Source organism: Methylobacterium mesophilicum, assembly GCF_036441335.1.
GTDB classification, from domain to species: domain Bacteria; phylum Pseudomonadota; class Alphaproteobacteria; order Rhizobiales; family Beijerinckiaceae; genus Methylobacterium; species Methylobacterium mesophilicum_B.
In genome coordinates this window covers 899967-1121889 of sequence record NZ_MLBW01000034.1, presented here as the reverse complement: position 1 = coordinate 1121889, position 221923 = coordinate 899967, and the positions used below count along the sequence as shown (strand labels likewise).

Sequence of the window (221923 nt, the reverse complement as noted above, 5' to 3'; positions counted from 1 at the left end):
GGCGGCCCGGATCCGACGGGCGGTCTCGTGCCCGTCGAGGCGGGGCATCCGCACGTCGATCAGCGCGAGATCGAAGGGACCGTCCGCCTCCAGCCGCGCGAGGGCCTCGACGCCGTCGACGGCATGGACCACCGTGGCGCCGAGCCGCTCCAGGGCCCGGGTCGCCAGCAGGGCGTTGATCGGATTGTCCTCGGCCAGCAGGATCCGCAGGCCGGGGCTGACGCGCGTCGGCGCCGCCGGTGGCGCGATCGCGGCCTCGATCGGGCCCGACGGCGCGAGCAGGCGCTCGAACAGGGAGCGCGGCCGGACCGGCTTGATCAGGTAGCCGTCGAAGCCCGCCGCGCCGGGGGACCCGAAGCCGCGCCTGTCGAACGGCGAGAGCAGCACGAGGCTGGTGCGGACGCCGCAGGCGCGGGCCGCGTCGGCGATCTGCCGCACCGCCGCGTCGCCCAGCGCCCGGTCGGCCAGCACCGCGTCGAAGGCCGCGCCCGACAGGGCGTCGAGGCCCGATTCCAGGCTGTCGACGATCACGGTGGCGGCCCCCGCCCGCGACAGGCTGCGGGCGAGGTACGGGGCCTGGAACGGCGAGTCGGCGACGATCAGGCAGCGCCGCGGAGAGAGCGTCGGCAGCGGCGCGCGCCCGCCGCCCGCGGCCCCGGCGACCTCGGCGAGCGGCAGCAAGACCCGGAAGGTCGAGCCCCGGCCGACGCGCGAATCCGCCTCGATCCGCCCGCCCATGCGGGTCACCAGCCGCCGCGTGATGGCGAGTCCCAGGCCGGTGCCCTCGTGGCTGCGGCTCGCGCTGCCGTCGCCCTGCTCGAACTCCTCGAACAGGATGGGCAGCCGCTCCTCCGGGATGCCGGGCCCGGTATCCGCCACGGCGAGCGCGACCTCGCCGCCGGTCCCGGCCCGCGCGAAGCTCAGGCTGACGCCGACGCCGCCGCGCTCGGTGAACTTGATGGCGTTGCCGGCGAGGTTGAGCAGGATCTGCCGCACCCGGTCGGCGTCGCCCAGGATCGCGGCCGGGAAGTCCTCGGCCACGTCGAGGGCGATCTCGATGCCCTTGTCCTGGGCGCGGGGCGCCAGCAGCTCGACGACCCCCTCGGAGAGGGCCGGCAGGTCGAAGGGCTCGACCGCGAGGTCGAGGCGGCCGGCCTCGATCCGCGAGAAGTCGAGGACCCCGTCGATCAGGCCGAGCAGCGCCTGACCGCTGGTGCGCACCGCCTCCACGTAGGTGCGCTGCTCGGGGTTCAATTCGGTCCCGAGCACGAGGTCGGCCATGCCCAGGATGCCGTTGAGCGGCGTCCGCATCTCGTGGCTCACCGTCGCCAGGAAGCGGGATTTCGCGACGCTCGCCGCCTCGGCGCGCTCCAGGGCCGCGTCGCGGCTGCGGATCGCCTCGACGCGCGCGGTCACGTCCCGGCCCGCGCGCAGCCAGTGCGTCGCGTCGCCGTGCGCCACCGGCATCTCCACGAAGGCGAACCAGCGCGCCCGCCCGTCCGCCGTCCGGACCTGCGCCTCCAGGCGGCGGACCCCGTCCGGCCCGATCTCCACGGCGTTCCGGTCGAGGATCTCGAGATCGTCCTGGGAGCCGATCAGCGCGATCGGCTCGCGGCCGAGCAGGCGGGCGAAATCTTCGTTGGCGTAGGTGATGCGCCCGCGGGCATCCCGCTGGACGATGATCTCGGTGGTGGCGGCGACCAGGGCGCGGTAGCGGTCCTCGCTCTCGCTGATCCGCCAGATGCGGTCCTGCAGCCGCTCGGCCTCGCGCTCGGCGCGCCGCGCTCCGAGCCGGCGCCAGAGGCCGAAGGCCAGTGCGGCCGCGGTCAGGAGCGCCAGGACAGGCGCCATCGTGTCGATCATTCCGGCCTCCCCGGCGTCGAGCCGGTTCGCCGCAGGATCGCAGCCGAAGCTGAAGGCGGCGTTGGGAAAGGCCCTTAACCGCCGGTTGCGAACTTCGCGGATTACTGGGCGGCCTCCGCGACGCGGCAGGGCTTAACGGAACCGTGCGGTGATCCGAAAAGCGGCTCGCGAGTTGCCTGCCAGGACGCAGGTCCGGACGGAGACGGCACATGCCCGGTGAGCACTACGACGTCATCATTGTCGGGTCCGGTCCCGGCGGCGGCACGGTGGCGTGGCGCCTCGCCCAGACGGGCAAGCGCATCCTCCTGATCGAGCGCGGCGACTACCTGCTGCGCGAGCCGCGGAACTGGGACAGTCAGGCGGTGATCGTCGACGGCTACTACCAGGCCAAGGAGACGTGGTACTCGTCCGACGGCAAGAGTTTCCACCCGGGCCTGCACTATTACGTCGGCGGGAACTCGAAGTTCTACGGCTCGGTCCTGTTCCGCCTCCGCGAGAAGGACTTCTCCGAGATCCGCCACCAGGACGGCGTCGCGCCGGCCTGGCCGGTCGGCTACGACGTCTTCGAGCCGTACTACCAGGCGGCCGAGGAGCTGTTTCACGTCCACGGCCTGCGCGGCGAGGACCCGACCGAGCCCTGGTCGAGCAGGCCCTACGCCCATCCGCCGGTGGCGCACGAGCCGCGGATCCAGGAGCTGTTCGACAACCTGAAGCGGGCGGGCCACCACCCGTTCCACCTGCCGGTGGGCGTGCGGCTGGTGGAGAAGGACGGCCGCGCCGTGCCGACCTCGCCCTGCATCAAGTGCGAATCGTTCGACGGATTCCCCTGCCCCACCAACGGCAAGTCCGACGCGCAGACCATGGTGGTGGATCCCGCCCTGCGCGACTGCCCGAACCTGACGCTGCTCACCCGCACCTACGTCGAGCGCCTCGTCACCGACGCCTCCGGCCGGACCGTCACGGGCGTCGTCGGGACCCGCGACGGCGCGCCGTTCGAGGCCTCGGCCGACCTCGTGGTGGTGGCCTGCGGCGCCCTCTCGTCGGCGCTGCTGCTGCTGCGCTCGGCCAGCGACCGGCACCCGAACGGCCTCGCCAACGGGTCGGACCAGGTCGGGCGCAACTACATGCGCCACAACAACTCGACGGTTCTGGCGATCTCGAAGGTCCCGAACCCGACCCGGTTCCAGAAGACGCTCGGCCTCAACGACTTCTACTTCGGCGATCCGGACCCCGAGGACGGCTGGGACTTCCCCCTCGGCCACATCCAGATGGTCGGCAAGTCGGACGGGGCTCAGATCCACGGCGAGGGGCTGCCGGGCTTCCTGCAATGGTTCCCCGACAAGCCCTTCGACTGGATCGCCAAGCACTCCGTCGACTTCTGGCTGACCTCCGAGGACGTGCCGCTGCCGCAGAACCGGATCTTCTACAGGGACGGCAAGGTCCATCTCGACCTCACCGAGACCAACGTCGAGGCGCACAAGCGGCTCCGGCACAAGCTGCGCGAGATCTGCAGCTTCACCGACATCCACCCGCACCTGTTCGACCGGTCGCTCTACCTCGGCAAGAACGTCCCGATCGGCGGGACGGCCCATCAGGCGGGGACCCTGCGGTTCGGCACGGATCCGAGGACGTCGGTGCTCGACCCGGACTGCAAGGCGCACGAGCTGGACAACCTCTACGTGACCGACGCCAGCTTCTTCCCGTCGATCGGCGCCGTGAACCCGACGCTGACGATCATCGCCAACGCCTTGCGGGTCGCCGACCATCTCGCGGCGCGGATGGGCGCCAAGGACACGATCGCGCCGCCCCGGCTCTTCGACCACACCGAGCCGCGGGAGCCGCTGCCGGCCTGAGGAGCGGCGCGTCCCAGAGTGCCGGCGCCGGCGCGCCATCGTCCCTGCGCACCTCTGGGCGGTGCGTCGTGAGTTTGTCTCGACCCGCGCGGGCGTCCCGACCGACGCCGTCTGAGCGCGATCCTGGCCCATCGGCGCGCGGATCCCCGGGATGACGGGCACGCCGTCGCGTCTGCTATGTCGGGCGTCCGAATCCCCATCGAACGCGGCGCCCGTGGCCATTGACCATATCGATCTCAGCCGGATCGACCTGAATCTGCTGGTCGCGCTCGACGCGCTGCTCGACGAGCGCAGCGTCACGCGGGCTGCCGCGCGGGTCGGGATCGGCCAGTCGGCGATGAGCTCGAGCCTCGCCCGCCTGCGCCGCCTGTTCGACGACGAGCTCCTGACCCGGGCCCCCGACGGGATGCGGCCGACGCCCCGCGCCCTGAAGATCGCCGAGCCGCTGCGCGCCACCCTCCGGCAGGTGCAGGCGCTGGTGCACCGGGAGGAGCGGTTCGACCCGGCCACCGTCGAGCGCACCTTCACGGTGAGCCTGCCCGACAGCGTCGAGGCGCTCCTCGGGCCGCGGCTGATCGCGCAGCTCCGGCGGGACGCGCCCGGCATCCGGCTGCTGCTGCGCTCGGTCGACCGGACCCGGATCCTGGACGAGCTCGACGCCGACCGGGTCGACCTCGCCATCGGCCTGTTCTCGGAGGGACAGCTCCACCACAAGCAGCGCCTCCTCTACCGGGACAGCTACGTGGTGCTGTTCAACGCCGCGCTGATCGGCCTGGAGCCGCCGATCGGGCTCGACGATTACCTGCGCTTCCCCCACGTGCTGACGTCCCTGCGCGAGACCGCCCACGGGGTCGTCGACGACGCCCTCGCGCTGATCGGGCGCTCGCGCATCCTGGCGGTGACGACCCCGCGCTTCCTCGTGGTCCCGTTCATGGTCCGGGCGGCGCCGGTGATCGCGACGATGCACGCCCGGCTCGCCACCTCCTTCGCCAGCGCCCTGGCGCTCAGCGTCAGCCCGGTGCCGGTGCCCCTCGACGACGTGCCCGTGTCGATGCTGTGGCACGCCTCCTACGACCACGACCCGGCCCACCGCTGGCTGCGGGACCTCCTGGTCCGGCTGGCCCACGAGCCGCCGGCGCCGGGCATCATCTGAGCCCGGGGCTCAGAGGCAGGGATCGTCTGCGGCCTCCAGGCGGCCGCGCGCGATCGCCGCGCGGAACAGGGCGAAGTCGGCCGCATTGCGCTCCGCATAGGCCGCGGCCCAGTCGGCGATCGCCCCGCTCAGGTCGTGGTGCTTGCCGCTGCCGCAGTAGCCGGCGATCGCCGCCGCGTCGCCGGTCCGCGCGTGGGCGCGCGCCAGCAGCGTCCCGTAGGCGTACGAGAAGGTCAGGAGCGGCGCGCCAATCATCCGCGCCAGCGGGATCGCGCCCTTCAGGTTCTTCATCTGGCGGACGTAGAACGGCCGGCCCGCGATGCTGGTCCAGCCGAGCAGCGGGTCGCCCACCGCCTGGAGCAGGCGCTGGCCGTAGATCACCCGCTCGCCCTCGTGTCCGGAGAACGGCGCCGGCACGCTCGGCAGGTACGGCGCGTGCGCCGGGCGGACCGCCTCCTTGACCTGGAGGAAGAGCGCGTCGGCGTCGGAATTGCCGAACAGCAGCGCGAGGTAGGCGCGGGTCCCGACGCTGCCGACGCCGACGACCCGGTGGGCGACGTCGACCACGTGGTAGCGGTCGAGCATGAAGCGCCGCTCCCGCGGCAGGGTCTCGGCGTAGTGCTCCAGGCCGGTGACGACGCCCTCGCGGGTCGCCGCGTCCACGGGCGTCAGGATCGGCGGATCGGTCTGCAACTGCCAGGTCCCGTCGGTGCGCCGCTCGGCCACCTGGTCGAGGAGGCTGCGGTTATTCCGCCGCCGGGCCTTGTCGACCGCCCGCCGCACCACGGCCCGGGCCTCCGCGTCCATGTGCAGCCCGGCGATGTGCGGGCCGTCGGCGCGCGTGGTCTGGTACCAGACGTCGAGGGAGCCCTGCGGCGCGAGGCGGCGCATCGTGTGCTGGTAGCCGGAGACCGCCTCCATGACGGCCGCGCGCCGCTCGGCAGCCGGCACGCCGGCGTCGTCGGTGGCGACCGCCAGCCCGGCCGCGAGGCGCTTGAGGTCCCATTCCCACGGGCCGATCGTGACCTCGTCGAAATCGTTGAGGTCAAGGACGATGTCCCGCTGCGGCGTGCCGAACAGGCCGAAATTGTCGGTGTGCGCGTCGCCGTTCATCACGACGTCGACGCCGCTGCGCGGCCCGCGCGACAGGTCCCAGGCCATGACGTGCGCGGCGCCGCGCAGGAACGCGAAGGGCGAGCTCGCCATCCGGGCGACCCGGAGCGGGATCAGGTGCGGCTGGCGGCCTTCGTGGGCGGCCTCGATCAGGGCGACCGGGTCGGGCCGGTCGGGATCGTGGGCCAGCGTCGCCTGGGCCGCGTGGGGCACCTCGGCGCGCAGCCGCTTGCCGGCCTTGCGGCGCTTGTCCCAGGCCTCGACGCCCGCGCGGAGGTCGATCCGCGGGAACTCCGCGACCGGCGCCAGCACCGAGTCCACGTCGGGGGCGTCGGCCGCCCGGTCCTCGGGCGGCGCCGTCTTGTCGGTCTCGATGCGATCCATCGCTGTCCCATCGCGGAAGGCGGGGTGGTCCCGTCCGCACGTTAGCATCCGGCCGGCTCTGTGACGTCGCGGGCCCGGCCGGCCCTTGACCACTCTACAGGGGGGCCCTCTAACGAACCGAATATTCGGGGGGTGTTCCTCCGTCTCGTGTCGTTCACGGCCTCGCGATCAAAGTGCCGGGAGCGACCTGGACGGCCGGGGGACACCGTTGCTTCAGCGAGACGTCGCATGCCCAAGGGTTCAGATCTCCTCGTCGCCGCTCTCGAGAACGAGGGCGTCGACCGCATCTTCGGAATTCCCGGGGAGGAGAATCTCGACGTCGTCGAATCCCTGCGGAACTCCAAGATCGAGCTGGTCCTGACCCGCCACGAGCAGGCGGCGAGCTTCATGGCCGCAACCCACGGCCGCCTCACCGGCCGGCCGGGCGTCTGCCTCTCGACGCTGGGCCCGGGCGCCCTGAACTTCTCCACCGGCGCGGCCTACGCGCATCTCGGCGCGATGCCGATGATCATCATCACCGGCCAGAAGGGCATCCTGTCCTCCCGGCAGGCGAAGTTCCAGATCGTCGACGTGATCAGCTCCATGAAGCCGATCACCAAGATGGCCCGGCAGATCGTCTCGGCCTCCTCGATCCCCACCATCGTGCGCGACGCTTTCCGGGTCGCCACAGAGGAGCGGCCCGGCCCGGTGCTGCTGGAACTGCCGGAGGACATCGCCGCCGAGGAAGCCGAGGCCGACCTCGTGCCCTCGCACCCGATCGACATCCCGGTCGCCCACCCGGCCGCGATCGACCGCGCCGCCGCCATGATCCTGGGGGCCAAGCGCCCGCTGGTCATGCTGGGCGCCGCCGCGAGCCGGCCGCGCGCCACGGGCGAGCTCGGCGGCTTCGTGCAGCGCACCGGCATCCCGTTCTTCACCACCCAGATGGGCAAGGGCACGGTGGCGGGCGGGACCGACCTCTACATGGGGACCGCGGCGCTCTCGGAGCGCGACTACGTCCACGAGGCGATCGACAAGGCCGACCTGATCATCGCCATCGGCCACGACACGATCGAGAAGCCGCCCTTCTTCATGGGTCAGGCCGACCAGAAGGTGCTGCACATCAGCTACATGCCGGCCAACGTCGAGCAGGTCTACTACCCCGATGCCGAGGTGGTCGGCGATCTCGGCCCGACGCTGAAGCTCCTGGCCGACAAGCTCGACGGCAAGCTCCCGAACGCCGGCGCCCTGCTGCACCTGCGCGAGCACATCCTCAGCCACATCGGCGACCGGGCCGGCGAGGACCGCTTCCCGGTGACGCCGCAGCGCCTCGTGCGCGACGTGCGCCGGGTGATCCCGGAGGACGGGATCGTCTGCCTCGACAACGGCATGTACAAGATCTGGTTCGCCCGGAACTACCGCACCTACGTCGCCAACACGCTGCTCCTCGACAACGCGCTGGCCACGATGGGCGCCGGCCTGCCCTCGGCCATGATGGCGGCGATGCTCTACCCGAAGCGGCGCGTCATGGCCGTGTGCGGCGACGGCGGCTTCATGATGAACAGCCAGGAGATGGAGACCGCCGTCCGGCTGAAGCTCAACCTCGTGGTGCTGGTGCTCGACGACTCGGCCTACGGGATGATCCGCTGGAAGCAGGCGGTCGACAAGTTCGCCGATTACGGCATGACCTTCAGCAACCCGGACTTCGTGCTCTACGCCAAGTCGTACGGTGCGACCGGCCACCGGGTCGAGTCGGTCAACGACCTCGTGCCGACGCTGGACCGGGCCTTCGCGGCTGGCGGCGTCCACCTCGTGGCGGTGCCGATCGACTACTCGGAGAACACCCGCGTGCTGGTCGACGAGCTGCGCGCCAAGGTGAAGGATTTCGAGCCGGCCGAGTGACCTCGGCGGCGCAGGCGGATCGGCACGACAACAGGGCAGCGCGATGAACCCGTTCACCTTCCAGACCACGCCGAACGTGCTGTTCGAGGCCGGTGCCGCGAAGAAGCTGCCGGAGATCGTCGGCAGCTTCGGGGCCAAGCGCGTCCTGCTGGTCACCGACAAGGGCGTGCGCGGCGCCGGCCTGACCCAATCCGCCGAGGCGGCCCTGGCCGCCGCGGGCGTCACCCTCGACGTCTACGAGGACGTGGTCGCCGACCCGCCCTCCACGGTGATCGAGGCGGCGGCCAAGCGCGCCCGGGAACTCGGGACCGACCTCGTCCTGTCGATCGGCGGCGGCTCGGCGCTCGATACCGCCAAGCTGGTGGCCTATCTCGCCAAGTCCGACGAGCCGCTCGAGTCGATCTACGGCGTCGGCCTTGCCAAGGGCGACCGCCTGCCGCTGATCCTCGTGCCGACCACGGCCGGCACCGGCTCTGAGGTGACGCCGATCTCGATCGTCACGACGCCGACCACCGAGAAGAAGGGCGTGGTCGCCCCGAAGCTCCTGCCCGACTGGGCGGTGCTCGACCCGGAGCTGACGCTCGGCCTGCCGTCCCACGTGACGGCGGCCACCGGGATCGACGCCATGGTCCACGCCATCGAGGCCTTCACCAGCAAGAACAAGAAGAACCCGATCTCCGACCAGCTCGCCAAGCAGGCGCTGGCGCTGCTCTCGGCCAACATCCGCACCGCCTGCACGGACGGGACGAATCTCGAGGCGCGCTCCGGCATGCTGCTCGGCTCGATGCTGGCCGGCATGGCCTTCGCCAACGCGCCGGTGGCGGCGGTGCACGCCCTGGCCTACCCGGTCGGCGCGATCTTCCACGTGCCGCACGGGCTCTCGAACGCGCTCGTGCTGATGGGGGTGATGCGCTTCAACCTCTCGCACGCGGAAGGGCTCTACGCGGAGCTCGCGCCGATCCTCGACCCCGCGGCCGCGGACCTGCCGCAGCCCGAGGCCGCCAAGCGCTTCGTCGAGAGCCTCGACGCGATCTGCCGCGACTGCAAGGTCCCGGCCTCGCTCGCCGAGGTCGGCGTCGCCCGGCAGGACCTGGAGCGCATGGCCTCCGACGCGATGAAGCAGACGCGGCTCCTCGTGAACAACCCGCGCGAGGTCACCTACGACGACGCCTTCGCGATCTACGCCGAGGCGCTGGGCGAGGCGCGGCCGGCGGCGTGAACACCAGCCGCCGGCTCCGTCATCGCGAGCGCAGCGCAGCGACCCAGGGCGGCGCGCCCTCGCCGAGCATGGCGCTGCTGGATCGCTCCGCTTCGCTCGCGAAGACGGCGGGTTCGAAGTCTTCAGCCCGGGGGCTGTGAAGAGGAACGCCAGCATGGACCAGTTCGACGCGTTCCGGGCGATGAGCGAGTTCTGGACCCGGGCCGGCGCGGGCTTCCTCACCCCGGGCGCCGGGCAGGCCGCGCCCGGCTTCGGCTGGCCGACCTTTCCGACGGCCGACCTCGCCGGCATGGCCGCCGCGCAGGCCAAGCTCGCGGAGGCCTGGACCGCCGCCACCGCCCTCTCGCAGACGCTGACGCGGTCGCTCCAGGGCGGCCCCGGCGCGCCGGACCCGACCGCCGGCGCGGTGCTGGCCCGGATCCTCGATCCGCAGGCCTGGCTCGGCGGCTCGGCCGAGTTCGACGCGGCGCTGACCCGCATGGCGGAGGGGCCGCAGCTCGCCGACCTGTGGCAGACCGAGCGGCGCTACGCCGCGCTGTTCACCGCCTGGGCCACGCTCCGGCGGGCGCAGAGCGAGCATCAGGCCGTGATGCTCGACGCCTGGACCCGCGCCGCCGGGACCTTCGCCCAGGAGGCCAACGCCCGCGCCGAGCGCGGCGAGAGCTTCGCCTCGGCCCGCGCGATGATGACGAGCTGGATCGAGACCGCCAACGCGGTCCTGCTGGAGGTCCAGCGCTCGGACAAATTCCTGGCCTCGCAGCGCGCGGTGCTCCGGGCCTCGACCGATCTCCGCCTCGCCCAGCAGGACGTCGCGGCCTTCCTGTCGGAGTTCTACGGCCAGCCGACCCGGGCCGAGCTCGACGACGTCCACAAGAGCCTGACCGAGCTTCGCCGCGAGGTCCGGGCGCTCCGCCGCGAGCGCCGCGCGGCCCGGGCGAAGGCGGAGGGCGCCCGCACCGCGGAGGAAGCCCATGGCTGACCAGGAGAGCCCCAGAACACCGGCCGCGCCGCTCGCCCTCACCCCGGCGGAGATCCTGGCCGAGGTCGGCACGCTCGGCCAGCGCATCAGCGCCGGCGCCAAGCTGTTCGCGGAGGTGAGCGACGCGGACGTCGAGATCGCCACCACGCCGAAGGATCTGGTCTGGAGCCAGGACAAGGTCCGCCTCTACCGCTACCGGCCGCTCGCCGAGAGCAAGGGCCTGCCGCCGGTGCTGATCGTCTACGGGCTGATCGGCCGCTACACGATGGCCGACCTGCAGGAGGACCGCTCGCTGGTCCGCAACCTGCTGAATCTCGGCCTCGACCTCTACGTGGTCGACTGGGGCAATCCGGGCCGGGCCGACCGCTACGTCACCATCGACGACTACGTGGACGGCTACCTCGCCGAGTGCGTCGCCTTCATCCAAGAGGCGGCCGGGCGCGAGAAGGTCAGCCTGCTCGGCATCTGCGAGGGCGGCGTCTTCACCACCTGCTACGCGGCGCTCTACCCCGAGACCGTCAACGCGATGGTGCTGACCATCACGCCGATCGACTTTCACGCCGACACCCGGGAGAACCGGGCCGGCCACGGCTTCATCAATGTCTGGACGCGCTCGCTCACGCCGGAGGATGTCGACCGCCTGATCGACGCGCAGGGCTCGCTGCCCGGCGCCTTCATGGGCTCGGTGTTCTCGATGATGACGCCGATGCGCACCATGACGAAGTACAACCTCGACTTGCTCGACGCCCTCGACGACAAGAAGAAGTTCCTGAACTTCCTCCGCATGGAGAAGTGGATCGCCGACCGGCCGGACCATCCCGGCGAGGCCGCCAAGCAGTGGTTGAAGGACCTCTACCAGGACAACAAGCTGGTCGAGAGCGCCTTCGAGCTCGGCGGCCGGCGGGTCGACCTGAAGGCCATCACCTGCCCGGTGCTGAACGTCTTCGCGCAGGACGATCACATCATCCCGCCGGCCACCTCGCAGGCGCTGAAGGACAGGATCGGCACCACCGACTACACCGAGATGGGGCTGCCCGGCGGCCACGTGGGCGTGTTCGTCGGCGGCAAGGCACAGAAGCTGCTGGGCTCCGGCATCGCCGACTGGCTCGGCAAGCGGGGATAGCGTGCAGGCTCGGGGGAGTGCCGCATGGGCAGCCTGAAGAACAAGATCGTCAGCGCCGACGAGGCCGCCGCCATCCTGCAGGACGGCGACATGGTCGCGGTCTCGGGCTTCGTCGGGATCGGCACGCCGGACGAGCTGATCCTGGCGCTCGCCCGCCGCTTCGAGGCCGGCAACGGCCCGCACGGGATCGGCCTGATGTTCGCGGCCGCCCCCGGCGACGGCAAGGAGCGCGGCCTCAACAAGCTCGCGATCCCGGGCCTCGTCCGGCGCGTCGTCGGCGGCCACTGGGCGCTCGTGCCGAAGCTCGGCGCCATGGCGGTGGCGGGCGCGATCGAGGCCTACAACCTGCCGCTCGGCGTGGTCTCCCATCTCTACCGGGAGATCGCCGCCCACACGCCGGGCCACATCACCAAGGTCGGGCTCAACACCTTCGTCGACCCGCGCCTGGAGGGCGGCAAGCTGAACGCCGTCACGACGGAAGACCTCGTCAGCGTGGTCGAGCTCGGCGGCGAATCCTGGCTCCACTACAAGGCCTTCCCGGTCAACGTCGCGCTGATCCGCGGCACGACGGCCGACCCCGCCGGCAACATCACCATGGAGCGCGAGGCGCTCACCCTCGACAACCTCGCCGCCGCCATGGCGGCGAAGAATTCCGGCGGCTTCGTCATCGCCCAGGTGGAGCGGCTCGCCGAGGCCGGCTCCCTCAACCCGCGCGAGGTGCAGGTGCCCGGCGTGCTGGTGGATTGCGTGGTGCTCAGCAGCCCCGAGAACCACCGCCAGACCTACGGCACGCCCTACAACCACGCCTTCACGGGCCGCCAGCGGGTGCCGCTCGACCGCATCGCCCCGATGGCGCTCGATACCCGCAAGGTCATCGCCCGGCGCTGCGCCTTCGAGCTGCCGCCGGGCGGCGTGGTCAATCTCGGCATCGGCATGCCCGAGGGCGTCGCGGCGGTCGCCGCCGAGGAGCGGGTGCTCAAGTACCTGACGCTGACCGCCGAGCCGGGCGTGATCGGCGGCCTGCCGCAGGGCGGGCTGGATTTCGGTGCCGCCCTGAACCCGGCCGCGGTGCTGCACCAGAACCAGCAGTTCGACTTCTACGACGGCGGCGGCCTCGATCTCGCCTGCCTGGGCCTCGCCCAGTGCGACGCCGAGGGCAACGTCAACGTCAGCCGCTTCGGCACGCGGCTCGCGGGCGCGGGCGGATTCATCAACATCTCGCAGAACGCCAAGAGCCTCGTCTTCGCCGGGACCTTCACGGCCGACGGTCTGAAGGTCGCGGTCGAGGACGGCGGCATCCGGATCCTCAGCGAGGGCCGCTCGCGGAAGTTCATCGCCGCGGTGGAGCAGGTGACTTTCTCGGGGGCCTACGCGGCCGAGCGCGGCCAGCCGGTGCTCTACGTGACCGAGCGCTGCGTGTTCCGGCGGACGCGGGCCGGCATGGAGCTGGTCGAGGTCGCGCCGGGAATCGACATCGCGCGCGACATTCTCGGGCAGATGGGCTTCACCCCGATCGTGCAGGACCCGAAGCCGATGGATCCGCGCCTGTTCCGCGAGGCCGTGATGGCCCTGGAGCCCTGGCTTCTGGGCCTCTCTCTCGCGGAGCGGATCAGCTACGACCCGGAGCGCAACATCCTGTTCTCGAACCTCGAAGGGTTCCAGGTGCGCACCATCGACGACGTCGAGCTGGTGCGCCGCGAGTACGAGCGCGCCTGCCAGGAGATCGGTCGCAAGGTCCACCTGATCGCCAACTACGACGGGTTCGAGATCGACCCGACGGTGAGCGACGCCTACTTCTCGGCGATCGCCTATCTCGAAAACCGCTATTACGAGACCGCGTCCCGGTATACCACGAGCGCGTTCATGCGATTGAAACTCGGCGCCTCGTTGGCGAGCCGCGACCTGGCTCCCCATGTCTTCGAGACAAAAGCCGAGGCGCAGGCGAGGAATACGGCCCAGAGCGTGCCTCTCAAGCCGCGGCCCGGCATGTCCCAGCCCGACATGCCGCGGCCGCCGAAGGAACCGTTGGATGCCTGAGTTCGAGACCCCCGCCCTGAAGGACCGGGCCCTGCTGGTCGATGCCTGCCTGATCGGCGGCGCATGGTCGAAGGCCGGTTCCGGCAGCATCGACGTCACCAACCCGGCGACCGGCGCGCTGATCGCCAAGGTGCCGAATGCCGGCGCCGAGGAGACGCGGGCTGCGATCAAGGCGGCGCATGAGGCCTACCCGGCCTGGCGCGCCAAGACCGCCAACGAGCGTGCCGTTCTTCTGCGCAAGCTCGCGGCGCTGGTGACGGAGCATCAGGAGGATCTCGCGCAGATCCTCACCGCCGAGCAGGGCAAGTCGCTGACGGAGTCCCGCGGCGAGGTCGCCATGTCGGCGGCCTACGTGCTGTGGTTCGCGGAAGAGGCGCGCCGCGTCTACGGCGACGTGGTCCCCTCCCCCTGGGGCGACCGCAAGATCCTCGTCACCAAGGAGCCGGTCGGCGTGGTGGCGGCGATCACGCCGTGGAACTTCCCGTCCTCGATGATCGCCCGCAAGATCGCCCCGGCGCTCGCCGCCGGCTGCCCGATCGTGATCAAGCCCGCCTCGCAGACCCCGCTCTCGGGCCTCGCCTGGGGCGTGCTGTGCGAGCGCGCCGGCTTCCCGGCCGGCACGGTCTCGATCCTCACCGGCTCGGCCCGCGCCATCGGCGCCGAGATGACCGGCAACCCGCTCGTCAAGAAGATCACCTTCACCGGCTCCACCGAGGTCGGCAAGGTGCTGCTGGAGCAGGCGGCAGGCACTGTGAAGAAGGTCTCGATGGAGCTCGGCGGCAACGCGCCGTTCATCGTGTTCGACGACGCCGATCTCGACCGGGCGGTGGCCGGCGCGATGCTCGCCAAGTACCGCAATTCCGGCCAGACCTGCATCTGCACCAACCGCTTCCTGGTGCAGGACGGGATCTACGACGCCTTCGCGGAGAAGATGGCCGAGGCGGCCAACCGCCTGAAGGTCGGCAACGGCGTCGAGGACGGCGTCGCCCAGGGGCCGCTGATCGACATGGCCGCCGTGGAGAAGACCGAGGCGCATATCCGCGACGCCGTCGAGAAGGGCGGCCGGGTGGTGGCGGGCGGCCACCGCCACGCGCTGGGCGGCCAGTTCTTCGAGCCGACGGTGATCACCGGCGCCACCCCCGCCATGGCGGTGGCCCGGGAGGAGACCTTCGGGCCGCTGGCACCGCTGTTCCGCTTCCGCGACGAGGCGGAGGCGATCCGCATGGCCAACGACACGGAGTACGGGCTCGCCTGCTACTTCTACACCCGCGACCTCGGCCGGACCTTCCGGGTCGCCGAGGCGCTGGAATACGGCATGGTCGGGATCAACGAGGGGATCATCACCACCGAGGTGGCGCCCTTCGGCGGCGTGAAGGAATCCGGCCTCGGCCGCGAGGGCTCGTACCAGGGCATCGAGGATTACCTGAACACCAAGTACCTGTGCGTGGGCGGCCTCGGCGCGTAGGGCCGGGGCAGAAGCCGGTCCGGATCGGGACCCGACGGGTTCTCCCTCCCCCCGAGGAGGCGGGAGGGAGAACCGGCGGGGGCTACTTCCCGCTCGGCGCCGCGCCGCTGCCCGTCGTCCCGTTGCCGGAGCTGCTGCCGGCGGGGGCACCCGGGGTGCTGACGCGCGGGCCACCGCTGGTGCCGGGCGCCATGCCGGCGCCGGTGGAGCCGGTGCTGTCCGCGGAGCCGGCCCCCGTCCCGGTCCCGCCCACCGCGCCGGACTTGTTGACGTTGCCCTGGTTGGCGCCGCCGGTCTGCGGCGCCTGGGCCAGCGCCGCTCCGGACGTGGCGAGGACGACGGACGCGGTGAGGGCGAGGAGCGTCTTCGACATGGGGCCTCCTGACAGGACGTTCGGCTGCAGTGTCAGGCCAACCCCGGTGCGCCGGGATGGTTCGGTGTCGCGCCTTCAGCGGGCAAGCGCCTCGCGCCACGCCGTCCAGGGCCAGCGCAGGGCCTCCCCGCCGGCCGCCGGGGCGATCGAGACCGTCGCGGTCCGGCCGCTGACCAGCCGCGGATCCGCCGTGCCGCCGTCGAGGGTGATCCGCACCGGGATCCGCTGGGCGAGCCGCACCCACGAGAAGGTCGGGTTCACGTTCGCGAGCAGGTTGGTGGCGTCGCTGCGGCCGGTCTCGCCGATGCCGCCGGCGATGCTGGCGACGTGGCCGCTGAGCACCCCGTCCTCGCCCATGAGCTGGACGGTCACAGGGGCGCCGACGCGGATCCGCGGCAGCTTGGTCTCCTCGAAGTAGCCCTCGATCCGGACGGTGTCGCGGTCGATCAGCGCCATGACCCCGCGGCCCGTGGTGACGTAGGCGCCCGGCCGCAGCTCCATGTTGGTGATCCGGCCGTTGACCGAGGCCCGCACCGCCGAGCGCTCCAGATTGAGCTTGGCGAGGTCGCGATCCGCCAGGGCCTGCTCGTAGGCGGCCTCCGCCGAGAGATCGGCGGCCTTCGCGGCCTCGACCTTCTGCTGCGACACCGCCGCGTCGGAGAGCTTGCTGTAGCGCGCGTAGTCGGCCGCGGTCTGCTCGGCGGTGGCCTTGCGGCCCTCCACCATCGCCTCCGCCTGTCGGAGCCCGAGGCGGAACCGGTCCGGATCGATCCGGAACAGGACGTCGCCCTTCCGGACGAGCTGGTTGTCCTCCACCAGCACCTCGGTGACGAGCCCGGAGACGTCGGGCGCCACCGCCACCACGTCGGCGCGCACCCGCCCGTCCCGGGTCCAGGGCGCGTCCATGTAGTAGTCCCACAGGCCGAGGCCGACGATCAGCGCCGCGGCGACCATGCCGAGGGTGACGAGGAGGCGGCCGAGGGCGGAGAACAGGGCGGTCATTGCAGGGTCCGGTGGGCGAGGGTCACGACGCCGCCGAGCAGGACGACGTAGAGGGCGAGGTCGAAGAGCGGCCGGTGCCAGACGAGGCGGTAGAAGCCGGTGGCCGCGAGGAGGCGGCGCAGGGGCAGGCTGAGCGCGAAGGCGGCGGCCATCCAGAGCGCGAGACCCGGCACGAACACGCCGTAGAGGTCGATCTCACCCATCATGCCGCCATCTCCCGGTGGTCCGGCGCGGGCGCCGCCCGGTAGGCCGGCGCGTCGGGGAAGAGCCCGCGGCGCAGGCCGGTGAGGCCGATCAGGGCGGCGCGCCGCTCCGGCGACCTCGGCCCGGCGGCCGCCGGCGCGCGGGCGGCCGCGAGGGCGCTCCGGATCCAGGCCCGGGCCTCGGCCGACCAGTGGTCCAGCCGCGCGACGATCATCGGCGCCGCCGATTGCGGCAGCACCAGCGTGGCGACGAGGCTGGCGCACAGGATCCCGAGCGAGATCTCCTCGGCCCGCGCCACCGCGGTGTCGAAGATCGCCCCGGGATCGTCCACGGCTGGGAAGCCGATCAGCGCCGCGGTGTAGCCGGCGAGCATCGGCAGGTAGCTCGCGGGGGTGCGGTCGAGGAGCGAGACGTAGAGGCAGAGCGCGACCCAGAGCGCCACCGCGAGGCTCAGCAGGATCGGCTCGTTCACGAGGTTGGGGACCAGCACGACGCTGATCGCGGCCCCGAGAACGGTGCCGCCGACCCGGTAGAGGGCCTTCGAGCGCGTCGCGCCGGAGAGGACCTGACTGGTGATGTAGACCGTGCCGAGCGCCCAGTAGGGCCGCGGCAGGTCGATCCAGAGCGCGAGGAACAGGGCGAGCATCGCCGCCGCGTAGGTCTTCAGCGCGAAGGCCCAGTCGCGCCATCCGGGCAGGGTCACGACACCGGCTCCGGCTCGCGCGCGGCCGCGGCGGCCTCCCGCCCGTAGCGCTGGAGGGCCGCGAAGACCCGGAGGCTCGCCTCGAGATCCGCGCCGTCGATCTCCGCGAAGACGCGGGCGCGCAGGGTGGAGAGCTCGGCCTCGATCTGCTCGAAGACTTGGCGGCCGCGCGGGGTTAGGCCCAGGACCTTGGCGCGGCGGTCGGACGGGTCCTCGCGGCGGACCACGAACCCGGCCATGGCGAGCTGGTCGATGAGGCGGACCAGCGAGGGTCCCTCGATGCCGACGGCCTCCGCCAGGACGTTCTGCCGGGGCTCCTCCGCCATCCGGCCGATGATGATCAGCGGGTGCGCGGTGGCGTCGGACAGCCCGTGCGCCTCCGCGACCATGTTGGCCGCGCGGCGCCAGTGGCGGCCGGTCGTCAGGAGGGCGTGGGTGAAGGCCTGCTGCAGCCGCTCGCGCGTCCTCGGATCGTCGATGCCGGTCACGACCTGTTCCATCGCCGCGAGGATCCGGTGCAGAGTCCGGTTCAATCAGCTCGCATACTGATAGATAGCATCATATCGATTTGGTGGAGGCGGCCTCCGGGAGAGAGCAGGGTTGCGGTTGACGAATGGGCGCCGCCTTTCCCGTGGCGCGTGCAGCGCCAGCGGAACGCGATCCGGAAACCAGCACGCGATGGCGCGAAGCGCCCGTCTGCCCCCGTTTCCGGCTGAGCGGTTCAGTCGGTGCGGCCCGCCTCGTCATCGCGAGCGCGGCGAAGCGACCCCGCCCGTCAGGCCGGATGCGCGTTGTGGATCTGGTCGAAGTCGAGCGACGCCGTATCGATCACGATCTGCGTCCGGCTGATCACCTCGAGCTTGCGCAGGATCTCCGAGACATGCGCCTTCACGGTCGAGTCGCCGACCTGGAGTTCGTGGGCGATCTGCTTGTTGAGCTTGCCCTGACGGATCATCATCAGCACCCGCAATTGCTGCGGCGTCAGCCGGGCGAGGCGCTCGGGCAGCGGCGCCTTCTTGTTCCGGGCCGGCGGCGCGCCGGCCTCGGCGAGCCCCGGCGGCAGGAACAGCGCCCCGCTCATGACCTCGGTGATCGCCCGGGTGAGCGTGGCCTTGTCCATGGCCTTCGGGACGAAGCCCGCAGCCCCGTGCTGCAGGGCCTCGCGGACGATGCGCGGATCTTCGTGGCCGGAGACGATGAGGATCGGGATGCGCGGGAAGCTCGCCCGGATGGTGATCAGCCCGTCGAAGCCGGTCACGCCGCGCATGGAGAGGTCGAGGAGCGTCAGGTCGATGCCGCGGTTCGCGGCCAGCACCGCGCAGGCCGCCTCGATCCCGTCGGCCTCATGCAGGACCGCGTCCGGGTGCGCGAGCCGGATCGTGGCCGCCAGGGCGTCGCGGAATAGGGGATGGTCGTCGACGATCAGGAGTTGCACGGAGACCTCGGTCCTTCGCTCGAGATCCTCACAGGATCCGCCGAACACGCGGGCGGGAGGTCCGAAGGTGATCGATGCGGCCCCGGGGCGCAAGCGCGTGTTGAGACGACCGCCCTGCCCCGGGACCTGAGCGTGCCGGCCCGCGGGGGGCCGGCACGCTGTCGGTTGAGGGTCTTCAGCGCGACGCCACCGTCTTCGGCAGCTTGAACGCCCAGAAGCTGCCGCCCTGGTTGATCCCGGCCGTGGACTTGGCGACCTCGCCGCCCCAGAGCGGCACCGCGCCGCCCCAGCCGGCCGCGACGCCGACCCACTGCTCGCCGTCCTGCTCCCAGGTGATCGGCGAGGAGACCACGCCGGTCCCGACCTGGAACTTCCACACCTCCTCGCCGGTCTTGGCGTCGAAGGCCTTCAGGAAGCCCTCCGGGGTGCCCGTGAAGACGAGGTTGCCCGCGGTGGTGAGCACGCCGGCCCAGAGCGGGGCCTTGTTCTTGTACTCCCACACGACCTTGCCGGAGGCCGGGTCGATCGCCTTGAGCGAGCCGATGTGGTCGTCGAAGACCGGCTTGATCGTGAAGCCGGCGCCGAGATAGGCGGCGCCCTTCTTGTAGTTCACCGGCTCGTTCCAGATATCCATGCCCCACTCGTTGGAGGGCACGTAGAACAGCTTGGTGTCGGGGCTGTAGCCGATCGGCATCCAGTTCTTGCCGCCGAGGAAGCTCGGCACCGCGAAGACCGACTTGCCCTTCTTGTCGTCGCCGGTCGCCTTGCTCGGGTCGCCGGGCCGGTTCTCCTCGTTGTAGATCGGGCGGCCGTTCTCATCGATGCCCTTGGCCCAGTTGATCTTCTCGACGAACGGCGTCGCCGAGATGAACTTCCCGTTGGTCCGGTCGAGGACGTAGAAGAAGCCGTTGCGGTCGGCGGTGGCGCCGGCCTTGATGGTCTTGCCGCCCTTGTTGAGGTCGAACGGCACGAACTCGTTGACGCCGTCGAAGTCCCAGCCGTCGTGCGGGGTTGTCTGGAAGCCCCAGACGATCTCGCCGTTGTCGGGGTTGAGGGCGAGGCGCGAGGACGTCCACTTGTTGTCGCCGGGCCGCAGCCAGGAGTTCCACGGGCCGGGGTTGCCGGTACCGAAGTAGATCAGGTTGGTCTCGGGGTCGTAGGTGCCGCCGAGCCAGGTGGCGCCACCGCCGAACTTCCACATGTCGCCGGGCCAGCTCTCGTTGACCTTGCCGGTCATGGTCGAGGGCTTGCCGTTGAGCTCGCCCATGTGGCCCTCGATGACGGGCCGCTTCCACACGACCTCGCCGGTCTCGGCGTCGCGGGCCTCGATCCGCCCGATCACCCCGAACTCGCCGCCCGACACGCCGGAGATGATCTTGCCCTTCACGATGATCGGGGCGGCCGTGTAGCTGTAGCCGGCCTTGAAGTCGTCGATGTCCTTGCGCCAGACCACCTTGCCGGTCTTGGTGTTCAGGGCGACGAGCTTGGCGTCGAGCGTGCCGAAGTAGACGTTGTCCTTGTAGAGGGCGGCGCCGCGGTTCACCACGTCGCAGCAGGGCAGGATGCCCTCCGGCAGGCGGGCGTCGTACTCCCACTTCTTCTCGCCGCTGCGGGAATCGATCGCGTACATGCGCGAGTACGAGCCCGTCACGTAGATGATGCCGTCCTTGACCAGCGCTTGGCTCTCCTGGCCGCGCTGCTTCTCGCCGCCGAACGAGAACGACCACGCCGGGACGAGGCCCTTGATGTTGTCGCGGTTGAGGGTCTTCAGCGGGCTGAAGCGCTGGGCTTGCGGGCCGAGGCCGTAGGTGACGACGTCGCCCGGCGTCTTGGCGTCGTTGATGATGTCCTGTTCGGTGACCCCCTGGGCCATGGCCGGCAGGGCGCCGCCCGCCACGAGGGCGGCGACGCCCACCGCGGCGAGGAACCGGGTCCGCATTCTCATGACGTGTCCTCCGTGGTCGGCCCCGGTCCGTGTGGCCGGGGCATCCGGGTTTCGACGCGGGCCGCACGAGTCGCGGGGCGCCCCCCTTGGAGGACGAAGCTATCGACGTTCTCAGAGAAGTCTTATTGGCCATTGGTCCAATGAGTCCACTCTGGGGGGCGGCGAATGCAATGTATTCGTCGAGATTGGCGCTCAGATTGGCGCGATTCCGAGCGAGATCTCGTTCGGAATTTCTGATGTTCGCTCTTGCCGTCATCGCGAGCGCAGCGAAGCGACCCAGGACGGCGCAGCATCCCAAGATGGCGCGCTGTCTGGATCGCTTCACTCCGCTCGCGATGACGAACGCGCTCAGTACCCCTTCGGTGGCGTGTAGGTGACGCCGTAGGTCTCGCAGATCGCCCGGAGCCGGCCATCCGTGTTCAGCGCCGCGACCGCGTCCCCGACCGCGTAGGCGAGGTCGCGGGAATCGGTCCTGACCGCGCCGCCGATTTCCCAGCGGGTCTTCACCAGCCCCGTCGAGGGGATCGTGGCGATCGGGTTCTCGTCCTTCGGGGCCTTCGCGGCGGACAGCGCCGCCTCGATCGCCGCGCGGGTTCCGGCCAGGATCGGAGCCTCGCCGGCGAGGTAGGCCTTCGCGGCCTCCTCGAAGCTCCTGTAGTGCTTCAGGTTCGGGCGGAAGCGGCCGCCCTGGGCGGTCAGCAGCATCAGGTCGGCGGCGCCCGTGCCCTCCAGCGCGACGCTCCGGTCGCCGATGTCGTCGAGGCTGTCGAAGCCGTCCAGCGCGCCCTTGCGGTACGCGAAGGCGATCTCCTGCTCGAAGTACGGCGCCGTGAAGAACACCTGCTCGTTGCGCAGGGCGAGCTGCCGGTCGGTGGGCACGTGCAGCATCAGGTCGGCGAGCGGCGTGCCGGCGAGGTCGCCGCGCCACAGGGTCAGGCGCAGGTCGCCGTCGACGTTCTCGCCGGCATCGACCACGCGCAGGTCGAGCTTCACCTTCAGCTTCTCGGCGATCGCGCGGGCGAGATCGACGTCGATTCCGCGAGGCCTGCCCCTCTCCTCCTCGGAGAACGGCGCGTTGTCGCCGTAGACCGCCACCCGCAGCGTCCCGTCGGCCGTGACCTGGTCGAGCGGCCGCGCGGCAGCCTCCGGCTGGAACCGGAGGGCCATCAGCAGGCCGCAGGCGAGAAGGAGCCGAGCGCTACTCCTCATGCTTCGACTCGATGTAGCTCCGGATCGCCCACAGGCCCTCCTGCGAGATCACCCCGTCGAAGGCCGGCATCTTGGTCACGCCGTTGATGACGGCGCCGTGCTTCATGCGCTCGACGAAGTACTCGTCGCCCTCCTTGCCCTGCGGCAGGTAGCGCAGGTCCGGGGCGAGGCCGCCGGAGATCATCTCCAGGCCGTGGCAGCGGGCGCAGTTCTGGTTGAAGCCCGATGCGCCGATCGCGATGGCGTGCTTGTCGCCCCTGTAGGGGTTCTCGGCGAGCCACTCGGCGCCCAGCGGCTTCAGGCCGTCGGTGTTGACCGGCTGGGGCTGCACGTCGCCGTGCCCGAGGGCGCTGCCGGCGGCCAGGGCCAGGCCCAGCGCCGCGAGCACGCCGCCCGCCGCCGTCTTCATCGTGCGCATCCGCCCCTCCCGTCCTCGTTGCACGACGGTTAGCAAGTACCGGGCGGCAGACCCATTATGCTTTGGTACGGATCAGCCAGATGATCGCCGATTACGACTTGTGCTGCACTGCATCAAAATGAGTCTGTGCACCTTGGTCCAATATCCGAGGGCACAACTGGGCTCCTAGACTCCCGGTCAACGACGAGACGCGCGGGGCTGGAGGAGACGGGCGGGGATGGTGTCCTCCGGTGCGCGGCGGCCCGGGATGCGCGGCGGGCCATGGGCCGGTCTGCGGCGCGCCGTCGTCCTGGCGGCGCTGGCGGCCCTGGCACCGGTCGCGCAGGTGCGGGCCGCCCCCGCGCCGGCGGGCCCGCCCCTGACGATCCGCTACCTGGAGCGGCGGGTCGAGCGACCAGTGCCGCTGAACAACGAGGATCCCGTCCCCGACGACGAGGGGGCGAAGGGCGCGGAACTCGGCCTGCGGGATTCCAACGCCACCGGCCGCTTCCTCGGCCTCGGCTTCGACCTCGGCACCACGGTCGTCGCGCCGGGCGACGACATCCGCGAGGCCTTCCGGAATCTCCCCGACCGCGGCTTCGTGGTGCTCAACGCGCCGGCCGCCGACGTCCTCGCCCTCGCCGACCTGCCGGAGGCGAAGGGCAGTGTGCTCCTCAACATCGGCGCCCCGGACACGCGCCTGCGCGACGCCGATTGCCGGAGGAACCTGCTCCACGTCCTGCCGTCCCGCGCCATGCTGGCCGACGCGCTGGCGCAGTTCCTGGCGTTCAAGCGCTGGTCCCGGATCCTGCTGGTCACCGGTCCGGAACCGGGGGACGCGCTCTTCGCCGAGGCGCTGCGGCGCAGCGCGCGGAAGTTCGGCGCGCGGATCGTTTCCGAGACGCGCTACGACCCGCAGGGCGGCGACGTCCGCGACACGGCCCTGCGCGAGTTCGCCCTGCCGACCCGCGGGCCCGAGCACGACGTGGTCGCGGTGGCCGACGAGGCCGGCGCGTTCGGCGCGAGCCTCAACTACAACACCGCCTCGCCCCGGCCCCTCGTCGGCACGCAGGGCCTCGTGCCGGCGGCCTGGGGGCGGCCCGTCGAGGCCTGGGCCGCCGTGCAGCTCCAGGGCCGGTTCCGCAAGCTCGCCGGCCGGGCCATGCGGCCCGTCGACTGGGCCGGCTGGATGGCGGTGCACGCCGTCGGCGAGGCGGCCGTGAAGGCGCGCAGCACCGACCCCGCGACGGTCCGCGCCGCCCTGACGGCGCCCGGCTTCGAGATCGGCGGCTTCAAGGGCCGCCCGCTGAGCTTCCGCGCCTGGGACGGGCAGCTGCGCCAGCCGGTCTTCCTGCTCTGGCCCGGGGCCGTCACCGCGACGGCACCGATCGAGGGCTTCCTCCACCACCGCACGGAACTCGACACCCTCGGCCTCGACGAGCCCGAGAGTGCCTGCCGCGCCTTCACGGGGACATCCGGATGAGCCGGCCCGCCGCCCTCGCGCTGCTCCTCTGCCTCGCGGGCCCCGCGCGGGCCGAGGAGATTTTCGTCACGAACGAGCGCGACAACACCGTCTCGGTGATCGACGGCGACGGCCTGGAGGTGCTGCGCACCTTCCCGGTCGGCCGTCGGCCCCGCGGGCTGACCTTCTCGCAGGACGGGCGGTCGCTCTACGTCTGCGCCAGCGATTCCGACGCCGTGCAGGTGATCGACCCGGAGACCGGGCAGGTCCGGCACGACCTGCCCTCGGGCGAAGACCCGGAGCAGTTCGCCCTGGCGCCGGACGGGCGCACGCTGTTCATCGCCAACGAGGAGAACGCCACCACCACGGTGGTGGACGCGCAGACCCGCAAGGTGCTGGCGCAGATTGACGTCGGCGTCGAGCCGGAGGGCGTCGCGGTGAGCCCGGACGGGCGCACGGCGGTCACGACCTCCGAGACGACCAACATGGTCCACTGGATCGACACGCGGTCCCTCGCGGCCGTGGACGCGACGCCGGTCGGGCAGCGGCCGCGCTTCGCCGCCTTCGCGGCGGACGGGTCCCGGCTCTGGGCCTCCTCGGAGATCGGCGGCACCGTGTCGGTCATCGACGTCGCGACCCGCACGGTGATCGCGACCATCGCATTCGCCGTGAAGGGGGTCGCGGCCGACCGGATCCAGCCGGTGGGCATCCAGATGTCGAAGGACGGGCGCCACGCCTTCGTGGCGCTGGGGCCGTCCGACCGGGTCGCCGTGGTGGACACGACGACCTACCGGGTGGAGAGCTACATCCTGGTCGGCCGGCGGGTCTGGCAGCTCGCGCTCAACGCGGCGGGCACGCGGCTCTTCACCACCAACGGCGTCTCCGGCGACGTGACGGTGATCGACGCCGCGACGTTCCGGCCGATCAAGACCGTGAAGGTCGGCCGCTTCCCCTGGGGCGCGGCGGCGCGGCCGATGCCTTCGGCGCAGGCGACGGACGCTCGCGCCGCCGGTGCGGTGCCGTGACTCGTCCGCAGTCCGGAGCGCGGGTCCCCTCTCCCGTGCGGGAGAGGGACAGGGTGAGGGACCTGCGGCATCGGGAGAAGGCTCTCCCGGTCCGCACGTCGACAGCGTCCTCAATCCTGAACGTCTCGATCCCTCACCCCGACCCTCTCCCGCACGGGAGAGGGGGCCCGTCGCGCTCGGCCGCCGGCCTCCGCCGTCGACCCGGTTGCGTGACCGACGCGGCCCGGGGCGGAGGCACGGATAAGGCGCGGTCGCTGCGGAGCGGGGAGTCTCTAAGCCCGCGCGCGCGCCGAGCCGCGGTGAGCCTGGGCGCCGGCACGCTCCTGCGCGCCGTGCTGCTCCTTCTCGTCCTCCTCGTACCGACCCGGCCAGTCCATGCGGGCCAGCTCGACCGCGCCGGGCTCGAACGTCACTTCCCGCCCCCGCTGGTGGTCGGCGAGAAGGACGACAGGCTCCCGGTCTGGCCGATTCTGAAGCAGCAGGCCGGGTCCTACGAGGTCTTCGCCTACGCCTTCGAATCCGTGGACCTCGCGCCGATCCCCGGCTTCGGGGGCACGCCGCCCGACCTGCTGATCGCGCTCGCCCCGGACGGCACCTTCCGGGACGTGACGGTGCTCTCGCACCACGAGCCGGTCTTCCTCGAGGGGCTCGGCCCGGAGCCGCTCCTCGCCTTCGTCGAGCAGTATGCCGGCCTCTCGGCCCGGCAGGCGATCCGGGTCGGGCGGCCGAACGCGCGGGCCGCCGGCGCCGCGCCCCAGACCACCGTCGACGGCATCTCCATGGCCACCGCCTCGACCCGGGTGATCAACCAGTCGATCCTGGCCTCGGCGCTGGCGGTCGCCCGCGTGAAACTCGGCTTCGGGGCGGCCAATGTCGGGCTGAAGGTCGAGGCGAAGCCGGACCGCTACGAGCCGCTCACCCTGGCCGACCTCCTCGCCCGCGGTTGGGTCCGGCGGCTGACGGTGACGAACGCCGACGCCGCGGCGGCCTTCAGAGGCACCGGCGCGGCGGACCCCTACGAGGGACCACCCGACGCCGCGCTGACCGACCTGTACGCCGCCGCCCTGGACCCGCCCTCGATCGGCCGCAACCTGCTGGGGCCGTCGCGCTACGACGCGCTGATGCGCGAGCTCGGCCCCGGCAACCACGCCGTGATGGTGGTCAGCGCCGGGCCCGACGACGCGCCCGAGAACCCGGTCGGCGACCGGTTCGTGCTCGGCGCGGTCCCCGACCGGCTGGCGATCGGCCAGGGGGGGCTGATCGTGAATGCCCGCGACATGGCGGTGGAGCGCCGCGGGGCCGGCCTCGCCGAGGGCCTGCCGCCCGGCTCCTGGACGATCCTTCGGATCGACCAGGCCGCCGGCTTCGACCCGTCCGCCCCCTGGGTGCTCACCGAGACGATCGTCCGCGAGCGCGGTCAGATCCTGTCGGAGAAGATCGCCCGGACCTTCACGGTCGAGACCGCGCTGCCCGCCGACCTGTTCACGCGGGTCCGGCCGGATGACGGGCCGAGCTGGACCGACCCCTGGCGCGCCCGGGCGCCCGAACTCGCCCTGATCGGGCTGATGCTCGCGGTGCTGGTTGCGGTCCTGAGCCGCCAGCGCGGGCTGGTGGCGGACGGGCGCCGCTTCACCCTCTTCCGCCTCGGCTTCCTGGCGCTGACCCTCGGCTTCATCGGCTGGTACGCGCAGGCGCAACTGTCGATCGTGACCCTCGTCGGCCTCGTGCGGGCCGCGACGGTCACCCACGACCTCGCCTTCCTGCTCTACGACCCGCCCTCGCTGGTGCTCTGGGCCTTCGCGCTCGCCGCCCTGGTCGCCTGGGGCCGCGGCACGTTCTGCGGCTGGCTCTGCCCGTTCGGCGCGCTGCAGGAACTCGTGGCACTGATCGCCCGGCCGCTGCGCATCCGCCCGGTCGCGGTGCCGCCGGGCCTCGACCGGGTGCTGCGGTCGCTGAAATACGTCGTTCTCGCCGGCATCCTCGGCGCCGCCGCCGCGGGGTCGCCGCTCGCCGACAGCTTCTCAGAGGTCGAGCCGTTCAAGACCGCCATCACCCTGTACTTCGTCCGGGCGTGGCCGTTCGTCGCCTACGCGGCCGGGCTGCTGGTGCTCAACCTGTTCGTCTACAAGGGCTTCTGCCGCTACCTGTGCCCGCTCGGCGCCGCCCTCGCCCTCCTCGGGCGGGTCCGGGTCCTCGACTGGATCCCGCGCCGGGCGGAGTGCGGCTCGCCCTGCCAGCTCTGCAAGGTCCGCTGCCGCTACGGCGCCATCGCGCCCTCCGGCCGGGTCGACTACGCCGAGTGCTTCCAGTGCATGGAATGCGTGACGATCATCCACGATCCCGGGCAGTGCGTGCCGCAGGTCGTGGCGCGCAAGCGGGGCCGCCGCGCCGCGCCCCGGCCGGTGACCGTCGGATGAGCGCGCCGGTCCGCTTCGCGCCCGCTCGCTTCGCGCCGGGCTGGCCGCGGGGCTGGTCCGACTCGGAGCGCGCGCCTCCGCGTTCTCCTGCTCCAGCGCGCCGGCGCGGGCGAGCTGCGCCTGGGCCGCGCGCTCCGAGTCGGACAGCGCCGCGAAGGAGTGCGCCGTCCTCCGGCAGATCCAGATCAGGATCGCGGCCTCCATCACCACGATGACCGCGTGCAGCGCGACGCGGTCGAGCTCGGTGCTGCGTGCCGGGAAGACCAGTTCGGGCATCGCCACGTCGAGGGCGAGGTGGTGGACGGCCGTGGCCGCGGTCGCCGCCAGGATCACCCGCCAGTCGCACCAGCCGACGAGCACCGCCAGGCAGGCGAAGAAGTACATGTGCATGTCGATCTGCCAGGGGTGGCCGGCGAAGACGATGAGCAGGATCGCCGCCATGCCGATCAGGGCCAGCCCGCTGACGATGCGGGTGCCCGCCCCGATCGGGTCCTTCAACCACAGGATTGTCGCGGTCCCGGCCAGGATCGCCGCGGCGGCGATCGGGGCCAGGGGCGGCAGACCCCCGGCGAGCAGCGCCTCGGTGCCGGCGATGGCGGGCAGGTGGGCCCAGAGGATCGGGATGAGGCAGCGGCCGAAGCTTTGCCGGATCGCGTCGAGGTGGTTCATGGGGCGGGCCTTCCGAGGCCCGGACCGGGCCGAGACGTGAGGTCGGCGCTCCCCGAGGAGCGGCCGCAGTATCGGGCGAGGCGCCCGTCGAGGACGAGGCGGGCGCCCGCACCGTAGAGGCGCCGGGCGAATCCGCCGCCGTCGGCGCGGGCGACGACGATGGACGGCCGGCCGCCGAGGCTGAGGATCGTGCCGCCCGCCGCGGCGACGATCCGGGCGAGGTCGGGCGTGCCAGATCCGGGCGATCCGACCACGACGACGGACTCGGATTGTGGGACGACCAGCAGAGCGATGGGCACGACGAGGACGATCATTCCGCCGAGCAGGCATTGCGCCGCCCGAATCAAGACCGGGGGCACGTCCCGCCGCTGCCCGCGTCCGACATCGATACTTCCTGCCATGTCTCTCGCAGCGCCGAACTCGGACTTGCAAATCCCATACGCCCGAATCACTTGACGGAAAGTTTCGAGGCATCTTCGTGCATTTGGACTGGTCGGCATGCCGCACCGTCTGGTGGCGCGTGTCAGATCTTTGTTCAGTGAAACGCTTGCGTTATTGTGTTGATATATCCGTGAGATCGCTAATAAATCCGGGTTTAGTACCGATGATTGGCGCCGGATAGCGGTGGGTTTGTCCGGGATCTGCGGTCGCGCTGGTCCCTGCCGGATCCTCGGCTTCCGACATCTTCGGCGGAGACGGCGAGCGCCCCGGCGACGCGGCGATGGTCTCAAACCCTGCCGGTCTGGGATCACCGCCCTACCTGCCCGGTTCCCCCGGCCCGGCCCCTGCATGGGCCGCGATGGCGGGAGGCCGTCAGGAGAACGCGCGTGACCGAAGCGACCGGGGCGTACTGGCCGACGGATGTCTGGGCGGAGCAGGACCCGGGCGCGGCGGGGCTCAAGGCCGGCCGGCTCGCGGATGCGGTGGCCTTCGCGGAGGCGCACGAGAGCGCGTGGCCGCCCAGCCTGTACTATCCCGACGGGCGCTACGTCGGGATCGTCGAGTGGAACGAGACGGGGCCCTGGAGCGCCATCGACGGGCCGGTGCGCCCGCGCGGCGGCCCGGCGGGCGTGATCCTGAAGGGCGGCCGGCGCGTCGCCGCCTGGGGCGACACGGCCCGCCCCGACATGACCTTCTCGATCGCCAAGAGCTATCTCGCGGTGCTGGCCGGCCTCGCCCACGACGACGGCCTGATCCCCGACGTCGACGCGCCCGTGCGGGACAGCGTCCCCGACCCGCTCCTCGACGGGCCGCACAACGGCGCGATCACGTGGCGCCACCTCCTGCAGCAATCGAGCGAGTGGCAGGGGACCCTGTTCGGCAAGTCCGATCAGGTCGATCATTTCCGGCAGATCGGCCCCGGCGCCGACAACAGTCGCAAGGGCGAGGCGCGGGCGCTGCGGCGCCCCGGCACCTACTACGAGTACAACGACGTGCGGGTGAACCTGCTCTCGTACTGCCTGATGCGCCGCTTCGGCCGGGGCCTCCCGGAGGTGCTCCGCGAGCGGATCATGGATCCGATCGGCGCCTCCCGGGACTGGGCGTGGTACGGCTACGACACGGCCTGGGTCGCGGTCGACGGCGGGCGGGTCCAGTCGGTCCCCGGCGGCGGCCACTGGGGCGGCGGCCTGTTCATCGGGGCCGACGACCATGCCCGCTTCGGCCTCCTCATGGCCCGCGGCGGCGCCTGGAACGGGCGGCAGCTCCTCTCGGAGCGCTGGATCCGCGCCATGCTGACGCCGTCCCCGACGCTCGACAGCTACGGCTACCTGTGGTGGCTGAACCGCGGCGCGGCCGCCAGGCCGCAGCTGCCGGCCTCGGCCTTCAGCGCCCTGGGGGCGGGCAACAACGTGATCTGGTGCGACCCCGAGCACGACCTCGTCGCGGTCCTGCGCTGGATCGACAAGACGGCCCTCGACGGCTTCCTGCTGCGCCTCGCGGCGGCCCTGCGCCCTTAGACGGGCCGGGCCCCGGACGTGATCGACGCAGCTCCCGAGCATCGGCCGCCGCCCGCGGCTCGGATAGACAGGTTAGTCCGGCGCCGTAGCGCCCGCCCGGGGACGGCGACCGCTACGGCGCGGCCGGGCGGGCGATGGTCGGCCTCTGAGACGTCAGAGCGCCGCGATGGTCTCGGCCATCGCGCGCGCCCGCGGCACGAGGCTCCCCACCTCCAGGTACTCCTCGGGCGAGTGGGCCTTGCCGCCCACCGGACCCACGGCGCAGAGCGTGGGGCAGCCGACGCTGGCGGTGAACCCCGAATCGGCGCAGCCGCCCGCGAACTCGCCGGTGACGGGGTTGCCGCCCCCCGCGCTCACCCTTGCGTAGGTCTCGAACAGCGCCCGCGAGGCCTCGTCCTGCACGAGCGGCAGGAACTCGCCCTTGATGGTGAGATGCGCGGTGGTGTCGGGGACCGTCGATCCCGCCACGATCGCGGCGATCCGGCCCATGGCGGTCTCGCGGTCGGGCGGGGTGACGTAGCGCAGGTCGATCTCGCAGGTCACCCGGGGCGCCACGGTGTTCACCGACTGGCCGCCGGAGATCAGGCCGACATTCACCGTGGTGCCGCGGTCGAGGTCGGTGAGCGCGTGGAGCGCGACCGTCTTGTGGGCGAGCTCCAGGATGGCGCTGCGCCCGTCGGCGTAGTTGCCGCCGGAATGCGCCGCCCTGCCGAGCACCTCGAGGTGCATGAACACGCCGCCCTTGCGACCGGTGACGACGTTGCCGGTCGGCCGCCCCGGCTCGGAATTCAGCACCGCGCGGGCGCCCCGGGCGGTCTCCTCGATGATCGGCCGGCAGGCCGGCGAGCCGATCTCCTCGTCGCTGGTGAACAGGCCGACGAGCGGGACCGGCGCGCCGCCGGCCCGGTGGTAGGCGGCCAGCACGAAGGCGTTCATCACGAGGCCCGCCTTCATGTCGGCGACGCCGGGCCCGTAGGCGCGGCCGTCGGCGACCCGGAACGGCCGCCGCGCCGGCTCCCCCTTCGGGAAGACGGTGTCGCGGTGGCCCATGAGCACGACCGGACGGTTGCCGCCGCCGGATCCGGCCACGCTCGCCTTCAGCGCGTCGCCGTAGCCGTCCACCGGGATCGTCGTGACCGGGATGCCGTGGCCGGCGAGGAACTCGGCGATCCGGGTGCCGACCGCGTCGACGCCCGGCTTGTCGTAGGAGCCGGAATCGATGTTCACGAGCTCCTCGAGGAGCGCCAGCATCGCGCCCTCCTGCCCGTCGAGCCAGCGGAGGACGTCGGTGTCATGGGCGGTCATGGGGGCCTCGTACCGGGATGAACGGGATTGCGGGGACCGTATTGGCGAGCGGAGCGAAGCAACCCAGGGTCGCGCGATCTCCGTGAACGTGGCGCCGAATGGATCGCTGCGCGCCGCTCGCGAGGGCGCCGCCGCTTCCGGACCGGACGGGGGTGCGATCGGCGGCGCCTATTCCACGGTCACCGACTTGGCCAGATTCCGCGGCTGGTCCACGTCTTTCCCCATGAACACCGCCGTGTGGTAGGCGAGCAGCTGGATCGGCACCGCGTACACGATCGGCGCCACCGTCGGGTCGAGCGCCGGCATGGTGAAGGTCGCGAGCGTGTCGAGCCCGTGCTCGGCCGCGCCCTTGGCGTCGCCGATCAGCACGATGCGCCCGCCGCGGGCGGCCACCTCCTGCATGTTCGAGACGGTCTTCTCGAACACCGCGTCGTGCGGCGCGATCACGATCACCGGCACGCTCTCGTCGATCAGCGCGATCGGCCCGTGCTTCAGCTCGCCCGCCGCGTAGCCCTCGGCGTGGATGTAGCTGATCTCCTTGAGCTTCAGCGCGCCCTCCAGCGCCATCGGGTAGCTGGTGCCGCGGCCGAGATAGAGCACGTCCCGCGCCTTCGCGACCTCCCGGGCCAGGCCCTCGATCGCGGCCTCGTGGGTGAGCGCCTCGGCCATCAGGCCCGGCGCCTTGATCAGGCCGTCGATCAGCCGCCGCTCGCCCGCCGCGTCGAGGGTGCCGCGGGCCCGGCCCGCCGCGATGGCGAGGCACAGCAGCACGGTGAGCTGGCACGAGAACGCCTTGGTGGAGGCGACGCCGATCTCCGGCCCGGCCAGCGTCGGCATCACCACGGAGGATTCCCGCGCGATCGTCGAGGTCGGCACGTTGACCACGCTCAGCGTGTGCTGGCCCTTCGACGTCGCGTAGCGCAGGGAGGCCAGCGTGTCGGCGGTCTCGCCCGATTGCGAGATCACCAGCGTCAGCCCGTCCTTCTCGAGTGGCGCCTCGCGGTAGCGGGCCTCGGAGGCGACGTCGATCTCCACCGGCAGGCGCGCCACCTGCTCGAACCAGTACCGGGCCACGAGGCCCGCGTAGTAGGCCGTGCCGCAGGCGGTGATGTAGACGCGGCTGAGCTTGGCGAAATCGAAGGGCAGCGCCTCGGGCAGCGCCACCCGCCCGTTCGCCATGTCGACGTAGTGGGCGAGCGTGCGGCCCACCACCTCGGGCTGCTCGTGGATCTCCTTGGCCATGAAGTGGCGGTACTCGCCCTTGTCGATCCGGTAGGCCTGCGTGGCGATCTTCTGCCGGGCGCGCTCGACCGTGGCGCCCGCCGCGTCGCGGATCTCGGCGCCGCCCCGGGTCAGGATCGCCCAGTCGCCCTCGTCGAGATACGTGATGGCGTCGGTGAACGGCGCCAGCGCCAGGGCGTCGGAGCCCAGGTAGGTCTCGCCCTCGCCGAAGCCGATCGCCAGCGGCGCGCCGTGGCGGGCCCCGATCAGCAGGTTCTCCTCGCCGGAGAACAGGAAGCCCAGCGCGAAGGCGCCGCGGAGCCGCGGCAGGGCTGCGGCCACGGCCTCCACCGGTCCCATCTGCCGGTCCATGTTGCGGCTGACGAGCTGGGCGACGACCTCGGTGTCGGTCTCGGTCTCGAAGACGACGCCGTCGGCCTCCAGCTCCTGCTTGAGCTCGCGGAAATTCTCGATGATGCCGTTGTGCACGACGGCGAGGCGCTTGGTGGCGTGCGGGTGGGCGTTGGTCTCGTTGGGCCGGCCGTGGGTCGCCCAGCGGGTGTGGCCGATGCCGATCGTGCCGGTGAGCGGCTCCTGGGCGAGCCTGGCCTCCAGGTTGACCAGCTTGCCGGAGGCCCGCCGCCGCGCCAGCCGGCCGTGCTCCAGGGTGGCGATGCCGGCGGAATCGTAGCCGCGGTACTCGAGCCGCCGCAGGGCCTCGATCACCTGCCCCGCCACCGCGTCGCGCCCGACGATGCCGACGATGCCGCACATAGGAGTGTCTCTCGCTGTCGTGCCCGGAGGGCCGCGCGCAGGTCGTGCGCAAGGTCCGGGCCGCCCCGCGCCGTGCGGGGCCGAGCGGGACTTCTACCGGATCGGGACGGCGCAGGGCCAGCCCCGCTCGCGCGGCGTGCCCGGCCTCACGCCTTCCCGCGCCGCGCCTTCTCGGCCTGAAGCGCCGCGCGCTTCTCGCTGGCCCAGCCCGGCTTCATCGCCTGCCGGCCCCGGGCCACGGCCATGGCGTCCGCCGGCACGTCGTCGGTGATCACCGAGCCCGAGGCGACGTAGGCGCCCTCCCCCACCGAGACGGGGGCGACCAGGGCCGAGTTCGAGCCGATGAACGCGCCCGCACCGATCGTGGTCCGGTGCTTGAGCACGCCGTCGTAATTGCAAGTGATCGTGCCGGCCCCGATATTGGCCTTGGCGCCGACTTCCGCGTCGCCGAGATAGGTGAGGTGCGCGGCCTTGGCGCCGGCCCCCATCCGGGCGTTCTTCAGCTCGACGAAATTGCCGAGTTCCGCACCCGCCTCCAGCACGGCGTGGCCGCGCAGCCGCACGAACGGTCCGATCTTCACGCCCCGCCCCAGGCTGGTCTCGGTGAGATGCGCGAAGGCCCGCACGGTGCAGCCCTCCGCGACCCGCACGCCGGGACCGAACACCACGTTGGGCTCCACGATCACGTCGCGACCGAGCACCGTGTCGTGGCTGAGGAACACCGTCTCGGGGGCGATCAGAGTCGCGCCGCCCAGCATGGCGCTTCGGCGCAGCTGCGCCTGGATCGCGGCCTCCGCGACGCTGAGCTGCACCCGGTCGTTCACGCCCTGCGCCTCGGCCTCGTCCACGGGCACGACCGTGACGGGCAGCCCATCGGCGACCGCGAGAGCCACCGCGTCGGGCAGGTAGTACTCGCCGGCGGCGTTGTCGTTGCCGATGCGGTTGAGCAGCGCCAGGGCGTGCCGTCCGGCGAGCGCCATCAGCCCGGCATTGCACAGGGTCACGGCCCGCTCGGCGGCGCTCGCGTCCTTCTCCTCGCGGATGGCGAGCACGCGCTCGCCCTCGGTCAGCACCCGTCCGTAGCCGGTCGGCGTCGCCGTCTCGAAGGCCAGCACGGCCACCGCGGCGCCGTCGGCCAGGGGCGCGCGGAGGCGCAGGAAGGTGTCGGCCGAGACGAGCGGCGTGTCGCCGAAGGCGATCACCACGTCGTCGTCGGGGTCGGCCAGGATCTCCCGGGCGGCGAGGACGGCGTGGGCGGTGCCGAGGCGCTCGGCCTGCGGGAAGACCCGGGCGCCGGGGGCCGCCCGCGCGATCTCGGCGGCGACGTCGTCGCGGCCGGGCTCGGCCACCACGGCGATCCGGCCCGCGCCCGCCGCCTGCACGGCGGCCAGGACGTGGCCGAGCATGCTGCGGCCGGCGATCCGGTGCAGCACCTTCGGCAGGTCCGAGCGCATCCGCGTGCCCTTCCCGGCCGCGAGCACGATGGCGGTGAGGCTGCGCGAGGGCGTTCCGGTCGGGGTCATCGCAGGTCCAGGCGTCGATCGAGGGCCACGACGGATGGGCCGGACGGGCGCTTGGCGCAACCCCGTCCGGGCCGATCAGCGCAGCGCCAGGGCGACGTGCTGGCCCGAGCCGTGGGCGAAGCGCTCCCGGCGGCGCTCGATCGAGCTCGGAATCCGCAGGGATTCCCGGTACTTCGCCACGGTGCGCCGGGCGATGTCGACGCCCTCCCCGCGCAGCTTCTGCACCAGGGCGTCGTCGGACAGCACGTCGTCCGGCGTCTCGCCGTCGACGAGCTGCTTGATGCGGTGGCGCACCGCCTCGGAGGAATGGGCGGCGGCGCCGGCCGCCCCGGGGATCGCCGCGGTGAAGAAGTACTTCATCTCCAGGGTCCCGCGGCTCGTGCCGATGGCCTTGTTGGAGGTGACCCGCGAGACGGTCGATTCGTGCATGCCGATCGCCTCGGCCACGGTCTTGAGGTTCAGCGGCCGGAGGTGGGTGACGCCGTTGACGAAGAACCCGTCCTGCTGGCGGACGATCTCGGTGGCGACCTTCAGGATCGTGCGGGCGCGCTGCTCCAGCGAGCGGGTCAGCCAGTTGGCGTTCTGCAGCGCCTCCGACAGGAAGGCCTTGTCGCCGTCCGCGGCGGCGTTGCGCGAGACGCGGGCGTAGTAGCTCTGGTTCACCAGGACCCGGGGCAGCGCCTCGCTGTTCAGCTCGACCAGCCAGGAGCCGTCCGGCGCGGCGCGCACGAACACGTCCGGAACCAGGACCTCGACAGCGCTCGACCCGAAGGCCCGGCCGGGCTTCGGATCCAGGCGCCGGATCTCGCCCAGCATGTCGACGAGGTCCTCGTCGTCGACGCCGCAGAGCCGGCGCAGGGCCGCGAAGTCGCGCTTGGCCACGAGGTCGAGCCGCGAGACCAGCGCCTGCATGGCCGGATCGTACCGGTCGCGCTCGCGGAGCTGGATCGCGAGGCACTCGGCGAGGTCGCGGGCCGCGATCCCGGGCGGGTCGAAGGTCTGGACCAGCGCCAGCATCCGGCCGACGAGGGCCGGGTCGGCGCCGAGCCGCTCGGCCACGCCCTCCACCGTCTCGCGCAGGTAGCCGGCCTCGTCGACGGCGTCGATCAGGAAGCCGCCGATCAGCCGCTCGGCCGGATCCCGGGTCGCGAGGTCGAGCTGGCCCGCGAGGTGCTCGCGCAGCGAGGTCTCGGCCGTGAGGGTCGCCTCGAAATCGGGCGCCTCGGAGTCGAAGCTCCCGCCGGTGCTGCCGTAGGGCGGCGGCGTCAGCGAGAGCATGTCGCCCCCGCCCGCCTCGCGCGCCTGGACGGGGATCTCGTCGGGGAAGACGTTGTCGAGGCGCGTGTCGAAGTCGCTCTCGATCTCGCCGCGGCTCGGGTTGAGGTCGGCCGAGAGCCACGATTCGGGCTCCGGCCCCTCGAAGCCGTCCGACCCCGCCTCCTCGCCGTGGCCGCTCGATTCGGCCGCCTCGCCCGCGCCCGGCAGGTCCGGCTCGGCGCGCTCCAGCAGCGGGTTGCGCTCCAGCTCGGCCTCGACGTAGGCCGCGAGATCCAGTTGCGACAGCTGCAGAAGTTTGATCGCTTGCAGGAGCTGCGGCGTCATCACCAGGGCCTGGCCCTGACGCACTTCCAGCCGTTGCACCAAACTCATGCGAGGCCCCGATGCCCTTCCGGCGCGGTTCGCCAGCCGGAGCCACGCTGCTCACGGCATGGTTCTTGCTTGTTCCGTAGCGCTCTCTGTAGCCCGATCCGGCCCGCGCGTCAAAGCGCGCCCGCGCACGCAGGTGTTGGCAAGTGCGCGGCGCTGCCGAGCCCGTGGCGCACAGGCCACATCCGGATCGTCCACCCCGCAGTCTGAAGGCAGATCTTAAAGAAAGGTTTGCGCATTCGTCCGCGCCCGCTCGCCAGGACATCCGAAAATCGCCGGCATTCCTTTGTCTGGTTCCAGACCCTTCGCCAGCTAGCTGCAATATCCGCTCGCTATTGCGTGTTGATCCGAGCATGGCTCGGGGCGCGCCGCGGTTCCCGCACCAGACCCGCGGCGCGGATGTCGATTTCCGCGTACGCGTTTGCCGATGCCGCATCAGAACCGCCTCCTGGCTGCCCTATCCGAGGCGGATGGCGCGCTGCTCGGACCTCATCTCGAGGCGATCGATCTTCCCCTCGGCAAGGTGCTCGTCGAGCCGGCCGCCACGATCCCGCACGCGGTCTTCATCGACACCGGCCTGTGCTCCGTGGTGTCGACTCTCGCCCAGGGCGGCCGCATCGAGGTCGGGCTGTTCGGTCGCGACGGCATGGCCGCACCGGCGCTGCTGCTCGGAACCGACACGATTCCCTACCAGATCTTCATGCAGGTCGCCGGTCGGGGGCGCCGCATCTCCGTGCCGGCCCTGCGCGATGCCCTGAAATCCAGCCCGTCGCTGCGCAACCTGCTGCTGCGCTACGTCCAGACGTTCCTGGTCCAGGTCGCACAGACCGCGATCGCCAACGCGGGCGCGCCCGCCGAGGAGCGGCTCGCGCGGTGGCTCCTCATGTACCACGACCGGCAGGACGGCGACGACCTGGCCGTGACGCACGAGTTCCTGTCGATCATGCTCGGTGTGCGCCGGCCGACCGTGACGGTCGCGATCCACACCCTGGAGGGCGCCGGCCTGATCCGGGCCCGGCGCGGGCGGATCCGGGTCCTGAGCCGCGCGCGCCTGGAGCAGGCGGCCGGTCAGACCTACGGCCCGGCCGAGGCCGAGTACGAGCGCCTGATCGGCCCGCTGCGCCGCCCTCGGAGCGCGCTGGCGTAGGGCACCTCGGCCACGACGGTGCCGGCCTCGTCGGTGATCACGAAGGTGTCGGCGCGCCAGTCGCGCGGCGCGCCGTAGACGTGCGGCAGGCGCCGCATCTCGCGCAGGATGTCGTGGGCGAGATGCTCGGCCGCGGTGCGGTCGGGCAGTTCGTCGCCTTCCCGATCGGCGATCAGCGCGCCGCGGCGCCGGACGTTGAGGAAGAAGCGGGGCAGGTCACATCCCCTTCGAGGTTCGGCGGGCGCAGGGCCCCTCCGCCGGAGACGCATCGCCGGCGCCCACCGGGAACGGCGTCGCGGTCCCGTGCGGGTTGTCGGATCGGCGTGAACCACGCCGCGCGGGAGCCGCGCGGGACGCGGCCTCCGAGTGTCCGCCGGGAAAGGCAGGGCGCACGAGGTCCGGACGCGGCGTCCCGGCCGCCGACGCGTACGGGTTCGACGGTGCGGGCCATATCGTACTTTCGGGCAGGGTGCCGCTGGCCCGCACGGCGCCGGCCGCGCCCGCGACCGATGTCCGCGCGCATCCGTGTCGAACCGGCGCGGCCGGATCACGGGCCGGGTGACCGCGTTCTCCGTGCGGCCGCCGCGACACGGGGACCCGGCGGCCGGTCGCGCGAGGCGGAGTCGGTGTCCACACACAGGTTAACGACAGCGCTCAGGTCGCGGCGCACGCTCATCGTCTGGCCGTGAGGTTCTGCGCCGTGCGCTACTTCACCGACTTCACCGACGAAAGCGGTCTGTCCGTCGACGAAGAGGGTCTCTTCTTCGCCGACCGCCACGAGGCGTGCCTGTCGGCGACCGAGGCCCTGATCGAGGCCGTGCACGACCGGCTCCGCGTCCGGGCGGCTCGGCCGGCCCCCGGCGATGCCGGCGTGGTGCTCGAGACGCGGGTCCGCGACGCCACCGGCAGCACGGTCTTCCGTGCCCGCCTCACCCTCGACCTGGATTGGCGAGGCTCCGGCGGCTGAGCGCGGGCCCTACCAGCCGCAATTCGGGATCGGCGGCTGCGCCTTGGCCATCGCCGACTTCTCGATCGGCACCATCGCGCCCCAGGCGTATTTCTGGGCGTGGGGCGTGACGTTGCCGAAGAGGCAGCCGAGCTGGAAGTGGGTCGCGCCCATCTCGCCGGCGAAGCCCATGCAGTCCAGGAAGGTCCAGGTCTTGGGCACCGGTGTCATGGACCGCCAGCGCGGCATCGCCACGGGCGAGCACACCTTGACCGCCCCGGTGCCGTCATCCGCGTTGAGCGCGTCGCCGGGGCTCTGCGCCGCGCCGGGCCGCAGGGCCGGGCCGAGCAGGAGGGCCGCCGCGAGAGTTGCCGCGCGGGCTGTTCGGCGGGGGATCAGGGCGTGTCGGCTCATCGGGTCAGCGCATCGTCCACCACAGGGCCGCGAGGATCGCGAAGCCGATGACGTTGTAGAGGATCGCCCAGATCCAGACACCCAGGACGGCGCGGCTCGGTTGCCGCGGTCGCGACCGGCCGGGCCGGAGGCGATTCCGATCCTCCGGCGTCGGCCAGATCGCCGCCCGGGGCGCCTTGAGGAGCCGCGTCAGCACTTCCGGGAGGTGCGGGCCGTGCGGTGTCTCGCCGGTCATGGCGGTCTCCGATGCGACGAGGGGCTGGTCCGAGGCGGAACCGCGCGGAGCCGGAGGGATTTCGGGCGACCGGCCGTCCGGCGACGCCCGCCGCTCACAGCACCGTGCCGGGAGCCTCCGGATAGTACTGGTAGGCCCAGGTCTCCGAGAGCAGCCTTTCCCCGGATCTCAGCTGCAGCCGCATCTCCACAGGATCCGGCCCCTCGGCGTAGACCTTGAGAAAGACCCGCCAGGGGCTCGGCTTGCCGTAGGGCGCCCAGGTGGCGCCGACCTCCTCGACGCTGCCGCGCGACAGGGTGAGCGCGACCGTGGCCCTCTCGGGATCGAGCCCCGCCAGGGCCGCGCCCTCGAATTCCAGCACGAACTGCCGCACGAGGTTGGCCCGGCCCGGGCGCCTGTCGGCCTCCGCGAGCCACGCGGCCTTGGTGGCCCGGGTCGCGACGCACCGAGCGAGGTCGGTGGCGACCGGCTCCTCGACGGTCCAGCGCAGCCGGTAGGCGAAGCTGCGGTCCGACCCGGCCCGCGGCGCGTCGTCCGGCACCCACAGGGCGACGATGTTGTCGTCGGTCTCCTGATGGGTCGGGATCTCCACGAGCTGGACGCTGCCGCGGCCCCAGTCGCCCTCCGGCTCGACCCAGATGTCGGGCCGGTTCTCCTCGAAGCCGTCGTCGATGTAGTTCTCGTAGGCGCGGTCGCGCTGGAGCAGGCCGAAGCCCTTCGGCGACCGGTCCGCGAAGGCGCTGACGCTGAGGCGTGGCGGGTTGTTGAGCGGCCGCCAGATCAGCTCGCCGGCCCCGGTCTGCATCAGCAGGCCGTCGGAATCGTGCACCTCGGGCCGCCAGTCGCTCGCGAGGAAGCGGCTCATGCCCTCCGAGTACCAGAGCATCGAGGTCAGGGGCGCCATGCCGAACCGCTCCACCGCCGCGCGCATATAGAGCGTGCAGGCGACGTCGATGACGACGTGCGGCTCCTTCCGGGCGACGAACCGATAGGCGCCGGTGAGGCTCCGGCCCTCCAGGAGCGCCAGCACGGTCACGGCGCCGTCCGAGGTCGGGCTCACGTAGAACCGGGTGAAGACCGGGAATTCCTCGGTCTTGCCGGGGCCCGGCGCCGTGTCGATCGCGATGCCCCGGGCCGAGGCGCCGTACTGGGCGCCGTCCCCGGCAGCGCGGAAATACGACGCGCCCAGGAAGGCCAGCCAGTCGCCGTCGTCGCCCGGCTGGCCCGCGGGCGCCTTCTGGAACCGGAATCCCGCGAAGCCCGCCCCGTCCGGGACGTCCTTGGCCGGGTTGCCGGGCGGGTATGTGAACAGGTCGTGGCTGTAGAGCACCTCGCGGGCCTGCCCGCCCTCCAGGGCGTAGACCCGCACGGGATGGCGGAAGAAATTGCCCAGGTGGAAGAAGGTCACCGGGTACGGGCTGTCGGCGAACAGGGCGTGGCCCGGCGGGTAGCGGATCTCCTGGAGCGGCCCGTAGGTCAGGGCATCGAGGGCCGCCGAGGCGGGAGCCTCCGGCGGGGGCGCGTAGGGCCGGTCCCGCAGCGCCCGGGCGAGATCCTTCAGCCGGTCGAGATCCATGGGCTCGGGCGACGCCAGGCGCGGCCCGCCGCCGGCGGCCCGGGCGAGGCCGGGATACGGCGCGAGGGCGAGGAGCCCGATGGCGGTGAGGACGCGGCGCGTGATCAAGCAGGAACCCCCGGTTTCGGCCGGGCCTCGCGACCCGCGCCGCCCTCTAGCCACGCCGGCGCTGCGGCGCAATTTCCCGGGCCGCGGCTCAGCTCCGCGGACCGCAGCTGCCGGTGCTGCCGTCGGTCGTCCAGAGATTGGCGCCGCCCCCCGGCGGGCACTGCCCCGGCAGCGCCAGGGTGATCAGCTTCGCGAAGGTGGTGGCCTCGTCCTCGCCGTAGCCGATCTCGCCGACCATCCGGCCGGTCCTGTCGAACAGCGCCACGGTGGCGGAGTGCTCCATCGTGTAGTCGCCGTCCTTGGTCGGCACGCGCTTGTACGCGACGTGGTAGGCGTCGGCCATGCGGGCGACCTGCTGCGGCGTGCCGACGAAGCCGCGGATCCGCGGATCGAACGAGGCCAGGTATTCCCGCAGGGTGTCGGGCGTGTCGCGCTCCGGGTCGAGGGTGACGAAGACGACGTTGAGGCGGTCCGCGTCGCGGCCCATCCGACCGAGGGCGGCCGCCAGGGTCGCGAGCGTCGTCGGGCAGACATCCGGGCAGTGGGTGAAGCCGAAGAACAGGACCGAAGGCTTGCCGCGGAGATCGGCCTCCGTCACCGGGCGGCCGTCGAGATCCGCCATCGTGAACGGCCCGCCGACCTTCCGGGGATGGCTGAACCGCGAGCCCTGCTGGAGGACGATCGCCCCGGTGCCGGTGGCGACCACGGCGATGAGGGCGGCGGAGGCGATGAGGGCGAGCGGGCTCGGTGCCATGCTGTGACCTGCGACGGCGCGTCGAAGCGGACGGTAGCGATGCGGCCAATATGGGGTCCGTGTCGACCGGCGTGAGGCCGCGGCGCGCCGGTCGGGGCCTAGAAGTAAGCCGGGATCAGCGCCGGGTTCGGCTTCAGGAACACGCCCGGCAAAGGCCGGTTGGCCACGATACGGGCGCTCGCGCAGTGCGGCGCCGGGACACGAGCGGCCGCGTCGGGATCGGTCGATCCCGTCGGGCTCCGGCCGGGCCGCGCGCCCGACCGCTCCTTCCGCAACCCAGTACGGGAGCCGCAGCCGATGGCCCAGCAGATCCCCGTCGACCCGCAGGCCCGGGCCGACGATCCCCGCCGCGACGCCGAGCGGGACGACGCCACCCACGCCATCGCCGACGACGTCGCCTACCAGCGCCACGTCCTGGTCAACGTCGTGTTCGTGGGCGCGCCCGGCGCGGGCGACCGGGGCTGGGTCCTGATCGACGCCGGCGTGATGGGCGCCAAGCGCGGGATCCAGGCCGCCGCCGGGGCCCGCTTCGGCGCAGGGGCCCGGCCGGCCGCGATCGTCCTGACCCACGGCCATTTCGACCATGTCGGCGTTCTCGAGGACCTCGCGGAGGAATGGGACGCCCCGGTCTACGCGCATGCCCTGGAGCGACCCTACCTCGACGGCAGCGCCGCCTACCCCACGCCGGATCCGAGCGTCGGCGGCGGGCTCCTGGGCCGCCTCTCGCGGCTGTTCCCCACCCGCCCCGTCGACGTCTCCGGGCGGCTGCGCGTCCTGCCGGAGGACGGCTCGGTGCCGCCACTGCCCGGCTGGCGCTGGATCCACACGCCGGGCCACGCGCCCGGCCACGTCGCGCTCTGGCGCGCGGCCGACAGCACGCTGATCGCGGGCGACGCCTTCATCACCACGGCCCAGGAATCCGCCTACGCGGTCGCGACGCAGGCGCCGGAGCTGCACGGACCGCCGATGTACCTGACGATCGACTGGCCGGCGGCGCGCGCGTCCGTGCGGGCGCTCGCCGCGCTCGCCCCGGAGCGGGTCATCACCGGACACGGCCGGCCGCTCCAGGGACCCGAGATGCGCCGCGCCCTCGACGCCCTGGCGGGAAATTTCGACCGGGTCGCGGTCCCGGAGACGGGCCGGTTCGTGGAGCACCCGCTCGGTGCCGCCGACGGCTCCGCCTACCGGGCGCCGCGCTGACCGGCGCGGCCGCGCCCGACGCGTCACGAGGCCCGCGCGAGATCCTGGACCGGTGCCGGGACACGCGCGGCGGCGAGCACGCCGTCCATCTCGGCCTTGGGCATGGCGTGGCCGAACAGGTAGCCCTGGCCGAAATGGCAGCCCTGGTCGGAGAGCCAGTCGAGGCTGGCATCGGTCTCGATTCCCTCGGCGGTGGTGGAGAGGCCGAGGCTCGCCCCGAGCTTGATGATGGCGTCGACCAGCTTCGCCCGCTCATCGCTCATCGTGATGGCGTCGACGTAGCTGCGGTCGATCTTAAGCTTGTCGAACTTCAGTTCGCGCAGGTGGTACAGGCTGGAATAGCCGGTTCCAAAATCGTCCAGCGCGATGCGCACGCCGAGTTCGCGCAGCGACAGCAGGGTCGTCTGGGTCGCTTCCAGGTCCTGAATCAGGGCGCTCTCGGTGATCTCGACCTCCAGGCGCTGCGGCGGGAACCCGGTCTCGGTCAGGATCCCCAGGATCCGCTGTGCGAGCCACGCGTCCTGGAACTGCTGCGGCGCGATATTCACCGCGAGGATCAGGTGGGGCGGCCAGGCCCGGGCATCCAGGCAGGCGCGGCGGATCAGCGTATAGCTGAGATCCGCGATCATCCCGGTCTCCTCGGCCACCGGGATGAACTCGCTCGGGCCCACCAGCCCGCGCGTCGGGTGGCGCCAGCGTGCCAGGACCTCGACGCCGACGATCTCCTTCTCGGGGAGCGACACCACCGGCTGGTAGAAGGGCTCGATCGCGCCCGTCTCGATGGCGCCGCGGAGTTCCGTCTCCATGCGGGCGCGGGCGCGCAGCTCCGCGTCCATGGCGCTGCGGAAGAACCGGAAGTTGCCGCGCCCGTCCTTCTTGCCCTGGTACATGGCGAGGTCGGCCGCGTGCACGATCGCGTCCGCATCCCCGTGCTCGGCCGACACCGCGGCGACACCGACCGTCGCGCCGACCTTGAGGTCGGTCTGGTTCCACGTCACCGGCTCGGCGATGCGGGCGATGACCGCCTGGGCGAGGCGCGTCAGCGCCTCGCTCTCGTAGCGGAGCGGGACCAGCATGGCGAACTCGTCGCCGCCCAGACGGGCCGCCAAGCCACCCGCCGGCACGAGCTGCTGGAGGCGCTCGGCCACGGCGCACAGGACCGCGTTCCCGGCCGCGTGGCCGTAGAGATCGTTGACCGGCTTGAACCGGTCGAGATCGATGAGGAGCACCGCCGCGTCCGCGGCGCCCGGCGCGTGCGCCCGCTCCACGGCGTCGATGAAGCGGCGGCGGTTGGCCAGGCCGGTCAGGCCGTCGTGCCGGGCGATCGCTTCGGCCTGCGCGGCGGCGGCGGCGCGCTCGAGCATGAGCCGCCGGAGGATGATCGACTTGCGGATGCTGGCGCCCCACTGCGCCACGCCCATGCAGGCGGCGAGCAGCAGGAGATCCGTGAGATTGTAGGTGGCGACGAAGGAGTTGAGGGACGCGAAGGTCCCGAGCGTGACGCCGACGAACCAGATGCCGACGCCGATCACGAGCAGGCACAGGGTCTCGTACAGCTCGCCGCGGCCCCAAGCTTTCGACGTCTCGATCGGCATGGTCAGGACCCGGTTTCCAACGTCAGCGCGAAACATGCGGTCCGCTCACGCGCTGTAAAACAGCTCCCGGACGCGGCAGCCTGTCTACATCTTTACCGGTCTTTGTCTTGGTTTAATTTGGATTAAGGCGCGCCCCAACGCTGCCGCCCGCGGATCGACAGCGTCCGCCCGGCCCGGAAGGGGTGGAACGTGCGCAGGCCGCGACGTCGATACCTTCCGCATCCCGGCACCGGACCTGCGCCCTCACGCCTCGTCGACGGCGTCCGGACGCCCGGCGGCCGTGCGGCTCTCCTGGAGGGCGGCGGCCGCCTTGACGATCGACAGGATCCCGCCGCGGGTCGTCTCGTCGGTGATGCTGGTGAAGGCCAGCACGAGTTCCATGACCTTCGGATCCTCGAACAGGGCCGCCGGTCCGACACGCCCGCCGCCGCTGTCCCGCGGGTCGGCGAAGAACGTGTCCACCGGCACCTTCAGCAGGTCGGCGATGGCCTGGAGTCGCCCGGCGCCGATGCGGTTGCGCCCCTTCTCGTACTTCTGGACCTGCTGGAAGCTGACGCCGATGGCCTGACCGAGGTCGGTCTGGCTCAGGCCCTGGGCAACGCGCAGCGCCGCGATGCGGCCGCCGATCGAGCGATCGGTCTCGGTGGCGGATTTGGGCTTCGGAGAGGACGACATCGGACGGAGACCTTCGGCACGCTGGATCAAGGCGACTTACTCAGAGTCGCGGCAAAAAACACAACCAAAAACTGCTTAGTGCACCAACAGGTTGCGCAAGTCCTAGTTGCATCCCGCGCATGGCTTGGCTGTCGGTTGTATGCGCAGTCTCATAAAGATCGCAATCGTCAACTGTGTCCGTGCCGGGGCGCACAAATAATTGTGACCCGGCGCCGGTCTTCGGCACTGATCGCGATCATGCAACGGCTGTACCGCGCGCTGCACCGGAGAAGGGACGCGGCGATGTAAAGTACCGAGCAGGCCGATGGTCCTCGCGGGCGCGCGTGGATGCGTGGAGCCGCGCCCGTTATGGTCGGATCGCGCCCGCTACCTCGCGTCAAGACATCGCCGACGCGCTCCGCCAGTCGGAATGTCGCGGTCGGCGGGGCATGGCCCCCTGTTCCGGCCACGATTCTGCATCTATGGTGCATCGCAACACTTTATGTTCCAATCAGGAAAATCTATGAAATGATGTATTCACCGGCCAAGCCCGACGGTAGGGTCGGTCCCTCAACACAGCGCCCGCGTCGATGACCGATCTTCTCACCACCCTCCAGGAGCCAGCGGACTCCGCCGGGCAGGCCGAGCCGGTGACCGAGACGTCGGCCCTGCGCGCGCACATCGCGCGGATCCTGCGCAGGCTACCGTCCCCGAAGGCGACAGGCGCGGCGCGCTGAGCAACTGCCCAGCGTCGCGCTGTCGCCGGCCCGGTGCATCGCGACGGGCGCCCTGCGCCTGAGCGCGGCCCACGCTCTCCGACGACACGGCGGCGCGGCCCGAGTCCCGCCATTGCGGACCTCCGACGCTCGGATTTGGCCGCGCCGGCGGTCCGCGGGGCCGCGCGTGTCAGGGAAGCGGAACCCGGTCGCTGGCCTTCGAGGCCGTCCTCCCTCAGGCGACGGCCTCGAGGGCCCGCGGCCGGGCGCGCACCTGATCGAGGATGTCGAGCGTGCGGACGCTGTCCGCGAGCGGCATGATCGGGCTCTCGCGCTCGCCGGCGAGCAGGCAGCGATGGACCTCGTCGATCTGATGGCGCAGTCCGAAGCCCCGATACGGCGTCGGGATCAGCGCGACGCGACGGAAATCCAGCGGCTGCAGGAGGCGCTTCGCGAAGGCCAGCCGACCGACGGCGTGACGGCGCGGCGCGGCCCTGTCGGCGGGCGCGGGAGCGGGCTGCGTGCGCACGCGCGTCAGGAAGGGCGGGCACAGGAACTGCCGGTGCAGGTGTAGGCGGCCGCGCGCGCCGACGACGACGGCGGCGTTGTCCGCCTCACCGGTGGATCCGCAACTCAGGGTCGCGGTCCTGTCGGGCCAAGCGAGCGCGAGCGCCGCCTGCTGAGTCGCCGCGCCGCCGCGATCGAGGATGGTGCCGGAGACCTGCGACGGGGCGCCGAACAGGTGGAGCGCCAGCGACACGGGGTAGACACCGAGATCGAGGATCACGCCGCCCTCCGCCGGATCGTCCGTCCGTCCGTCCGGCGGCGGCGACCGGGGGAAGAACAGGCGGGCGTCGAGATGCAGGGGCGCGCCGATCTCACCCGCCTCCAGCATCGCCTTGGCCCGCACGACGCCGGGCGTGAAGCGCATCCACATCGCCTCCATGCAGAAGACGCCCTTGCGCCGCGCCGCCTCCGCGATGCGCCGCGCCTGTCCGCCCGAGAGTGCGATCGGCTTCTCGATCAGGACGGACTTGCCCGCCTCGATGCAGGCGAGCGCGCTGGCCATGTGGTCGCCGTTGGGCGTCGCGATGTAGACGACGTCGACATCCGGCCGCGCGGCCAGGGCCTCGGCGCCGGCCACGGCGGCCGGCGCGCCGGACGGGGTGGCGAAGGCTCGGGCGAAGGCCTGAGCGCTGCCGACGCTCCGCGCGCCGACGGCGGCGAGCCGCGCGTCGGGCCGCCCGAGAAGGTCGCTGACGAAGCGCTGGGCGATCATCCCGGTGCCGAGGACGCCCCACGAGACGGTCTGTGCCATGGCTAGAACCTGGACCTCAGCTGGATCACGGCGCCGCCGCCGGCATTCTGCATGGCGAGCGCGATCTCGGTGATGTGCAGCACGAACCGCGCCGGGAGCGGCGCCGGAACGCCCGTCCGGATCGCCTCGGCCTGGGCCGCGGGGCCGCGCGCGAAGTCCATCTGCGACGGGTAGCTGGGCAGCTTGCCCCCGAAGCGGGGGATCGGCAGCTTCCGGCCGAGGAAGATGCGGCCTGGCAGGTAGCGCTGGATCCGGTGCAGAAGCCGTCCGAACCGGCCGGGCGCGTCGCCGCTCGGCGACCGGAGGTAGACCGGGCCCTGGCTGGCCCAGGAATCCGTCACGGTCAGGACGCCCCGATCGCCGATGATGTGCAGGGATCGATCCTGCGGCGCGACGAGGCCGCAGGTGATCCGCGCGACGACGCCGGATCGGAATTCCAGGCACGCCGTCGAGAAGTCGTTGGCGACCGAATCCGGGGGCTGGCCGGTGCCCTTGTCCGGGTAGAGGCGCGACGCGAAGGCGGTCATGCGCGCGACCGGGCCGAACATCAGGCTCATCCAGGTCAGGTAGTAGCCGGCGTGCTCGAGGGTGCATCCGACCCGGTACTCGTCCTCCGCCGGCCAGGGGGCCCCGGTCACGCTCCGCCATTCGTGCACCGGCTCGCGGAACACCGGCCCGTCCTCCAGCTCTGCGTAGACGAGCCGGACCGCCCCGACTTGGCCGGACGCGACGGCCTCCCGCACGGTCGAGCCCGCCTCGCCGAGGATGCTCGCGGGCGCGCCGCTCAGCGACAGGCCCTTGGCCTCGGCGAGTTCCACCAGGGCTTCGGCCTGCGCGTACTCCATGGCGAGCGGCTTCTCGGAGTAGACGTGCTTGCCGGCTTCCAGGGCGGCCTTGGTCACGACGTAGTGACTGTGCGGGTTCGTCAGGTTGAGGATGAGGCCGATCTCGGGCTCGGCCAGCAGGGCCTCGAGGCTGTTGAAAGCGCGGGCGTTGTAATGCCGGCAGAAGACGGCGCGCCGTTCCGGGTCCCGATCGTACACGCCGGCGAGGCGCAGCTCGGGATGGTTGACGAGGGTCGTCATGTAGAAGTCGGCGACGTAGCCGCAGCCGACGATCCCGATCTGCATCTCTGTCCCTGAAGGTCGTCCACACCGGACTCGGGACGTAATGGCAGGGCTCCGTCCCCGGCCCTCATCAATTGGGCGTAGGATCGGCTCTCGGAGCGATCTTCGACTGGTCCGGGCTGGGCGAATTCAGCCTGATCGACCCGACTCTACGGGGCGCGCACGCTACCAACGGCCACGCAAGTCAGTCGAACGCGCATTTAACCCTTCGTTTACCGTGCTGGCCGACAGTTCCGGTTACGACCGGAGACCCTGTACAGCCATGCTTGATCTCGCCTTCTGGTGGTGCGTGGCCGTGGCGCTGACCGGATCGGTCGGCCTCATCGCCCTGGCCCTCTTCGCCGGACGGAGTGGCCGCTCGCAGCCGCGCGGCGTCAGGCTGCTCCGGACCGAGCCCCTCGTGCTCCGCCACTTCGGGCGCGCGTAGGCCGGCCGTCGGTGCCATGGATCAGCGACGCCTCCTAGATCTGCATATTCGCGGCTGTGTCGATCCCGAACACGGAGGTCCGGTCGGCCCCGTGTGACGCGAAGATCCGGGCGCGGTCGCCCCGGCCTTCTGCGGCCGATCGCCTGTCGCGGATGAAAGATGGTCGGAGTGGCGGGATTCGAACCCACGACCCCTAGTCCCCCAGACTAGTGCGCTAACCGGGCTGCGCTACACTCCGACGCCGCTAGGGCTCGCGGCTCTTAGCCTCCGCGCCGCGCCCGCGCAAGCCCTCCGTCGCGCGCGGCCCGCGCGGAGATGCTGGCCCTCGCGGGTCAGGCCCGCTACGGGGAGGCCTCGCCCCGACAATCGCCCGAGGATCATGACGGACCGACCGATCGCTTTCGATCTCACGCGCCTCGTCACGCGGCTGCGCCACGCGAGCCCGTCGGGCATCGACCGCGTCGATCTCGCCTACGCGCGCGAATATCTCGGCCGTGCGGAGACGGGCGTCGGCGTCGTCTCCACGGCGTTCGGGCCGCGCATCCTCGCTCGCGCGCAGGCGCTGGAAATCGTCGAGGCGGTGGCGGCCGGCTGGGTCGAGGACCGCGACGCCGCGTCCGACCCGGTCTATCGGCGGCTCGCGTCTCGCTGCGGCGATGCCGCCGCGTTGCCGCCCGTCCCCGCCGCACCGCAGACCGGCTCCACCGACAGGCGGCGGATCCAGGCGCGCAGGACCGTGGACATCGCGCTGCGCGGCCGATCGGTCGCCGTCCTGCCCCGGGACGCGCTCTACCTGCACACCTCGCACCTGCGCCTCGACGACCCGCGTCGGTTCGACTGGCTCTATACCCGGCGGGACGTGCGGGCGGCGTTCTTCGTCCACGACCTCATCCCGATCACGCATCCGGAATACGGTCGGTCCGGCGAAGCCGACCGCCACCGGGCGCGCCTGCGCACGATCGGGCGGCACGCCTCCGCCATCCTGGTGAATTCGGAGGATACCGGCCGGCGCACCCTGGAGCACCTCGCCGTCGAGGGGTTCGGACGTCCGCCGGTGGCCGTGGGCCATCTCGGCGTCGAGCCCGCCTTCGGACGGGCGGGACCCCGGTTCAGATCCGACCGGCCGACCTTCCTGGTCTGCGGCACCATCGAGTCGCGCAAGAACCACCTGCTGCTCTTCCAGATCTGGCGGCTCCTGGCCGAGCGCCACGGGGCGGCCGCGCCCCGGCTCGTCGTGGTCGGGCGACGGGGCTGGGAGGCGGAGAGCGCCATCGACATGCTGGAGCGCTGCCCCGGCGTGCGCGCCCACGTCATCGAGGCTTCGGGACTGTCGACGCACGGCCTGGCAGCGCTCATGCGCAGCTGCACCGCCCTGCTGATGCCGTCCTTCACCGAAGGGTACGGCATCCCCGTCGTCGAGGCCGCGGCCTCCGGGCTGCCGGTCATCGCCTCCGACATCGCCGTCCACCGCGAGATCGCCGAGGGCTTCGCGCTGTTCCGCGACCCTCTCGACGGTCCGGGCTGGATCGAGGCGATCGAGGCGCTCGCGCGGCCCGACGGGTCGCTGCGGTCCGAACTGGCCGGTCGCTTGGACGGCTACCGGCCGCCGGACTGGCCCACGCATTTCGCCGCCGTGGCGCCGACCCTCGCGGCGCTCTGACGGGCGGCCGGTCCGATCCGGACCGGGAGCCGCTTGCCCGTCGGGCGGCCGCCCGCCTGCCGGTTGCGTCCCGGCCGCGCGCCGACGCCGCACATTGCGCCGCCGGGGTCTGACGAATAAGGAAAAGCGTCAGTCAGCCAGCCTGGCCGAGAGCGGGCGAAACGGAGATCCTGCCGATGCGGGTGGTCGACCTCGATCGCGAGACGGTCAAGCGCGGGCTCGATGACGGCTCGATGCTGATCATCGATGTCCGTGAGCCCCATGAATACGCAGCGGGGCACATACCGGGCGCCGTCTCTCACCCGCTCTCCGGCTTCGATCCGCAGGCGGTCGCGGCCCTGGTCGCGCAGGACGGCCGGCGGCCGGTGTTCTCGTGCGCCTCGGGCGTCCGCTCCGTCCACGCGCTCATGGCCGCGCAGAACGCCGGGCTCGATCTCGCCGAACACTACAAGGGCGGCTTCAAGGACTGGTACAGCGCGGGCGAAACCGTCGCCTGATCTGTCGCTTCAATCCGGCTCGCGAGACCGTGATGTGCGTTCGCGCACAAGCAACAATGTCGACCGCGGGTTACGGCGCACCCGCGGCGGAACAATCGTCAAGCTCGGCGCGACCGGACGGTCGGCCAACGGACAGCAGGACCCGATGCGCAGCCGGCTTCCCAGCCTTCTCACCGTCTTGTCAGGCCTGATCGCGGGTCTCGCGGCAGGCCCCCTCGCGACCCCGGCCCGCGCGCAGGCGCCGGGCGGCCCGCCGCCCAAGGTCACCGTGGCCAAGCCCGTGGTGCGCCAGATCGTCGAGCAGGATCAGTATACCGGCCGCTTCGACGCGATCGAGTACGTGGAGGTCCGCGCCCGAGTCACCGGCTACCTCGAGAAGATCAACTTCGTCGACGGCCAGACCGTGAAGAAGGGCGACGTCCTGTTCGTGATCGACCGGCGCCCCTACAAGGCGGCGCTGGAGCAGGCCCAGGCCGCCCTGGCCTCCGCCAAGGCGCGGCAGTCCTTCTCGCAGACCGACCTGGAGCGCGCGCAGACCCTGTCCCGCAGCGGCAACATCTCCGAGCAGGTGACCGACCAGCGCCGGCAGGCCTCGCAGACCGCCCAGGCCGACGTCGACAGCGCCCAGGCCGCCCTCAACAACGCCCAGCTGAACTACGACTTCAGCGAGGTGAAGGCGCCGATCAACGGCCGCATCAGCCGCCGCCTGGTCACCGAGGGCAACATCGTCAGCGCCGACCAGACCATGCTGACGACGATCGTGTCCCTCGACCCGATCTATTTCAGCTACACGGTGGATGAGAAGTCGTTCCTCAAGTACCAGAACAGCCTCGGCATCGGCATGGGCCAGACCCAGCAGGGCAAGGGCGTGCCGATCCTGATCGCGCTCTCCGGGGAGGCGAAGCCGACCCGTAAGGGCACGCTCGACTTCGTCGACAACCGCGTCGACAACGCCACCGGCACGATCCTGCTGCGCGCCACCGTCCCGAACCCCGACCTGTTCATCAAGCCCGGCCTGTTCGGCATCGTCTCGATGCCGGCGACCAAGCCGTTCCAGGGCATCCTGCTGCCCGACGAGGCCGTGGCCGCCAACCAGGACAAGCGGATCGTCTACCTCGTCGGCCCCGAGAACGTGATCCAGCAGAAGGACGTCGTGCTCGGGCCGAAGGTCGACGGCTACCGGGTGATCCAGTCGGGGCTGAAGGGCGACGAGACCGTGGTCGTCAACGGCCTGTCCCGCGTCCGGCCCGGCGCGAAGGTCACCCCCGAGACGATCGAGCTGCCGCCGAGCAAGACCTGAGCCCCCGCGGCTCGACACGAACGCCTTCGTGCGCGCCGCGCGGCGCGCCCCGCACCGACGACGCAGGGCCCCGTCCGGGAGACCGGCGGGCCTCAGAGGTTTGACCGATGCGTTTCGCCCATTTCTTCGTCGACAGACCGATCTTCGCGTCCGTCACGTCGATCGTGTTCCTGATCCTCGGCTTCGTGGCCTACGAGAGCCTGCCGGTCTCGCAGTACCCCGAGATCGTGCCGCCGACCGTGACGGTGCGCGCCTCCTACCCGGGCGCCAACGCCGAGACCGTGGCCGCCACGATCGCGACGCCGATCGAGCAGGAGGTCAACGGCGTCGACAACATGCTCTACATGACGTCGTTATCGACCAACGACGGCAACATGCTGCTGACCGTGACCTTCAAGGTCGGCACCAACCTCGATATCGCGAACGTGCTGGTGCAGAACCGGCTCTCGGTGGCGCAGCCGCGCCTGCCGCCGGACGTGCGCAACCTCGGCGTCACGGTCCGCAAGGCCTCGCCCGACCTGATGCTGGTCGTGCACCTGCTCTCGCCGAACAAGACCTACGACCAGAACTACCTCGCCAACTACATCTACCTGAACATCCGCGACGAGCTGCTGCGCCTCGACGGCGTCGGCGACATCACCATCTTCGGCGGCAACGAGTACGCCGAGCGCGTCTGGGTCGACCCGAACAAGCTCGCCGCCTACGGCCTCTCGGTCACCGACGTCACCACCGCCCTGCAGGAGCAGAACGTGCAGGTGGCCGCCGGCCAGCTGAACGGTCCGCCGGCCGCCAAGGGCGAGGCGTTCCAGCTCGTCGTGCAGTCGCAGGCGCGGTTCAAGACGCCCGAGCAGTTCGCCGAGGTGATCATCAAGGCGCAGGACGGGCGCCTCGTCCGGGTGAAGGACATCGCCCGCGTCGAGATGGGCCAGAAGGACTACACGACCAACTCGTTCCTCAACGACACGCCCGCCGTGGGCATCGGCGCTTTCCAGCGGCCGGGTACCAACGCCCTCGACGCGGCGGCGTCGGTCAAGAAGGTGATGGAGGAGGTCAAGAAGAACTTCCCGCCCGACGTCGAGTACCGCATCGCCTACAACCCGACGGAGTTCATCGAGGAATCGATCCACGAGGTCTACAAGACGCTGTTCGAGGCGGTCGGCCTCGTCGTCATCGTGGTGCTGGTCTTCCTCCAGAGCTGGCGGACCGCCCTGATCCCGGTCATCGCGATCCCGGTCTCGCTGATCGGCACCTTCGCGGCGATGGCGGCCTTCGGCTTCTCGCTGAACAACCTGACCCTGTTCGGGCTGGTGCTCGCCATCGGCATCGTGGTCGACGACGCGATCGTGGTGGTGGAGAACGTCGAGCGCAACATGGCCGAGGGCCTGTCGCCGGGCGACGCCGCCCACAAGACCATGGACGAGGTCGGCGGCGCGGTCATCGCCATCGCGCTGGTGCTCGCCGCGGTGTTCGTGCCGACCGCGTTCATCCCGGGCATCTCGGGCCAGTTCTACAAGCAGTTCGCGCTCACCATCGCGGCCTCGACCCTGATCTCGGCCTTCAACTCGCTGACCCTGTCGCCGGCGCTCTGCAAGCTGCTGCTGGTGCCACACCACGCCCGCAAGGAGCCGAAGTTCTTCCTGACCCGGTTCGTGAACTGGCTGGCGAACGGCTTCAACCGCGCCTTCGACGCCACCTCGAACGCCTACGGCCGGACCATCCGGGTGCTGACCGGCGGCATCGTCGGCCTCGGCGTGATGCTGCTGGTCTACGCGGCGGTGATCGCCGGGACGCTGCACCTCGCGCAGACGACGCCCACGGGCTTCATCCCCGACCAGGATCAGGGCTACCTGATCGGCGTCGTCCAGCTCCCGTCCGGCTCCTCCCTCGACCGCACCACGGAGGTGTGCTTGCGCGCCGCCAAGCAGGCCCGGACGGTCGACGGCGTGGCCAACGCGGTGATCATCGCGGGCTTCGACGGCGCGACCTTCACCAACACGACCAATGCCGGCGTGATGTTCCTGACCCTCAAGGGGGCGAAGGAGCGCGCCGAGCACGGGCGGACCGCCGCCGCGATCACCGGCGAGGTGCTGAAGGCCACCTCCGACATCCAGGAGGCGCGGGTCATCGTCATCCCGCCGCCGCCCGTCCGCGGCCTCGGCAACGGCGGCGGCTTCAAGATGCAGATCGAGAGCCGCCAATCGTCGGATATCGGCCCGCTCATGGCCGCCGCCGGCGAGGTGATCGCCCAGGCGAACCAGAGCGCCGACGTCCAGCGCGTCTTCACGACCTTCGACAACTCGACGCCGCAGCTCTTCCTCGACATCGACCGCACGATCGCGCGGATGCTGAACGTGCCGCTGGCCAACGTGTTCTCGTCGGTCCAGGCGGATCTCGGCGGCACCTACGTCAACGACTTCAACACCCTGGGCCGCATCTACCAGGTGCGCCTGCAGGGCGACGCGGCGTTCCGCACGTCGGTGCAGGACATCTCGCAGATCAAGGTGCGCTCCTCCACCGGCGCGCTGGTGCCGATGGGCACGCTCGCCTCGGTGCGGGACGTGACCGGTCCGCAGATCGTGCAGCGGTTCAACCTGTACTACTCGGTCCCGGTGCAGGGCGTGGCCAAGCCCGGCGTCTCGACCGGCCAGGCGCTCACCGCCATGGAGGAGATCGCCAAGAAGGCGCTGCCCGACGGCTACTCGTACGACTGGACCGAGATCGCCTACCAGCAGAAGGCGGCGAGCGGCACGGCCGGCGCGGTCTTCGCCCTCGGCGTGCTGCTGGTGTTCCTCGTCCTCGCCGCGCAGTACGAGTCCTGGGCGCTGCCGCTCGCGATCCTGCTGGTGGTGCCGACCGGCGTGCTCGCCGCGCTCGCGGGCGTGCAGTTCCGCGGCCAGGACAACAACATCCTGACCCAGATCGGCCTGATCGTGCTCATCGGCCTCGCGGCGAAGAACGCGATCCTGATCGTCGAGTTCGCGCACGACATCGAGCAGCGGGAGCATCGCGGCCCGGTCGAGGCGGCGGTGGAGGCCTGCCGTCTCCGCCTGCGCCCGATCCTGATGACCGCCTTCGCGTTCATCCTCGGCACGCTGCCGCTGGTCGTGGCGACCGGCCCCGGCGCCGAGATGCGCCAGGCGCTCGGCACCGCGGTGTTCTTCGGGATGATCGGCGCGACCTTCTTCGGCCTGTTCCTGACGCCGGTCTTCTACGTGGTGATCCGCCACTTCTCGATCTGGCTGGGCCGGTTCCGGAAGAAGCACACGCACGGCGATCCCGGCGGCGCCGCTCCGGCCCACGGCTGACGGCACACGCCCCCCGGGCCGCGGAACGATGGAAGCCGCGCCGGATCCGCGAGGATCGGGCGCGGCTTCCGCGCGACGGGCCGGGGCGCCCGGTGTAGAGGCTCGCGGCATGCACGCCCTCGGTCGCCTGATTCTCGGGGCCTTCGCCCTCCTGCTCGCCGTCCCCGCCGGCTGCGCGGTCCTCGTCCTGGCGCTGCTCGTCGACCCGGCCGCGCAGGCCTGGCTGTCCGGCGGGGCGCTCGCCGGACTCGACATGGCCCTGTCGGACCTCTCGGCCGGGCTGCCGCCGGAGGGGCTTGCCCTGCTCCTCGCCGGCCTCGCCAAGGCGCTGTTCGCGCTGCTGTTCGTGCCCCCGGCCGTGATCGGCCTCGGCGGCGAGATCCTCGGGCGCCGCGGCCTGCTGTGGTACGGCGCCGGCTGCGGGCTGCTCACCGCCGCCCTCCCCTGGCTGACGCGCGGCGCGCTCCGGTCCGGAGGCGCCCGCGACGCCGCCCTCCTCGCGGGCGAGGCGCGCCTGACGCTGATCCTGTTCCTGGTCGGCGCCAGCGCCGGCCTGGTCTACTGGCTGGTCGCCGGGCGCGGCGCCGGCCTCGTACGGGACAGGGATCGCCCCGAGGGGGCCTGAGGCCGCCCAGGGCACGTCGCCCTTGGCCGCGGACACGCGGGCGCGCTACAGGGGAGCCGCCACGACACGGTTGCCGATGCTCGCCCTCCGCTCTCTCGCCTTCAACGTCTGCTTCTACGCCGTCACGACGGTCCTGGCCTTCGCCGGCCTGCCCATGCTGGTCTCCGGCCGCTCGGTGCTGCGGCTCGCCCGCACCTGGGGGCGGATCACCCTGTGGCTCCTGCGGGTCGTCGCGGGGACGCGGGTCGAGTTCCGCGGCCTGGAGAACATCCCGCCCGGCCCCCTGCTGGTGGCGGCCAAGCACCAGTCGGCCCTGGAGACGCTGGCCCTCTGCACGGTGCTGCCGAACTTCGCCTACATCCTGAAGAAGGAACTGCTGCTCATCCCGCTGATCGGCTGGTACCTGTCGCGCAGCGGCATGGTGGCGATCGACCGGTCGAAGGGCACCCGGGCGATGAGCCTGATGAACGCCGCCGCCGGCGCGGCGATCCGGGACGGGCGCCAGCTCATCATCTTCCCCGAGGGCACCCGGCGCCCGGTCGGGGCGCCGCCGGCCTACAAGCAGGGGCTCTCGCACCTCTACACCGCCCTGAACGTCCCCTGCCTGCCGGTGGCGCTCAACACCGGCCTGTTCTGGTCGCGCAACAGCCTCGTGCGCCGTCCGGGCCGGGCGGTGATCGAGTTCCTGCCGCCGATCCCGCCGGGCCTGCCGCGCCAGGAGTTCCAGGCGCTGGCCCAGGAGCGGCTCGAGGCGGCCTCGAACGCTCTGGTCGAGGGCGGCCTCCAGGGCCTCGCGGCCGCGGGGCACGCCGTGCCGGCCGCCGAGGCGCCGGCCGCCGCCGACGCCCGCCGCTGAGCCGTCGGCGGCGGGCCGCTCTCGGCCCGGGAACGTCGCCCGGCGGCTTGTGGATAACGGGCATCATCGCCACATCTCCTCCTAGGAACGTCGCCCTTGACGCCTGTGGATATCGCGCGCTAGGTTGGAACAAATGGCGAACAGAAGAGCCCTGTCCTGGTCGGCCGCGCTCCGCGACCTGAAGGACGATCGCACCCGGAGGCAGGACGTGCGTGAAGAACGCCTCAAGACGACCGCGGGTCTGCGCGGCTCCCCGGCGCTCCCGCTCTCGGCCTGGCGCGGCCGCTCGGGCCGGCGCTACGTGGTCGGTGTCCATCCGGCCGGGGGCTTCGACCTCGACGAGATGGCGCAGGCCGTGGTGATCGCCGTGCGCCGGGACAATTCCGGTATCGCCGAGATGGTCTCGGTGGCGAGCTCCAGCGAGAGCCCGCGCGACCATCTGCGGCGGACCTGGCTCGACCGCGTCCGCCGCCGGGGCGCCACCGAGATGCACGTGCATCGCCTCGCCGAGAACGCGGCCGAGCGGACGGCGATCGTCGAGGATCTGCAGGTCGACACCGTCGAGCCGGCGCAGGTCTGACGGGGAACGCGCCGCGCGCGGACGGATCGCGTCCGCGGCGGTCGACCCGGGGCGGCGCTGCCCCAGTTTCGCCCCTTGCGTGGCCACAAGCCGGGGCCACGATGTCCCCGCGGGGACGGGTCGGGGAGCGGAACGCATGGTGCAGGATCGGACGCGGCCTGAGGATGCCGCTGAGACAGCTCCGGTCCGGGGCGCGCGGCGATCCCGGCGGGGGCTGTTCCTGCCCTACATCCTGCTCGCCCTCGTGGTCGTGGGCTGGTCGGCCGGCTGGCTGTGGATGCGGGAGCGCGCGGCCAGCGAGATCGACGGCTGGATCGCCCGCGAGGCGACCGCCGGACGCACCTGGACCTGCGCGGACCGGTCCCTCGGCGGCTACCCGTTCCGCCTGGAGCTGCGCTGCAGCGCCGTGACCCTCGAGCGCGCCGACGGCCGCTTCCGGCTCGGGCCGAGCACGGCGGTGGCGCAGATCTACCAGCCCCGCCTGGTCGTCTTCGAGAGCGCGGGCCCGTTCCACGTCGAGCAGGGCCCGCTGACCGGCGACGCGTCGTGGACCGCGCTCCAGGGCAGCTTCCACGGCACCGCGGGGGGCTTCAGCCGCGCGTCCCTGGTCGTCGACAAGCCCGACATCAGCGTGAAGGGCGCCGAGCCCGGCCCGATCGCGGTCTCGGGGCGGCACCTCGAGCTGCATGCCCGGCCGAGCCCCGGCCGCTTCGACTCCGACGGCGCCGTGGACGTCAGCCTGCGCCTGAACCAGGCGGCGGTGCCGCAGCTCGACGCCCTCACCGGGACGCAGGATCCGGCCGATCTGGCCCTGGACGCGACCCTGACGCAGGCCACCGTTCTGCGCACCGGGACGGTGGCGCGCGAGCTGGAGCGCTGGCGTCAGGCCGGCGGCGCCCTGGACCTGACGGCCCTGTCGCTGGCCAAGGGCACGCAGCGCGTCCAGGCGAAGGGCACGCTCGCCCTCGACGCCGCCCACCGGCCCGCCGGGCAGATCGACCTGCGGGCGGCCGGCGTCGACGCGCTGGTCGGCAGCATCGTCGGCCAGCGCTTCGGCTCGGACCGGGGCGCCCTGGTGGGCCAGCTGGTCGGCGGGCTCCTGGGGCTGGCCCAGCGTTCCGGCCCGGACGCGCCGGCCGACGGGACGCCGCTGAAGGCGCTCCCGCCCCTGCGGCTCGTCGACGGGAAGCTGGTCTTCAGCGGCTTCCCGATCCCCAACGTCTACGTGCCGGCCCTGTACTAGGGGCCGACCCTGCCGGGCGGCGGTGCGGGCGCGACTGGCTTGACCGCCTCGGCGCTCCGCAGGCCTGCTCGACGGCGCGGGATCGGCTATAGGAGGCCGATGGTCTCCTCCCCGCCCCCGACCCGCGTGAAGATCTGCGGGCTCAGCACCGAAGCGACCCTGACCGCCGCGCTGGAGGCCGGCGCGGACTGGATCGGCCTCGTGCACTTCCCGCGCAGCCCCCGGCACGTGGCGCTGGCGGAGGCCGCAGCCCTGTCGGCCCTGGCCCGCGGCCGGGCGGAACGGGTCGTCCTGCTGGTCGATCCGGACGACGCGCTGGTCGCCGCGTCCGTCGAGGCGGTGGATCCGGATCTCGTCCAGCTCCACGGTCGCGAGAGCCCGGAGCGCGTCGCGGCGATCCGCGCCCGGACCGGGCGTCCGGTGATGAAGGCGCTCGGCATCGCGACATCGGCGGACCTCGCGGCCCTGCCGGCCTACGCGGCCATCGCCGACCGGATCCTGCTGGATGCCAAGGCACCGCCGGACGCGGCCCTGCCGGGCGGCAACGGCCTGCGCTTCGACTGGGAGATCCTGCGCGGCGCCGCGCTCCCGCCCGGGACCATGCTGTCGGGCGGGCTCGATGCCACAAACGTGGCCGACGCCCTCGCCCGCACGGGGCTCGGCGCCGTCGACGTCTCGTCGGGAGTCGAGACGGCGCCCGGGGTGAAGGATCCGGCGAAGATCGCGGCCTTCGTGGCGGCCGCGCGCGGCGGGCGCTAGGGGGGCAGCCTCAGCGCGGGGCCGGCAGGGCCGTCCGGCCGGTATTCGGGACCGTGTAGACGCCCGGGGTCTCGGTCTCCGGCGCGTAGGCCCGCAGACGGGTCGCCTCGCGCTCGTACCGGACGGCCTCGCGGCGGTGGTAGCGCGCCCGCGCGCGGGTCTTGCCCTGGCCGAGCCACGTGAAGATGCCGCCCACCACGATGCCGAGGGCCACCGCGCCGAACAGGATCGCGTAGAGCGGGAGATCGACGCTGAAGACCGGCGCGTCCACGTTGAACGGATCGAAGGAGAGCCGCACCGGCGCGCGGTTGGCCACCGCCAGGAGGATCACCAGGGCGGCGATCGGCAGCAGCACGAGGCTCTTCAGGAAACGGATCATCGCGCTCACAGGTCCTTCCTACTCGGCGGCCGAGGCATTCTCGCCGATCCCGGCGGCGTTCAGGCGCTGGCGCATCTCCTTGCCGGTCTTGAACACGGGGATCGCCTTCTCGGACACGGCAACGGCGGCACCCGTGCGCGGGTTGCGTCCCCGGCGCGCCTCCCGGCGCTTGACCGAGAAGGCGCCGAAGCCGCGCAGCTCGACCCGGTCGCCGCGGGCCAGCGCGTCGGAAATGGTGTCGAGGATCGCGTTGACCAGGATCTCCACGTCGCGCTGGTAGAGATGCGGGTTCTGCTCGGCGATCTTGAGGACGAGCTCCGACTTGATCATGGCGTGGGATCTTCTCGCGGGATCGGGGCGGGCTGCGCGGCGGCGATCGTTCAGGGTTCCGGGCGCCAGAGGGCGAGCATCCCGCCCCGGGCGGCCTCGGCCTCGGCGCCGACGGACCGCAGCCGCGCCGCGAGGCCTTCCAGGCCGAGGAGGTCGGCGCCGATCCCGGCGGCCGACCACAGGGAGAACCGGCTCTCCGAGGCGGGCTTCCAGTCCTTGATCGGCAGGTTCGTCTGGACGCCGCGGGCGCTCTCAAGCCACGCCACCGCCTGCCGCTCGCCGCCGAGCTCGTCGACGAGCTTCAGCGGCACGCTCTGGCGCCCGCTGAACACCCGGCCGTCGGAGACGGTGCTAAGCTGGGCAGGATCCATGCCGCGGCGCTCCGCGACGAGGCCCTTGAACCACGCGTAGGTGTCGCCGACCACGGAGGCCAGCGCGGCGCGCGCCTCCGGCGAGGTCGGGGTGAAGCCCGAGGGTTCGGCCTTGAGCGGGGACGACTTCACCGACTCGACCTTGACGCCGACCTTGTCCAGAAGACCCGAGAAGTCGGGGTACTGGAACAGCACGCCGATCGAGCCGACCAGGCTGGTCTCGCGCGCGACGATGTGATCGGCCGCGATGGCCGTGATGTAGGCGCCGGACGCGGCGGTGCCGTCCACGAAGGCGACGATCGGCTTCTTGGCGGCGAGCGCCCGGAGGTTGCGGAAGATCTCCTCCGAGCCCGTCGTCGTGCCGCCGGGCGAGTTGATCGAGACGATCACGCCCTTCACGGCGTCCGAATCGCCGACCCGCTTCATCAGCTTCGCGGTGGCCTCGCTCCCGGCGATGAAGCCCGAGACGGAGATGCGGGCGATCTGCGGCTGGACCGCGAAGGCACCGTCCGCGCCCGTCCGCACCCGGTAGCCGAGGGCCCCGACCGCCACGATGAGGCCGCCGACGCCGAGCACGCGCCAGAGGGACAACCTGCGGCGCAGGCGCCGCCGGTCAATCAGCAGTTCGGCATCGGCTGCCATGCTGTCGCTTCCCCTAAAGCACCCCGACCGGCCCCTCGACGGGGTGCGGGAGCCGTCCCCCCGCGCCGGGCAAGTCCTTGGTTTCCTTCGGCTCGCCCGGCCCGAGCCGTGCGAGGCCGGTGTTCTAGAGCATTTTCCGCGGGCGTGGATACGGGGCGCGCGAAGAAAATGACGGGGCGGCCCGTCGCTGTCGCGCCGGGCGGCGCGACCCGGCCCGCCGCCCGCCCCCGGCAACCTTGGATTGCCGGCGCAAAATGAAAAACCCGCGCGGGACCAGGGTCCCGCGCGGGTCTCAAGGAAGCGCAACCGCCGCCCGGACAGGCCGGGCGGCAGAGCCGGTGTCTCACTCGTCGTCGGAGCGCTTCTTGTTGAAGGCGGCGCCGAGGATGTCGCCGAGCGAGGCGCCCGAATCGGCGGAGCCGAACTGGGCCATGGCCTCCTTCTCCTCGGCGACCTCGAGGGCCTTGATCGAGACCTGCACGCGGCGGGCCTTCCGGTCGAACTGGACGACGCGGGCGTCGAACTTCTCGCCGGTGGCGAAGCGCTCGGGGCGCTGGTCGCCGCGGTCGCGGGCGAGCTCGGCCCGGCGGATGAAGGTCTGCATGTCGGTGTCGACGATCTTCACCTCGACGCCGGCATCCTTCACCTCGACCACTTCGCAGGTGACGATCTGACCCTTCTTGATCTCGCCGGCCTCGGCGAAGGGGTCACCGCCGAGCTGCTTCACGCCCAGCGAGATCCGCTCCTTCTCGACGTCGACGTCGAGAACCTGGGCGCGGACCATGTCGCCCTTCTTGAACTCCTCGATGACCTGCTCGCCGGGACGGTTCCAGTCGAGATCCGACAGGTGGACCATGCCGTCGACGTCGCCCTCGAGGCCGATGAAAAGGCCGAACTCGGTCTTGTTCTTGACCTCGCCCTCGACCTCGGAACCGACCGGGTGCTTCTCGGCGAAGGCCTCCCAGGGGTTCTGCAGGGTCTGCTTGAGGCCCAGCGAGATGCGGCGCTTGACCGGATCGACCTCCAGGATCTGAACCTCGACCTCCTGGGAGGTGGAGACGATCTTGCCCGGATGGACGTTCTTCTTGGTCCAGCTCATCTCGGAGACGTGGATCAGGCCCTCGATCCCCGGCTCCAGCTCCACGAAGGCGCCGTAGTCGGTGATGTTGGTGACGCGGCCCTTGAGCTTGGCGCCCTCCGGGTAGCGGGCGGCGATGCCCTCCCACGGATCGGCGAGCAGCTGCTTGATGCCGAGCGAGATGCGGTGCGTCTCGTGGTTGATCTTGATGATCTTGACCTTGACCGTCTGGCCGATGGTGACGACCTCGGACGGATGGTTCACGCGGCGCCACGCCATGTCGGTGACGTGCAGCAGGCCGTCGATCCCGCCGAGGTCGACGAACGCGCCGTACTCGGTGATGTTCTTGACGACGCCGTCGATGACCTGACCTTCCTCGAGGTTGGCCACCAGCTCGGAGCGCTGCTCGGCGCGGCTCTCCTCGAGGACGGTCCGGCGCGACACGACGATGTTGCCGCGGCGGCGATCCATCTTGAGGATCTGGAACGGCTGCGGGGTGCCGAGCAGCGGGGTGACGTCGCGGACCGGGCGGATGTCGACCTGCGAGCGCGGCAGGAACGCCACGGCGCCGTCGAGGTCGACGGTGTAGCCGCCCTTGACCTGGTTGAAGATCGTGCCGGTGACGCGGTCGTTGTTCTCGAACGACTTCTCGAGCTTGACCCAGCTCTCTTCGCGGCGCGCCTTGTCGCGCGAGATGACGGCCTCGCCGAGCGCGTTCTCGATCCGGTCGACGTAGACCTCGACCTCGTCGCCGACCTTCAGCTCGCCCTCGCGGCCGGGACCGGTGAATTCCTTGAGCGCGACACGGCCTTCCGTCTTGGCGCCGATGTCGATGACGGCCACGTCCTTCTCGATCGCGACGACGCGACCCTTGACGACGGAGCCTTCGGTGATCTCGTGTTCGAGGAAGCTCTCCTCGAGGAGGGCTGCGAAATCCTCGCGGCTCGGGCCACGCCCCAGAGCGGTACCTGCGGTCATTCTGTCTCCTGAACGGCCCCCGGCGGAGGCCCGTTGCGTCGGCGGCTCGCGTTGCAGGCGCCCCCGCTCGCCGCGGCCTCCCCGGAGTCTTTCGGGAGAGGCGACCGGTCCCGCGGGACCCGGTCTGCCGACGCGTCGATACGGATGACGAGGGCGGTCCGTCCGGCGGCCCGGCGGGCGCGCCAGAAGACGAGCGCGCGAGGGCGGATCCGGGAGGACGCGGGTCCCTTACAGCATCGGCCTTGCGACTTCAACCGATTAGGGTTTTAGGCTCGGCGGGCGGCGGAGGCTCCGCGGAGACCGGCGGCCTTGCCGCCGGCCGCGGATCCGGCGAACGTGCCCAGCGTCGAACACGCGCGGTCGCGCTTCCGCGTGTCTCGGGGCATCCCCGAGCGGCCGAGGTTCGGGCCGGTCCGGCGATGCGGAGCGTCTGGGGGGTGAACCGTGGGGCGTCCTGATCTCGATTTCCGGCTAGTCCGTCGTCGGCGCGGCTCCGCGCGAACCGGGGCCTGAGCCGCCGATGCCGAACGGGTACAACGCCCCGATGGAGATGCTGGCGCGCAAGCTCGACAGCATCTCGCGCCTCACCGAGTCCGACCGCGCCGCGCTCCTCGACCTGCCCCACACCGTCCGGAACCTGCCGGCCCGACACGACATCGTCCGGTTCGGCGACCGCCCGACCCAGAGCTGCCTCGTCCTGCAGGGCTGGGTCTACCGCTACGCCGCCCTCGCCGAGGGCGGACGGCAGATCCTGTCGTTCTACATCGCGGGAGACCTGCCCGACCTGCAGAGCCTCCACCTGCACCGGATGGATCACAACCTCGCCACCCTGACGCCCTGCGTCGTGGCGCTGATCGCGCACGACGACCTGCGCGCGGTCCTGCTGCGCAATCCGGGGCTCGCCGGCACGCTCTGGCGCGACAGCCTCATCGACGCCGCCCATTACCGCGAGCGGATCACCAGCCTGGGCCGGCGGCAGGCGCTCGGCCGCGTGGCCCACCTGTTCTGCGAGCTCTATCTCCGGCAGAAGGCGGTCGGGCTCGCGCGCGGCCTGAGCTGCCCGCTGGTGCCCAAGCAGGCCGAACTGGCCGATTCCCTCGGCCTGACGAGCGTCCACCTGAACCGGGTCCTGCGCACCCTGCGGGGCCGCGGGCTCGTCACGCTGGGCGGCGGCACCCTGACCATCGAGGATTGGGACGCGCTGACGGCGGTGGCGGAGTTCGACCAGACGTTCCTGCACCTGGCGAACAACCCGCTACCGGCCCGCGAGGCCGCCGAGGCGGTCTAGCGGGCCGTCGCGCGGCCGCGCCCGTCAGGCGGCCTCGGCCAGGGTGTCGGGGGCCGCGCACACCTCGTCGGTGTGGACGTCGAACCGGACCAGATGGGCCGCGCCGAAGCTCGTCGTGAGCGCGCAGTCGGTGGCGTCACGCCCGCGGGCCATGACGATGCGGCCGGTGCGGGGCCGGTTGTGCCGGGCGTCGAACGTGTACCAGCGCGGCCCCTCGGGCCCCTCGAGGAAGACCTCGAACCACGCCGAGAAGTCCATCGGGGCCGGATCCTTCGGCACGCCGATATCGCCGAGGTAGCCGGTGGCGTAGCGCGCCGGGATGTTCATGCACCGGCACAGGGTGATCGCCAGGTGCGCGAAGTCCCGGCACACGCCGACGCGCTGCGTGTAGCCGTCGAAGGCGGTGCGGGTGGCGTCGGCCTGCTGGTAGTCGAAGCGCAGGCGGGTGTGGGCGAAATCGACGATCGCCTGCACGCGGGCCCAGCCCTCCGGCGTGCCGCCGAACAGGGACCAAGCGGTCTGGGACAGCTTGTCGGTGTCGCAGTAGCGCGAGCCGAGCAGGTACGGCATCACGGCGTCGGGCAGATCCTGCACGGCGATCTGGCGGGCGCCGGGAGCCTGGTCGTCGGGCATGCCACTGTCGGCAATCGTGAAATCCGCCGCCATGGTGATGCGACCGCCCGGCGCGACGATGCGCGTGCAGACGTTGCCGAAGGCGTCGACGTGCTGCGCCGCCGCGACGGGCGGATCGAAGGTGATCACCTCCGGCGTCAGGAGGTCCCCGCGGCGCTCCGGGCGCACGTTGAGGAGCAGGTTCATCGGCGTGGGGCCGAACGTGTCGAAGGCGATCGAGAAGCCGGTGCGGATCTGCATCTTCGGAGACCGTTAGAAAGGTCGCTGTCCGGACGGGCCGGCAGACGGGTCGTTACAGTACAGGGCCCTACAAGCCGCGAGGCGGCGCCGAGTTCCGTCGGCGAGGTCAGTCGAGGGCGGTTTGCGCTGCCTGAATATTTGGCAGGCTCCGCGCGCCGCCTCCGGGATACGGTCCGGCCCGAGCACGGCGGTGGGACCCGGGGGAGCCATGCGGCAGGCCGAGGGCGGGCCTGCGGTCAAGCGGGGCCGTCCGTCACCGCATCATGTTGCAACGCACACGGTGCCCTCTTATCCCGGGCCGCTCGAACCCAGGGCTCGCCGGCACCGCCCGGCACCGCCTGCTTCCAGACGATCGACGCCCATGACGCCCGACAAGCTTTCCCTGCCGAAGGACAAGATCCGCGTCCTGCTGCTCGAGGGCATCAACGACAGCGCCGTGGCGCTGATGCGGGCGGCCGGATACACCAACCTGACCCGGCTGCCGAAGGCGCTGGACCGGGAAGCCCTGCACGAGGCGCTCCAGGGCGTGCACATGGTGGGCATCCGCTCGCGCACGCAGCTCGACGCGGCCGCCTTCGAGGCGGCGGACCGGCTCCTGGCCGTGGGCTGCTTCTCGGTCGGCACAAACCAGGTCGATCTGGAGGCGGCGCGCCATCGGGGCATCCCGGTCTTCAATGCCCCCTTCTCGAACACCCGCTCGGTGGCCGAACTCACGATCGGCGAGATCGTGATGCTGCTGCGTCGGATCGTTCCGCGCTCGGTGGGAGCCCATGCGGGCCGCTGGGACAAGTCGGCGGTGGGCTCGCTGGAGGTGCGCGGCAAGACGCTGGGCATCGTCGGCTACGGCAATATCGGCACGCAGCTCTCGACCCTCGCCGAGGCCATGGGCATGCGCGTGCTCTTCTACGACCACACCGACAAGCTGCGCCACGGCAACACCGAGCCGGTCGAGACGCTGCACGAGCTGCTGGCCCAGAGCGACGTCGTCTCGCTGCACGTGCCGGAGACCGACGCCACCGCCAACATGATCGGCGCGGCCGAGATCCGGGCGATGAAGCCCGGTGCCTTCCTGATCAACAACGCCCGGGGCACCGTGGTCGATCTGGAGGCGCTGGCCGCGGCCCTGCGCGACGGCCATCTCAAGGGCGCGGCCGTCGACGTCTTCCCGGTGGAGCCCGGCTCGAACGCCGAATCCTTCGTGAGCCCGCTGCAGGGGCTGGAGAACGTGATCCTCACCCCGCATATCGGCGGGTCGACCGAGGAGGCGCAGGAGCGCATCGGCTCCGAGGTGGCGCGCAAGCTCGTGGACTACTCGGATATCGGCTCGACGGTCGGCGCTGTGAACTTCCCGCAGGTGCAACTGCCCGCCCGTCCGACCGGGACGCGGTTCATCCACGTCCAGCGCAACCTGCCCGGCATGCTGGGACGGCTCAACGACGTGTTCTCGCGCGGGCACGTCAACATCGCCGCGCAGTTCTACCAGACCGACGGCGAGGTCGGTTACGTGGTGCTGGAGACCGACGCCACTGACGCGGACGCGGAGGCCCTGCTCACCGAGATCCGCGCCATCCCGGGCACGATCCGCGCGCGACTCCTCTACGAGCGCCGCTGATACGAGCGCCGCTGATACGAGCGCCGCTGACGCCCGAAGGGCGCGCGCGGGAATTTACGCTGCCGCGCGTGAACGCGGCGGAACTTGCCGCGTTCATCTTGCGCGGCCAAGCTGGCCGCTGTTCAAGTCAGGGACGGCACCATCGACGGCCACGGCCGGTCGAGCGCCCGGCCGGCGGAGGAATTGCGGTGACGAAGCGTGTAGCGTGCGCATGGGCCGGCCTCGTGCTCGGCATCGCCGGGTCGGTCTCGGTCGTCTCCGGCGCGTCGGCGGATTGCCTGCGCCGGGTGTACAACCGGTCGAACCTCGTCCTCGTCGCCCGTCAGGACGGCGGGCCGCCCGCCACGCTGCTGCCCGGCCAGTCGCTCCCGGTGCGGCTGGCACAGCCGGGCCAGATCGCGATCGCGGCCTATTGCGGTGCGCCGGCCGCCGGCGGGACCCCGGTCACCCAGCGGACCTTCGACTACGAGGCGGTGCTCGACCGCTGCTTCGTCCGGTTCGGGGGCGACCTGTTCGTGCCGCAGCTCGGGCGCGGCTTCATCGGTCTGCAGGAGACGGCCCCGTTCACGGTGAACAACCCGCGCCAGGGCGACATCATCCTCGGGCCCGCGGCCGGGGCGTCGTGCCCGCTGCCGGCCGCTGCTCCCGTGCTGAGCCGTCGGGGTTGACCGTCAGAGATAGTGGCGGAAGACGACGCCCGCATCGTCGGAGGCTCCCGCCTGCGGGGGCGCCACCGGCCCGATGAACGGACTCGCGAGGCGCAGGGCCACGAGGCCGAGGGCTGCGAGCGCCGGGGCGATCAGGCGGAACGGGCGAGCGAGCATGGACGCCTCCGTCGCGCCGCCGATCCCGCCTGCGTCATGCCGACAGACCGGGTGCGCATGTGAACCATCGCACCTTACGGCCGAGCTGAAGGTGTCGAAGCGCACATGGGTAACGTTAAGGTCGCGCCCGGAAGGCCGCATCGCGGCCTCGATCGGGGACAGCGTGACGGTCGGGCGATTGCGTCCACCGCGTCGCTGGCAAGTCCCCCGATGCCCTCCTATGCTGCCGAAGCCGGGAGCTGCCTGGGGTCGCGCTGCACAAGCCGCGGTGGCGCTTCCCGGGTAGAACCGACTGCGTGAACGAGGACGCGCGTATGCTGACCCAGACAGGCAACTCGATTCTCCGAGGCGATCTCGGTGTCGAGGAGACCACCGAGTCCGACAACATCGTCCGCTGGGACGGCGAGCGGCTCTACGTGGAGCAGGACGTCTACCACAACGGGCAACTGGTTCACCGCAAGTACCGCCGGACCGTCACCGAGCCTGTCGCCCGCGCGCTCTGGGCGATCATCAACCGCGCCAAGCAGTGAGGCGACGGGCGGGCGCGTCGCGGATGCGCCGCGCCGAGCCGACGTCCCGCGCTCCCCGGTCGCGTCGGGGACGGCCGTCGTGAACGTGTCCGGCCGGGCGCCGCGGGCCGGAGCCCGCATCCGTGGCGGCGCGGCCGCGGACGCGCCCGTCTCGGGCGCGCGACGGGGCGATCCGTCCCGGATTCCGGACCCCGCGTCCCCGAAGCTCACCCGTCCTTGACGAGGCCCAGGCGGCGCGGTCTTGCTGAGCTTGACCGTGATCGGTGATCCGCGTCACGCCCGAGTGCTGCGTCCATGCGCGTTCAGACTGTCGTCCGGTCCATGCTGGCAAAACTCCTCCTCAATCGCTGGTCGATCGTCGTGTTCAACGCGCTGATCGCGCTCCCTCTGACGCTGGCGCTCGTCGAGGTCGCGTCGCTACTCTGGGGCACGGGGTTCCAGACTCACGCCACGATCCACGAGGCGGGGCATCTGATCGAGGGGTTGGGCGTCATCCTGATCGGCTGGGGCGTGGTGCTGGAGGAGCGCCACGGCGTGAGCCACCTTCTCGGCGGATTGCCGAGCGAGGATCCGGATCACGAGGCGGCGATCGACGCGCTCTGCCACCAGGGCGGCCTCGCCCTGCTGGTCCTCGGGCTCGTCGCCGAGATCCTCGTGCAATGTGTCGAGGTGCCGGACCACATCATCAACACCGATCGGATCGAGCGGGTGGTCCTGACCGGCGGGGCATTCTTCCTCGCCTTGGGCCTCGCGACGCTCGTGCGGCTGTCGGCCGGTCTCGCGACGTTTCGCGGGCCTGAGCGCGTGTCCGCCGGCGCGGCTCTGCCCGAGTCGCGCCCGCACTGAGACTTTGCCCGCACTGAGACTTCGCCCGCGCCGAGCGTCTCGGGTCGAGCCCGGAACGCTGTGCGACTAGGCGGCTACGGCGGCCGTCGGCGCGACGAGGGTGAGGTGGGCCGGCCGCAGCACCTCGAGGCGGTCATGGGCGTTGTCGAACGCGGCCCGGATCGTCGTGCCGGCATCCTCGACGGCGACCAGCACCGCCAGCTTCTGCGCGGTGGCCCGATCTGCGAGCCCGCGCGCGGCCGAGACGAGCGCCTGCTCCAGGCTCAGGAATTCCGTCTCGGCATCCTTCCCCGCCTCGCGCGCGACCGACGCGAGGCGGTCCAATACGGCTTCCAGGGCGTGGCGCAGGACAAGCGTCCGCACGCGCTCCTGCAGGAGCGCCCTCTCGTCGATCTTCATCGGAATCGGTCCGGGTTCGGGAACGCGGCCAAGCTCTCATACTTCGGTGCCGTGTGCAGCCACCTTTTTGCAACAGCGCAATACTGTCTCGCGACCTGCGCGTTCCGCGCGTTCACCGTTTCGCCGGCGCGATCCGGCCCAGTTGTTCTACAATCGTGTGCCGAGTATTTGAGCATTTCGAGAATCGAATGCGCTGTCTCGACAGATTCAGGGCACAGAAACGCGCAGGTGGACGCCCAGTTCGCCGTCCGAATACCTCTGATTCGCCGGGAGCGAAGCGGGCGGCGTCCGACGCGGGCCGACGGGTCCGGACGACGCTCCGGGGGTCAGTACGGCGTGCCGCGCTGGCGCCGGTCCCGGAGCGCCTCGGCGTGCCATTCCAGCTCGTCGAGGAAGCGGGCGGCGGCCGACGTGAGCCAGGGCTCGGCGGGGGTCCCCTGCGCGTCGATGGCCTTCTGGAGCCGCGGGATCGGCAGGAGCGACGGGATGCTCGACATGCCCATCTCGGCGAGCATGGCCCGCAGCGGCATCGCGGCCCGGACGCCGCCGAACTGGCCGGCCGAGTAGCAGCAGATGGCCGAGGGCCGCCAGAAATACTCCTCGAGGAAGTGATCGAGGGTGTTGGACAGCGCCGGCGGCACACCGTGGTTGTACTCCGCGGTGACGATCAGGAAGGCGTCGGCGCGGCGGAAGAGGTCGGCGCAGCGCTGCAGCGGTTCTGGCGCCGTCCCGGCCGGGTATTCCTTGAACATCCGGTCGAGGAGCGGGAGCGCCAGCTCGGCCGGATCGACCAGCGGGGCGGCGTGGCCGCGCGCCGCGAGCTGCGCGATCAGGAACCGCGCGGCGCGGATGCCGATGCGGTCGGTCCGCACGCTGCCGAGGATCACGGGGACGGTCAGGGCCATGGCGCACTCCGGTTCGCCGGATCATGCCAGAGGCCGCCGCGCCGCTCCAGCCGCGGCTCGAATCCGCGGTCGTCAGGCCTTGGTGCTGCTGGTGAGCGCGGCCGCGATGCCGAGCGGCCCGCCGGCCGCGTAGGCGGTGACCGCCTTCGTGACCTGCTGCAGGAAGGATTGCAGGTCGCTGCCGCTGTCCGTCGCGGGGTCGGCGGCTGCGGTGGTGGACGTGGTCGCCGATGCGCTCGCGGACGTGCTCGCGGACGTGCTCGCGGACGTGCTCGCGGACGTGCTCGCGGACGTGCTCGCGGACGCGTCGGTCGCGGTGCCGGTCTGGGCGGCACCCTCGTTCTGCTCGGCATCCGATACCGGCCGCTGGCCGTGATGGCCGCGATGGTGATGGACGGGGGCCGCGCTGTCGGCGGTCTGACCCGACGCCGTGCCGGTCGTCGCCGTGTCGTCGGCGTTGGCCGCGGCTTCCGCGGGCGCCGTGACGCCGTTCTGGAGGCCCATCTGGCTGAAGTCGGATTGCAGCTGGAGGAGCGACGCCATCAGATCGTTCGACAGCGTCGGGGTCGACGCCGACGCCGAGGCTGTCGCCTGGCCGGTGCCGTCCGCGGCCGCCTGCGTGCCGGTCCCCTGGCTCGCCGTCGCGGCGGTGCCGACGTCGAGGCGGGCGGCGTTCGCCGCGCGCGCCTGCCTGAGGGCGCCGACGAGGTCCCGCTGGAGTGAACTGCCCGAAACCGTATTCACCGACATGGTACGCCTCCGCGACCGCCCTCACGGTGGGCACGCACGGGGCGTTCCAGAAATTCTCCAACGATTTCAGTATCCCGTCCGGGCTGTGGGCCGGCAGGAACGGCCGATCGGCAGAATCTGCCGCTCCGAGCCGGCCGAGAGGGCCCGCCTGTCGGTGACGGCGCGCGCGCAGGCCGGGAGCCTGTCCGAACCGGCGTCACGGGCGGCTCAGGCGGTTTTCGGCCCGGTTTGCGCGTCGCCGAGATGACGCAGGTTCTCGGGCGGCGTCTCGGCCTCCGTCGCCTCCACGCAGGCGACGCTGCCGCCGCTCACCGCGTCGAGGCGGTGCTGATCCGAGGCGGTGCGGACGATTTCGGCTTGCCAGCCCGGATCGGACTGGCGCCCGTGCAGGAGGTCCGCGGGGCGCGCGAGGTCCCGGGCGTCGTCCTGGCCGAGATCCTGGCCGTTCCGGTCGGCCGTCGCGCTGAAGGCGCGCAGGCTCGCGCGGTCGGATGCCTTCGGATCGGCCGGGTTGCGGGCCATGGCGGTGCTCCTGGGCTGTGACGGGCTCGGGTCAGAGGCTCGAGTCAGAGGATCGGCTTGCCGCCGGTGACCGCCACGGTGGCGCCGGACACGGAGCTCGATTCCGGACTGGCCAGCATGACGGAGACGGGCGCGAGTTCGCAGGGCTGGCCCGGGCGCTTCATCGGCACCTGGGAGCCGAAGGTGCGGACCTTGTCCTCCGGCATGGTGGAGGGGATGAGCGGCGTCCAGACCGGGCCCGGGGCCACGCAGTTCACCCGGATGTCGCGCTCCGCCAGCATCGGGGCGAGGCCGGCGGTGAAATTCTGGATCGCGCCCTTGGTGGTGGCGTAGGCCAGCAATTGCGGGCTGGGCGCGTCGGCGTTCACCGAGGTCGTGTTGATGATCGAGGCCCCGCTCTTCATGTGCGACAGGGCGACCTTCACCAGGTAGAACATGGCGTGGATGTTGGTCGCGAAGCTGACCTCCCACTCCTCGTCGGAGATCTCCTCACGGACTCGCGAAGGACTTCTGGTGCGCGGCGTTGTTGACGAGCACGTCGACCGGCCCGAACGTGGCCACCGCCCGGTCGACGATGGCGCGGCACTGCTTCGGGTCCTCGATATCCCCCGGCACCGGGACGGCCGTGCGGCCCTCTGCGAGAGGTTCTCCCCGTGCCGACAACCCGACCCGGCAGGCATCGGTTCGCGGGGATTCACGGTCAGCCGCCTGAGACGACGTCGTCTCGCGGACTGCCGGAGTAGTGGACCCCATAAGGGCGCTCTATCGGCCCCATGACCGATTGAACACATGTATAATTCTGATCAAAAGCTTCAGCGTGCGCGGATCAGATCTGGCGCGTGATTGCGAAACCCGCGTCCGGAACGGTGCGGACCGTCTCGGGTTGTCCCCGTATTCGGCCAACACGGGGTAACCATGACGACCAAGCCACCGCCTGTTCCGCCGGCCAACCGGTCCGACAAGGGGCCCGGCGGCGCCACCGAAGCGCCGCTCACGCAGGGCCGTGCCGGATCCCAGACCATGGATCCGGACAAATTTGGCCAGGCCGGCAATTCCAAGGTGAACACCACCAACCAGGGCTACCAGCAGGACCGCTGACGGCCCGATCCGCCCGGGTGCCGCGCGCCGCCGCGCCCGACGAGAGTGTTGATCCGCACCGGAGGATGATCATGGCGAATGCCAGTCGGCACAAGGTCGGCCCGGGCGCCCAGGGCAAAGGAACCGGAAGCGGGGCCATGTCGGAACTGCCCGAGGGCGTGCTGACCGAGAACATGGTGCTCAGCAACCGCGACAAGTCCCGGCACAGCGACGAGCGGGGCCTGGACAGCAAGAACGTCCAGACCGAGCAGTATCAGGACCATGCCGGCAATCGGCAGGTGGCCGCCGGCATCGACGCTGACGCCGACGGCAACACGAGCGGCTTGGCGAACCCGAAGACGAACGAGTCCGGGGCGCAGAGCAGCCTGAAGCGTCAGCAGACCTCGTAGGCGCCCTGTCCATGACCGGGAGGCGCGGCGCATGTTCCCGCGGCTCCCGGCGCGCACCGCACCGCAGCTGTGCGGGCCGACATCGGTGCGCCGCGTCCGACCCTCGCGCCGTGAAGCGGATGGACCGCGGCGCCGGCGACACCGTTGCGGAGAGGCGCCCTGTCGCGACTGCGCGGCCCGGCCGCGGCGCTTCTCGGCTCTGCCGCCCCGCGCGCCCGCGCGCAGGCCTTGGATCCCGCACGGGGACCGAGGCCGTGCGATCCGACGGGTCGCTCGGGATGCCGTCCCTGCGGCTGACCGGCGGCGTCGTCGTGTTCGCGATCCTGTACGCGCTGCGCGCCGGACGGCGGCGGGACGAACGGCAGTCTTCCGAGGTCGGAGAACCGTGCGGGCTGCCCCCGCCCCGTCCGCGAACATCGCGACGAGGCGGAGAAACGGACCGTGTTGTCGCCGAAGACCGCGCCTGCGCGCCACGGTTACGATCCTGCGACCCGCAGCGCGGGGCCGATCTCGGTCGAGACGGGCGTCGCCATCGCTGCCGGTAAGCCTCGATCGACCCGGCGGTGGCCGCATCGGACGCGGAGCGGCCCAGCCACGCTGCGGCGTCGGGGCCGGCTTGACCCGCCGGATCAGCGACTCGGCGCGACCGCACGCCGCCGCTAGGAGTCCGCCACGGTCCCGTCATCCCCGCCGGTCGCACCGACCGCGGGCCCGGGCCGATACGCGTCGAGCGTCGCGTAGGCATCCGTTCCGGTGAGCCCGAGCCGTTCCATATCGGTCAGCAGCGCCAGGATATCGGCGTCGACCGGCTCGCCGGCTTCCTTGCGCTCGATCAGGGTATTGACCAGCTCCAGGTCGCTGATCGACGCCGCGCTGGGTTCGTTCGGATCGGTGAAGGCCATGACCGGTCTCTCGCAGGACGGATCCGGGATCTAGGTCGCCGCCGTCCGCCCGACCACACGCGGCCGTCGGCTCCCGTAGATCTCGGCGAGGAACGGTCCGCGGCGGCGCCCGGACCCAGCACCGTCTGCCGGCGGTCGCGCTGCGGTGCGGATCGGACCGGTCGCCGTCGCGCCCGTATCGCGTCAGTCGAACACGGCGCAAAGGACGTATTGCCGAGCGCCGGAACGGCAACGCTGGTCCCGGACCTCAGCACCCGATGCGGGAGCCCGGCCGAAAACTGAGCGCGATCGAGTTGTTGGGCAATGGATGGCTCCCCGAGCAGGACTCGAACCTGCGACAAGGCGATTAACAGTCGCCTGCTCTACCAACTGAGCTATCGGGGATCACGAGGGGGTCTCTACACACCGCGATCGCGGGACGCAAGGGCCTCGATGCGGGATCTGCGCTCAAAGCGACGCGCGGTGCCCTGCGACAGAGCGCGACAGCCTTCCGGAGCCGATCGGCGGGACCGGAGTGTGGCCCATCGGCAACATGGCCCCGCACCCCCGTCGCCTGACTCGCCGGGTCTCCGGGGCGGCGCCCGCGGGACGTCATCCGGTTGTCGTTACACGCACCTACGGGGGCCGCCTCGCCGGCGTGCCGGTGTGATGACCCCGCGACCCATGCCGACCCATCGCTGTCTCGACCCTCTGGATCCCTACGCCGAGCGCGAGGTCTGCGTCGCCTTCGAGTGGACCGCCGGTCATCCCCGGCTGATCGCGGCTCTGGACGAGCACGAGGCCGACATCCTCCCCGACCTCGTCGAGGCGCAGCGCGACGATCTCCGTCGCGAGATCGTCGCCGCCCGTCAGCTGCCGAAGACGCGCATCCCCGGCCGGCCCGAGATCCGGCTGCCGTGATCGCCAACCGGATACGTTGCCGGTGCGCGTAGCACGCGGTCCGAGCGGGACCGGACGAATTCGATCTCGGCACCGGAGGCCGCCGCCTGCGCGCGGAACTGCATCGACGGCCCTCGACTGGCCGAAATCGGCGAGATCTGATCGCTTGATATCTGTGAATTTCCGGCGAAAACCGGCCTTTTGTCGGCAATTGAGTCGCAACAGGCAAGTAGAAAATAAGTGAATTTGCCGGCTATATTTACCTGTCGAAAAAGTTTTGTTTCTGTATAGCTGCGGCCGAGCGACTCTCTGTCCGAAGCGGCTCCTCATCATGCGCATCTCACTCGGTTTGAAGCTCTCCGCGGTGATCGGTCTGCTGGCCCTGGTGGCGATCGCCATCGCCGCCTTCGCGGTCCGCCAGTCGAACTGGGAACAGGAGCGCGCGGCCGCCACCGACCGGATCTGGAACGCCGGCCTGCAGGCGGGCGCGCTGGGACAGGCGATCGAGCACGCGGTGGTGCAGGCCACGGCCCTCTACACCGCGGAGGACACGACCGAGGCGCGAACCCGCCTGTCGGCGCTCCACGACGCCCTCGCCACGGTGGAGCAGGTGCGAGGGCCGTTCCTCGAGGCCATGGAGGATCAGCTTCCCGCCGACCGCCGGCGGCGCTTCGACCTCTTCGTCAAGGAATTCATCGCGTACCAGACCGACACCGCCGAACTCGGCCTGACGGTCTCGCCCAAGGCTGCCCTGATCCAGGCGACGGACGACGCGACCGTGAAGAACCGCGAGCGCATGGTCGCCGAGATCGGCATCCTCGGACAGGAGGTGTTGAACCGCCTGAATGCGCGTCGCGCCGCGGACGCCGCCGACCGCCGCCAGGCGCGGATCACCCTGGTGGTCGTGCCGGCCGTGGCGCTGGCTCTCGGCCTGCTCGCGGCGATCTGGATCATCGTGAGTCAGGTGCGGCGGCCGCTGCATCGGCTCAAGGACGGCATGACGGCGCTCGCCGCGAGCGATCTCGACCGCGCGATCCCGTTCACGCATCGCCGCGACGAGATCGGCGAGATGGCCGCCGCGATCGCGGCGTTCCGCACGGCCCTGATCGAGAAGCGCGACCTCGACGCGGAGGCGCAGGCGCGGCGCGACCGCGACCGCAGCCGGGCCGAGGCCCTGGCCGCGGCGACGCGCGCCTTCGAGGCCGAGACGCATCGCGCCGTCACGGATCTCGCCGGCTCGGCCGAGGCGATGGAGGCGGCGGCCGACACCCTCTCGGGCAACGCGGGCGCGATGGCCGCCGAGGCGGCCGTCGTGGCCGGGGCGTCGAACCAGAGCGCGGGCCTCGTCGACAGCGTCGCCAGCGCGGCCGAGGAACTCTCGGCCTCGGCGCGGGAGATCGGGGCGCGTGTCCGGCACACCAGCGCGATCGCCACCTCGGCGCTCTCCGACACGCAGGGGCTCAAGGAGACGGTGATGAGCCTCTCGCAGGCGGCCGAGGAGATCGGCGCCGTGGTCACGCTGATCCGCGAGGTCGCCGAGCAGACGAACCTGCTCGCGCTCAACGCGACGATCGAGGCGGCCCGCGCGGGGGCTGCCGGGCGGGGCTTCGCGGTGGTCGCCGCGGAGGTGAAGGCGCTGGCCGGCCAGACGGCGCTCGCGACCGACCGCATCACCGGGCAGGTCGGGTCGATCCAGGGCGCCGCCGGGCGCACGGTCGGCGCCATCGGCACGATCGGCGAGACGATCGCCCGGATGAGCCTGATCGCGTCCGAGGTGGCCGACGCCACCGACCAGCAGGGCCAGGCCAGCCAGGAGATCGCGCGGGCGATCTCCGGCGCGGCGGCGGAGGCCCGGCAGGTCTCGGAGAGCGTGGCGGGCGTTCAGTCCGCGGCCGCGTCCAACGAGGCGCAGGCCGGCCAGGTGCGCGGCAGCGCCGCCCGGGTCAATGCCGGGACGCACAGCCTGCAGCGGGCGATCGAGACCTTCATGGTGGAGGTCCGCGACGCCTGACGGGCGCCGCATCGGCGCGTCGCGGCCGGTTCAGGTGTCTGGGAAGGATGGAGGCCTCGCCCGGAATCGAACCGGGGTGCAAGGATTTGCAGTCCTCTGCGTAACCACTCCGCCACGAGGCCTTCCCGAACGGCGGTGCCGTCCCGTCCGGAGCTTGGCGGACAGCTCCGGGTGCGCGTCTCTAGCAGAGGTCGACGGTCGCAGGCAACGGCCCCGAGACCCGGATTGTGCGGACCGCGTCAGCTCTGCCAGACCCGGGGCATCGGTAGGCCCCGGTAGCCCGCCAGGAACCGGGCGACGAGCCCCCGCAGGGGCCCGACCGCGTCGCCCAGCGCGCGGACCGCCAGATGGCCGTTCCAGGCGCTCGCCGCCGCCGTCGTTCCGGGCGCCGCGGCCTCGGCCAGACGGGTCCGCGCCTCGTCGAGGCGCCCCTCCGCGCCGGGGGAAACGTCGAGGATCGTCGCGCAGGCGCGGGCGCCGCCGCCGATGGCCGGGCGGGCGAGGTGGTCGCTGATCGGCCCTTCCAGCAGCACGTCGTCGGCGTAGGCGAGGCGCCCGCCCCGGCGGATGCGCCACGAATCCTTGAACAGCCCGTCGCCGATCCGCTCGCCCCTTGCGGCGCGGCCGAACGCCACGACCTCCACGGCGATCAGCGCGGCCCCCTCGGCCAGATCGGCCTCGAAGCGCCGCCGCACCCGGGCGCGATCGAACAGGATCGTCTCCTGCGGCAGCCAGGCGAGGCCGGCCCCCTCCCCCAGGGTCAGGGTGTTGGCGATGCGGCTCACGGGTCCGTCCGAGCGGTAGATCTTCTCGGCCGCCGTGGTGGTCAGCACCAGGTCGGCCCCGGGTTCCAGGGCGAGGTCGATGGCGAAGGTGTCGCCGCAGGCCACGCCGCCCGCGGTGTTGACCAGAACGGCCTCCAGCGCGCCGGTCCCGCGGGGGAAGCGCAGCCGCGACGGCCCGGCTTCCGCCAGATCCAGGATGCGCGTCCCGCCGCCCGGACGGGCCGGCCCGACGCGCAGCCGGACGCGCCCNGCGGGCGCGGTCCCGGTCGTCTCGGGCGGGGCCGACGGTGCGGGACGGCCGTGCATCAGGCGCGCCCGGCCGGCTCTGCCGGCACGGCCTCGATCGGCAGGGTCGGCCGATCGAGGATGCGCCGGCCGAACAGGCTGGCCACCAGCTCGACCAGCACCCGGGCGCTGCGGCCGCGCTCGTCCAGGAAGGGGTTGAGTTCCACCACGTCGAGGGAGCGGACCAGCCCGGAATCGTGGAGCATCTCCATGATCAGGTGCGCCTCCCGGAAGGTCGCGCCGCCCGGAACGGTGGTGCCCACCGCCGGGGCGATCGACGGATCGAGGAAATCGATGTCGAGGCTGACATGGAGATGCGCCCCCTGCGCGGCGACGCGGTCGAGCACCCGCCGCAGGGGGGCCACCACGCCGAACTCGTCGATCGTGCGCATGTCGGTGACGCCGACCCGGCGCGCCGTCACGAGGGCGCGCTCGCCGGCGTCGATCGACCGGAGGCCGAACAGGTGGACGTCGGCGGGTGGCAGGGGCGCCGGCGCGGGCTCGGCGAAGAGCGGCGGGAAGCCCGGCTCGCCGCACAGGGCGGCGAGCGGCATGCCGTGGACGTTGCCGGAGGGCGAGGTCGCCGGCGTGTTGAAGTCGGCGTGGGCGTCGAGCCAGAGCACGAAGACGGACCGGCCGTGCCGCGCGCAGTGCCGCATCACCCCGTCGACGGAGCCCAGGGACAGGCTGTGGTCGCCGCCGGCGGTCAGCGGGAGCGCCCCGGCGTCGAGGGCGTCCTCCACGGCCCTCGACAGGGCGCGCGTCCAGGCGGCGACACCCTCGAGCCCGCGCGTCCCGGCAGGCCCGTCCGGCACGACGTCGCCGCGATCCGCGATCGCGTGGCCGAGTTCGGCGAGCGCCCGGACGAGACCGGCCGTGCGCAGGGCGGCCGGGCCCATGAGGGCGCCGGCCTCGCTGGTCCCGACCTCGATCGGCGCCCCGATCAGCGCGATGCTGCGCGCCCGGTCCGACTGGTCTTCGCCGCTCATCCCACCTCCATCGCCGTCCCGGAGCACCGGTGCTCCGCGGCCGCTCTACCATCCGGACTCATAACCGTCCGATGACGGTGACCGCGAGACCGGATCGGCCAGCAAGATCCGTGACGGTGCGCCCGGGCCGGGATCGCGGCCGCGAGAAGATGCGCGCTCCGGGGGCGCGCCCGGGGCCGGCCATCCGTCACCGCGCCCGAGGTTCCGACGCCGACCCGCCCGGCGGAACCTTGCCGGGCGGGAGAATTGACCATTCACAACTTGGATTGTTGGTGTCTGGACTGCCTCGTAAGTTGTATGTGTCGGGTCTGCTGAAGGTCCGAGCAGTGTATTGGTGTTTACGAGATTTTTATAAGGATTGGGCGATTGGTACGCCTCAAGCAATCTCTCAAAGATTCAGGGTCATCATGATCACGCTATCGCGGCTGAGCACGCGCCTTCCCGCGACGACCGTCGGCCTGGCGCTCCTGAGCGCCACCGCCATGGGCGGCTTCAGCTGGTACTCGGCGCGGGCGGGCCTGATGGCCGCGGCCCACGAGCGGCTCGAGCTCGCCGCGGCGGCGCGCCGGGACGCGATCGAGCTGGTGGCGGACCGGGCGCAGGCCGACTTCCTGGCGGTGGCGGCGCACCCGCAGATCGTCTCGAACTTCCCCGACCTGCTCGAGAACCTCGACCCGGCGAAGCCCGACACTGCGAGCGTGATCGAGGCGTTCCGCGCGCCGCAGACCGCCGAGGCGCGGGTCGCGCTCGACGGCAGCGGCATGCCGTCGATGTATGCCCGCCGGCACGTGAAGGTCCAGGAGGTGGCGCGCAAGCTCGTCGCGCAGCCGGGCTACGCCGACCTGCTGTTCCTCGATGACAACGGCCGGATCGACTACACCACGACGAAGGGTGCCGATTTCGGCAAGTCGGTGACGGACGACGGCCTGGCGGGGACGGCGCTCGCCCGCCTCGTCGAGCGCCTGAGATCCGCCGATCCGGGCGCGGTCCTCTACGAGGATTTCGCCGCCTACCCGGTGGACGGGGTCCCGGCCGCCTTCCTCGGCCGCGCCATGACCAAGCGGGCGAACGTCGCCATGGGCACGGCCCAGGCGGCCGAGCGGATCGGCTTCATCGTCATGCGGGTCACGCCGGCGCTGTTCGACCAGACGCTGTCGAAGCGGACCGGCCTCGGCGACACGGGTCAGATCCTGGCGGTCGGCGCGGACGGCCTCCTGCGCAGCAACCCGCCGCTGAACCCCGCCGTGCATGCCGGCGCGGGTCTCGGCGGGATCGGCCTCGCCGCCGACCGGGTCAAGGCCGGCGGTCCCGTCGACTTCGCGGCGGAGAACGGCGCCCACATGGCGGCCGCCTCGCCGGTGACCGTCCTGGGCGCGCCCTGGACGGTGGTGGCGGAGCAGACCCAGGCGGAGGCGATCGACGCGGTCCAGGCCCTGTCGCGCACGCTGATCCTGACCGGCCTGTTCGTGCTCGCCGGAACGGCCCTGCTCGGCCTCCTGCTCGCCCGCTCGATCGTGGCGCCGCTCGGCGCCCTGACCCGCGCGCTCAAGGCCCTCGCCGAGCGCCAGGCGCTGACCGACGTGCCGGGCAGCGCGCGGCGGGACGAGATCGGCGACATCGCCCGCGCCGTGGTCACGATCCGCGACATGTCGCTGGAGGAGGCCGCGCAGCAGCTCCAGACCACGGAGGCCGCGCGCCTGCGGGAGGAGCAGAGCCGGCGGGCCATGCTGAAGCAGCTGGCCGACGGCTTCGAGCGCTCGGTCGGCGGCATCGTCGAGGGCCTGACCGGCGCGGTCACGGAGCTGCAAGGGGCCTCGGACACCATGCGCGCCGCGGTCTCCAGCACCTCCGAGCGCTCGACCAGCGTCGCCGGGGCCGCGCAGCAGACCTCCGACAACGTCAACACCGTGGCCGCCGCGGCCGAGGAACTCGGCGCGACCGTCCAGGAGATCGGCCGGCAGGTCGAGCAGGCGGCCGGGATGTCCGCCACCGCCGTCGGCGAGGCCCGCCGGGCCGAGCAGACCATGACCGACCTCGCCGCGGCCGCGACGCGCATCGGCGACGTGGTCGGCATGGTCTCGACGATCGCCGGGCAGACCAACCTGCTGGCGCTCAACGCCACGATCGAGGCCGCCCGTGCCGGCGAGGCCGGCCGCGGCTTCGCGGTGGTCGCCGCCGAGGTCAAGGAACTCGCCGCGCAGACCACCCGCGCCACCGAGGAGATCAGCCGTCAGGTCGCCTCGATCCAGACGGTCACGGGTGACGCGGCCGGGGCGATCCAGGGCATCACGGCCCAGATCGAGGCGATGAACCAGGTGTCGACCAGCATCGCCGCCGCAGTGGACCAGCAGGGCGTCACCACGCAGGACATCGTGCGCAGCATGGGGCAGGCGTCGTCCGGCACCGGCACGATGACCCTGGAGATCGCCGAGGTCGCCCGGGTCGCGGGCGATGCCGGGGAGGCCGCGGACTCGGTCGCGCAGGCGTCCGATTCCCTGGCGTCGCGCTCGGAGCAGCTCCGCGCGGAGGTCGCGCAGTTCCTCCGCAACGTGCGGGCGGCGTAGGCCGGTCGCGACCCCGGGGCGGCCTCAGGCCGCCTCGGCCGGGAGCGGCGCGGGCTTCTGCGCCGCGCGCCCCGCGAAGGCCTGAGCGGCCAGCGGCAGCTCGATCGCAGCGCAGAGCCCGCCATCGGGGCGGTTCTCCAGCCGCAGGCGCCCGTTATGGGCCTCGACGATGGCCTGCACGATCGAGAGGCCGAGGCCGAAGCCGCTGGCCTCGTTGAGATTGCGGGCTCGGTCGCCGCGCACGAAGGGCTGGAGCATCGCCTCGCGCTCCGCCTCGGGGATCCCCGGGCCGTTATCCAGGATGCAGACCCGGACACCGCGCTCGGACGCTTCCATCTGCACCTCGGCCCGGCCGCCGTACTTCACGGCGTTGTCCACGAGGTTGGTGACCGCGCGCTGGAGTTCCTCGGGCCGGCCCTGGACCAGGACGTGCCGGCTGCGGCTGACGCTGACCGGGGCGCCGAAATCCGAGTAGTCGTCGCAGACCGTCTGCACCACCGAGGCGAGATCCACGAGGCTGTGGCTGTTCGCGTCGCGGATCTGGCCGTCGCGCACGAAGGAGAGCGCCGCCTCGACGAGGCCGTTCATCTGGTCGAGGTCGCGCAGGGTCGAGGCCCGGGCATTCTCGTCCTCGATGAACTCGGCGCGCAGGCGGAGCCGGGTGATCGGCGTGCGCAGGTCGTGGCTGATCGCCGCCAGCATCTGCGTCCGGTCGTCGATCAGGCGGCGGACGCGCGACCGCATCCGGTCCAGCGCCCGGGACACGGCCAGCACCTCGCGCGGGCCCGCCTCCGGCAGCGCCACGTGGTCGTCGCGGGCGCCGAAGGCTTCCGCCGCGCCCGCGAGCCGCTTGAGCGGCGCCGTGAGGGCGCGCGTGGCCCAGACGCAGAGCAGCGCCAGCGTCAGCGCCAGGAACACCACGGTGAAGATCAGCGCCCCCTGGCGGGGGCCCCTCAGGGGATCGTTCGGCAGCGTCGCCTGGACCCGCACACCGGCCGGCGTGACGATGCCGATATGGAGGCGCCCGTCCGACGTGCCGCGCGCTCGGTCGCCCGCGGCGAGGTCGGTGATCGTCACCGGCCGGCCGGCGCCGTAGCGCAGCTTGCGGATTACCGGCAGGTCGGGGGCCGGCTTCGCCCCCGGCGGCACCGTCCCGTCCCAGGGCTCGACCTGGATCAGCGGCAGGCTGCGACCGCTCGCCAGCAGCGCCGGCCGCGCCGCCGGGTCAGCGGCGTCCATGAGTCTCACGAGCACGCCGAGACGGCTCGCGGCCACGCCCGGCAGCGTGTCGGGATTCTGGGACTCGTGCAGCATCAGGAACGCCGCGGTGGCGACCACGTGGGCCACCGCGATGCCGGCGACCACGAGCAGCGCGATCTGGCCGGCGATGGTCTTCGGGCGCAGCCGCGCGCGGAGCCGCCCCAGCCCGCTCATGACCGCGTCACCTCGGGCGTGAAAAGGTAGCCCCCGGACCGGATCGTGCGGATGAACTCGGGGTTGCGTGTGTCGCGCTCGATCTTCTGGCGGATCCGGGAGATCAGCACGTCGATGCTCCGCTCGAACGGGCCCGCGGCCCGGCCCTGGGTGAGGTCGAGGAGCTGGTCCCGCGACAGCACCCGCCCCGGTCGGAGGCAGAGGGCGTGGAGCAGGTCGAACTCCGCCCCGGTGATCGAGATGCGGGCGCCCTCGGGCGACAGGACCTGCCGCAGGGAGACGTCCAGCGTCCAGCCCGAGAAGTGCAGGCGCCGCCGCTCGTCGGCGTCCGGCGCCTCGGCGGCGACCCGGCGCAGGATCGCGCGGATGCGGGCGAGCAGCTCGCGCGGATTGAACGGCTTGGCGAGGTAGTCGTCGGCGCCGAGTTCGAGGCCGAGGATCCGGTCCACGTCCTCGGATTTCGCGGTCAGGATCAGGATCGGGATCTGCGAGGTGCCGCGCAGGCGCTTGCACAGGCTCAGTCCGTCCTCGCCGGGAAGCATCAGGTCGAGCACGATGAGGTCGATGCGCGCTTCCGCCAGGATCCGGTCCATGTCGGCCCCGTCACCGGCGAGCGTGACGCGGCAATCGTTGCCGCGCAGGTAGCGCGCGATCAGCGCCGAGATCTCCCGATCGTCCTCGACGACGAGGATGTGGGGTGTTGCGGGTGCGCTCATCGCAAAGGAGTCGGTCTGCGGGTCGGCCTGCATCATCAGGCTATTATGACGCCTTCCGCCGATTATTCGAAGGTGGGGCACGGAACCAATTTGTAAGCGCGTGTTTCCCGCACGGACCTGAACTGAGTTGCCGCACGGCGTCACACCACAGGGGGGAACGATGACCGGAACCGAGGATCGGAAGGACCTGATCGCGCCGCGGCCGCCGGAACTCGCCTCGCCCTGGCGGACCGAGGCGCGGGCGGCGCTGCAGGCCGAGGCCCGCGCCTTCGCCCGCGACACCGTCCTGCCACTCGCCGACGAGCTCGACCGTCACAAGGCCGAGATGCCGCGGACGCTCATCGACGCCATGGCCGAGAAGGGCTGGTTCGGGATCACGATCCCGGCGGAGCACGGCGGCCTGGGGCTCGGCGTGTTCGAGTACTGCCTCGTCTCGGAGGAGCTGGCCCGCGCCTGGCTGTCGGTCGGCAGCATCCTGGCCCGCGGCCAGGGACTCGGCACCCAGACCCTCGATCCGGAGCGCCGGGCGGAGCTGCTCCGGCGCTCGGCCCGGGGGCAGTGGATCGGCTCGATCTCCCTGTCGGAGCCCGATGCCGGGTCCGACCTCGCCGGCGTGCAGACCCGGGCGGTGCGCGACGGCGACCGGTGGCGGATCACCGGGACCAAGCGCTGGGCCGGCTTCGCCAAGGGCGCCGACTTCATCGAGGTCCTGGCCCGGACCCGCGACCCGGAGCCGGGGGAGTCGCGCTCGGCCGGCCTCGAACCGTTCCTCGTGCTCAAGGAGCGCGACAGCTTCCCCGCCGGCGTGACCGGCCGGGTGATCGACAAGATCGGCTATCACGGCTTCCAGACCTTCGAGCTGACCCTGGAGGACGTGTGCGTGCCCGAGAGCGACCGGCTCACAGGTCTCTACGGCGACCAGGGGGCGGACGCGGATTCCGGCGGGTTCGCCGCCGTCCAGCGCGGCCTCAACATCGCCCGGGTCCACACCGCGGCGCGGGCGGTGGGCGTCGCCCGCGCGGCGGTCGAGGATTGCCAGTGCTACCTCCAGGAGCGGGTCCAGTTCGGCCACCCGATCGGCGACTTCCAGGCGCTGCGCTTCGCGCTGGCCGACATGGCGGCCGAGGTCGCGCAGGCGCGCGCCTTCTGGCATCAGGTCGCCCACCTCCTCGACCAGGGCGAGCCCGCCGAGAGCGAGTCGGCGATGGTGAAGCTCCTGGCCACCGAGACGGCGGTGCGGGTCACCAATCAGGCCATGCAGCTCCACGGCGGCAACGGCTACACCACCGAGCGCCGCGTCGAGCGCTACTGGCGCGACGCGCGGCTGACGACGATCTTCGAGGGCACCAGCGAGATCCAGCGGCGGATCATCAGCGACCGCATGCTGCCGAGGCCCGGGGCCTGACCGACCGGGATCGATCGCGAGCGGCCGTGCGGCGAATCGTCGAGCGGGACTCCCCGCAACACGCCGTTCGGCTACCTCAGCACTCTGTCCTGCCCGGCAGACCGGGTACCGCCATCCGGAAGCCCCGTGTCGAAGCCCATCAGCGATTACGCCCTCATCGGGGACACCCACTCCTGCGCGCTGATCGCCCGGGACGGCTCCATCGACTGGCTGTGCTGGCCGCGCCACGATTCGCCGGCCCTGTTCGTCAAGCTCCTCGACGACGACAAGGGCGGGGCGTGCAGCCTCGCCCTCGACGGCCCGACCGGGAGTGCGCGCCGGTACCTCCCCGACACCAACATCCTGGAGACGACCTTTTCCACGGAGACCGGCCGGGCGCGCCTCGTCGACCTGATGCCCGTCAACCCGCCGAGCCCGGAGCCCGAGGAGGGGCCGGACGGCGAGAGCGAGAGCCGCCTGATCCGGCTGCTGACCTGCGAGCAGGGTCGGGTCTCGGGCGTGTTCCGGGTCCGCCCGACCTTCGACTACGCCCGCCGCCCCTGCACGCCGCTGGTCGAGGGCGGGTCGGTCCTGTTCGAGGCGGGGGACTGGCGCGTGCGGGTCAACGCGCAGCCCTGCCCGACCCTCGCGGGGGATTCGGCCGAGATCCGGTTCGACCTCGCGGAGGGCGAGACCGCCTATCTCGTCCTGACCCACGGCGAGGATCAGGACGAGGCCTGCATCGAGGACTTCGCCGGGGCCCGGCGCCGCCTGGAGACGACCGCCGATTACTGGCGGCGCTGGAGCGCCCGCAGCACCTATCGCGGTGCCTACCGGGACGCCGTGATGCGGTCCGCCCTGTGCCTGAAGCTGCTGACCTACTCGCCCTCGGGCGGGATCGTCGCGGCCGCGACGGCGGGCCTGCCCGAGGCGGTGCCGGGCAACCGCAACTACGATTACCGCTTCACCTGGATGCGGGACGCCGCCTTCACGGTCACCGCCTTCGTGATGCTGGGCTACGTCCGCGAGGCGTCCGAGTTCCTGCGCTTCCTGCGCGAGCGCGACGGCACCTTCGGGCGGGAGACGCGGCTCATGTACGGCATCGCCGGCGACATGCCGCCGGAGGAGGAACTGAGTCACCTCGCCGGCTGGAACGGCGTGGGGCCCGTGGTGATCGGCAACATCGCCGAGTGCCAGGACCAGCACGACATCTACGGCGAGCTGCTCCGGGCGCTGTGCGTGTTCCTCGAGGCGGTGGATTACGACCCGCCCGAGAAGGTCAACGACCGGCTGCCGGAGGTGCTGGACAACCTCACCGCCCGGGCCATCCGGCACCGCCACGACCCCGATAACGGCATCTGGGAGCTGCGCACCGGTCCGCGCCAGCAGGTCCACACCAAGGCGATGCTCTGGGTCGCCCTGCGGGACGCGGCCCGGATCGCCCGCAACATCGCGGGTGTATCGGACGCGAGGATCGCCGAGTGGGAGCGGATCGCCGCCGAGATCCGGTCGGAATACCTCGAGCGGGGATGGAGCGCCGAGAAGCAGGCCTATGTCGGCGCCTACGACTCGCACCATCTCGACGCCGCTGTCCTGCGCGTCGCCCTGTTCGGGGCCCTCGACCCGCGGGAGCCGCGCATGCGCGCGACCCTGGCGGCGGTCGAGCGCGAGCTGGGCGTCGGCGACCTGATCTACCGCTACCGCATGGAGGACGGCCTGGAGGGTGACGAGGGCACGTTCACGGCCTGCGCGTTCTGGCGGGTCGGCTGCCTCGCCCTCGACGGGCGGACCGACGAGGCCAAGGCCACGTTCGAGCGGCTGATCGCCCGGTGCAACGATGTCGGGCTGCTCGCCGAGGAGATCGACCCGGCCACCGGCGCCCAGCGCGGGAACACGCCGCAGGGCTTCTCCCACATGGCCCTGATCAACGCCGCGCTGCGGCTGGAGGACAGCATCGCGCGCTTCGGCGTGGACGACGGGGCGGAGACCGCGGCCCGGACTGCCGCCGAGTAGCGACGCTCCGGTTCCCGACGCGGGCCGGTCGGCGCCCTCAACGCCGCGCCGGGCAGCGTGCGGATCCTCGTGCAGGACAGTAGGCTCGCGGAGGCGCCGGTCAACGTCCATCCCCTGGTCAGCACGCGCACCCTGACCCTCACGCCGGACGATCTGCTGGCCGCGCTCCGCGCGGACGGGCACGCGCCGGAGCCGTTCGCGCTGCCGGAGGCGGCGTGGGCGCCCTGACGCGGCTTCCTGCGAGGGCGGAGAGCGACGGCGCGCTCAGCAGGCGGCGACGTTGACCGCGAGGCCGCCGAGGGACGTTTCCTTGTACTTGGCCTGCATGTCGTGCCCGGTCTGGCGCATCGTCTCGATGACCTGATCGAGGCTCACGAAGTGCACCCCGTCGCCGTGGAGGGCGAGGGAGGCGGCCGCCACCGCCTTGTTGGCGCCGAAGGCGTTGCGCTCGATGCAGGGGATCTGGACGAGCCCGCCGATCGGGTCGCAGGTCATGCCCAGATGGTGCTCCATGGCGATCTCGGCGGCGTTGGCGACCTGCCGCGCGTCGCCCCCGAGCACGGCGGCGAGCCCGGCCGCCGCCATGGCGGCCGCGGAGCCGACCTCGCCCTGGCAGCCGACCTCGGCGCCCGAGATCGAGGCCCGGCGCTTGATCAGGCCGCCGATCGCGGCGGCGGCGAGGAGGTAGTCGCGGCCCCGCGCCTCGCTCCAGCCGGGATAGAAGTCGACGATGTAGCGCAGCACCGCCGGCACGATCCCGGCCGCGCCGTTGGTCGGCGCCGTCACGATCCGGCCGCCGGACGCGTTCTCCTCGTTCACCGCCAGGGCGAACAGGCTGATCCAGTCCATGATCTCGTGGGCGGGCCGGCTGTTCGCGAGGCGGTTCGCCTCGAGGGTCTCGTGCAGGCGCTTCGCCCGCCGCCGGACCCTGAGGCCGCCGGGCAGCTCGCCGTCCATGCGCAGGCCGCGGGCGATGCAGGCCAGCATGGCGTCGCGGACGGCGTCGAGCCCAGCCTCGATCTCGGCCTCGCCGCGCAGGGCGCGCTCGTTGGCCATCTGGACCTGCGGGATGGTGAGGCCCGTCTCGGCACAGATCCGCAGCAGGTCGGCGCCGCTCTCGAACGGGTGGGGCAGTGCGACGGTGCCGAGGCCGGCGGCCTCCGCCGCCCCCTCCTCCTCGACGAAGCCGCCGCCGACCGAGTAGCAGACGACCTCGTCCAGCACGGCGCCGTCGGCGTCGAGGGCGCGGAAGCGCATGCCGTTGGTGTGGCGGGGCAGCACCTCGGTGAAGTTGAAGATCAGGTCCTTCGTCGTGTCGAAGGCGACGCCCGGCAGGCCGATGGCGCCGGTCTCGGCCAGCCCCCGCGTGTAGCCCGCCACGGCGTCCGGATCGACGGTCGCGGGCTCGTGGCCGAGCAGGCCGAGGAAGATCGCCACGTCGGTGCCGTGGCCGCGCCCGGTCCAGGCGAGGGAGCCGAAGATCTCCGCGCTCACCCGCGCGACGCCGGTCCGGCCGGCGACGCGGTCGCGGAAGCGGCGCGCGGCCACCATCGGCCCGATCGTGTGGGAACTCGACGGGCCGATCCCGATCTTGAACAGATCGAAGGCGCTGATCATCGCGCGGCGGCTCTCTCCAGCTGGCCGGCCCCGAAGGCGGCCTCCTCCAGCAAGCCATACACGGAGTTCGCGAAGATCCGCCAGCACGCCACCCAGTATGTCGGGACCGGGCCGGGGCGACGGATCCGCACGATCTTGGCCTTGCCGAGGAGCGTGCGGGCGGCACTGCCCGCCGGGAAGGCGGCGTCGCCGAGGTCGAGGGGGCAGCCGGCCTCGAGAGTGATCGCGGCCGCGACCCCGCGGCCGTCGATCCCGACATTGCGGTGCGACACGTCCACGAGGGCGCGCCCGGCCGCCGACACGCGGAGGAACACCGGGAGGTCGGGCCACTCGGTCTGGAGGTGATCCACCATGTGGGCCGGCACCCGGGCGGCGCCGCCCGTTGTGGTCGTGACGGGAAGCCCTCGGGCGACACGCGCGCCCACGGTCCCGCGATCGTCGACCCGGTCACGGAGACGGTACGGTTCGCGCCAGGGCGCGACGTCGCCGGAGCAAGGGCGATCCGAGACGCGGACGGCCGTTCCGACGCAGCGGTGCGCGGCACATCTGCGTCGAGGCTTCGTCCCGGTCCGGCGCGTCCGCACCGGAGCCCGCGGCACGCCTGACTCGGCGGCCCCGATGAGCTACGAGGCGTCCGGCCGAAGCGGTGGGCGCCTGGATGCGGTTAGAGATCGAGCGGAAGTTCCTCGTGGCGGGCGATGGCTGGCGTGCCGCGGCCACATCCATTCGTCACCTGAAGGACGGTCTGGTCGGTCACTTCGCCCGCGGGAAGGTCCGCGTGCGCCTCGACGGCGAGCGCGCCTGGCTCACGGTCAAGGGGGCCCGCGAAGGCATTGCCCGCGCGGAGTTCGAGTACGAGATCCCGCATGCCGACGGCGCCGCCATGGTCGATCAGGTGTGCACCGGCAACGTGATCGAGAAGACCCGGTACTGCGTCCCGCACGACGGGCTGACCTGGGAGGTCGACGTGTTCCAGGGCTCGCTGGCCGGGATGGTCCTGGCCGAAATCGAACTCGCGCGCGCCGACCAGTCCTTCAGGAAGCCCGCCTGGCTCGGCGAGGAGGTGACCGGCGACCTGCGGTTCCGCCAGTCGACGCTGCTCCATCTCTGCTGCGAGGCCGGCCGGCCGATCACGATGGACGACGTGCTGCGGCTGCCGGTGGCCGCCTAGCGCCGGATCGCGACCCTCGCTCAGCCGTCGCGGCGCAGGGTTCGGTCGAACAGGGCGCCCATCGCTGTCCAGCCGCGCTCCGCGGCCGCGCGATCGTGGACGGGGAAATCCGGCATCATCCAGCCGTGCGCGGCAGGGTAGGTCTCCGCCGCGTACCGGACATCCGCGCGCGACAGCGCCGTCTCCAGGCGCTCGGCCATCTCGGGCGGGTAGCTGCCGTCGTTCTCGGCGGCCGCGATGTACACCTCGGCTCTCAGCTTCGACGCGAGACGATGCGGGCTCGCGGGTTCCTCGGTGGCGAGATTGCCGCCGTGAAAGCTGGCGACGGCCGCGAACCGGCCGGGAAACGTGCCGGCCGCCGTGATGGCCATGCGGCCGCCCATGCAGAAGCCCACCGCGCCGACCGCGCGCCCGGCGACGTCGTCGCGCGTGTCGAGATAGGCGAGGAGGGCCGCAGTGTCGGCCGCGGCCTTAAGGTTGTCGGTCGTCGCCATCAGCGGACCGAGGATCGCGCGGAAATCGCCCTTGAACACCTCCGCGGGGACGAAGGGGCCATACGGCCCGTAGCGGTAGAAGAGATCCGGCAACAGGACGCGGTAGCCGCCGGTCGCGAGCCGCCTTGCCATGTCGACGAGGGCGGGACGGATGCCGCCGGCATCCATGTACAGGATCACGGCCGGCCAGGGCCCCGCGCCGTCCGGCGCGACGACGTGCGTCCCGCATACGCCGTCCTCGGTCCGGATCGCGACCTGCTCGTTGACCATGCTCGGTTCCTCGACGGGGCACCCGCACGTTCTGCGCCCGTCGTCGGAAAACCGCCAGGCCGTCGACCGCACCCGACGTCCTGGGCCGGCGGCGCTGCGGCGACCGTCCTCGCCGACCAGCAGGCCGTCCCCATCGCTCCGCCGGGAAGCCGGGTGGTCTGATCCGGTGCCGGTTCGCCGGCGCGGTCCGGCTTCGGTTTGCGGGCCGGACGGTATACGGGTCGCCGCGCCGGTCTCCGATCTCGCGAGTTCGCGATCTGCGGGGTCCCGGCCTCCGCCGAGAAGGCTGCTCATGGACGAGGCGAAACCCCGGCGCGAAACGACGATCGCGCGGGCGGGGGCGGGGCGGACGGGCTACGTCACGGTCCGGGGCGCGCGGGAGCACAACCTGCGCGACATAGACGTGGAGATGCCGCGCGATGCCCTCGTCGTGTTCACGGGCGTCTCCGGGTCCGGCAAGTCCTCGCTGGCCTTCGGGACCCTCTACGCGGAGGCCCAGCGCCGCTACTTCGAGTCGGTCGCGCCCTACGCGCGCCGGATGATCGACCAGGTCGGCGTCCCCGACGTCGATTCGATCGAGGGCCTTCCTCCGGCTGTCGCCCTCCAGCAGCAGCGCGGCACCCCCAGCGCGCGCTCGTCGGTCGGCAGCGTCACGACCCTGTCGAGCCTCGTGCGCCTGATGTACTCGCGCGCCGGCACCTACCCGCCCGGCCAGCCGATGCTCTACGCGGAGGATTTCTCGCCCAACACCCCGCAGGGCGCCTGCCCGTCCTGCGGCGGCCTCGGGCGGGTCTACCGGGCCACGGAAGCCTCGATGGTGCCGGATCCGTCCCTGACGATCCGCGAGCGTGCCGTCGCGGCCTGGCCGCAGGCCTGGGGCGGTCAGAACCTGAGGGACATCCTCGTCAGCCGGGGCGTCGACGTCGACACGCCCTGGCAGGCGCTGCCCCGGACGCTCCGGGACTGGATCCTGTTCACGGACGAGCAGCCGCAGGAACCGGTCTATGCCGGCCTGTCCCCGGAGCAGACGCGGCTCGCCCGCCGCCGTGGGCTGGAGCCGAGCTACATGGGCACGTTCACCAGCGCCCGCCGCCACGTGCTCGGCACGTTCACCAACTCGCAGAGCGCCCTGATGCGCCGCCGCGCCGCGAGCTACCTCGTGAGCGAGGATTGCCCGGCCTGTCACGGGAAGCGGCTGAAGCCCGAGGCGCTCTCGGTGACGTTCGCGGGGCTGGATATCGGCGACCTGTCGCGCATGCCGCTCACCGCGCTCGCCGAGGCCCTGCGGCCGGCGGCCGAGGACCGGCAGCCCGAGCCCGAGCCCGAGCCCGAGGCCGGGGCCGCGCNGCCACCCTCGACCGCGCGGTGGGCCGGAAGGACCGCGCCGCGCGGGCCGCGTCCGGCGGCTCGGCCCATGCGGGCGCGCCGGACGTGCGCGTCACGCCGAATCTGTCCATCGAGAAGCGCCTCGCGGCCCAGCGCCTGGCCTCCGACCTCATCGCGCGGATCGGGACGCTGGCGGATCTCGGTCTCGGCTACCTCTCGCTGGACCGGGCCACTACGACCCTGTCGTCGGGTGAGCTGCAGCGCCTCCGCCTGGCGACCCAGCTGCGCTCGCAGCTCTTCGGCGTCGTCTACGTGCTCGACGAGCCCACCGCCGGGCTTCACCCCGCCGACGGGGACGCCATGCACGACGCGCTGGCCGGGTTGCTCGCCGCGGGCAACTCGCTGTTCGTCGTCGAGCACGACATCGCCACGATGCGCCGCGCCGACTGGCTCGTCGATGTGGGACCGGAAGCGGGCGAGAACGGCGGCACGATCCTCTACAGCGGGCCGACGGAGGGCTTGCGTGACGTCGCGGCGTCGCGGACGCGGCTCTACCTGTTCGGGCTCGCGGAGGCGCCCCCGCGGCCGCTCCGGGAGCCCGCCGGGTGGCTGCGGCTGGAGGGCGTCGTCCGCAACAACCTGAAGGATGTGTCGGTCCCGTTCCCGATCGGGTGTCTCACCGCCGTGACCGGCGTCTCGGGTTCCGGGAAGTCGAGCCTGGTCAGCCACGCGCTGCTCGAGCTCGTCGGAGCGCGACTCGGCCGGCCGGTGAAGACCGAGGACGAGCCGGACGATCCGCTGGATGAGGCGCCGGGTCCGTCGGAGGGTCGCATCGCCGGCGCTCTGGACGGCATCGGGCGCTTGGTGAGGGTCGACCAGAAGCCCATCGGGCGCACGCCGCGCTCGAACCTCGCCACCTATACGGGCCTGTTCGACGCCGTCCGCAAGCTGTTCGCCGCGACGCCCGAGGCTCGGAAACGCCGCTACGATGCGGGCCGCTTCTCCTTCAACGTGGCCAAGGGGCGCTGTCCGGCCTGCGAGGGCGAGGGGTTCGTCAGCGTCGAGCTGCTGTTCATGCCGAGCGTCTACGCCCCCTGCCCGACCTGCCACGGCACGCGCTACGCGCCGGAGACGCTGGAGGTCACCTGGAGCGGGCTGAGCATCGCGGACGTGCTCGCCCTGACCGTCGACCGGGCCTGCGCGGCCTTCGCGGACGAGCCGTCCGTCCTGCGGCCGCTCACCGTGCTGCGCGATCTCGGCCTCGGCTACCTGCGGCTCGGTCAGCCGGCGACCGAGCTCTCCGGCGGCGAGGCTCAGCGCATCAAGCTCGCCACCGAGCTGCAGCGCGGCCAGCGCGGCGGCACGCTCTACGTCCTCGACGAGCCGACGACGGGCCTGCACCCGACCGACGTCGACCGCCTCATGGTCCAGCTCAACGGTCTGGTCGACGCGGGCAACACCGTCGTCATGGTCGAGCACGACATGCGCGTCGTCGCCCGGGCCGACCACGTGATCGACATGGGCCCCGGCGGCGGCGACCAGGGCGGCACCGTCGTGGCCGCCGGCCGGCCCGAGACCGTCGCCGCGGCTCCCACCAGCCGCACGGCGCCGTATCTGCGCGAGCAGCTCGCGATGACCGGCGATGCGGCGCGGCCGGCGGGCTGAGACCGAGATCCGCCACCCGCGCGGGGCAGATCGGAGCCGAGGATGCGCGCCGTCATCGCGAACACGCGTCCCGCGCGACCCGATCGGTGCCCGCATCGGGGATGCCGAAGAGCGCGCTGCAATGCAGGATCGATTATGATGACGTTCACGGGATCAGTCATGATCCGCTGGCGTTTCAATTGTTACTGTTGAAATCTCCGGAGGATTGCCATGGGCCTCGCCGCGTTCGCCGTGTTCGTCATTCCGTGGGTTCTGCTCGCGGTCTTTCTGACGCGGTCCCCCTCGGTTCTTCGCCTGGGCGCTGCACCGGCGCCGTGGCGGTACATCCCGACCCACAAGGAGATGGCCCGCGCCGATCGTCGCGCGATGCACCCGCATGACAGGCAAGGGTCCGGCGGGGTCTCGAACCGGGACCGGCCCGGCCGGAACGATCCGCCCGCGGGCGGTGCGCTGGGCACGAGCGCGGAGCCCACGGAGCCCGATGACAAGCTCAGCGCGTAGGCCGCACCGGCGTGCCGAGGCGGACGCCGCTGCCCGTTCCCGGGCCTATGGGGCGCCGCCGGACCGATCGGAGACCCACGCGCTGACCGGCACCGTCCCGCCGCGCGCCCGTCCCACGGGGCCGGCCAGGCAGCACGGAGGTCACGCACTCACGGTGGGGTGCGGCCTGCAGTAGCTGTCGCGCACCGCGGGAATATCGTCGTAGCCGTCGACGGTGCAGAAATACGTGCACACCAGCCACGCGGCCAGGGCGAGGCACAGAACGCCGTTGTAAGCCCACAGGCCGATCACGCGCCGGCTGGGCAGGTTCGGCAGTCCGACGACGGACCCCGGCACCCAGTCGACCGCGAAGACGATCGTGCAGAAGGCGCCCAGGACGCCGGCCATCATCACGGCGAGAGCGGTGGAGGTCATTGCGCTTCCCGCTCGCGGGGGCCGGGGAACAGGCGGCGCGGTTTAACGGTGCGCCCGACCTGCCTACGACGCCTTCTGGAGGACACGCGCGGCCGAAGACCCGTCACAGCTCCCTCCCGCCCCGCCGATCAGCGCCATGACAGCAAGCGGCGACGGCGTCGACAAACCGAGACTGGCAAGCGCACGACACCGGCACGCGTCGCGTTGGCTGCTTGATATGTGTGAGGGGTAAAGTGCCCATCAGGTCGGCGACCTGTCTGGAAGTCTTGGTGGGCGCACTAGGGTTCGAACCTAGGACCCGCTGATTAAGAGTCAGCTGCTCTACCAACTGAGCTATGCGCCCGATCGCGTCCGCGACCGCCCGGTGGCCACCAAGTCCGTCCGGGGTGGCGGGCTGATACCAACGCGGCCGGGGCCTGTCCACCCCCGGCCGCCTCTTTTTCTCATTCCGCCGCCGCATGCTGTGCATGCACGCGCACGGAATGGGCCGACAGCTTGTTCAGAGCCGAGAGGTACGCCTTCGCGGACGCCACCAGCGTGTCCGGATCGGCGCCGCGCGCGGTGACGCTGCGCTCGCCGTCCCGCAGGCGCACCGAGACCTCCGCCTGGGCGTCCGTCCCGCCGGTGACGGCGTGGACCTGGTACAGTTCCAGCTGCGCCTGGTGCGGGACCAGCGCCGAGATCGCGTTGAACACCGCGTCGACGGGCCCGTTGCCGTCCGCCTCCTCGATCCGCGTGCCGGTCTCGTCCGCGATCCGCAGCGTGGCGCGCTGCGGTCCGCGGGTTCCGGCGATCACCGACAGGGAGACCAGCCGGATCCGGTCGTGCGCCGTGGCGAGGTTCTCGTCGACCAGCGCCTCGATGTCCTCGTCGTAGACGTTCTTCTTCCGGTCGGCCAAGGCCTTGAACCGGTCGAAGGCGTCCTGGAACTGGTTGTCCGACAGATGCAGGCCGAGATCCTCCAGCTTGGAGCGGAACGCCGCCCGGCCCGAGTGCTTGCCCATCACCAGGGAAGTCTTGGTCAGCCCGACCGAGGCCGGCGTCATGATCTCGTAGGTCTCGGCGTTCTTGAGCATGCCGTCCTGGTGGATGCCGCTCTCGTGCGCGAAGGCGTTGCGGCCGACGATCGCCTTGTTGAACTGCACCGGGAAGTTCGTGGCGTGGCTCACGAGCTTGGAGGCGCGGGTCAGCATCGTCGACTCGACGCCGGTCTCGTAGGGCAGCACGTCGGCGCGGGTGCGCAGCGCCATCACGATCTCCTCGAGCGCAGCGTTGCCGGCCCGCTCGCCGATGCCGTTGATGGTGCACTCGACCTGCCGGGCGCCTCCCTCGATGCCCGCCAGGGAATTGGCGATCGCGAGGCCCAGGTCGTTGTGGCAGTGGACCGAGAATACGGCCTTGTCGGCGTTCGGCACCCGCTCGCGGACGTTCGCGAACATGTCGCGGTACTCCGACGGCGTGGCGTAGCCGACCGTATCGGGCAGGTTGATCGTCGTGGCGCCGGCCTTGATCGCCGCCTCGACGCAGCGGCACAGGTAATCGAGCGGCGTGCGGGTGGCGTCCATGGCCGACCATTCCACGTCCTCGACGAGGTCGCGGGCCTGGGCCACGGTCTTCAGGATGATCTCGACGACCTCGTCCTGGCTCTTGCGCATCTGGTGCGCGAGGTGGATCGGCGAGGTCGACACGAAGGTGTGGATGCGCGCGCGCTTGGCGTGGCGCACGGCCTCGCCGGCCCGAGCGATGTCGGCGGGGATCGCGCGGGCGAGGCCCGCGATGGTGGCGCGCTTGGTCCGGCGGGCGATCTCCGAGACCGCCTCGAAATCGCCGTTCGACGCGATGGGGAACCCGGCCTCGATGATGTCGACGCCCATCGTGTCGAGCAGCTCGGCGACCGCGAGCTTCTCGTCGAAGGTCATGGTGGCGCCGGGGCACTGCTCGCCGTCGCGCAGCGTCGTGTCGAAGATCAGGATCCGGTCGCGGGCGGAGGCGGTGCTGGTCGTGGTCATGGCATTACCCTGTCGCGGGCCGCCCGGCACGTGATGGCGCGGCGCGGCGTGGTGCCCTCGCGGGCGGATTCGCGAATGAACGAACTCCCCTGAAGGCCCAGGCGCGCGCCCGGACGGCCCTCAGGGGCGGGTAAGCAGAAGCGGAAGAAGGAGCCCGGAGCGGCGCGCACGGGACCGAAGCGCCGTAGAGGCGGCGCGGGCGGTCTCGGTCGCTGAGCCGGCTCTGGCCAAGGCTCGTCTCTCCTGTCGGCGACCCGCGCGGGACGTTCTCACGGCGCGGTGCTGCCCGTAGGTATCCCCGGAGCGGTCGGAACACAAGCGAGACGCGCGTCAGGAGGCGGTGGCCGGGACGGTCGCGGCCGGCAGGTCCGCGAGGACCGCCGCCGCGAGATCGTCGTAGAGCAGCATCTGCCCGGCGGCCCAGGACTCGAATTCGGCCAGCAGCGTCGGGTCGAACGCGGTCAGGCGACCGCCGCAGATCCGGATCCATCCCGCTGCCTCCGCCTCGCCGAGCAGATTGCCGACATGGGCGCGCGACACGTCCAGCCGCTCGGCGAGGCCGCGCAGGCCGAGCGACACCGCCGCCGGCGCGCCGGGCACCGCGGCGGCGTAGTGGGCCCCGACCAGGGCGGTCAGCAGCGGGTAGCCGCAATCCCGCCCGGCGAAATGGAGCACCCGCGGGAACGGCGCGATGAGCGTGCCGTGCCGCAGCACGTGGGCGGCCGACAGGCGGACCAGCTCCCCGAGCCGGTCGGGTCCGTCGAGCATCCCGGCGCGGCCCGGGTCGCGTCGGGTCACCGCGTCCATGGCGGCGACGAACAGGCGCCCGCTTCGCGCGATCTCGGTCACCAGGGCCGGCGCCGCCTGCAGGCATTTCACCCGTCCGTCGCCCCGATCCGCGGCCGCGGTGACGAATCGTCCGGCCTTCAGGGCCGACACGAAGCCGGCCGTCTGCCTCGGGCTCGATCCCACCATCGCCTGGAGGACGGTCAGGGTGGGGCGGGGGCCGCCGTGGTGTCGCCACGCGTAGTCGTTGTGGATCAGCATGAACGAGACCACGTAGCGCCCGATCTGGTTGAGCAGCTTGTGGCTGGGCCAAACTATCTGCGCCGGCTCGATCATGCCGCGGCAGTAACCGGCGACCGCCGGGCGGAAACCGTGCTCGGATCGAAGCAAGGCGATCCGATCCCGGAAATGATCGTCCAACATCCGTGCCCCGGTTCAGCCGGCTCCGGACCGGAGGGATGCCCCGCGCCCGGCCTCCGGTCCAGGATTTCCTGCAAAGTTTGGACTCTGTGGTGAAGAACGCGCCGGGATACGACTCGCAGTGCTTGTCTCAGCGCTGCCGAAGCGAGCGGTCCGCCGGGCCTGGCCGGCGTCAGATGCGAAGGGGACCGTCCACCGTGTGCGATCTGCATCGACCCTCTCTCTCCCGGCGCGGCCTGCTTGCGGCCGCGGCGGCCGGTACCGCGATGGGGGCGTCCGCCGGGATCCGGCGCGCCGAGGCGGCCCTCGACGGGGCGCGATCGAACGCCATCACGCCCGAGGCGGCCCTGACGCGACTGCGCGACGGCAACGGCCGCTACGTGGCCAACACGCCGGCGAATCGGGACTTCGCGGCCGGTCGCGCCGCGCGCGCCGCGGCGCAGTACCCGATCGCCTGCATCGTCGGCTGCGCCGACGCCCGGGTCGCCCCGGACTTCATCTTCGACCAGGGACCGGGCGATCTGTTCGTCGTCCGTGTCGCCGGCAACTTCGTCACCACCGACGGTCTCGCCAGCCTGGAATACGGCGTGTCGGTGCTCGGGGCGCCGCTGATCCTCGTGCTCGGCCACTCCGATTGCGGGGCCGTGAAGGCGACGATCGACGTCATGAAGACCGACGCGACCCTTTCCGGTCATCTCCCCGTGCTGATCGACGCGATTCGCCCGGCGGTGGACCTGGCCGAGAAGGCGCGGGCGCAGGATCCCCTGGCCGAGGCCATCGCCCAGAATGTTCGGCACAGTGTCCGGCGCCTGCAGCAGGCCGGGCCGATCCTCGCGGAGGCCGTCGCCGCCGGGCGCGTGAAGGTCGTGGGCGGCTTCTACGACATCGGCACCGGCCGGGTCGCGATGCTCTGATTGCGGGGGCGCGATCCGCCCCGGTGCGCGGGCGGGCGCCCGGCCGATGCGGGACGCCGATGCTGGACGCCGATGCTTGCCAATGACGGTGCAGCCTCGATAAAGCCCGCCGGCACGTCGAGACCAGAACCGCGAGACCGTCATGGCCAGCTACAAGCTCCTGCTCCTGCCCGGCGACGGGATCGGCCCGGAGGTCGCCGGCGGCATGCAGGTGGTCCTCGACACCCTCAAGGAGACCGGTCTCGCGACCTTCGAGACCGAGACCGACCTCGTCGGCGGCTGCGCCATCGACGCGCACGGCGTCCCGCTGGCGGACGCGACCCTGCAGCGCGCCAAGGACGCGGACGCGATCCTGCTCGGCGCGGTCGGCGGTCCCAAATGGGCCGGCGTCGCCTACGAGAACCGCCCCGAAGCCGGCCTGCTGCGCCTGCGCAAGGAGCTGGACCTCTTCGCCAACCTGCGGCCCGCGATCTGCTACCCGGCGCTGGCCGAGGCCTCGGCGCTGAAGCGCGAACTCGTCGAGGGGCTCGACATCATGATCGTCCGGGAGCTCACCGGCGGCGTCTATTTCGGCGAGCCGAAGGAGATCACCACGCTGGAGGACGGCTCCAAGCGGGCGGTCGACACCCAGGTCTACACGACGGCCGAGATCGAGCGGATCGCCCACGTGGCCTTCGACCTCGCCGGCAAGCGCTCGGGCCGGGTCGCCTCGGCCGAGAAGCACAACGTGATGAAGTCCGGCGTCCTGTGGAAGGAGGTCGTCACGAAGGTGCACGCCGCGCACTACGCCGAGCTGCAGCTGGAGCATATCCTCGCTGACAACTGCGCCATGCAGCTGGTGCGCCGGCCGAAGCAGTTCGACGTGCTGGTAACCGACAACCTGTTCGGCGACGTGCTCTCCGACATCGCCGCCATGCTCACCGGCTCCCTCGGCATGCTGCCCTCGGCCTCCCTCGGCGCGGTCGATGCGAGCGGCCTGCGGCGGGCACTCTACGAGCCGGTCCACGGCTCGGCCCCCGATATCGCCGGCCAGGACAGGGCCAACCCGATCGCCATGATCGGCTCGCTCGCCATGTGCCTGCGCTACTCCTTCGGCCTCGGCGACGCCGCCGACGCCCTCGACGGCGCCATCACCGACGCTCTCGCGGGCGGCGCGCGCACCGCCGACATCGCCGGCGAGGGCACGAACCCGATGGGCACGCGCGCCATGGCCAGCGCGGTGGCGGACGCGCTCCGCACGCGGGTCGGCTGAGACACGTCTTCGGCGCGTCGCAGCACCGGGGTCGGTCCCCAGCCGCGTGTTTCGACGCATGGCGGTCGGGCGCGACCTTCGCTATGACGCGCCCATCGAGGATTGGGAGCGTCATGAAGGCCGGAGACGGGGCGTCTGAGCGCGCGAGCGCGGATTTCGGCTTCGAGCGCGTGGCGCTCGAAGAGAAGCAGGGGCGCGTCGACAGCGTCTTCCACTCGGTCGCCCGCCGCTACGACATCATGAACGACCTGATGTCGGCGGGTCTGCACCGGGCCTGGAAGGCGCAGCTCGTCTCGATGCTGCGGCCGCCGCAGAACCGCGCTTTCGCGCATCTCGACGTCGCCGGCGGCACCGGCGACGTGGCGTTCCGGGTGCTGGCCGCCGGCGGTCCGCGCACCCGCGTCACCGTCCTCGACATCAACGAGTCGATGCTGCGGGTCGGCGCCGAGCGGGCGCGGGAGCGCAAGGTCGACGAGACCGGCGACCGGATCGCCTTCGTGACCGGCAACGCCGAGGCCCTGCCGCTGCCGGACGCCTCCTTCGACGCCTACACGATCGCCTTCGGCATCCGGAACGTGCCGCGGATCGAGACGGCGCTCGCCGAGGCGCGGCGCGTGCTGAAGCCCGGCGGGCGCTTCCTGTGCCTGGAATTCTCCGCCGTCGACATCCCGCTGCTCGACCGGATCTACGACGCCTACTCGTTCAATGTGATCCCGCGCATCGGCGCCCGGGTGGCCGGAGACGCCGAATCCTACCGCTACCTCGTTGAGTCGATCCGGAAGTTCCCGACCCGCGGCGCCTTCGCGGGCATGATCGAGCGCGCGGGCTTCCGGCACGTCACCGACCGGGCGCTCACGGGCGGGATCGTGGCGATCCATTCGGGCTGGAAGGTCTCTTGACCGCCGCCGCGCGCGACGGGAGCCAGCACCGGTGATCAGCGCCGCCGTCAACCTGTTCCGCGGCGCGCGGGTCGGCTTCGTGCTGGCCCGGGAGGGCGCCCTCGCCTTCGCCGATCCCTCCGAGCTGCCGCCGCACCTGCGGCTCGCCCTGCGGATCGGGCGCTCCCTCGAGCGGCCGGGCCTGGACGACGGGGCCGCCCGGCTCTCGGCGGCGATGACGCGCCTCGGCCCGTCCTACGTGAAGTTCGGCCAGTTCCTGGCGACGCGGCCCGACATCGTCGGCGTGCGCGCGGCCTTCGACCTGGAGAAGCTGCAGGACCGGGTGCCGCCCTTCCCGCAGGCCGTCGCGCTCCGCACGGTCGAGACCGCCCTCGGCAAGCCCGTGAGCGCCCTGTTCGTCTCGTTCAGCGAGCCGATCGCGGCCGCCTCGATCGCGCAGGTCCACAAGGCGATCGTGCAGGATCCCGACGGCACGCAGCGCGCCCTCGCCGTGAAGGTGATGCGGCCCGGCGTCCGCGAGCGCTTCATGCGCGACCTCGAGGTCATGCGCTTCATGGCCCGGGTGGTGCACGCCCTGTCGCCGCAAGCGGAGCGGCTGCGCCCCCGCGAGGTGGTGGAGATCCTCGCGCGCTCGGTGCTGATGGAGATGGATTTCCGCCTGGAGGCGGCGGCCGCCTCGGAACTCGCCGAGAACACCAAGGACGATCCCGATTTCCGCGTGCCGAGGCCGGAATGGGAACTGACCGCCCGCGAGGTGCTGTCGGCCGAGTGGATCGAGGGCACCCGCCTCCACAGCGCGGCCGAACTCGCCGCCCGGGGGCACGATCCGCAGACCATCGGGCGGACCGTCATCCAGAGCTTCCTGCGGCACGCGATCCGCGACGGCTTCTTCCACGCCGACATGCACCAGGGGAACCTGCTGGTCGACGCCGAGGGCCGCCTGGTGGCGGTGGATTTCGGCATCATGGGCCGCCTCGGCCCGAACGAGCGCCGGTTCCTCGCCGAGATCCTCCTCGGCTTCATCCTGCGCGACTATCGCCGGGTGGCGAAGGTCCATTTCGAGGCTGGCTACGTGCCGGCCCACCACTCCGTGGAGGATTTCGCTCAGGCGATCCGCGCGATCGGCGAGCCGATCCACCAGCGCCGGGCCGACGAGATCTCGATGGCCAAGGTCCTGACCCTGCTGTTCGACGTCACGGCCCTGTTCGACATGAGCACTCGCACCGAGCTGGTGATGCTCCAGAAGACCATGGTGGTGGTGGAGGGCGTGGCCCGCTCCCTCGACCCGCGTCTCGACATGTGGACCACGGCCGAGCCGGTCGTGCGCGCCTGGATCGCCCGCAACATGGGCCCGGTCGGCCGGGCGCAGAGCGGCCTGGAGGCCCTGCGGGTGGTCTCCGACGTGGTCGGCGACATCCCGGACCTCGCCACGCGGTTGAAGCGCGTCCTCGTCCGCCTCGACGAGGCCGGCACCGGCGATGCGCGCCGCCTGGAGCGTTTCGCCCGTGAGGAGCGCCAGCGGGCGATCTGGTCGACGCTGGCCCTGTGGGGCATCGCCGTCGGCGCGCTGATGCTGGCGTTCCGGGGTCTCTGACGCGCTGTACGCCCTGCCCCGGGAACGACTCCGCGCGCCGTCCGCGGGCGCTTAGCCGGGCGCGTGTCCCGACACGGTCGCGCCCTCGGCCGCGGGCATCAGGGCACGCAGCTCGCGGGCGAGCTCGTTGAGCCCGGTCGTGCCTTTGGCGAGCACCCGGTCGGCCTGACCGGCCAGACGGCGTCGGTCCTCGGCCGTGATGTCCTTGGCGGTGAGCACCACGACCGGCACGTCGCGGCTGTCCGGGCGGGCACGGAGCGCCCGGAGGAACGCGAAGCCGTCCATCTCCGGCATCATCAGGTCGAGGAGGATGAGGGACGGACGTTCCGCCTCCAGGGATTCGAGGGCGCGCAGGCCGTTCTCCGCCTCGCGGACCGGGAAGCCCTCGCGCGCAAGATAGGCGCAGACGTGGTCGCGAACGTCCGGCTCATCCTCGACCACGAGGATCCCGCCGTCGCCCGATGCGGGACGGAAGCGGTCGACGATCTGGCGCAGGCTGCCCCAGTCGAGCGGCTTCTGCAGGTAGTCGGTGGCGCCGAGCGAGAAGGCGAGATTCTGCTCGTCCAGGACCGTCACCATGACGATCGGCGTCGCGCCGATCTCGGGATCGGCCCGGATCGCCCGCAGCACCGCCCATCCGTCCATCTGCGGCATGGTGACGTCGAGGAGCACGGCCCGGGGATGCAGGCTGCGGGCGAGATCGAGCCCGCGCCGCCCGTCCTCGGCGACCGTCACCGCGAAGCCCTCACGCTCCAGGAAGCGCGCCAGCAGATCGCGGGTCGCGGCGTCGTCGTCCACCACCAGGATCGTCCCCCGCTCTCCGGGATCCGGGGCGGCCGGGCCCGCGTCCTCGCCCGCGCCGGTCTCGAAGCGTGCCGGCAGCGTCAGCGTGAAGGTGGTACCCTGCCCCTCGCGACTGTCCACGGCGATCGAACCGCCCAGCATCTCGGCGAAAGCCCGTGTGATCGCGAGGCCGAGCCCGGTGCCGCCGAACCGGCGCGTCGTGGAGGCGTCGGCCTGGGTGAACCGCTCGAACAGCTTGCCGAGCTGCTCCCGCGTCATGCCGATGCCGGTATCGGTCACGGCGAAGCGCAGCGCGCCGTCGGCGCGGGTGACCGCCAGGGTGATCCGGCCGTCCTGGGTGAATTTCGCGGCGTTGCTCAGGAGGTTGATCAGGCACTGGCGCAGCTTGGTGACGTCGGTGTGGGCGCTGCCCAGACCCGGCTCCAGCTCGAGCGCCAGGGTGTTGCCCTTCTTGGCGACGAGCCCCTCGACCGTGACCGCGACCTCCTGCACCACGGCGGCGACCTCGAAGTCCTCCGCGTAGATCTCGACCCGGTCGGCCTCGATCTTCGAGATGTCGAGCACGTCGTTGATCAGGCCGAGCAGGTGGCGGGCATTCGTCTCGATCTTCTTCATGTCGGTGACGAGGTCGGCCTCGCCGATATCCTCCAGCTCCTCCTGCACCATCTCGGAATAGCCGATCACCGCCGAGAGCGGGGTGCGCAGCTCGTGGCTCATGTTGGCGAGGAACTGGCTCTTGGCCGCGTTGGCGGCCTCTGCGGCCGCGCGCGCCGCCTCGATCGCGGCCTCGGCCTCCTTGCGCTCGGTGATGTCCGTGTGGGTCCCGACCCACTCCCGCAGGGTGCCGTCGGGTTCGAGGATCGGGACGGCCCGCACGCTCATGTGCCGGTAGGCGCCGGAGGCGGCGCGCATCCGGTGCTCGGTGGCGTAGGGTTCCAGGCTGGTCACGGCGCGGGTCCACGCGGCGCGGGTATGCGCACGGTCGTCCGGGTGAATCGCGTCGAGGAAGCCGAGCCCCGCGTAGGCGGCCTCGTCCTGGCCGGTGAAGCGGGTCCAGGCAATCTGGCGGCGGTGGAGGCTCCCTTCCGGGTTGGCGGTCCAGACGATGGCGGCGCTCGCCTCGATCAGCGAGCGGAAGCGCTCCTCGCTCCGCCGGAGCCGGGCCTCCGCGAGGTGGCGGATGGTCTCGTCGACCACGACGAGGCCGACGCCCTCGACACTCTGATCGGCCGCCGCACTCTCCTCGCCCCGGAGCGGGTAGAAACTCATGGAGAAGTGCCGCACGCCCCCCGGCGCCGAGGGGGTCGGCACCGCGACCGGCACGTTCGGCGAGACCAGGCCTTCCGTCAGGGCGGCGGCCAGCTTCGGCGCCAGCTCCTCCCGCAGCGTCGGGAGCATGGCCCAGATCGGCGCGCCGAGATCGGCCCCGAAGCCGCGCTCGCTCATGGTGGCGAGCGCCCGGTTCATGTGCCGGATCTTCAGGTCGCGGTCGAGGAAGCCGAGCCCCACCGGCGCGTTGGCGAGCACGCCGTCGAGGAGGCGCGACATGCGCAGCGATTCCTGCCGGCGCACCAGGGCGAGGCGCGCCAGCAGCACGATCGCCCCGAGGGCCGCCGCCGCGGAGAGCAGGAACAGCAGGAGCCCGCGCCAGCCCTCGCGCGCCTGAAGGGTGGCGAGCTGCTGCAGGGTCGCGTCCTGGCGCGCCGCGGCCTCGGCGCGGATCGCGTCCATCAGGCGCTTGCCGTCGCCGGTCCGGACGAGGCCGATCGCGGCGTCGAAGCCCTGGTTGCGCCGGGCCTCCACGACCCGGGCCGCGAAGTCGCGCTTCTGCGCGATCAGGCCGGCGAGCGACGGACCGCCGGCCCGGACCGGATCCTGCGCGGCCGCGCCGAGGCCGGTCAGCTCCGTGTCGATCTTGGTGAGGGCGGTCGTGTAGGGCCCGAGATAGTCCTCGCTGCCGACCAGCACGTAGCCGCGCTCTCCGGTCTCCAGGTCCTTGACCTCGGAGATCAGGCGCTCGATGCCGGCGATCGTCGCGTTCGCCCGGGCGGTCGCGGCCCGGTCGGTCTCGCCGGTCACGTAGTTCGCCGTGCCGCTGCCCAGGGCGACGATCAGCAGGATGAACGCGACGGGGGAGCCCAGGAGCCAGCCCAGCGGGCCGGCGCCGCGCCAGTTGCGCCGCCGCAGCCCGAAGATCGATCCGGCGCGCGAGGGGGCGCTCACGTCTCCACCAGCCCGGTCGTGGCGCCCGACGCCTCGGAATCCGGGCGGCCGTGCGGCTGGCCGAGATAGTCCAGCGAGCGCATCTCGATCAGGCGCGAGACGGTGCGATCGAACTCGAAGGCCTCGCGGCCGGTCCGGGCGGTGTAGAGGTCCTGCGCCTCGGCCGCCGCGGAGGCCACGAGCTTCACGTGCCGGTCGTAGAGCGTGTCGACCAGCGTGATGAAGCGCTTGGCCTCGTTCCGCTCCGACTCCCCCATCACCGGGATCCCGTCGAGGATCACCGTGTGGTAGGCGCGGGCGAGCGCCATGTAGTCGGAGGCGCCGAGGGGCTGGCGGCAGAGATCGTCGAAGCCGAACCGGGCCACGCCGGTCGCCTGCTCCGGGACTGCCACGGCCCGGCCGTGGACCGTGACCGTCGTCGGGAGGCCGCGGGCCTTGCCGGTCAGCGCCTTGAAGGCGGCGTCGAGGGCGGCGCGCGCCGCCGCGTCGGCCGGGACATGGTAGACGGCCGCGCCGCCGAGCTTCTCGAGCCGGAAGTCGGTCCGGGAATCGAGCCGGACGACGTCCACGCGCTCCTTCAGGGTCGCCACGAAGGGCAGGAACAGCGCCCGGTTGAGGCCGCCCTCGTAGAGCCGGTCGGGCTCGACGTTCGAGGTCGCGACGACGGTGACGCCGCGCCGGAACAGGTGGTTGAACAGGCGCCCCAGGATCATCGCGTCGGCGATGTCGGTGACGGTGAACTCGTCGAAGCACAGCAGGGTCGCCTCGTCGGCGAGCTGGTCGGCCACCGGTCCGATCGGGTCGTCGCCCTTGACGGTGCCGGCTTTCAGCGCCTGCCGGTAGGCGTGAATGCGCTCGTGCGCGTCCGCCAGGAAGCCATGGAAATGGACCCGTCGCTTCGGCTCCGGCGCCGCGTCGTGGAACAGGTCCATCAGCATGGTCTTCCCGCGCCCGACAGAGCCCCAGATGTACAGGCCCTTGATCGCCTCGGCCTCGTCCTTGCGGCGGAACAGCCACCCCAGGGCGCTCGTCTTGCTGGCCCGCTTGCGGCGCTGGAGGTCGAGGACCAGCCGGTCGAGGGCCCGCACAAGGTGCGCCTGCGCCGGATCACGCTCGATGGCACCGGTGGCGACCAGCGCCTCGTAGCGCTCGTGGACCGGGCCGGGCGAGACCGCGCCGGCGAGCGCCGCCGGCGACGGGGCGATGGACTTGACGGATCTGTCGTTCACGCCGCCGGTTCCTCGCTGCTGATCGCGGCACCGGTTCGGCACCCCCTGCGCCCGCATCGGCGGTCAACGACCCGGGGCCTGTTCCAGTGCCGCGCAAGCTCGGCCTGAATCAACCCCGCGGCCGAACAGCCGCAGGCAAGCGTCCCATCGCTCGCGCGCATGGCAGGCACGCGGACGGCCCGCCCCGCATTCCGCTGCATTGCACAATGGATATGGGGATGCGACACCCCCGCGGTCTCTTGGGAGGAGCGTCCGGATCACCTCGCGCGCCAGCGCGCACGAACCGGAGCTTCATCATGGCGGTACAAGCCCTCGATGGGCCGACCCACACCATCCGGCGCCTCTGGCCGGCGGACCGCGCGGCGGTCCTCGACTACTTCCTGCGGCTGGATCCGGAGACCCGGGCGAGCCGCTTCATGGGCAATGTCAGCGAGGCCGGAGTCCGCGCCTACGCCGCGCAGGCCCTGACCGCGGAAGGCGTGATGTACGGCGCCTTCGTGGGCGGGGCTCTGCGCGGCCTCGGGGAGCTCCGGCCGATGGGCCCGGGCGCGTCCCGCTACGCTCTCGGGCCGCACGCCGAGGCGGCCTTCGCGGTCGAGCAGACCTTCCGCCGGCAGGGCATCGGCGCGGCGCTGTTCGCCCGGATCGCCCGCTCGGCGCGGCATCGCGGCGTCAAGGATCTCCACGTCCGCTGCCTGTCGGGCAACGGGCCGATGCTGCGCCTCGCGGTCAAGCACGGGGCGGCCCTCCAGCACGAGGGTCGCGAGATCGAGGGCGCCCTGCACCTCCCGCGTCCGACGCCGTTCTCGCTCTGGTACGAGGGGATCGCGGAGGCGTTCGACTTCACCCTGGCGGCGAGCTTCCCGGAGCCGATGCAGGCCGGGCGCTGAAGGCAGGCTCAGCCGGCGGCGTCGCCGACGAGCGCGAAGGTCAGAAGGTCCACGGACGTCGCCCCCGCGCGCAGGAGCGCCCGCGCGGCGGCGTTGCCGGTGGCGCCGGTGGTCACGACGTCGTCCACGAGGAGAACCCGGCGTCCGCGGACGCGGTGCTGCTCGGCGGCCGCGACCCGGAAGGCGCCGCTCAGGTTCTCGGCCCGCGCCGCGCGGCTCAGGCCGAGAACCCGCGCGGCTCAGGCCGACCTGGGAGCGCGTGGCGCGCACGCGCACGAGGGCCGTGGCGACGCACGGCCGTCCCGCCGAACCGGCGATCGCCCGCGCCAGAAGGGCGGACTGGTTGAAGCGCCGCCGCCAGAGGCGCCCGCGATGGAGCGGGACCGGCACGAGGCACTCGGCCTCGGCGATCAGGGACCGGCCGCTCGCGGCCATCATCCGCGCCATGACACCGACGAGATCGAGCCGGTCCTCGTATTTCAGGCGATGGACCAGCCGCCGGGCCACGGAATCGTAGAGCGCGACGGCCCGGGCGCGGCCGAAGACGGGCGGTTCCGCGATCGCCCGGGGCGACACCAGCGGGCCGACCCCGAGGTCGACGGCGAAGGGCGTTCCGTAGCGCTGGCACACCGGCTCCTCGATCAGGCGCAGGCTCGACCAGCAGGACGGGCAGAACGCGCCCGGATCGGCGGTGGCACCGCCGCAGCCCGCGCAGGTGGGCGGGTAGATCAGGGAGACGACCCCGCTCGGCAGACCGCGCAGGGCCGTGGCGACGGCCTGGAGGGCCGTCATGCGCGCACCGCGCTCCGCAGGGCCGGCTTACTGGGCCGAGACGGGGCGCGCCTGCGGCGCCATCTGTTGCTGCTCGACCTGACGGTCGCGAGCGTTGGCACGATGGCGCCCGATGGCGCAGCCGGCCGCGGCGCCAAGGAGGCCGTGATGGCCGGCGTAGTGACCCGCGATGCCGCCGACGATGGCGCCCTTGATGCAGCCCTTCGCCTCGGCGCCGCCCGCGGCGGCCAGGGTGGTGAGGGCCACGGCGGCCCCGACGAGCATGCGCTTCATGATTGGTGCTCCATGAGGAATCTCGGCCGTTGGGCCGGTTGCAGCAGGAACAGCGACGCTCCCGAGTCGTTCCAGGATCCTAGCGCAGCTCACGGGACCGTGCGCGGGGACGGTGGCGCGGCGCGATGGCAGATGCCATGTGCGCAGCGATGGATAGTCCCGCCACCCTGTTCGACACGCCCCTCGCCCGCCGCCGCCTCGCCCGCGCTGGGCGCCTCGGCTACCCGGGTTTCCTCCTCGACCGGCTCGCCGAGGATCTGGACGACCGGCTCGGCGCCGTCCTGCGCAGCTTCGTGTCGGTCCTCGACCTCGCGACACCGCGTCCCGTGGTGACCCGGCTGCTCGCCGCCCGCTATCCGGCGGCGCGGCATCTCCGCCTCGCGGCCCTGCCCGAGCCGGGCGGCGAGCTGATCGTCGGCGATCCCGAGGCGCTGCCGCTGGCCGCGGCGAGCCTGGACCTCGCCGTGTCGCTGCTGGCCCTCCACGCCGTGAACGACCTGCCGGGCACGCTGATCCAGCTGCGCCGCGCCCTGCGGCCGGACGGTCTGTTCGTCGGCTGCCTGCTCGGCGGCGCGACGCTGACCGAGCTGCGCCAGAGCTTCGCTCAGGCCGAGAGCGAGGTCGAGGGCGGTGTCAGTCCCCGCGTGGCGCCCTTCGCGGCGGTGCGCGAGGCCGGGGGCCTGCTGCAGCGGGCGGGCTTCGCGCTGCCGGTGGCCGATACCGATACGCTGACGGTGCGCTACGCCGACCCGTTCGGCCTGATGCGCGACCTGCGGGCCATGGGCATGACCAACGCGCTCACCGAGCGGCGGCGGACGCCGCTCCGGCGGGCGACGCTCCTGCGCACCGCTGAGATCTACGCCGAGCGGTTCGCCGACCCGGACGGCCGCGTGCGGGCGACCTTCGAGGTGCTGTGGCTCTCGGGCTGGGTCCCGCACGAGACCCAGCAGAAGCCCCTGCGGCCCGGGACCGCGAAGACGCGCCTCGCCGACGCGCTCGGGACCGTCGAGCTGAAGCCCGAGGGAGGAGACACGCCGTGAAGCTGCCCGGACCGGACCACCCGATCACTGTCGAGCCCGAGCCCCGTCGCGTCCGCGTCGTCGTGGCGGGCGTCGCGGTCGCCGAGACCCGCAACGCCCTGCGGCTTCAGGAAGCCCGGTATCCGCCGGTCTTCTACGTGCCGCGGAGCGATATCCGGGCCGACAGCTTCGTCGCCTCGACGCGCACGAGCCACTGCCCGTACAAGGGCGACGCCCACTATTTCGACCTCGTCGTCGGCGAGACCCGGCGCCCCGATGCGGTCTGGAGCTACGGGGACCCGTACCCGGCCGTCGCGGCGATCCGCGACCACGTGGCGTTCTACCCGGACCGGGTCGACGCCATCGTGCTGGAGGATTGATCCGGCCGCGGGGGCGGCTCAGTCCCGGACGAGGCTCCAGAACGCCTGCTTGCGGCCGTGCGCCCGTCGCAGCGCCGCGCGGTAGGCCTGCGGATCCGGATCGACGTCGCCGGCCGCGAGGCGACCCGACAGGGCGTCGAGTTCCGCGAGGTAGCGCGCTGCGTGCGGGTAGGCGGCGCTGCGACCGGTCTCGAGGATGGCGTCGAGGAGCCGGCGGTACAGGATCGTCGCGGCCCGGGGGTGATCCTGCGCCAGCGCCTCGGCGACCGGCGCCAGCACCGCGTACTGGTCGCCCTGCCAGGTCTCGGGCCGCGCGACGACCAGCGCGGCCGCCCGGCGCGGATCCGGCCAGGCCGCCAGGAAGGCGAGGGCCCGGTGCGGCTGCGGGAAGGCCTCGGCGTGGTCGAGGGCGCGCCGGAGCGCCTCCTCGTCCTCGAAATCCGGAAGCTTGGCGAGGAAAGTGCGCAGCATCGGGGCGTCGAGCTCGCGCTCGAAACGCCCCCAGCGCAGCGCCTGGGCCTCGTCGCCCCGGCCGAGCGCGTCGAGGATCTCGATCTCCAGCGCCTGCCGCTCCCGTTCCGGTCCGCGCAGGTCGAAGCCGGCGACCAGGTCGGCCCGGGTGGCGATGCGCAGACCCGGGTCCTGCATGCGGCGGATCCAGTCCAGCGCCTCGGCGGGGCGCCCGGCGTCGAGGAGCCGCCTGCCGATCGCGCTGCGATTCTCCCGCCCCGGCAGCATCGCGCGTTCCAGAGCGATGAAGGCGTCCGGGTCACCGCGCCGGTCGGCGATGGCCTGCCGCAGGCGCAGGATCTGGATCCGGGCGGCCTGCCGGTGGTGCGTCACCTCCCGCCGGGGATCCCCGGCCTGCGGCAGCACCGCCGCGGCGGCGGCGAGCCGGTCGTCGATCTCGGCGAGCGACGGCTCGGGCAGCGCCGGGATCATGTCGCCGAGGACGGTCCCGAGGGGACCGAACGGATCTGCCGCGAACGGCTCGACGAGCTGGGCTGCCACCCCGGCGGCGTCCTCCGGTGGCAGGGCGCCGGCGATCTCCACGAAGGCCGCGGAGGCGCGGTCGAACACCCCCTGCACCGCGCCGGTGCTGTCGTCCACGCGGTTCAGGACCGCGTCGGCGCCGTCGAGGAAGCGCCGGAGCCGGTCGAGGGCGGCACCCGGATCGAGGGGCCGCAGCTCGTCGAGGATCACCGTCACGGTCGTGTTGAGGTCGGCCGCGAAGGTCCGGCGCTTCTGCCAGTCGATGTAGCCCTGGGCGCCCTCGAGGGCCGTCAACCGCCGGTCGACGATCGCCGCGACGGCCTCCGGGCCCTGGAGCGCGGCGAGCGCGGCGCTCACCAGCTTCTTGAAAGCCGGGTTGCGCCCGGTCTCGCCGAGGATCAGCGCGATCAGCCGGTCCGGGCCGAGCGCCGCCAGCGTCTCCGGTGACGGGGTCGTCCGGCGCGCGCCCTTCGGCAATGCGGGCGCCTTGCGACTGTCCGGCGCCTTGCGGCCAGCCGGCGTCTCGGCCGGGGTCACGCGCCGCGCGCGCGCCACGGGGCCCCCCGTCGTTGCGCCGGATCCCGCATGTCCGGTCCGTCCGCCGCGGCTACTCGACGACCCGGGCGCGGGGCCGGTCGCTGCCCTGCGCGGTCTCGTCGTGCCAGCCACCGGCCTGATCCTGGTAGCGGATCCCCTCGGTCGAGCCGGGGACCTGCTGCTCGGCCGCCGCGGCCTGGGCCGCCTGCAGTGCCTCCTCGCGGCTCGGGAAGGTCTCGGAGAACACGTCGCCGACCTTGTAGGCGAAGCCGCCGTCGTGCTCGACGATGCGATAGGTAACCTCGGACATCACGCCTCCTGTACGCGCCCAATCATCGTTGAGCGCGAACCCGCCGGACGCGCCGCGGTTCCAGCCGACGGGGCCTCGGCCTCCGATCCGCCGGAAAGTGGACCTAGCCCGGCGCGGTCCCGGCACGCAGACGACGACGATGCAGCTTCGCCCGATCCTCGCCCTCGCCCTCCTCCTGGTCGCCCGTCCGGCGAGCGCCGAGGAGGGCTTCCTCGACAAGCTGTTCGGCGGCTCCGGGCGCGGGGCGCCGCCCAACCCCTTCGCGTCGAACTACCCGTCCGCGCCGCCCTCGCCCGAGGAGGCGCGCGCCGCGCGGGAGCGGCGGTCGGTTCGCGGCGCGCGGGGCGCGCCGGCCGGACCCCTGCCCCCGGGACGCATCCCGGAGGAGTGAGGCGCCTCAGGCGTCGCCGACGACGCCGGCCGCGTCCTGCGCCTGCAGCACGTCCGGGCGCGGCATCGAGATGATGTTGTAGCCGGCATCCACGAAGTGGACCTCGCCGGTGACGCCGCCCGAGAGCGGCGACAGCAGGTAGAGGGCCGAACCGCCGACATCCTCGAGGCTGACCGTGCGCCGCAGCGGCGCGTGGGCACGCTGGTGATTGAACATCAGCCGCGCGTCCGCGATGCCGGCACCCGCCAGCGTCCGCATCGGGCCGGCGGAGAGCGCGTTGACCCGGATCCCGTCCGGGCCCAGGTCGCTCGCCAGGTAGCGCACCGAGGCCTCCAGCGCCGCCTTGGCGACGCCCATGACGTTGTAGTTCGGCATCACCCGGGTCGCGCCGCCGTAGGTCAGGGTCAGCAGCGAGCCGCCCTGCTTCATGCGCTTGGCCGCGCGCTGCGCGATCTCGGTGAACGAGAAGCACGAGATCGTCATCGTGCGCACGAAGTTCTCGCGCGTCGTCACGTCGACGTAGCGGCCCTTGAGCTGCGCCTTGTCGGAGAAGCCGATGGCGTGGACCACGAAGTCGAGTCCGCTATCGAATCGCCCGTCGAGGGCCTCGAAGGTCGCGTCGACGGAGGCGAGATCCTCGACGTCGCAGGGCAGCACGATGTCCGAATCGAGCTTGGCGGCGAGGGGCGCCACCCGGCGGCCGAGGGCCTCGCCCTGATACGTGAAGGCCAGACGCGCGCCTTGGCCGTGCAGCGCCTTGGCGATTCCCCAAGCGATCGAGTGATCGTTCGCGACGCCCATGATCAGGCCGCGCTTGCCCGCCATCAAACCCGTCATGCCGACTCACATCCTGACCGAGCACGCCGGACCCGCGGAGCGGGCCCGGACCGGGGTCGCGACGAGCGAACCGCGGCAGGCTGCTCTAACGCGGCTCGCGCCGCGCTCCAAACGCGGTGCGGCCTCGGCGGCGGGCGTAAAAAAAACCCCGCCAGCGGGCGGGGCGTCGGGTGGCGTCGCGAACGGGCTCAGAAATGCCCGTCCGTGTGCGAGTCCGCTTCTTCCAGCACGACCTGCTTCGCGTAGATCGCGGCAACGCCGGCGATCATCAGGCCGCCCAGCGTTCCGAAGATGAAAGTCCCCATCGCCACCACCAGATCTCAACAGCGGGTAAACGCCGGCCTTGAGCCGGCGGTTCCGCGCTCGGCGATCAGGCGTCGACGTGCTTCAGGACGAGTGTCGCGTTGGTGCCGCCGAAGCCGAAGGAATTGGTCAGCACGTGGCCGAGCTGCGCGTTGTCGCGGCGCTGCTGCAGGATCGGCATGTCGGCGAAGGCCGGGTCGAGGGTGTCGATATGCGCGCTCTCGCAGATGAAGCCGTTGTTCATCATCAGCAGGCTGTAGATCGCCTCTTGCACGCCGGTGGCGCCCAGGGAGTGACCGGTGAGCGACTTGGTGGCCGAGATCGGCGGGCAATCCTCGCCGCGGCCGAACACCTCGCGGATCGCCTCGATCTCCTTGTCGTCGCCGACGGGCGTCGAGGTGGCGTGCGGGTTGATGTAGTCGATCCGCGCGCCCTTCAGCCCGTCCAGGGCCTGGCGCATGCATCGGACCGCGCCCTCGCCGGACGGCGCGACCATGTCGTGGCCGTCCGAGGTGGCGCCGTAACCCGCGACCTCGCCGTAGATCCGGGCGCCGCGCGCCCTGGCGTGCTCCAACTCCTCGAGGACGAGCACGCCGGCGCCACCCGCGATGACGAAGCCGTCGCGGTTGGCGTCGTAGGCGCGGGAGGCCCGGGACGGGGTGTCGTTGTACTTGGAGGACATGGCGCCCATGGCGTCGAACAGCACCGACAGGGTCCAGTCCAGATCCTCGCAGCCGCCGGCGAAGATGATGTCCTGCCGGCCGCCCTGGATGATCTCGGCGGCGTTGCCGATGCAGTGATTCGACGTCGCGCAGGCGGAGGAGATCGAGTAGTTCACGCCGCGGATCTTGAACCAGGTCGCCAGTGTCGCCGAGGCGGTCGACGACATCGCCTTCGGCACGGCGAACGGGCCGATGCGCTTGGGGCCCTTGTCCCGCGCGATCGCGGCGGCCTCGACGATCACCCGGGTCGAGGGACCGCCCGAGCCCATGATGATGCCGGTGCGCTCGTTCGAGATGTCGCCCGGCTCCAGGCCGGCATCCTGGATCGCCTGATCCATGGCGACGTGATTCCACGCGGTTCCGCCGCCGTGGAAGCGCATCGCGCGCCGGTCCACCACACCTTCCGGATCGAGGGTGGGCGCGCCGGAGACCTGGCTGCGGAAGCCATGCTCGGCGTAGCTGGCGTCGCGCGCGATGCCCGAGCGGGCCTCGCGCAGGGAGGCGAGCACCTCCTGCGTGTTGTTGCCGATGGACGAGACGATGCCCATCCCGGTGATGACGACACGGCGCATGATGGTGACACTACCTCCGTCGCGGTCCCGGTCGCCCGGGCCGCGTCACGGTCAGCTAAGGTGACGCGGACACAATCTCAACCGCCGAGACCGTCCGGCGTTGCGGCCAAGCCGCGAACCGGACGCGCGGCGGCGCGGCTCAGCTCTGGAACAGGCCGACCCGCATGTCCTGGACCTGATAGACGCGCTCGCCGTCCGCCTCGAGCCAGCCGTCGCCGATGCCGAGCACGAGCTTGCCCTGCCGAACCCGCTTCACGTCGACATTGTAGACGACCTTCTTCATCGTCGGCAGCACTTGGCCGGCGAGCTTCACCTCGCCCACGCCCAGGGCGCGGCCGCGGCCCGGCGAGCCGAGCCAGCCGAGATGGAAGCCCAGCATCTGCCAGAGGGCATCGAGGCCGAGGCAGCCCGGCATCACCGGGTCGCCCTGGAAATGGCAGGGGAAGAACCAGAGGTCCGGCCGGATGTCGAGCTCGGCCGTCACGTGCCCCTTCCCGTGGGCGCCGCCTTCGGTCCCGATGGACGTGATCCGGTCGAACATCAGCATCGGCGGCAGCGGTAACTGCGCGTTGCCCGATCCGAAGAGTTCGCCGCGCCCGCAGGCCAGAAGATCCTCGTAGGAATAGTGCGACCGGCGGCTCGCACCCTGCGCTTGTGTCTCGGCGTCTGGCGGCATTGCGTTGGCTGTTTCCTCGGAGATGCGCGATCTTCGCGTCGCGGGCGACTATACTCGGCCCGTCGGCTGGCGCGCGGGTTAGCACGGGGCGCCGCGCCTTCAAAGCCTGCAACCGCAGGCGTGCGGCGACGCTCGGGTTGCGACTGTCCGACCACTTCAATATACTGAGGGAACATCCGTTCCTTCAGGCCCCTCGTCGAGCGTTCAGTCCAGCGATGTCCGAACCGGTGCCATTCCAGGCCGTCTTCAACGGCCGGGTCCCAGCCCCCCAGTTGGAGGCCAACGGGACTCCGCGCCGCGGCTGCCCGCTGTCCGACCTGCGCGACCGGCTGCGTCGGGCCGGATTGCGGCCGACGCGGCAGCGCCTGTCCCTGGGCTGGCTGCTCTTCGGTCGCGGCGACCGCCACCTGACGGCGGAGATGCTCTACGACGAGGCGATGCGCGCCAAGGTGCCGGTGTCGCTGGCGACGGTCTACAACACCCTGCACCAGTTCACCGAGGCGGGGCTCCTGCGCCAGCTCGCGCTCGACGGGTCGAAGGCCTATTTCGACACGAACCCGACCGAGCACCACCATTTCTACCTGGAGGATGAGAGCCAGGTGATCGACATGCCGGATTGCGGCATCACGGTGGATTCGCTGCCCGAGGCGCCCGAGGGCATGGAGATCGCCGGGGTCGAGGTGATCGTGCGCCTGCGTCGCAGCCGCCCGGCGGGCCGCCGTCAGGGCTGAAGCGGCGCCAGCAGATTCGGAGAACGACGCGAGGCCCGGCATCGTCCGGGCCTTCGCTTTTTCGGGCCGCCGCCGTGGCGGGAGCAGGCACGTCACGGCATCCGCAGTGACGGGCGGCGGATGTCGGGTCGCCCGGGCCGCTACTCCACGACCTCGTTCGGGTAGACGCCCCACAGGCGATTCTGGCGGATGTAGCCGTCGACGTCCCGCTTGTTCGGCAGCGCGACGATCATGCGGCACCACGTGCCGGTGCAGCTCTTGACGCTGCCGATGACGCCGGTCTGGAGCTTGGCCTCGTCGTCGGCGCCGTCATCGGCCTTGGCCCGCAGCGACACGGCCGCCTTCTCGACGCCCTTGTCGGGGCCGGCATTCACGATGGCGGTGCGGCGTCCGGACAGCAGGGAGTGCAGCACCCAGCCCTCGGTGCCTTCCGAATCGCGGATCCGGCGCCAGGTCTCGAACTCGCCCACGATCTCGACCGGCAGGCCGGCCCGCTGGAACACCCAGAGCGTCCGGTGATCCTTCGAGGGACCTTCGCGAAGATTGACGCGATCGGTCTTCAGGCTGGCGTAGCGGGGCAGCGGCAGCTTAGTCACCGGCCCGACCCCGGCCTCGGGGCCTGCGGGCGGCGCCGCGCGGGCGCCGGTCGCGAGACCGCCGGCCAGCACCGCCGCGACGGCGAGGCTGAGGCGTGACACGCGCATGGTCGTCTCCCTATCCAGACGTGGCGTTGCTGGGCGCCGGACATGTCGAAAGCGGGGCCGGTTCGACGCGCGGACCGGTCCGCATCCGATTGTGTTCCGGCCCACCTCTGGTAGAGAGGCCGACGGGTCGGAACAGGCTCCGGAACCGGCGCCCGTGACCGATCCTGTCTGGCCGAGTTCGGTTAACGGACGCTTGCGGGACGCGGTCCGGGCGGGTGCCGCCGGGCGCGAGCCGCAATCAGGGCCGCGAGGCTGACGGGGAGAGAGACGTGTCGAAGCGCAAGCCGCTGGTGGTCGTGACGCGGCGCCTGCCGGATGCCGTCGAGACGCGGATGCGCGAGCTGTTCGACGTCCGGCTCAATTCCGAGGACGCGCCGATGGCGTCCGACGCCGTGGCGTCGGCGCTGCGCGAGGCCGACGTCCTCGTTCCCACCGTCACCGACGAGATCGATGCCGGTCTGATCGCCCAGGCCGGGCCGAACCTCCGCCTGATCGCCAATTTCGGCAACGGCGTCGATCACATCGACGTGGCGGCGGCGCTGGAGCGCGGCATCACGGTCACCAACACGCCGGGCGTGCTGACTGAGGACACCGCCGACATGACGATGGCGCTGATCCTCGCCGTGGCCCGCCGGGTCACCGAGGGCGCGCGGATCATCCCGGACGACGAGTGGACCACCGGCTGGTCGCCGACCTGGATGCTGGGCCGGCGCATCACCGGCAAGCGCCTCGGCATCGTGGGCATGGGCCGGATCGGCCAGGCGCTGGCCAAGCGCGCCCGCGCCTTCGGCCTGCAGGTGCATTACCACAATCGCCGCCGCGTGCCGGCCGCGATCGAGAGCGCGCTGGACGCGACCTACTGGGAATCCCTCGACCAGATGCTGGCGCGCGTCGACATCGTCTCGGTGAATTGCCCGCACACGCCCGCGACCTACCATCTGCTCTCGGCGCGGCGCCTCAAGCTGCTCAAGCCCGAGGCGATCGTGGTCAACACCGCCCGCGGCGAGGTGATCGACGAGAACGCCCTGGCGCGCCTGATCGAGGGCGGCGAGATCTCGGCGGCCGGTCTCGACGTGTTCGAGCAGGAGCCCGCCGTCAGCCCGCGGCTCGTCAAGCTCGCCCGCCAGGGCAAGGTCGTCCTCCTGCCCCACATGGGCTCGGCGACCTACGAGAGCCGCACCGACATGGGCGAGAAGGTCATCATCAACATCAAGACCTTCATGGACGGCCACCGGCCGCCGGATCGCATCCTGCCGAGCATGCTCTGAGCGGCCGCCTCCGGGCGGCGAAAGGGGCGCGTCACAGCGCGTCGCCGGTCACCGCCTGAGGCTTGGACATGCCCTGCACGCCCTGGAAGAGCCGCTCGCTGGTCAGCTTCAGGAAGTAGAACCCGAATTCGGGGTTCTGGTAGTAGAGCTGCTTCACGTCCGAGTAGGACACGCACAGCGCGTGGCCCGCCTCGACGCAGACCAACGAGGCGGTGCGGGCGTTGCCCGGCGACAGGAGCCCCAGCTCTCCGACGATGCCGCCCTGGCGCACCTCCAGGTCGACCTCCGGGATCCGGAACACGCCGCTCTCGATGTAGTACATCTCGGTGGCGAGTTCGCCCTTGCGGAACACCACCTCGCCGACGCCGAACGGGCGTCGGGAGCCGAAGGGCCGGAGCCATTCCAGGGACAGGTCGTTCTCGGCGGCGGTCTCCACGTCGCGGACGAGGCGCAGCATCTGCCAGAGCCGGTAGGCGTTGAACGGCATCTGGATCAGTTCGGTCAGCACGACCGGCATGCTGCCGATCATGATGCCGTAGGTGATCACGGCGCAGCTCGCGCAGAGCGAGATGATCCGCAGCGGTATCATCGTGCTCATGGCCGTCGCCGAGATGGTCAGCGCCGTCCCGAGATAGCCGATGCCCTCGACCCAATCCATCGCCGCCCCCTGAAGCGTTTCGGCCGGGGGATGCCTGTCTTGTCCGGCCGCGGCAAGCGCCCCGGCCGATTCCGGGGCCTGCCCGGCTCAGCCTGTGCCTGCCCGGATACGCGTGCCGGCGCCGCTCTGGACGGTGGCGGACACGGCCTCCGCGGCCCGGACGCCCTCCGCGTAGGCGCCGCCGACGGTGCCCCACTGCTCCCGGGACAGGGCCTCGCCGGCGAACCAGACCGTGTCGGCGACGGCGGCGCGGAGGGTCCCACCGTGTCGATGAAGCTCTTGGCCTTGTAGCGGTCTTCGCGCGGGACCACGGTGAACAGCACCTCGCGCACCGGACGGGCGATAGCGAAGTTGCCGGCCCGGCGCAGCACCTGGAACGCCACGATCACCCCGATCGTCGGCCAGAGAGCGAGCGCCGCGAAGCCGAGAATGCTGAAGGCCGGGAGGATCGCCAGCGTCAGGGCGACGCCGATGCGGTTCACGATCCGTCCGGGGCCGCGAGGGTCCGGGCCGCGCCGATGCCGGCGGCACCGGCGCCGATCACCAGCACCTCCGGCCGCTCAGGGAGCGGCGCGAGGCGCGGCCTGTAGGCGGGCCGGACGACCGGGTCGACCCACCGGCGATCGGGCGCCCGCGGCACCGCGACCTGTCCTGTCGTGTCCTGTCCTGTCGTGTCCTGCACGCGTGCTCCCCGCACCCTGACGCCCCTGCGACGGATCCCGATCTTGCGCCGGTCTCCGCACCGCTCCACAACGCGCCAGCGCCGCTTCCGGCGCAGGCCGGAATTCTCGCCCGATGCTCGTCGAGTCCGCCGCGGCGGCGCTGCGCCAGACCTTCTCGCCGCCGCTGCGCGCGATCCTGTGGAAATCTCTCGGTCTGACGGTCGGGCTCCTGCTCCTGATCTGGCTCGGCCTGACCCGGCTGATCCAGGCGTTCCAGGCGAGCCACCACATCTCCGCCCAGTACCCGATCCTCGACAGCCTCGCCTACTACCTCGCGGGGTTCGGTCTGGTCGTGGCCCTCGCGTACCTGATGCCGGCGGTCTCGATCCTGGTGGCGGGCTTCTTCCTGGACGACGCGGCCGAGATCGTCGAACGCACCGATTTCCCGAACGAGCCGCCCGGACGCGCCATGCCGTTCGGAACCGCCATGCTCTACGCCCTGCGCTTCGCCGGCGTGACGCTGCTGGTGAACCTCGCGGCCCTGGTCATCTTCTTCGTCCCGGTGATCGGGATCGCGGCCTTCTTCGCCGCCAACGCCTACCTGCTGTCCCGCGAGTACTTCGAGATGGCGGCGGCCCGGTTCAGACCCCTCCCCGAGGCCGCCGAGATGCGCCGCGCCTTCTCGCTCCGGACGCTCGGCGCCGGCTGCCTGCTGGCCGGCCTGATGATCGTCCCGGTCCTCAACCTGCTGACGCCCCTCTTCGGGATCGCCCTGATGGTCCACCTGCACAAGCGTCTCAGCCGGCGCCTGCTGCTGGCCGGGCCGGGACGCTAGGCCGGCGCGCCGATGCGGCCAATGCACACGCTGGCGGCCTCGGCCGCCGGCCGCTACCTTCGCGGTGACCGGGCCGGATGTCCGGGGCGGAGAGCCCATCGATGAAGGCGCACGACGCGGGCGCAGATGTTCCTCCGCCGCCCGGCAAGGCTCCGTTCCTGCTGGTCGGCCTCGCCGGCCTCGGCCTGCTCGCCTGGGGGGCCTACGGCCACTGGCAGCGCGACGTGGAGGCGACCGCGACGCTGGAGCGGATCAAGACCCTCGTGCCGCAGGTGCGCACCGTCGCGGCCGAGCGGGCCGAGGGCCCCCTCGATCTCGTGCTCCCCGGCGAGATCCAGGCCTTCACCACGGCGGCGATCGCCGCGCGCGCCACCGGATACATCGCCGAACGGCGGGTCGACATCGGATCCCGCGTCAAGGCGGGCGATCTCCTCCTGCGCATCGCCGCACCGGATCTCGACCAGCAGCTCGCCCAGGCCCAGGCGCAGGTCGGCCAGCTGAAGGCGCAGCTGCTCCAGGCGCAGGCGCAGGTCGAGCAGGCCCGCGCCAACGTCAACCTCGCCAACCTCACCAACAACCGCACCAGCACCCTGGCGGTGCAGGGCTGGGCCTCGCGGCAGAACGCCGACAACACCCAGGCGGGCGTGCTCAGCCAAGCCGCCGCGCTCGCCGCCGCCGAGGCGGGCGTCAAGGTCGCCACCGCCAACATCAAGGCGCAGGAGGCCGTCGTCGACCGCCTGAAGGCGCTCACCGCCTTCGAGCGGGTCGTGGCCCCGTTCGACGGGGTCGTGACCGTGCGCAACGTCGATGTCGGCGATCTCGTCCGGGCCGACAATGGCGGCACGGCGCTCCTGAGCGTCGATCAGGACAGCCTGCTGCGCATCACCGTCAACGTGCCGCAGAAGGATGCCGTCGGCGTCAAACCCGGCCTCCGGGCCGAGATCACCGTGCCGCAGATGCCGGGGCGGCGATTCGACGGCTTCGTGGAGCGGAGCTCCGTCGCGCTGAACGCGGCGTCGCGCACGCTGACCACCCAGGTGGACGTCCCCAACGCCGACCGGGCACTGCGGGCCGGGCTCTACGCCTACGTCACCCTCAAGATCCCCCGGGCCGAGCCCGGCGTGACGATCCCCGCCGAGGCGACGGTGTTCAGGGGCAATGACCTCAGGGTCGCCACCCTCGGCGACGACGACCGGGTCACGTGGCGGACGATCCGCGTGCGGCGCGATCTCGGGCGCACGCTGGAACTCGAATCCGGGCTGCCCGCCGACAGCCGGATCATCTACAGCCCCGCCCCGGATCTGCGCGACGGCCAGTCGGTGGAGCCCCTGAAATCGCCGCAGCCACCCGGGTCGCTCCGGTCGGCCCAGCGGTGACCGCCGGGATCGTCCCGGCCCGGTGGCCGCGCGCCACACGCCGGTCGAGTCACCGGCACGGATACGGCCCCCGGCCCGCGCGATACCGGTCGGAAAGCGTGTATCGTGCCGACGACGTGAGCAGCGCACGCGCGGCGCGTCCGGGTGCGCTGCTCAAATGCGCGCCGATCAAGATGAAACTTTGCGCCGGATCGACGGCATCCCCCCGCGTGCAGAAACGCGGTGCGGAAGATCTCAGAGCGGGGTCGGTCGACTGCCCCGGATCTGGCGATTGCTGCGCGACGGTCGTGCGCGACTGATCTGAGATCTCAAGGCCGCGGACTCATTGCCTCTTAACATGTGCCATTTATCGCTGGCCGGACGTGTGACCCTGCGACCGGTGCGATGCGAGACCCCGACACGCCGACGGATAGCGGAGACCGAGCCGGGCGCTCCCGCTCGGCCGTGACGCTGACGGGCCGCGTCACGACGATCCGCGCCGCGGTCGGTGCCGCGTTCCTCTGCATCGGCCTCCTCCTCGGCGCGCTCGCCCTGTCGGCAGGCGCGGCGATCACGCAGGTCGGCACGCTCGTCACCCGGACCTACGACGAATCCCTGACGTCGATCAGCTTCGCCCGCGCTGCGGCGGCCGACTTCGCCAAGATGCGCACGATCCTTATCCGCCGGATGCAATCCCGAGACGGTGCCGAGGCGGCGAAGCGGGATGCGGACATCACGGATCTCTCGGCGGTCCTGGCCGAGGATCTCACCATCGCGGCCGAGCGTGCCCAGTCCGAGCGGGCGTCGCGGACGGCCGAGGCCGTCCAGGCCGGCGTGGCGTCCTGGGAGAGCCTGCGCCGCGCCCTCGACCCCGTGACGGTGCGGCCGGATCAGGCAGCGGCGCTCGAGCGGCAGGCCGATACCGTCGAGGGCCAGATCGATCTCCTGATCAACGTCATGGCCGGTGACGGATTCACCTTCCGGCAGGCGGCGCGGCAGCGCGTGCTGGGCGTTGTGCGATGGCACGCCGTCACGGCAGCCCTCGTGATCGTCGCCTGCGGGCTGATTGCCTGGCTGCTCACCCGCCGCATCAGCGGGTCGGTGAGCGCGGCGGCCGAGGCGGCCGAACGGATCGCGGGCGGCCAGCTCGATGATCGGATCCCCACGGGCGGTCGCGACGGGCTGAGCCGGCTCCTGAACGCCGTCGCGGCGATGCGGTCGACCATCCGGGCGCTGACGCTGCGCGAGGTCGATCAGCGCCGGGGTGCCGAGGCGCTGGTGACGGACGCGCTGCAGACGTCGCGCGAAGGCGTCGTGGTCGTCGATGCCGACGGCCGGATCGCCCTGGCCAACGCGCAGGCCCAGCGCTTCTTCGACGGGCTCGGCGATGCCATCGAGGTCGGTCTGTCCCTGACGCGGATCGCGGACCTGCCGGCGGACCATCGCCGGGATGGCCTGGAGGATTGTGTCCGGGCCCTGGCGCGGGACGGCGACGTCCGGCTCGCCGACGGCCGCTGGCTGCGCGTGAGCCGCAGCGCCACCCGGCAAGGCGGCTTCATCGCGGTGTGCAGCGATATCAGCGTGCTCAAGGAGCAGGAGGATCGCCTCACCCAGTCCAACCTGCGCCTCGATGCAGCCCTCGACACCATGTCCCAGGGGCTCTGCCTATACGACGCGCAGACCCGGCTCATGGTGGTGAACCGGCGCTACAGCGAGATCTACGGCCTGCCGCCCGGCGCGGTCGTGCCCGGCATGACGGCGCTCGAGGTCCTGAGCGCCAGCCTCGCCGCCGGCAACCATCCCGGCTGCGATCTCGAAGCGTTGCTGCGCCAGCAGCGGGACGCCTTCAGCAACGGCGCCTGGCAGACGCATTTTCAGGAACTGAGCAACGGTCGCATCGTCGCCATCGACCGGCGCGAGGCCGCCGATGGCGGCTTCGTGGCCACCTACGAGGACGTCACCGAGCGCCGTCGGGCCGAGGCCCGCATCGTCTTCATGGCGCATCACGACATGCTGACCGGTCTTCCCAACCGGGTGGCGGTGGGGCAGCAGATCGACGTGGCCGTGGCCCAGGCCGGGCGCGACCAGGGTTTCGCGGTCTTCGCCATCGACCTCGACGACTTCCGGCCGGTCAACGAGACTCTGGGCCACGGGGTCGGCGACGAGCTGCTCGTCGCGGTCGCGAACCGGCTCACGGCCTGCGTGCGCGAGATCGACTGCGTCGCGCGCCTCGGAGCGGACGAGTTCATCGTGGTCCAGCGCGGCGTCGACCGGCCCGAGGACGCCGCCATCCTCGCCCGCCGCATCATCGAGGTGGTCAGCGCGCCCTACAGCCTCGCCCACCACACGATCAGCGTCGGGCTCACCATCGGCATCACCCTCGCCCCGAGCGACGGGTCGAACGCCGACAAGCTCCTGAAGAACGCCGAGGTCGCCCTCGATCGGGGCAAGGCCGAGGCGCGCGGCGCGTTCCGCTTCTTCGAGCCGGCTATGGATGCCCGCCTCAGAGCCCGGCGGATCATGGAGCGCGACCTGCGCGACGCTCTCGCCCGGGAGGCGTTCGAGGTCTACTACCAGCCGATCTACAGCCTCGAGACGGACCGAATCTGCGGCTTCGAGGCGCTGCTGCGCTGGAACCACCCGGTCCGCGGCTTCGTCTCGCCGGCCGAGTTCATCCCGGTCGCCGAGGAGCTCGGGCTGATCGTGCCGCTCGGCGAGTGGGTGCTGCGTCGCGCCTGCGAGGAGGCCGCCCGCTGGCCGGACGAGCTCAAGGTCGCCGTCAACGTCTCGGCCGTGCAGTTCACCTCGGCGAGCCTCGTGACCGCCGTGCGCGAGGCGCTGCGGCGCACCGGGCTACCGGGTCGGCGCCTGGAGCTGGAGATCACCGAGACGGTGCTGGTGGCCAATCCGGGTGCGACGACGGCGATCCTGCACAGCCTGCGCGCGCTGGGCGTGCGCGTGGCGATGGACGATTTCGGCACTGGCTACTCGTCGCTCAGCTACCTGCGCTCGTTCCCGTTCGACAAGATCAAGATCGACCAGTCCTTCGTGCGCGACCTCTGCGTGAAGGACGGGACCGACTTCATCGTGCGGGCGGTGATCGGCCTCGGTGCCAGCCTCGGCATGACGACGACGGCCGAGGGCGTCGAGACGGAGGCGCAGCTCGCGCGGCTGCGCGCCGAGGGCTGCGACGAGGTCCAGGGCTACCTGTTCAGCCGCGCCGTCCCCGCGCGGGGACGGCGCGCGTCACCGGCCGGCCGGCTAGCCGGCCGGAGGTCCGCCCTACTCGGCCGCGTCGAGGCGCGGGCGCTCCACGTGGCTGCGCTCGGCCTTCACCAGCTCGGCCGTGCGGAACGCCACCTCCAGCGCCTGCTCCGCGTTGAGGCGCGGGTCGCAATAGGTGTGGTAGCGGTCCTGCAGGTCGTCGGCCGTCAGCGCCCGGGCGCCACCCGTGCACTCGGTCACGTCCTTGCCGGTCATCTCCAGGTGGATGCCGCCCGCGAATGTGCCCTCGGCCCGGTGGACGCCGAAGAAGCCCTCGATCTCCTGCATCACCCGCTCGAACGGCCGGGTCTTGTAGCGACCGGCCGGGATCGTGTTGCCGTGCATCGGATCGCAGATCCACACAACCGAGCGCCCTTCCCGCTCGACCGCCCGGATCAGCGCCGGCAAGTGGTCGCCCACCTTGTCGGCGCCGAAGCGGCAGATCAGGCTCAGGCGCCCCGGCTCGTTCTCCGGGTTGAGCAGGTCGATGAGCCGGATCAGGCCTTCCGCCTTCATGGACGGGCCGCACTTCAGGCCGATCGGGTTCTTGATGCCGCGGGCGTACTCGACGTGAGCGTGGTCCGGCTGCCGGGTACGGTCGCCGATCCAGAGCATGTGGCCGGAGGTCGCGTACCAGTCGCCGGTCGTCGAATCGACGCGGGTCAGCGCCTCCTCGTAGCCGAGCAGCAGGGCCTCGTGGCTGGTGTAGAAATCGGTGGTCCGCACCTCAGGGTGCGTCTCCGGGTTGATGCCGATCGCCCGCATGAAGTCGAGCGCGTCGGTCATGCGGCCGGCCACGTCCTGGTAGCGCGAGGATTGCGGCGAATCCTTCACGAAGCCCAGCATCCAGCGATGCGCGTTCTCTAGGTTCGCGTAGCCGCCGGTGGCGAAGGCGCGCAGCAGGTTCAGCGTCGCGGCCGACTGCCGGTAGGCCTCGAGCTGCCGGCGGGGATCCGGAACCCGCGCCTCCTCCGAGAAGCCGATGCCGTTGACGATGTCGCCGCGGTAGCTCGGCAGGCTCACGCCGTCGAGGGTCTCGGTCGGCGACGAGCGCGGCTTGGCGAACTGCCCGGCGATGCGCCCGACCTTCACCACCGGTGAGCCGCCCGCGAAGGTCAGCACCATCGCCATCTGCAGGAACACCCGGAAGAAATCGCGGATGTTGTCGGCGGAGTGCTCGTCGAAGCTTTCGGCGCAGTCGCCGCCCTGGAGCAGGAAGGCCTGGCCCGCGGCGACGCGCCCGAGCGCGGCCTTCAGCTTGCGGGCCTCGCCGGCAAAGACCAAAGGCGGAAAGCTCGCGATCTGCGACTCGACGGCACCCAGGGCGGCGGCGTCCGGATAGGCCGGGACCTGCTCGATCGGCAGATGCCTCCAGCTCTTCGGTGTCCAACGCTCGCCCATGACCTCTCTCCGCGCACCCCTTCGTGCGATCGCGCTCGACGCGCGAAGCGCGGCTTATAGAGAGGTTCCCGCGGACATGCGAGTGCCGCGAACATGGGGCAGGCGCGTCCCGGCGTCGGGTCTCGAGCCAAGCCTCGGGTCAAGCCTCGCCGTCCTCGACCTCAATCCCGTGCTCGGCCAGGATCCAGAAGATCGCCTCCAGATCCTCGGCCGACACGTCCCGGGGCGGCAGCGCCTCCTCCAGGTCGTCGTAGGTCAGGTTGCGGCTGCGCTGGGCCTCCGCCTTGGCGAGGAGGCGGTCGATCGCCTGCCGGATATCCGGTGAGAGGGCCTCGTGGCTCGGTGGCCGGTGGAAGGCCGGCCGCAGCGCGTCCTCCAGCAGGCCGTCGATGACCGCCTGCCGCCGCGCGTGCGCGTCGTCCTCGCGTCGTCCCTTGCCGGTGCCCTGCTTGCCCATGACCCTGATATGGCTCGGTCGCGCACCGCGTCGAGCCCCGGCCGCGCGGAGGTCTCAGCCGACGCCGACCGGATGCTTGGTGACCTCCGGGACCCGCATCGTCACGAGCTCCTCGGCCGCCGTGGGATGGACCGCGATGGTCCGGTCGAAATCCGCCTTCGTAGCGCCCATGGTCACGGCGATGCCGACCGCCTGGATCACTTCGCCGGCATCGTGGCCGAAGATGTGGACGCCGACCACCCGATCGCTGGCGCAGTCGACCAGCACCTTCATGAGGATCCGCTCCTCGCGGCCGGACAGGGTCGCCTTCATCGGGCGGAAGCGGGCCTTGTAGACGTCGATCTTGCCGTAGATCGCGCGGGCGGCCGCCTCGTTGTGGCCGACGACGCCGATCTCGGGGGTCGAGAACACCGCGGTCGGGATCAGGCGATGGTCGACGCAGGCGGGCTTGCCGCCGTAGACCGTGTCGGCGAAGGCGTGACCCTCGCGGATCGCCACCGGCGTCAGGTTGGCGCGGTTGGTCACGTCGCCCACCGCGTAGATCGACGGCACCTGGGTCTGCGAGTAGGCGTCGACCGGGATCGCCCCGGCGGCGTCGGTCGCGATGCCGACGCGGTCGAGGCCGAGGCCCTCGACGTTCGGCCGCCGGCCGGTGGCGACGAGCACCTGGTCCACCAGGATCTCGCTGCCGTCGTCGAGCTGCGCGCAGAGGCCGCCGTCCCGCCGCTCGACGCGCCGCAGCGTGCGCCCGAGCCGCAGGTCCATCCGCTGGCCGTAGGCCTCGGCCAGGGCGTCGCGGATCTCGTCGTCGAACCCGCGCAGCAGCCTGTCGCCCCGGTGCAGCAGCGTCGTGCGGCTGCCCAGAGCCGCGAAGACGCCGGCGAATTCCACCGCGATGTAGCCGCCGCCGATCACCAGGATCCGCTCCGGCAGGCGCTCCAGCTCGAAGACCTCGTTCGAGGTGATCGCCAGCTCGATCCCCGGCACCGCCGGCTCCTTCACGGGATGCGCGCCGACCGCCACCAGGATCCGTTCGGCCCGGATGGTTCGGCCGGACGCGACGAGGCGGACCGTGTGGGGATCCTCGATCACCGCCCGCTCGGGCACGATCTCGACGCCCGCGCGGATCAGGTTGGCGTCGTAGATGCCCTCCAGACGGGTCACCTCCGCGTCGCGCCGCGTCTTGAGGGTGCCCCAGTCGAAGCGGGGCTTCTCCACCGTCCAGCCGAAGCCGGCGGCGTCCTCGAACTCGTCGGCGAAGCGGCCCGCGTAGACCATCAGCTTCTTCGGCACGCAGCCGCGGATCACGCAGGTGCCGCCCACCCGGTACTCCTCGGCGAGCATCACCCCCGCGCCGTACCCGGCCGCGATCCGCGCCGCGCGGACACCACCGGACCCGCCGCCGATGACGAAGAGGTCGACGTCGAACGCGCTCATGCCGGACCGTCCCGCTCGGATCTCTCGGGCGCACCGGCCGGGGCGGCCGCGCGCATCCAGGTGATGGCAGCGCCGAGCCCCGCCGTCCACCACGCGGCCCAGCCGTTATGCTCGACGAAGGCGATCGCCGCCGCGCAGGCGACGAGGCCGAGAGCGGCGGCGCGGTCCGGCCGCGGCAGGGGCGCGATCCGGGCGAGCAGCAGCATCAGCGTCAGCGCCGCGAGGACCGCGCCGGGTAGGCCGAGCTCGGCCCAGACCTGCAGGAAGCTGTTGTGCGGGTGCCCGACCCCGAGGAGCACGCGCATCTCCGGCGGCACCGTCCGCGCGACGGGCGTCTCGGCGAAGCGCGCGCTGGTGCCGACGCCCGCGCCGCGCCAGAGATCGGCCGCCACCGCGGCCCCGAAGCTGCGCGCGATCGCGACCCGGGCCCGGGACGAGGACTGGACGAGGCGCTCGTGGGCGGCCTCCGGCACGGTGCGGGCGAGGAGGTCGCCCTCGATCGGGGCGAGCGCCACCGCGAGTCCGCCTGCGCGGCCTTGTGCGGCTGCGCGGCGGCCGCATGCGGGAGCGCCAGGGGCGCGAGGCCGAGCGCGAGGCTGAGCGTGAGGCCTGGCACGGCGGTGAGGCGACGGGACATGCTGGACTTTCTTGCGAGGATGGCCGGCGATCGAGGGCGGCGCCTCAGGTGAGGCTGCCGAGAACGGTGACCTCGGCCTGCCCGTCTCGCGCCGCCGCCAGGATCGCGGCGTCGGCGATGCCGAGGAACAGACCGTGCTCGACGACGCCCGGCACGGCCCAGAGCGCGGCGCCGAGGGCCTCCGGATCGGGAATCGCACCGAGGCGCGCGTCGAGGATGTAATGGCCCCCGTCGGTGACCAGGGGCTTGCCATCCGTCCGGGCACGCAGCCGGACGTCACCGGAGCAGCCGGCCCCCGCGACCGCCGCCTCGACGGCGCGGTGCGTGGCCTTGAGGCCGAAGGGGTTGACCTCGATCGGCAGTGGGAAGGCGCCGAGCCGCGAGACGTGCTTGGCCGCGTCGGCGATCACCACCATGCGGCGGCTCGCGCAGGCGACGATCTTCTCGCGCAGGAGCGCCGCGCCGCCGCCCTTGATCAGGCGGAGCCGGTCGTCGACCTCGTCCGCGCCGTCGATGGTGAGGTCGAGCTCGGGCTGCTCGTCCAGGGTCGCGAGGCGGATCCCGAGGCTCTCGGCCTGGGCGCGCGTGGCCTCGGAGGTCGGGACGCCGACGATGTCCAGGCCGGTGCGAACGCGCTCGCCGAGAAGCGCCACGAAGGCTGCCGCCGTAGAACCCGTCCCGAGGCCGAGCCGCATGCCCGGCTCGACGAGGTCGAGGGCGCGGGCGGCCGCGGCCCGCCGCAGATCCGGCCCGCTCACCGGGACACCGCCCGGTCGGCGAGGGAGAGCGAGGGAGCGCGGGTCATGGGCAGCCGGTCATTGCGTGAGCGTCGGGCGGCCCGTAGCACGGGACCGGCCCGACCGGAACGCCCGCGCCCGCACGGCTGCGTCACGGACGGCCGCCCTGTGTCGGGGTGGCGCTGGCGCCGGCGCGGCCGGGAGCCGGACCTGTGAGCGGCGCCTCGGACGCGCCGTCGGCGCCGGGCTTGCCCTGCTGGGTGCAGACGACCTGCTCCTTCTTCACCAGCACGAAGCAGATGCTCATCTCGCCGGTGCGGTAGTTCACCCGGAAGACGCCGGCCTCGCGGGTGTGCCGGCTCGCCACCAGCCCGTATTCCGACGGGGCCTGCGGCCCGGCGCCCTCCCCCGGCCCGAAGCAGACCGTCTGGCCGATGCCGCCCGCCGATTCCTGGAGCCCGTACTGGCAGGACGTCACCTCGCCGGTCACCTTGTCGACCCGGTACATCCGGTTCAGGTCGGTCTGCGGGGCGGGCACGAACTCGAAGGACGTCGCGGCCGCCGGCAGGGCTTGCAGCGCCGCGCAGGCGGCCAGGAGGGGCAGGGAGAGTTTCATGGCGGGTCCCGGGACTGGTACGCGCTGCGTTTCGCTGCGCTTTCGGGCGAGTCTGGGGCGCCCGGTGAGACGATCCGCGCATCCGCGTTCGCTCCGCGCTCCGCTTGCCCCCGGTCCCCCGCCCCGATAGCGACGCCGTACGCGATCTCGCCCAGCACGGAGCCCCCGACGCATGTCCACCGAAGCGACCCGCAAGCCTCCGATCGCCGTGTTCGACCTGGACGGGACGCTGGCAGAGACCGCGGGCGATCTCATCGGCACCCTCAACGTGCTGATGGAGCGCGAGGGGCTGGCCGAACTGCCCCTCTCGCAGGCGCGAGGCCTGATCGGCGCCGGCGCCCGAGCGCTGATCCGGCGGGGCTTCGAGGCCGAGGGGCGGCCGCTCTCGCCGGAGGACCACGACCGGCTGTTCGACGCCTTCATCGCCCATTACGGGGCGCATCTCGCCGACACGTCCCACCTCTTCCCGGGCGTCGTCGAGGCGCTCGACGCCCTCGAGGCCGCGGGCTTCCGGCTCGCGGTCTGCACCAACAAGTACGAGGGGCAGTCGGTCGAGCTGCTGCGCCTCCTCGGGATCGGCCACCGCTTCGCGGCGATCTGCGGCCGGGACACGTTCCCGCAGTCCAAGCCCGACCCGCGCCACCTCACTGGCACGATCGAGCGCGCCGACGGCGATCCGGCCCGCGCCGTCATGGTGGGCGATTCCCGGACCGACATCGACACCGCCAAGGCCGCCGGGATCCCGGTCGTGGCGGTAACCTTCGGCTACACCGACCGGCCGGTCGCCGAACTCGGGCCCGATCGGGTGATCGAGCATTTCTCGGAGCTGGTCGAGGCGGTCGGCGCGCTCGTGCCGTCGGCCTGACCGATCAGCGCAGCCACGCCTCCAGCCGCGCCGCCGCCTCGCGGCACTCGGTCTCCGAGCCCGCGAAGGAGAAGCGGACGTGGTGGTTGCCCTCGTCCGGGTCGAAGTCGAGGCCGGGGGTTGCCGCGACGTGGGCCTCGTCGAGCATCCGCCGGCAGAAGTCCGAGGCGTCGTTGGTGAGGTTCGAGACGTCCGCGTAGAGGTAGAAGGCGCCGTCGGCCGGGTGCACGCGGCCGAGGCCGAGGCCCGGCAGCGCGTCCAGGAGGATCGCGCGGTTGCGCGCGTAGCCGTCGCGAACGGCGTCGAGCTCGTCCGTCGCATCGAAGGCCGCCAGGGCGCCGACCTGCGACAGGTACGGCGCCGAGATGTAGAGATTCTGCGCCAGCCGCTCGATCGGGCGGACCAGTGCCTCGGGCACGACCATCCACCCGACGCGCCAGCCGGTCATGCAGTGATACTTGGAGAACGAGTTGATCACGACGGCGTCGGGGTCGAAGCGCAGGGCCGTGACGGTCGGCTCGCCGTAGCTCAGGCCGTGATAGATCTCGTCGGAGATCAGCGGCAGGCCGAGGCCGCGCGTCGCCGCGCAGAGATCCCGCAGGGCGCCCTCCGTGATCACCGTGCCGGACGGGTTGGCCGGGCTCATCACCAGCGCCCCGGCGACCGGCGCCCGGGCGTGGGTCTCGCGCAGCAGCGCGGCTGTCGGCGCGAAGCGGTCCTCGGCGCGCAGCACCATCGGCGCCGGCACGAGGTCGAGGGCGGCCAGGATGCTGCGATAGGCCGGATAGCCCGGCTGCGGCACGGCGACCCGGGCGCCGGAATCGAACAGGCTCATGAAGGCCAGCACGAAGCCGGCCGAGGATCCGGTGGTGATCACCACCCGCTCCGGGCTCACCGCGACGCCGTGCCGCTCCACGTAGTCGCGGGCGATCCGTTCGCGCAGGGACGGAAGGCCCAGGGCTTCGGTGTAGGGCACGCGGCCCGTGGCGAGCGCCGCCTGCGCGGCCGCGATNGACCGCCCGGGGCGCCGGCGCCGACGGCTGGCCGACTTCCATCCGCACGATCGCGTCGCCGGCCCGCGCCTTGGCGGCGGCGGCGGCCATGACATCCATCGCGAGGAACGGCTGGACGGCGGCGGCGCGCCGGGAGATCGGGATCATGGAGGTCTGCTCTGCGCCGGACGAAGCTGGCGTCCCGGGGGTAGACGCTCGCAGGCCGTGCCTCAAGCCGCGGCCGGGCTCCGCCGCGCGCCGATCGGTGCACGCCGCGCCGCCGCTTGCCGCGGCGGCCGCGAGGATTTGACCGGACGCCGCGAAAACGCCTAACCCAGCCCCTACCGCTCGCGCCACGCGCGGGCCGGCCCGCCGCGCAAGCGAGGATCTATGCCCTTCACCCGACCCCTGCCCGCGCTGGTCCTGGCGCTCGGCCTCGTCGCCGCTCCCGCCCTGGCGCAGACCGCGACGCCCCCCGCCGCGCCGTTCACGGACGCGCAGCGCGCCGGCATCGAGGCGATCGTCAAGGACTACCTGATCAAGCATCCCGAGGTGCTCCAGGAGGCCCTCGCCGAGGCCGAGAAGCAGCAGGCCGAGACGCAGCGCCTCGCCCAGGCCGCAGCCCTCAAGGAGTCGCGCGAGGCCCTCGTCAACGGTCCCCACGACGTCGTCGCCGGCAATCCGTCGGGCGACGTCACGCTGGTCGAGTTCTTCGACTACAATTGCGGCTACTGCCGCAAGGCGCTGGGCGACGTCCAGGCGCTGATCAAGTCCGACCCGAAGCTGCGGGTCGTCATCAAGGACTTCCCGGTGCTCGGCCCGGAATCGCTGGAGGCCAGCCAGGTCGCCGTCGCGGTGCGCCAGCAGCTGAAGGGCGACAAGCTCTTCGAGTTCCACCAGAAGCTCCTGGAGACCAAGGGTCGGGTGAACGGCGCCCGGGCGATCCAGGTCGCCAAGGACATGGGCGTCGACACCGCCAAGCTGCAGAAGGACATGGCCTCTCCCGAGGTGAAGGCCGCGCTCAGCGAGAACCGCGGCCTCGGCGACCGCCTGGGCCTCTCGGGCACGCCGGCCTTCATCATCGGCGACGAGGTGATCCCCGGCGCCGTCGGCGTCGAGCCCATGCGCAAGACCATCGCCGACGTGCGCCAGTGCGGCCACGCCTCCTGCTGAGCTGACGGATCGGGCCGACGGACCCCGAAGGCGTTCCGCGCAGCCTTGTCGCGCCGGGGCGCCTTCGTCTAAGAGCCGCCAGCCGCAGGGCCGCGGTGGGGGTCCAGGGCCGAGCCCGGATGGACGCACCGACGTGCCGCGAGACGAAGTAGGCCGGATGCCAAAGAACGACGCCATCGATCCCGAGCTCGTGCGCGAGCTCGCCAACCTCGTGACCGAGACCGGCCTGTCCGAGATCGAGGTCGAGAAGGGCGACCTGCGCATTCGTGTCGCGCGGCGGCTCGAACCCGTGAGCGTGCAGGTCGCGGCGCCGGCGCCCCTCGCGGCCGTCGCCCCTCCCCCGGCGGCGCCCGCCGCGTCGTCCCCCCTCGCCCCGGCCGAGCCCGCCCGCGCGCAGCCCGGCACCGTGCCCTCCCCGATGGTCGGGACCGCCTATCTCCGGCCCTCGCCCGACGCCAAGGCGTTCGTGGAAGTCGGCTCGAAGGTCGAGGTCGGCGACAAGCTGCTGCTCATCGAGGCGATGAAGACCTTCAACGAGATCGTGGCGCCCCGCGCCGGCACGATCAGCGCCATCTTCGTCGAGGACGGCCAGCCGGTCGAGTTCGGCGAGGCCCTGCTCGTCATCACCTAGGACGTCCGCCGGGCGCTCGCCGCCCAGTCCCGGACGACGCCGCAACACGAGAGGATAGAGCATCCTGCGCGGTCCGGGATCGCCAGGAGGCCCTAACGGGACCGATGTTCGACAAGATCCTGATCGCGAACCGCGGCGAGATCGCCCTGCGCATCCTGCGGGCGGCGAAGGAGCTCGGGATCGCCACCGTGGCGGTCCACTCCACAGCCGACGCCGATGCCATGCACGTTCGCCTCGCCGACGAGAGCGTCTGCATCGGGCCGCCGGCCGCCCGCGACAGCTATCTCAACATCCCGTCGATCATCGCGGCCTGCGAGATCACCGGGGCCGACGCCGTGCATCCCGGCTACGGCTTCCTGTCGGAGAATGCCCGCTTCGCCGAGGTGCTGGCCCATCACCAGATCGGCTTCATCGGCCCCAAGGCGCAGCACATCCGCACCATGGGCGACAAGATCGAGGCGAAGCGCACGGCGCTGAAGCTCGGCATCCCCTGCGTGCCGGGCTCCGAGGGCGGCGTCGACGACATCGACACCGCCAAGCGCGTGGCCGCCGGTATCGGCTATCCCGTGCTCGTCAAGGCCGCGGCCGGCGGCGGCGGCCGCGGCATGAAGGTGGCGCGCTCCGAGGCCGAACTGGAGCAGGCGATCGGCATGGCCAAGTCCGAGGCCAAGGCCGCCTTCGGCGACGACGCGGTCTATCTCGAGAAGTACCTGGAGAAGCCCCGGCACATCGAGGTGCAGGTGCTGGGTGACGGCCGCGGCGGCGCCGTGCATCTCGCCGAGCGCGACTGCTCCCTCCAGCGCCGCCACCAGAAGGTCTGGGAGGAGGGCGGCTCGCCGGCGCTCAACGAGTCGATGCGCGCCGAGATCGGCGGCATCTGCGCCAACGCGATGAAGGAACTCGGCTATCTCGGCGCCGGGACGATCGAGTTCCTCTACGAGGACGGGCGGTTCTACTTCATCGAGATGAACACCCGCATCCAGGTCGAGCACCCGGTGACCGAGATGATCACCGGGATCGACCTCGTCATCGAGCAGATCCAGGTCGCCTCGGGCGGCCCGCTCTCGGTGAGCCAGGCGGACATCAAAGTCGAGGGCCACGCCATCGAGTGCCGGATCAACGCTGAGCACCCGGAGACCTTCCGGCCGTCGCCGGGCGAGATCACCCACTACCACACGCCCGGCGGCCTCGGGGTCCGCGTCGATTCGGCGGCGTTCCAGGGCTACCGGATCCCGCCGAACTACGACTCGCTGATCGGGAAGCTGATCGTCCACGGCCGGACCCGCAACGAGTGCCTCATGCGGTTGCGGCGCGCCCTGGACGAGTTCGTCATCGACGGGATCGACACGACGCTCCCGCTGTTCCGCACGCTCGTCCGTAACCCGGACGTGCAGAACGGCCTTTACGACATCCACTGGCTGGAGCATTTCCTGGACGACGGCGGCATGAAAGCCTGATCGGACCCGGGCGGGGCTGCGGCGAGAGCGGCGCGCGCGGGATCTGGTCTTCGTGCCGGCTGCGCGCGACACTCACGGCATGCACGACACCGCCCGCGTGGACATCACCCCCGAGATCCTGCTGAAGGCCTACGCGGCGGGCATCTTCCCGATGGCGGAGGATGCCGACGACCCGACGCTGTACTGGGTCGAGCCCAAGGCGCGCGGCGTGCTGCCCCTCGACGCGTTCCGCGTTCCCCGGCGACTCGCCCGGACAGTGCGGTCCGACCAGTTCGTGGTCCGCTGCGACACCGATTTCGACGGCGTGATCGACGGCTGCGCGGCGCCCCGCCGGGACAGCGAGCGCACCTGGATCAACGGGCGGATCCGCGAGCTCTACGGCGCCCTGTTCGACATCGGCCATGTCCACACGGTCGAGGTCTACGCGGGCGCGGACGGACGGCTCGTCGGCGGCCTCTACGGTGTCTCGCTGGGGGCGGCCTTCTTCGGCGAGAGCATGTTCCACGAGGTCCGCGACGCCTCGAAGGTCGCCCTTGTCCACCTCATGGCCCGCTTGCGGGCCGGACGCTACCGGCTCGCCGACACCCAGTTCGTCACCGATCACCTGACGCAGTTCGGTGCCGAGGAGGTGCCGCGCCACGTCTACAAGCGCCGCCTCGCCGACGCCCTCGATCAGGTCGCCGACTGGAACGTCTGGCCCGGCGACGGCTCTGTGCCGGGTGCGCGCGTCCTCGAGGCCCTCGAAGCTCCGGAACCCGGCCAGGTCCGGAAGCCCTGAACGTCGGCGCTAGCGCCGACGCCGGTGCCGGTAGCCGGTCGAGAACGAGGCGTATTGCCGGCCGCGCGCGGACCGGTAACGCCGCCTCCGGCTGGTGCTCGCCTCGACCGTCTCCTCCACCTGCGGGATCGGCTCGGCCATGGCGGCCGCGGGCGTTGCCGCCGCGGCGACCGTCGTGTCGGCCGAGGCGTAGCCACCGGCGACATTCTTGGCCGCCGGGCCGAACATCGCGAGACACTGATTGTAGGCGAGGTCGTTCTTGAGGCGCTCGCATTCCCCGATGGAGCGCGGTGTCCCCTGCGCCAGGGCCGGAAGGGGCGCGAGCAGCACGACGAGGGCGGCCAGCGGCTTGAGGCAGAGTGTCGGGCGGTGCACGGAGGGGGTCTCGAGCGGGGACGGCAGGCTTGTGATCCCCGAGTGCGGCGAAATCGAGGGTTGGCCTCAGCGATCGGGCCGCTCCATCCATCGGATCAGCGGCATCAGCGGGAAGATCCACGCGATGCCGAGGATCGAGTAGATCACCGCCTGAACCGCCGCCGGTGTCTCCGAGATGCGGCTGTCGGCCAGGGTCATGGCCAGCGGGCCGTAGAGGCAGACGAAGGCCAGGATGGCGAGGGTGCCGATCAGGGTCCGGGTGCGGCGGCGCATGGCTGTGTTCCTGGACCCTGTTCCCGGACTGTGCCCCTCGTTCGCGCCCCAGGCCTGGTGGCCGGCGCTGCGGGCGCGGACGGGGGACGGCTACCGTTCCGGGATCCGGTTGGCAACGCGCCCGCTGACGCGGGCTGCGGCGCCGGCGCCGTTGCTGGCCGGTCGGACATCCCCTAACCCGGGCACGGCGGGGGCATCCCGGCACCCGCGGAAGGGACGTGCATGGACATGAGTGGCGCGGGCGACCGGCGGTCGGGGGCGGTGCGAACCTGGCTCTACGTGGTCGCGGCCCTGGTGGTCGCCATGGTGGCGGTCGGCGGTGCGACGCGGCTGACCGGGTCCGGCCTGTCGATCACCGAGTGGCGTCCCGTCACGGGCGCGATCCCGCCGCTCACCGAGGCCGACTGGGCTGCCGAATTCGCCAAGTACAGGGACACGCCGCAGTACAGCATCCTCAACCAGGGCATGGGGTTGTCCGCCTTCAAGGTGCTGTACGGCTGGGAGTGGGGCCATCGCCTGCTCGGGCGGGTGATCGGCCTCGTGTTCTTCCTGCCGCTGCTCGTGTTCTGGTGGCAGGGCCGGATCAGCCGGCGCCTCGGCCTCGGCCTGCTCGGCCTCGGCGTGCTCGGCGGCCTCCAGGGCGCCATCGGCTGGATCATGGTCGCCTCGGGCCTCCAACCGGGCATGACGGCGGTGGCGCCGCTCAAGCTCGCGCTGCACCTGACGACCGCGAGCCTGATCCTGGCCGGGCTGGTCTGGCTGGCCGCGGGCGAGCGCCGCGGCGTCCTGGCCCCGGCTCCGGCCCGCCTGCGGGTAACGGCCCTGCTGCTGCCGATCCTGGTCCTGGTGCAGATCTTTCTCGGCGGCCTCGTCGCCGGCTCGCACGCCGGTCTCGTCTACAACACGTGGCCGACCATGGACGGCCAGCTCGTCCCGCCGCTGGACAGCCTGTTCGCGATCCGGCCCTGGATCGAGAATTTCGTCGACAACCACGCCCTGGTTCAGTTCGACCACCGGCTGACGGCCTATCTGGTGTTCGTCGTGGCGGTGCTGCACGCCGTCGACGCCCGGCTCACCGGCCCGCGGAGCGCGGCCGGACGGGCCACGGGGGTCGTGATCCTCGTCCTCGCGCAGATGGCCCTGGGGATCGCGACGCTGCTCCTCGCGGTGCCGCTCTGGGCCGCGCTGGCACATCAAGTGCTTGCCATGGCGGTGCTGACGATGGCCACGGTCCATGCCCGGCTCAGCCGTGGATCCGGCTTGATCGAACGCGCCGCCGCCGAGCCGCCTCTGGGCTTCGAAGGGCTCGCCGCCGGCCGGCTCTAGGCTTTCGTGCGGTGCAGCGGTCTCGCTGCGCCGCACGAGACTTTTACCGCTTTTTGTGGAACCTTGGGATAACTCCCCATCAGCAATCTGCACATGGAACAACTAAGACTTCTCAAGCTTTAAGCTGCACGCGTTGCAGGAGGCTTCAAGATGTCTCTCGCGGAGGATGGTCGACCGCTCTCCCTGACCTGGCACTACACGCCGCGGGAGATCATGGCGGATGGCGTGATCCACGGTCTCGGGGTGGTGCTCGGCTTCGCTGGCGCCGTGGCCCTGGTGGCGACCGCCGTCACGGCGCATCTCGGTCTCGGCGAGCGGGCCGCGGTGGTCGTCTACGCCACCGCCCTCCTCCTGATGCTCGGTGTCTCCGCCGTCTACAATCTCTACCCCGTCAGCCCGCGCAAGTGGCTCCTGCGCCGCGCCGACCACGCCCTGATCTACCTGATGATCGCCGGGACCTACACGCCGCTGGTCGCCCTCGTCGGGTCGGGGCCGCGCGCCTACGGGCTCCTGGCGATGATCTGGATCGTGGCGCTGATCGGGATCGCCGTGAAGCTGTTCCTGCCGGGCCGGTTCGATCGCCTGTCGATCGGGCTCTACCTGCTGCTCGGCTGGAGCGGGCTGCTCGCGTACGAATCGGTGATCGCGGCGCTACAGCCCACGGCGTTGTGGCTCCTGGGTATCGGCGGGGCCCTCTACTCGATCGGGGTCGTCTTCCACATCTGGCGGACCCTGCCCTTCCAGAACGCGATCTGGCACGGCTTCGTCCTCGCCGCCACGGCCTGCCACTACGGGACGATCTGGGCCAGCCTGAACGGCTCGCCGATGACGTAGTGTCGCGATCGATTGCGAACTCGCGCGTAAAACTCCGGTTACCGTTCCGAAGAAAAGGTCGAGTGCCGGCAATCGGCTTTAAGTTTCCCGCGACCATGGCTGCACCACAACCTGGGGACTGATATTCCCGGGAGCTGGACCGTGGTCCCGAAGACGATCGACTCTGGCATCGCGCCGCGTTACCGGATCCTGCACGTGTTCCGGGCGCCGGTGGGCGGCCTGTTCCGGCACGTCATGGACCTCGCCCGCCTTCAGGCGGAAGCGGGACATCATGTCGGCCTCGTGTGCGACGCCAGCACCGGCGGTGAGCGCGCCGCGGGCGCTCTGGCCGACCTGATGCCCAGCCTGGATCTCGGCCTGGTCCGGATCCCGATGCGCCGGAACCCGCACCCGTCGGACTGGTCCTGCCTCCGGGCCGTGGCGCAGAGGGCCGCGGAGGTCGGCGCGGACGTGCTGCACGGGCACGGCGCCAAGGGCGGTGCCTATGCCCGGCTCGCCGTCGCGGGTCCGGCGATCCGCGCCTACACGCCGCACGGTGGGAGCTACAATTATCGGCCGGGCAGCCCGCTGCACCGCCTCTACATGGGCGCCGAGGCGGTGCTCGCCCGCCGCACCGACGCGTTCCTGTTCGAGAGCGAGTACGTTGCCGGGCGCCACAGGAGCTTCGTCGGCGGCCCGGAGCGCGTGACGCGCATCGTCCACAACGGCATCGCCGAGGCCGAGTTCGCGCCGCTCGACCGCGTCGCCGAGCCATTCGACCTGCTCTATGTCGGCGAGCTGCGGGAGGCCAAGGGCCTGCCGTACCTGCTCGAGGCCCTGGCCCGGCTGCGGTCCGAGGGCCGCGTGCTGCGCCTGCTGCTGGTCGGCTCCGGGCCGGACGCCGAGATCCTTCGGGAGACCGTGGTCCGCCTCGGCCTCGCCGATGCGGTGGCGTTCGAGCCGCCGCAGGCGATCCGCTCCGTGCTGGCCCGCGGCCGCATCCTCGTCGTCCCGTCGCTGGCGGAGTCGCTGCCCTACGTCGTGCTCGAGGCCGCCGCCGCGGCGCAGCCCCTGGTCGCCACCCGGGTGGGTGGCATCCCGGAGATCTTCGGCGCGGCAGCCCACGACCTCGTCCCGTCGCGGGACGTGGCCGCGCTCGCCGAAGGGATCCGGTGTGTCCTCGACGCCGCGCCGGAAGCCCTGGCCGCGCGGACGCAGAGCCTGAGCGCCTCGATTCGCCAGCGCTTCTCCCTTGAGCGGATGGGCAGCGAGGTGATCTCCGGCTACGCCGCGGCCTTCGAGGCCCGCGCGGGGCGCCGCGATCCCGCGCCGCGGGCGATCGCCGGAGCCCGGACCGCCTGAGGACGAGACCGGCCTGAAGCGGAGCGGGGGCCTGTGCGCCGCGGTGGAAAAGGCGACGCCGCCCGCGCTCTTAAATGTTCCCACAACGCCCCGTGCCAAGCTTCCGCCGAGGCAGCGACCGCAAGGCTCGGGGGGAGCCGATCGATGAGCGCGTTCGACATCCGCGATCTTCTGGAGGCCGCCGTCCCGATGGAGGCGCCCTCGGCCCCGGCCGCGGGCAGCGTGCCCCTCGCCGAGACGGCTTCGCCCGGGCCGACGGCGATCTCGCCCGTCGTGGTGGCCGGGCTGGTGCGCGCCCTCGAGTGCACGCTGATCTTCGGCCTGGGCGCGTTGCTCCATCTCCTGATGCTCCGCAGCCGCGTCCCGTTCGGGCTGACTTACGCGGGCGCGATCGGCACGATCGCGGTCATCACCGTGACGCTGATCCAGGCGTCCGGCGGCTACCGCATCGCCGCCTTCCGGAGCTTCTTCAAGACCGCGCTCCGGCTGATCGCGGCGTGGTCGATGACCTTCCTGATGGTCGCCGCCGGCCTCGTGCTGGTCAAGGTGGCCGACCATTACTCGCGCCTCTGGCTCGCGACCTTCTTCGGCACCGGCCTCGCTGCGCTGCTGGTCGGGCGCTTCGTCCTCTTCCGCATCATCGACGCGCAGACCCGGGCGGGACGGTTCGACCGGCGCACCGCGATCGTGGGCGGCGGCCAGCCCGCGGAGGACCTGATCGCCGCCCTGGAGACGCAGAGCGAGAGCGGCATCCGCATCGTCGGCGTGTTCGACGACCGCAACGCCGATCGGTCCTCGGACGTGGTGGCGGGGCACCCGAAACTCGGCAACGTCGACGACCTCGTCGCCTACGCGCGGCATGCCCGGCTCGACCTGATCGTCTTCACGATCCCGATCTCCGCGGAGGCGCGGATCCTCCAGATGCTCGCCAAGCTCTGGGTGCTGCCGATCGACATCCGGCTCTCGGCACACGCCGCCAAACTGCGCCTGCGCCCGCGCAGTTACTCGTATCTCGGCTCGGTCCCGGTGCTGGACGTCTTCGACCGTCCGATCGCCGATTGGGACGTGGTGGTGAAGGCGCTGTTCGACCGCTGCGTCGGCCTGATGATGCTGCTGGCGCTGTCGCCGCTCATGCTGGCGATCGCCGTCGCCGTGAAGCTGACCTCGCGCGGGCCGGTGCTGTTCCGGCAGAAGCGCCACGGCTTCAACAACGAGCTGATCGAGGTCTACAAGTTCCGCTCGATGTACGTGGATCAGTGTGACGCCGGCGCGGCCCGGATGGTGACCAGGGGCGATCCGCGCGTGACGCCGGTCGGCCGGTTCATCCGGAAGACCTCGCTCGACGAGCTGCCGCAGCTGTTCAACGTGCTCAAGGGCGACCTGTCGCTGGTCGGCCCGCGCCCGCACGCGCTGCAGGCCAAAGCCGCCAACACCCTGTACGACCAAGTGGTCGACGGCTACTTCGCCCGCCACAAGGTCAAGCCCGGCATCACCGGTTGGGCGCAGGTCAACGGCTGGCGCGGCGAGACGGACACGTCCGAGAAGCTCCAGCGGCGCGTCGAGCACGACCTCTACTACATCGAGAACTGGTCGGTGCTGCTCGACCTGCAGATCCTGCTCACGACGCCGTTCGCACTGTTCAAGACCGAGAACGCCTACTGATCGGTGTGGCCGGCACCGGGGCGGTGCCGGCCGCGGGCTCCGCTACGGCAGGGCGCCGGCCTTCTCCTTGGCCTTCATGATCGTGTCGCGGCAGCCCTGGGCGTCCCCGGACTTGTCCTGCTGGCGCGCCTGAGCGACCAGCTTCTTGGCTTCCTCCACGCCCGCGGCGGTGGGCTTCACGGCGGCGTCCGACTTGGTCAGAGCCGGCGGCGTGTCGAGCGCCTTGGGCGAGTTGGAGGACGTGGTGCCGCCGGGCGGGGTCGTGCCGGTCACCGAGGCGGCGCCGGCACTGTCGAGCCGCCGCTGCAGCGTGTCGACCTCGTCGGCGCACGGGGTCGCCAGGGCGGGCGTCGCGGCCGCCAGGGCCAGGGCTGCAACGGCGAAACGCATGATCATCGGGACGAGGCTCCACGGTGTCGGGATGCGGCCGCCGCCGCCCGCTCACGCAGGAGCGGGCGGCGGCGGTGCGGGTACCGGGGAGACGCCGGGCGAACGGGCCCGTTCCCGAGACAGGAGGCCGCATGCGGCAGCTCCGAAACGCGGCGGGCGCCCCGCGCGGCCCTCGGGCCGCGGGAGGCGCCCGCTTCTCGTTTCCGTGTACGGATCAGTACTTCCGGATGATCGGCTCCGGCGACATCGGCACCGGGTCTGCGCCGAAGGCGTAGCGGATACCGGCGTAGACCGAGAACGGCTGGGCCAAGGTGGTGGTCCGCGGATCGCTGATCCGCAGGTTGCCGGCCACCGCGCCCGGCTCGGCATAGGTGCCGAACGTCGTGTAGCGGTTGTTGGTCAGGTTGGTGATGAGGCCGAAGACCTCGAGGTTCTTCGTCACCTGATACTTCGTCTGGAAGTTCAGAACGTAGTAGGGCGGCAGCTTGCGGTTCAGGTTCGACTCGTCGCCGCGGAAGTAGGACGAGGAGAAGGCCTGGAGATAGAGGCCGAACTGCCAGTTGGGCGTGACGAAATAGTCGAACCCGGCCTTGATCTGGTGGGTCGGCACCAGCGGCACGACGTTGCCCTTGCGGACCTGGATCGCGCCGTCATCCGCGAGCGGGTTGTTGGGCGACGACAGGGTGCCGTTGAACTGGAAGGTCGCGTCGACCAGCGCGTAGTTGGCGTAGACCCGCAGGTAATCGGCCGTGTACTCGCCGCCGACCTCGATGCCCTGCCGCTGCGTCGACGGCACGTTGACGAAGTAGGCGCGGGCGGTGTTGCCGGGGGTGGCCAACGACAGGATGTCGTTGGCGAGGTCGGTGCGGAAGGCGCCGATCTTGTAGGTGATGATGCCGCCGTCATAGGTGTTCGGCAGCTGGCCGCGGAAGCCGACCTCGTAGGTCCGCCCGGTGACCTGCTTGAGCGGTGGGTCCGCCACCAGCGAGTTCGGCAGCAGGCACGGCCGGTCCGGGTTGGCGCAGGCCAGCTCCAGCGGGGTCGGGGCGCGGTTCGACTCCGAGTAGCTGCCGTAGAGGTTCAGCGCGTCGAAGAACCGGTAGGTCAGGCCGGCGACCGGGTTGATCTTGTTGAAGTAGTGCGTGCCGGTCACGTCCGGCGAGAAGCCGGTCAGGTCCTCGCTCTGGATGCGCGCGAAGTTGAGTCGGGCACCGGCGGTCAGCGACAGCCGGTCGGTCACGTCGAGCGTGTCGAGGGTGTAGAGGCCCATGTAGAGGTTGGAGCCGTTGACCGAGCTCGGCGCGATGCCGAGCGCGCCGGCGGTCCGCAGCTGCGGCGTGCCGAGGCCCGGGATGTTGCCGTAGAACGGGTTGCTCGGGTTCGTGGTGATCGACAGATCCGGGTTGATGACGCCGAGCGTGCTGGACGACTTGAACCCGTAATTGGCCGCGTCGATGCTGCCGCCGACCACGAAGCTGTTGGACAGGCCGAAGATCCGGTCGCGGTTCGCGGCCTGGAGCGAGCCGCCGAAGCCGGTGGCTTCCGTCCGGGTCGTGTCCAGCGTGCCGTACGGGATGCCGGCCCGGAACGGGATGCGCTGGTTCTGCTGACCCAGGATCAGGAACTGGTTGCGGAAGGCGAGCTGCGACTGTCCGGCCGCCGGGCTGAATCCGTCGTCCTCGAAGCAGAGGTTGCCGCGGAAGCTCGAGCGCGTGCTGCAGTTCTCGAAATTGCCGTCGTTGCCGTCGACGTAGGTCTGGCTGAAGCGGCGGAAATAGGCGTTTCCGGCCAGATCCCAGGTCGGCGAGAGGTCGACCCGGCCGGTCAGCTGGAGCGTGCCGACCTCGGTGGTGGTGGTCTGCGGGTAGGTGAAGATCGCCCGCGGGTCGCGGTGGGTGAAGTCCACCGGGGTGGCCGCGGCGGCGCCGAAGAAGCTGCGGGCGGCGAGCCCGATCAGGTGGAACTCCGAATCCTGCGAGCGGTAGCCGATATCACCGTAGAGGCGGCCGATCGTGCTCGGGCTCTGGTAGCGCCAGCCGCGGTCGTTCAGGCCGTCGCCGGTGAAGTAGAAGCTCCAGGGACCGGAGACCTTGCCGTACTCGAGGTAGCCTGCGGTGCGCGCGTCGGAGCCGCCCCAGGCCGAGATCTCGGTGCCCTGCCAGGTGAAGCCGTTCTTCATCTGGATGTTGACCGCGCCGCCGAGCGCGTTGAGGCCGAAGACCGGGTTGCCGGTGACGACGTCGATGCGCTGGATCGCCTGCGGCGGGATCAGGTCGAAATTGACGACGTCGCCGAAGGCCTCGTTGATGCGCACGCCGTTCTGGTAGACGGCCAGCCCCTGCGGCACGCCCTGCACGGGGGAGGCCGTGAAGCCGCGATAGGTGATGTCGACGCGGTTGTTGTTGCCCTGCGAGTCCGAGACGTTGATGCCGGGGGTGCGCCGGGCCAGCGTCGTGGTCAGGTTGTCGCTGGCGCGATCGATCGTGAGATCGCTCGCCGTGACCGACTCCACCGTGCTGGGAATCTTGTAGAGGGGTTGTTCGGAGCCGCGCAGCCGCACCCCGGCGCTCGGTCCAACGGAACCGGCTGGCGGCACCGGGCCGGGCCCGTTGAAGATCTGCGCCTGGCTCGAATTTCCGCCGCCGGACCCGACCGGCGACGTCGAGACGACGCTGATCTCGCCGAGCGTCACCGATTGCTGAGCCTGCACCGCCGCCGGGAGAACCGTCCCGGCGAGAACCGACGCCGACGCGACCAGGCTGCTCCGAAGCGCCCGAAGTGACATTCCCAACCCCCTCAAACCCGAACACATGCTCGTGACTGCCGAGCTTGGGTCTCTCTTGGCGGGTGCGGGGATGGCGCACAATCGGTTCAAGAACACGTGAGGCGAGTTTCGGCTTCATTTCCGGTCCGCATCGACCGAACCTCGCGTCACGTGGTTAAACAGCAACAGTTTCGATAGAGATTTCAGTCACTTAGGGATGTTCCGGCAATCCGCTCGGGATGATTTGGCAATCGCGTCCGGCGCGCCGTCAGAGCCGTGCCTGAATCAGGCGCGCGATCTCGCCGAGCCGCTGCTCCAGCAGCTGCGGCACCTCGCAGACATAGGTCAGCGACTGGCTGCGCTCCTGGAAAATCCGGCGGTCCCAGGCGAACTTCGTCTCCAGCTCATTCTGGTCCTTCGGCAGCTCGGTGGCGTCGGAGGCACTAGGCGCGTCCTTCACCTGGCTGATCTTGTCGGCCTCGTCGCGGATCCGCTCGGCCATCCGGCGCTGGCCCTGCGCGTAGCGGGCGATGCCGCCGACCACCTTGTTGCGCTCGCCGTTCAGCACCTCGAATACGCCCGCGTAGACGCGCGTCAGGGCCTTGTCCTTCGCGTCCTTGTCGGATCCGAACTTCTCCGCGAACGTGTCGAGGAGCGGTCCGACCTGCGAGAGATCCGTGCGGCGGGACGCGATCTTCTGCGCCAGGACGGCGGCGTCGTTGTCGCTGCCCCAGTCGCCGGCCGCCTCCACGTCGGGGCCGGTCCAGAACTGGCCGGGGCTCAGGGTCGCGACCTTGCGCTGGACGCAGGGCCAGTCCGGATCCGGCTTGGGCTGGGCCAGTGCGGGACCGGCGAGGATCGCGAGGCCCAGCGCCGGGCCGACGATGCGGGTCAGGAGGACGTTCATTGGGCGGACTCCATCAGGTGTTGTCGCCGGCCGGGCCGCCGCGCCGGGCCATGATGCCGCGGCCGGGGTCGTAGGCGACCACCGCCATGCCGAAGAAGGCGAGCCCCACGCCCACCACCACGGCGCAGGCGACCGGCTCGAACTGGACGTAGAGGGCGTAGCGGACGAGCTGGACGGCGTGGCTGAACGGATTCAGCTCGCAGATCCAGTACAGGGTCTCGGAGGATTCCCGGATCCGCCACAGGGGGTAGAGGGCCGACGAGGCGAAGAACATCGGGAAGATCACGAAGTTCATCACGCTGGCGAAGTTCTCCAGCTGGCGGACCAGCGAGGACAGGAACAGTCCGATCGCCCCGAGCATGAGGCCGGTGGCCAGGAAGGCCGGCAGGGCCGTCAGGTAGCCGAGCCACGGGATGTCGCTCTCCCAGAAATACGCCACGGCCAGGAACGCGTAGGCCTGCACGATCGAGACGGCGACGCCGGCGATCAGCTTGGCGAGGAGGAGGAGCCAGCGCGGGTAAGGCGAGGTCAGCAGCACCTTCATCGAGCCGACCTCGCGGTCGTAGACCATCGACAGCGACGACTGCATGCCGTTGAACAGCTGGATCATCACGGCGAGGCCCGGCACCACGTAGACCTCGTACAGCACGTAGGTCTGGTAGGGCGGCTCGATGGACACGCCGAGCGTGTTGCGGAAGCCGGCCGCGAAGATGAAAAGCCAGACCAGCGGCCGCACCAGCGCCGAGAAGAACCGCTCCTTCTGATTGAAGAAACGCAGCAGCTCGCGGCGGACGATGCCGCCCAGGCAGATCAGGTAGCCGACCGCGTCGAGCCGGCCGATCCGCTCGGCCCGATCGCGCGGCGCGGCGGCGTCGAGCCGTGTCGTGAGGGGCGTCGGATGGGTCATGCCGCCGCCCTCCCCGGCTCGGCAACCAGGCGGCGGAACGCGTCGGCGAGGGCCTCGCCGGGCCTGCCGATCCCGCCGGCGCGGCCCCGGGCGACGATCCGGCCCCGGTGCAGCACCACGGCGTCGTCGTCGTCCGCGATCTCCTCGAAGATGTGCGTCGCCCAGAGCACCGACAAGCCCTCCTCCCGCACCAGGGCGCGGACGATCGCCACGATGTCGGCCCGCGACTCGAGGTCGAGGCCCACGGTGGGCTCGTCGAGGAGCAGCAGATCGGGGCGGTGGATCAGCGAGCGGGCGATCTCGATCCGGCGCGACTGGCCGCCCGAGAGCGTGCGCACCTTGTCGTGGCGCCGGTCCGCCAGACCGACGCGGTCGAGCAACTCGCCGACGCGCAGCTTCGCGGCAGCGCGGGCGATGCCGTGCAGGCTCGCGTGGTAGAGGAGGTTCTGCTCGACAGTGAGATCGGTGTCGAGCGTGCGGGCCTGGAACACGACGCCGAGCCGGGCCAGCGCCCGAGACGGCTCGCGATCGAGGGCGTGGCCGAAGATCGAGACCCGTCCCGTCTGGTTGTTGTAGAGCCGGGTGATGACCGAGAACAGCGTCGTCTTGCCGGCGCCGTTCGGTCCCAGCAGCGCGGCGAAGTGCCCGCGCTCCACCGTGATCGAGACGTCGTCCAGCGCGGCGCGGGCGCCGAACTTGTGGCCGACATGCTCGATCAGGAGCGCCGCCGGCTCGGGGGCGCTCATCGGCCCAGCACCTTCCGGGCGTCGGCCACGGCGTCGAGGCACTCGTCGAACTCGCCCTCCTTCTGCTCCCGCTCGGCGACCCGCAGGGCCTTCTTGAGCTTCGGCACCGCCGTCTCGGGCGGGTTCAGGGCCAGCGCGTCGCGGATCATCGTGATGCCCTCGGCGCAGGACGAGGCGTCGTCGGCCGCGACGGCCGGGCCGGCGGCGAGCAGGCAGGCGGAGAGCAGGAGGATGCGCATCACTTCACCGTCAGCGTGCCGGTCATGCCCTTGGATTCCAGGCCGTGCACCGACCACGTGTAGGTGCCGGGCTTGATCGCGACGAACTCGATCGCGATCTCGCCGGGATCGTCGAACTCGAGGTGATCGGGCGGGCCGCCGCCGTGGATCTCCTTGTGCTCGATCACGATCTGGTTGAACCAGATGTAGCGAAAGAACTCCGGCGCGTAGAACTTGTATTCCTGGCGCCCCTTCGCGACGATCCGCAGCCGGTAGGCCTTCCCCGATTCCAGCGTGATGTCCTTGTTCTCAACTACGAAATCGTTGCCCTGATCGTCGCCCAGGACCAGGTCGGGCAAGTTCTCCCGCTTCTTCGTCAGGTCAAGGGCACTGGCCGGTGCCGCGGCGAGCAGCCCTGCCAGGCCGAGGGCCGCCGTTCGAAACATGCGCGTCATGTCGTGTTCCACCCTATGGCCGCTAGGTCAGCGGCCGTCCTCGCTCGGCGCCCGTAGGTCGCGCGGATCAGTTCGGCGAGATCGCCACGCCCCAGGGCAGGAGCCCGACCGGGATGCTCTTCACCACCTTCTCGGCGGCGACGTCGATCACCGAGACGTCGTTGGAGGTGCCGTTCGTGGTGAACAGCTGCTTCTGGTCCGGCGTGAAGGCCAGCTGCCAGACGCGCTGGCCGACAGGCAGGTACTTCTCGACCGCGTAGGTCTTGGCGTCGATCACGGCGACGCGGTTCGCCGGGCCCAGGGCCACGAAGGCTTTGCTGCCGTCCTTGGTGATCCGGATGCCCACCGGCTGAATCGCCTCGTCGTTCACGCTCGGGATCTTGAAGGTGATCTTCTTGATGACGCGGCGCTGGGCGACGTCGATCACGCTCACCGTTCCGCCGACCTCCGCGGAGACCCACAGGAACTTGCCGTCGGCGGTGAACTCGGCGAAGCGCGGCCGGGCGTCGACCAGCACGTTGTCGATGACCTGGAAGGTCTTCGTGTCGATGAAGTGGGCCATGTTGGTCGTCTCGGAGGTGTTGACCAGGATCTTCCCGTCCGGCGACAGGCCCATCCCCTCCGGCTCCACGCCCACCGGCACCTCGGCGAGCACCTTGTTCTTCTCGATGTCGATGATCGTGACTTGGCTGTCGTCCTCGTTCGCGACGTAGAGCGGGTTCCCGGACGCGTCGAGGATGAACTGCTCCGGATCCGGCCCGGAGCGCAGCGAGCGCACCACCTTGCCGGTGCTCGTGTCGAGCACGTCGATCCGGTCGTCGTCGCTCGCGCAGACGAACAGCTCCTTGCCATCCTTCGAGACGGTGACCCCGCGCGGGCGCCGGCCGACCTTCCACGTCGCCGTCACGGCCATCGTGTCGGTGTCGATGACGCTGACCGAGTTGCCCTTCTCGTTCGTGACATAGGCAGTGAAGGCGGCGGCCGGCCCGCACAGGGCGAACCACGCACCGAGGGCGACCCCACTCAGACATGCCTCGACGCGGCGGCTCATACGGTTTCCTTCCCTTGCGACGGCCCGGCGCCCTGGGCGGACGTTCTCGGGAGACGTTTGTAGTGCGATTCCCGCGCGTTGCGAGGGCTTTGGCCGCTCGCCATCGCCGCAGGCCGCGGACTCATCTGAACTTGCAGGTGGTCTCCGGGAGGTCGACGCCCAGCGTGTCGAGGGGCGTGCGCTGGTGCAGGAATCCCTGCTCGGGCGCGACGGAGACCAGCGCCTTGGGCTGCACCACGATGATCGCCTGCCGGAGCTGGTGGTCCCAGGGCCGGAAGCTCAGCGGCACACCCTTGTAGGCCGGCAGCGTGAAGGCGGGCTCGACGAGGTACGGCGCGATCACGGCCGGATCGTTTGTCTTCTTGGCCGTGACGGCCTCACCGACCGTCCGCACCGCGGCCCAGACTTGGTAGTCCAGCGGGCGCATCAGCCGCGAGGCGAGCCGCCGGAACCTGTTCTGGGCCTGCGCGGCGCCCCAGGTCTCCAGCACGGGCGACCAGGTCGTCGGGGTCAGCGCCTGCGTGCCGCCGACGGGCCGCGGATCGACGGTGCGGTAGGGCACGTAGTCGCCCCAGTCGCCCTCTTCGTCGGCGACGATGGCCATGTCGTAGTCGAGGCCCCGGGTGAAGACCATCGCCTCCGCCCGGGTCGGCGTGTCGCCGCGCGCCTTGGCGAGGGGCCCGAAGGTCCAGGGCTTCTCGGCGGTGATCTTCAGCGCGAACTTCCGCGCCGAGTTGCGCATCGCGTCGGCGTACGCCTTGTCGGCGTCGGTCGGGCCGACGATCAGGAAGAGCTTCCGCCAGCGCATCACCGTCAGGTACTGCGCCAGGGCGTCCGTCAGCATCGCCCGCGACGGCAGGATGTGGAACACGTTGGCGCGGCACTCGGCGCCGCGCAGGCGGTCGTCGGGCGCCCCCGCATTGAGGACGACCGCGCCCGTGTCCTTGACGGCGTCGGCCACGGCCAGGACGGCGTCGGCGGGGAGTGCCAGGACCAAGTAGCGCACGCCCTTGCCGATCAGATCCTTGGCGGCCGCTACGGCGTCCGGCTTGTCGTCGGTCAGGGCGACTTCGTCGAGGACGTAGGTCTGCTTCGTGAAGCGGCCGGTGGTGTTGTTGTCGGCGATGCCCATCTTGGCGCCGGCCAAGCCCTCGTCCTCCGGCGCCGCCTCGGCGTCGTACGAGGAGGGGGCGGGCTGCGGCCGGTAGATCAGCCCGATATGGGTCTCGAGCGCCTGCGGAGCCGCGGTCTGGGCCGGCTGCGAAGCCGCGGTTGGCGCCGGTTCCTCGGCCCGCGCCGCCGCCGGGGCGAGGGCCAGCGCGAGGAAGGCGGCGCGCAGCCAGGACAGGCGCGTCTCGCGCCGCGGGGCCGTGTCGGGTGCAGGATGGTGCATGTGGGCGGCCTCTACCAGCTTCCGCTCAGGCCGCTCAACCGCGGCGTGTCGTCCCGACGTTCACGTTACCGTCGTGGGATAGGCGGGCGCGGAAGTACATTGCCAAATTGTCCCTTCGCCCGACCTATGCGGGGAACGACGCCGCCTCGGGCGGTCGAACGCCTCGAGAGGAAGCTCCCGCCGATGCGCCACACGTCTCTCCGCGCCGTGCTCGCCTGCGGCGCCGCCGCGCTGTGGGCCGCCCTGCCCGGCACCGCCAGCGCCGGCGAGAAGGCCGCCGTGTTCCCGGTCGAGCTGTTCGATCCCGGCGCCTCATACGGGACCCGGACGCGGCCGGTGGACGCCCGGAAACTCACCCTCGTCACCGACGAGCTGCGCAACGCGCTGCGCGACAAGGCCGGGCTGGAGATCGTCGACACCGCGCCCAAGGCGGACGTCGTGGCGAAGGACGGGCCGCTCTACAAATGCAACGGGTGCGCGGCGGACATCGCCAAGAGCCTGGGTGCGGACCTCGTCGTGACCGGTTATGTGGAGAAGGGGTCCGGTCAGATCTTCAACCTGAGCGTCTCGATCGCCGAGGCCGATACCGGCAAGGTGGTGCGCGGCGGGCAGGTGACGATCCGGGCCGACACAGACGATACCTGGGCGCACGCGATGCGGTGGGTGGTGAAGAACCGCCTGCTCGCCGAGCCGCTGCCCGGGAAGTCGTGAGACCGCCCGTTCAAGTCCGAGTGTTTCGTGCCCGCGTCCTCCCTCCCGCAATACCCCCGGCCCCGGCTCCTCGTCAGCGTCCGCGACCCGGCCGAGGCCGAGGCCGCCCGCCTCGCGGGCGCCGACCTGATCGACGCCAAGGATCCCGAGCGCGGGGCGCTCGGCGCCCTGGATGAGGGCGTCGTGCGCGAGATCGTCGCCCGCGTGTCCGGCGGCGCCGCGACGAGCGCGGTGGCTTCACCCAGTCGCCGCCCTGGCGCGGACCGGCGTCGACTGGGTGAAGGTCGGCCTCGCGCCGGCCGAGCTCCGGGACGCGGCGGCCTTGGTGGAGCGCGTCGCGGCGGCGCCGGGCCGGCTGATCGCCGTGCTGTTCGCCGAGGACGGGGCGGCGGCGCCGCACGTGCCCGCCCTGGCGGCGGCCGGCTTCGCCGGCGCCATGATCGACACCGCCGGCAAGACCGGCGCCCGCCTGCCCGACCTCGCAGGCCCCTCCGATCTCTCGGCCTTCACCGCCGCCTGCCGGGCGCACGGCCTGATGAGCGGCCTCGCCGGGTCGCTGCGGGTCGTCGATATCCCCGGACTCCGCGCCCACCGGCCGGATTATCTCGGCTTCCGCGGCGGCCTGTGCCGGGATTTCGACCGCCGCAACGGGATCGATCCCCTGCGCGTGGCCGAGGCGCTGCGCGCCCTGCGGCCCAGCCGTCAGGACGCGGCGTGACCACGGTCATCAAGATCGGCGGCAGCCTCGAGGCGGATCCGCACCGCCGCCGCGCCCTGCTGGAGGCGATCGGCGACGGCGCGCACGGGCGCTGCATCGTGGTGCCGGGCGGTGGCGCCTTCGCGGACGCCGTCCGGGCCGCGCAGGCGCGGGAGCGCTTCGGCGACGCCGAGGCCCATCGCCGGGCGCTCGACGCCATGAGCGACGCGGCCGGCATCTTCCGCGGGATCGAGCCGCGGCTCGTGCAGAGCCTGGAGCCCTGGGCGGAGACCGCGCCCGCGCGGCTCCGGGTTTGGAACCCGCGCGCGCTCCGGGCCGGCCACCCGGACATCCCCGAGACGTGGGACGTCACCTCGGACAGCCTCGCCCTCTGGCTCGCCGCGCGGGTCGGGGCGGAGCGCTGCGTCCTGGTGAAATCCGTCGACGCGCCGCCGGGCCTCGACCCCGGCGCGCTGGCCCGGGACGGGATCGTGGACGGGGCCTTCCCGGGCTTCGCGGCCGGTTTCGGGGGGACGATCGAGATCTGGGGACCGCACCGCCGCGTCGCGGTCGAGACGAGGGCCGCCGCGTGAGCACCGCCGAGCACATCGTCTTCGTCACCGGCCGCCTCGCCCGGGCGCGGCTCGAGAAGGTCGCGGCTGGGCTCCCGAAGACCTTGCACTGGAGCATCGCGGATGCCGGCGTGAAGGTCGCGGCGCTCATGACCGAGGAGATCATTTGCCGGCGGGTCGTGCTTCCCGAGGGAGCCACGCGGGTCGTCCTGCCGGGCCGGTGCCGGGCCAATCCCGAGCATCTCGCGGCGCATTTCGGCGTCCCCGTGGAGCGCGGACCCGACGAAGTGGTCGACCTGCCGGCGTGGCTCGGCCTGACCGCCCGCAAGGTCGACCTGTCCCGGCACGATCTCCGGATCTTCTCGGAGATCGTGGACGCGTCGAAGATGAGCGTCGAGCAGATCCTCGCCAAGGGGCTCGATCTCGCCGGACGCGGCGCCGACGTCATCGATCTCGGCGGCCTGCCCGATACCCCCTTCCCGCACCTGGAGGACTCCGTGCGGGCTTTGAAGAGCGCCGGCCTGAAAGTCAGCGTCGATTCCTTCTCCCGCGAGGAACTGGTCCGGGGCGCCGGCGCCGGCGCCGACTTCCTGCTGAGCCTGAACGAGGAGACCCTCGATCTCGCCTTCGAGACCGACGCGGTACCGGTCCTGGTGCCGATGCGGCCGGACGACCTGCCCTCCCTCGATCGCGCGATCGCGCGCCTGCTGAAGGCGGGTCGGCCGTTCCTAGCGGACCCGATCCTCGAGCCGATCCACCACGGCTTCGTCGACTCGATCGCGCGCTACCGCGACACCCGCGCCCGCTGGCCCGAAATCGACATGATGATGGGCACCGGCAACCTCACCGAGCTGACCGAGGCCGACTCCCTCGGCGTGACCGCGCTGCTCGTCGGCATGTGCTCGGAACTGTCGATCCGCAACGTGCTGATCGTGCAGGTCTCGAACCATACCCGCCGCACCGTCGAGGAGCACGACGCCGCCCGGCGGGTCATGTACGCGGCCAAGGCCGATTCGGCACTGCCGAAGGGCTACGGCCGGGCGCTGCTCGCCCTCCACGACAAGCGCCCGTTCGTGCAGACCGCCGACGAGATCGCCCAGGCCGCCGCCGAGGTGCGCGACCCGAATTACCGGATCGTGATCGCCGAGGACGGGATCCACCTCTACAACCGCGACATCCACAGGGTCGGCACAGACGCGATGGCCTTCTTCCCCGACCTCGACGTGGCGAGCGACGGCGCCCACGCCTTCTATCTCGGCGCCGAACTCGCCAAGGCCGAGACGGCGTGGCGGCTCGGCAAGCGCTACGTCCAGGACGAGGCGCTCGACTGGGGCTGCGCGGCCGACGCCGACGTCGAGGACGCCACAGCCTTCAAGAAGGCGGGCCACACCCGCCATTCCGGACGCGACGCGCCGCCGCCCGGCACGCGCGACGCCCGCCTCGTCGGGCCGGAGGCCGGCGCGATCCCGCCGGAGACGATCCCCGATTCCGAGGCGCGCGCCGCGGTCGCGCCCGAGCGCCCGCAGGACCCGCCGGCGAAGCTGGTCTGCGGGCGCCTCGTCGCCGCCGACAAGGCGTGAGCCCATGCCGTTGATCCTCGAGACCATCGTCACGACCGTGTCCCCGGAGGGGGAGCTGCACCTCGTCCCGTTCGGGCTGATCGGCGAGGCGGAGGGCTACGTCCTCGCGCCGTTCCGGCCGTCGCCGACCATCGCCAACCTGGAGGCGAATCCCTGCTTCGCGGCCTCGAGCCCGCGCGACATCCGCGTGATCGCCGGCGCGGTCACGGGCCGGCGCGAATGGCCGACGCTGCCGTGCGCGACGATCGAGGGCCGCCGCCTCGCCGACAGTTTCGGCCACGCGGAGTTCGCGGTGGCCGCCGTCGAGGCCCACGAGACCCGGCCGCGCTTCCGCGGCCGGATGGTCCACAGCGCCGCGCACGCGCCGTTCATCGGCTACAACCGCGCGCAGGCGGCTGTCCTGGAGGCCGCCATTCTTTCGACCCGGCTCCACATGCTGGAGCCCGACAAGGTGTTGACGGAGATGGCCTACCTCGCCATCGCCATCGGCAAGACCGCGGGACCGCGCGAGCGGGAGGCCTGGGGTTGGATCGAGGACAAGGTCGCGGCGGCGCTCGGCCCCGAGGCGCGCGTCCTCGATCGCGACGACCGCTGAGGGCGGGAGGAGAAGGACAAGATGAAGAAAATTACCCTGGCCCTGGCGGCCACGGCGGCCCTGGTGGCGGCGACCGCGCAGGCCCACGGCCCGACCCGGCGCAAGATCACCGAGTCGATCGAGATCAACGCCCCCGCCGACAAGGTCTGGGCGGTCGTCGGTGACCTGAAGAATGCCGACTGGATGCAGAACGTGACCAAGACCGAGCTGACCGGCGACCCGGCCGGCAAGTTCAAGCGCGTGCTGACGCTCAAGAACGGCGACCAGATTTTCGAGACCAGCAACAAGTACAAGCCCGAGGACAAGCTGTTCTCGTACTACATCGATAAGGTCGACGTGAAGGACCTTCCGGCCAACGACTACTCTGCGACGATCACGGTCGAGCCCGAGGGCAACACCAAGTCGAAGGTCGAGTGGAAGGCCGCCTTCTACCGCGGCTACATGAACAACGATCCGCCCCCGGAGCTGAACGACGAGGCCTCCGAGAAGGGCGTCGGCGACTGGATCAAGGCGAGCCTCGCCAACCTGAAAGCCAAGGTCGAGAAGGGCTCTTGAGCCCGGCCCGGGGCCGCGCGGCCCTCGCCGTCGGCCTCGTCCTCGCGGCGACTGCCTCCCGCGCCGAACCGGCCCGGGAGGCCATCGTCACCGCCCAGCTCGGCGGCGCGGTCGAGATCGTCGACCTGGCCGCCGGGAAGGTGGTGCGCCGCATCCCCGTCGACGGGGCCCCGGCCGGGATCGCCCTCTCGCCCGATCGCCGGCGCGCCTACGTCACGCGCCCGGAGGGGCACGGTCTCGCCATCCTCGACCTCGACGCCGGCAAGATCCTGTCCGAGGTACCGCTGCCCGGCGGTCCGCTCGGCGTCGCGGCCGACCCGCGGGGCGGGACGGTCTACGTGGCCGACTGGTACGGACACCGCCTGTTCGTGCTGACCGAGCGCGACGGTACCCTGGTGCCGGACGGCGAGATCGCGGTGGGCGCCTCGCCGTCGGGGATCGCCGTCAGCCCCGACGGCGCGACGCTCGTCGTCGCCAACCGCGAGTCCGACACGGTCTCGGTCGTTGACGCCGCGAGCCGACGGGAGACCAAGGTCATCCCGGTGGGGCAGCATCCGTTCGGCATCACGCTCGATGCCGCGGCGGGTCGCGCCTACACGGCCAACGTGACCGGCGACGACGTCTCGGTCCTGGATCTCAAGGCGGGTCGCGAGATCGGCCGCATCCCGACCGGCCGCCGGCCCTACGTGATCGCCCTCGCCGGGGGACGGGGCTTCGTCACGGACCAGTATGCCGGCAGCGTCACGGCCTTCGATCTCGCCACGCTCAAGCCCATCGCCGACGTCGATGTCGGCGACCACCCGGAAGGGATCGCCGCGGATCCCGACGGCCGCCTCTACGTCGCCAACTGGGGCGACAACACGCTGAGCGTCCTCGACGCGAAGTCGCTCAAGATTCTGGCGACCATCCCGACCGGCAACGGACCGCGCTCGTTCGGCACGTTCCTGCGCTGAGCGTCAGCCCGGGCGGCGCTGGGGCGCCCGGCGGTAGGCGGCCCGGGCCATCAGGAGCGCGCCGCCGACCTGCAAGAAGCCGGTCTCGCCGAGATCCGAGGGGGCCAGATGCGCCTGGATCACCAGCCGTGTCAGCGCGTTCAGCGCGAGCAACGTCAGGCAGAAGGCCGCGGCGGCGAGCAGGCTGGCGACGAACTCGGGCATGATCTCCCTCCCGTGTCGAACAGGGGGGAGATTAGCAAGCCTCGCGCCAAGGCCAAGCTGTCGAGGCGTCCGGTCTCAGCGCTTGCGGTTGGCGGGCGCCGGCGCCCCGGCCTGCGCGGCCGGCGTGGGGCGCGGCGTCTCGACCGCGAGTCGCTTCACCGGCCAGCCGTCGCTCCAGCGCTCCATGTCGGCGAGGCGCGGATTGTTCTTCAGCGCCGTCGCGTCAGACCCGGCGAAGGCCGCCGCAGCGGCGAGGTCGAAGGTCTTCCAGAAACCGAGATAGTCGAGCGCGTCGACCCGGGCGAGATTGATCTGCGAAACCAGGGTCTGCTGCTCGCCGGTCAGCGCCATGTCGGCGGACCAGCGGAACGGCGGCGGCTTCGCGGCATCCTTGGGCGCGTCCCTGGGCTCCGGACCGGGCTTGATGGCGCCGCCGTCGAAGGCCGTGTCCACCCCCGCCGGGGCCGACAGGGTCGCCGTCAGGGCCGGGAAGCCGTGATCATCCGAGAGGGCCCGCACGAAGAGCTTCCGCTCCAGCGGGACGGCGCTCGCCTCGCGCAGGAGGCGCTTGGCCGCGAGATCGGCGGCGCGGGTGTCCTTGTCGCCGACCATGGTCACGATCACCGTGGCGGGATCGATCGTCGACAGGTCGGTGAGGGCGATGCCGCGGGATTTCGGACCGCTGGCGATGCCGCCGGGCGTCACCGCGAAGATCAGCTTCGGCACCGGCAGGCCCTGCGCCTTGGCGGCGGCCGCCAGATCCATGGCGAGCGGCGCCCCGGCAAGGTGGCCGATCATGGCGACGCGGCCGAGGTCGGGCTTGGCCTCGCCGTCCGTCGCGATCTCGGCGAGGGCCGCCTTGACGAGGGATTCGGCGATGGCAGGGGCGTCGGCCGGGCGGGTGCGGTTCACCTCTTGGAAGCGCGGGTAGAGGACGAGCCAGCCCTGGCGGACGAGATGATCGATCCAGCCTCCGTAGCTCTGCGGATTGACCGCACCCCATCCGTGCAGAAAGATCGCGACCGGACGCCCCGCCTCGGGCGCCGCGCCCGCGGCGTAGAACGCGTAGGTGGAGGCGGTGCCGCGTCCGAGCAGCCGTTTGGTCACCGTCGCCTTGCGGTCACCGACACCGCCCGCGCCATCGGCGGGCTGGGCCGGCGGCGTCGCCGCCTGAACGGACACGAGACCGGCCAGGGTCATGATCGCGGCGGCGGCGAGCGATCCGCGAAGAACTGTGAGACGCATCCGGGACTCGACTGAGAGACGCACTGCGTCGGCAGGTCAGAATGCGCTGAATAGCAGATTCTTTCGTCTTGGCGACCCGCTGGCCAGTCTCCCGTTTGGCTCGGCGGTGGAATCTAGGCGTGGCTGCAGCCAGCAAGACCCGGACGGTCGAGCCGTCGCGCCAGGGCCGCCAGATCGGCCGGAACGTCGCGATCCGCGGCACCGTAGACGCTGAGCAGACCCTCGCGGACCGTGTCGAGAACGGCGGCTTCCACCGTGTCCCGCGCGCCGGGTTGACGGAGAGAATCGGCATGATTGGCTGGGACAATCTTCATGGCGGCGTCGTGGATCAACTGCACTGAGCAAGTCCGGGCGCGGCGCGCTCCGGAGTGCCGTACAACTGAGGGGCCGCCTCAGGTTTCCAACCCGGACGGGATAATTTTGCCGCCCGGTCCGATAACGGACGGTCCGGAACCCGTGGAGGGCCGGCCCGCGGCCTGCTCCACCCAGGCGAGGATATCCTCGGCGCGCCAGGGCTTCGGGATGAAGGTGGCGGAGACGCGCAGGTCGCTCGGCTGGTCGCCCGCATCCCCAGAGGTCAGGAGGACCCGCACGCGCGGCCAAGTCACGCCGATGATCCGCGCGAGCTCGAAGCCGCCGATCGGGCCCGGCGTGCGCACGTCCGAGAACACGACGCTGACCTCGTCGGCGCGATCGTTGAGGATCGCCAGGGCCCGATCGGCTGTCTCGGCCTCGATCACCGTGAAGCCGGTATCCTCCAGCAGCGTGGCCGCCAGGAAGCGCTCGTCGGGCTGGTCCTCCACGACGAGAATCACGGGCTTCTGGCCAGGCTGTACCGAATCGCTCATGGACCAGGACACTCTACAGGGGCTGAACGGCGGTCGCTTCGATCGGTTCAACGCCCGAGCGCCGCGAAGGGCCAGACCCGCGCGGGCACAGATCCTCCTTGGATCCTTGCACGATTGTGAAGTTGTGGCCGTGTCTTGAGTAACACAGCCGACGCGGAACGCGCCCGATCGGGCGTCTTGATGCGTCTAATTCAGCCGACGCCGTGCGACTTCAGGAAGGCCAGCGCGCGCGCCCAGCCGTCCTCTGCGGCCTCGCGGCGGTAGCTCGGACGGTAATCCGCGTGGAAGCCGTGCGGCGCGTCCGGGTAGATCACGAGCTCGACGCTCTTGCCCGCGGCCGTGGCGCGATCGCGCGCGCCTTCGACGGCCGCCACGGGGATCCCGGTATCGGCCCCGCCGTAGAGGGCGAGGAGCGGCGCGTGGATCTCGGCCGCCACGTCGCCGGCGGTGCGCGGCTGGATGTCGGTCCGCTCGCCGCCGATCGGCCCGTACCAGGCGACGGCCGCCTTCAGGTCGCGACGATGCGCCGCGTAGAGCCACGCGTCGCGCCCGCCGCGGCACCAGCCCATGACGCCGAGGCGGTTCGGGTCGCCCTTCGCCGCCGAGGCCGCCCAGGCCACCGTCGCGTCGAGATCGCCGATCCACTGCGCGTCCGGCGTCTTCGCGATGACGTCCCGGATGATCTGCTTGGGATCCGACATGGTCGAGAGATCGCCCTGGCGCGCGTAGAGCTCCGGGGCCACGGCACAGTACCCGGTCTTCGCGAGCCGACGACAGATGTCCTTGATGTACTCGTGGACGCCGAAGATTTCCTCGATCACCAGGACGATCGGGAAGGGGCCGGCGCCCTCCGGAACCGCCCGGTAGGCCGGCATCGGGCCGTCCGCCGCTGGGATCTTCACCTCGCCGGCCTCGATGCCCGCGCTGTCGGTGTGGATCACCTGGGCCTCGACGCGGGTGGTCGCGAGCGTCAGGCCGCTCATCAGGCTCGTCATCACGAAGCCCCGCCGCGACAGCGGCGGCGTGATCAGCCCGTCGAGTCCGGCCCGGTCGTGATCCGCCATGGTGCTCTCTCCCTCGTTCCGAGGATGAGGGCTAGCCGCGCGCGCCGGCCCCGGTCAAATCGCCCGCCGTCGTCTGGTCCTCAGGCCCCGGCAGCCGCCAGAGCTCGGACCGGCCGCGGGAAGGGCGCGCGCGCTGGCTCGGCGATCTCGCGCGGCTTCAGCATGTCGCCCAGGCTGACGAAGCTCTCGGCGGCCGGCGAGATCACGGCGCGGATTCCGTAACCCAGCGCGAAGGAGCGGATCAGGTCGGCGTCCCGCGGGATGCCGAACCGGTCGAGCGCGGCGAGGAATGCCTCGCGGAACAGACTCGGCCGGCACCAGCGCTTCTCGGCCATCTGCAGCGGCCAGTCCCAGAGCCCCTCGGCCCGGCGCATCGCCAGCGCGGTGCGGGCGATGAAGTAACCGGTCTGGCGGTGCTCGATCCCGTCCGCCTGCACCGACCAATCGTCGTTGCCGAACAGCTCGACCTCAGCCGCGTTGCCCATCGGGTCCTCCGCCCTGAACCTGCCTTCCGGCGCGCCGGAACATTGCCGGAACATTGGCGCGGAACACGGCGGGGGTCAAGCCGCTTGTTCCCGGTGCGTTCGCGAATCCCCGGGCAGGACCTCAGCGCGCCTTGAACATGGCGTGCTCGATCCGGTCGCCGGGAGCGATGCCGAGCTTCGCCGCGGTGCCGGCGTTCAGCTCGAGCACCGCCACGACCGGGCCGCCCGACGGGATGATCGCTGTCGAGAGCGGCTCCGTATCGGCGGCGATCCGGCTGATCGTCCCGTCGGGACGGATGAACACCATGTCGAGCGGCAGGTAGGTGTTCTTCATCCACATGGTGACGGGCTGGTCCTGCTCGAAGTCGAACAGCATGCCGTGATCGGCCGCCATGTGCCGGCGAAACATCAGACCGCGGGCCCGCGCGGCGTCGTCGCGCATCACCTCGACGTCGAAGCGCTTCGGCCCGGCCTTCGTGACGATCGTCAGCGGCTCCGACTTGGCCGCAGAGGCGCGGGCGGCCGCCTGCGCCACAGCGGCGGGGGCCGGGACGATCGCGGTCAGGGCGAGGCCGGCGATGGCGACCGCGCGGGCCGTGCGGTAAAAAGATCTCACAGGCTGATGCCTCTCGTGGGATGGCGCGCGGACCCCGGGCCCGCCGCCCGGTGATAGACGACGTTGCGCGCGATGGGAATCCGGTGCCGGATTTTCTGAGGCCGGGCAATAAGATAGGGCGCACCAAGCCGGTCCGGGGAGCGGTGTCAGTGGGACGCGGGCATCGCCCCGTCGATCAGCCGCACCTCCGCCGCCATCACACCCTTCGAGCCGTCGCCGTATCGGACCAAGACCGACTCGCCGGGCTTCAGCTCGGCGATCCCGTAGCGGCGCAGCGTCTCCATGTGCACGAAGATGTCCGGCGTCCCGTCGCCGCGGGTCAGGAAACCGAACCCGCGGAGCCGGTTGAACCACTTCACAACGGCGGTCTCAAGGCCGCTGGTCGGTGTCACCGTGACGTGCGTGCGCGGCATCGGCAGTTCGGACGGGTGCACGGCCGTCGCCTGATCGAGGGAGATGACCCGGAAGGCCTGCCAGCCGCGGGGGCGCTCCACGGCCTCCACGACGATCCGGGCGCCCTCGCTGGCGGCCTGATAGCCGTCGCGCCGCAGGCAGGTGACGTGGAGCAGGATGTCGGGCGCGCCGTCGTCGGGCACGATGAACCCGAAGCCCTTGGAGACGTCGAACCACTTGATGCGGCCGGCCACCTCGACGAGCTCGAGCGCCTCATCCTCGTGCTGACCCGTGTCGCCGGTTCGGGCGACAATCCCCCGCTCGGGGTTCTCCGGCCCGGATCCGCGTTCGTCAGACATGGCCGAGCAACCTACACCGAATCACGCCGCGCGCTCTCCCGGCAAGATTAACGAAGTCCTGATATCCGGGAAGCCCATTTGGCCGGCAGAACAGTGCCGCCAAGTTGCAATCTTGGCCGGAGGAGGCCGAGCCGCAACAGTCGATCGGTCGCAGGCTCCGGCGAAACTGGCGTTTAAGCGTCGGGGCGGCCGAGCGTTTTCCTGAGCCCGAGTCTCCCTCCCCGTCCGCCCGTGCGCGTTCCGACGGCGTTCACGTTTCCGAGAGCTGGCGCAGCGGCGTCAGGCCCGATCGAGGCGTCCGGCGCAGCGCGCTGGAAAGGCCGGTCCCGACATGGTTTGGGTGCACCATCATGTCCGTTGATGTCACGCTCGACCGCCCCGTCGCCGCACCGCCGGTCGCACCCGCCTCGCCGAAGCGCCGCCTGCCGGTCATCGACGCGGCCCGTGCCGCGGCCCTGCTGGCGATGGCGAGCTATCATACGCTCTGGGATCTCGGCCATCTGCGGCTGACTGCCGAGAACTACGCGCTGACGCCGGCGGGACGGGACGTCGCCGAGACGATCGCCGGCAGCTTCCTGGTCCTGGTCGGCGTCGGCCTCGTGCTGATGAACGGTCGCGGCGTCCGGCTCCGGCCGACCCTCCTGCGGCTCGCGCGGATCGGCGGGGCGGCGCTCCTCGTGACCCTCGGCACCTGGGTCATGTTCCCGGACGCCTTCGTGTTCTTCGGCGTGCTCCACTGCATCGCCGTCTCGAGCCTGCTCGGACTGCCGTTCCTATTCCTGCCGGTGCCGGTCACCGCCCTCGCGGCCGCGGCCGTGCTCGCCGCGCCGCACGTCGTGCACGCGCCCGTCCTCGACGCGCCGGCCCTGTTCTTCCTGGGCCTCGGCTCGGTCATGCCGCGGACGAACGATTACGTGCCGCTCTTCCCGTGGTTCGGACTGGTGCTGGCCGGGATCGTCCTGGGTCGGCTGGCGTTGCCGCGTCTCGCCCGTTCGCGGCTGGGAGCCTGGGCGCCGCGGACGCGGCTCGGCCGCACCGCCACCTTCGCGGGCCGCCACAGCCTCGCGATCTACCTGATCCACCAGCCCCTGCTGCTCGCCCTGCTGACCGGTCTCGTCACGGTGATCGGCGCCAATCCGCGCGCCGGAGTGCGGGCGTTCCGCGCCGACTACGTGACGATCTGCGCGCGCACCGGCGGCGAGCCGCCGCTCTGTCGCATCGCGGCCCGCTGCACCTCGGAGGCACTGCTCCGGGAGGACCTGTTCCGGGAAAATGGCCGCCCCTTCAGCGGGACGGAGCGCCTGCGCGCGCAGGCGATCTCGCAGGGCTGCTACGCCGCCCTGGAGGCCGCCGCGCGCTCCGCGCGCTGACGGCCGGCGCCGGACCGCCAGGGTCCGGCAGCCTCGCGGACCGGATCAGTCCTTGGCGCGCTCGACGTAGGACCCGTCGGCCGTCATGACGACGACGCGGGTGCCGGCGGCGATGTGGGGCGGCACGGTGGTGCGCACGCCGTTCGACAGGGTCGCCGGCTTGTAGGACGACGACGCGGTCTGGCCCTTCAGCACCGGCTCGGTCTCGGAGACCTCGAGCGTGACGCGCTGGGGCAGCTCGATGGTCAGCGGGACGCCGTTATGGACCGAGAGCATCACCGCCATGCCCTCCTGGAGATACGGGGCGGCGTCGCCGACCACGTCCTGCGGCACCGCGATCTGCTCGTAGTTCTCGGGGTTCATGAAGTGGAACCCCTCGCCGTCGCTGTAGAGGAAGGTGTGCTCGCGATCCTCCACGAAGGCGCGCTCGACCTGCTCGGTCGTCCGGTAGCGCTCGGACACCTTCACGCCGTCCGTGATCCGGCGCATGTCGAGCTGGGTCACCGGAGTGCCCTTGCCGGGGTGGATGTTCTCGGCGAACAGGATCACGTAGAGCTTGCCGTCCTTCTCGACGACGTTGCCCTTGCGGAGCGTTGAGGCGATCACCTTCACGGAATTGCGTCCTGCATTGACATGGGGGTCGGCACGCGCCAAGCGCGGGCGCTGCATCTCGGACCCCGCCACTATCGCATCTGCGCCGCGGTTGCCAGCGGGCGGGCACGAGCCGTCGATGGCAGCCGGCGTCGGCCGCCGCGCGTGCCCGCGGTCCGGAGCCAGTCAGGGCCGAGGATGAGAGTGCTCCAGAAAGCGACGCGTCCCGGTCCGAGCCGGCCCATCAGGATCCCGCGCGGAGGCCGGTCGTGACCGGCTCGGGCTCCCCCTGGTGGTCGGTCGGTCGCCACGCCGACCGGCGTCCGGCGCTGCTCCTGCGCAACCGCATCCTCGCGGCGTTCCGCGCGTGGTTCGCGGACCGCGACTTCGTCGAGGTCGAGGCCGCCTGCCTGCAGGTCTCGCCCGGCAACGAGGCGCATCTGTCGGCCTTCGCCACGCAGGCCGTCGGCGCGAGCGGCGCCCGCACGCCGCTCTACCTGCACACCTCGCCGGAATTCGCCTGCAAGAAGCTCCTGGCCGCGGGTGAGACGCGACTGTTCAGCGTCGCGCGGGTGTTCCGCAACCGTGAGCGCGGGCCGCTGCACCATCCCGAATTCACGATGCTCGAGTGGTACCGGGCCGCGGCGCCCTACACGGCGCTGATGGCGGATTGCGCCGACCTGCTCGCGGGCGCGGCCGAGACCGCGGGCGCCCGCCGCTTCAGCTTCCGCGACCGGGAGACCGACCCCTTCGCCGAGCCGGAGCGCCTGACCCTGGCCGAGGCCTTCGACCGGTTCGCCGGGATCGACGTCCTGGCGAGCGTCGCGCCGGGCGGCGAGACGGACCGCGGGGCCCTGGCTGCCGCGGTCGCGGCCTCCGGCCTCCGGGTCGCCCCGGACGATACCTGGGCCGACCTGTTCTCCCGCGTCCTCGTCGCGCGGATCGAGCCCCATCTCGGCCTCGGCCGACCGACCATCCTGTGCGAGTACCCGATCAGCGAGGCTGCCCTGGCCCGGCCGGCGCCGCACGACCCGCGCGTGGCCGAGCGCTTCGAGCTCTACGCCTGCGGCGTCGAGCTGGCCAACGCGTTCGGCGAGCTGACCGACCCGGCGGAGCAGCGCCGCCGGTTCGAGGCCGAGATGGCCGAGAAGCAGCGCGTCTACGGCGAGCGCTACCCGCTCGACGACGAGTTCCTCGCGGCGCTCGCCGTCATGCCGGAGGCGTCCGGGATCGCGCTGGGTTTCGACCGCCTGGCGATGCTGGCCTGCGGGGCCACCCGGGTCGAGGACGTGATCTGGACACCCGTGGCGGAGACCCGGCCATGAACCGGGTTCTTCGGAGCGCTGACGACCTCGTCTCCGCCGGCCTGATCTCCGGGGCGGAGGCCGAAGCCCTCGGCGCCGTGCTCGCGCGCTACGCGGTCTCGGTGACGCCCGACATGGCCGAGCTGATCGACCCGCAGGATGCCGAGGATCCGATCGGCCGCCAGTTCGTGCCTCGAGCCGCGGAGGCCGTCGCGACGCCGGAGGAGCGCGCCGACCCGATCGGCGACGCCGCCCACGCCCCGGTGACCGGGATCGTGCACCGCTACCCGGACCGGGTGCTGCTGAAGCCGCTCCACGTCTGCCCCGTCTACTGCCGCTTCTGCTTCCGCCGGGAGATGGTCGGGCCCGACGGGCTCGGGACGCTCACCGACGCCGAGCTCGACACCGCCCTCGCCTACATCGCGCGGGATCCGCGGATCTGGGAGGTGGTGCTCACCGGCGGTGACCCGTTCGCGCTGTCACCGCGCCGCCTCAACGCGATCGCGGAGCGCCTCGCAGCGATCCCGCATGTCCGGGTCATGCGAATCCACACGCGCGTGCCCGTCGTGAAGCCCGATCTCGTCTCCGTCGCCCTCGTCCAGGCGCTCAAGCGGTTCGGGCGGGCCGTGTTCGTCGCCGTCCACGCCAACCATCCGCGAGAATTCACCGCCGCCGCCAGCGCCGCCTGCGCGCGGCTGGTCGATGCCGGCATCCCCCTGGTCAGCCAGTCGGTGCTCCTGCGCGGCGTCAACGACGCCGCCGCGACCCTCGAGGCGCTGATGCGGATCCTCGTCGAGAACCGGATCAAGCCCTACTACCTCCACCACGGGGACCTGGCCCCCGGGACGGCCCACCTGCGCACGGAGATGGGCGAGGGGCAGGCGCTGATGCGCGCCCTGCGCGGGCGCCTCTCCGGTCTCGCCCAGCCGACCTACGTGCTCGACATTCCCGGCGGTCACGGCAAGGTACCGATCGGGCCGGGCTACCTGCGCGACACCCCCGACGGGGTGCGCGTGACCGATCCGGGCGGGCAGGACCACCCCTACCCGCCGAAGTCGTGACGGAGAATCCTCGACCATGCGCAGGCTTTGGGGCCGCCTCACCTCGGTGAACGTGCAGAAGGCGGTGTGGGGGCTCGACGAGGCGCGCCTGCCGTACGAGCGGGTCGAGGCCGGCGGCGCCCACGGGGTCGTCAACGATCCCGGCTACCGCACGATGAACCCGAACGGCCTCGTCCCGACCCTGGAGGAGGACGGCTTCGTCCTCTGGGAATCCAACGCCATCCTCCGCTATCTGGCCGCGGTGAGCCCGGCCCTGGCCCTGCCGGCGGATCCGAGGGCGCGCGCCCACCTGGAGCAGTGGCTCGACTGGCAGGCCACGAGTTTCACGCCGGCCATGCGCGACGCGTTCTGGCAGCTCTACCGCGCGGCCGAACCGGACCGCGGCCTGATCGCCGCCTCGATCGAGAAGAGCGAGGCCATGGCGGAGATCCTGGACCATCACCTCGCGGACCGGACCTACGCGGTCGGCGACAGCTTCAGCATCGCCGATATCGCCCTCGGCTGCGCGGCGCATCGCTGGCTGAACCTCCCGGCCGAGCGGATCGAGCGTCCGGCGCTGCATCGCTGGTACGAGCGGATCGCGGCCCGGGCGGGCGCCGCCCGGGCGCTCGGCGAGCCCGTCGCCTGACGGCCCCGCGGGCACTCCGAGCCTTGCCGGCGCGCCCGCGCGATCCACCTTCCCCGACCGCGCCGCCCGGACCGGGACCGGCCTTTCACGGAGCCCTCCATGGCGATCGATCCGACCCTGCGCGACGCGCTCTCCGCCGTGACCCCGGCGAGCCTCGCCCGCGCCCTGGCGCGGGCCGGGGTCAAGGCCTGCACCCCGCACGGTCTCTCGGCGCGTGACAGCGGGACCGTGGTCGGGCCCGCCTACACGATCCGGATGATCCCGGCCCGTGACGATGCCGCGGGCGATCTCGCAGCGGCCATCGAGGCCGTCCCCGAAGGCGCCGTGGTGGTCATCGATGCGGCGGCGTCCGCTCTCGCCCTGCCCTTCGGTTCGATCCTGGCAGCGCGCCTTGCCCAGCGCGGCGCCGTCGGCCTGATCACCGACGCGGCCCTTCCGGACGGGGTCGGGCTCCCCGCCTGGTGCCGCCCGGCCGCGGCCACCGGGTCGTTGGCCCTGGTCGGTACGCAGGAGCGCGTCGCCTGCGGCGGTGCGGCCATCCATCCCGGCGATATCCTGGTCGGCGATTCGACCGGCCTCGTCGCGGTGCCGGCGGCGCTCGCCGAGCGCGTCGCCCTCGAGGCCGTGGAGCAGCAGCGCCTCGATCTCTGGATCCAGCGCGAGGTCGAGCGCGGCGCCGACCTCGCGAGCCTGCTTCCGCCGGACGCCGCGGCGCTGGCCCGGTTCGAGGCCGAGACGAAGCCGGCCTGAGCCCCGTGTTCTTCCCCGCCTCGAAGGTGATCTTCTTCCTGATCACCCCGTCGAATCTCTGCATCTTCGCGATCCTGCTCGGGATCGCCGTCGCGGCGGTGACGCGCTGGCGGAGAAGCGGTCTCGTTCTGGCGCTGCTGGGCACCCTCCTGCTCGGTGCGGCCGGACTGGCGCCCCTCTCGGACGTGGCCCTGATCCCCCTCGAGGAGCGCTTCCCGGCCTATCCGGATGACGGCCCGGCCCCGACCGGGATCATCGTGCTGGGCGGCGGCATCGAGGCGGGCCTCTCGGAGGCGCGGCGTCAGATCGTCGTCAACGATGCCGGGGAACGGCCGATCTATCTCGGCGACCTCGCCCGGCGCTTCCCGGCGGCGCGGCTGGTCTTCTCCGGCGGCAGCGGCTTCATCGCGGGCGGCATGGCCGAAGCCGACATCGTGAGCCGGCAGGCGGACGTGATCGGCGTTCCGCGGACGCGCCTGATCCTGGAGAATCGCTCCCGCAACACGCACGAGAACGCCGCCTTCTCGGCGGCCCTGGTCCATCCGAAGCCCGGCGAGCGCTGGCTGCTCGTGACGTCGGCCTGGCACATGCCCCGGGCGGTCGGCTGCTTCCGCCAGGCCGGCTTCACGGTGGACGCCTTCCCGGTGGATTACCGGACCCGCGGCTGGAGCGACGTCGCCCATTTCCACGGCTTCGCGTCGGACGGGCTGCTCCAGTTCGACCTGGCCGTGAAGGAGTGGATCGGCCTCCTCGCCTATCGCCTGTCCGGCTACACGCCGGACTGGCTGCCGGGCCCGGATCCCGCGGGCGCCGAGCCCGCGCCGGAGGCCGGCAGCGACAGGCGGTAGATGCCACGGAAATCGTCAGGATCCACGGGCTTCCCCTTCCGCAGGATCGCGATCCGCCCCGCATGGGCGAGCCGCACCGCGACCCGTCGCACGGGCTGCATCAGCGGGCCCCAGCCGTCCGGGTGCGGGCCGCCGAGGGCCCGGGCGACCTCCGACGGGCAGACGGTCTTGTCGGCACCGCGCTCGGCCACGAGGTGCAGCATCGTCGCCTCGATCGCGGCGTCGTCGGGGCGTGGGTCGGTCATGTGCGGGCCTCCTCGGCGGGCGACAGGAGTGGGGCATCGAGCGGTCCCTCGTGGGGCCCCTCCCCGGCCTCCAGGAGCGCCTTGCGGATCTCCGAGGCGAATTGGCGGCGCCACATGATGATCACGACCGCGGTCGTCGAGACGAACAGCACGTAGGGACTGATGAACCAGCCGAGATAGGCGAGCGCAAAGAAGAACGCGCGCTGTCCGCGGGCGAAGTGACGGCCGGCGCTGACGTTCATGGCAGCGAGCCGCCGCACCGCCCGCAGCATCTCGACCTCGCTCGTGCCGGAACCCTTGTGCGGGACCGCGCCGAGCAGGATCGCCGTGTAGTTGAAAAGCCTGTAGGCCCAGGCGAATTTGAAGAAGGCGTAGACGAAGATCAGCGCGAGCCCGGCAACCTTCAGTTCCCAGGTCAGGCGGTTGGCCACCGTCCCGAATGGCAGCGTGGCGAATAGGTTCAGGACGTCGTCCCCGGAGCGCGACAGGGTGAGGACCGAGCCCAGGGCGATGAGCGAGGTCGAGGCGAAGAAGGCCGTGCCGTTCTGCAGCGAGGCGTTGATCTGCGTGTCGACCACCCGGTTGTCGCGGCCGATGACCTGGCGCGCCCAGTTGGCCCGGTGCCCGTTCATGATCTGGCTGAGGGAGACCATCCTGCCGCGCAGCCGGCCCACCGACAGGCCGTAGGCGATCCACGCGAGGATGAAGTAGAGCAGCGCCGCGAGATCGAGGTGCGAGAAGGCGGCGCTGCCGGCGGACAGGTCGGTCATGGTCTCCGGATGGCGGATACGCGAGGGGGCGGTCCGCCATATCAGCCCGCGGGCGCGCGCTGAACCCGCGTCGCCAGATTCAGTCGTGCAGGATCCGGAACGCGCCGGCGGTCGGCACGTCGCCGCCGTCCCGCGCGGCCACGTCGTCCACGCGCGCGCCGGGCGGGCCCGACCGGCACAGGGCCTCCATCTCCGCCACGGCCTCCGGCGGGCCGCTGAAGACCGCCTCGACCGAGCCGTCGTCACGGTTGCGCACGGAGCCGGAGAGGCCGCGGGCGCGGGCCTCAAACTGCGTCCAGGCCCGGTAGGACACGCCCTGCACGCGACCGGTGACGATGACGGAGATCGTCCGGGTCTCACTCATGCGGGCGCGGTCTCGTCTGACGGGGCCCGCGCCGGGTGGCGCGGGCCGGAGGTGCCTTACTCGGCCGCGATCGGGCGACGGACGCCGGAACCCAGGGCCTGGCTCCGCGTCGCGCCCGTGCGGACATGCGTGGAGTAGAGCATCAGGCCGGTGAAGGCGATGCCGCCCACGATGTTCCCGATCAGCGTCGGGATCTCGTTCCAGAGCAGGTAGTCCATGACCGTCAGGTGGCCGCCCATGAGGATCGCCGACGGGAACAGGAACATGTTCACCACCGAGTGTTCGAAGGTCATGAAGAAGAACACCGTGATCGGCATCCACATGGCGATGACCTTGCCGGGAACCGAGGTCGACAGCATGGCGCCGATGACGCCGGTCGAGACCATCCAGTTGCACAGCATGGCGCGCACGAAGAGCGTCAGCATGCCGGAGGCGCCGTACTTCTCGTAGCCCAGGGTGCGGGCCTCGCCGATGCCGGCGATGAGCTTGCCGACCGCGTTCGGTTCGGTGGCGAAGCCGAAGGTGAAGACGATCGACATCATCACCGCGGTGGTCAGGGCGCCCGCGAAGTTGCCGAAGAAGACCAGCACCCAGTTGCGGGCGACGCCGGCCACGGTGACGCCGGGGCGCTTGTCGATGAGGGCGAGCGGGGTGAGCACGCAGACGCCGGTGAACAGGTCGTAGCCGAGCAGGTACAGCATCGAGAAGCCGACCGGGAACAGCAGCGCCGCGACCAGGGGCTGTCCGGTCGTCTGGTTGATGGTCACCGCGAAGGCGGCGGCGAGCGCCAGGATCGCGCCGGCCATGTAGGCCCGGATGAACGTGTCCTTGGTAGCCATGAAGACCTTCGCCTCACCGGCATCGACGGCCTTCTTCACGAAATCGGCGGGCGCCAGATACGACATGCACAACTCTCCCTCGCGGGCGCACGCCGATCGTCGTTGACCGACGGGCGCGCCGCGCAATCGCGGATGGCCGGACGGGCGCGGTGCTGCCGCTCGCCCTCCAGCTCGATCGTGGGCAAGCATGTCGCGTACCAACTGCGCGGCGTTCAGGCGGGCAGCCCGCGCGCCCAGGTGCCGAGTTCCCGGATGTAGACGGGCGGCAGCTGCGCCGCGCGCGCCGCCGCGACGACCGCCTCCAGGTATCCCGGCCTCGGACGGCCGGGCGCGGTCGAGCATCCGCGATAGATCAGGGCGCGCTTGACCCCCTCCCCGGTGCGGACCGGCAGCGCCGCCTTGGTGTAGAGGCCCCCGGCGACGCCCTCGTAGCGGTCGAGGGCCGGGATGTCGTCGGGCGCGAGTTCCCAGAGCACACCCCAGACGGTGCGCCGGGGATCGGGCACGACGGACGCGTAACCCTCGCGCATGATGATGAAGCGGTGGTTCGGCAGATGTCCGCCGCCGATCAGCCGCGAAGCCGGGCAGCGCAGCGCCATCGCGGCGGCGTCCATGTTGGCGCCGTAGGCGAAATAGGAGGGCATGCAGCCACGATTCGTCGGCCGAGCTTCGGACTTATTGACCCGACTCGCGCTCGTCCCGCTGCACAGACCACTCGTTCGCCCGCATCGCCGCATAGGCGAGCGCGAGCGTGATGGCGGGGATCACGAATGTCACGAAGATCTCGCCCGAACTCATGGTCTGATGCTCCGAAGCACGCGCCTCCCGATCCAATGTAAGCCCATCGCCGCGCAAAGCCAGATCGCCGCGAAGAAGGCGGTCGCCGGCCGCAGGACCGGAGCGTTCGCGATCCCGAAGCTCATGGCGGTGATCGGCGTGACGAAGCCGATCACCGCGAACGCGACCGCGATGTTGTTCAGCGCCGTCGCCAGCAGCTTGGTCTGCTCGTTGTGAACCGCAGTCACGGCCGCGACCGCGACGCGCGCCCCGCGATCAGGCGAATTCCAGGATCACCGCGTCGACGGCGAGGCTGTCGCCCTCCTTGGCGTGGATCTTCCCCACCGTCGCGTCGCGCTCGGCGCGGAGGACGTTCTCCATCTTCATCGCCTCGACGACCGCGATCGGCTCGCCGTTCTTCACCTCCTGGCCCTCGGTGACGAGGATCTGCTTCACGAGGCCGGGCATCGGGCAGAGCACCTGCTTGCCCGAGCCCGCCTGCTCCTTCACCGGCATCAGGGCGGCGAGTTCCGCCTCGCGGCGGGTGTAGACCCTGGCCTCGGCGGCCGCGCCCGCGTGCTGCAGGAACACGCCGTTGAGCAGGCTGCGCACCTGGATCGCCACGCGCTCCGAGCCGATCGTGCCGATCCAGACTGGCTCGCCCGGCCGCCACGCGCTGGCCACCGTGAGCGCCGTGCCGTCGTCGCGGGTCACGAGGATGTCCTCGCCCTCCGGCTCGACCGTCACCGGGAAGGAGTGCCCCGCCAGGATCACCACGCGCTCCCGCTCGAAAGCGAACAGGCCGGGCGCGCGCATCTGCCCGGAGATGCCGCGCTTGCGCTGGTTGAGCTTGTGGTCGATCGCCGCCGCCGCCGCCATCATGCGGATCGCCACCGGGCCGGCAGGCTCCGGCGCCGTGAAGCCCTCGGGGAATTCCTCGGCGATGAAGCCTGTGGACAAGCGGCCTTCCTGCCAGCGCGGATGGGCCATCAGTGCCGAGAGGAACGGGATGTTGTGGCGGATGCCGTCGATGGCGAAGGCGTCGAGGGCCTCGCCCTGCGCGGCGATCGCCTCGGCCCGGGTCGGCGCCCAGGAGACCAGTTTGGCGATCATCGGGTCGTAATGGATGGCGATCTCGCCGCCCTCCTCCACGCCGGTATCGTTGCGGATGATCGCCGTGCCCTGCTGGCCCTCCTCCGGCGGACGGTAGGTGGTCAGCCGGCCGATCGAGGGCAGGAAGTTGCGGGTCGGGTCCTCGGCGTAGACGCGGCTCTCCACCGCCCAGCCGTTCAGCTTCACGTCGTCCTGGGTGATCGGCAGCTTCTCGCCGGCCGCGACCCGGATCATCAGCTCGACGAGGTCGAGTCCGGTGATCATCTCGGTGACCGGATGCTCGACCTGCAGACGGGTGTTCATCTCCAGGAAGTAGAAGGACTTGTCCTGCCCGGCGACGAACTCGACCGTGCCGGCCGAATCGTAGTTCACCGCCTTGGCGAGCGCGACGGCCTGCTCGCCCATCTTTCGGCGGGTCTTCTTGTCGAGGAGCGGCGACGGCGCCTCCTCGATCACTTTCTGGTTACGGCGCTGGATCGAGCACTCGCGCTCGCCGAGGTAGACGACGTTGCCGTGCTTGTCGCCGATCAGCTGGATCTCGATGTGGCGCGGGTCGGTGATGAACTTCTCGATGAAGACGCGGTCGTCGCCGAAGGAGGAGGCCGCCTCCGACTTGGCGCGGGCGAAGCCCTCGGCCACCTCGTCGCCCGAGAAGGCGATGCGCATGCCCTTGCCGCCGCCGCCGGCGGAGGCCTTGATCATCACCGGGTAGCCGATCTCGTCGGCGATCTTCCTGGCGTGCTCGGGTGATTCGATCACGCCGAGGAAGCCCGGAACGGTCGAGACCTCGGCGGCGGCCGCCGCCTTCTTCGACTCGATCTTGTCGCCCATGGCGGCGATGGCCCCCGGGTTGGGGCCGATGAACACGATGCCGGCGGCCTCGAGCGCCTTCGGGAAGGCCTCGCGCTCGGAGAGGAAGCCGTAGCCGGGATGGACGGCCTGGGCGCCGGTCCTCTTGCAGGCCTCGACGATCTTCTCGATCACGAGGTACGATTCGGAGGCGGCAGCGGGCCCGATATGCACGGCCTCGTCCGCCATGGCGACGTGCACGGCGTCGCGATCGGCATCCGAGTAGACCGCTACGGTCTTGATGCCCATCCTCCGGGCCGTCTTGATCACCCGGCAGGCGATCTCGCCCCGGTTGGCAATCAGGATCTTGTCGAACATCGCTGGCGCACTGCTTTCGAGATCGCCGGATTGCGCACCGGCTTGACTGTCCCGATAGATCAGTTGCGTCGCGGACGGAAGCTGCGCCTTGGTCTGAGGTTCAGGCGGCCAGGGCGAAGGTCATGCGCGGGGCCTCGACCGTGTCGCGGACGCGACGGTTGGCCTCGAGTGCGAAGGCGACCAGTGATTCGGCGCTGCTCTCGGCCTCGCGGACGACTTCCATGGCGATCCGGGCACCCACGGCGCTCGGGCCGTCGCGGCCGCTGAGCGAGGCGGCGAGCCACGCGGCGACGTCGCGGTCGATGTAGCCGGTCGGGCGCGAGCCCCACACCGCGAAGTCGACGACCGAGGCGACCAGGAAGTCGGCGAAGGCGTCGGAACCGATCACCGCCCGCTCGAGGGCGATCAGCAGGTCGGCCTCCTCGCGGTTCATGAGGCCGTCCGGGAGGACCTCGCGCTTCAGGACGAGCAGGTCCTCGTCGCTGATCGTGCCGGCCGAGACAGCATGGTTGCAGAACTGTTGAACGGAAATGGTGGTCATGATCGCCTGCCTCCTCGACCTTTGTTGCGGTCGGCTCTAGTCCCTGTGTGTCTTCAACTTACGGGACCGCTCCCCTTCCAGAGGTTAATGGCGAGATCTGAACGGAAGTTCAGGTAAACACCCCCCGAGCAAGCAGGCTTATTGGGACGTTGACCGGTTGCGTTACCGGACGATGACCGTCGCCCCGACGGGCACCCGGTTGTAGAGGTCGACCACGTCGATGTTGCGCATCCGGATGCAGCCGGAGGAGACCGCCTGGCCGATCTTCTCGGGCTCGTTCGTGCCGTGGATCCGGTAGAGCGTGTCCCGGCCGCGATCCGACAGGTACAGGGCGCGGGCGCCGAGCGGGTTCATCGGGCCGCCCTGCATGGCGTGGACGTGCGGCCAGCGCCGGATCATCTCGGCCGGCGGGTTCCAGGCCGGCCACTCCGCCTTGCGGTCGATCCGGGCGGTGCCGGTCCAGCCATACGCCTCGTCGCCCACCGACACGCCGTAGCGCATCGCCCGGCCGTTCGGCAGGACGAGGTAGAGCTGGCGCTCCTTGGTCTCGACCACGATCGTGCCGGGCGCTTCCCGGGTCGGGTCGGCGATCTCGTAGCGGGCGAAGTGCGGATCGAACTCGGCCTCGGGCACCAGGGCCATGTACTCGGCGTCGCGGGCCGAGAGCGCCGGATCGGGCACGCCCTTGAAGGTGCAGCCCGCCAGCAGCAGGGCGCAGCCGAGTACCGAGATGATGCGCATGTCCCCGCCTCGAAGATCGTCGCGGCCGCGGACGGAGCGCGAGGATCGCTGATCCGGGTCCGTTCCGTGGAAGAATCACGCAACCATAAGGGGGCAACGGCACCCCGCCGTAGTCCGCGCGTTGGGCCCGTGGCACATTGCCGGCTCCTGTTGCCGCTGCGCGACAGGCGAGCATCCCGGGAGCGACCCTCGTGACCACCCTCTACGTGAGCCATCCCGCCAGCTTCGATCACGAGGTTCCCGAGGGGCATCCGGAGCGGCCGGCCCGGATGCGCGCGGTCGAGCGGGCCCTGGAGGACGAGCGCTTCGCCGGCCTCGTGCGGGCCACGGCGCCCCGCGGCGAGATCGAGGCCGTCACCCTCGCGCACCCGCGCGAGTACGTGGACGCGCTGGTGGCGGCGGTGCCGGAGCACGGCATGGTCGGCATCGATTCCGACACGATCCTGTCGGCGGGCAGCCTCGAGGCGACGCTGCGGGCCGTGGGCGGCGGGATGCACGCCGTCGACGCCGTCGTCGGCGGCGAGTGCCGCAACGCCTTCGTGGCCATGCGCCCCCCCGGCCACCACGCCGAGCGGACCCGCGCGATGGGCTTCTGCCTGTTCAACCACGCCGCCATCGCGGCCCGCCACGTCCGGCAGAAGCACGGCGCCGAGCGGGTGGCCCTGGTGGATTGGGACGTCCACCACGGCAACGGCAGTCAGGACATTTTCTGGGACGACGCCTCGGTGCTCTACTGCTCGACCCACCAGATGCCGCTCTATCCCGGAACCGGATCGCCGTCCGAGCGGGGCGAGAAGGACACAATCGTCAATGTCCCGTTGCGGCCGAACGACGACGGCGAGGTGTTCCGCGAGGCGTTCGAGACCGGCATCCTCTCCCGCCTGGAGACGTTCCGGCCGGACGTGATCGTGATCTCCGCCGGCTTCGACGCGCATCGGCTGGACCCGCTCGCCAACCTGCGCCTGGAGGCCGAGGATTTCGGCTGGGCGACTCGCCGCCTGATGGACTTGGCCGAGCGCTGCGCGGGCGGCCGGGTCGTCTCGATCCTCGAAGGCGGCTATAGCCTCGAGGGGCTTGGGAAGTCGGTGGCCGCCCATGTCGACGCGCTGATGGGCCGCTGACGGCGGCGGCGTTGCGGTCGTGCGGCGGCACGCGATACTCGGCGCTTCGGAGGAGATCGCTGCCATGCCGCCACGGAGCCGACCGAGCCCGTCACTGCGGAGCATTTCCGTCTCGACCGCGGGCCTCGGTCGATGACGCTCGCGGGCTTCCTGACCTACGCGCTGGCCCTCGGGGTCGCCGCGGCGATCCCCGGGCCCGGCGTCGTCGCCCTCGTCGCCCGGGCTCTGGGCTCGGGTTTCGGCGCCGCGATGGCCTTCTCGCTCGGTCTGATCCTCGGCGACCTGACCTATCTCGCCGCCGCGATCTTCGGCCTGTCGCTGATCGCGGAGGCGCTCGGGGCGGTCTTCGTCGTCGTCCGCTACGGCGCGGCACTCTACCTTGCCTACCTGGCGTTCCGGCTCTGGCGCGCGGCCGGAGCGGCGGCCGGGGTCGGGGGTCAATCGCGGGACCGGCCGTTGACGAGCTTCGTCGCGGGGCTGACCATCACCTTGGGCAATCCGAAGACGATCGTCTTCTACCTCGCGATCCTGCCAACGCTCGTGGATCTGCGCGGCGTCACGGCGGCGGATTGCGTCACCCTTGTCGTCATCACGGCCGCGATCCTCTTCGCCGTGATGACGCCCTACGCGGCGCTGGCGGCGCGGGCGCGCGAGTCCCTCCGGCGGCCGGCCTTTCGCGCGAGGCTGAACCGCGGCGCCGCGGCGATCATGGCCGGCGCAGCGGTCTGGACCGTCCTGCGCCGCGCCTGACCGGGGCTCCCTTCCGGGTCTCAGGCCTCCAGGGGCTCGTCACCCAGAAGCTCGATACCGAAGCCCGAGAGGCCGACATAGGAGCGGGACGAGGTGGCGAGGTTGCGGATGGAGACCACGCCGAGATCGCGCAGGATCTGGGCGCCGAGCCCGACCTCGCGCCACTGCCGCGCCCGGAGCGCCTCCGTTCCCTCGTCGGTGACGCTCTTGACGGGGACACCCGCGGTGCCGTCACGGAGATAGACCAGAACGCCGCGCCCGGCCGCCGCGAAGCGCTTCAGCACGGCGTCGATCTGCGCGCCGCCGCCGATCACGTCGGCCGCGACGTTGGAGCGGTGCAGGCGCACCAGCACGTCGCGGCCGTCGCCGATCTCGCCCATCACGAACGCGAATTGCTGGATCGACTCGAAGGGCGTCGAGAAGACGTAAGCGTTCAGGTCGCCGTGGTTCGAGCGCACCGGGAAATGTCCGACGCGCTCCACCAGACGATCGCGGGCCTGCCGATAGGCGATCAGGTCGGCTACCGAGACCTGCTTGAGGCCGTGCGTCTCGGCGAAGGCCTCGATCTGGGGCCCCTTCATGACGGTGCCGTCGTCGTTGGCGAGCTCGCAGATCACACCCACGGGCGGCAGCTCGGCGAGGCGGCACAGGTCGACCGCGGCCTCGGTATGGCCCGAGCGCATGAGCACACCGCCGTCGCGGGCGATCAGCGGGAAGACGTGGCCGGGCCGCACGAAATCGCCGGCGCCCATGTTGCCGTTGGCCAGCGCCCGCACGGTGTTGCAGCGCTGCTCCGCCGAGATGCCGGTCGTCAGCCCGTGCTTGACGTCGACCGTGACCGTGAAGGCCGTGCCCAGCGGCGCGTCGTTCGACGCGACCATCGGGGCGAGGTGCAGGCGCCGCGCCTCGCTCTGGGTAATCGGCGCGCAGACGATGCCGCAGGTGTTGCGGATGATGAACGCCATCTTCTCCGGCGTGCAGAGCGAGGCGGCGACGACGAGGTCGCCCTCGTTCTCGCGGTCGTCGTCGTCGGTGACGACCACGATCTCGCCGCGGGCGAAGGCCGCGATGGCCTCGGTGACGGTGCAGTGGGGCACGGGCATTCTCAGGTCGTTGAGGCGAGGGCCAGGATCAGGGCTGCTGCCCGACCTGCCCGCGATGGCGCAGATAGTGATCGGCCAGCACGCAGGCCATCATGGCCTCCGCGACCGGTACGGCGCGGATGCCGACACAGGGATCGTGCCGGCCCTTGGTGACGAGATCGACCTCGCTGCCGTCGCGGGTGACGGAGCGGCGCGGGGTCAGGATCGAGGAGGTCGGCTTCACGGCGAAGCGCACCACGACCGGCTCCCCGTTGGAGATGCCGCCCAGGATGCCGCCCGCGTGGTTCGCCAGGAAGCGCGGCCGGCCGCCATTGCCGGCCCGCATCTCGTCCGCGTTGTCCTCGCCGCGCAGGGCCGCCGCCGCGAACCCGTCGCCGATCTCGACGCCTTTCACGGCGTTGATCGACATCATCGCGGCGGCGAGGTCCGCGTCCAGCTTGCCGTAGACCGGCGCGCCGAGGCCGGGCGGCACGCCCTCGGCCACCACCTCGATCACGGCGCCGACCGACGAGCCGTCCTTCCGGAGCCCGTCGAGATAGGTCTCGTAGAAGGACGCCGTCTCGGCATCGGGGCAGAAGAACGGGTTGCTGCCGACCGCGTCCCAGTCCCAGCGGGACCGGTCAATGGCGTGCGGACCCATCTGCACGAGGGCCGCCCGGATGGTTACGCCCGGGATGACCTTGCGCGCCACCGCGCCGGCCGCGACCCGCGCGGCGGTCTCACGCGCCGAGGATCGGCCGCCACCGCGATAGTCCCGGATACCGTACTTCACGTCGTAGGTGTAGTCGGCGTGGCCGGGGCGGTAGCTGTCGCGGATCTCCGAGTAGTCCTTCGAGCGCTGATCCGTATTCTCGATCATCAGCGCGATCGGCGTGCCGGTGGTGAGCTGGCGGCCGCCGGTGCGGTCGTCGGCGAAGACGCCGGACAGGATCTTGACCTGATCGGGTTCGCGGCGCTGCGTGGTGAAGCGCGACTGGCCGGGCTTCCGGCGATCCAGCTCCGCCTGAATCTCCTCGGCCTCCAAGGGCAGGCCGGGCGGGCAGCCGTCGACGACGCAGCCGAGCGCGATCCCGTGGCTCTCGCCGAAGGTCGTGACGCGGAACAGGTGGCCAAAGGTATTGTGCGACATGGCGCGGCTGCCTTAGCGCGGGAGCGGCGGGGGCACAAACGCGGCCCTTGCAGGGCGGCCGGGCAGACCCGCGCGCGGCGACGGGCCGGAGCGGCCGGCATCCTCACCGGGCCTTCGGCGAACCGGGCAGATCGAGCCCGCCCCGCTCCTTGAGCGCCCGGTACGCCGCGACCGCCGCCGCGAGATCCCGGTGCAGCCGGCGCTCATCGCCGAGATCGGCGAGGGCATAGGTGAGGCCGAGGATGTGGGCGGCCTCGTAACCCTCCGGCAACGCGCCCACGCTGCCGAGGGCGATCGTCGCGTTCGGCAGCGCTTCGGCGAAGTCCGACAGCCGCGTCCTGAGCGCGGCGCCGCTGGCGCGGAGATGGGCACCGGCCGCCGCCGGACCGTGCTCGCGGATCGCAGCCACCGTCCCCTGCGCCAGCGACAGATGCACCGCCTCACGGTGCGCCGGGAACAGGTAGACGAGGTAGTAGCCCCGCGTGGCGCTGGTGGTGACGGCGGGATCGAACACGGCGATCCAGGGGATCGCGGCCCAGCGGCTTCCGCGCCCCGGGCTGCCCTTCACCAGGAACGGTCCGTCGATCGGCTCCAGGGCGGCGCGCAGCTCGTCCGGCGCACCCCTGCGGATGACGGCGGCGAGCGGGTGGCCGGCGGGCGGGTCGAGCCGGGTGAGCGGGTATTCCTCGACGATCCGCCGGAGCGCGTAGCCGAGGCTCACGGCCGCGCCAGCACCCCGCCGGTGATGGCCTCGCGCACCCCGGTGGTCGACGGGAAGGTGATCGGCAGGCCCCGGAGCGAGCGCACCGCCAAGTACGCGAAGGCCTGCGCCTCAAGGTAGGCGGAGGACCAGCCGATCGCGTCCGCGGTCGTGATCTCGGCGCGCAGGTGGTAATTCAGGAGACGTACCAGCTCGCCGTTGCGGGCGCCGCCGCCGGCCACGATCCAGCGGGTCGGGACCTCGGGGGCGTGGTCGAGGGCGCGGGCCACGGCCCGCGCCGTGAAGGCCGTGAGCGTCGCGGCGCCGTCCTCGGTGGAGAGCTGACCCGCGAGCTTGTGGGAGAACCAGTTCCGGTCCAGCGATTTCGGCGGCTTGCGGAAGAAGAACGGGTGGGTCAGGAGCCAGGCCAGCAGCTGCTCGTCCGGGCGGCCCCGAGCCGCCGTTCGCCCGCCATCGTCGAGATTCTTGCCCTCGCGCTCCTGCATCCACTCGTCGATCAGGGCGTTGCCGGGACCGGTGTCGAAGGCGATGACGCCGCCCTTCGAGTCGATCAGCGTCGCGTTGGCGACGCCGCCGATGTTGAGGATGCCGAAGGGCCCGTCGAAGCCCGACGCCTCGGCGAGCGCCTTGTGGAAGACCGGCACCAGCGGCGCCCCCTGCCCGCCCGCCTCGATGTCGGCGCGCCGCAGGTCCGAGACGACCGCGATGCCGAGCCGGGTCGCCAGCGCCTGGCCGTCGCCGATCTGGATCGAGATCCGCTGGTCCGGACGGTGGATCACGGTCTGTCCGTGGAAGCCGATCACGTCGATCTCGGAGGCAGTGAGGCCGTGCTCCTCGAGGAAGCGCTCCACGGCCTCGGCATGGGCCAGGGTGACGAAGGCCTCGGCCTCCGGCAGCCGCCCGGGCCGATCGCCGGGATGGAGCACGGATTCGGCGTCCTTGGTGGCGGCGCGCAGCAGCGCCTTCTCGTCGTCGGCGTAGCCGCGGTAGCCGGTGGGTCCGAGCGGTTCGAGAAAGTTGTTGTGCCCCTTCACCACGTGGACGCGCTCGCCGTCGGTCTCGATCAGCGCGATGTCGACGCCGTCCAGCGAGGTGCCGCTCATCAGTCCGATCGCGCGCATCATCGCCATGCCGTGCTGCCCCGTGCCTTTCGGCCAACGCCCTGCTAAGAGCGCGCCGTATCCTGAACCCAGCGCGAGCTAGCATGCGGGGCCTCGGCCTGTCGCGCCAGCGCGCGACCCGAGATGGCATCCATGACCGCCGAGAGCTTCGCGCCGAAATCCGACTTCCTGCGGATCCTGACCGAGCGCGGCTATATCCACCAGACCTCGGACCTCGCCGGCATCGACGCCGCTGCGCTGGAGGGTCGGCTGACCACCTATGTCGGCTACGACTGCACGGCGCCCTCGCTCCATGTCGGGCACCTCCTGTCGATCATGATGCTGCACTGGCTGCAGGCCACCGGCGGCAAGCCGATCGCCCTGATGGGCGGCGGCACGACTCGGGTCGGCGATCCGTCCGGCCGCGACGAGACCCGCAAGATCCTCACCGTCGAGCAGATCGACGCCAACAAGGCCGAGATCCGCAAGACCTTCGACCGGTTCCTGCGCTTCGGCGAGGCGGCCGGCGACGCCGTGATGGTCGACAATGCCGAGTGGCTGACCAAGCTCAACTACATCGAGATGCTGCGCGACGTCGGCCGCCATTTCTCGGTGAACCGCATGCTGTCGATGGACAGCGTGCGCCTGCGCCTGGAGCGCGACCAGGAGCTGTCGTTCCTCGAATTCAACTACATGATCCTCCAGTCCTACGACTTCGTTGAGCTGAACCGCCGCTACGGCTGCGTCATGCAGATGGGCGGCTCGGACCAGTGGGGTAACATCGTCAACGGCATCGATCTCGGCCGCCGCATGGGCACGCCGCAGCTCTACGCCCTGACCTGCCCGCTGCTGACCACGTCGTCGGGCGCCAAGATGGGCAAGACCGCGGCCGGCGCCGTCTGGCTCAACCCGGACATGCTGAAGCCCTACGATTACTGGCAGTTCTGGCGGAACACCGAGGACGCGGACGTGGCCCGCTTCCTCAAGCTGTTCACCCTGCTGCCCATGGCGGAGATCGCGCGCCTCTCCGCCCTCGCCGGCTCCGAGATCAACGCGGCCAAGACTGTGCTCGCCACCGAGGCCACCGCGCTGATGCACGGCCGCGAGGCCGCGGAGGCCGCCGCCGAGACCGCCCGCAAGACCTTCGTCGAGGGGACGCTCGCCGCCGACCTCCCGAGCGTGACCGTGCCGTCAGCGACCCTGGAGGCCGGGCTCGGCGTGCTGACAGCCTTCGGGCCGGAGGTCGCCAAGCTCGTGCCCTCGACCAGCGAGGCCCGGCGTCAGATCAAGGGCGGCGGCCTGCGGGTCAACGACGTGCCGGTGACGGACGAGAAGGCGGTCCTCGGCCAGAGCGACGTGACCGCGGACGGCGTGATCAAGCTCTCCTTCGGCAAGAAGCGGCACGTGCTGCTCCGGCCGGAATAGGCCCCCCGAGACTTCGACGACGGACGGCCCGCGTGAGCACAGCCCGCATCTTGGTGATCGACGACGAGCCGCCGATCCGCCGGCTGCTCCGGACTGGTCTCGGGACGCAGGACTACGCGGTCATCGAGGCCGCCGACGGGGCCGCGGCCCTCGCCGCCCTGGAGGCGGGTGGTGTGGATCTCGCGATCCTCGACCTCGGCCTGCCCGACATGGCCGGGCACGCGCTCCTGGCGGCGATCCGCGAGCGCTGGCCCGACCTTCCGGTCGTGATCCTGTCGAGCCGCGACGACGAGCGCGGCAAGGTCGAGGCCCTCGATCTCGGCGCCGACGACTACGTCACCAAGCCCTTCGGCATGAACGAGTTGCTGGCGCGCATCCGCACGGCCCTGCGCCACCGCCTCGCCATGCAGGGGGAGCGGCCTGTCTTCCGTGTCGACGACCTCTCGGTCGACCTCGTCCGTCGCGTCGTCCGGGTGGGCGATCGCGAGGTGAAGCTGTCGCCGCGGGAATACGAGTTCCTGCGCGTGCTGGTGCAGCACGCCGGCAAGGTGCTGACCCACGCGCAGCTCATGCGCCACGCGCCGGCCTCGTCGGATCCGCAGTACCTGCGCGTCTACATCCGGCAGCTGCGCCAGAAGCTCGAGCCCGATCCCGAGCGCCCGAGCTACCTGCTCACCGAGACCGGCGTCGGTTACCGCCTGCGCGCCCCGGACTGATCCCGGCGCGCCGTCTCAGGGCTCCAGCCCCTCTTCGACGCGCCGCGCGGCGCGCAGCTTCTCGACTCGCGCCACCGAGAACACCGAGGCCTCGTAGAGGAGCAGCATCGGGACCGCGAGCGAGAGCTGCGAGATGACGTCCGGCGGGGTCAGGATGGCCGCGGCGACGAAGACCAGCACGATCGCGTAGCGGCGCTTCTCGCGCAGGAACGCCGCGTCGATAATCCCGATCTGGCCGAGCAGCGTGAGGATCACCGGAAGCTGGAAGGCTATGCCGAACGCGAAGATCAGCGTCATGATCAGTGACAGGTACTCGTCGACCTTCGGGAGCAGCTTGATCGTCGGCTCCCCGGCGACGCCCACCTGCTGGAGCGACACAGAGAATTTGATCAGCAGCGGCATCGCGAGGAAGAACACCACGAGCGCGCCGAGGATGAAGAAGATCGGCGTGGCCACGAGGTAGGGCAGGAACGCCTTCCGCTCGTTGCGGTAGAGGCCGGGCGCCACGAAGGCGTAGATCTGCGTGGCGATCACCGGGAAGGCCAAGAAGGCGGCGCCGAAGACGCTGAGCTTGATGTTGGTGAAGACCTGCTCGAGGAAGTGCGTGGCGATCAGCTCGGCGTTCTGTGCACCCACGATTGAAACGTATGGGTAGACCAGCACGTTGTAGATGTCGCGCGAGAAGAAGAAGCACGCGAAGAACATCAGCACGAAGGCGATCAGCGACTTGATCAGCCGCGCGCGCAATTCGATCAGGTGCTCGAGCAGGGGCGCCCGGGACGCCTCGATCTCGGCCTCGTCCGCCTCGCTGATCATCGGGCAGCCGTGCCGTTCTTGGATTCTTCAGCGGCGGGGTGTGCGGCGGACGGGTCGGGCGGAGGGCCGAACGGATCGTCCACCGAGCCGGGCACGGGCAGGGGCGCCTCCGCGACCTCGGTCGCCGCACCACGGTCCGACGCGCCGGCCGGCGTCACCGGATGCGTCTCGGCGGCGTGAGGCGCCGCCGCGGCTTCCTGCTCGGCCCTCAGCTGCGCCGTAGCGTCGGCCAGCGACCGGGTCTCGACTGGGGGAGTCTCGGGGCTGGGCATCTCCGGACCCATCTTCTCCGGACCCATCTTGGCCCGGCCCTCGACGGCGCCCTTCAGCTCGTCGCGGATCGTCTGCACCGGATTGAAGGTCGAGCCCGCCGTGCGGACGGTGTTGCGGATGCCGTCGACCTCGCGCCGGACGTCATCGAGTTCGGCCTCGCGGATCGCCTCGTTGAACTGCATCTGAAACTCGCCGGCCATGCGGCGCAGCTTCGTGGTGATCTGGCCGACGGTGCGCAGCGCCTTCGGCAGATCCTTCGGCCCGATGACGATGAGGGCGACGCCGCCGATCAGCATCACCTCGCCCCAGCTCATGTCCAGCATGTCGTCGACGGTCCTGCTGCCCCGAGATCCGGCACGGCGGCCGGACCCCGTCAGGCTCTACACGAGCGCGCGCGCTCTGACAGTCCTACAGTCAAGCTCGCCGTCAGACCGGCTTGCGCTCGCCGCCGGGGATATGGTTCGCCGGGATCGCGGTGCCGGGGCTCGTCTCGGCAGCGTGCGGGATGGTACGGACCGGCTCCGCCGAAGGCGGCGCGGCCTGCGCCGCCGGCGGGGTCTCGTCCTCGGCCATGCCCTTCTTGAAGGCCTTGATGCCTTTCGCGACGTCGCCCATCAGGTCGGACACCTTGCCGCGTCCGAAGAGCAGCATCACGATGACCGCGACGATGACCCAGTGCCAGATACTCATGCTGCCCATGGCAACCTCCTGCGGGCGCCCCGAAGATGCGGGAGCGTGACGCCACGTCCGGTTGAGGATTTCGGGGCGAACCTAGGGATCGCGCCGCCCGAACACAAGCAGAGGCGATGCCACGGCCGGTGGAAGGCCGCGATGGAACGCCGCGCGGTGTCTCCGGTCAGGCGGCGGCGAGGGCCGCGGCGAAGCGGTCGCGAGCTTCCGCGACGTCGAGCTCGTCACCGGCGGGATCGAGACGTGCCAGCGCGGCGGCGGCGCGCCGCGCGGCCGCGCCGGTCAGTTCAGGCGCCGCCTCGGCCACGGCCTGCATCTCGTCGCGCGCGCCGTTGCAGTGGAGGCCTATGTCGATCCCCGCCGCGAAGGCGCGCTCCGTCCGGTCGCGGAACGTGCCGGTCAGCGCGTGCATGGACAGGTCGTCGGTCATCAGCAGGCCGTCGAAGCCGATGGCGCCGCGGATGATGTCGCGGATGACGGTCGCCGACTGGGTGGCCGGCCGGTCGGGGTCGATGGCGGTGAAGACGACGTGCGCGCTCATCGCCATCGGCAGGTCGGCGAGCGCCCGGAAGGTCCGGAAATCCTGCCCCGCGAGATCCGCGCGGGTCGCGTCGACCACCGGCAGGCCGTGGTGGCTGTCGCAGGTGGCGCGCCCGTGCCCGGGAATGTGCTTCATCACCGGCAGGACACCGCCGGCCATCAGGCCCTCGGCGACGGCACGTCCGATCTCGGCCACCCGCTCCGGGCTCGTCGCGTAGGCGCGGTCGCCGATGATGTCGTGCGACCCCGGCGCCGGCACGTCGAGGACGGGGGCGCAGTCGACGTTGATCCCGACCTCGGCGAGGTCGTGCGCCATCAGCCGCGCCCCGAGGCGGGCGACCGTCGCGGCGCTGCCGTTCAGGCGGCCGTAGCGGCCGCCGGCCGGGTAGGCCGGCCAGTGGGGGGGGCCCATGCGCTGGACCCGACCGCCCTCCTGGTCGATCAGGATCGGCGCCCGATCGGAGCCGACGCAGTCGCGGAGCGCACCGGTGAGGGCGCGGACCTCCGCGGGGGTCCCGATGTTGCGCTTGAACAGGATGAAGCCCCAGGGCTTCACGTCTCGGAAGAAGGCCCTCTCGTCCGCCGTGAGCGACGGGCCGGTGCAGCCGAGGATCAGGGCACGGGAGGTCATCTGGAACGGCTCGGGAACTGCTCGGTGGCGGCGCGAAGACGGCGCGAGAACGGCGGCGGAGCCGCCGGGCGGCGCGAATCGATGGCGGCAGAGTCGGGCGGGAACGGGGAGCCGGCAAGACTAAACCGCGGCCCTGGGGCGCGGGCCGGATCGTTCGCTCCGACCGTGTTGCCGGGGGGACTCGGTCGGACGGGCGGCGCGGATCTCCGCGGACGGGCACGCCGTCCCGTCCGCGAGGTGCCGTCAGGCGGTCAGTTCTTGGCCACGAAGCACTGGCCGCCCGCGCCCTGCAGGGCGCTGCACAGGCTCGCGGCCTGGGCCTTCTCCAGCGGTCCGACGCGGACGCGGTAGATCGTCTTGCCGTTGACCTCGGCCTGCCGGATCAGCTCGGGCTTGCCGGCGAGCTGCGCGTACTTGGCCTGCATCTGGCGGAACGCGGCCTTGGCCTCGGCGGCGGAGCTGCGCACCCCGAGCTGGACCGAGAAGCCGCTCACCGGGCCGGACTTCACGGCGTCGTCGTCGGTGGTGGTGCTGGCGGTGGTGTCCGGCGCGGCCGCTCCAGCCGGCGCGACGGCGGCGATGCGCTGGGCGGCCTTCGGCGGCGGCTTGACAGCCACCGGCTTGGGCGCCGGCTGCTCGACCGCGGCTTCCGGCTGCGCGTCGNGGTGCGGACCCGGCGCGGCTCGCCGAACGCCTCGAACGGGCCGTTGCCCGGCGTGGTGCCGCCGGGGGCGCCGTTCGGCTGCGACGGGCCCTGGGCCGCCCTGGCGGCCTCGGCGACGTCGAGGGGCTGCTCCTCGCGGTTCACGATCTTGATCTGGCCATCCTTCTTGCCCTTCGGATCGTAGATCTGCCGGTTCTGATCCGGGATCTCGACACCGTCGGCGACCTTCGGGGCGACCTTGAGGGGCGTGGAATCGGCCTGGACCACCGGCACGCCGCCGTGGCCCGAATTGCTCAGGCCCTTGTAGGTGAGCGCCCCGGTGACCGCGAGCGCCACCACGGCGACGCCGGCCCCCACCGAGACGAGCCGCCGCCGCGGATTGGCGCGCCGCAGCGCGCGGCTGTCCGCGTACGTCTCCTCGTCGCCGGTCGAGGTCGGGCCGCCCTCGGGGGCGTAGCCAGCACTCTCGCGGTGCGTGTCCTGCTCCACGGAGGCGAGATACTGGTCGAACGCGTCGGCCGGGGTAGCCTTGGTGGCCTCCGGAGCGAAGCTCGGCTCGACCCGCGTATTCCAGCCGGTCTGCTGCGGCGCGGCGGGCGCCACGGCGCGCATCTCGTCGCGGGCGGCGAGCAGCGCCCGGAATGGATCGTCCTGGCCGACGATGCGGGCGAGTTCCGCCAGCGGGTCGGCCTTGCCGGCCGCCTGCGGCGCTTGGTCCTTCTCCTGACGCAGATCGCGCGCGAGGGCGTCCAAATCGACCTGAGCGCGCGAAGCGTTCGTCATGGCAGCATCCTCACATCAACGCCGAAGACCGGCCCGATGCTTCGGGCCTATCGCATCTCGTCCGGCGCGGTCACACCGAGAATCGCAAGTCCGGCCGCCAGCGTGCTCCGCAGAGCTTCAACGAGCGCCAGCCGGGCCCACGTCGACTTTCGGTCGGTTGCATTAACAAACCGTAATTGCGGCAAGTCTTTGCCCTTGTTCCAGAAACTATGCAGCGCGGAGGCCAGTTCATAGAGATGGAAGGCGATCCTGTGGGGCTCGTGCGCCAGCGCGGCGGATTCGAGGACCCGCGGGTACTGCGCGATGAGGCGCATCATCTCGATCTCGCCCGGGTCGCTCAGCACGGCGAAGTCTGCGTCGGCGGCCAGGGCCGCGGCCGAGAGGTCGGCGTCCGGGAAGGCCTCGCGCGCCTGCCGCTGCACCGAGCGGACGCGGGCATGGGCGTACTGGACGTAGAAGACCGGGTTGTCCTTCGTTTGCTCCACGACCTTGGCGAGGTCGAAATCCAGGGTCGCGTCGTTCTTCCGGTACAGCATCATGAACCGGATCGCGTCGCGGCCGACCTCGTCGATCACGTCGCGGAGGGTCACGAACTCGCCGGCCCGCTTGGACATCTTGACGGGCTCGCCTGCGCGCAACAGCCGCACGAGCTGGCAGAGCTTGACGTCGAGCGTGGCCTGGCCGTCGCTCACCGCCTTCACGGCGGCCTGCATGCGCTTCACGTAGCCGCCGTGATCGGCGCCCAGGACGTCGATCAGCTCGGTCGCGCCGGCGAGGTACTTGGCCCGGTGGTAGGCGATGTCGGAGGCGAAGTACGTGTACGAGCCGTCCGACTTCAGCAGCGGCCGGTCGCTGTCGTCGCCGAATTCCTTCGTGCGGAACAGCGTCTGCTCGCGGTCCTCCCAGTCTTCCGGCAGCTGACCCTTGGGCGGCGGCAGGCGCCCCTCGTAGACGAGGCCCTTGGCGCGCAGCTCCGCGAGCAGGGACTTCACCGCCCCGCTGTCCTGCAGCGTGCGCTCGGAGAAGAACACGTCGTGGCGGATGCCGATCGCCGCCAGATCGGCCCGGATCATGTCCATCATCATGCCGAGCGCGGTCTCACGGACTGCCGGCAGCCATTCCGCCTCCGGCTTGTCGAGCAGCGCGCGGCCGTGGGTCTCGGCCAGCGCGGCACCCACCGGCATCAGGTAGTCGCCCGGATAGAGGCCCTCCGCGATGGCGAAGGGCTCGCCCAGGGCCTCGCGGTAGCGCTGGAAGGCCGAGCGGGCCAGCACGTCGACCTGAGCGCCGGCATCGTTGATGTAGTACTCGCGGGTCACCTGCCGGCCGGCGGCGGCGAGCAGGTTGCACAGGGCGTCGCCGAACACCGCGCCGCGGCCGTGGCCGACATGCATCGGCCCCGTCGGGTTCGCCGACACGTACTCCACGTTGATCGGGCCGCCGGGCAGCTGCGCGCGGCCGAACGCCTCCGGCGCCGTCAGCGCGTCGCGCAGGACCGCGTGGAAGATCGCGGGGTCGAGCCGCAGGTTGATGAAGCCCGGCCCTGCGACGCTCGCCTCGACGATCCGCGGGTCCGCGCGGAGTTCCGCCGCCAGGGCCTCGCCGAGCGCCTTCGGGTTGGTCCGCGCCTCCTTGGCGAGCACCAGGGCGGCGTTCGTGGCGAGATCGCCGTGCGACGCGTCGCGGGGCGGCTCGACCACCACGCGGCCCAGGTCGAGGCCCTCGGGCAGGTGGCCGGCGCGGGTCAGCGCCTCCACGGCCTCGCGCACGCGCGCCTCGAACAGGGCGAAGATGTTCATGGGTCTCGATCTCGCTCGCGCGGGGGTCTCGTCGCCCGGCCCGTCCGGCCTGCGCCCGCACCGGCGGTCTAGCAAGGGGGCGGGAGGGTGTCACGGCGCCGACCCGCGCGCCGGCCCCGCGGAATCCGCGGTCGCGGAGTCGGTCCGCTAACCACGTGCGCGCCGCCGCCGCGTTATCCCGCGCGACGATTACGGATCGCCCAGTGTCCGACTTGTATCGCCCGAGACGAAGCGGTGTCATCGGAGTCGATCGTGAGCAGGCCGATCGCGGAGTTACTGATGAAGACCTTGACGATTGCGGGTACGGCGCTCTGCGCCCTCATCCTGGCCGCGCCGAGCGCGGAGGCAGGCGGCTTCCGCGGCGACGGATTCCACGGCGGCGGATTCCACGGTGGCGGGTTCCGCGGCGGTTTCCGCGGCGGGTACGGCTATCGAGGCGGCTACGCGGCCCGCGGCTTCTACGGGCGCGGCTACGGATACCGCGGTGGCTACGGGCGTGCCCTCGGCTACGGGCTGGCCGGCGCGGGGATCGGCCTCGGGCTCGGGCTCGCCGCCGGGAGCGTCTACGGCGGCTACGGGTATGGTGCTTACGGCTACGGCTACCCGGCCGCCTACGGCGGTTACGGCTACGGCTATCCCGCCGCCTACGGCGGCTACGGTTACGGCGGTGGCTACGGCGGGTGCTACGGCAGCTTCACCTGCGGCTGCGGCTGCTGATCCGAACCGCCCCGCGCCGGGCCCTCAGGGCTCGGCGAGGGGCAGCCCTCGGCTGGGCAGCTCCCAGTGCAGGTCCGGCGTCGTCGCGTGGAGCTTGCGGTGCGCCAGGACGGCGTAGGTGTCGGTCATGCCGGCGATGTAGTCGGCGACCCGGCGGGCGACCCGGGCCTCCGTGGCCCCGTCGAGACCGGCGCTCCACTCCTCCGGCATCCGGGACGGCACCGCTGTGAACGCCGCGAACAGGTCGTTGACGATGGCGTCGGCCTTCTTCCGCACCGCGACCACGCCGGGATGCCGGTACATCCGCTCCCACAGGAAGCGCATGATGTCGGCGTCGGCCGCCGCGATCTCCGGTGAGAACGCGATGACCGGCTGATCCGCGTTGCGGATGTCCTCGACCCGCTGCGGATCCAGGGCGGCGATGCGGCGACCGCCCTCGCGGATGACGTCCTCGACGAAGCGGGTGATCACCCGTCGGGCCAGTTCATGAATCATCCGCGACGGCTCCAGGCCCGGATGCAGCCGGTCGATCTCGCCGAGCAGCCCGGCCAGGAACGGGACCGCCCGCAGTTCCGGGATCTCGAACAGGCCGGCGCGCAGCCCGTCGTCGAGGTCGTGGGCCGCGTAGGCGATGTCATCCGCCAGGGAGGCGGCCTGGGCCTCGGGGCCGGCCTGGCTCCTGAGGTCGAGGGGATTCAGCGCGTCGTATTCCAGGATCGCCGCCGCGATGCCCCGGGCGGCGTAGCGGGGCGTCGGCCGACCGTCCTCAGCGGTGAGCAGCGGGCCGTTGTGCTTGACGAGGCCCTCCAGCGTCTCCCAGGCGAGGTTCAGCCCGTCGAAGCCGGCGTAGCGCCGCTCCAGCCGGGTGACGATCCGCAGCGCCTGGGCGTTGTGGTCGAAGCCGCCGTGGCGCGCCATGCAGGCGTCGAGGGCGTCCTCGCCGGTATGGCCGAAGCAGGTGTGGCCGAGGTCGTGGCTGAGGGCCAGAGCCTCCGCAAGGTCCTCGTCGAGCCCGAGGGCGCGGGCGAGCGCCCGGCCGATCTGGCTCACCTCCAGGGTATGGGTCAGGCGGGTGCGGTAATGGTCGCCCTCGTGATGCACGAAGACCTGCGTCTTGTGCTTCAGCCGCCGGAACGCCGTCGAGTGGATGATCCGGTCCCGATCGCGCTGGAAGTCGCTGCGGGTCGGAGATCCGGCCTCCGGGATCAGGCGTCCCCGGGTCTGGGCCGGATCGGTGGCGTAGGGCGCGCGCCAGCGCTCACCGTTCGGTCGCACGGGATCCGCTCTGAAACGCACGCACCCTGGTCATGACGGCTCCCCGCCCGGCGCGTTGCGGCGCGGGCTTGCGGCCCATATCTTGTGGGCCGAGGCGCCTTCGGCAACGGGCCGGGCGCGCCGTCCACCGAACGAATGCGTGGCCAGAGACCGATGGCTGAGATCACCCTGACCGCCCGCGCGGCCAAGCGCATCAACGAGATCATGGTGGCGGAGCCGGCCGGCTCGTCGCTGCGGATCAGCGTCAATGGCGGCGGCTGCTCGGGTTTCTCCTATGCTTTCGACATCACCCGCGCCCGGGAGGCGCAGGACGTCGCGATCGAGCGCGACGGCGCCACCGTGATCGTGGACCCGGTCTCGCTCGAGTACATGAGCGGCTCGACCATCGATTTCGTGAACGACCTGATCGGCCAGTCCTTCAAGATCGAGAACCCGCTGGCCACCGCGTCGTGCGGCTGCGGAACGTCCTTCTCGTTGTAGCGCCCGGCGTGGCGCCGCCGCGCCGTTGCGTCCGTACGACACCGGTCCCGGCACGATCGCCCGGGCCGACGCGCGCGATTGCCTCGCCCGGCAAAACGCGGCACGGCTAGGGTATTCCCGCGAGAGCCCCGGTCCGGACCCTGCCATGAACCACCCGAAGGCCCGTTTCCGCCTCCGGTCGGCCTGGGCGACGGCCGCAGTGCTGGCCCTCCTCGGGCTCGCGCCGACGCCGCTCACTGCGCAGGAAGGCGCCGCCGCCGTCCAGGACGTGACAGTGACCGACGTGGTGATCCCGCTCGGCGGCACGCTGCTTAAGGCGCCGAAGCTGACGGCGAGCGGCACACGCCTGTCCAAGGAGGACCTCGCGGCGATCCTGCGGCCCGATTCCAACGTGCCCTGGGAGCAGCGGCTCGCCCGGCTCGATGCCGGCAGCCTGACCGTTCCGGTCCTCACCTCCGAGAACGCGGGTCCCGGCGACAACCGGCAGACCGTCACCTACCGCGACGTGGTCGCCCGCGACATCCGGGCCGGCCGCGTCGGGGAGCTGACGGCGGCCGGAGCGACGGTCAGCTCCGTCGCGGGGCCGAACCACGGTTCCGGAACCTACGGTCAGGTGCGCGCCACGGATCTGGATCTCGCGGCGCTCAGCCGGCTCTACACGGTGCCCGGCGACGGCAAGGGACCAGTCCAGCGCGTCTACGGGACGATCCAGGTCTCGGACGTCACCTACTCGGACGCGCGCGGCACCACCGTGAAGATCGCCCGCCTCGACGGCCGGGATCTCGGCGGCCGGCAGGTGCCGGACGGCTGGGGTGGCGCCTTCGCCATCGTGGCGAACGGCTTCGACGACTCCAGCGACCGGCGCCCGCTGGCCGCCGCCGCCGCCGATCTGATCGACGCCACCTCGATCGGCAGCCTTGAGATGCAGGGCCTGAGCGTCAGCGATACCGATCCGAAGGGGCCGGTGCTGTTCGAGATCGGCCGAGCCGCCTACACGTCCGCGGGCTCGGAGGGCGGCACCACGCTGGACAACCTGTCGATGAGCCGCGGCGCCCTGCGGATCCATGTCGGCCGCGTCGCCGCGCTGGGGACATCCCTGGCGCCGACCGTCGCGACCCTCCAGGGTATCGCCGCCGAGCCGACGGGCGGGGTCGGCTTCTCCGACGTCGAGATGCGCCGGCTGACACCGAAGCTCGGCACGCTCACCCTCACCGACCTGTCGATCGATCTGCCGCCCGAGGCCGAGGCGGCGCCGCCGCGCGACGTCCGGCCCCCGGCCCGCGGCGCCCTGCCCGAGCCGGCCCTGCCCGAGCCGGGCCGGCCGGCGCGGCCGCCCGAACCCAGGCCGGCTGACAGGACCGGGGATCCCCTGGCGGTCACGGTATCGCCGCGGCCGGCCCCCCGCATCGCCCTGCGCGAGGCGGCCCTGGCCTTCGGCCCGATGACCGAGGGCGTGCCAAGCGCCACCCGCATCAGCCTCACCGGCCTGAGCCTGCCCGCGGATCTGCTCGCGGGCGCGCCGCTCGTCGGCCTGCTGCCGGCCTACGGCTACCGGGACCTCGACCTCAACCTCGTGGCCGACGCGAGCCTGGACGAGAAGGCCCGCGACCTCGCCCTGCGCGAGGTCACGATCTCCGGGCGCGACATCGGCACCGTCCGCCTGTCCGGCACGCTCGGGGGCATCGGGCCCGAGCTGTTCTCCGGAACCCTGCCGGCGGCGACGATGGTGATGTTCTCGGGCAGCGCCAAGTCCCTGGATCTGACGGTCGAGAATGCCGGCCTGTTCGAGCGCTTCCTGGCCGCGCAATCGAAGGATCTCAGCCTCAAGCCGGACGAGCTGCGCAAGGAATACGTCACCGCCAGCCTGCTCGGCGTGCCGATCATCCTGGGCAACAGCGCGGCGGCCAAGGGGATCGGCGCCGCCATGGGCCAGTTCGTGATGAAGCCCGGCAAGCTCGTGGTGCATGCCAAGTCCAGGGAGCCGGCGGGGATCGGCTTCATCGATCTCGGAGCGGCGCGATCGCCGGCCGCCGTCCTCGACCGGCTGGAGGTCGAGGCGAAGGCGAACTGAGGGACGCGGCGACCGGGGGAGGCTCGGGCCGTCAACGGTCGCGGTGCCCGTCTGTCTGGAGGGGCCGATCGTGCTCGCCATCCGTCTCTCGAAGGCCGCCCTCGTCGGTGCCCTCGCGCTGACCTGCACGCTCGTCGTCTACGGCAACGTCGTGGAGCCGGCGGTCAACCTCGCCTTCGTGCAGCACGTGCTGTCGATGGATACGATCCTGCCGGATTCGGGGATTGCCGACCGCTCGATCACCGATCCAACGCTGCAGCGCGGCGCCTTCACGCTGATCGTCGCCGCGGAGGCGCTGACGGCGCTCCTGCTCTGGATCGGCGTCGGGCTGATGCTCGGTCGGCTCCGGGCCCCGCGCGACGACTTCGCCCGGGCCAAGAGCTGGGCGATCGCCGGCCTGAGTGTCGGCTTCCTGCTCTGGCAGGCCGGCTTCCTGGGCATCGGCGGCGAGTGGTTCGGCATGTGGATGTCGAAGTCCTGGAACGGCCAGCAATCCGCCTTCCGCTTCGCCATGACGGTACTCGGCGTGCTGATCTACGTCGCCCTGCCGGAGGCCGAGGATCCCGACGGGATCCGCGGGGGCTGAAGTGCTGGGGGCACCAACGCGGCACGCATCCGCTGGTCCTGCCGGAGTCGAGCCTCCGCGTCGCGCTCACGCTGCGCCGGATCGGCCCGCGCCGCGCGCCGTCGTGAGCGCCAGCGCCGCCGCAGCGAGCGCCAGGGGCGCGAACGACACCCGGAGAACCGTGTCCCAGCCGTAGCTCGTCAGCAGGCCCCCGGACGAGAACGAGCCGACGGCCACCATCCCGAACACGATGAAGTCGTTGATCGACTGAACCCGCGTCCGCTCCTCCGGGCGATGGCACTCCAGCACCATCGCGGAGGCGCCGACGAAGCCGAAGTTCCAGCCGACGCCCAGGAGGATCAGGGACAGCCAGAAATGCCCGACATCCACGCCCGCCAGCCCGACGAGCGCGGCCGCGCCCGTCAGGGTGAGGCCAGTCGCCACGACGCGGGACGCGCCGAAGCGCGTGATCAGCCGCCCGGTGAAGAAGCTCGGGCCGTACATGGCGATGACGTGCCATTGCAGACCGAGATTGGCCTCCCCCTGCGCGTGGCCGCACAGGCGCATGGCCAGCGGGGCGGCCGTCATGACGAAGTTCATCAGCAGGTACGACACGGCCCCGCAGATCACCGCGATGACGAAGCGCGGCTGAGCCAAGATGACGGCCAGCGGGCGCCCGCGGGAGCTAGCCTCGGCGGCCGGCCTCGGCAGGCGGACCCCGGCCAAGACGAGGGCGGCCGCACCGGCGACGGCCGCCTGGGCCAGGAAGGTGGCGGCGAACAGGTGGGGAGCCCACAGGTTCATGGTGTGGGTGACGAGTTGCGGCCCGATCACCCCGCCGAAGACGCCGCCGGCCATGACGGCCGAGAGAGCCCGCGGCCGCCGTTCGGCCGGAACGCAGTCCGCGGCGGCGAACCGGAACGAGAAGACCACGGCCGCGTAGGCGCCGCCGAAGAACATCGCCGCGCAGAACAGCCAGAAATTGGCCGCGGCGATCGCCAGAGCCGACAGCAGGCCGACGAGCACCCCGCAGCCGGTGCCGACCATGAACACGGTCCGGCGCCCGTAGCGCCTGGCGACGCTGCCGGTCGGGAGCGCGCAGGCGGCCATCCCGACGACGAAGATCGAGATCGGCAGCGTGGCCAGGAGCTTGCTCGGCGCGAGCATGTTGCCGACGACGGCACCCGTCGCGAAGACGACGGTCGAGTTCGCCCCGGCAAGGGCCTGCGCGACGGCCAGCCTGACCACGTTGCCGCTCCCCGACCGGCTGGCTGTGGGTGCGCGGTCGATGGCGGAAGGGGGCACGCGTGACATCGGGACGCTCGAGTTTCGACCGGCCGCCACTGTCAATCGGGCGGGCGACATGTGGGGCCGATCGCCAGGGATCAGCTTCGACGCGCGCATCGGTACAGTGACGGCCCGCAGGCGTACATGCGCGAGCCGGCGATGGCGTGATCGACCGCTCGCTCGGGCCGCTCACGGAATGGTCGAGACGACGTCGGCAGCGTGCGCGAGGTCGTGAGCCGCATTCTGGCGCACTGAGCCGAGGCCGGGCTGATCGAGCTGCGGCGCGGCACGGTCGGGATCGTCGACCGGGCCAGCCTTGCCACGGCCGGTCGGCGGTGACGCGGCGCGCGCTGCGCAGCGGTCGCGTCTAGCGCGGCTCGTCCGCCATGTAGGCTCTCGCCTCGCTGCCCGGCATGGCCTCCGCCGCGTAGGTGAAGGTGCCCCGCTCCAGCACCTCGCGGGCGGCGCGCGCGAGTCCGCCGAGGGCCGCCCGCGCGAACGACCCGCCGACGCTGATCCGCTTCACGCCGGCCGCCGCCAGCTCGGCCACCGTGTGCTGCCGCGGCGACAGGCCGGCGACGACGTTCACCGGACGGCCCACCGCGGCGCAGACCGTCCGGATGGCCTCGAGGTCAGGCAGGTTCGGGGCGTAGAGCACGTGCGCCCCCGCCTTCTCGAAGGCCTGGAGGCGCCGGATCGTGTCGTCGAGATCGAGCCTGCCGCACAGGTGATTCTCGGTGCGCGCGGTCAGCACGAACGGGAGCCCGCGCGCGGCCTCTGCCGCGGCGGCGACCCGCTCGACGGCGAGGTTGAAATCGAAGATCGGCTCGGCAGCGTCGCCGGTCGCGTCCTCGATCGAGCCGCCGACCAGCCCGATCTCGGAGGCCCGGGCGATCGTCAGCGCGCACGCGTCCGGGTCGGCCCCGAACCCGTCCTCCAGATCGGCCGTCACGGGCAGGTGGGTCGCGTCCACGATGGCGCGGGCGTTCTCCAGGATCGCGTCGCGCGACAGGGAGGCGCTGGAGTCCCGCCGTCCGATGGCGAACGCGAAGCCGGCGCTCGTCGTCGCCAGGGCCTCGTAGCCGAGGGCGGTCAGGATCCGCGACGAGCCCGCGTCCCAGGGATTCGCCACGACGAACACCCCCGGCCGCTCGTGCAGCGCCACGAAGGCCCGATATTTGGCATCCAGGTCGGCCATGCGCACCTCCGTCGATCGACCCTACGCTCCGCGGGCCGCCCGGGGAAATGGCCGATGCGGCACCCGATCGATGTCGGGGCTCCGGACGGATGGTCGTTCGGATCGGCCGGTGCCCGGATCTCAGCCTTCGATCCGGGCGCAGCCGGTCGTGCGATCGACTCGCGCACCGCGCGTCACTGCGCGATGATCGCGGGATGTTGCGCGGCGAGGTTCGCCCGGGTCGCCTCGGCCCAGGCGCGGTCGCGCGCCCGGCGCGGCCGGTCGAGGCGCACGTCGGCGATGAGGCTCGCCGGTCGCCGCGAGACCAGCAGCAGGCGGTCGGCGATCCCGATCGCCTCGGCGACGTTGTGCGTGACCATCAGGACGCTCATGCCGGTTCGGTCCACCGTATCGACCACGAGGCCGCGCAGCTCGGCGGCGGCGGCGTCGTCGAGGGAGACGAACGGCTCGTCGAGGACGAGGACGCGCGGGCCGTCGACCAGCGCGCGCGCCAGCGCCACGCGCCGCTGCATGCCCAGCGACAGGGCCTTCGGGTAGCGCGACCGCCAAGCCGTCAGGCCGAGCCGAGCGAACAGATCGTCGAGGTCACGGCCGCGCCGCGCCCGGGGGAGACCGAGGCGGACGTTGTGCTCGACGCTGCGCCAGGGCAGCAGCCGCGGGTCCTGGAACACGATGCCCGCCCGGTCCGCGCCGGAGACGCGGCCCTCGAACGCGATGTCGAGGCCGAGCAGGATCCGCAGGGTGGTGGTCTTGCCGGCGCCAGACGGTCCGATGAGGCAGACGATCTCCCCGGCAGCGACGCCGAAGGTCAGGTTCCGGACAGCCTCGACCGGCTCGGCCCGCGCGGGCCGGTACCATTTGGACGCGATCGCGACCTGGAGGACGGGGTCAGCGCCAGCGACGGACATACGCTTCGAGCCGCTGGAGGAGGAGGACGTCGATGCCGATCATCACGGCCATGAAGACGAGGCTGTAGCCGATGATGGCCGCCACGTCGGTGCTCTGGACGAAGTAGTAGTTAATCGCGAAGCCGACTCCGTCCGGGCGCCCGAGCAGCTCCACCACCAGCACGATCTTCCAGGCGAGCGACAGGCCCGACCGCGCCGCCGTGACCATGTAGGGCTGGAGCTGCGGGATCAGGATATCGAGGGCCCAGCTGCGCCGGTCGAGCCGGTAGGCGCGGGCCATCTCGTCGAGGCCGGGATCGAGGTTCCGCGCCCCCTCCCGCACGATCACCGCGACGTTCGGCAGCTTGTTGAGCACCACCGCGAGGATCGCCGCGGTCTCGGTCAGCCCCACCCAGACATAGGCCAGGACCGTGATCACCAGGGCGGGCGTGTTGAGGAGGACGAGCAGCGGCGTGTCGAGGGTGAGGTCGGCGGCCTTGGAGCGCCCGAGCGCGACGCCGAGGAGGACGCCGAGGACCATCGCCACGGTGAAGGAGATCGCCACGCGGAGGAGCGTCATGCCCACGTTGTGCGCGAGGTCGCCGCGCTCCGCCTCCTGAACGATGAAGCGCAGCACCGCGAGGGGCGCCGGCAGCAGGCGCGAGCCCGCCTCCAGCGCGGCGATCTGCCAAGCGGCGAGGAGCACGGCCAGGGACGCGATGCGGGTCAGCGCGCCCATGCGGTCCCGGTGCTCGGGACGGCCGAAACGCGTGCCCGCCGGGCGGGCGCCTCAACCATTGCGGCCGGTGTAGTAGAGATCCGGCGGGAGCGCGTCGCCCTTGCCGACGAGGCGGGCGCCGCCGAGCCGCGCCATCACCGCGTAGAGCTTCTCGGCGTCGGCGCGCTCCTCCGCGATGGTGCGGCGCGGGATGCCGGCGAGGAAATCGTGCTTCAAAGCCTCGAAGGTCGCCTTGTCCTCCGCCGCCATCAGCGGGCGCACAATCTGCCACGTGCTCGGATCCGAGGCGAGCATGTCCTTGGCGGCCCGCGAGGCCCGGGCGAAGGCCGCCACGGCCGCGGGCTTCTCCTTCACGGTGGCGTCCTGGAACAGGTAGCCGATCAGCGCCACGTCGCCGGGGACCCCGAGGGCGTGCATGATGTCCTCGGCCCCGACCAGCTGCCGATAGCCCTTGGCCTTGAGGCGGGCGCAGTAGGTCCAGTAGGTCAGCGCGGCGTCGAGGCCGCCCTGCTCCAGCTTCAGCGTGATCAGCGGCGGCGCGCCGTAGGCGATCTCGGCGGCCTGCTCCAGATCGATGCCGGCCGCGTCCTTGGCCTGTGCCCGGAGGAGGAGCCAGTTCTTGTCCAAGGGGCCGCCCGCCACTCCGAGGCGCTTGCCCGCGAGGTCCTTGAGGCTCTTCACCGGGCTGTCGCCCGCCACCATCACGCCGCCCTCGGAGGTCGAGTACGGGATGAAGCGCACCGCCTGACCGTCGTTGCCGAGGCGCGCGGCCCAGAGAAGGTCGCCGATGATCGTGTCGACCTGTCCACCGATGAAGCTGATCCGGGCCGCGTCGTTGCCGGCGAGCTTGACCGCGTCGAGCTCGAAGCCGTTGGCCGTGTCGAGGCCGCGGGCCTTGATCACCGCCGCCTCCCAGGTCGACGTGCCGAAGGGCAGGCTCCCGAGGCGGATCGTCGGCACGTCGGCGCGCGCCGCCCGCAGGCCGAGGCCGCCGAGCAGGCCCCCGGCGAGCATCGCGCGCCGTGACAGCATCACGCCTTCTCCCATCGTATTGCGCAGTCTTCAGCGGCGGCAGACTGGAGTGCCGACCGAGCCGGACGCCATTGGCAAAAGGTCATAGGGCTCACACCGGTTTCCGTCCACCGTGGCAAACACGCTTGCGCGCAACCGGCCGCGGCGGCACCCTCGACCGCGACGGATTCATCGGAGACGAAGATCATGAGCGAGCGACGCGAAGGTGCACTGGACGAGGCAACCGTGGAGGCGCGGCTCAAAGCCGAACTGCCCACGTGGCGACTGGAGGACGGGTGGATCCGGCGCACCTACAAGACGTCCGGCTGGAAGAGCACCCTGATGGTGATCAACACGGTCGGCCACCTCGCCGAGGCGGCGTGGCACCATCCGGACATCACGGCGTCCTACGCCTGGGTCGAGGTCCGGCTGATGAACCACGCGGCCAAGGGCATCACCGACAAGGACTTCGCCCTCGCCCGGAAGATCGAGGAGGTCGTGTCCTGGCAGCCGGGCCTGGAGGGACAGGGGCTCGAGGGCACCCCGACCGATCCGCGCTTCGCCTACATCAAGTACGAGAAATAGCGGCCGCCGGCGTCACCGGGGCTCCTTCACCCGGCGGCACTCCGTCTTCAGGTAGGCGGTCTTGCCGATCTCCTCGCGCAGCTCGGTGCGGGCGATGATCTCCTGCCAGCCGGTGGCGCAGCCGAGCTCGTTGGCGACCCGGACCTTGCGCACTTCGAGCGCCTCGGCGTCCGTGCAGGCATCCTGGGCGATCCCGTTGGCGCAGACCAGGACGACGGCGATGAAGGCGTTCATGGGCGGGACGGTCCTCGTTGCCGTCGCACCCTACGCGCCGAAGCGCCGTCGGGTCTCGCGCGGCGTGGTCCCGCCCGCGCGAAAGATCGTCACGGTCGGCCCGCCCTGAGGGGGCGGAGGGGCGGGCCGACCGTTTCTCGCAGCGCCCGCAGGCGCTGCGATCGCGTGAACCGGCCGATCAGCCGGCGTGGGCCGCCGGCGTGCCGCCCGCGTCCGGGCGGATGCGGTAGCAGCCGATGTAGAGGGCCGGAAGGAACAGGAGCGTCAGGAAGGTCGCCGCCAGGATGCCGCCGATCATCGCGAAGGCCATGGGCCCCCAGAACACCTCGCGGGCGATCGGGATCAGGCCCAGGCTCGCCGCAGCGGCGGTCAGGAGGATCGGTCGCATGCGGTGGTGGGTCGCCTCGAAGACCGCCTGCCAGGGCGCCATCCCCTCGTCGCGGAACTCCTCGATCTGGCTCACCAGGATGACTGCGTTGCGGATGATGATCCCGATGAGCGCGAGGATGCCCAGGATGGCGACGAAGCCCATCGGCTTGTCGAACAGGAGCAGCGCCGGGACGACGCCGATCAGGCCGAGCGGCGCCACGGTGAAGACGAGCAGCATCCGCCCGAAACTCTGGAGCTGCATCATCAGCAGGAACGCCATCGCCAGCAGCATGACCGGGACCACAGCCGCGATCGGGCCCTGACCTTTGGCCGACTCCTCCACGGCGCCGCCGGTCTGGACCGTGTAGCCTTCCGGGAGCGCCTTGATGAAGGCGTCGATGCCCGGCTGCAGCGCGGCCACGACGGTGGCCGGCTGTGTCGCGTCGTGGATCGTGGCCCGCACCGTCACGGTCGGCAGGCGGTCGCGGCGCCAGACGATCGGCTGCTCGAGATCGTAGCCGATCCGCGCGAAAGCCAGCACCGGGACCACCGTGCCGTTCGCGAGACCGACCTGCAGCGACTGCAGCGTGTCCAGCGAGGACCGCTCGGCCGCGCGGGCACGGCCGACGACGTTGACCAAGTAGATCGAGTCCCGGACCTGCGTGATCGCTTGCCCCCCCTCGATCCCGTTCAGGATGCCGGCGACGTCCTGGCTGGTGACGCCGAGCTGGCGTGCCTTGTCCTGGAGGATCTCGACCCGCAGGACCTTGCCGGGCTCGTTCCAGTCGAAGGTCGGCACGTCGAGGCGCTTGTCGGCCGCCACCACGTTGGCGAGGTCGAGGGAGAGTCGGCGCACCGTCTCCATGTTCGGTCCGCTGAGGCGGTACTGCACCGGCCGGCCCACGGGCGGGCCGAGGCTCAGGGGTTGCACCAGCACGTCGGTGCCGACGAAGTCGCGCAGGCCGATGGTCTGGAGGCGTGCCATCACGCGGTCGCGCACCTCCAGCGACTTCGTGACGATGACGATCTGGCCGAAGAACGCGTTGGCGAGCTGCTGGTCGAGCGGGAGATAGAAGCGCACCGCGCCCTCGCCGACGTAGGACGACCAGCTCGTCACGTCCGGGTCGCCCTTCAGGTTCGCCTCGAACCGGTCCATCTGCGCCCGGGTCTCGGCGATGGTGGCGTTCTGCGGCAGGGTCAGGTCGACCAGCACCTCGGACCGGTCCGAGGACGGGAAGAACTGCTGCTGCACGTGGCCCATCCCGACGATGGCCGCCGCCATCAGCCCGAGGCAGACCACCACCGTCGTCCAGTGCCAGCGCATGGCGAGCCGCAGAGCCCAGACGAACAGGCGCGTGAAGATCCCCTCCTTCTCCGTGTGGTGCCTCATGGTCTTCGGCAGGAGCGTGACGCCGACGAGCGGCGCGAACAGGACCGCGACGACCCAGGAGACCAGCAGCGCGGCCGCGATCACCACGAACAGCGAGTAGGTGTACTCGCCGGCGCCGGAGCCGTTGAAGCCGATCGGCAGGAAGCCCGCCACGGTGACGAGGGTCCCGGTCAGCATGGGGAAGGCCGTCGACGTGTACGCGAAGGTGGCGGCCTTCCGGAGCGTGTCGCCGCGCTCCAGGCGGGCCACCATCATCTCGACGGTGATCATGGCGTCGTCGACCAGCAGGCCCAGCGCGATGATCAGCGCGCCGAGGGAGATGCGCTGCAGGGTCACGTCCATGATCTGCATGACCACGAACACGATCGCGAGCACGAGCGGGATCGACACCGAGACGACGAGGCCGGCGCGGACGCCGAGGCTCACGAAGCTCACCGCGAGCACGATGATCACGGCCTCGACCAGGGCCTCGGTGAAGCCGCCGACCGCGTGCTCCACCTGCTTGGGCTGGTCCGACACGAGGTGGACGCCGACGCCCACGGGCAGCCTCGCCTCGATTGCCCGCATGCGCTCCTTCAGCGCCTCGCCGAAATGCAGCAGGTTGGCGCCGGGACGCATCGCGATGGCGAGGCCGATCGCGGGCTTGCCGTCCACTCGGAACAGCGGCGCCGGCGGGTCCTCGTAGCCGCGGCTGATCTCGGCGATGTCGGCGAGGCGGAAGAAGCGGTCATTGACCCGCAGGTTGAAGTCCTGGAGCGAGGCCTCGGACGCGAATGAGCCGCTGACCCGCAGCGAGATGCGTTCCGGCCCGGCCTGGACGACGCCCGAGGCCGAGACAGCGTTCTGCGCCTGCAGCGCCTTGATGAGCGCCTGGAAATCGATGCCGTAGCCGGCGAGCTTCCGGGTGGAGAAATCGAGGTAGATCGTCTCGTCCTGCGTGCCGATCAGCTGGGTCTTGCCGATATTCGGCACCCGCAGGACCTCGGTGCGGATGCTCTCGACGTAGTCGCGCAGCTGCCGGTGCGTCAGGCCGTCGGCCGTGAACGCGTAGATGTTGCCGTAGACGTCGCCGAACTCGTCGTTGAAGAACGGGCCCTGCACGCCCTCCGGGAACTGACCTTTGATGTCCCCGAGCCGCTTGCGGACCTGGTAGAAGGCCGGCTGGATCTCGTTCTTCTTGAGGGTGTCGCGGAATTGGACGAACACCGTCGACGATCCGGGCGTCGTGTAGCTGCGGACGTAATCGAGGCCGTTGAGCTGCTGGAGTTCCTTCTCGACCCGGTCGGTGACCTGATCGAGGGTGTCCTTGATGGTCGCCCCCGGCCACGTGGTCTGCACCACCATGGTCTTGATGGTGAAGGGCGGATCCTCCTCGCGGCCGAGGCGCGTATAGGCCATCAGCCCCGCGACCAGCGAGACCAGCATCAGGAACCAGACGAACGAGCGGTGCTCGAGCGCCCAGTCGGAAAGGTTGAAGTCCTTCACGCGCAAACCCCGTGCGGCCGGATCAGACGGCGCCGTCGGTCAGGCGCACGGCCTGGCCTTCCTTCAGGACATGGACGCCCGCGACCACGACGCGCTCGCCGGCCTTGAGCCCGTCGACGACCGCCACGCGGCCGTCCTCCGCATTGTCCCGCGCCGCCACGGTGACGTCGCGGCGCGCCACCGTCTTTCCGTCGGCCGACACGACCCAGACCGAGCGGCGGCCGTTATCCTCGAGCAGCGCCGACGCGGGCAGCAGGACGGTGGGCGGGACCTTGCGCATCAGCGACACGTTGATGGTCGCGCCGAGCCGGAAGGCCGGGCCGGGATCGTCCAGGGTGATCCGGATGCGCTTGGACCGCGTCCCCGACTCGGCGAGCGGCGCGATCTCGCGGATGCGCCCCCGTGCCGTCAGCTCCGGCGCGCTCTGGAGCGCGACGGTGAACACGCCGTCCGCCGGCAGGGCCCCGGCATGGGTCTCGGGGATGTCGACCACCGCCTCGCGGACGTCCGGGCGCGCCACGGTCACGACGCCCTGGCCGGCGCTGAGCACCTGGCCGACCTCGGCGAGGCGCTGCGTCACGACGCCGTCGAATTCGGCCTTCAGCTCGGTGTACCCCATCTGGTCGCGGGCCTTCTGGAGGCTCGCCATCGCCTGATCCACCCGGGCCCGGGCGGTCTCGCGCTTGGCGACCGCCTGGTCGAGGGTCGCCTGGGACACGGCGTTGCCGGACATCAGGCGCCGGGTCCGCGATTCCGCGGCCTCGGCATTCTCGGCCTGCGCCTTCGCATCGGCGAGGTCGGCCTCGGCGCGGGTCAGGTCGAAGCGGGTCACGATCGTGTCGAGGGCCGCGAGGCGCTGACCGCGGGTGACGAGGTCGCCGACCGTGACGTCCCGCGCCACCATGCGGCCGGGAATCTGAAAGCCGAGCTGCGCCTGGTAGCGCGGCTCGATCGTGCCGGCGAACGGCCCGAACGTGACGGTGTCGCTCGGCACGACCACCTGCGTGAGAACCGGACGGACGGGGGCGGCCGCAGCGCCCTCCCCGCTGTCACCGCCGTGCCCGTTGCATCCGGCGAGCGCCGCCGCGACGAGGCCCAGGACGAGATACTCGCGCGCCGTCATGGGCGGTCTCCGATCTCGGCGGCCGCGACGGTCTGGCCGGGGCGCAGGAACTGGATGCCGGCGACGACCACCCGCTCGCCCGGCTCGACGCCGCGCTTCAGCGCGATGATGTCGGGGCCGAAGCGGTCGATCTCCACCGCCCGGACCGAGACGGTCCTGCGCTGCGGATCGTAGATCCACACGGAGGGCCGACCGTCGTAGCGGTACAGCGCCGACCAGGGCAGGACTACGGATTCGTGCGGCGCGAAGCGTCCGCGGCCGATCACGACGGCCCCGAGCCCCATGGCGGCGGGCGTCGCCTTGAGGCCGATCTTGACCCGCACCGTGCCGCTCGCGGCGTCCACCGTGGGTGAGATCTCCCGCACGGTCCCGACCGCGGTGACGGACGGGTCCGACTGGAGCGCCACCGCGATGGTGTCGCCGGCCGGCGGCTGGGCCAGCAGCGATTCGTAGACGTTGAAGACCGCGTCGCGGGGCCCGTCCTGGGCGACGACCAGCACGGTCTGGCCCGACTGGACCACTTGGCCGACCTCGAAGCTGCGGCTCGTCACCACGCCGGACACGCCCGCGCGCAGCTCCGTGTACGAGAACTGCTCCTGCGCTGTCCCGAGCGCCGCCTTGGCCGAGTCGACCGCCGCCTGGGTCGTGCGCAGCTCCTGCTCGGCGTTGTCGTAGGTCGAGCGGGTCGTGAAGCCGCCGGCGAGGAGCTGCTTCTGGCGCTCGTAGGACATCTTGGCCTGGGTCAGCAGCGCCTCGGCCGAGGCGAGGGCGGCCTTGGCGTTGTCGAGATTGGCCTGCTGCGTCAGGGGTTCGAGGACGGCGAGGACCTGGTTGGCGCTGACATGGTCGCCGACCTCGACGCGCCGCTCGGCGACCTTCCCGTTCGTCCGGAACGAGACGTTCACCTGCGCCTGCGCCTGGATGTCACCGGTCACCACGACGTCGAGCGCGAGCGGTGTGCGCCGCGCCTGCACCACGCGGACCCGCGCGAGGGCTGGATCGAGCGCCGCTTCCGGCTCGGCCCGGGCGCACCCGATCGACGCCAGCGCGGTTAACATCAGCAGGACGGATGTCGATGGGAGGAAGGCGATGCGGCTCATGCGATCGACCTTGTCGGCCCGACTCGTGCAAATTGCGTGGCGCGTCTCTACGTCATCCGTTACATACCGTCCAGACGGTTTTTAATGCAGGTCCGTGATGCAGGTGAAGCGACAGCGACTGGCGGCGCGGCCCGAGATCATCCTGGAGGCAGCCGCGGCGGTGCTCCTGAAAGCCGGCGTCCGGGGCCTGACCATCGACGCGGTCGCGGTCGAGGCCGGTCTGAGCAAAGGCGGTGTTCTGCACCACTACGCGTCGAAGGACGCGCTGGTGGCGGCGCTGGTCGCCCGCAAGCTCGCGGATGTGCGCGCGGAGATCGACGCCTGCGCGCGAGAAATACCGGCCGGCCCGTCGCAACTGCCCAGAGCGATGGTGGCACATATCCGCACGCATTACTGCGAGGACAACGAGGCCGCGCGCGCGCTGCTCCTGGCATCGATGGAATCGCCGGAAGCGCAGAAGGACTTTCAGGCGTTCGTCGCGGATCAGCTGGACCAGCTCGGACGGATCGAGGGCGCGCCCCCGGGCGAGGGCTCGGTCCTGTACTTCGCCATCCTCGGCCTGTTCATGAGTCGGGCGCTGGGCTTCCAGCAGCTCGACGAGGACGCGCTGGCGCCGATGCTCGACGCCCTCGACCGCATCGCCCGGCGAGCGGGCGGCTAGGTCCGGACGCTCAGGCCTGGAACGCGAGCACGGCGCGCGTCCCGGCGCTTCGAGGGGCGTACGACAGGGCTGAGCGCAGGTTCGACGCCATGGCGCGCACGATGCGCGACCCGAGCCCGGTGCCTCGGATCTCGCCCTCCCCGGTCCAGCCGATGCCGTCATCCTCGACGGCGAGCAGCACGGTGTCGTCGGCGTCCCGCTCGACCGCGACGCGGATCTCGCCGGAGGTGCCGACCGGGTAGGCGTACTTGTAGGCGTTGGTGACGAGTTCGGTCACGACGACGCCGACCGACACGGCCTTGTCGGTGGAGAGTCTCACCGGCGCGGCCCGGAGGCGGATCGCGTGGTCGCGCCCGCTCGCGCGCATCGCGGCCTGCAATTCCTCGACGAGGCTCTGCAGGTAGGCGTCGAGCTCGACCGATTCGACGTCGTCCGAGGTGTAGAGGCGGCGGTGGATGCCGGCGATCGCCGAGATGCGGGCCTGCATCTCGTCGAGCGCGGCCTTCGCTGCCGGGTCGGTGACCGCGTTGCGCTGCATGTGCGCGAGGGCCGCGACGAGGGCCAGGGAATTGGCCACGCGGTGGTTGACCTCGCGCAGCAGCAGCTCGGCGCGGTCGCGCGCCTCGCGCATCTCGGCCTCGGCGCGTTCCTTGTCGCGCCGCAGGCTCTCCTGGCGCAGAGCGGTGGCGACGGCCTCGCCGAGCAGTTCCCGGAACTGGCCCTGGACGTCCTTCCAGACGTAGTCGACCGCCCCCGCCTTCAGGGCCGCCACGGCGACGCGGCTGTCCTCCGAGCCCGTCACGTAGATGACCGGCGGCGCCTGGGGCAGCGCGCGGATTTCGGGCAGCAGATCGAGCCCCGTCTGCCCGGGCATGTGGTGGTCGAGGGCGACGGCATCGATTCCGCCCTGCGCGAGCCGCGCCAGTCCCGCCGCGCCGTCGGGGCAGAGCTCGACCACGTAGCCGCGCGCCTCCAGAGCGCGCCGGACCAAGCGGCCGAGACCGGGGTCGTCGTCGATGTAGAGGATGCGTGCCGCCGCAGCGGTGCCGTCCCCGCTGGCACGCGCGGCATTCATGGGTTCTGCGGAACCTGCATCACCGAGAAGAACAGCCCGAGCTGGCGGATCGCGTTCGCGAAACCGTCGTAGCTCACCGGCTTGGTGATGTAGACGTTGGCCCCGAGGTCGTAGCAGCGCTGGATCTCGCGGCTGTCGTCCGTCGTGGTCAAGACCACCACCGGGGACCGCCGCGTGTGCGGGTTCGCTTTGACCTTCTCGAGGATGTCGAGGCCGGTCATGTCTGGCAGGTTGAGATCGAGCAGGATCAGCAGGTGCCGTCGGGCGCTCGCCTCGCCGGAGCCGTCCGAACCGAGCAGGTATTCCAGCGCCGACGTACCGTTCCGGAACGGCACGATGTCGTTGTTGACGCCGGCGCGGCGGATGTTCCGCTCGATCAGGCGCGCATGTCCCTCGTCATCCTCGATCATCACGATGCTGACGGGATGCACGGGCGGCTCCACGCTCATTCGGCGGCGATGGGCGCCGGTTCAGGGTCTATCCGGATCGCTGTAGCGGTCCCGCGCGGCAAGGTCACGTCGAACGTCGTGCCGACGCTGAGTTCTGAACGGATCTCGATCCGTCCGCCGAACGACCGGACCAGGGCCTTCACGTGAGCGAGGCCGATCCCCTCGCCCGGGCGGTCCTGGGCGCCCGAACGGCGGAAGAGTTCGAAGACGCGGGCATGGTCCCGCGCCGCGATCCCCCGACCATTGTCGGCGACGGAGAAGCAGACGCCGCGCTCGCCCACGGCCTTGGCCGTGACGGCGATGTGTCCGGGCCGGCTGGGGTCGAGGTATTTCACGGCATTGTCTAGCAGGTTGCCGAACACCTGCTCGATCGCGAGCCGGTCGGCGACGATCTCCGGCAGGTCGCGGGCGATCGTCACCGTGGCGCCGACCGCCTCGGCCTGATGCCGCTGGGCGTCCGCCACGCCGCGGAGCAGGCTCGTCATGTCGAGGGCTTCGGGCGAGAACTGTCGCCGGCCCTCGCGCGAGAGCTTCAGGATGGCGGCGATCAGCCCCTCCATCCGGTTCACCGCCGCCTTGATGAAGCCGAGGGCCTCGCCGAGGTCGGCGTCGAGCCGCTCCGCCGCCGGATGATCCCGGAGGGCCGCGGCGATCTCGGTCCGAGTCGCCTCCAGCTCGCTCGTGAATCCCATCACGTTGACCAGCGGCGCGCGCAGGTCGTGGCTGACGATATAGGCGTAGCGCTGGATCTCCTCGTTCGATTCGCGCAGGTCCGCTTCGGCCTGACGCTGCTCGGTGATGTCCGTGTGCACGCCGACCCACTCGCGGATCTGGCCCCGCGCGTCGAGGACGGGGATCGCGCGGATCGCGAAGTGCCGCCACGTCCCGTCGCGGACACGGACCCGGTGTTCGTGAACGTAGGTGCGCCGCGCCCGGACGGTCGCGTTCCAGCTCTCGACGGAGGCCTCCATGTCGTCGGGATGCACCGCGTCGGCCCAGCCGTAGCCCTGGTACTCCTCCCGCGTCTGCCCCGTGATCGCGCTCCAGCCCGGCTGCTCGCCGAGCATCCGGCCCTGGGCATCGTTGGTCCAGAGCACGCCGCGCACGGCCTGAACGGCGGCCCGGAACCGCGCCTCGCTCGCCTGGAGCTCGCGCTGCACGCGCTGCTGGTCCAGCGACGAGGCGAGCATCGCCAGGAACAGGATGAGGAATGTCGCGCCGGCGACGTACAGGGCGAGGTTCTGCTGGCCCGGGACGCCGGTCACCGCGTGGGCCGCGTGGGCGCCTGCCGCCTCGGCGGTGATCGTCGCCGCGGCCATGCCGGTGTAGTGCATCCCGGCCACTGCGAGGCCCATGACGCAGGCCGCGGCGAGTTTCTGCCACACGCCGTGCCGCCGGAAGGAGAGCCACAGGGCGGCGGTCGCCGCCGTCACGGCGATCGCCACCGAGAGCGCGACAATGGCCGGGCTGTAGGCGAGGTCGCCCGGGATCCGGAGCGCGGCCATGCCGGTGTAGTGCATGCCGGCGACGCCGGCACCCATGAGCGGACCTGCCACAAGGAGGCCGCCGGCTCCGACCCCGACCCGCGCTACCCACATGAAGGCGGCCCCGGTCGCCGCGACGGCGATCGCGAGCGACAGCAGGGTGAGTCCGAGATCGTAGGCGGCCGGCATGCCCATCTCGAAGGCCAGCATGCCGACGAAGTGCATCGACCAGATGCCGCCGCCCATGGCGAGGGCGGCGCCGGCGATCCACGGCCAGCGCGGTCCGGCGACCGGCCCTCGGATCCGCGCGCCGAGATCCAGCGCGGTGTAGGACGCGAACACCGCGAGACCGATCGACAGGGCGACGAGAGCCGGGTTGTAGCCAGTATGGACCATCGACTGCGATCGACGCGTGAAGGGCGCTGATCGCGATGTACCGCGGGTCGAGGGCGGGCGCCATCGCGATTCCGGGCCGGCCAAGCCTCCGGAATACCGAGACACCATGGCGGTCCCGTGCCCGTCCCGAACTGGTGCCGGGTGGGGCGGGGATCGGCGGCGACGCGGAGCGGAATCCCGACGGGCGCGACAGGCTCGAGCAAGCAGGAGCAGCGACGATCGACCGTCGCCTCCGGCCAGCCGCGATCGGCGGACAAGCACCAGTCGTCGCACCAGTCGTCGCCCGCTGGCGCGCGGCTGGCGCGTCGAGAAAAAAATCGCGTGCGTCACGCGGCGGCGGTCTCTCCCGGCGTCCGCGCGCGTTCTAGGTTCTGTCGATCGCTCATCGCGAATGCAGGTTCATGAACGGACACGGCGCTGCACGACTTCCGGACGACCTGCGCGAAGCTCTGGCTCAGGCTCTGTACGATCGCGAGCGGACGGAAGGTGAGGATCGCGCCGCCTGGACCGACTCGAACCTGGAGGCCCGGCACCCGGGTCTGCGCGAGCGCTATCTCCGGTCCGCCGACGCTCTCGCGGCCGGCCCGCTGGCCGACCTCCTGGCCGCCCGACGCGCCGACGAGGAGGAACTGCGGGTGCTGCGCCGTCAGCGGATGGCGCCCGAGCGGGAGCGGGAACTGCTCGAGGCCAACAACCGCCTCCTCGCCCGCGCCGAAGCGGCCGAGACGGCGCGGGACGCCGCGGAGGAGGCGCTCGCGACGCTGCGCCGCGAGCGGGATGTCGCGCGGGAGGCGGAGGCCTTCTGGCAGCAATTCGCCTTCGACGCCGACGATCTCGCCACCCGGCGCCTCATCGAGCAGACCGACGCCCGCGCCGAGGCCGAGCGGCGGGCGATCGAGGAGCGGTGCCGGCGGGAGCGCGCGGAGGCGGCGCTGCGCCTGTTCGCGGACCGCGCCGACGTCATGCCCAAGGAGGGATGGGCGTCGGAACTGGCGAAGGCCAATCGCGACATCCCGCTCTGGTGGTTCCACGCCGCCCGCGTCGCCCTCGAGCCGCCGGATCTGACCCGGCCGACCGAGAGCGGCGAGGCCTGACGGAGTCAGGCGGCCGCGGGCTGCTTGGCGGACGTGTCCCGGAACAGCGCCGTGCAGCCGGAGCCGCGATGCATGCTCAGGATCGACGCGCGGTCGATCTCCGGATGCGTCTTGAGCACCTTCTGGACGCAGGCGAGCACGCGCTCGTACTGCGCGGCGTCGTAATTCGGTTCCAGCGGGCTGACGGCAATGTAAGTCTCGACCACGAGAACGCGCTCGGCGCGGTCGTGGGCGACATCGACGGCGATCCAGGACGACTTGATCAGGCTGGTGCTGGCGAGCATGGGCGTTCCTCGTGCAGCGTTACATCATTCAAGCCACGTCGGCGGGACACTTTCCATCCCGCGGCGAGGGCAATTTTGGCGAAATCATGGACCGCCCGTCACCGAATGCCAAGGGGGCGGCGCTGTCGACCCCATGCACGCTGTGCAGCGTGTTGAGCGCGAGCCCGCGCCGGCTTACGGTTGGTCCCTGGCCGGCGCCGAAGCCGTCCACAATAGGCACTCGCATCTGGCGAATGGCATGTGGTATACAAATCGGCGGACTCGTCACCCCGGGTTCGCGTGACGGTTTCGCGATACGACGAGACTGCGCGTTGGGAGGGAGAGCAGACATGATCCGTTCGAGGATGGAAGGCACCTGCCCCGGCGTCGCGGCACGCGCGTCACGGGTCCGTGCAGGCATCGAACCGGTATCCCGCGCGGCCTGAGCCGTCCTCCGACATCCCCAGACCGACTCCAGCTCCGAGACCGATCATGACCAAGGCCCTCGAAGGCGTCCGCATCCTGGACTTCACCCACGTTCAATCTGGCCCGACCTGTACGCAGCTCCTGGCCTGGTTCGGCGCCGACGTCATCAAGGTCGAGCGGCCGGGTGTTGGCGACGCCACGCGCCAGCAGCTCCAGGACATCCCGGACGTGGACAGCCTCTATTTCACGATGCTGAACCACAACAAGCGGTCGATCACGCTCGATTCGAAGAACCCCAAGGGTAAGGAGGTTCTCTGGCGCCTGATCAAGGAATGCGACGTCCTGGTCGAGAATTTCGCGCCCGGCGCCCTCGCCCGCATGGGCCTGACCTGGGAGAAGATCCATGAGGTCAACCCGCGGATGATCCTGGCCTCCGTGAAGGGCTTCGGCCCGGGCCGCTACGAGGACTGCAAGGTGTACGAGAACGTCGCGCAATGCGCCGGCGGCTCCGCTTCCACGACGGGCTTCCGCGACGGCATCCCGATGGTGACAGGCGCGCAGATCGGCGATTCAGGCACCGGCCTGCACCTCGCCCTCGGCATCGTCACGGCGCTGTATCATCGGACCCAGAGCGGCCTCGGTCAGAAGGTCGACTGCGCCATGCAGGACGGCGTGCTCAACCTGTGCCGGGTCAAGCTGCGCGACCAGCAGCGGCTCGCCCACGGGCCGCTCAAGGAGTACAGCCAGTTCGGCGAGGGCATCCCGTTCGGTGAGGCGACGCCGCGCGCGGGCAACGATTCCGGTGGCGGTCAGCCGGGCCGCATCCTGCGCTGCAAGGGGTGGGAGCAGGATCCGAACGCCTACATCTACGTCATCACCCAGGCCGCCGTCTGGGAGCCGATCTGCGACATCATCGGTGAGCCGGACTGGAAGACCGATCCGAACTACGCCACCCCGAAGGCCCGCCTGCCGCACCTCAACGAGATCTTCACGCGGATCGAGGCCTGGACGATGAAGGTGTCCAAGTTCGAGGTGATGGACACCCTGAACAAGTACGACATTCCCTGCGGCCCGATCCTGTCGATGAAGGAGATCGCCGAGGACGAGTCGCTGCGGAAGACCGGCACCATCGTGGAGGTCGATCACCCGACCCGCGGCAAGTACCTGACGGTCGGCAACCCCATCAAGCTGTCGGCGAGCCCGAGCGAGGTGACCCGCTCGCCGCTGCTGGGCGAGCACACCGACGAGATCCTGCGCTCCGTGCTGGGCTATTCGGAGGCCGAGGTCGGCGAGATCTCGGAATCCGGCGCGATCGGCGTGGTCCAGAAGATCGCGGCGGAGTGATCGATGTCCGGCGATCCGGGGCGAGACCCCGGATCGCCGGTGTTACAATCCGGGGGCGTGCGTGTCGCGCCGCCTCAGTTACCGGGTGACGCCGTTCGAGAGCCAGGGCACGGTCGCGCCGCCGAGCCCGCGTTCGGCACGTTTCTCACCGGCTCCCTCAGGGCCCGGATGACACCACCCAGGAGCCTGCATGCGCATCGCCTTCATCGGTCAACAGGATTTCGGAAAAGCGGTCCTTGAGGCGTTCCTCGCACGAGGCGATGAGGTTGCGGCTGTGTTCTGCGCGCCGGAGAAGCCCGGCGCCAAGCCGGACGTCCTGAAGACGGCGGCCGTCGAGAAGGGGCTGACGGTCTTCCAGTTCCCGAGCCTGAAAAGTCCCGAGGCCGAGGACGCGATGCGCGGCCTGAACGCCGACATCGGCATCATGGCCTACGTGCTCCAGTTCGCGCCGCAGAGCTTCGTCAACATCCCGAAGCACGGCACGATCCAGTACCATCCGAGCCTGCTGCCGCGTTACCGCGGCCCGTCGTCGATCAACTGGCCGATCGCCCGGGGCGAGTTGCAGACCGGCCTGACGATCTTCCGGCCCACCGACGGCCTCGACGAGGGCCCGGTCATCCTGCAGAAGACCTGCCCGATCGGCGCCGACGCGACCCTGGGCGACATCTACTTCGACAACCTGTTCCCGATGGGCGTCGCGGCCATGCTCGAGGCGGCGGATCTGGTGGTGGCCGGCCAGCATGTCGAGATCGATCAGGACGAGGACGCCGCGAGCTACGAGGGCTGGTTCCGCGCCGCCGAGGCGGAGATCCACTGGTCGTCCCACGCCGAGCAGATCTACAACCTGATCCGCGCGGCCAACCCGGCGCCCGGCGCCTGGACCACGCACGGCGGCAAGAAGCTCCAGATCTTCGACTGCAGCCTGAACCGGATCCGCAAGCTCGCCGACGTCGTCGGCAAGCCCGGCGAGGTGGTCGCCGTCGACGATGAGGGATTCAGCGTCTGCGCGCAGGGTGGGCGGATCGAGGTCCGCAAGGTCAAGGCGGAGGGCGGCAAGAAGGTCGCGGCGGCCGAATTCGCCCGGGAGGCCGGACTGGCGGTCGGGCAGGTTCTGGGCCGCTAGGCCGATGGCGCGTCAGGTCGTCTCCGGCGCGGTCGGCCGCGCCGCGTTCAGACCGTAGCCGCGGAAGCGCTCGACCGTGGCGCCGATCTCGTCCTCGGACAGGATGAGCGGCGTCCCGATCTGCCGCGCGACGGCGTATTGCTGGCAGAGTGTCTCCAGCTCGACGGCGAGCCACAGGGCCTTCTCCAGGCTGGCGCCGGCCGCGATCATGCCGTGGTTGGCGAGGAGGCAGACGTTGCGGCCGACGAGCGCCGCGAGCGCCAAGTCCGAGAGCTCCGCGGTCCCGTAGGGCGCGTAGGGCGCGCAGCGCACCGTCGGGCCGCCGAAGGCCGCGATCATGTAGTGGACCGCCGGGATCGGCTCCCCGCAGATCGCGAAGGCGGTGCAGAAGACCGGATGCGCGTGGACCACCGCGTGGAATTCCGGACGCGACGCGAGGATGTCCCGGTGGAAGCGCCATTCCGACGAGGGCTTCTGATCCGGCGCGTGGGTTCCGTCGAGGCCCATCCGCACCACGTCGTCCGGACCGGTCCGGTCGGTGGGCATGCCGGAGGGGGTGATCAGGAGCCCGTCGCGGAAGCGCACCGAGACATTGCCCGACGTGCCGCGGTTCAGCCCCTGGGCGTCGAGCGCCCGCGCCGCCGCCACGACGCTTTCCCGCGCGATCCGCTCGTCCTTGTCCATGCCCGATCTCCGGAAGGCCCGGTTCCCGGTATGCAGGAAGCCCGGTGCCGTAAAGACGGCGCCGGGCTCATTCGCGTCGGTTCGGCGCCGCAGCGCCGGTCGATCGGGACCCGCTACTGGGCCAGCACCGGCGCGAGGCCCGCCTCGGGCTTCTTGGTGTAGGCGGCGCGCATCGGCTTGAGGACGAACAGCGCCAGCAGGGCCGCGAGGATGTTGAGGGCCGCGGCCGCGAGGAACACCGTGTGCCAGCTCCCGGTCATGGTCGTGAGCACGCTGGTGTAGGGGACGATCAGCGCCGCCGTGCCCTTGGCCGTGTAGAGCAGGCCGGCATTGGTCGCCGCGTACTTCGAGCCGAACGTGTCGCCGCAGGTCGCCGGGAACAGCGAGTAGATCTCGCCCCAGGCGAAGAACACGAGACCGGTCAGCAGCACGAAGGCGATCGGGTTCTGCCCGAACTGGCTCAGCGCGTAGATGCCCAGGCCCTCGATCGCGAAGGACAGGAACATCGTGTTCTCGCGGCCGATATGGTCGGAGACCCAGCCGAAGAACGGGCGCGTCACGCCGTTGAGCACCCGGTCGAGCGTGGCCGCGAAGGTCAGCGCCGGCAGCGTGATCCCCAGGAGTGAGACCGGGACGTCGGCGATCTTGAAATCCTTGGCGATCGGGCCGAGCTGCGCGGTGGCCATCAGGCCGCCAGCGGCCATCATGACGAACATCGCGTACATGACCCAGAAGATCGGCGTGCGGACCATCTCAGAGGGCTTGTAGTCCCGCTTGGACTGGCTGACCCGGGCGACCTCCGGAACCTGACCCTTGGCCGGAGCGCGCAGGAACAGGGCGATCAGCATGACGATCACGCCCTGACCGATCCCGAAGTAGAAGAAGGCCGCCTCGTAGCCCTGCGACTTGATCATCGCCTGGATCGGCACGACCGTGAGCGCGGAGCCCGCGCCGAAGCCCATGGCGGTGATGCCGGCGGCGAGGCCGCGCCGGTCGGGAAACCACTTCAGCGAGTTGCCGACACAGGTTCCGTAGACGGCGCCCGCGCCCGTGCCGCCGATCGCGGCCGCGATGTAGAGCACGGTGAGGGAGTCCGCGTAGGAATTGATCACCCAGGCTATGGCGCAGAGAAGGCCGCCGAACAGCGTCACGATCCGCGGGCCGTACTTGTCGACGAACCAGCCCTCGATCGGGACCAGCCACGTCTCGGTGACGACGAACAGCGTGAAGGCCACCTGGATCGCCGCGCGATCCCAGCCGTGCCGCTCCTGCATCGGGCTCACGAAGAAGGTCCAGCCGTACTGCATGTTAGCGATCATGCACATGCAGACGACGCCGAAGGCGAGTTGGAGCCAGCGGCCGCGCCCCACCGGTTTGACGATCTCGGACATACCGTTCCCTCCTAGGCAGTATTATTGTTGGGATTCGTGTTCGGACCGGATCTATGCCCTGCCGCAGCGCAGCTTGGCAGAACAAGTTGGCCGGGATGCTTCGAAAAATTCTTGGCCCGCAGGCAAATAATGTCTCGAGTACAGCAACACTCGCGTCGGGATCGGAGCCTCACGTCTGATGGTCGACGGTATGCCAGCAGAATGGTGCTGATATCGCCGGAGGCTGTCAATCGAACCTGCAAAAAAATACACGTTTTCGGGATTGGATTAAATCGGTGGCCTCGAACGTGGGTCCGAGGGCCCGGCATCGCGGTTGTGCCGCCGCAATTTTTGAGGCGCCGAATGCCGGCTCGGGTCACAGGTCTGTGGGACCGCTCCACGATCGACTAGGATCTCGCTAAGGTTTGGGTTAGGTCCTCTGTGAGCGCACGACAGAGAATGCGTGCGAGACATCATGCGCGTGAGCTGACTGGACGAGGGATGTCGAATTCCGAACCGCTGAGCGTGAAGCCCATCGTCGCCAGCTCCAGTCTCCGGACATTGGCCTACGAGGCGCTCAAGACGGCCATCACCAACATGGACATCTACGGGCGTCCGGACGAGGTGCGGCTGGACGAGCGGAAGCTGTCGCAGGATCTCGGTGTCAGCCGCACGCCGGTGCGCGAGGCCCTGACGGTTCTAGAGCAGGAGGGCTTCGTCCGTTCCGAAGCGCGGCGCGGCGTCTTCGTGATCAAGAAGAACAAGCGCGAGATCGTCAGCATGATCCACGCGTGGACGGCGCTGGAGAGCATGGCGGCCCGCCTCGCCTGCGCACGCGCCACCGATGCGCAACTGCGCTCGCTGCGCGAATCGTTTCCAGAGTTCTTCGAGGGTCAGCCGTCCGAGCATATCGACGAGTACTCGGACGCGAACATCCGCTTCCATCAGCGCATCATCGCACTCGGTCACTGCGAAGCGATCGCCGATCTGACCAGCAACCTGCTGATGCATGTCCGTGGCATCCGCAGCACCGCGCTTCGCCAGGGCGACCGCGCGGAACATTCGATCCGGGAGCACGTCGCCATCATCTCGGCGCTCGAAGCGCGCGATGCCGATCTGGCCGAGCGGCTCGTCCGCGAGCACGGCCTCGGGCTCGCTCAGCACGTCGACACCTACGGCGACTACCTGGACTGATCAGGACCCGATCCCGACCCGACGGCTGCGCGGTGCGCGTCGCGGCACACGAACGCGTGCGCGCGTGCTCTGCCGCCGCGATCGACGTCGTTGACCACGTCAGATCTCACGGGCGGAGATCTCGCAACACCGCTCTCATCAAATTGTATTGCGCGCGATCATTGTCGCACCGCAAAAAATTCTGCGGTCGTCAGCCTCATGAGATCGCGCGTCAGCTATCCGTTCGAAAGCATGAGTCGGGGGTTTTTCCGCCCAGGTGGCGCCAACTCCCGCGCTCTATGCATGCACGGCATGATCGGTATTCGTAATCTGGCATACCAAGTTGCGGGGCGGCATCGTACTTACTGCATCGCAACATGAGGCGGATCCAGACCGCGCCGGAGTAATCGATGATCGCCAGCTTCCTCGCCATTTTCGTCGCCTTCGCCGCCTGCCAAGCGCTGCTGACCGTGAAGTACGCCGACTTTCTCTCCGCCGGCGAGCGCGGTCGTAAGTCCGTCGCGCCGACCGGCGATGTCGCGACTGCCAAGCTCGCCTGAGGACAGAACTGGTCCGCGGCGCTCGAGAGTGCGTAGGGGTAACGCTTTCCTCAAATTTTACGCGTAGGGTGAACCGATCGTTGACCGTGCGGGCGAGGAGCTACCGCGTTGGCTCTCGGTGTCGCAGCGCGTTCCTCGGACGGTCCCTTCGTCCTCCTCGTGTCGGATCGCCCGTCGGAACGGTCGGCCCTTGAGCGTGCCATCGCGCTCGTGATGGATTGCCGATCGATCCCGCCAAACGGGCCGCTGCCACCGGAGCGGCCCCATCTCGTCGTCCTCGACCTCCCGCCGGCCCATGCGGCCAAGCTGCAGGCGACGCTGTCCCATCACGGTCCGCCGGTTCCGCGCCTCGTTCTCGTGCGCGGCGAACCCATGCCGGCCGCCCGTTACCTGCGCCAGCTTCCGGCGGCGTCGCCCCGGCAGCTCGTTCTGGCGAACGTCTTCGGCATGATCGAGGAGGCGACGCGCTCCGCCGAGTTGCGGCAGCGCCGCCTCCTCGAGCGGGTGTCGGGTGCCACCGCCGCCGTCGCCGAGATCTTCGACAGTGCCGCGCTCGGTGCCCGATTGCAGCGCGTCGACGCGGATCGCGGAACCGAGCTCGTCCTGGCGGCCGTCTCCGAGGTCGGGATCTCCGAGTGGCTCGCCGAGGTCTGGCGCCACGAGATCGGCGTCTATCAGCACACCCTCGGCGTCGCGGGTCACGCCGCGACCTTCGGCTCGCAGATCGGGCTCAGTCAGACCGACCTCACGTTGCTGGTCCGCTCGGCGCTGCTGCACGACATCGGCAAGGCGCGCATCCCGGTGGAGATCCTCAACAAGCCGGGGCCGCTCAATCCCGAGGAGGTGCGGCTGATGCAGCGCCATCCCGATATCGGCGCCGACCTGCTGCGCGTGCACGGCGATTTCGAGGAGGCGGTGATCGACGTGGTCCGCCATCACCACGAGCGCCTGGACGGGAAGGGATATCCCGACAGGCTGTCCGGTCTCGACATCTCGGATCTCGTGCGAATCGTGACGATCTGCGACGTGTTCTCCGCCCTGACCGAGCGGCGCACCTATCGGCAACCCGCCACGCCCGCGGAGGCACTGTCGATCATGACCGACAGCAAAGGGCACCTGGATCCGGATCTGCTGCGCGCCTTCGCACCCTCCATGCTCAGGGGCAGCGCCCTGGCGGCCTGACCGCGGCCGGGCGTGGCGCCGGCGCCACGCCGTCCGGCGGGATCGTCCAGGCGCATCGCGCGCCGCGCTTTCGCCGCAACCGCGCCGGAGGGAGGCGGTCCCGTCTCACGCAACGCCGTCCGGACCGTGCCCAAGCTCAGTCTCGCCCTCGCCGCCGCCCTCCTGCTGGCCCTCACCGGGTGCGGCGGTCTCTCGGTCCTGCCCGAGACCCCCGTCGAGAACGCGACGCACACCGCCGTGCTCGATGAGTTCGCGGCCGCCGCGGCGATCTCGGCCTACCGGGTCCAGCACGGCCTGAGCCCCGTCGTGGTCGACCCCGCCCTCGTGAAGGCAGCGGCGTTCCAGGCCGGCAACAACGCCCGTCACGGCCAGCTCAGCCACGAGATCGGCGGCAGCTTCACCTCGCGCATGGCGTCGGCCGGTCTCGCGAGATCCTGGGCGGCCGAGAATCTCAGCGCCGGGTCCGAGACCCTGGAGCAGGTGCTCGCCCGCTGGAAGGCGAGCCCCGAGCACAACAAGAACATGCTGCTGCCGCAGATCCGCAGGATCGGGATTGCCCGGGTCGACGCCCCGACCACGCGGTACAAGCGCTTCTGGGCGCTCGTGATGGCCGGCGGCTGACGCCCAGGCGCTCAGGGCTCGGACGGCGCGAGATCGACGATGCGGAGCTGGGCGCGCTCGGCGCCGCGCCAGCGGTCGCAGGACAGCGTCCCGGCCACGTGCATCTCCCGGCCGATCCCGTTCAGCAAGGCCAGGCCGAGCGGCCGCTCGGCCGCGCGGAAACAGATCGCCCCGACCACCTGCCCGTCGCGGCTGCGCAGCCGGGCCCTGACATGGTTCGAGCCGACCACGCCGGCATCGACGAGACGATGCCGGCCGAGCGCGAAGAGCGGCTCGGGTGCACCCTGGCCGAACGGGCCGGCCTGCTGCAGCAGCCGGACCGTCTCGGCGGTGGCGCCGCCGGCGCTGAGGCCGCCGTCGATCAGCAGGGCGTCGGCGGCCCGGGCCACCGCGACGCTCGCCCCGAGCAGCATCGCCAGATGCGCCTCGAAGCGCGGGATGTCGTCGGCGCGCACCGTCACGCCGGCCGCCATGGCGTGGCCGCCACCCTTGCTGGCGATCCGGGTCTCGACGCAGGCGCGGACCGCGAGTCCCAGATCCGCGCCGGGAATTGACCGACCCGAACCCGTGGCGGTCCCGTCCGGGCGGATCGCGAAGGCGAAGGCCGGGCGATTGAAGCGCTCCTTCAACCGCGAGGCGATGAGGCCGACGATGCCGGGGTGCCACTCGGCGCTGGCGGTCACCAGCACGGTGCGGGCCGGATCGAGCGTCAGGGCGCGGTCCATCTCCGCCTCGGCCTCCAGGACGGCCTGCGCCTCGATCGCCTGACGCTCGCGGTTGAGGCGATCGAGGTCGGCGGCGATCCGGGCGGCTTCGCCGGGATCGGCCGTGGTCAGCAAGCGGGCGCCCAGGGCGGCGTCGCCGATGCGCCCGCCGGCGTTGATGCGCGGCCCGAGCACGAAGCCGAGATGCCACGCTTCCGGCGGCTCGCCGAGTGAGGCCGCGTCCAGCAGCGCCGCGAGGCCGGTGCGGCCGCGATGGCGCATCACCGTGAGACCCTGGGTCACGAAGGCCCGGTTGAGCCCCGTGAGAGGCACGACGTCGGCGACGGTCGCGAGGGCGACGAGGTCGAGGGCGTCGGTGAGCTGCGGTTCGGGGCGATGGGAACCGAAGAAGCCCTCCTGCCGCAGGGCACGGTTCAGCGCGACCAGGGTCAGGAACACGATGCCGGCGGCGCAGAGATGGCCGAGGCCCGAGAGGTCGTCGAGGCGATTCGGGTTGACCACGGCGCGGGCCGGCGGAAGGACCTCGGAAGCCGCGTGGTGGTCGAGGACGATGACGTCGAGGCCGGATTTCTCGGCCTCCTCCAGGGGCGCGTGGCCGCTCGTCCCGCAATCGACACAGACGAGGAGCGTCGCGCCCTCCGCCGCCAGCGCGGTGATCGCCGCGACGTTGGGGCCGTAGCCCTCGGTGATCCGGTCGGGGATGTGGATCGGCGCGCGCAGTCCCAGACCGCGGAGGTAGCCGGCGAGCAGGGCCGCGCTCGCGGCGCCGTCGACGTCGTAGTCGCCGAACACCGCCACCGTCTCCCCGCGCTTCACCGCGCGGACGAGGCGGCGGACCGCCGCCTCCATGTCGAGGAGCGTGTCCGGATCCGGCATCAGGTCCCGCAGCCGCGGCGCGAGGTGGCGCGGTGCGGCCTCCGGGACGATACCGCGTCCCGCCAGCACCCGGGCCAGAAGCTCCGGCAGCCCGTGGGCCTGGACCATCTTGGCGATGTGATTCTGGACGGCCGCGCCGCCGCAGCGCTCCTGCCAGCGCCGACCCGTCACGGAGGCGGCGACACCCAGGAAGGGCGGTGGTTCGGCGAGGAGCGGAGCGGACGACACGGGCGGCACCCTACACCGGGCCGCGCGGCGAATCTTGCGCCCCGCCGCAACAGCGACGGCGAACCCGATCCGACAACGAGAAAGGGCGGGCATCGCTGCCCGCCCCTCGAAGCTGCCGGAGACCTGAGTCTCAGAGCGACTTCAGGATGTTGTCGACGACCTTCTTGGCGTCGCCGAACAGCATCATGGTGTTGTCGCGGAAGAACACCTCGTTCTCGACACCCGCGTAGCCGGAGCCCATGCCGCGCTTGATGAACAGCACGGTCTTGGCCTTCTCCACGTCGAGGATCGGCATGCCGTAGATCGGCGAGGCCTTGTCGGTCTTGGCGGCCGGGTTGGTGACGTCGTTGGCGCCGATCACGAAGGCGACGTCCGCCTGCGGGAACTCGCCGTTGATGTCCTCCAACTCGAACACCTCGTCGTAGGGGACGTTGGCTTCGGCCAGCAGCACGTTCATGTGGCCCGGCATGCGGCCTGCCACCGGGTGGATGGCGTACTTCACGTCGACGCCCTCCTTCTTCAGCATGTCGGCCATCTCGCGCAAGCTGTGCTGCGCCTGCGCGACCGCCATGCCGTAGCCCGGGACGATGATGACCCGCTCGGCGTTCTTCATGATGTAGGCCGCGTCGTCGGCCGAGCCCTGCTTCACGGGCCGGGTCTCGACTTGGCCGGTGCCGGCCGCGGCG

The 221923-nt window shown here is 71.4% G+C and carries 210 protein-coding genes, 4 tRNA genes and 10 pseudogenes (2 of these 224 only partly in view); 95 read left to right on the top strand and 129 right to left on the bottom strand.

Going from position 1 to position 221923, the window contains the following annotated elements:
- Nucleotides 1-1863 carry the 5' portion of an ATP-binding protein gene (locus MMR14E_RS26075; RefSeq protein WP_331318289.1) on the bottom strand. The gene continues 168 nt to the left of window position 1, outside the view, so 1863 of the gene's 2031 nt are visible here — the first part of the coding sequence; its start codon is at nucleotides 1861-1863; the stop codon falls past the left edge of the window.
- A 209-nt stretch (nucleotides 1864-2072) separates the two neighbouring features.
- Between MMR14E_RS26075 and MMR14E_RS26070 the strand changes: the two genes are divergently transcribed.
- Both MMR14E_RS26070 and MMR14E_RS26065 read left to right on the top strand, forming a co-directional pair.
- Entirely contained in the window at nucleotides 2073-3716 is a 1644-nt protein-coding gene (locus tag MMR14E_RS26070) for a GMC family oxidoreductase (RefSeq protein ID WP_331318287.1), read from the top strand.
- A gap of 214 nt (nucleotides 3717-3930) precedes the next feature.
- Nucleotides 3931-4869: a LysR family transcriptional regulator gene (locus MMR14E_RS26065; protein ID WP_331318285.1), complete on the top strand. Its 939-nt coding sequence runs from the start codon at nucleotides 3931-3933 to the stop codon at nucleotides 4867-4869.
- A 9-nt stretch (nucleotides 4870-4878) separates the two neighbouring features.
- On the opposite strand, the gene MMR14E_RS26060 is transcribed toward MMR14E_RS26065, so the two are convergent.
- On the bottom strand, nucleotides 4879-6366 hold the full coding sequence (locus MMR14E_RS26060) for a DUF2252 domain-containing protein (RefSeq protein WP_331318284.1): 1488 nt from the start codon (nucleotides 6364-6366) through the stop codon (nucleotides 4879-4881).
- Between the two features lie 228 nt (nucleotides 6367-6594).
- Here MMR14E_RS26060 and MMR14E_RS26055 point away from each other — a divergent pair, with 228 nt between their 5' ends.
- The 6 genes from MMR14E_RS26055 to MMR14E_RS26030 all read left to right on the top strand — a co-directional run bounded on the left by MMR14E_RS26055 (nucleotide 6595) and on the right by MMR14E_RS26030 (nucleotide 15070).
- The gene (locus MMR14E_RS26055; RefSeq protein WP_331318283.1) at nucleotides 6595-8247 is read left to right on the top strand and encodes an acetolactate synthase large subunit; all 1653 of its coding nucleotides are present in this window, start codon (nucleotides 6595-6597) and stop codon (nucleotides 8245-8247) included.
- Nucleotides 8248-8290: 43 nt separating this feature from the next.
- Nucleotides 8291-9466: an iron-containing alcohol dehydrogenase gene (locus MMR14E_RS26050; protein WP_331318281.1), complete on the top strand. Its 1176-nt coding sequence runs from the start codon at nucleotides 8291-8293 to the stop codon at nucleotides 9464-9466.
- Between the two features lie 154 nt (nucleotides 9467-9620).
- Nucleotides 9621-10445, top strand: coding sequence for a poly(R)-hydroxyalkanoic acid synthase subunit PhaE (locus tag MMR14E_RS26045; protein ID WP_331318280.1), 825 nt, complete (start codon nucleotides 9621-9623; stop codon nucleotides 10443-10445).
- On the top strand, nucleotides 10438-11568 hold the full coding sequence (gene phaC, locus MMR14E_RS26040; protein WP_331318279.1) for a class III poly(R)-hydroxyalkanoic acid synthase subunit PhaC: 1131 nt from the start codon (nucleotides 10438-10440) through the stop codon (nucleotides 11566-11568). Before MMR14E_RS26045 ends, phaC begins: the two co-directional genes overlap by 8 nt.
- A 24-nt stretch (nucleotides 11569-11592) precedes the next feature.
- Nucleotides 11593-13605 carry an acyl CoA:acetate/3-ketoacid CoA transferase gene (locus MMR14E_RS26035; RefSeq protein WP_331318278.1) on the top strand — a complete coding sequence of 671 codons (2013 nt, stop codon included), beginning with the start codon at nucleotides 11593-11595 and terminating at the stop codon, nucleotides 13603-13605.
- Complete coding sequence (locus MMR14E_RS26030) at nucleotides 13598-15070, top strand: NAD-dependent succinate-semialdehyde dehydrogenase (protein WP_331318277.1); 1473 nt, start codon at nucleotides 13598-13600, stop codon at nucleotides 15068-15070. The genes MMR14E_RS26035 and MMR14E_RS26030 overlap by 8 nt, the downstream gene beginning before the upstream one ends.
- A gap of 82 nt (nucleotides 15071-15152) precedes the next feature.
- Here the strand turns inward: MMR14E_RS26030 and MMR14E_RS26025 are convergent, their stop codons facing one another.
- The 9 genes and pseudogenes from MMR14E_RS26025 to pedF all read right to left on the bottom strand — a co-directional run bounded on the left by MMR14E_RS26025 (nucleotide 15153) and on the right by pedF (nucleotide 22359).
- The gene (locus MMR14E_RS26025) at nucleotides 15153-15443 is read right to left on the bottom strand and encodes a hypothetical protein (RefSeq protein WP_331318276.1); all 291 of its coding nucleotides are present in this window, start codon (nucleotides 15441-15443) and stop codon (nucleotides 15153-15155) included.
- Between the two features lie 75 nt (nucleotides 15444-15518).
- Nucleotides 15519-16445, bottom strand: coding sequence for an HlyD family secretion protein (locus MMR14E_RS26020; protein WP_331318275.1), 927 nt, complete (start codon nucleotides 16443-16445; stop codon nucleotides 15519-15521).
- Nucleotides 16442-16651: a DUF1656 domain-containing protein gene (locus tag MMR14E_RS26015; protein WP_210033710.1), complete on the bottom strand. Its 210-nt coding sequence runs from the start codon at nucleotides 16649-16651 to the stop codon at nucleotides 16442-16444. Before MMR14E_RS26015 ends, MMR14E_RS26020 begins: the two co-directional genes overlap by 4 nt.
- Before the next feature lie 23 nt (nucleotides 16652-16674).
- Nucleotides 16675-17352, bottom strand: a pseudogene (locus MMR14E_RS26010) (FUSC family protein); the annotation flags it as partial.
- Nucleotides 17349-17852 carry a MarR family winged helix-turn-helix transcriptional regulator gene (locus MMR14E_RS26005; RefSeq protein WP_331318270.1) on the bottom strand — a complete coding sequence of 168 codons (504 nt, stop codon included), beginning with the start codon at nucleotides 17850-17852 and terminating at the stop codon, nucleotides 17349-17351. The pseudogene MMR14E_RS26010 and the gene MMR14E_RS26005, both read right to left, overlap by 4 nt.
- A 275-nt stretch (nucleotides 17853-18127) precedes the next feature.
- Nucleotides 18128-18787, bottom strand: a complete 660-nt coding sequence (locus MMR14E_RS26000; protein ID WP_331318269.1) for a response regulator transcription factor — start codon at nucleotides 18785-18787, stop codon at nucleotides 18128-18130.
- Nucleotides 18788-18962: 175 nt separating this feature from the next.
- Entirely contained in the window at nucleotides 18963-20732 is a 1770-nt protein-coding gene (locus tag MMR14E_RS25995; RefSeq protein ID WP_331318267.1) for a PQQ-dependent methanol/ethanol family dehydrogenase, read from the bottom strand.
- A 348-nt stretch (nucleotides 20733-21080) separates the two neighbouring features.
- The gene (locus tag MMR14E_RS25990) at nucleotides 21081-21941 is read right to left on the bottom strand and encodes a substrate-binding periplasmic protein (protein ID WP_419539420.1); all 861 of its coding nucleotides are present in this window, start codon (nucleotides 21939-21941) and stop codon (nucleotides 21081-21083) included.
- Nucleotides 21931-22359 (bottom strand): cytochrome c-550 PedF, encoded by a 429-nt coding sequence (gene pedF / locus MMR14E_RS25985; RefSeq protein ID WP_331318265.1) that lies wholly within the window; start codon nucleotides 22357-22359, stop codon nucleotides 21931-21933. The genes MMR14E_RS25990 and pedF overlap by 11 nt, the downstream gene beginning before the upstream one ends.
- A 217-nt stretch (nucleotides 22360-22576) precedes the next feature.
- Between pedF and MMR14E_RS25980 the strand changes: the two genes are divergently transcribed.
- The 3 genes from MMR14E_RS25980 to MMR14E_RS25970 all read left to right on the top strand — a co-directional run bounded on the left by MMR14E_RS25980 (nucleotide 22577) and on the right by MMR14E_RS25970 (nucleotide 27242).
- The gene (locus MMR14E_RS25980; protein ID WP_331318262.1) at nucleotides 22577-23821 is read left to right on the top strand and encodes an ABC transporter substrate-binding protein; all 1245 of its coding nucleotides are present in this window, start codon (nucleotides 22577-22579) and stop codon (nucleotides 23819-23821) included.
- Nucleotides 23818-24825: a PQQ-dependent catabolism-associated beta-propeller protein gene (locus MMR14E_RS25975; RefSeq protein ID WP_331318260.1), complete on the top strand. Its 1008-nt coding sequence runs from the start codon at nucleotides 23818-23820 to the stop codon at nucleotides 24823-24825. The genes MMR14E_RS25980 and MMR14E_RS25975 overlap by 4 nt, the downstream gene beginning before the upstream one ends.
- 299 nt (nucleotides 24826-25124) lie before the next feature.
- Nucleotides 25125-27242, top strand: coding sequence for a 4Fe-4S binding protein (locus MMR14E_RS25970; RefSeq protein WP_419539419.1), 2118 nt, complete (start codon nucleotides 25125-25127; stop codon nucleotides 27240-27242).
- A gap of 665 nt (nucleotides 27243-27907) precedes the next feature.
- Here MMR14E_RS25970 and MMR14E_RS25965 read toward each other — a convergent pair.
- Nucleotides 27908-28312 (bottom strand): hypothetical protein, encoded by a 405-nt coding sequence (locus tag MMR14E_RS25965; protein ID WP_331318259.1) that lies wholly within the window; start codon nucleotides 28310-28312, stop codon nucleotides 27908-27910.
- Nucleotides 28313-28738: 426 nt separating this feature from the next.
- Here MMR14E_RS25965 and MMR14E_RS25960 point away from each other — a divergent pair, with 426 nt between their 5' ends.
- Nucleotides 28739-29869, top strand: a complete 1131-nt coding sequence (locus MMR14E_RS25960) for a serine hydrolase (RefSeq protein WP_331318257.1) — start codon at nucleotides 28739-28741, stop codon at nucleotides 29867-29869.
- Between the two features lie 153 nt (nucleotides 29870-30022).
- Here the strand turns inward: MMR14E_RS25960 and MMR14E_RS25955 are convergent, their stop codons facing one another.
- From MMR14E_RS25955 to rpoN, 4 genes are all read right to left on the bottom strand, one after another.
- Nucleotides 30023-31174 carry a M20 family metallopeptidase gene (locus tag MMR14E_RS25955; protein WP_331318256.1) on the bottom strand — a complete coding sequence of 384 codons (1152 nt, stop codon included), beginning with the start codon at nucleotides 31172-31174 and terminating at the stop codon, nucleotides 30023-30025.
- Between the two features lie 168 nt (nucleotides 31175-31342).
- The gene (gene glmS / locus MMR14E_RS25950) at nucleotides 31343-33169 is read right to left on the bottom strand and encodes a glutamine--fructose-6-phosphate transaminase (isomerizing) (RefSeq protein WP_331318255.1); all 1827 of its coding nucleotides are present in this window, start codon (nucleotides 33167-33169) and stop codon (nucleotides 31343-31345) included.
- Between the two features lie 146 nt (nucleotides 33170-33315).
- Nucleotides 33316-34692 (bottom strand): bifunctional UDP-N-acetylglucosamine diphosphorylase/glucosamine-1-phosphate N-acetyltransferase GlmU, encoded by a 1377-nt coding sequence (gene glmU, locus MMR14E_RS25945; protein WP_331318254.1) that lies wholly within the window; start codon nucleotides 34690-34692, stop codon nucleotides 33316-33318.
- A gap of 75 nt (nucleotides 34693-34767) precedes the next feature.
- Complete coding sequence (gene rpoN / locus MMR14E_RS25940) at nucleotides 34768-36342, bottom strand: RNA polymerase factor sigma-54 (protein WP_331318253.1); 1575 nt, start codon at nucleotides 36340-36342, stop codon at nucleotides 34768-34770.
- Between the two features lie 424 nt (nucleotides 36343-36766).
- Here rpoN and MMR14E_RS25935 point away from each other — a divergent pair, with 424 nt between their 5' ends.
- Complete coding sequence (locus MMR14E_RS25935) at nucleotides 36767-37486, top strand: Crp/Fnr family transcriptional regulator (RefSeq protein WP_331318252.1); 720 nt, start codon at nucleotides 36767-36769, stop codon at nucleotides 37484-37486.
- On the opposite strand, the gene MMR14E_RS25930 is transcribed toward MMR14E_RS25935, so the two are convergent.
- Nucleotides 37414-37755, bottom strand: coding sequence for a DUF6894 family protein (locus MMR14E_RS25930; protein WP_331318250.1), 342 nt, complete (start codon nucleotides 37753-37755; stop codon nucleotides 37414-37416). The genes MMR14E_RS25935 and MMR14E_RS25930 overlap by 73 nt on opposite strands.
- Before the next feature lie 431 nt (nucleotides 37756-38186).
- Here MMR14E_RS25930 and MMR14E_RS25925 point away from each other — a divergent pair, with 431 nt between their 5' ends.
- Complete coding sequence (locus MMR14E_RS25925) at nucleotides 38187-38453, top strand: DUF6894 family protein (protein WP_331318249.1); 267 nt, start codon at nucleotides 38187-38189, stop codon at nucleotides 38451-38453.
- A 9-nt stretch (nucleotides 38454-38462) separates the two neighbouring features.
- Here the strand turns inward: MMR14E_RS25925 and MMR14E_RS25920 are convergent, their stop codons facing one another.
- From MMR14E_RS25920 to MMR14E_RS25905, 4 genes are all read right to left on the bottom strand, one after another.
- Complete coding sequence (locus MMR14E_RS25920) at nucleotides 38463-38846, bottom strand: hypothetical protein (protein WP_331318248.1); 384 nt, start codon at nucleotides 38844-38846, stop codon at nucleotides 38463-38465.
- Nucleotides 38847-38850: 4 nt separating this feature from the next.
- Entirely contained in the window at nucleotides 38851-39081 is a 231-nt protein-coding gene (locus MMR14E_RS25915) for a hypothetical protein (RefSeq protein WP_331318247.1), read from the bottom strand.
- Between the two features lie 94 nt (nucleotides 39082-39175).
- Nucleotides 39176-40765, bottom strand: coding sequence for a glucan biosynthesis protein (locus MMR14E_RS25910; RefSeq protein WP_331318246.1), 1590 nt, complete (start codon nucleotides 40763-40765; stop codon nucleotides 39176-39178).
- A gap of 88 nt (nucleotides 40766-40853) precedes the next feature.
- Nucleotides 40854-41519 carry an SCO family protein gene (locus tag MMR14E_RS25905; RefSeq protein ID WP_331318245.1) on the bottom strand — a complete coding sequence of 222 codons (666 nt, stop codon included), beginning with the start codon at nucleotides 41517-41519 and terminating at the stop codon, nucleotides 40854-40856.
- A 297-nt stretch (nucleotides 41520-41816) separates the two neighbouring features.
- On the opposite strand from MMR14E_RS25905, the gene MMR14E_RS25900 reads away from it, so the two are divergent.
- A complete protein-coding gene (locus tag MMR14E_RS25900; protein WP_331318244.1) occupies nucleotides 41817-42719 on the top strand; it encodes an MBL fold metallo-hydrolase in 903 nt (300 codons plus the stop codon).
- 23 nt (nucleotides 42720-42742) lie between these two features.
- Here the strand turns inward: MMR14E_RS25900 and MMR14E_RS25895 are convergent, their stop codons facing one another.
- The gene (locus tag MMR14E_RS25895; protein WP_331318242.1) at nucleotides 42743-44350 is read right to left on the bottom strand and encodes a putative bifunctional diguanylate cyclase/phosphodiesterase; all 1608 of its coding nucleotides are present in this window, start codon (nucleotides 44348-44350) and stop codon (nucleotides 42743-42745) included.
- A gap of 207 nt (nucleotides 44351-44557) precedes the next feature.
- Complete coding sequence (locus tag MMR14E_RS25890; protein WP_331318241.1) at nucleotides 44558-44989, bottom strand: helix-turn-helix transcriptional regulator; 432 nt, start codon at nucleotides 44987-44989, stop codon at nucleotides 44558-44560.
- A gap of 569 nt (nucleotides 44990-45558) precedes the next feature.
- On the opposite strand from MMR14E_RS25890, the gene MMR14E_RS25885 reads away from it, so the two are divergent.
- A complete protein-coding gene (locus tag MMR14E_RS25885) occupies nucleotides 45559-45705 on the top strand; it encodes a hypothetical protein (protein WP_331318239.1) in 147 nt (48 codons plus the stop codon).
- Between the two features lie 214 nt (nucleotides 45706-45919).
- Here the strand turns inward: MMR14E_RS25885 and MMR14E_RS25880 are convergent, their stop codons facing one another.
- On the bottom strand, nucleotides 45920-47002 hold the full coding sequence (locus tag MMR14E_RS25880; RefSeq protein WP_331318237.1) for a Gfo/Idh/MocA family oxidoreductase: 1083 nt from the start codon (nucleotides 47000-47002) through the stop codon (nucleotides 45920-45922).
- A 2-nt stretch (nucleotides 47003-47004) separates the two neighbouring features.
- Complete coding sequence (locus MMR14E_RS25875; RefSeq protein WP_331318235.1) at nucleotides 47005-48132, bottom strand: Gfo/Idh/MocA family oxidoreductase; 1128 nt, start codon at nucleotides 48130-48132, stop codon at nucleotides 47005-47007.
- Nucleotides 48133-48391: 259 nt separating this feature from the next.
- Here MMR14E_RS25875 and MMR14E_RS25870 point away from each other — a divergent pair, with 259 nt between their 5' ends.
- Nucleotides 48392-48556 (top strand): hypothetical protein, encoded by a 165-nt coding sequence (locus MMR14E_RS25870; protein ID WP_331318233.1) that lies wholly within the window; start codon nucleotides 48392-48394, stop codon nucleotides 48554-48556.
- A gap of 160 nt (nucleotides 48557-48716) precedes the next feature.
- Here MMR14E_RS25870 and MMR14E_RS25865 read toward each other — a convergent pair.
- Nucleotides 48717-48794: transfer RNA gene (locus tag MMR14E_RS25865), tRNA-Pro, on the bottom strand.
- Between the two features lie 141 nt (nucleotides 48795-48935).
- On the opposite strand from MMR14E_RS25865, the gene MMR14E_RS25860 reads away from it, so the two are divergent.
- The 9 genes from MMR14E_RS25860 (at nucleotide 48936) to MMR14E_RS25820 (ending at nucleotide 59381) form a co-directional block, all read left to right on the top strand.
- Nucleotides 48936-50216, top strand: a complete 1281-nt coding sequence (locus MMR14E_RS25860; RefSeq protein WP_331318231.1) for a glycosyltransferase family 1 protein — start codon at nucleotides 48936-48938, stop codon at nucleotides 50214-50216.
- Between the two features lie 176 nt (nucleotides 50217-50392).
- Nucleotides 50393-50713, top strand: coding sequence for a rhodanese-like domain-containing protein (locus MMR14E_RS25855; protein WP_331318229.1), 321 nt, complete (start codon nucleotides 50393-50395; stop codon nucleotides 50711-50713).
- Nucleotides 50714-50858: 145 nt separating this feature from the next.
- Nucleotides 50859-52013 carry an efflux RND transporter periplasmic adaptor subunit gene (locus MMR14E_RS25850; protein WP_331318227.1) on the top strand — a complete coding sequence of 385 codons (1155 nt, stop codon included), beginning with the start codon at nucleotides 50859-50861 and terminating at the stop codon, nucleotides 52011-52013.
- 107 nt (nucleotides 52014-52120) lie between these two features.
- Nucleotides 52121-55318, top strand: a complete 3198-nt coding sequence (locus tag MMR14E_RS25845; RefSeq protein ID WP_331318225.1) for a multidrug efflux RND transporter permease subunit — start codon at nucleotides 52121-52123, stop codon at nucleotides 55316-55318.
- Nucleotides 55319-55427: 109 nt separating this feature from the next.
- The gene (locus tag MMR14E_RS25840; RefSeq protein WP_331318223.1) at nucleotides 55428-55943 is read left to right on the top strand and encodes a hypothetical protein; all 516 of its coding nucleotides are present in this window, start codon (nucleotides 55428-55430) and stop codon (nucleotides 55941-55943) included.
- A 76-nt stretch (nucleotides 55944-56019) separates the two neighbouring features.
- Nucleotides 56020-56799, top strand: coding sequence for a lysophospholipid acyltransferase family protein (locus MMR14E_RS25835; RefSeq protein WP_331318222.1), 780 nt, complete (start codon nucleotides 56020-56022; stop codon nucleotides 56797-56799).
- 133 nt (nucleotides 56800-56932) lie between these two features.
- Nucleotides 56933-57379: a hypothetical protein gene (locus tag MMR14E_RS25830; RefSeq protein WP_331318220.1), complete on the top strand. Its 447-nt coding sequence runs from the start codon at nucleotides 56933-56935 to the stop codon at nucleotides 57377-57379.
- Nucleotides 57380-57515: 136 nt separating this feature from the next.
- On the top strand, nucleotides 57516-58622 hold the full coding sequence (locus MMR14E_RS25825; RefSeq protein WP_331318218.1) for a DUF2125 domain-containing protein: 1107 nt from the start codon (nucleotides 57516-57518) through the stop codon (nucleotides 58620-58622).
- A gap of 99 nt (nucleotides 58623-58721) precedes the next feature.
- Nucleotides 58722-59381, top strand: a complete 660-nt coding sequence (locus MMR14E_RS25820) for a phosphoribosylanthranilate isomerase (protein WP_331318217.1) — start codon at nucleotides 58722-58724, stop codon at nucleotides 59379-59381.
- 10 nt (nucleotides 59382-59391) lie between these two features.
- Here MMR14E_RS25820 and MMR14E_RS25815 read toward each other — a convergent pair whose 3' ends face one another.
- The 4 genes from MMR14E_RS25815 to rpsA all read right to left on the bottom strand — a co-directional run bounded on the left by MMR14E_RS25815 (nucleotide 59392) and on the right by rpsA (nucleotide 63159).
- Nucleotides 59392-59760, bottom strand: coding sequence for a LapA family protein (locus MMR14E_RS25815; RefSeq protein WP_331318657.1), 369 nt, complete (start codon nucleotides 59758-59760; stop codon nucleotides 59392-59394).
- An 18-nt stretch (nucleotides 59761-59778) separates the two neighbouring features.
- On the bottom strand, nucleotides 59779-60090 hold the full coding sequence (locus MMR14E_RS25810; RefSeq protein WP_012319412.1) for an integration host factor subunit beta: 312 nt from the start codon (nucleotides 60088-60090) through the stop codon (nucleotides 59779-59781).
- Nucleotides 60091-60140: 50 nt separating this feature from the next.
- A complete protein-coding gene (sppA, locus tag MMR14E_RS25805; RefSeq protein WP_020092171.1) occupies nucleotides 60141-61103 on the bottom strand; it encodes a signal peptide peptidase SppA in 963 nt (320 codons plus the stop codon).
- A gap of 343 nt (nucleotides 61104-61446) precedes the next feature.
- Complete coding sequence (rpsA, locus tag MMR14E_RS25800) at nucleotides 61447-63159, bottom strand: 30S ribosomal protein S1 (protein ID WP_010683172.1); 1713 nt, start codon at nucleotides 63157-63159, stop codon at nucleotides 61447-61449.
- Between the two features lie 520 nt (nucleotides 63160-63679).
- Between rpsA and MMR14E_RS25795 the strand changes: the two genes are divergently transcribed.
- Nucleotides 63680-64447 carry a Crp/Fnr family transcriptional regulator gene (locus tag MMR14E_RS25795; RefSeq protein WP_331318216.1) on the top strand — a complete coding sequence of 256 codons (768 nt, stop codon included), beginning with the start codon at nucleotides 63680-63682 and terminating at the stop codon, nucleotides 64445-64447.
- Between the two features lie 24 nt (nucleotides 64448-64471).
- On the opposite strand, the gene MMR14E_RS25790 is transcribed toward MMR14E_RS25795, so the two are convergent.
- On the bottom strand, nucleotides 64472-65320 hold the full coding sequence (locus MMR14E_RS25790) for a transglutaminase family protein (RefSeq protein WP_331318215.1): 849 nt from the start codon (nucleotides 65318-65320) through the stop codon (nucleotides 64472-64474).
- Between the two features lie 361 nt (nucleotides 65321-65681).
- On the opposite strand from MMR14E_RS25790, the gene serA reads away from it, so the two are divergent.
- Nucleotides 65682-66932 carry a phosphoglycerate dehydrogenase gene (gene serA, locus MMR14E_RS25785; protein WP_331318213.1) on the top strand — a complete coding sequence of 417 codons (1251 nt, stop codon included), beginning with the start codon at nucleotides 65682-65684 and terminating at the stop codon, nucleotides 66930-66932.
- Nucleotides 66933-67120: 188 nt separating this feature from the next.
- Nucleotides 67121-67600 carry a hypothetical protein gene (locus MMR14E_RS25780; RefSeq protein ID WP_331318211.1) on the top strand — a complete coding sequence of 160 codons (480 nt, stop codon included), beginning with the start codon at nucleotides 67121-67123 and terminating at the stop codon, nucleotides 67598-67600.
- Nucleotides 67601-67603: 3 nt separating this feature from the next.
- Here MMR14E_RS25780 and MMR14E_RS25775 read toward each other — a convergent pair whose 3' ends face one another.
- The gene (locus tag MMR14E_RS25775) at nucleotides 67604-67756 is read right to left on the bottom strand and encodes a hypothetical protein (protein ID WP_331318210.1); all 153 of its coding nucleotides are present in this window, start codon (nucleotides 67754-67756) and stop codon (nucleotides 67604-67606) included.
- 314 nt (nucleotides 67757-68070) lie between these two features.
- Here MMR14E_RS25775 and MMR14E_RS25770 point away from each other — a divergent pair, with 314 nt between their 5' ends.
- Together MMR14E_RS25770 and MMR14E_RS25765 are read left to right on the top strand one after the other, a co-directional pair.
- Nucleotides 68071-68286: a hypothetical protein gene (locus MMR14E_RS25770; RefSeq protein WP_012319420.1), complete on the top strand. Its 216-nt coding sequence runs from the start codon at nucleotides 68071-68073 to the stop codon at nucleotides 68284-68286.
- 294 nt (nucleotides 68287-68580) lie between these two features.
- Nucleotides 68581-69132, top strand: coding sequence for a hypothetical protein (locus MMR14E_RS25765; RefSeq protein WP_331318208.1), 552 nt, complete (start codon nucleotides 68581-68583; stop codon nucleotides 69130-69132).
- Nucleotides 69133-69198: 66 nt separating this feature from the next.
- Here MMR14E_RS25765 and MMR14E_RS25760 read toward each other — a convergent pair whose 3' ends face one another.
- From MMR14E_RS25760 to MMR14E_RS25740, 5 genes and pseudogenes are all read right to left on the bottom strand, one after another.
- Nucleotides 69199-69531, bottom strand: coding sequence for a hypothetical protein (locus MMR14E_RS25760; RefSeq protein ID WP_331318206.1), 333 nt, complete (start codon nucleotides 69529-69531; stop codon nucleotides 69199-69201).
- A gap of 326 nt (nucleotides 69532-69857) precedes the next feature.
- A complete protein-coding gene (locus MMR14E_RS25755; protein WP_331318204.1) occupies nucleotides 69858-70436 on the bottom strand; it encodes an NAD(P)H-dependent oxidoreductase in 579 nt (192 codons plus the stop codon).
- Between the two features lie 72 nt (nucleotides 70437-70508).
- Nucleotides 70509-71186, bottom strand: coding sequence for a cell wall anchor protein (locus tag MMR14E_RS25750; protein WP_331318202.1), 678 nt, complete (start codon nucleotides 71184-71186; stop codon nucleotides 70509-70511).
- Nucleotides 71187-71393: 207 nt separating this feature from the next.
- Entirely contained in the window at nucleotides 71394-71708 is a 315-nt protein-coding gene (locus tag MMR14E_RS25745) for a hypothetical protein (protein ID WP_331318200.1), read from the bottom strand.
- Between the two features lie 44 nt (nucleotides 71709-71752).
- Nucleotides 71753-72341 (bottom strand): annotated as a pseudogene (locus MMR14E_RS25740) (SDR family oxidoreductase); the annotation flags it as partial.
- 282 nt (nucleotides 72342-72623) lie between these two features.
- Here MMR14E_RS25740 and MMR14E_RS25735 point away from each other — a divergent pair.
- Together MMR14E_RS25735 and MMR14E_RS25730 are read left to right on the top strand one after the other, a co-directional pair.
- On the top strand, nucleotides 72624-72806 hold the full coding sequence (locus MMR14E_RS25735) for a hypothetical protein (RefSeq protein ID WP_331318198.1): 183 nt from the start codon (nucleotides 72624-72626) through the stop codon (nucleotides 72804-72806).
- A 71-nt stretch (nucleotides 72807-72877) separates the two neighbouring features.
- Complete coding sequence (locus tag MMR14E_RS25730) at nucleotides 72878-73195, top strand: hypothetical protein (protein WP_331318197.1); 318 nt, start codon at nucleotides 72878-72880, stop codon at nucleotides 73193-73195.
- Between the two features lie 659 nt (nucleotides 73196-73854).
- Here MMR14E_RS25730 and MMR14E_RS25725 read toward each other — a convergent pair.
- A complete protein-coding gene (locus tag MMR14E_RS25725; protein ID WP_331318195.1) occupies nucleotides 73855-74097 on the bottom strand; it encodes a hypothetical protein in 243 nt (80 codons plus the stop codon).
- A gap of 308 nt (nucleotides 74098-74405) precedes the next feature.
- Nucleotides 74406-74481: transfer RNA gene (locus tag MMR14E_RS25720), tRNA-Asn, on the bottom strand.
- 264 nt (nucleotides 74482-74745) lie between these two features.
- Between MMR14E_RS25720 and MMR14E_RS25715 the strand changes: the two genes are divergently transcribed.
- Nucleotides 74746-74997, top strand: coding sequence for a hypothetical protein (locus MMR14E_RS25715; protein WP_331318194.1), 252 nt, complete (start codon nucleotides 74746-74748; stop codon nucleotides 74995-74997).
- A 310-nt stretch (nucleotides 74998-75307) separates the two neighbouring features.
- Entirely contained in the window at nucleotides 75308-76987 is a 1680-nt protein-coding gene (locus tag MMR14E_RS25710; RefSeq protein WP_331318192.1) for a HAMP domain-containing methyl-accepting chemotaxis protein, read from the top strand.
- Between the two features lie 48 nt (nucleotides 76988-77035).
- Here MMR14E_RS25710 and MMR14E_RS25705 read toward each other — a convergent pair.
- The 3 genes from MMR14E_RS25705 to rocF form a co-directional block, all read right to left on the bottom strand.
- Nucleotides 77036-77109: transfer RNA gene (locus MMR14E_RS25705), tRNA-Cys, on the bottom strand.
- 117 nt (nucleotides 77110-77226) lie between these two features.
- Entirely contained in the window at nucleotides 77227-78078 is an 852-nt protein-coding gene (locus MMR14E_RS25700) for an urease accessory protein UreD (RefSeq protein WP_331318190.1), read from the bottom strand.
- Nucleotides 78078-79046, bottom strand: a complete 969-nt coding sequence (gene rocF / locus MMR14E_RS25695) for an arginase (protein WP_331318188.1) — start codon at nucleotides 79044-79046, stop codon at nucleotides 78078-78080. The genes MMR14E_RS25700 and rocF overlap by 1 nt, the downstream gene beginning before the upstream one ends.
- A 407-nt stretch (nucleotides 79047-79453) precedes the next feature.
- Here rocF and MMR14E_RS25690 point away from each other — a divergent pair, with 407 nt between their 5' ends.
- Nucleotides 79454-81610: a methyl-accepting chemotaxis protein gene (locus tag MMR14E_RS25690; protein WP_331318186.1), complete on the top strand. Its 2157-nt coding sequence runs from the start codon at nucleotides 79454-79456 to the stop codon at nucleotides 81608-81610.
- Between the two features lie 24 nt (nucleotides 81611-81634).
- Here MMR14E_RS25690 and MMR14E_RS25685 read toward each other — a convergent pair whose 3' ends face one another.
- Both MMR14E_RS25685 and MMR14E_RS25680 read right to left on the bottom strand, forming a co-directional pair.
- Complete coding sequence (locus MMR14E_RS25685) at nucleotides 81635-83044, bottom strand: ATP-binding protein (RefSeq protein WP_331318185.1); 1410 nt, start codon at nucleotides 83042-83044, stop codon at nucleotides 81635-81637.
- On the bottom strand, nucleotides 83041-83796 hold the full coding sequence (locus MMR14E_RS25680) for a response regulator (RefSeq protein ID WP_331318183.1): 756 nt from the start codon (nucleotides 83794-83796) through the stop codon (nucleotides 83041-83043). The genes MMR14E_RS25685 and MMR14E_RS25680 overlap by 4 nt, the downstream gene beginning before the upstream one ends.
- Before the next feature lie 124 nt (nucleotides 83797-83920).
- On the opposite strand from MMR14E_RS25680, the gene MMR14E_RS25675 reads away from it, so the two are divergent.
- The 3 genes from MMR14E_RS25675 to MMR14E_RS25665 all read left to right on the top strand — a co-directional run bounded on the left by MMR14E_RS25675 (nucleotide 83921) and on the right by MMR14E_RS25665 (nucleotide 87385).
- On the top strand, nucleotides 83921-85165 hold the full coding sequence (locus MMR14E_RS25675; protein WP_331318182.1) for an acyl-CoA dehydrogenase family protein: 1245 nt from the start codon (nucleotides 83921-83923) through the stop codon (nucleotides 85163-85165).
- Nucleotides 85166-85291: 126 nt separating this feature from the next.
- A complete protein-coding gene (locus MMR14E_RS25670) occupies nucleotides 85292-87157 on the top strand; it encodes a glycoside hydrolase family 15 protein (RefSeq protein WP_331318180.1) in 1866 nt (621 codons plus the stop codon).
- A gap of 69 nt (nucleotides 87158-87226) precedes the next feature.
- Nucleotides 87227-87385 carry a hypothetical protein gene (locus MMR14E_RS25665; RefSeq protein WP_331318179.1) on the top strand — a complete coding sequence of 53 codons (159 nt, stop codon included), beginning with the start codon at nucleotides 87227-87229 and terminating at the stop codon, nucleotides 87383-87385.
- Nucleotides 87386-87421: 36 nt separating this feature from the next.
- Here the strand turns inward: MMR14E_RS25665 and MMR14E_RS25660 are convergent, their stop codons facing one another.
- Both MMR14E_RS25660 and MMR14E_RS25655 read right to left on the bottom strand, forming a co-directional pair.
- Nucleotides 87422-88774 carry an L-serine ammonia-lyase gene (locus tag MMR14E_RS25660; RefSeq protein ID WP_331318177.1) on the bottom strand — a complete coding sequence of 451 codons (1353 nt, stop codon included), beginning with the start codon at nucleotides 88772-88774 and terminating at the stop codon, nucleotides 87422-87424.
- Nucleotides 88771-89127 carry a hypothetical protein gene (locus MMR14E_RS25655; RefSeq protein WP_331318175.1) on the bottom strand — a complete coding sequence of 119 codons (357 nt, stop codon included), beginning with the start codon at nucleotides 89125-89127 and terminating at the stop codon, nucleotides 88771-88773. The genes MMR14E_RS25660 and MMR14E_RS25655 overlap by 4 nt, the downstream gene beginning before the upstream one ends.
- A 305-nt stretch (nucleotides 89128-89432) precedes the next feature.
- Here MMR14E_RS25655 and MMR14E_RS25650 point away from each other — a divergent pair, with 305 nt between their 5' ends.
- Nucleotides 89433-89945 carry a CYTH domain-containing protein gene (locus tag MMR14E_RS25650; protein ID WP_331318173.1) on the top strand — a complete coding sequence of 171 codons (513 nt, stop codon included), beginning with the start codon at nucleotides 89433-89435 and terminating at the stop codon, nucleotides 89943-89945.
- Between the two features lie 20 nt (nucleotides 89946-89965).
- On the opposite strand, the gene MMR14E_RS25645 is transcribed toward MMR14E_RS25650, so the two are convergent.
- Nucleotides 89966-90709, bottom strand: a complete 744-nt coding sequence (locus MMR14E_RS25645) for a dienelactone hydrolase family protein (protein ID WP_331318171.1) — start codon at nucleotides 90707-90709, stop codon at nucleotides 89966-89968.
- Nucleotides 90710-91001: 292 nt separating this feature from the next.
- Between MMR14E_RS25645 and MMR14E_RS29385 the strand changes: the two are divergent.
- A pseudogene (locus MMR14E_RS29385) lies at nucleotides 91002-93700 on the top strand (excinuclease ABC subunit A).
- Between the two features lie 210 nt (nucleotides 93701-93910).
- The gene (locus tag MMR14E_RS25630) at nucleotides 93911-94201 is read left to right on the top strand and encodes a hypothetical protein (RefSeq protein ID WP_331318168.1); all 291 of its coding nucleotides are present in this window, start codon (nucleotides 93911-93913) and stop codon (nucleotides 94199-94201) included.
- Nucleotides 94202-94342: 141 nt separating this feature from the next.
- Here the strand turns inward: MMR14E_RS25630 and MMR14E_RS25625 are convergent, their stop codons facing one another.
- The 4 genes from MMR14E_RS25625 to MMR14E_RS25610 form a co-directional block, all read right to left on the bottom strand.
- A complete protein-coding gene (locus tag MMR14E_RS25625; RefSeq protein WP_331318166.1) occupies nucleotides 94343-94615 on the bottom strand; it encodes a hypothetical protein in 273 nt (90 codons plus the stop codon).
- A gap of 267 nt (nucleotides 94616-94882) precedes the next feature.
- Nucleotides 94883-94958, bottom strand: a tRNA-Lys gene (locus tag MMR14E_RS25620).
- 100 nt (nucleotides 94959-95058) lie between these two features.
- Entirely contained in the window at nucleotides 95059-96624 is a 1566-nt protein-coding gene (locus MMR14E_RS25615; protein WP_331318165.1) for a 2-isopropylmalate synthase, read from the bottom strand.
- Nucleotides 96625-96954: 330 nt separating this feature from the next.
- Nucleotides 96955-97800, bottom strand: a complete 846-nt coding sequence (locus tag MMR14E_RS25610) for a hypothetical protein (protein ID WP_331318164.1) — start codon at nucleotides 97798-97800, stop codon at nucleotides 96955-96957.
- A 206-nt stretch (nucleotides 97801-98006) separates the two neighbouring features.
- On the opposite strand from MMR14E_RS25610, the gene MMR14E_RS25605 reads away from it, so the two are divergent.
- The 4 genes from MMR14E_RS25605 to ubiB all read left to right on the top strand — a co-directional run bounded on the left by MMR14E_RS25605 (nucleotide 98007) and on the right by ubiB (nucleotide 102489).
- Nucleotides 98007-98744 carry a carbonic anhydrase gene (locus tag MMR14E_RS25605; RefSeq protein WP_419539418.1) on the top strand — a complete coding sequence of 246 codons (738 nt, stop codon included), beginning with the start codon at nucleotides 98007-98009 and terminating at the stop codon, nucleotides 98742-98744.
- 142 nt (nucleotides 98745-98886) lie between these two features.
- Nucleotides 98887-99996, top strand: coding sequence for a 3-isopropylmalate dehydrogenase (gene leuB / locus MMR14E_RS25600; protein ID WP_331318161.1), 1110 nt, complete (start codon nucleotides 98887-98889; stop codon nucleotides 99994-99996).
- A 113-nt stretch (nucleotides 99997-100109) separates the two neighbouring features.
- Nucleotides 100110-100895: a bifunctional demethylmenaquinone methyltransferase/2-methoxy-6-polyprenyl-1,4-benzoquinol methylase UbiE gene (ubiE, locus tag MMR14E_RS25595; protein ID WP_331318159.1), complete on the top strand. Its 786-nt coding sequence runs from the start codon at nucleotides 100110-100112 to the stop codon at nucleotides 100893-100895.
- A 31-nt stretch (nucleotides 100896-100926) separates the two neighbouring features.
- Nucleotides 100927-102489, top strand: coding sequence for a 2-polyprenylphenol 6-hydroxylase (gene ubiB, locus MMR14E_RS25590; protein ID WP_331318157.1), 1563 nt, complete (start codon nucleotides 100927-100929; stop codon nucleotides 102487-102489).
- A 51-nt stretch (nucleotides 102490-102540) separates the two neighbouring features.
- Here the strand turns inward: ubiB and MMR14E_RS25585 are convergent, their stop codons facing one another.
- Nucleotides 102541-105516: a response regulator gene (locus MMR14E_RS25585; RefSeq protein WP_331318155.1), complete on the bottom strand. Its 2976-nt coding sequence runs from the start codon at nucleotides 105514-105516 to the stop codon at nucleotides 102541-102543.
- The gene (zapE, locus tag MMR14E_RS25580) at nucleotides 105513-106745 is read right to left on the bottom strand and encodes a cell division protein ZapE (protein WP_331318153.1); all 1233 of its coding nucleotides are present in this window, start codon (nucleotides 106743-106745) and stop codon (nucleotides 105513-105515) included. Before zapE ends, MMR14E_RS25585 begins: the two co-directional genes overlap by 4 nt.
- 296 nt (nucleotides 106746-107041) lie before the next feature.
- On the opposite strand from zapE, the gene MMR14E_RS25575 reads away from it, so the two are divergent.
- Nucleotides 107042-107635 (top strand): GNAT family N-acetyltransferase, encoded by a 594-nt coding sequence (locus MMR14E_RS25575; RefSeq protein WP_331318151.1) that lies wholly within the window; start codon nucleotides 107042-107044, stop codon nucleotides 107633-107635.
- 8 nt (nucleotides 107636-107643) lie between these two features.
- Here MMR14E_RS25575 and MMR14E_RS25570 read toward each other — a convergent pair.
- Both MMR14E_RS25570 and MMR14E_RS25565 read right to left on the bottom strand, forming a co-directional pair.
- Nucleotides 107644-108427 (bottom strand): annotated as a pseudogene (locus tag MMR14E_RS25570) (ComF family protein).
- A gap of 27 nt (nucleotides 108428-108454) precedes the next feature.
- Nucleotides 108455-108700 (bottom strand): hypothetical protein, encoded by a 246-nt coding sequence (locus MMR14E_RS25565; RefSeq protein ID WP_331318150.1) that lies wholly within the window; start codon nucleotides 108698-108700, stop codon nucleotides 108455-108457.
- Between the two features lie 149 nt (nucleotides 108701-108849).
- Between MMR14E_RS25565 and MMR14E_RS25560 the strand changes: the two genes are divergently transcribed.
- Both MMR14E_RS25560 and MMR14E_RS25555 read left to right on the top strand, forming a co-directional pair.
- Complete coding sequence (locus tag MMR14E_RS25560) at nucleotides 108850-109740, top strand: methyltransferase domain-containing protein (protein WP_331318148.1); 891 nt, start codon at nucleotides 108850-108852, stop codon at nucleotides 109738-109740.
- Nucleotides 109737-110099: a DUF427 domain-containing protein gene (locus MMR14E_RS25555; protein WP_331318146.1), complete on the top strand. Its 363-nt coding sequence runs from the start codon at nucleotides 109737-109739 to the stop codon at nucleotides 110097-110099. Before MMR14E_RS25560 ends, MMR14E_RS25555 begins: the two co-directional genes overlap by 4 nt.
- An 18-nt stretch (nucleotides 110100-110117) precedes the next feature.
- Here the strand turns inward: MMR14E_RS25555 and MMR14E_RS25550 are convergent, their stop codons facing one another.
- Both MMR14E_RS25550 and MMR14E_RS25545 read right to left on the bottom strand, forming a co-directional pair.
- Nucleotides 110118-111647, bottom strand: a complete 1530-nt coding sequence (locus tag MMR14E_RS25550; protein WP_331318144.1) for a DUF6880 family protein — start codon at nucleotides 111645-111647, stop codon at nucleotides 110118-110120.
- 52 nt (nucleotides 111648-111699) lie between these two features.
- Nucleotides 111700-111939: a hypothetical protein gene (locus MMR14E_RS25545; RefSeq protein WP_020092122.1), complete on the bottom strand. Its 240-nt coding sequence runs from the start codon at nucleotides 111937-111939 to the stop codon at nucleotides 111700-111702.
- 139 nt (nucleotides 111940-112078) lie between these two features.
- Here MMR14E_RS25545 and MMR14E_RS25540 point away from each other — a divergent pair, with 139 nt between their 5' ends.
- Nucleotides 112079-112330, top strand: a complete 252-nt coding sequence (locus MMR14E_RS25540; protein WP_331318142.1) for a hypothetical protein — start codon at nucleotides 112079-112081, stop codon at nucleotides 112328-112330.
- A gap of 6 nt (nucleotides 112331-112336) precedes the next feature.
- Here MMR14E_RS25540 and fabI read toward each other — a convergent pair whose 3' ends face one another.
- The 4 genes from fabI to fabA form a co-directional block, all read right to left on the bottom strand.
- Nucleotides 112337-113167, bottom strand: a complete 831-nt coding sequence (gene fabI / locus MMR14E_RS25535; protein WP_331318140.1) for an enoyl-ACP reductase FabI — start codon at nucleotides 113165-113167, stop codon at nucleotides 112337-112339.
- 188 nt (nucleotides 113168-113355) lie between these two features.
- The gene (locus MMR14E_RS25530; protein ID WP_331318138.1) at nucleotides 113356-113478 is read right to left on the bottom strand and encodes a hypothetical protein; all 123 of its coding nucleotides are present in this window, start codon (nucleotides 113476-113478) and stop codon (nucleotides 113356-113358) included.
- A gap of 59 nt (nucleotides 113479-113537) precedes the next feature.
- Nucleotides 113538-114764 carry a beta-ketoacyl-ACP synthase I gene (fabB, locus tag MMR14E_RS25525; RefSeq protein ID WP_331318137.1) on the bottom strand — a complete coding sequence of 409 codons (1227 nt, stop codon included), beginning with the start codon at nucleotides 114762-114764 and terminating at the stop codon, nucleotides 113538-113540.
- 139 nt (nucleotides 114765-114903) lie between these two features.
- Entirely contained in the window at nucleotides 114904-115440 is a 537-nt protein-coding gene (fabA, locus tag MMR14E_RS25520) for a 3-hydroxyacyl-[acyl-carrier-protein] dehydratase FabA (RefSeq protein WP_331318135.1), read from the bottom strand.
- 215 nt (nucleotides 115441-115655) lie between these two features.
- On the opposite strand from fabA, the gene irr reads away from it, so the two are divergent.
- Entirely contained in the window at nucleotides 115656-116171 is a 516-nt protein-coding gene (gene irr, locus MMR14E_RS25515; RefSeq protein WP_012319639.1) for a Fur family transcriptional regulator Irr, read from the top strand.
- Between the two features lie 140 nt (nucleotides 116172-116311).
- On the opposite strand, the gene MMR14E_RS25510 is transcribed toward irr, so the two are convergent.
- Entirely contained in the window at nucleotides 116312-116875 is a 564-nt protein-coding gene (locus tag MMR14E_RS25510; RefSeq protein WP_331318133.1) for an SH3 domain-containing protein, read from the bottom strand.
- A gap of 269 nt (nucleotides 116876-117144) precedes the next feature.
- Between MMR14E_RS25510 and MMR14E_RS25505 the strand changes: the two genes are divergently transcribed.
- Nucleotides 117145-118143, top strand: a complete 999-nt coding sequence (locus MMR14E_RS25505) for a D-glycerate dehydrogenase (protein WP_331318131.1) — start codon at nucleotides 117145-117147, stop codon at nucleotides 118141-118143.
- Between the two features lie 31 nt (nucleotides 118144-118174).
- Here MMR14E_RS25505 and MMR14E_RS25500 read toward each other — a convergent pair whose 3' ends face one another.
- The 3 genes and pseudogenes from MMR14E_RS25500 to MMR14E_RS25485 form a co-directional block, all read right to left on the bottom strand.
- Nucleotides 118175-118801 carry a cyclic nucleotide-binding domain-containing protein gene (locus tag MMR14E_RS25500; RefSeq protein WP_331318130.1) on the bottom strand — a complete coding sequence of 209 codons (627 nt, stop codon included), beginning with the start codon at nucleotides 118799-118801 and terminating at the stop codon, nucleotides 118175-118177.
- A gap of 260 nt (nucleotides 118802-119061) precedes the next feature.
- Nucleotides 119062-119292, bottom strand: a pseudogene (locus MMR14E_RS25490) (MFS transporter); the annotation flags it as partial.
- Nucleotides 119280-119483 (bottom strand): hypothetical protein, encoded by a 204-nt coding sequence (locus MMR14E_RS25485; RefSeq protein ID WP_331318129.1) that lies wholly within the window; start codon nucleotides 119481-119483, stop codon nucleotides 119280-119282. The gene MMR14E_RS25485 and the pseudogene MMR14E_RS25490, both read right to left, overlap by 13 nt.
- A 113-nt stretch (nucleotides 119484-119596) precedes the next feature.
- Between MMR14E_RS25485 and MMR14E_RS25480 the strand changes: the two genes are divergently transcribed.
- The 3 genes and pseudogenes from MMR14E_RS25480 to MMR14E_RS25470 all read left to right on the top strand — a co-directional run.
- Nucleotides 119597-120298: a sulfate transporter family protein gene (locus tag MMR14E_RS25480; protein WP_331318127.1), complete on the top strand. Its 702-nt coding sequence runs from the start codon at nucleotides 119597-119599 to the stop codon at nucleotides 120296-120298.
- Between the two features lie 101 nt (nucleotides 120299-120399).
- On the top strand, nucleotides 120400-121674 hold the full coding sequence (locus tag MMR14E_RS25475) for an efflux RND transporter periplasmic adaptor subunit (protein WP_331318125.1): 1275 nt from the start codon (nucleotides 120400-120402) through the stop codon (nucleotides 121672-121674).
- Nucleotides 121675-122058: 384 nt separating this feature from the next.
- A pseudogene (locus tag MMR14E_RS25470) lies at nucleotides 122059-124860 on the top strand (EAL domain-containing protein); the annotation flags it as partial.
- A 75-nt stretch (nucleotides 124861-124935) separates the two neighbouring features.
- Here MMR14E_RS25470 and MMR14E_RS25465 read toward each other — a convergent pair.
- The 6 genes and pseudogenes from MMR14E_RS25465 to MMR14E_RS25440 all read right to left on the bottom strand — a co-directional run bounded on the left by MMR14E_RS25465 (nucleotide 124936) and on the right by MMR14E_RS25440 (nucleotide 130202).
- On the bottom strand, nucleotides 124936-126318 hold the full coding sequence (locus MMR14E_RS25465; RefSeq protein ID WP_331318123.1) for a class II 3-deoxy-7-phosphoheptulonate synthase: 1383 nt from the start codon (nucleotides 126316-126318) through the stop codon (nucleotides 124936-124938).
- A gap of 139 nt (nucleotides 126319-126457) precedes the next feature.
- The gene (locus MMR14E_RS25460; RefSeq protein ID WP_012319648.1) at nucleotides 126458-126775 is read right to left on the bottom strand and encodes an RNA polymerase sigma factor region1.1 domain-containing protein; all 318 of its coding nucleotides are present in this window, start codon (nucleotides 126773-126775) and stop codon (nucleotides 126458-126460) included.
- Nucleotides 126776-126829: 54 nt separating this feature from the next.
- A complete protein-coding gene (gene gor, locus MMR14E_RS25455; protein WP_331318121.1) occupies nucleotides 126830-128212 on the bottom strand; it encodes a glutathione-disulfide reductase in 1383 nt (460 codons plus the stop codon).
- Nucleotides 128209-128736 (bottom strand): annotated as a pseudogene (locus MMR14E_RS25450) (O-antigen ligase family protein); the annotation flags it as partial. The pseudogene MMR14E_RS25450 and the gene gor, both read right to left, overlap by 4 nt.
- 157 nt (nucleotides 128737-128893) lie before the next feature.
- On the bottom strand, nucleotides 128894-129607 hold the full coding sequence (gene rpiA / locus MMR14E_RS25445; protein ID WP_331318119.1) for a ribose-5-phosphate isomerase RpiA: 714 nt from the start codon (nucleotides 129605-129607) through the stop codon (nucleotides 128894-128896).
- A gap of 130 nt (nucleotides 129608-129737) precedes the next feature.
- Nucleotides 129738-130202 carry a hypothetical protein gene (locus MMR14E_RS25440; RefSeq protein WP_331318117.1) on the bottom strand — a complete coding sequence of 155 codons (465 nt, stop codon included), beginning with the start codon at nucleotides 130200-130202 and terminating at the stop codon, nucleotides 129738-129740.
- Between the two features lie 172 nt (nucleotides 130203-130374).
- On the opposite strand from MMR14E_RS25440, the gene gph reads away from it, so the two are divergent.
- Nucleotides 130375-131067, top strand: coding sequence for a phosphoglycolate phosphatase (gene gph / locus MMR14E_RS25435; protein WP_331318115.1), 693 nt, complete (start codon nucleotides 130375-130377; stop codon nucleotides 131065-131067).
- A gap of 4 nt (nucleotides 131068-131071) precedes the next feature.
- Here gph and MMR14E_RS25430 read toward each other — a convergent pair.
- Nucleotides 131072-132227: pseudogene (locus tag MMR14E_RS25430) on the bottom strand (pyridoxal phosphate-dependent aminotransferase).
- Nucleotides 132228-132449: 222 nt separating this feature from the next.
- Here MMR14E_RS25430 and MMR14E_RS25425 point away from each other — a divergent pair.
- From MMR14E_RS25425 to aat, 4 genes are all read left to right on the top strand, one after another.
- Nucleotides 132450-133232: a DsbA family protein gene (locus MMR14E_RS25425; protein WP_331318114.1), complete on the top strand. Its 783-nt coding sequence runs from the start codon at nucleotides 132450-132452 to the stop codon at nucleotides 133230-133232.
- A gap of 157 nt (nucleotides 133233-133389) precedes the next feature.
- On the top strand, nucleotides 133390-133863 hold the full coding sequence (gene accB / locus MMR14E_RS25420; RefSeq protein WP_331318113.1) for an acetyl-CoA carboxylase biotin carboxyl carrier protein: 474 nt from the start codon (nucleotides 133390-133392) through the stop codon (nucleotides 133861-133863).
- A 104-nt stretch (nucleotides 133864-133967) separates the two neighbouring features.
- Nucleotides 133968-135320: an acetyl-CoA carboxylase biotin carboxylase subunit gene (gene accC / locus MMR14E_RS25415; protein WP_331318112.1), complete on the top strand. Its 1353-nt coding sequence runs from the start codon at nucleotides 133968-133970 to the stop codon at nucleotides 135318-135320.
- 79 nt (nucleotides 135321-135399) lie between these two features.
- Nucleotides 135400-136098 (top strand): leucyl/phenylalanyl-tRNA--protein transferase, encoded by a 699-nt coding sequence (aat, locus tag MMR14E_RS25410; protein ID WP_331318110.1) that lies wholly within the window; start codon nucleotides 135400-135402, stop codon nucleotides 136096-136098.
- A 9-nt stretch (nucleotides 136099-136107) separates the two neighbouring features.
- On the opposite strand, the gene MMR14E_RS25405 is transcribed toward aat, so the two are convergent.
- Both MMR14E_RS25405 and MMR14E_RS25400 read right to left on the bottom strand, forming a co-directional pair.
- Nucleotides 136108-136473 carry a hypothetical protein gene (locus MMR14E_RS25405; protein WP_331318108.1) on the bottom strand — a complete coding sequence of 122 codons (366 nt, stop codon included), beginning with the start codon at nucleotides 136471-136473 and terminating at the stop codon, nucleotides 136108-136110.
- Nucleotides 136474-136539: 66 nt separating this feature from the next.
- Complete coding sequence (locus MMR14E_RS25400) at nucleotides 136540-136746, bottom strand: DUF2842 domain-containing protein (protein ID WP_331318106.1); 207 nt, start codon at nucleotides 136744-136746, stop codon at nucleotides 136540-136542.
- Nucleotides 136747-136968: 222 nt separating this feature from the next.
- Here MMR14E_RS25400 and MMR14E_RS25395 point away from each other — a divergent pair, with 222 nt between their 5' ends.
- The 4 genes from MMR14E_RS25395 (at nucleotide 136969) to MMR14E_RS25380 (ending at nucleotide 141909) form a co-directional block, all read left to right on the top strand.
- Nucleotides 136969-138072 (top strand): COX15/CtaA family protein, encoded by a 1104-nt coding sequence (locus tag MMR14E_RS25395; protein ID WP_331318104.1) that lies wholly within the window; start codon nucleotides 136969-136971, stop codon nucleotides 138070-138072.
- Nucleotides 138073-138222: 150 nt separating this feature from the next.
- Entirely contained in the window at nucleotides 138223-138906 is a 684-nt protein-coding gene (gene trhA / locus MMR14E_RS25390) for a PAQR family membrane homeostasis protein TrhA (RefSeq protein WP_331318102.1), read from the top strand.
- Nucleotides 138907-139047: 141 nt separating this feature from the next.
- Nucleotides 139048-140247: a glycosyltransferase family 4 protein gene (locus tag MMR14E_RS25385; RefSeq protein WP_331318100.1), complete on the top strand. Its 1200-nt coding sequence runs from the start codon at nucleotides 139048-139050 to the stop codon at nucleotides 140245-140247.
- Nucleotides 140248-140391: 144 nt separating this feature from the next.
- Nucleotides 140392-141909 carry an undecaprenyl-phosphate glucose phosphotransferase gene (locus MMR14E_RS25380; protein WP_331318098.1) on the top strand — a complete coding sequence of 506 codons (1518 nt, stop codon included), beginning with the start codon at nucleotides 140392-140394 and terminating at the stop codon, nucleotides 141907-141909.
- Nucleotides 141910-141951: 42 nt separating this feature from the next.
- Here the strand turns inward: MMR14E_RS25380 and MMR14E_RS25375 are convergent, their stop codons facing one another.
- The 9 genes from MMR14E_RS25375 to MMR14E_RS25335 all read right to left on the bottom strand — a co-directional run bounded on the left by MMR14E_RS25375 (nucleotide 141952) and on the right by MMR14E_RS25335 (nucleotide 150740).
- On the bottom strand, nucleotides 141952-142305 hold the full coding sequence (locus MMR14E_RS25375) for a hypothetical protein (RefSeq protein WP_331318096.1): 354 nt from the start codon (nucleotides 142303-142305) through the stop codon (nucleotides 141952-141954).
- 208 nt (nucleotides 142306-142513) lie between these two features.
- Nucleotides 142514-145084 carry a TonB-dependent receptor gene (locus tag MMR14E_RS25370; RefSeq protein ID WP_331318094.1) on the bottom strand — a complete coding sequence of 857 codons (2571 nt, stop codon included), beginning with the start codon at nucleotides 145082-145084 and terminating at the stop codon, nucleotides 142514-142516.
- Between the two features lie 247 nt (nucleotides 145085-145331).
- The gene (locus tag MMR14E_RS25365) at nucleotides 145332-145970 is read right to left on the bottom strand and encodes a hypothetical protein (protein WP_331318093.1); all 639 of its coding nucleotides are present in this window, start codon (nucleotides 145968-145970) and stop codon (nucleotides 145332-145334) included.
- Between the two features lie 13 nt (nucleotides 145971-145983).
- Nucleotides 145984-146877 carry an ABC transporter permease gene (locus tag MMR14E_RS25360; protein ID WP_331318092.1) on the bottom strand — a complete coding sequence of 298 codons (894 nt, stop codon included), beginning with the start codon at nucleotides 146875-146877 and terminating at the stop codon, nucleotides 145984-145986.
- Nucleotides 146874-147623 carry an ABC transporter ATP-binding protein gene (locus MMR14E_RS25355; protein ID WP_331318091.1) on the bottom strand — a complete coding sequence of 250 codons (750 nt, stop codon included), beginning with the start codon at nucleotides 147621-147623 and terminating at the stop codon, nucleotides 146874-146876. Before MMR14E_RS25355 ends, MMR14E_RS25360 begins: the two co-directional genes overlap by 4 nt.
- Entirely contained in the window at nucleotides 147620-147862 is a 243-nt protein-coding gene (locus MMR14E_RS25350) for a hypothetical protein (protein ID WP_331318090.1), read from the bottom strand. The genes MMR14E_RS25355 and MMR14E_RS25350 overlap by 4 nt, the downstream gene beginning before the upstream one ends.
- Nucleotides 147862-148296, bottom strand: coding sequence for a hypothetical protein (locus MMR14E_RS25345; RefSeq protein WP_081636452.1), 435 nt, complete (start codon nucleotides 148294-148296; stop codon nucleotides 147862-147864). Before MMR14E_RS25345 ends, MMR14E_RS25350 begins: the two co-directional genes overlap by 1 nt.
- 67 nt (nucleotides 148297-148363) lie before the next feature.
- Nucleotides 148364-149347, bottom strand: coding sequence for a YVTN family beta-propeller repeat protein (locus tag MMR14E_RS25340; protein ID WP_331318089.1), 984 nt, complete (start codon nucleotides 149345-149347; stop codon nucleotides 148364-148366).
- Between the two features lie 121 nt (nucleotides 149348-149468).
- Nucleotides 149469-150740, bottom strand: coding sequence for an ABC transporter substrate-binding protein (locus MMR14E_RS25335; RefSeq protein WP_331318088.1), 1272 nt, complete (start codon nucleotides 150738-150740; stop codon nucleotides 149469-149471).
- A 183-nt stretch (nucleotides 150741-150923) separates the two neighbouring features.
- Between MMR14E_RS25335 and MMR14E_RS25330 the strand changes: the two genes are divergently transcribed.
- The 7 genes and pseudogenes from MMR14E_RS25330 to MMR14E_RS25300 all read left to right on the top strand — a co-directional run bounded on the left by MMR14E_RS25330 (nucleotide 150924) and on the right by MMR14E_RS25300 (nucleotide 156403).
- Nucleotides 150924-151451 carry a DUF3280 domain-containing protein gene (locus MMR14E_RS25330; protein WP_331318087.1) on the top strand — a complete coding sequence of 176 codons (528 nt, stop codon included), beginning with the start codon at nucleotides 150924-150926 and terminating at the stop codon, nucleotides 151449-151451.
- 27 nt (nucleotides 151452-151478) lie between these two features.
- Nucleotides 151479-152169: pseudogene (locus MMR14E_RS25325) on the top strand ((5-formylfuran-3-yl)methyl phosphate synthase).
- Entirely contained in the window at nucleotides 152166-152741 is a 576-nt protein-coding gene (locus tag MMR14E_RS25320; RefSeq protein ID WP_331318085.1) for a uridylate kinase, read from the top strand. Before MMR14E_RS25325 ends, MMR14E_RS25320 begins: the two are co-directional and overlap by 4 nt.
- Nucleotides 152738-154300, top strand: a complete 1563-nt coding sequence (locus MMR14E_RS25315; protein ID WP_331318083.1) for a DUF6513 domain-containing protein — start codon at nucleotides 152738-152740, stop codon at nucleotides 154298-154300. Before MMR14E_RS25320 ends, MMR14E_RS25315 begins: the two co-directional genes overlap by 4 nt.
- Nucleotides 154301-154304: 4 nt before the next feature.
- Nucleotides 154305-154895, top strand: a complete 591-nt coding sequence (locus MMR14E_RS25310) for a DUF447 domain-containing protein (protein ID WP_331318080.1) — start codon at nucleotides 154305-154307, stop codon at nucleotides 154893-154895.
- A gap of 21 nt (nucleotides 154896-154916) precedes the next feature.
- Nucleotides 154917-155450 carry an SRPBCC family protein gene (locus MMR14E_RS25305; protein ID WP_331318079.1) on the top strand — a complete coding sequence of 178 codons (534 nt, stop codon included), beginning with the start codon at nucleotides 154917-154919 and terminating at the stop codon, nucleotides 155448-155450.
- Nucleotides 155447-156403 carry a YncE family protein gene (locus MMR14E_RS25300; RefSeq protein WP_331318078.1) on the top strand — a complete coding sequence of 319 codons (957 nt, stop codon included), beginning with the start codon at nucleotides 155447-155449 and terminating at the stop codon, nucleotides 156401-156403. The genes MMR14E_RS25305 and MMR14E_RS25300 overlap by 4 nt, the downstream gene beginning before the upstream one ends.
- Nucleotides 156404-156406: 3 nt before the next feature.
- On the opposite strand, the gene MMR14E_RS25295 is transcribed toward MMR14E_RS25300, so the two are convergent.
- Complete coding sequence (locus MMR14E_RS25295; protein ID WP_331318076.1) at nucleotides 156407-156607, bottom strand: hypothetical protein; 201 nt, start codon at nucleotides 156605-156607, stop codon at nucleotides 156407-156409.
- A gap of 75 nt (nucleotides 156608-156682) precedes the next feature.
- On the bottom strand, nucleotides 156683-157852 hold the full coding sequence (locus MMR14E_RS25290; RefSeq protein ID WP_331318074.1) for a chlorophyllase/cutinase-like alpha/beta fold protein: 1170 nt from the start codon (nucleotides 157850-157852) through the stop codon (nucleotides 156683-156685).
- Between the two features lie 119 nt (nucleotides 157853-157971).
- Here MMR14E_RS25290 and MMR14E_RS25285 point away from each other — a divergent pair, with 119 nt between their 5' ends.
- A complete protein-coding gene (locus MMR14E_RS25285) occupies nucleotides 157972-158193 on the top strand; it encodes a hypothetical protein (RefSeq protein WP_331318073.1) in 222 nt (73 codons plus the stop codon).
- 51 nt (nucleotides 158194-158244) lie between these two features.
- Here the strand turns inward: MMR14E_RS25285 and MMR14E_RS25280 are convergent, their stop codons facing one another.
- The 5 genes from MMR14E_RS25280 to MMR14E_RS25260 all read right to left on the bottom strand — a co-directional run bounded on the left by MMR14E_RS25280 (nucleotide 158245) and on the right by MMR14E_RS25260 (nucleotide 161617).
- Complete coding sequence (locus tag MMR14E_RS25280) at nucleotides 158245-158700, bottom strand: response regulator (protein WP_012319685.1); 456 nt, start codon at nucleotides 158698-158700, stop codon at nucleotides 158245-158247.
- A gap of 191 nt (nucleotides 158701-158891) precedes the next feature.
- Nucleotides 158892-159764 (bottom strand): dienelactone hydrolase family protein, encoded by an 873-nt coding sequence (locus MMR14E_RS25275; protein WP_331318071.1) that lies wholly within the window; start codon nucleotides 159762-159764, stop codon nucleotides 158892-158894.
- Nucleotides 159765-159844: 80 nt separating this feature from the next.
- Complete coding sequence (locus tag MMR14E_RS25270) at nucleotides 159845-160249, bottom strand: hypothetical protein (protein ID WP_331318070.1); 405 nt, start codon at nucleotides 160247-160249, stop codon at nucleotides 159845-159847.
- Between the two features lie 121 nt (nucleotides 160250-160370).
- The gene (locus tag MMR14E_RS25265) at nucleotides 160371-160865 is read right to left on the bottom strand and encodes a DUF192 domain-containing protein (RefSeq protein ID WP_419539417.1); all 495 of its coding nucleotides are present in this window, start codon (nucleotides 160863-160865) and stop codon (nucleotides 160371-160373) included.
- A gap of 146 nt (nucleotides 160866-161011) precedes the next feature.
- Nucleotides 161012-161617: a cold-shock protein gene (locus MMR14E_RS25260; protein ID WP_331318068.1), complete on the bottom strand. Its 606-nt coding sequence runs from the start codon at nucleotides 161615-161617 to the stop codon at nucleotides 161012-161014.
- A 350-nt stretch (nucleotides 161618-161967) separates the two neighbouring features.
- Between MMR14E_RS25260 and MMR14E_RS25255 the strand changes: the two genes are divergently transcribed.
- Nucleotides 161968-162987, top strand: a complete 1020-nt coding sequence (locus MMR14E_RS25255) for a heparan-alpha-glucosaminide N-acetyltransferase (RefSeq protein ID WP_331318066.1) — start codon at nucleotides 161968-161970, stop codon at nucleotides 162985-162987.
- Between the two features lie 45 nt (nucleotides 162988-163032).
- On the opposite strand, the gene efp is transcribed toward MMR14E_RS25255, so the two are convergent.
- Nucleotides 163033-163656, bottom strand: a complete 624-nt coding sequence (gene efp / locus MMR14E_RS25250; protein ID WP_331318654.1) for an elongation factor P — start codon at nucleotides 163654-163656, stop codon at nucleotides 163033-163035.
- A 191-nt stretch (nucleotides 163657-163847) separates the two neighbouring features.
- Here efp and epmA point away from each other — a divergent pair, with 191 nt between their 5' ends.
- From epmA to MMR14E_RS25225, 5 genes are all read left to right on the top strand, one after another.
- Nucleotides 163848-164903 carry an EF-P lysine aminoacylase EpmA gene (gene epmA, locus MMR14E_RS25245; RefSeq protein WP_331318065.1) on the top strand — a complete coding sequence of 352 codons (1056 nt, stop codon included), beginning with the start codon at nucleotides 163848-163850 and terminating at the stop codon, nucleotides 164901-164903.
- Nucleotides 164900-165943 carry a lysine-2,3-aminomutase-like protein gene (locus MMR14E_RS25240; protein ID WP_331318063.1) on the top strand — a complete coding sequence of 348 codons (1044 nt, stop codon included), beginning with the start codon at nucleotides 164900-164902 and terminating at the stop codon, nucleotides 165941-165943. The genes epmA and MMR14E_RS25240 overlap by 4 nt, the downstream gene beginning before the upstream one ends.
- Nucleotides 165944-165959: 16 nt before the next feature.
- A complete protein-coding gene (locus MMR14E_RS25235; RefSeq protein ID WP_331318062.1) occupies nucleotides 165960-166571 on the top strand; it encodes a glutathione S-transferase family protein in 612 nt (203 codons plus the stop codon).
- Between the two features lie 99 nt (nucleotides 166572-166670).
- On the top strand, nucleotides 166671-167321 hold the full coding sequence (locus MMR14E_RS25230) for a dimethylmenaquinone methyltransferase (RefSeq protein WP_331318060.1): 651 nt from the start codon (nucleotides 166671-166673) through the stop codon (nucleotides 167319-167321).
- Nucleotides 167322-167326: 5 nt separating this feature from the next.
- Nucleotides 167327-168169: a YdcF family protein gene (locus MMR14E_RS25225; protein WP_331318059.1), complete on the top strand. Its 843-nt coding sequence runs from the start codon at nucleotides 167327-167329 to the stop codon at nucleotides 168167-168169.
- Here MMR14E_RS25225 and MMR14E_RS25220 read toward each other — a convergent pair.
- The 10 genes from MMR14E_RS25220 to MMR14E_RS25175 all read right to left on the bottom strand — a co-directional run bounded on the left by MMR14E_RS25220 (nucleotide 168091) and on the right by MMR14E_RS25175 (nucleotide 174726).
- The gene (locus MMR14E_RS25220; RefSeq protein WP_331318058.1) at nucleotides 168091-168414 is read right to left on the bottom strand and encodes a DUF3253 domain-containing protein; all 324 of its coding nucleotides are present in this window, start codon (nucleotides 168412-168414) and stop codon (nucleotides 168091-168093) included. The genes MMR14E_RS25225 and MMR14E_RS25220 overlap by 79 nt on opposite strands.
- Nucleotides 168411-169184 carry a DUF599 domain-containing protein gene (locus MMR14E_RS25215; RefSeq protein WP_331318056.1) on the bottom strand — a complete coding sequence of 258 codons (774 nt, stop codon included), beginning with the start codon at nucleotides 169182-169184 and terminating at the stop codon, nucleotides 168411-168413. Before MMR14E_RS25215 ends, MMR14E_RS25220 begins: the two co-directional genes overlap by 4 nt.
- Nucleotides 169185-169263: 79 nt before the next feature.
- The gene (locus tag MMR14E_RS25210; RefSeq protein ID WP_331318055.1) at nucleotides 169264-169548 is read right to left on the bottom strand and encodes an acylphosphatase; all 285 of its coding nucleotides are present in this window, start codon (nucleotides 169546-169548) and stop codon (nucleotides 169264-169266) included.
- A gap of 56 nt (nucleotides 169549-169604) precedes the next feature.
- Nucleotides 169605-170453, bottom strand: coding sequence for a formate/nitrite transporter family protein (locus tag MMR14E_RS25205; protein WP_331318054.1), 849 nt, complete (start codon nucleotides 170451-170453; stop codon nucleotides 169605-169607).
- Nucleotides 170454-170599: 146 nt separating this feature from the next.
- Nucleotides 170600-171031, bottom strand: a complete 432-nt coding sequence (locus MMR14E_RS25200; protein ID WP_331318053.1) for a gamma-glutamylcyclotransferase family protein — start codon at nucleotides 171029-171031, stop codon at nucleotides 170600-170602.
- Between the two features lie 31 nt (nucleotides 171032-171062).
- A complete protein-coding gene (locus tag MMR14E_RS25195) occupies nucleotides 171063-171185 on the bottom strand; it encodes a hypothetical protein (RefSeq protein WP_331299137.1) in 123 nt (40 codons plus the stop codon).
- On the bottom strand, nucleotides 171182-171412 hold the full coding sequence (locus tag MMR14E_RS25190; RefSeq protein WP_331318052.1) for a hypothetical protein: 231 nt from the start codon (nucleotides 171410-171412) through the stop codon (nucleotides 171182-171184). Before MMR14E_RS25190 ends, MMR14E_RS25195 begins: the two co-directional genes overlap by 4 nt.
- Before the next feature lie 28 nt (nucleotides 171413-171440).
- The gene (locus MMR14E_RS25185; protein WP_331318050.1) at nucleotides 171441-173444 is read right to left on the bottom strand and encodes an acetyl/propionyl/methylcrotonyl-CoA carboxylase subunit alpha; all 2004 of its coding nucleotides are present in this window, start codon (nucleotides 173442-173444) and stop codon (nucleotides 171441-171443) included.
- A gap of 100 nt (nucleotides 173445-173544) precedes the next feature.
- The gene (locus tag MMR14E_RS25180; protein WP_331318049.1) at nucleotides 173545-173985 is read right to left on the bottom strand and encodes a hypothetical protein; all 441 of its coding nucleotides are present in this window, start codon (nucleotides 173983-173985) and stop codon (nucleotides 173545-173547) included.
- A gap of 162 nt (nucleotides 173986-174147) precedes the next feature.
- The gene (locus MMR14E_RS25175; protein ID WP_029357405.1) at nucleotides 174148-174726 is read right to left on the bottom strand and encodes a L,D-transpeptidase; all 579 of its coding nucleotides are present in this window, start codon (nucleotides 174724-174726) and stop codon (nucleotides 174148-174150) included.
- Between the two features lie 191 nt (nucleotides 174727-174917).
- Between MMR14E_RS25175 and MMR14E_RS25170 the strand changes: the two genes are divergently transcribed.
- Nucleotides 174918-175847, top strand: coding sequence for a histone deacetylase family protein (locus MMR14E_RS25170; RefSeq protein ID WP_331318047.1), 930 nt, complete (start codon nucleotides 174918-174920; stop codon nucleotides 175845-175847).
- Between the two features lie 132 nt (nucleotides 175848-175979).
- Complete coding sequence (locus tag MMR14E_RS25165) at nucleotides 175980-176597, top strand: LysE family translocator (RefSeq protein ID WP_331318045.1); 618 nt, start codon at nucleotides 175980-175982, stop codon at nucleotides 176595-176597.
- Nucleotides 176598-176617: 20 nt separating this feature from the next.
- Here MMR14E_RS25165 and ribB read toward each other — a convergent pair whose 3' ends face one another.
- The 4 genes from ribB to MMR14E_RS25145 all read right to left on the bottom strand — a co-directional run bounded on the left by ribB (nucleotide 176618) and on the right by MMR14E_RS25145 (nucleotide 180680).
- Nucleotides 176618-177694, bottom strand: coding sequence for a 3,4-dihydroxy-2-butanone-4-phosphate synthase (gene ribB, locus MMR14E_RS25160; RefSeq protein ID WP_331318652.1), 1077 nt, complete (start codon nucleotides 177692-177694; stop codon nucleotides 176618-176620).
- Nucleotides 177695-177728: 34 nt separating this feature from the next.
- Complete coding sequence (gene aroC / locus MMR14E_RS25155) at nucleotides 177729-178829, bottom strand: chorismate synthase (RefSeq protein WP_331318044.1); 1101 nt, start codon at nucleotides 178827-178829, stop codon at nucleotides 177729-177731.
- 103 nt (nucleotides 178830-178932) lie between these two features.
- Nucleotides 178933-179550, bottom strand: coding sequence for a DUF3578 domain-containing protein (locus tag MMR14E_RS25150; RefSeq protein WP_331318042.1), 618 nt, complete (start codon nucleotides 179548-179550; stop codon nucleotides 178933-178935).
- On the bottom strand, nucleotides 179547-180680 hold the full coding sequence (locus tag MMR14E_RS25145; protein WP_331318040.1) for an anhydro-N-acetylmuramic acid kinase: 1134 nt from the start codon (nucleotides 180678-180680) through the stop codon (nucleotides 179547-179549). Before MMR14E_RS25145 ends, MMR14E_RS25150 begins: the two co-directional genes overlap by 4 nt.
- A 123-nt stretch (nucleotides 180681-180803) precedes the next feature.
- Here MMR14E_RS25145 and tyrS point away from each other — a divergent pair, with 123 nt between their 5' ends.
- Both tyrS and MMR14E_RS25135 read left to right on the top strand, forming a co-directional pair.
- Nucleotides 180804-182075, top strand: a complete 1272-nt coding sequence (tyrS, locus tag MMR14E_RS25140; RefSeq protein WP_331318650.1) for a tyrosine--tRNA ligase — start codon at nucleotides 180804-180806, stop codon at nucleotides 182073-182075.
- A 32-nt stretch (nucleotides 182076-182107) separates the two neighbouring features.
- A complete protein-coding gene (locus tag MMR14E_RS25135; protein ID WP_331318039.1) occupies nucleotides 182108-182791 on the top strand; it encodes a response regulator transcription factor in 684 nt (227 codons plus the stop codon).
- Between the two features lie 15 nt (nucleotides 182792-182806).
- Here the strand turns inward: MMR14E_RS25135 and tatC are convergent, their stop codons facing one another.
- The 6 genes and pseudogenes from tatC to argS all read right to left on the bottom strand — a co-directional run bounded on the left by tatC (nucleotide 182807) and on the right by argS (nucleotide 188987).
- On the bottom strand, nucleotides 182807-183607 hold the full coding sequence (gene tatC / locus MMR14E_RS25130; RefSeq protein ID WP_331318038.1) for a twin-arginine translocase subunit TatC: 801 nt from the start codon (nucleotides 183605-183607) through the stop codon (nucleotides 182807-182809).
- Entirely contained in the window at nucleotides 183604-184203 is a 600-nt protein-coding gene (gene tatB / locus MMR14E_RS25125) for a Sec-independent protein translocase protein TatB (protein WP_331318037.1), read from the bottom strand. The genes tatC and tatB overlap by 4 nt, the downstream gene beginning before the upstream one ends.
- A 103-nt stretch (nucleotides 184204-184306) precedes the next feature.
- Entirely contained in the window at nucleotides 184307-184579 is a 273-nt protein-coding gene (locus MMR14E_RS25120; RefSeq protein WP_331318036.1) for a twin-arginine translocase TatA/TatE family subunit, read from the bottom strand.
- 157 nt (nucleotides 184580-184736) lie between these two features.
- Entirely contained in the window at nucleotides 184737-185741 is a 1005-nt protein-coding gene (nagZ, locus tag MMR14E_RS25115) for a beta-N-acetylhexosaminidase (protein ID WP_331318034.1), read from the bottom strand.
- 251 nt (nucleotides 185742-185992) lie between these two features.
- Nucleotides 185993-187188, bottom strand: a pseudogene (locus tag MMR14E_RS29380) (SPOR domain-containing protein).
- A gap of 47 nt (nucleotides 187189-187235) precedes the next feature.
- On the bottom strand, nucleotides 187236-188987 hold the full coding sequence (gene argS, locus MMR14E_RS25105; protein WP_331318032.1) for an arginine--tRNA ligase: 1752 nt from the start codon (nucleotides 188985-188987) through the stop codon (nucleotides 187236-187238).
- A 279-nt stretch (nucleotides 188988-189266) separates the two neighbouring features.
- Between argS and MMR14E_RS25100 the strand changes: the two genes are divergently transcribed.
- Nucleotides 189267-189704, top strand: a complete 438-nt coding sequence (locus tag MMR14E_RS25100; protein ID WP_331318030.1) for a hypothetical protein — start codon at nucleotides 189267-189269, stop codon at nucleotides 189702-189704.
- A gap of 24 nt (nucleotides 189705-189728) precedes the next feature.
- Here MMR14E_RS25100 and MMR14E_RS25095 read toward each other — a convergent pair whose 3' ends face one another.
- Nucleotides 189729-190979: a deoxyguanosinetriphosphate triphosphohydrolase gene (locus tag MMR14E_RS25095; protein ID WP_331318028.1), complete on the bottom strand. Its 1251-nt coding sequence runs from the start codon at nucleotides 190977-190979 to the stop codon at nucleotides 189729-189731.
- A gap of 153 nt (nucleotides 190980-191132) precedes the next feature.
- Here MMR14E_RS25095 and MMR14E_RS25090 point away from each other — a divergent pair, with 153 nt between their 5' ends.
- The 3 genes from MMR14E_RS25090 (at nucleotide 191133) to MMR14E_RS25080 (ending at nucleotide 194116) form a co-directional block, all read left to right on the top strand.
- Nucleotides 191133-191459, top strand: coding sequence for a HesB/IscA family protein (locus tag MMR14E_RS25090; RefSeq protein WP_020092036.1), 327 nt, complete (start codon nucleotides 191133-191135; stop codon nucleotides 191457-191459).
- Nucleotides 191460-191604: 145 nt separating this feature from the next.
- Entirely contained in the window at nucleotides 191605-193530 is a 1926-nt protein-coding gene (locus MMR14E_RS25085; RefSeq protein WP_331318026.1) for a hypothetical protein, read from the top strand.
- Nucleotides 193531-193600: 70 nt separating this feature from the next.
- The gene (locus MMR14E_RS25080; protein WP_331318024.1) at nucleotides 193601-194116 is read left to right on the top strand and encodes a DUF2165 domain-containing protein; all 516 of its coding nucleotides are present in this window, start codon (nucleotides 193601-193603) and stop codon (nucleotides 194114-194116) included.
- Between the two features lie 66 nt (nucleotides 194117-194182).
- On the opposite strand, the gene MMR14E_RS25075 is transcribed toward MMR14E_RS25080, so the two are convergent.
- The 5 genes from MMR14E_RS25075 to MMR14E_RS25055 form a co-directional block, all read right to left on the bottom strand.
- The gene (locus tag MMR14E_RS25075; protein WP_331318023.1) at nucleotides 194183-195409 is read right to left on the bottom strand and encodes an MFS transporter; all 1227 of its coding nucleotides are present in this window, start codon (nucleotides 195407-195409) and stop codon (nucleotides 194183-194185) included.
- A 340-nt stretch (nucleotides 195410-195749) separates the two neighbouring features.
- On the bottom strand, nucleotides 195750-196580 hold the full coding sequence (locus tag MMR14E_RS25070) for an isocitrate lyase/phosphoenolpyruvate mutase family protein (protein ID WP_331318021.1): 831 nt from the start codon (nucleotides 196578-196580) through the stop codon (nucleotides 195750-195752).
- 173 nt (nucleotides 196581-196753) lie between these two features.
- Nucleotides 196754-197488, bottom strand: a complete 735-nt coding sequence (locus MMR14E_RS25065; RefSeq protein ID WP_331318019.1) for an ABC transporter ATP-binding protein — start codon at nucleotides 197486-197488, stop codon at nucleotides 196754-196756.
- Nucleotides 197469-198206 carry an ABC transporter permease gene (locus MMR14E_RS25060; RefSeq protein ID WP_331318018.1) on the bottom strand — a complete coding sequence of 246 codons (738 nt, stop codon included), beginning with the start codon at nucleotides 198204-198206 and terminating at the stop codon, nucleotides 197469-197471. The genes MMR14E_RS25065 and MMR14E_RS25060 overlap by 20 nt, the downstream gene beginning before the upstream one ends.
- A 51-nt stretch (nucleotides 198207-198257) precedes the next feature.
- Nucleotides 198258-199238, bottom strand: a complete 981-nt coding sequence (locus MMR14E_RS25055; protein WP_331318016.1) for an ABC transporter substrate-binding protein — start codon at nucleotides 199236-199238, stop codon at nucleotides 198258-198260.
- A 186-nt stretch (nucleotides 199239-199424) separates the two neighbouring features.
- Here MMR14E_RS25055 and MMR14E_RS25050 point away from each other — a divergent pair, with 186 nt between their 5' ends.
- A complete protein-coding gene (locus MMR14E_RS25050; RefSeq protein WP_331318015.1) occupies nucleotides 199425-199802 on the top strand; it encodes a 4a-hydroxytetrahydrobiopterin dehydratase in 378 nt (125 codons plus the stop codon).
- A 12-nt stretch (nucleotides 199803-199814) separates the two neighbouring features.
- Here the strand turns inward: MMR14E_RS25050 and MMR14E_RS25045 are convergent, their stop codons facing one another.
- The 4 genes from MMR14E_RS25045 to MMR14E_RS25030 form a co-directional block, all read right to left on the bottom strand.
- The gene (locus tag MMR14E_RS25045; RefSeq protein WP_331318013.1) at nucleotides 199815-200036 is read right to left on the bottom strand and encodes a hypothetical protein; all 222 of its coding nucleotides are present in this window, start codon (nucleotides 200034-200036) and stop codon (nucleotides 199815-199817) included.
- A gap of 178 nt (nucleotides 200037-200214) precedes the next feature.
- The gene (locus tag MMR14E_RS25040) at nucleotides 200215-203280 is read right to left on the bottom strand and encodes an efflux RND transporter permease subunit (protein WP_331318012.1); all 3066 of its coding nucleotides are present in this window, start codon (nucleotides 203278-203280) and stop codon (nucleotides 200215-200217) included.
- Nucleotides 203281-203302: 22 nt separating this feature from the next.
- Entirely contained in the window at nucleotides 203303-204403 is a 1101-nt protein-coding gene (locus MMR14E_RS25035; protein ID WP_331318010.1) for an efflux RND transporter periplasmic adaptor subunit, read from the bottom strand.
- Entirely contained in the window at nucleotides 204400-205503 is a 1104-nt protein-coding gene (locus MMR14E_RS25030; protein WP_331318009.1) for an efflux RND transporter periplasmic adaptor subunit, read from the bottom strand. The genes MMR14E_RS25035 and MMR14E_RS25030 overlap by 4 nt, the downstream gene beginning before the upstream one ends.
- A 97-nt stretch (nucleotides 205504-205600) precedes the next feature.
- On the opposite strand from MMR14E_RS25030, the gene MMR14E_RS25025 reads away from it, so the two are divergent.
- Nucleotides 205601-206164, top strand: coding sequence for a TetR/AcrR family transcriptional regulator (locus tag MMR14E_RS25025; protein WP_331318008.1), 564 nt, complete (start codon nucleotides 205601-205603; stop codon nucleotides 206162-206164).
- 10 nt (nucleotides 206165-206174) lie between these two features.
- Here MMR14E_RS25025 and MMR14E_RS25020 read toward each other — a convergent pair whose 3' ends face one another.
- From MMR14E_RS25020 to MMR14E_RS25010, 3 genes are read right to left on the bottom strand one after another with little or no spacing between them, the layout of a single operon-like run.
- Entirely contained in the window at nucleotides 206175-207239 is a 1065-nt protein-coding gene (locus tag MMR14E_RS25020; RefSeq protein ID WP_331318007.1) for a sensor histidine kinase, read from the bottom strand.
- Complete coding sequence (locus MMR14E_RS25015) at nucleotides 207236-207688, bottom strand: response regulator (RefSeq protein WP_331318006.1); 453 nt, start codon at nucleotides 207686-207688, stop codon at nucleotides 207236-207238. Before MMR14E_RS25015 ends, MMR14E_RS25020 begins: the two co-directional genes overlap by 4 nt.
- Complete coding sequence (locus MMR14E_RS25010; protein ID WP_331318005.1) at nucleotides 207685-209568, bottom strand: MHYT domain-containing protein; 1884 nt, start codon at nucleotides 209566-209568, stop codon at nucleotides 207685-207687. The genes MMR14E_RS25015 and MMR14E_RS25010 overlap by 4 nt, the downstream gene beginning before the upstream one ends.
- A gap of 401 nt (nucleotides 209569-209969) precedes the next feature.
- Between MMR14E_RS25010 and MMR14E_RS25005 the strand changes: the two genes are divergently transcribed.
- On the top strand, nucleotides 209970-210662 hold the full coding sequence (locus tag MMR14E_RS25005; protein ID WP_331318004.1) for a hypothetical protein: 693 nt from the start codon (nucleotides 209970-209972) through the stop codon (nucleotides 210660-210662).
- A 5-nt stretch (nucleotides 210663-210667) separates the two neighbouring features.
- Here MMR14E_RS25005 and MMR14E_RS25000 read toward each other — a convergent pair whose 3' ends face one another.
- Nucleotides 210668-210946 carry a hypothetical protein gene (locus MMR14E_RS25000; protein ID WP_331318002.1) on the bottom strand — a complete coding sequence of 93 codons (279 nt, stop codon included), beginning with the start codon at nucleotides 210944-210946 and terminating at the stop codon, nucleotides 210668-210670.
- A gap of 471 nt (nucleotides 210947-211417) precedes the next feature.
- Between MMR14E_RS25000 and frc the strand changes: the two genes are divergently transcribed.
- Entirely contained in the window at nucleotides 211418-212695 is a 1278-nt protein-coding gene (gene frc, locus MMR14E_RS24995) for a formyl-CoA transferase (protein ID WP_331318000.1), read from the top strand.
- Between the two features lie 190 nt (nucleotides 212696-212885).
- Nucleotides 212886-213818 carry a methionyl-tRNA formyltransferase gene (locus MMR14E_RS24990; RefSeq protein ID WP_331317998.1) on the top strand — a complete coding sequence of 311 codons (933 nt, stop codon included), beginning with the start codon at nucleotides 212886-212888 and terminating at the stop codon, nucleotides 213816-213818.
- Between the two features lie 12 nt (nucleotides 213819-213830).
- On the opposite strand, the gene MMR14E_RS24985 is transcribed toward MMR14E_RS24990, so the two are convergent.
- Complete coding sequence (locus MMR14E_RS24985) at nucleotides 213831-214502, bottom strand: class II aldolase/adducin family protein (protein WP_331317997.1); 672 nt, start codon at nucleotides 214500-214502, stop codon at nucleotides 213831-213833.
- 113 nt (nucleotides 214503-214615) lie between these two features.
- A complete protein-coding gene (gene oxlT / locus MMR14E_RS24980; RefSeq protein ID WP_012319745.1) occupies nucleotides 214616-215893 on the bottom strand; it encodes an oxalate/formate MFS antiporter in 1278 nt (425 codons plus the stop codon).
- Nucleotides 215894-216373: 480 nt separating this feature from the next.
- On the opposite strand from oxlT, the gene MMR14E_RS24975 reads away from it, so the two are divergent.
- From MMR14E_RS24975 to MMR14E_RS24960, 4 genes are all read left to right on the top strand, one after another.
- Nucleotides 216374-217066 (top strand): GntR family transcriptional regulator, encoded by a 693-nt coding sequence (locus tag MMR14E_RS24975; protein ID WP_331317994.1) that lies wholly within the window; start codon nucleotides 216374-216376, stop codon nucleotides 217064-217066.
- Between the two features lie 389 nt (nucleotides 217067-217455).
- Nucleotides 217456-217605: a hypothetical protein gene (locus tag MMR14E_RS24970; protein ID WP_331317992.1), complete on the top strand. Its 150-nt coding sequence runs from the start codon at nucleotides 217456-217458 to the stop codon at nucleotides 217603-217605.
- 213 nt (nucleotides 217606-217818) lie between these two features.
- Complete coding sequence (locus MMR14E_RS24965; RefSeq protein WP_331317991.1) at nucleotides 217819-218787, top strand: HD-GYP domain-containing protein; 969 nt, start codon at nucleotides 217819-217821, stop codon at nucleotides 218785-218787.
- A 126-nt stretch (nucleotides 218788-218913) separates the two neighbouring features.
- Nucleotides 218914-219408: a CAP domain-containing protein gene (locus tag MMR14E_RS24960; RefSeq protein WP_331317990.1), complete on the top strand. Its 495-nt coding sequence runs from the start codon at nucleotides 218914-218916 to the stop codon at nucleotides 219406-219408.
- 11 nt (nucleotides 219409-219419) lie between these two features.
- Here the strand turns inward: MMR14E_RS24960 and recJ are convergent, their stop codons facing one another.
- Together recJ and MMR14E_RS24950 are read right to left on the bottom strand one after the other, a co-directional pair.
- A complete protein-coding gene (gene recJ, locus MMR14E_RS24955) occupies nucleotides 219420-221237 on the bottom strand; it encodes a single-stranded-DNA-specific exonuclease RecJ (RefSeq protein WP_331317988.1) in 1818 nt (605 codons plus the stop codon).
- 130 nt (nucleotides 221238-221367) lie between these two features.
- Nucleotides 221368-221923 carry the 3' end of an NAD(P)(+) transhydrogenase (Re/Si-specific) subunit beta gene (locus MMR14E_RS24950; RefSeq protein ID WP_012319751.1) on the bottom strand. Its footprint extends 842 nt past the window's final position, so only the last 556 of its 1398 coding nucleotides appear in the window; its start codon lies beyond the right edge, outside the window — the gene reads right to left on this strand; its stop codon occupies nucleotides 221368-221370.

Bases quoted from the DNA above. Each gene is read 5' to 3' on its own strand.
- MMR14E_RS26070 (WP_331318287.1), top strand. From the start codon at position 2,073: ATGCCCGGTGAGCACTACGACGTCATCATTGTCGGGTCCGGTCCCGGC.
- MMR14E_RS26060 (WP_331318284.1), bottom strand. From the start codon at position 6,366: ATGGATCGCATCGAGACCGACAAGACGGCGCCGCCCGAGGACCGGGCG.
- MMR14E_RS26055 (WP_331318283.1), top strand. From the start codon at position 6,595: ATGCCCAAGGGTTCAGATCTCCTCGTCGCCGCTCTCGAGAACGAGGGC.
- MMR14E_RS26050 (WP_331318281.1), top strand. From the start codon at position 8,291: ATGAACCCGTTCACCTTCCAGACCACGCCGAACGTGCTGTTCGAGGCC.
- MMR14E_RS26045 (WP_331318280.1), top strand. From the start codon at position 9,621: ATGGACCAGTTCGACGCGTTCCGGGCGATGAGCGAGTTCTGGACCCGG.
- phaC (WP_331318279.1), top strand. From the start codon at position 10,438: ATGGCTGACCAGGAGAGCCCCAGAACACCGGCCGCGCCGCTCGCCCTC.
- MMR14E_RS26035 (WP_331318278.1), top strand. From the start codon at position 11,593: ATGGGCAGCCTGAAGAACAAGATCGTCAGCGCCGACGAGGCCGCCGCC.
- MMR14E_RS26030 (WP_331318277.1), top strand. From the start codon at position 13,598: ATGCCTGAGTTCGAGACCCCCGCCCTGAAGGACCGGGCCCTGCTGGTC.
- MMR14E_RS26025 (WP_331318276.1), bottom strand. From the start codon at position 15,443: ATGTCGAAGACGCTCCTCGCCCTCACCGCGTCCGTCGTCCTCGCCACG.
- MMR14E_RS26020 (WP_331318275.1), bottom strand. From the start codon at position 16,445: ATGACCGCCCTGTTCTCCGCCCTCGGCCGCCTCCTCGTCACCCTCGGC.
- MMR14E_RS26015 (WP_210033710.1), bottom strand. From the start codon at position 16,651: ATGATGGGTGAGATCGACCTCTACGGCGTGTTCGTGCCGGGTCTCGCG.
- MMR14E_RS26005 (WP_331318270.1), bottom strand. From the start codon at position 17,852: ATGGAACAGGTCGTGACCGGCATCGACGATCCGAGGACGCGCGAGCGG.
- MMR14E_RS25995 (WP_331318267.1), bottom strand. From the start codon at position 20,732: ATGAGAATGCGGACCCGGTTCCTCGCCGCGGTGGGCGTCGCCGCCCTC.
- MMR14E_RS25990 (WP_419539420.1), bottom strand. From the start codon at position 21,941: ATGAGGAGTAGCGCTCGGCTCCTTCTCGCCTGCGGCCTGCTGATGGCC.
- pedF (WP_331318265.1), bottom strand. From the start codon at position 22,359: ATGCGCACGATGAAGACGGCGGCGGGCGGCGTGCTCGCGGCGCTGGGC.
- MMR14E_RS25980 (WP_331318262.1), top strand. From the start codon at position 22,577: ATGGTGTCCTCCGGTGCGCGGCGGCCCGGGATGCGCGGCGGGCCATGG.
- MMR14E_RS25975 (WP_331318260.1), top strand. From the start codon at position 23,818: ATGAGCCGGCCCGCCGCCCTCGCGCTGCTCCTCTGCCTCGCGGGCCCC.
- MMR14E_RS25965 (WP_331318259.1), bottom strand. From the start codon at position 28,312: ATGGCAGGAAGTATCGATGTCGGACGCGGGCAGCGGCGGGACGTGCCC.
- MMR14E_RS25955 (WP_331318256.1), bottom strand. From the start codon at position 31,174: ATGACCGCCCATGACACCGACGTCCTCCGCTGGCTCGACGGGCAGGAG.
- glmS (WP_331318255.1), bottom strand. From the start codon at position 33,169: ATGTGCGGCATCGTCGGCATCGTCGGGCGCGACGCGGTGGCGGGGCAG.
- glmU (WP_331318254.1), bottom strand. From the start codon at position 34,692: ATGACCCCGACCGGAACGCCCTCGCGCAGCCTCACCGCCATCGTGCTC.
- rpoN (WP_331318253.1), bottom strand. From the start codon at position 36,342: ATGAGTTTGGTGCAACGGCTGGAAGTGCGTCAGGGCCAGGCCCTGGTG.
- MMR14E_RS25935 (WP_331318252.1), top strand. From the start codon at position 36,767: ATGCCGCATCAGAACCGCCTCCTGGCTGCCCTATCCGAGGCGGATGGC.
- MMR14E_RS25930 (WP_331318250.1), bottom strand. From the start codon at position 37,755: ATGCGTCTCCGGCGGAGGGGCCCTGCGCCCGCCGAACCTCGAAGGGGA.
- MMR14E_RS25920 (WP_331318248.1), bottom strand. From the start codon at position 38,846: ATGAGCCGACACGCCCTGATCCCCCGCCGAACAGCCCGCGCGGCAACT.
- MMR14E_RS25915 (WP_331318247.1), bottom strand. From the start codon at position 39,081: ATGACCGGCGAGACACCGCACGGCCCGCACCTCCCGGAAGTGCTGACG.
- MMR14E_RS25905 (WP_331318245.1), bottom strand. From the start codon at position 41,519: ATGGCACCGAGCCCGCTCGCCCTCATCGCCTCCGCCGCCCTCATCGCC.
- MMR14E_RS25900 (WP_331318244.1), top strand. From the start codon at position 41,817: ATGGCCCAGCAGATCCCCGTCGACCCGCAGGCCCGGGCCGACGATCCC.
- MMR14E_RS25895 (WP_331318242.1), bottom strand. From the start codon at position 44,350: ATGTTTCGCGCTGACGTTGGAAACCGGGTCCTGACCATGCCGATCGAG.
- MMR14E_RS25890 (WP_331318241.1), bottom strand. From the start codon at position 44,989: ATGTCGTCCTCTCCGAAGCCCAAATCCGCCACCGAGACCGATCGCTCG.
- MMR14E_RS25885 (WP_331318239.1), top strand. From the start codon at position 45,559: ATGACCGATCTTCTCACCACCCTCCAGGAGCCAGCGGACTCCGCCGGG.
- MMR14E_RS25880 (WP_331318237.1), bottom strand. From the start codon at position 47,002: ATGGCACAGACCGTCTCGTGGGGCGTCCTCGGCACCGGGATGATCGCC.
- MMR14E_RS25875 (WP_331318235.1), bottom strand. From the start codon at position 48,132: ATGCAGATCGGGATCGTCGGCTGCGGCTACGTCGCCGACTTCTACATG.
- MMR14E_RS25870 (WP_331318233.1), top strand. From the start codon at position 48,392: ATGCTTGATCTCGCCTTCTGGTGGTGCGTGGCCGTGGCGCTGACCGGA.
- MMR14E_RS25860 (WP_331318231.1), top strand. From the start codon at position 48,936: ATGACGGACCGACCGATCGCTTTCGATCTCACGCGCCTCGTCACGCGG.
- MMR14E_RS25855 (WP_331318229.1), top strand. From the start codon at position 50,393: ATGCGGGTGGTCGACCTCGATCGCGAGACGGTCAAGCGCGGGCTCGAT.
- MMR14E_RS25850 (WP_331318227.1), top strand. From the start codon at position 50,859: ATGCGCAGCCGGCTTCCCAGCCTTCTCACCGTCTTGTCAGGCCTGATC.
- MMR14E_RS25845 (WP_331318225.1), top strand. From the start codon at position 52,121: ATGCGTTTCGCCCATTTCTTCGTCGACAGACCGATCTTCGCGTCCGTC.
- MMR14E_RS25840 (WP_331318223.1), top strand. From the start codon at position 55,428: ATGCACGCCCTCGGTCGCCTGATTCTCGGGGCCTTCGCCCTCCTGCTC.
- MMR14E_RS25835 (WP_331318222.1), top strand. From the start codon at position 56,020: ATGCTCGCCCTCCGCTCTCTCGCCTTCAACGTCTGCTTCTACGCCGTC.
- MMR14E_RS25830 (WP_331318220.1), top strand. From the start codon at position 56,933: ATGGCGAACAGAAGAGCCCTGTCCTGGTCGGCCGCGCTCCGCGACCTG.
- MMR14E_RS25825 (WP_331318218.1), top strand. From the start codon at position 57,516: ATGGTGCAGGATCGGACGCGGCCTGAGGATGCCGCTGAGACAGCTCCG.
- MMR14E_RS25820 (WP_331318217.1), top strand. From the start codon at position 58,722: ATGGTCTCCTCCCCGCCCCCGACCCGCGTGAAGATCTGCGGGCTCAGC.
- MMR14E_RS25815 (WP_331318657.1), bottom strand. From the start codon at position 59,760: ATGATCCGTTTCCTGAAGAGCCTCGTGCTGCTGCCGATCGCCGCCCTG.
- MMR14E_RS25810 (WP_012319412.1), bottom strand. From the start codon at position 60,090: ATGATCAAGTCGGAGCTCGTCCTCAAGATCGCCGAGCAGAACCCGCAT.
- sppA (WP_020092171.1), bottom strand. From the start codon at position 61,103: ATGGCAGCCGATGCCGAACTGCTGATTGACCGGCGGCGCCTGCGCCGC.
- rpsA (WP_010683172.1), bottom strand. From the start codon at position 63,159: ATGACCGCAGGTACCGCTCTGGGGCGTGGCCCGAGCCGCGAGGATTTC.
- MMR14E_RS25795 (WP_331318216.1), top strand. From the start codon at position 63,680: ATGCCGAACGGGTACAACGCCCCGATGGAGATGCTGGCGCGCAAGCTC.
- MMR14E_RS25790 (WP_331318215.1), bottom strand. From the start codon at position 65,320: ATGCAGATCCGCACCGGCTTCTCGATCGCCTTCGACACGTTCGGCCCC.
- serA (WP_331318213.1), top strand. From the start codon at position 65,682: ATGACGCCCGACAAGCTTTCCCTGCCGAAGGACAAGATCCGCGTCCTG.
- MMR14E_RS25775 (WP_331318210.1), bottom strand. From the start codon at position 67,756: ATGCTCGCTCGCCCGTTCCGCCTGATCGCCCCGGCGCTCGCAGCCCTC.
- MMR14E_RS25770 (WP_012319420.1), top strand. From the start codon at position 68,071: ATGCTGACCCAGACAGGCAACTCGATTCTCCGAGGCGATCTCGGTGTC.
- MMR14E_RS25765 (WP_331318208.1), top strand. From the start codon at position 68,581: ATGCGCGTTCAGACTGTCGTCCGGTCCATGCTGGCAAAACTCCTCCTC.
- MMR14E_RS25760 (WP_331318206.1), bottom strand. From the start codon at position 69,531: ATGAAGATCGACGAGAGGGCGCTCCTGCAGGAGCGCGTGCGGACGCTT.
- MMR14E_RS25755 (WP_331318204.1), bottom strand. From the start codon at position 70,436: ATGGCCCTGACCGTCCCCGTGATCCTCGGCAGCGTGCGGACCGACCGC.
- MMR14E_RS25750 (WP_331318202.1), bottom strand. From the start codon at position 71,186: ATGTCGGTGAATACGGTTTCGGGCAGTTCACTCCAGCGGGACCTCGTC.
- MMR14E_RS25745 (WP_331318200.1), bottom strand. From the start codon at position 71,708: ATGGCCCGCAACCCGGCCGATCCGAAGGCATCCGACCGCGCGAGCCTG.
- MMR14E_RS25735 (WP_331318198.1), top strand. From the start codon at position 72,624: ATGACGACCAAGCCACCGCCTGTTCCGCCGGCCAACCGGTCCGACAAG.
- MMR14E_RS25730 (WP_331318197.1), top strand. From the start codon at position 72,878: ATGGCGAATGCCAGTCGGCACAAGGTCGGCCCGGGCGCCCAGGGCAAA.
- MMR14E_RS25725 (WP_331318195.1), bottom strand. From the start codon at position 74,097: ATGGCCTTCACCGATCCGAACGAACCCAGCGCGGCGTCGATCAGCGAC.
- MMR14E_RS25715 (WP_331318194.1), top strand. From the start codon at position 74,746: ATGACCCCGCGACCCATGCCGACCCATCGCTGTCTCGACCCTCTGGAT.
- MMR14E_RS25710 (WP_331318192.1), top strand. From the start codon at position 75,308: ATGCGCATCTCACTCGGTTTGAAGCTCTCCGCGGTGATCGGTCTGCTG.
- rocF (WP_331318188.1), bottom strand. From the start codon at position 79,046: ATGAGCGGCGAAGACCAGTCGGACCGGGCGCGCAGCATCGCGCTGATC.
- MMR14E_RS25690 (WP_331318186.1), top strand. From the start codon at position 79,454: ATGATCACGCTATCGCGGCTGAGCACGCGCCTTCCCGCGACGACCGTC.
- MMR14E_RS25685 (WP_331318185.1), bottom strand. From the start codon at position 83,044: ATGAGCGGGCTGGGGCGGCTCCGCGCGCGGCTGCGCCCGAAGACCATC.
- MMR14E_RS25680 (WP_331318183.1), bottom strand. From the start codon at position 83,796: ATGATGCAGGCCGACCCGCAGACCGACTCCTTTGCGATGAGCGCACCC.
- MMR14E_RS25675 (WP_331318182.1), top strand. From the start codon at position 83,921: ATGACCGGAACCGAGGATCGGAAGGACCTGATCGCGCCGCGGCCGCCG.
- MMR14E_RS25660 (WP_331318177.1), bottom strand. From the start codon at position 88,774: ATGATCAGCGCCTTCGATCTGTTCAAGATCGGGATCGGCCCGTCGAGT.
- MMR14E_RS25655 (WP_331318175.1), bottom strand. From the start codon at position 89,127: ATGGTGGATCACCTCCAGACCGAGTGGCCCGACCTCCCGGTGTTCCTC.
- MMR14E_RS25650 (WP_331318173.1), top strand. From the start codon at position 89,433: ATGCGGTTAGAGATCGAGCGGAAGTTCCTCGTGGCGGGCGATGGCTGG.
- MMR14E_RS25645 (WP_331318171.1), bottom strand. From the start codon at position 90,709: ATGGTCAACGAGCAGGTCGCGATCCGGACCGAGGACGGCGTATGCGGG.
- MMR14E_RS25630 (WP_331318168.1), top strand. From the start codon at position 93,911: ATGGGCCTCGCCGCGTTCGCCGTGTTCGTCATTCCGTGGGTTCTGCTC.
- MMR14E_RS25625 (WP_331318166.1), bottom strand. From the start codon at position 94,615: ATGACCTCCACCGCTCTCGCCGTGATGATGGCCGGCGTCCTGGGCGCC.
- MMR14E_RS25615 (WP_331318165.1), bottom strand. From the start codon at position 96,624: ATGACCACGACCAGCACCGCCTCCGCCCGCGACCGGATCCTGATCTTC.
- MMR14E_RS25605 (WP_419539418.1), top strand. From the start codon at position 98,007: ATGCGAAGGGGACCGTCCACCGTGTGCGATCTGCATCGACCCTCTCTC.
- leuB (WP_331318161.1), top strand. From the start codon at position 98,887: ATGGCCAGCTACAAGCTCCTGCTCCTGCCCGGCGACGGGATCGGCCCG.
- ubiE (WP_331318159.1), top strand. From the start codon at position 100,110: ATGAAGGCCGGAGACGGGGCGTCTGAGCGCGCGAGCGCGGATTTCGGC.
- MMR14E_RS25575 (WP_331318151.1), top strand. From the start codon at position 107,042: ATGGCGGTACAAGCCCTCGATGGGCCGACCCACACCATCCGGCGCCTC.
- MMR14E_RS25565 (WP_331318150.1), bottom strand. From the start codon at position 108,700: ATGAAGCGCATGCTCGTCGGGGCCGCCGTGGCCCTCACCACCCTGGCC.
- MMR14E_RS25560 (WP_331318148.1), top strand. From the start codon at position 108,850: ATGGATAGTCCCGCCACCCTGTTCGACACGCCCCTCGCCCGCCGCCGC.
- MMR14E_RS25545 (WP_020092122.1), bottom strand. From the start codon at position 111,939: ATGTCCGAGGTTACCTATCGCATCGTCGAGCACGACGGCGGCTTCGCC.
- MMR14E_RS25540 (WP_331318142.1), top strand. From the start codon at position 112,079: ATGCAGCTTCGCCCGATCCTCGCCCTCGCCCTCCTCCTGGTCGCCCGT.
- fabI (WP_331318140.1), bottom strand. From the start codon at position 113,167: ATGACGGGTTTGATGGCGGGCAAGCGCGGCCTGATCATGGGCGTCGCG.
- fabB (WP_331318137.1), bottom strand. From the start codon at position 114,764: ATGCGCCGTGTCGTCATCACCGGGATGGGCATCGTCTCGTCCATCGGC.
- fabA (WP_331318135.1), bottom strand. From the start codon at position 115,440: ATGCCGCCAGACGCCGAGACACAAGCGCAGGGTGCGAGCCGCCGGTCG.
- irr (WP_012319639.1), top strand. From the start codon at position 115,656: ATGTCCGAACCGGTGCCATTCCAGGCCGTCTTCAACGGCCGGGTCCCA.
- MMR14E_RS25510 (WP_331318133.1), bottom strand. From the start codon at position 116,875: ATGCGCGTGTCACGCCTCAGCCTCGCCGTCGCGGCGGTGCTGGCCGGC.
- MMR14E_RS25500 (WP_331318130.1), bottom strand. From the start codon at position 118,801: ATGGATTGGGTCGAGGGCATCGGCTATCTCGGGACGGCGCTGACCATC.
- MMR14E_RS25480 (WP_331318127.1), top strand. From the start codon at position 119,597: ATGCTCGTCGAGTCCGCCGCGGCGGCGCTGCGCCAGACCTTCTCGCCG.
- MMR14E_RS25475 (WP_331318125.1), top strand. From the start codon at position 120,400: ATGAAGGCGCACGACGCGGGCGCAGATGTTCCTCCGCCGCCCGGCAAG.
- MMR14E_RS25465 (WP_331318123.1), bottom strand. From the start codon at position 126,318: ATGGGCGAGCGTTGGACACCGAAGAGCTGGAGGCATCTGCCGATCGAG.
- MMR14E_RS25460 (WP_012319648.1), bottom strand. From the start codon at position 126,775: ATGGGCAAGCAGGGCACCGGCAAGGGACGACGCGAGGACGACGCGCAC.
- gor (WP_331318121.1), bottom strand. From the start codon at position 128,212: ATGAGCGCGTTCGACGTCGACCTCTTCGTCATCGGCGGCGGGTCCGGT.
- MMR14E_RS25440 (WP_331318117.1), bottom strand. From the start codon at position 130,202: ATGAAACTCTCCCTGCCCCTCCTGGCCGCCTGCGCGGCGCTGCAAGCC.
- gph (WP_331318115.1), top strand. From the start codon at position 130,375: ATGTCCACCGAAGCGACCCGCAAGCCTCCGATCGCCGTGTTCGACCTG.
- MMR14E_RS25425 (WP_331318114.1), top strand. From the start codon at position 132,450: ATGCCCTTCACCCGACCCCTGCCCGCGCTGGTCCTGGCGCTCGGCCTC.
- accB (WP_331318113.1), top strand. From the start codon at position 133,390: ATGCCAAAGAACGACGCCATCGATCCCGAGCTCGTGCGCGAGCTCGCC.
- accC (WP_331318112.1), top strand. From the start codon at position 133,968: ATGTTCGACAAGATCCTGATCGCGAACCGCGGCGAGATCGCCCTGCGC.
- aat (WP_331318110.1), top strand. From the start codon at position 135,400: ATGCACGACACCGCCCGCGTGGACATCACCCCCGAGATCCTGCTGAAG.
- MMR14E_RS25400 (WP_331318106.1), bottom strand. From the start codon at position 136,746: ATGCGCCGCCGCACCCGGACCCTGATCGGCACCCTCGCCATCCTGGCC.
- MMR14E_RS25395 (WP_331318104.1), top strand. From the start codon at position 136,969: ATGGACATGAGTGGCGCGGGCGACCGGCGGTCGGGGGCGGTGCGAACC.
- trhA (WP_331318102.1), top strand. From the start codon at position 138,223: ATGTCTCTCGCGGAGGATGGTCGACCGCTCTCCCTGACCTGGCACTAC.
- MMR14E_RS25380 (WP_331318098.1), top strand. From the start codon at position 140,392: ATGAGCGCGTTCGACATCCGCGATCTTCTGGAGGCCGCCGTCCCGATG.
- MMR14E_RS25375 (WP_331318096.1), bottom strand. From the start codon at position 142,305: ATGATCATGCGTTTCGCCGTTGCAGCCCTGGCCCTGGCGGCCGCGACG.
- MMR14E_RS25370 (WP_331318094.1), bottom strand. From the start codon at position 145,084: ATGTCACTTCGGGCGCTTCGGAGCAGCCTGGTCGCGTCGGCGTCGGTT.
- MMR14E_RS25365 (WP_331318093.1), bottom strand. From the start codon at position 145,970: ATGAACGTCCTCCTGACCCGCATCGTCGGCCCGGCGCTGGGCCTCGCG.
- MMR14E_RS25360 (WP_331318092.1), bottom strand. From the start codon at position 146,877: ATGACCCATCCGACGCCCCTCACGACACGGCTCGACGCCGCCGCGCCG.
- MMR14E_RS25355 (WP_331318091.1), bottom strand. From the start codon at position 147,623: ATGAGCGCCCCCGAGCCGGCGGCGCTCCTGATCGAGCATGTCGGCCAC.
- MMR14E_RS25350 (WP_331318090.1), bottom strand. From the start codon at position 147,862: ATGCGCATCCTCCTGCTCTCCGCCTGCCTGCTCGCCGCCGGCCCGGCC.
- MMR14E_RS25345 (WP_081636452.1), bottom strand. From the start codon at position 148,296: ATGACGCGCATGTTTCGAACGGCGGCCCTCGGCCTGGCAGGGCTGCTC.
- MMR14E_RS25340 (WP_331318089.1), bottom strand. From the start codon at position 149,347: ATGAGCCGCCGCGTCGAGGCATGTCTGAGTGGGGTCGCCCTCGGTGCG.
- MMR14E_RS25335 (WP_331318088.1), bottom strand. From the start codon at position 150,740: ATGCACCATCCTGCACCCGACACGGCCCCGCGGCGCGAGACGCGCCTG.
- MMR14E_RS25330 (WP_331318087.1), top strand. From the start codon at position 150,924: ATGCGCCACACGTCTCTCCGCGCCGTGCTCGCCTGCGGCGCCGCCGCG.
- MMR14E_RS25310 (WP_331318080.1), top strand. From the start codon at position 154,305: ATGCCGTTGATCCTCGAGACCATCGTCACGACCGTGTCCCCGGAGGGG.
- MMR14E_RS25305 (WP_331318079.1), top strand. From the start codon at position 154,917: ATGAAGAAAATTACCCTGGCCCTGGCGGCCACGGCGGCCCTGGTGGCG.
- MMR14E_RS25295 (WP_331318076.1), bottom strand. From the start codon at position 156,607: ATGCCCGAGTTCGTCGCCAGCCTGCTCGCCGCCGCGGCCTTCTGCCTG.
- MMR14E_RS25290 (WP_331318074.1), bottom strand. From the start codon at position 157,852: ATGCGTCTCACAGTTCTTCGCGGATCGCTCGCCGCCGCCGCGATCATG.
- MMR14E_RS25280 (WP_012319685.1), bottom strand. From the start codon at position 158,700: ATGAGCGATTCGGTACAGCCTGGCCAGAAGCCCGTGATTCTCGTCGTG.
- MMR14E_RS25275 (WP_331318071.1), bottom strand. From the start codon at position 159,764: ATGGCGGATCACGACCGGGCCGGACTCGACGGGCTGATCACGCCGCCG.
- MMR14E_RS25270 (WP_331318070.1), bottom strand. From the start codon at position 160,249: ATGGGCAACGCGGCTGAGGTCGAGCTGTTCGGCAACGACGATTGGTCG.
- MMR14E_RS25260 (WP_331318068.1), bottom strand. From the start codon at position 161,617: ATGTCTGACGAACGCGGATCCGGGCCGGAGAACCCCGAGCGGGGGATT.
- MMR14E_RS25255 (WP_331318066.1), top strand. From the start codon at position 161,968: ATGTCCGTTGATGTCACGCTCGACCGCCCCGTCGCCGCACCGCCGGTC.
- efp (WP_331318654.1), bottom strand. From the start codon at position 163,656: ATGCAGCGCCCGCGCTTGGCGCGTGCCGACCCCCATGTCAATGCAGGA.
- MMR14E_RS25240 (WP_331318063.1), top strand. From the start codon at position 164,900: ATGAACCGGGTTCTTCGGAGCGCTGACGACCTCGTCTCCGCCGGCCTG.
- MMR14E_RS25235 (WP_331318062.1), top strand. From the start codon at position 165,960: ATGCGCAGGCTTTGGGGCCGCCTCACCTCGGTGAACGTGCAGAAGGCG.
- MMR14E_RS25230 (WP_331318060.1), top strand. From the start codon at position 166,671: ATGGCGATCGATCCGACCCTGCGCGACGCGCTCTCCGCCGTGACCCCG.
- MMR14E_RS25220 (WP_331318058.1), bottom strand. From the start codon at position 168,414: ATGACCGACCCACGCCCCGACGACGCCGCGATCGAGGCGACGATGCTG.
- MMR14E_RS25215 (WP_331318056.1), bottom strand. From the start codon at position 169,184: ATGACCGACCTGTCCGCCGGCAGCGCCGCCTTCTCGCACCTCGATCTC.
- MMR14E_RS25210 (WP_331318055.1), bottom strand. From the start codon at position 169,548: ATGAGTGAGACCCGGACGATCTCCGTCATCGTCACCGGTCGCGTGCAG.
- MMR14E_RS25205 (WP_331318054.1), bottom strand. From the start codon at position 170,453: ATGTCGTATCTGGCGCCCGCCGATTTCGTGAAGAAGGCCGTCGATGCC.
- MMR14E_RS25200 (WP_331318053.1), bottom strand. From the start codon at position 171,031: ATGCCCTCCTATTTCGCCTACGGCGCCAACATGGACGCCGCCGCGATG.
- MMR14E_RS25195 (WP_331299137.1), bottom strand. From the start codon at position 171,185: ATGAGTTCGGGCGAGATCTTCGTGACATTCGTGATCCCCGCCATCACG.
- MMR14E_RS25185 (WP_331318050.1), bottom strand. From the start codon at position 173,444: ATGTTCGACAAGATCCTGATTGCCAACCGGGGCGAGATCGCCTGCCGG.
- MMR14E_RS25180 (WP_331318049.1), bottom strand. From the start codon at position 173,985: ATGACCACCATTTCCGTTCAACAGTTCTGCAACCATGCTGTCTCGGCC.
- MMR14E_RS25175 (WP_029357405.1), bottom strand. From the start codon at position 174,726: ATGCGCATCATCTCGGTACTCGGCTGCGCCCTGCTGCTGGCGGGCTGC.
- MMR14E_RS25165 (WP_331318045.1), top strand. From the start codon at position 175,980: ATGACGCTCGCGGGCTTCCTGACCTACGCGCTGGCCCTCGGGGTCGCC.
- aroC (WP_331318044.1), bottom strand. From the start codon at position 178,829: ATGTCGCACAATACCTTTGGCCACCTGTTCCGCGTCACGACCTTCGGC.
- MMR14E_RS25145 (WP_331318040.1), bottom strand. From the start codon at position 180,680: ATGGCGATGATGCGCGCGATCGGACTGATGAGCGGCACCTCGCTGGAC.
- tyrS (WP_331318650.1), top strand. From the start codon at position 180,804: ATGACCGCCGAGAGCTTCGCGCCGAAATCCGACTTCCTGCGGATCCTG.
- tatC (WP_331318038.1), bottom strand. From the start codon at position 183,607: ATGATCAGCGAGGCGGACGAGGCCGAGATCGAGGCGTCCCGGGCGCCC.
- tatB (WP_331318037.1), bottom strand. From the start codon at position 184,203: ATGCTGGACATGAGCTGGGGCGAGGTGATGCTGATCGGCGGCGTCGCC.
- MMR14E_RS25120 (WP_331318036.1), bottom strand. From the start codon at position 184,579: ATGGGCAGCATGAGTATCTGGCACTGGGTCATCGTCGCGGTCATCGTG.
- nagZ (WP_331318034.1), bottom strand. From the start codon at position 185,741: ATGACCTCCCGTGCCCTGATCCTCGGCTGCACCGGCCCGTCGCTCACG.
- argS (WP_331318032.1), bottom strand. From the start codon at position 188,987: ATGAACATCTTCGCCCTGTTCGAGGCGCGCGTGCGCGAGGCCGTGGAG.
- MMR14E_RS25100 (WP_331318030.1), top strand. From the start codon at position 189,267: ATGAAGACCTTGACGATTGCGGGTACGGCGCTCTGCGCCCTCATCCTG.
- MMR14E_RS25090 (WP_020092036.1), top strand. From the start codon at position 191,133: ATGGCTGAGATCACCCTGACCGCCCGCGCGGCCAAGCGCATCAACGAG.
- MMR14E_RS25085 (WP_331318026.1), top strand. From the start codon at position 191,605: ATGAACCACCCGAAGGCCCGTTTCCGCCTCCGGTCGGCCTGGGCGACG.
- MMR14E_RS25075 (WP_331318023.1), bottom strand. From the start codon at position 195,409: ATGTCACGCGTGCCCCCTTCCGCCATCGACCGCGCACCCACAGCCAGC.
- MMR14E_RS25070 (WP_331318021.1), bottom strand. From the start codon at position 196,580: ATGGCCGACCTGGATGCCAAATATCGGGCCTTCGTGGCGCTGCACGAG.
- MMR14E_RS25065 (WP_331318019.1), bottom strand. From the start codon at position 197,488: ATGTCCGTCGCTGGCGCTGACCCCGTCCTCCAGGTCGCGATCGCGTCC.
- MMR14E_RS25060 (WP_331318018.1), bottom strand. From the start codon at position 198,206: ATGGGCGCGCTGACCCGCATCGCGTCCCTGGCCGTGCTCCTCGCCGCT.
- MMR14E_RS25055 (WP_331318016.1), bottom strand. From the start codon at position 199,238: ATGCTGTCACGGCGCGCGATGCTCGCCGGGGGCCTGCTCGGCGGCCTC.
- MMR14E_RS25050 (WP_331318015.1), top strand. From the start codon at position 199,425: ATGAGCGAGCGACGCGAAGGTGCACTGGACGAGGCAACCGTGGAGGCG.
- MMR14E_RS25045 (WP_331318013.1), bottom strand. From the start codon at position 200,036: ATGAACGCCTTCATCGCCGTCGTCCTGGTCTGCGCCAACGGGATCGCC.
- MMR14E_RS25035 (WP_331318010.1), bottom strand. From the start codon at position 204,403: ATGACGGCGCGCGAGTATCTCGTCCTGGGCCTCGTCGCGGCGGCGCTC.
- MMR14E_RS25030 (WP_331318009.1), bottom strand. From the start codon at position 205,503: ATGAGCCGCATCGCCTTCCTCCCATCGACATCCGTCCTGCTGATGTTA.
- MMR14E_RS25025 (WP_331318008.1), top strand. From the start codon at position 205,601: ATGCAGGTGAAGCGACAGCGACTGGCGGCGCGGCCCGAGATCATCCTG.
- MMR14E_RS25020 (WP_331318007.1), bottom strand. From the start codon at position 207,239: ATGAATGCCGCGCGTGCCAGCGGGGACGGCACCGCTGCGGCGGCACGC.
- MMR14E_RS25015 (WP_331318006.1), bottom strand. From the start codon at position 207,688: ATGAGCGTGGAGCCGCCCGTGCATCCCGTCAGCATCGTGATGATCGAG.
- MMR14E_RS25010 (WP_331318005.1), bottom strand. From the start codon at position 209,568: ATGGTCCATACTGGCTACAACCCGGCTCTCGTCGCCCTGTCGATCGGT.
- MMR14E_RS25005 (WP_331318004.1), top strand. From the start codon at position 209,970: ATGAACGGACACGGCGCTGCACGACTTCCGGACGACCTGCGCGAAGCT.
- MMR14E_RS25000 (WP_331318002.1), bottom strand. From the start codon at position 210,946: ATGCTCGCCAGCACCAGCCTGATCAAGTCGTCCTGGATCGCCGTCGAT.
- frc (WP_331318000.1), top strand. From the start codon at position 211,418: ATGACCAAGGCCCTCGAAGGCGTCCGCATCCTGGACTTCACCCACGTT.
- MMR14E_RS24990 (WP_331317998.1), top strand. From the start codon at position 212,886: ATGCGCATCGCCTTCATCGGTCAACAGGATTTCGGAAAAGCGGTCCTT.
- MMR14E_RS24985 (WP_331317997.1), bottom strand. From the start codon at position 214,502: ATGGACAAGGACGAGCGGATCGCGCGGGAAAGCGTCGTGGCGGCGGCG.
- oxlT (WP_012319745.1), bottom strand. From the start codon at position 215,893: ATGTCCGAGATCGTCAAACCGGTGGGGCGCGGCCGCTGGCTCCAACTC.
- MMR14E_RS24975 (WP_331317994.1), top strand. From the start codon at position 216,374: ATGTCGAATTCCGAACCGCTGAGCGTGAAGCCCATCGTCGCCAGCTCC.
- MMR14E_RS24970 (WP_331317992.1), top strand. From the start codon at position 217,456: ATGATCGCCAGCTTCCTCGCCATTTTCGTCGCCTTCGCCGCCTGCCAA.
- MMR14E_RS24965 (WP_331317991.1), top strand. From the start codon at position 217,819: ATGGATTGCCGATCGATCCCGCCAAACGGGCCGCTGCCACCGGAGCGG.